Origin of the sequence: Mesorhizobium sp. CA10 (assembly GCF_020165285.1) — a bacterium.
Lineage (GTDB): Bacteria > Pseudomonadota > Alphaproteobacteria > Rhizobiales > Rhizobiaceae > Mesorhizobium.
The window spans coordinates 218,092-428,490 of record NZ_JAIUHV010000004.1 but is presented as its reverse complement, the minus strand read 5'-3'; the positions used below and the strand labels follow the sequence as shown (position 1 = coordinate 428,490).

The 210,399-nt window shown below is 63.5% G+C and carries 191 protein-coding genes and 3 pseudogenes; 93 read left to right on the top strand and 101 right to left on the bottom strand.

Annotated features, from left to right (window positions below):
• A partial coding sequence (locus LB535_RS12375) for a hypothetical protein (RefSeq protein WP_224632360.1) occupies window positions 1-850 on the top strand: 850 nt, incomplete at its 5' end.
• A gap of 104 nt (window positions 851-954) precedes the next feature.
• Here the strand turns inward: LB535_RS12375 and LB535_RS12370 are convergent.
• Window positions 955-1,599, bottom strand: coding sequence for a hypothetical protein (locus LB535_RS12370; protein WP_224632359.1), 645 nt, complete (start codon window positions 1,597-1,599; stop codon window positions 955-957).
• Between the two features lie 326 nt (window positions 1,600-1,925).
• Between LB535_RS12370 and LB535_RS12365 the strand changes: the two genes are divergently transcribed.
• Both LB535_RS12365 and LB535_RS12360 read left to right on the top strand, forming a co-directional pair.
• Complete coding sequence (locus LB535_RS12365; RefSeq protein WP_224632358.1) at window positions 1,926-2,369, top strand: hypothetical protein; 444 nt, start codon at window positions 1,926-1,928, stop codon at window positions 2,367-2,369.
• A 402-nt stretch (window positions 2,370-2,771) separates the two neighbouring features.
• Entirely contained in the window at window positions 2,772-3,005 is a 234-nt protein-coding gene (locus LB535_RS12360; RefSeq protein ID WP_140633997.1) for a hypothetical protein, read from the top strand.
• Window positions 3,006-3,136: 131 nt separating this feature from the next.
• Here the strand turns inward: LB535_RS12360 and LB535_RS12355 are convergent, their stop codons facing one another.
• Window positions 3,137-3,364: a hypothetical protein gene (locus LB535_RS12355; RefSeq protein ID WP_224632357.1), complete on the bottom strand. Its 228-nt coding sequence runs from the start codon at window positions 3,362-3,364 to the stop codon at window positions 3,137-3,139.
• A 254-nt stretch (window positions 3,365-3,618) separates the two neighbouring features.
• Here LB535_RS12355 and LB535_RS12350 point away from each other — a divergent pair, with 254 nt between their 5' ends.
• Window positions 3,619-3,798 (top strand): hypothetical protein, encoded by a 180-nt coding sequence (locus LB535_RS12350; RefSeq protein ID WP_224532755.1) that lies wholly within the window; start codon window positions 3,619-3,621, stop codon window positions 3,796-3,798.
• A 971-nt stretch (window positions 3,799-4,769) separates the two neighbouring features.
• On the opposite strand, the gene LB535_RS12345 is transcribed toward LB535_RS12350, so the two are convergent.
• From LB535_RS12345 to LB535_RS12335, 3 genes are all read right to left on the bottom strand, one after another.
• Window positions 4,770-6,203: an aldehyde dehydrogenase family protein gene (locus LB535_RS12345; protein ID WP_224632356.1), complete on the bottom strand. Its 1,434-nt coding sequence runs from the start codon at window positions 6,201-6,203 to the stop codon at window positions 4,770-4,772.
• Window positions 6,204-6,328: 125 nt separating this feature from the next.
• Window positions 6,329-6,712 carry an ACT domain-containing protein gene (locus tag LB535_RS12340; RefSeq protein ID WP_224632355.1) on the bottom strand — a complete coding sequence of 128 codons (384 nt, stop codon included), beginning with the start codon at window positions 6,710-6,712 and terminating at the stop codon, window positions 6,329-6,331.
• A 127-nt stretch (window positions 6,713-6,839) separates the two neighbouring features.
• Window positions 6,840-7,301: a GNAT family N-acetyltransferase gene (locus tag LB535_RS12335; protein WP_224632354.1), complete on the bottom strand. Its 462-nt coding sequence runs from the start codon at window positions 7,299-7,301 to the stop codon at window positions 6,840-6,842.
• 359 nt (window positions 7,302-7,660) lie between these two features.
• Between LB535_RS12335 and LB535_RS12330 the strand changes: the two genes are divergently transcribed.
• Complete coding sequence (locus LB535_RS12330) at window positions 7,661-8,722, top strand: YeiH family protein (protein WP_224632353.1); 1,062 nt, start codon at window positions 7,661-7,663, stop codon at window positions 8,720-8,722.
• Between the two features lie 24 nt (window positions 8,723-8,746).
• Here the strand turns inward: LB535_RS12330 and LB535_RS12325 are convergent, their stop codons facing one another.
• Complete coding sequence (locus tag LB535_RS12325) at window positions 8,747-9,256, bottom strand: GAF domain-containing protein (RefSeq protein ID WP_224632352.1); 510 nt, start codon at window positions 9,254-9,256, stop codon at window positions 8,747-8,749.
• Between the two features lie 189 nt (window positions 9,257-9,445).
• On the opposite strand from LB535_RS12325, the gene LB535_RS12320 reads away from it, so the two are divergent.
• The 5 genes from LB535_RS12320 (at window position 9,446) to LB535_RS12300 (ending at window position 16,199) form a co-directional block, all read left to right on the top strand.
• Complete coding sequence (locus tag LB535_RS12320; RefSeq protein ID WP_411969564.1) at window positions 9,446-10,342, top strand: GlxA family transcriptional regulator; 897 nt, start codon at window positions 9,446-9,448, stop codon at window positions 10,340-10,342.
• Between the two features lie 322 nt (window positions 10,343-10,664).
• A complete protein-coding gene (locus LB535_RS12315) occupies window positions 10,665-11,969 on the top strand; it encodes a M24 family metallopeptidase (protein WP_224632350.1) in 1,305 nt (434 codons plus the stop codon).
• Window positions 11,970-12,237: 268 nt separating this feature from the next.
• Window positions 12,238-12,915, top strand: coding sequence for an isochorismatase family protein (locus tag LB535_RS12310; protein ID WP_224632349.1), 678 nt, complete (start codon window positions 12,238-12,240; stop codon window positions 12,913-12,915).
• The gene (locus tag LB535_RS12305; RefSeq protein WP_263490668.1) at window positions 12,912-13,964 is read left to right on the top strand and encodes an alpha/beta hydrolase; all 1,053 of its coding nucleotides are present in this window, start codon (window positions 12,912-12,914) and stop codon (window positions 13,962-13,964) included. The genes LB535_RS12310 and LB535_RS12305 overlap by 4 nt, the downstream gene beginning before the upstream one ends.
• A 594-nt stretch (window positions 13,965-14,558) precedes the next feature.
• Entirely contained in the window at window positions 14,559-16,199 is a 1,641-nt protein-coding gene (locus tag LB535_RS12300; RefSeq protein WP_224632347.1) for an ABC transporter substrate-binding protein, read from the top strand.
• A gap of 329 nt (window positions 16,200-16,528) precedes the next feature.
• Here LB535_RS12300 and LB535_RS12295 read toward each other — a convergent pair whose 3' ends face one another.
• Window positions 16,529-17,215: a hypothetical protein gene (locus LB535_RS12295; RefSeq protein ID WP_224632346.1), complete on the bottom strand. Its 687-nt coding sequence runs from the start codon at window positions 17,213-17,215 to the stop codon at window positions 16,529-16,531.
• Between the two features lie 245 nt (window positions 17,216-17,460).
• Here LB535_RS12295 and LB535_RS12290 point away from each other — a divergent pair, with 245 nt between their 5' ends.
• The 6 genes from LB535_RS12290 to LB535_RS12265 are packed head-to-tail and all read left to right on the top strand — an operon-like array spanning window position 17,461 to window position 23,420.
• Complete coding sequence (locus LB535_RS12290) at window positions 17,461-18,087, top strand: DUF4129 domain-containing protein (RefSeq protein ID WP_224632345.1); 627 nt, start codon at window positions 17,461-17,463, stop codon at window positions 18,085-18,087.
• Window positions 18,084-19,298 carry a DUF4350 domain-containing protein gene (locus LB535_RS12285; protein WP_224632344.1) on the top strand — a complete coding sequence of 405 codons (1,215 nt, stop codon included), beginning with the start codon at window positions 18,084-18,086 and terminating at the stop codon, window positions 19,296-19,298. The genes LB535_RS12290 and LB535_RS12285 overlap by 4 nt, the downstream gene beginning before the upstream one ends.
• Entirely contained in the window at window positions 19,285-20,241 is a 957-nt protein-coding gene (locus LB535_RS12280) for an AAA family ATPase (protein ID WP_224632343.1), read from the top strand. Before LB535_RS12285 ends, LB535_RS12280 begins: the two co-directional genes overlap by 14 nt.
• Entirely contained in the window at window positions 20,238-21,542 is a 1,305-nt protein-coding gene (locus LB535_RS12275; RefSeq protein WP_224632342.1) for a DUF58 domain-containing protein, read from the top strand. Before LB535_RS12280 ends, LB535_RS12275 begins: the two co-directional genes overlap by 4 nt.
• On the top strand, window positions 21,539-22,555 hold the full coding sequence (locus LB535_RS12270) for a stage II sporulation protein M (protein ID WP_140704101.1): 1,017 nt from the start codon (window positions 21,539-21,541) through the stop codon (window positions 22,553-22,555). Before LB535_RS12275 ends, LB535_RS12270 begins: the two co-directional genes overlap by 4 nt.
• Window positions 22,542-23,420: an RDD family protein gene (locus LB535_RS12265; RefSeq protein WP_224632341.1), complete on the top strand. Its 879-nt coding sequence runs from the start codon at window positions 22,542-22,544 to the stop codon at window positions 23,418-23,420. The genes LB535_RS12270 and LB535_RS12265 overlap by 14 nt, the downstream gene beginning before the upstream one ends.
• Window positions 23,421-23,435: 15 nt before the next feature.
• Here LB535_RS12265 and LB535_RS12260 read toward each other — a convergent pair whose 3' ends face one another.
• On the bottom strand, window positions 23,436-24,122 hold the full coding sequence (locus tag LB535_RS12260) for a D-lyxose/D-mannose family sugar isomerase (protein ID WP_095767778.1): 687 nt from the start codon (window positions 24,120-24,122) through the stop codon (window positions 23,436-23,438).
• 204 nt (window positions 24,123-24,326) lie between these two features.
• Between LB535_RS12260 and LB535_RS12255 the strand changes: the two genes are divergently transcribed.
• A complete protein-coding gene (locus LB535_RS12255; protein WP_224632340.1) occupies window positions 24,327-25,382 on the top strand; it encodes a D-TA family PLP-dependent enzyme in 1,056 nt (351 codons plus the stop codon).
• A gap of 150 nt (window positions 25,383-25,532) precedes the next feature.
• Here LB535_RS12255 and LB535_RS12250 read toward each other — a convergent pair whose 3' ends face one another.
• The 8 genes from LB535_RS12250 to hutI form a co-directional block, all read right to left on the bottom strand.
• Window positions 25,533-26,291 (bottom strand): heme ABC transporter permease, encoded by a 759-nt coding sequence (locus LB535_RS12250; protein ID WP_224632339.1) that lies wholly within the window; start codon window positions 26,289-26,291, stop codon window positions 25,533-25,535.
• Between the two features lie 209 nt (window positions 26,292-26,500).
• Window positions 26,501-28,270 (bottom strand): glucan ABC transporter ATP-binding protein/ permease, encoded by a 1,770-nt coding sequence (locus tag LB535_RS12245; RefSeq protein WP_095767781.1) that lies wholly within the window; start codon window positions 28,268-28,270, stop codon window positions 26,501-26,503.
• A gap of 374 nt (window positions 28,271-28,644) precedes the next feature.
• On the bottom strand, window positions 28,645-37,224 hold the full coding sequence (locus LB535_RS12240; protein ID WP_224632338.1) for a GH36-type glycosyl hydrolase domain-containing protein: 8,580 nt from the start codon (window positions 37,222-37,224) through the stop codon (window positions 28,645-28,647).
• 270 nt (window positions 37,225-37,494) lie between these two features.
• Complete coding sequence (locus LB535_RS12235) at window positions 37,495-38,082, bottom strand: HutD family protein (protein ID WP_224632337.1); 588 nt, start codon at window positions 38,080-38,082, stop codon at window positions 37,495-37,497.
• Window positions 38,083-38,198: 116 nt separating this feature from the next.
• Window positions 38,199-39,872, bottom strand: a complete 1,674-nt coding sequence (hutU, locus tag LB535_RS12230) for a urocanate hydratase (protein WP_224632336.1) — start codon at window positions 39,870-39,872, stop codon at window positions 38,199-38,201.
• A 31-nt stretch (window positions 39,873-39,903) separates the two neighbouring features.
• Window positions 39,904-40,725, bottom strand: coding sequence for an N-formylglutamate deformylase (hutG, locus tag LB535_RS12225; protein ID WP_224632335.1), 822 nt, complete (start codon window positions 40,723-40,725; stop codon window positions 39,904-39,906).
• Window positions 40,722-42,263, bottom strand: a complete 1,542-nt coding sequence (gene hutH, locus LB535_RS12220) for a histidine ammonia-lyase (RefSeq protein WP_224632334.1) — start codon at window positions 42,261-42,263, stop codon at window positions 40,722-40,724. The genes hutG and hutH overlap by 4 nt, the downstream gene beginning before the upstream one ends.
• Window positions 42,260-43,489: an imidazolonepropionase gene (hutI, locus tag LB535_RS12215; RefSeq protein WP_224632380.1), complete on the bottom strand. Its 1,230-nt coding sequence runs from the start codon at window positions 43,487-43,489 to the stop codon at window positions 42,260-42,262. The genes hutH and hutI overlap by 4 nt, the downstream gene beginning before the upstream one ends.
• A gap of 97 nt (window positions 43,490-43,586) precedes the next feature.
• Here hutI and LB535_RS12210 point away from each other — a divergent pair, with 97 nt between their 5' ends.
• Both LB535_RS12210 and hutC read left to right on the top strand, forming a co-directional pair.
• Window positions 43,587-44,942, top strand: coding sequence for a formimidoylglutamate deiminase (locus LB535_RS12210; RefSeq protein ID WP_224632333.1), 1,356 nt, complete (start codon window positions 43,587-43,589; stop codon window positions 44,940-44,942).
• A gap of 13 nt (window positions 44,943-44,955) precedes the next feature.
• Window positions 44,956-45,702, top strand: coding sequence for a histidine utilization repressor (gene hutC / locus LB535_RS12205; protein WP_224632332.1), 747 nt, complete (start codon window positions 44,956-44,958; stop codon window positions 45,700-45,702).
• A gap of 168 nt (window positions 45,703-45,870) precedes the next feature.
• Here hutC and LB535_RS12200 read toward each other — a convergent pair whose 3' ends face one another.
• Complete coding sequence (locus LB535_RS12200) at window positions 45,871-46,215, bottom strand: RidA family protein (RefSeq protein ID WP_224632331.1); 345 nt, start codon at window positions 46,213-46,215, stop codon at window positions 45,871-45,873.
• A gap of 220 nt (window positions 46,216-46,435) precedes the next feature.
• On the opposite strand from LB535_RS12200, the gene aztA reads away from it, so the two are divergent.
• From aztA to LB535_RS12180, 4 genes are all read left to right on the top strand, one after another.
• The gene (aztA, locus tag LB535_RS12195; protein WP_224632330.1) at window positions 46,436-47,263 is read left to right on the top strand and encodes a zinc ABC transporter ATP-binding protein AztA; all 828 of its coding nucleotides are present in this window, start codon (window positions 46,436-46,438) and stop codon (window positions 47,261-47,263) included.
• Entirely contained in the window at window positions 47,263-48,138 is an 876-nt protein-coding gene (gene aztB / locus LB535_RS12190; RefSeq protein WP_224632379.1) for a zinc ABC transporter permease AztB, read from the top strand. The genes aztA and aztB overlap by 1 nt, the downstream gene beginning before the upstream one ends.
• Before the next feature lie 35 nt (window positions 48,139-48,173).
• Window positions 48,174-49,115 carry a zinc ABC transporter substrate-binding protein AztC gene (gene aztC, locus LB535_RS12185; RefSeq protein ID WP_224632329.1) on the top strand — a complete coding sequence of 314 codons (942 nt, stop codon included), beginning with the start codon at window positions 48,174-48,176 and terminating at the stop codon, window positions 49,113-49,115.
• A gap of 197 nt (window positions 49,116-49,312) precedes the next feature.
• On the top strand, window positions 49,313-49,651 hold the full coding sequence (locus tag LB535_RS12180; RefSeq protein WP_224632328.1) for a TIGR01244 family sulfur transferase: 339 nt from the start codon (window positions 49,313-49,315) through the stop codon (window positions 49,649-49,651).
• Window positions 49,652-50,383: 732 nt separating this feature from the next.
• Here LB535_RS12180 and LB535_RS12175 read toward each other — a convergent pair.
• Window positions 50,384-50,851 carry an Lrp/AsnC family transcriptional regulator gene (locus LB535_RS12175; protein WP_224632327.1) on the bottom strand — a complete coding sequence of 156 codons (468 nt, stop codon included), beginning with the start codon at window positions 50,849-50,851 and terminating at the stop codon, window positions 50,384-50,386.
• A 138-nt stretch (window positions 50,852-50,989) separates the two neighbouring features.
• Between LB535_RS12175 and hppD the strand changes: the two genes are divergently transcribed.
• From hppD to LB535_RS12160, 3 genes are all read left to right on the top strand, one after another.
• Window positions 50,990-52,105 (top strand): 4-hydroxyphenylpyruvate dioxygenase, encoded by a 1,116-nt coding sequence (gene hppD / locus LB535_RS12170; RefSeq protein WP_224632326.1) that lies wholly within the window; start codon window positions 50,990-50,992, stop codon window positions 52,103-52,105.
• A gap of 62 nt (window positions 52,106-52,167) precedes the next feature.
• On the top strand, window positions 52,168-52,395 hold the full coding sequence (locus LB535_RS12165; protein WP_095767794.1) for a type II toxin-antitoxin system Phd/YefM family antitoxin: 228 nt from the start codon (window positions 52,168-52,170) through the stop codon (window positions 52,393-52,395).
• Window positions 52,392-52,766, top strand: a complete 375-nt coding sequence (locus LB535_RS12160) for a type II toxin-antitoxin system VapC family toxin (RefSeq protein ID WP_095767795.1) — start codon at window positions 52,392-52,394, stop codon at window positions 52,764-52,766. Before LB535_RS12165 ends, LB535_RS12160 begins: the two co-directional genes overlap by 4 nt.
• Here the strand turns inward: LB535_RS12160 and LB535_RS12155 are convergent.
• Genes LB535_RS12155 through hmgA form a run of 4 tightly spaced genes read right to left on the bottom strand, consistent with a single transcriptional unit; the run spans window position 52,745 to window position 56,541 of the window.
• Complete coding sequence (locus LB535_RS12155; RefSeq protein ID WP_224632325.1) at window positions 52,745-53,305, bottom strand: DinB family protein; 561 nt, start codon at window positions 53,303-53,305, stop codon at window positions 52,745-52,747. The two genes, LB535_RS12160 and LB535_RS12155, sit on opposite strands and share 22 nt — an antisense overlap.
• 16 nt (window positions 53,306-53,321) lie before the next feature.
• Window positions 53,322-54,335: a fumarylacetoacetate hydrolase family protein gene (locus LB535_RS12150; protein ID WP_224632324.1), complete on the bottom strand. Its 1,014-nt coding sequence runs from the start codon at window positions 54,333-54,335 to the stop codon at window positions 53,322-53,324.
• On the bottom strand, window positions 54,332-55,231 hold the full coding sequence (locus LB535_RS12145; protein WP_224632323.1) for an MBL fold metallo-hydrolase: 900 nt from the start codon (window positions 55,229-55,231) through the stop codon (window positions 54,332-54,334). The genes LB535_RS12150 and LB535_RS12145 overlap by 4 nt, the downstream gene beginning before the upstream one ends.
• Entirely contained in the window at window positions 55,228-56,541 is a 1,314-nt protein-coding gene (gene hmgA / locus LB535_RS12140; RefSeq protein WP_224632322.1) for a homogentisate 1,2-dioxygenase, read from the bottom strand. Before hmgA ends, LB535_RS12145 begins: the two co-directional genes overlap by 4 nt.
• Window positions 56,542-56,670: 129 nt before the next feature.
• Between hmgA and LB535_RS12135 the strand changes: the two genes are divergently transcribed.
• Complete coding sequence (locus tag LB535_RS12135; RefSeq protein WP_224632378.1) at window positions 56,671-57,114, top strand: MarR family winged helix-turn-helix transcriptional regulator; 444 nt, start codon at window positions 56,671-56,673, stop codon at window positions 57,112-57,114.
• Window positions 57,115-57,160: 46 nt separating this feature from the next.
• On the opposite strand, the gene tdh is transcribed toward LB535_RS12135, so the two are convergent.
• Genes tdh through LB535_RS12120 form a run of 3 tightly spaced genes read right to left on the bottom strand, consistent with a single transcriptional unit; the run spans window position 57,161 to window position 59,901 of the window.
• Window positions 57,161-58,195, bottom strand: coding sequence for an L-threonine 3-dehydrogenase (gene tdh / locus LB535_RS12130; protein ID WP_095767801.1), 1,035 nt, complete (start codon window positions 58,193-58,195; stop codon window positions 57,161-57,163).
• Window positions 58,196-58,241: 46 nt separating this feature from the next.
• Entirely contained in the window at window positions 58,242-58,685 is a 444-nt protein-coding gene (locus LB535_RS12125) for an SRPBCC family protein (protein WP_224632321.1), read from the bottom strand.
• Between the two features lie 28 nt (window positions 58,686-58,713).
• Window positions 58,714-59,901, bottom strand: a complete 1,188-nt coding sequence (locus tag LB535_RS12120) for a glycine C-acetyltransferase (RefSeq protein WP_224632320.1) — start codon at window positions 59,899-59,901, stop codon at window positions 58,714-58,716.
• A gap of 287 nt (window positions 59,902-60,188) precedes the next feature.
• Here LB535_RS12120 and LB535_RS12115 point away from each other — a divergent pair, with 287 nt between their 5' ends.
• A complete protein-coding gene (locus LB535_RS12115; protein ID WP_224632319.1) occupies window positions 60,189-62,258 on the top strand; it encodes a putative bifunctional diguanylate cyclase/phosphodiesterase in 2,070 nt (689 codons plus the stop codon).
• A 169-nt stretch (window positions 62,259-62,427) separates the two neighbouring features.
• Here LB535_RS12115 and LB535_RS12110 read toward each other — a convergent pair whose 3' ends face one another.
• Window positions 62,428-62,835, bottom strand: a complete 408-nt coding sequence (locus LB535_RS12110) for a MarR family winged helix-turn-helix transcriptional regulator (RefSeq protein WP_224632318.1) — start codon at window positions 62,833-62,835, stop codon at window positions 62,428-62,430.
• Window positions 62,836-63,003: 168 nt separating this feature from the next.
• On the opposite strand from LB535_RS12110, the gene LB535_RS12105 reads away from it, so the two are divergent.
• On the top strand, window positions 63,004-63,411 hold the full coding sequence (locus LB535_RS12105; RefSeq protein WP_224529102.1) for a hypothetical protein: 408 nt from the start codon (window positions 63,004-63,006) through the stop codon (window positions 63,409-63,411).
• Window positions 63,412-63,506: 95 nt separating this feature from the next.
• Here the strand turns inward: LB535_RS12105 and LB535_RS12100 are convergent, their stop codons facing one another.
• Window positions 63,507-65,552, bottom strand: coding sequence for an FAD-dependent oxidoreductase (locus tag LB535_RS12100; RefSeq protein WP_224632317.1), 2,046 nt, complete (start codon window positions 65,550-65,552; stop codon window positions 63,507-63,509).
• Between LB535_RS12100 and LB535_RS12095 the strand changes: the two genes are divergently transcribed.
• Window positions 65,542-65,745: a hypothetical protein gene (locus LB535_RS12095; protein ID WP_140840977.1), complete on the top strand. Its 204-nt coding sequence runs from the start codon at window positions 65,542-65,544 to the stop codon at window positions 65,743-65,745. The two genes, LB535_RS12100 and LB535_RS12095, sit on opposite strands and share 11 nt — an antisense overlap.
• 24 nt (window positions 65,746-65,769) lie before the next feature.
• On the top strand, window positions 65,770-66,231 hold the full coding sequence (gene queF, locus LB535_RS12090) for a preQ(1) synthase (RefSeq protein ID WP_140840967.1): 462 nt from the start codon (window positions 65,770-65,772) through the stop codon (window positions 66,229-66,231).
• 68 nt (window positions 66,232-66,299) lie between these two features.
• On the opposite strand, the gene LB535_RS12085 is transcribed toward queF, so the two are convergent.
• The 4 genes from LB535_RS12085 to LB535_RS12070 form a co-directional block, all read right to left on the bottom strand.
• Entirely contained in the window at window positions 66,300-66,887 is a 588-nt protein-coding gene (locus tag LB535_RS12085) for a hypothetical protein (RefSeq protein ID WP_224632316.1), read from the bottom strand.
• A 4-nt stretch (window positions 66,888-66,891) separates the two neighbouring features.
• On the bottom strand, window positions 66,892-67,365 hold the full coding sequence (locus LB535_RS12080) for a DUF3828 domain-containing protein (RefSeq protein ID WP_224632315.1): 474 nt from the start codon (window positions 67,363-67,365) through the stop codon (window positions 66,892-66,894).
• A 92-nt stretch (window positions 67,366-67,457) separates the two neighbouring features.
• Complete coding sequence (locus LB535_RS12075; RefSeq protein WP_224632314.1) at window positions 67,458-69,107, bottom strand: ABC transporter substrate-binding protein; 1,650 nt, start codon at window positions 69,105-69,107, stop codon at window positions 67,458-67,460.
• 58 nt (window positions 69,108-69,165) lie between these two features.
• Window positions 69,166-70,716: a trimethylamine methyltransferase family protein gene (locus LB535_RS12070; protein ID WP_224632313.1), complete on the bottom strand. Its 1,551-nt coding sequence runs from the start codon at window positions 70,714-70,716 to the stop codon at window positions 69,166-69,168.
• An 89-nt stretch (window positions 70,717-70,805) separates the two neighbouring features.
• Here LB535_RS12070 and LB535_RS12065 point away from each other — a divergent pair, with 89 nt between their 5' ends.
• Both LB535_RS12065 and mutL read left to right on the top strand, forming a co-directional pair.
• Window positions 70,806-71,708, top strand: a complete 903-nt coding sequence (locus tag LB535_RS12065) for a LysR substrate-binding domain-containing protein (protein ID WP_095767813.1) — start codon at window positions 70,806-70,808, stop codon at window positions 71,706-71,708.
• 270 nt (window positions 71,709-71,978) lie between these two features.
• Entirely contained in the window at window positions 71,979-73,847 is a 1,869-nt protein-coding gene (gene mutL, locus LB535_RS12060) for a DNA mismatch repair endonuclease MutL (RefSeq protein ID WP_224632312.1), read from the top strand.
• A gap of 50 nt (window positions 73,848-73,897) precedes the next feature.
• Here the strand turns inward: mutL and LB535_RS12055 are convergent, their stop codons facing one another.
• Together LB535_RS12055 and LB535_RS12050 are read right to left on the bottom strand one after the other, a co-directional pair.
• On the bottom strand, window positions 73,898-74,656 hold the full coding sequence (locus LB535_RS12055; protein ID WP_224601673.1) for a hypothetical protein: 759 nt from the start codon (window positions 74,654-74,656) through the stop codon (window positions 73,898-73,900).
• 120 nt (window positions 74,657-74,776) lie between these two features.
• A complete protein-coding gene (locus tag LB535_RS12050) occupies window positions 74,777-75,670 on the bottom strand; it encodes a DMT family transporter (RefSeq protein ID WP_224632311.1) in 894 nt (297 codons plus the stop codon).
• Window positions 75,671-75,760: 90 nt separating this feature from the next.
• On the opposite strand from LB535_RS12050, the gene LB535_RS12045 reads away from it, so the two are divergent.
• A complete protein-coding gene (locus LB535_RS12045; protein WP_224632310.1) occupies window positions 75,761-76,687 on the top strand; it encodes a LysR substrate-binding domain-containing protein in 927 nt (308 codons plus the stop codon).
• Between the two features lie 7 nt (window positions 76,688-76,694).
• Here the strand turns inward: LB535_RS12045 and LB535_RS12040 are convergent, their stop codons facing one another.
• Window positions 76,695-77,297, bottom strand: coding sequence for a hypothetical protein (locus tag LB535_RS12040; RefSeq protein WP_224632309.1), 603 nt, complete (start codon window positions 77,295-77,297; stop codon window positions 76,695-76,697).
• Between the two features lie 115 nt (window positions 77,298-77,412).
• Here LB535_RS12040 and LB535_RS12035 point away from each other — a divergent pair, with 115 nt between their 5' ends.
• The 3 genes from LB535_RS12035 to LB535_RS12025 all read left to right on the top strand — a co-directional run bounded on the left by LB535_RS12035 (window position 77,413) and on the right by LB535_RS12025 (window position 79,595).
• Entirely contained in the window at window positions 77,413-77,646 is a 234-nt protein-coding gene (locus LB535_RS12035) for a DUF2093 domain-containing protein (protein ID WP_040986608.1), read from the top strand.
• A gap of 132 nt (window positions 77,647-77,778) precedes the next feature.
• Window positions 77,779-78,543, top strand: coding sequence for a glycosyltransferase family 92 protein (locus tag LB535_RS12030; protein ID WP_224632308.1), 765 nt, complete (start codon window positions 77,779-77,781; stop codon window positions 78,541-78,543).
• 113 nt (window positions 78,544-78,656) lie between these two features.
• On the top strand, window positions 78,657-79,595 hold the full coding sequence (locus LB535_RS12025; RefSeq protein WP_224632307.1) for a UDP-glucuronic acid decarboxylase family protein: 939 nt from the start codon (window positions 78,657-78,659) through the stop codon (window positions 79,593-79,595).
• 77 nt (window positions 79,596-79,672) lie between these two features.
• On the opposite strand, the gene lpxK is transcribed toward LB535_RS12025, so the two are convergent.
• From lpxK to LB535_RS11995, 6 genes are all read right to left on the bottom strand, one after another.
• Complete coding sequence (gene lpxK, locus LB535_RS12020; protein WP_224632377.1) at window positions 79,673-80,701, bottom strand: tetraacyldisaccharide 4'-kinase; 1,029 nt, start codon at window positions 80,699-80,701, stop codon at window positions 79,673-79,675.
• 74 nt (window positions 80,702-80,775) lie between these two features.
• A complete protein-coding gene (waaA, locus tag LB535_RS12015) occupies window positions 80,776-82,092 on the bottom strand; it encodes a lipid IV(A) 3-deoxy-D-manno-octulosonic acid transferase (RefSeq protein ID WP_095767820.1) in 1,317 nt (438 codons plus the stop codon).
• The gene (locus LB535_RS12010; protein WP_095767821.1) at window positions 82,089-82,868 is read right to left on the bottom strand and encodes a lysophospholipid acyltransferase family protein; all 780 of its coding nucleotides are present in this window, start codon (window positions 82,866-82,868) and stop codon (window positions 82,089-82,091) included. Before LB535_RS12010 ends, waaA begins: the two co-directional genes overlap by 4 nt.
• 5 nt (window positions 82,869-82,873) lie before the next feature.
• The gene (locus LB535_RS12005; RefSeq protein WP_041002569.1) at window positions 82,874-83,119 is read right to left on the bottom strand and encodes a DUF4170 domain-containing protein; all 246 of its coding nucleotides are present in this window, start codon (window positions 83,117-83,119) and stop codon (window positions 82,874-82,876) included.
• Between the two features lie 75 nt (window positions 83,120-83,194).
• The gene (locus tag LB535_RS12000) at window positions 83,195-84,004 is read right to left on the bottom strand and encodes a 3'(2'),5'-bisphosphate nucleotidase CysQ (RefSeq protein ID WP_095767822.1); all 810 of its coding nucleotides are present in this window, start codon (window positions 84,002-84,004) and stop codon (window positions 83,195-83,197) included.
• Window positions 83,991-85,337 carry a TldD/PmbA family protein gene (locus LB535_RS11995; protein WP_095767823.1) on the bottom strand — a complete coding sequence of 449 codons (1,347 nt, stop codon included), beginning with the start codon at window positions 85,335-85,337 and terminating at the stop codon, window positions 83,991-83,993. The genes LB535_RS12000 and LB535_RS11995 overlap by 14 nt, the downstream gene beginning before the upstream one ends.
• Before the next feature lie 284 nt (window positions 85,338-85,621).
• On the opposite strand from LB535_RS11995, the gene LB535_RS11990 reads away from it, so the two are divergent.
• Together LB535_RS11990 and LB535_RS11985 are read left to right on the top strand one after the other, a co-directional pair.
• Window positions 85,622-87,439 (top strand): glycosyltransferase, encoded by a 1,818-nt coding sequence (locus LB535_RS11990; protein ID WP_224632306.1) that lies wholly within the window; start codon window positions 85,622-85,624, stop codon window positions 87,437-87,439.
• Window positions 87,439-88,545 carry a glycosyltransferase family 2 protein gene (locus tag LB535_RS11985; RefSeq protein ID WP_224632305.1) on the top strand — a complete coding sequence of 369 codons (1,107 nt, stop codon included), beginning with the start codon at window positions 87,439-87,441 and terminating at the stop codon, window positions 88,543-88,545. The genes LB535_RS11990 and LB535_RS11985 overlap by 1 nt, the downstream gene beginning before the upstream one ends.
• 2 nt (window positions 88,546-88,547) lie before the next feature.
• Here the strand turns inward: LB535_RS11985 and epmA are convergent, their stop codons facing one another.
• Window positions 88,548-89,588: an EF-P lysine aminoacylase EpmA gene (gene epmA / locus LB535_RS11980; RefSeq protein WP_224632304.1), complete on the bottom strand. Its 1,041-nt coding sequence runs from the start codon at window positions 89,586-89,588 to the stop codon at window positions 88,548-88,550.
• 129 nt (window positions 89,589-89,717) lie between these two features.
• On the opposite strand from epmA, the gene efp reads away from it, so the two are divergent.
• The 6 genes from efp (at window position 89,718) to LB535_RS11945 (ending at window position 97,899) form a co-directional block, all read left to right on the top strand.
• Window positions 89,718-90,287 carry an elongation factor P gene (gene efp, locus LB535_RS11975; RefSeq protein ID WP_095767917.1) on the top strand — a complete coding sequence of 190 codons (570 nt, stop codon included), beginning with the start codon at window positions 89,718-89,720 and terminating at the stop codon, window positions 90,285-90,287.
• Window positions 90,288-90,700: 413 nt separating this feature from the next.
• Window positions 90,701-92,404: a type I secretion system permease/ATPase gene (locus tag LB535_RS11970; RefSeq protein ID WP_224632303.1), complete on the top strand. Its 1,704-nt coding sequence runs from the start codon at window positions 90,701-90,703 to the stop codon at window positions 92,402-92,404.
• A gap of 26 nt (window positions 92,405-92,430) precedes the next feature.
• Window positions 92,431-93,762 (top strand): HlyD family type I secretion periplasmic adaptor subunit, encoded by a 1,332-nt coding sequence (locus LB535_RS11965; RefSeq protein ID WP_224632376.1) that lies wholly within the window; start codon window positions 92,431-92,433, stop codon window positions 93,760-93,762.
• 151 nt (window positions 93,763-93,913) lie between these two features.
• Window positions 93,914-95,182, top strand: a complete 1,269-nt coding sequence (locus LB535_RS11960; protein ID WP_224632302.1) for a calcium-binding protein — start codon at window positions 93,914-93,916, stop codon at window positions 95,180-95,182.
• Window positions 95,183-95,788: 606 nt separating this feature from the next.
• Window positions 95,789-97,090: a winged helix-turn-helix domain-containing protein gene (locus tag LB535_RS11955; RefSeq protein ID WP_224632301.1), complete on the top strand. Its 1,302-nt coding sequence runs from the start codon at window positions 95,789-95,791 to the stop codon at window positions 97,088-97,090.
• 425 nt (window positions 97,091-97,515) lie between these two features.
• Window positions 97,516-97,899, top strand: coding sequence for a VOC family protein (locus LB535_RS11945; protein WP_224529348.1), 384 nt, complete (start codon window positions 97,516-97,518; stop codon window positions 97,897-97,899).
• A 339-nt stretch (window positions 97,900-98,238) separates the two neighbouring features.
• Here the strand turns inward: LB535_RS11945 and LB535_RS11935 are convergent, their stop codons facing one another.
• The gene (locus tag LB535_RS11935; protein WP_224632299.1) at window positions 98,239-98,904 is read right to left on the bottom strand and encodes an ArsR/SmtB family transcription factor; all 666 of its coding nucleotides are present in this window, start codon (window positions 98,902-98,904) and stop codon (window positions 98,239-98,241) included.
• 106 nt (window positions 98,905-99,010) lie between these two features.
• On the opposite strand from LB535_RS11935, the gene LB535_RS11930 reads away from it, so the two are divergent.
• The 3 genes from LB535_RS11930 to LB535_RS11920 all read left to right on the top strand — a co-directional run bounded on the left by LB535_RS11930 (window position 99,011) and on the right by LB535_RS11920 (window position 102,197).
• Window positions 99,011-99,742, top strand: coding sequence for an MBL fold metallo-hydrolase (locus tag LB535_RS11930; RefSeq protein WP_140840913.1), 732 nt, complete (start codon window positions 99,011-99,013; stop codon window positions 99,740-99,742).
• Entirely contained in the window at window positions 99,739-101,001 is a 1,263-nt protein-coding gene (locus tag LB535_RS11925; protein WP_224632298.1) for an MFS transporter, read from the top strand. The genes LB535_RS11930 and LB535_RS11925 overlap by 4 nt, the downstream gene beginning before the upstream one ends.
• Before the next feature lie 107 nt (window positions 101,002-101,108).
• A complete protein-coding gene (locus tag LB535_RS11920; protein ID WP_224632297.1) occupies window positions 101,109-102,197 on the top strand; it encodes an acyltransferase family protein in 1,089 nt (362 codons plus the stop codon).
• Window positions 102,198-102,222: 25 nt separating this feature from the next.
• Here LB535_RS11920 and LB535_RS11915 read toward each other — a convergent pair whose 3' ends face one another.
• The 3 genes from LB535_RS11915 to LB535_RS11905 all read right to left on the bottom strand — a co-directional run bounded on the left by LB535_RS11915 (window position 102,223) and on the right by LB535_RS11905 (window position 105,219).
• On the bottom strand, window positions 102,223-102,864 hold the full coding sequence (locus LB535_RS11915; RefSeq protein WP_224632296.1) for a DUF5074 domain-containing protein: 642 nt from the start codon (window positions 102,862-102,864) through the stop codon (window positions 102,223-102,225).
• Between the two features lie 96 nt (window positions 102,865-102,960).
• On the bottom strand, window positions 102,961-103,965 hold the full coding sequence (locus tag LB535_RS11910; RefSeq protein WP_224632295.1) for a zinc-dependent alcohol dehydrogenase family protein: 1,005 nt from the start codon (window positions 103,963-103,965) through the stop codon (window positions 102,961-102,963).
• 33 nt (window positions 103,966-103,998) lie between these two features.
• Window positions 103,999-105,219 carry a helix-turn-helix domain-containing protein gene (locus LB535_RS11905; protein WP_224632294.1) on the bottom strand — a complete coding sequence of 407 codons (1,221 nt, stop codon included), beginning with the start codon at window positions 105,217-105,219 and terminating at the stop codon, window positions 103,999-104,001.
• A 120-nt stretch (window positions 105,220-105,339) separates the two neighbouring features.
• On the opposite strand from LB535_RS11905, the gene LB535_RS11900 reads away from it, so the two are divergent.
• The 4 genes from LB535_RS11900 (at window position 105,340) to LB535_RS11885 (ending at window position 108,298) form a co-directional block, all read left to right on the top strand.
• Window positions 105,340-106,089, top strand: a complete 750-nt coding sequence (locus LB535_RS11900) for a DUF899 domain-containing protein (protein ID WP_095767840.1) — start codon at window positions 105,340-105,342, stop codon at window positions 106,087-106,089.
• 103 nt (window positions 106,090-106,192) lie between these two features.
• Window positions 106,193-106,435 carry a hypothetical protein gene (locus LB535_RS11895; protein ID WP_411962551.1) on the top strand — a complete coding sequence of 81 codons (243 nt, stop codon included), beginning with the start codon at window positions 106,193-106,195 and terminating at the stop codon, window positions 106,433-106,435.
• A 119-nt stretch (window positions 106,436-106,554) separates the two neighbouring features.
• Entirely contained in the window at window positions 106,555-107,613 is a 1,059-nt protein-coding gene (locus LB535_RS11890) for an aminopeptidase (RefSeq protein WP_224632293.1), read from the top strand.
• Between the two features lie 37 nt (window positions 107,614-107,650).
• Window positions 107,651-108,298: a class I SAM-dependent methyltransferase gene (locus tag LB535_RS11885; protein ID WP_224632292.1), complete on the top strand. Its 648-nt coding sequence runs from the start codon at window positions 107,651-107,653 to the stop codon at window positions 108,296-108,298.
• A 76-nt stretch (window positions 108,299-108,374) separates the two neighbouring features.
• On the opposite strand, the pseudogene LB535_RS11880 reads toward LB535_RS11885, so the two are convergent.
• A pseudogene (locus LB535_RS11880) lies at window positions 108,375-108,551 on the bottom strand (helix-turn-helix domain-containing protein); the annotation flags it as partial.
• 229 nt (window positions 108,552-108,780) lie between these two features.
• Here LB535_RS11880 and LB535_RS11875 point away from each other — a divergent pair.
• The 3 genes from LB535_RS11875 (at window position 108,781) to LB535_RS11865 (ending at window position 112,403) form a co-directional block, all read left to right on the top strand.
• Window positions 108,781-109,977: a glycosyltransferase family 87 protein gene (locus tag LB535_RS11875; RefSeq protein WP_224632291.1), complete on the top strand. Its 1,197-nt coding sequence runs from the start codon at window positions 108,781-108,783 to the stop codon at window positions 109,975-109,977.
• Window positions 109,978-110,111: 134 nt separating this feature from the next.
• Window positions 110,112-111,572 carry a phospholipase D-like domain-containing protein gene (locus tag LB535_RS11870; protein ID WP_224632290.1) on the top strand — a complete coding sequence of 487 codons (1,461 nt, stop codon included), beginning with the start codon at window positions 110,112-110,114 and terminating at the stop codon, window positions 111,570-111,572.
• 24 nt (window positions 111,573-111,596) lie between these two features.
• Window positions 111,597-112,403 (top strand): endonuclease/exonuclease/phosphatase family protein, encoded by an 807-nt coding sequence (locus LB535_RS11865; protein WP_181170758.1) that lies wholly within the window; start codon window positions 111,597-111,599, stop codon window positions 112,401-112,403.
• A 12-nt stretch (window positions 112,404-112,415) separates the two neighbouring features.
• Here LB535_RS11865 and LB535_RS11860 read toward each other — a convergent pair whose 3' ends face one another.
• The 7 genes from LB535_RS11860 to LB535_RS11830 all read right to left on the bottom strand — a co-directional run bounded on the left by LB535_RS11860 (window position 112,416) and on the right by LB535_RS11830 (window position 122,454).
• Window positions 112,416-114,380 carry a glycoside hydrolase family 127 protein gene (locus tag LB535_RS11860; protein WP_224632289.1) on the bottom strand — a complete coding sequence of 655 codons (1,965 nt, stop codon included), beginning with the start codon at window positions 114,378-114,380 and terminating at the stop codon, window positions 112,416-112,418.
• Window positions 114,381-114,398: 18 nt separating this feature from the next.
• A complete protein-coding gene (locus tag LB535_RS11855; protein ID WP_224632288.1) occupies window positions 114,399-115,256 on the bottom strand; it encodes a carbohydrate ABC transporter permease in 858 nt (285 codons plus the stop codon).
• The gene (locus LB535_RS11850; protein ID WP_224632287.1) at window positions 115,256-116,176 is read right to left on the bottom strand and encodes a carbohydrate ABC transporter permease; all 921 of its coding nucleotides are present in this window, start codon (window positions 116,174-116,176) and stop codon (window positions 115,256-115,258) included. The genes LB535_RS11855 and LB535_RS11850 overlap by 1 nt, the downstream gene beginning before the upstream one ends.
• Window positions 116,177-116,505: 329 nt before the next feature.
• A complete protein-coding gene (locus LB535_RS11845) occupies window positions 116,506-117,753 on the bottom strand; it encodes an ABC transporter substrate-binding protein (RefSeq protein WP_095767848.1) in 1,248 nt (415 codons plus the stop codon).
• A gap of 72 nt (window positions 117,754-117,825) precedes the next feature.
• Window positions 117,826-118,875, bottom strand: a complete 1,050-nt coding sequence (locus LB535_RS11840) for a LacI family DNA-binding transcriptional regulator (RefSeq protein WP_224632286.1) — start codon at window positions 118,873-118,875, stop codon at window positions 117,826-117,828.
• Window positions 118,876-119,275: 400 nt separating this feature from the next.
• Complete coding sequence (locus LB535_RS11835; RefSeq protein ID WP_224632285.1) at window positions 119,276-121,624, bottom strand: DGQHR domain-containing protein; 2,349 nt, start codon at window positions 121,622-121,624, stop codon at window positions 119,276-119,278.
• A gap of 38 nt (window positions 121,625-121,662) precedes the next feature.
• A complete protein-coding gene (locus LB535_RS11830) occupies window positions 121,663-122,454 on the bottom strand; it encodes a DNA adenine methylase (protein ID WP_224632284.1) in 792 nt (263 codons plus the stop codon).
• Between the two features lie 171 nt (window positions 122,455-122,625).
• On the opposite strand from LB535_RS11830, the gene LB535_RS11825 reads away from it, so the two are divergent.
• The 3 genes from LB535_RS11825 (at window position 122,626) to LB535_RS11815 (ending at window position 125,067) form a co-directional block, all read left to right on the top strand.
• On the top strand, window positions 122,626-122,970 hold the full coding sequence (locus LB535_RS11825) for an Hpt domain-containing protein (RefSeq protein WP_224632283.1): 345 nt from the start codon (window positions 122,626-122,628) through the stop codon (window positions 122,968-122,970).
• A gap of 131 nt (window positions 122,971-123,101) precedes the next feature.
• Window positions 123,102-124,409 (top strand): outer membrane protein, encoded by a 1,308-nt coding sequence (locus LB535_RS11820; RefSeq protein ID WP_224632282.1) that lies wholly within the window; start codon window positions 123,102-123,104, stop codon window positions 124,407-124,409.
• 118 nt (window positions 124,410-124,527) lie between these two features.
• A complete protein-coding gene (locus tag LB535_RS11815) occupies window positions 124,528-125,067 on the top strand; it encodes a dihydrofolate reductase family protein (protein ID WP_224632281.1) in 540 nt (179 codons plus the stop codon).
• A 191-nt stretch (window positions 125,068-125,258) separates the two neighbouring features.
• Here LB535_RS11815 and LB535_RS11810 read toward each other — a convergent pair whose 3' ends face one another.
• The 8 genes from LB535_RS11810 to LB535_RS11775 all read right to left on the bottom strand — a co-directional run bounded on the left by LB535_RS11810 (window position 125,259) and on the right by LB535_RS11775 (window position 137,911).
• A complete protein-coding gene (locus tag LB535_RS11810; RefSeq protein ID WP_224632280.1) occupies window positions 125,259-126,560 on the bottom strand; it encodes an HlyD family type I secretion periplasmic adaptor subunit in 1,302 nt (433 codons plus the stop codon).
• A gap of 1 nt (window position 126,561) precedes the next feature.
• Window positions 126,562-128,544, bottom strand: a complete 1,983-nt coding sequence (locus tag LB535_RS11805; RefSeq protein ID WP_224632279.1) for a type I secretion system permease/ATPase — start codon at window positions 128,542-128,544, stop codon at window positions 126,562-126,564.
• 156 nt (window positions 128,545-128,700) lie between these two features.
• Window positions 128,701-131,202 (bottom strand): hypothetical protein, encoded by a 2,502-nt coding sequence (locus tag LB535_RS11800; protein WP_224632278.1) that lies wholly within the window; start codon window positions 131,200-131,202, stop codon window positions 128,701-128,703.
• 524 nt (window positions 131,203-131,726) lie between these two features.
• Window positions 131,727-132,584 (bottom strand): patatin-like phospholipase family protein, encoded by an 858-nt coding sequence (locus LB535_RS11795; RefSeq protein WP_224632277.1) that lies wholly within the window; start codon window positions 132,582-132,584, stop codon window positions 131,727-131,729.
• Entirely contained in the window at window positions 132,581-133,981 is a 1,401-nt protein-coding gene (locus tag LB535_RS11790) for a M16 family metallopeptidase (protein WP_140840860.1), read from the bottom strand. The genes LB535_RS11795 and LB535_RS11790 overlap by 4 nt, the downstream gene beginning before the upstream one ends.
• Window positions 133,981-135,342, bottom strand: coding sequence for a M16 family metallopeptidase (locus tag LB535_RS11785; RefSeq protein ID WP_224632276.1), 1,362 nt, complete (start codon window positions 135,340-135,342; stop codon window positions 133,981-133,983). The genes LB535_RS11790 and LB535_RS11785 overlap by 1 nt, the downstream gene beginning before the upstream one ends.
• An 84-nt stretch (window positions 135,343-135,426) precedes the next feature.
• Window positions 135,427-135,981 carry a 16S rRNA (guanine(966)-N(2))-methyltransferase RsmD gene (gene rsmD / locus LB535_RS11780; RefSeq protein WP_095767859.1) on the bottom strand — a complete coding sequence of 185 codons (555 nt, stop codon included), beginning with the start codon at window positions 135,979-135,981 and terminating at the stop codon, window positions 135,427-135,429.
• Window positions 135,962-137,911, bottom strand: a complete 1,950-nt coding sequence (locus tag LB535_RS11775; protein WP_224632275.1) for a pseudouridine synthase — start codon at window positions 137,909-137,911, stop codon at window positions 135,962-135,964. Before LB535_RS11775 ends, rsmD begins: the two co-directional genes overlap by 20 nt.
• 181 nt (window positions 137,912-138,092) lie before the next feature.
• Here LB535_RS11775 and LB535_RS11770 point away from each other — a divergent pair, with 181 nt between their 5' ends.
• On the top strand, window positions 138,093-138,548 hold the full coding sequence (locus LB535_RS11770) for a nucleoside deaminase (RefSeq protein WP_224632274.1): 456 nt from the start codon (window positions 138,093-138,095) through the stop codon (window positions 138,546-138,548).
• Window positions 138,549-138,629: 81 nt separating this feature from the next.
• On the opposite strand, the gene LB535_RS11765 is transcribed toward LB535_RS11770, so the two are convergent.
• The 4 genes from LB535_RS11765 to LB535_RS11750 all read right to left on the bottom strand — a co-directional run bounded on the left by LB535_RS11765 (window position 138,630) and on the right by LB535_RS11750 (window position 144,766).
• Window positions 138,630-139,271 carry a hypothetical protein gene (locus LB535_RS11765; protein WP_411909049.1) on the bottom strand — a complete coding sequence of 214 codons (642 nt, stop codon included), beginning with the start codon at window positions 139,269-139,271 and terminating at the stop codon, window positions 138,630-138,632.
• Window positions 139,272-139,494: 223 nt separating this feature from the next.
• Entirely contained in the window at window positions 139,495-142,458 is a 2,964-nt protein-coding gene (gene ileS, locus LB535_RS11760) for an isoleucine--tRNA ligase (protein WP_224632273.1), read from the bottom strand.
• Window positions 142,459-142,765: 307 nt separating this feature from the next.
• Entirely contained in the window at window positions 142,766-143,563 is a 798-nt protein-coding gene (locus tag LB535_RS11755) for a MipA/OmpV family protein (RefSeq protein ID WP_224632272.1), read from the bottom strand.
• Window positions 143,564-143,683: 120 nt separating this feature from the next.
• Window positions 143,684-144,766 carry a glycosyltransferase family 4 protein gene (locus tag LB535_RS11750; RefSeq protein ID WP_411909048.1) on the bottom strand — a complete coding sequence of 361 codons (1,083 nt, stop codon included), beginning with the start codon at window positions 144,764-144,766 and terminating at the stop codon, window positions 143,684-143,686.
• 192 nt (window positions 144,767-144,958) lie between these two features.
• On the opposite strand from LB535_RS11750, the gene LB535_RS11745 reads away from it, so the two are divergent.
• From LB535_RS11745 to LB535_RS11730, 4 genes are all read left to right on the top strand, one after another.
• A complete protein-coding gene (locus LB535_RS11745) occupies window positions 144,959-145,957 on the top strand; it encodes a hypothetical protein (RefSeq protein WP_224632271.1) in 999 nt (332 codons plus the stop codon).
• A gap of 110 nt (window positions 145,958-146,067) precedes the next feature.
• Window positions 146,068-147,033, top strand: coding sequence for a glycosyltransferase (locus tag LB535_RS11740; RefSeq protein WP_224632270.1), 966 nt, complete (start codon window positions 146,068-146,070; stop codon window positions 147,031-147,033).
• Window positions 147,033-148,460 carry a glycosyltransferase family 4 protein gene (locus tag LB535_RS11735; protein ID WP_224632269.1) on the top strand — a complete coding sequence of 476 codons (1,428 nt, stop codon included), beginning with the start codon at window positions 147,033-147,035 and terminating at the stop codon, window positions 148,458-148,460. The genes LB535_RS11740 and LB535_RS11735 overlap by 1 nt, the downstream gene beginning before the upstream one ends.
• A 179-nt stretch (window positions 148,461-148,639) precedes the next feature.
• Window positions 148,640-149,194, top strand: coding sequence for an HdeD family acid-resistance protein (locus LB535_RS11730; RefSeq protein ID WP_224632268.1), 555 nt, complete (start codon window positions 148,640-148,642; stop codon window positions 149,192-149,194).
• 157 nt (window positions 149,195-149,351) lie between these two features.
• On the opposite strand, the gene LB535_RS11725 is transcribed toward LB535_RS11730, so the two are convergent.
• Both LB535_RS11725 and LB535_RS11720 read right to left on the bottom strand, forming a co-directional pair.
• On the bottom strand, window positions 149,352-150,335 hold the full coding sequence (locus tag LB535_RS11725) for a bifunctional riboflavin kinase/FAD synthetase (protein WP_224632267.1): 984 nt from the start codon (window positions 150,333-150,335) through the stop codon (window positions 149,352-149,354).
• Window positions 150,336-150,367: 32 nt separating this feature from the next.
• Window positions 150,368-151,228 carry a TIGR01459 family HAD-type hydrolase gene (locus LB535_RS11720; RefSeq protein ID WP_224632266.1) on the bottom strand — a complete coding sequence of 287 codons (861 nt, stop codon included), beginning with the start codon at window positions 151,226-151,228 and terminating at the stop codon, window positions 150,368-150,370.
• Between the two features lie 306 nt (window positions 151,229-151,534).
• Here LB535_RS11720 and LB535_RS11715 point away from each other — a divergent pair, with 306 nt between their 5' ends.
• Window positions 151,535-153,430, top strand: a complete 1,896-nt coding sequence (locus tag LB535_RS11715; protein ID WP_411962555.1) for a pilus assembly protein TadG-related protein — start codon at window positions 151,535-151,537, stop codon at window positions 153,428-153,430.
• Between the two features lie 197 nt (window positions 153,431-153,627).
• The gene (locus LB535_RS11710) at window positions 153,628-155,601 is read left to right on the top strand and encodes a TadE/TadG family type IV pilus assembly protein (RefSeq protein ID WP_224632265.1); all 1,974 of its coding nucleotides are present in this window, start codon (window positions 153,628-153,630) and stop codon (window positions 155,599-155,601) included.
• Between the two features lie 245 nt (window positions 155,602-155,846).
• On the opposite strand, the gene LB535_RS11705 is transcribed toward LB535_RS11710, so the two are convergent.
• Entirely contained in the window at window positions 155,847-156,671 is an 825-nt protein-coding gene (locus LB535_RS11705; protein WP_224610659.1) for a DUF2189 domain-containing protein, read from the bottom strand.
• A 50-nt stretch (window positions 156,672-156,721) separates the two neighbouring features.
• Here LB535_RS11705 and LB535_RS28825 point away from each other — a divergent pair, with 50 nt between their 5' ends.
• The gene (locus tag LB535_RS28825; RefSeq protein WP_263490663.1) at window positions 156,722-156,844 is read left to right on the top strand and encodes a hypothetical protein; all 123 of its coding nucleotides are present in this window, start codon (window positions 156,722-156,724) and stop codon (window positions 156,842-156,844) included.
• Window positions 156,841-157,347 carry a CAP domain-containing protein gene (locus LB535_RS11700; RefSeq protein ID WP_224632264.1) on the top strand — a complete coding sequence of 169 codons (507 nt, stop codon included), beginning with the start codon at window positions 156,841-156,843 and terminating at the stop codon, window positions 157,345-157,347. The genes LB535_RS28825 and LB535_RS11700 overlap by 4 nt, the downstream gene beginning before the upstream one ends.
• 30 nt (window positions 157,348-157,377) lie before the next feature.
• On the opposite strand, the gene LB535_RS11695 is transcribed toward LB535_RS11700, so the two are convergent.
• From LB535_RS11695 to LB535_RS11665, 7 genes are all read right to left on the bottom strand, one after another.
• On the bottom strand, window positions 157,378-158,910 hold the full coding sequence (locus LB535_RS11695; protein ID WP_224544701.1) for a DHA2 family efflux MFS transporter permease subunit: 1,533 nt from the start codon (window positions 158,908-158,910) through the stop codon (window positions 157,378-157,380).
• A gap of 384 nt (window positions 158,911-159,294) precedes the next feature.
• On the bottom strand, window positions 159,295-160,494 hold the full coding sequence (locus LB535_RS11690) for an HlyD family secretion protein (RefSeq protein ID WP_224632263.1): 1,200 nt from the start codon (window positions 160,492-160,494) through the stop codon (window positions 159,295-159,297).
• A complete protein-coding gene (locus LB535_RS11685) occupies window positions 160,491-160,967 on the bottom strand; it encodes a MarR family winged helix-turn-helix transcriptional regulator (protein WP_224632374.1) in 477 nt (158 codons plus the stop codon). The genes LB535_RS11690 and LB535_RS11685 overlap by 4 nt, the downstream gene beginning before the upstream one ends.
• Window positions 160,968-161,369: 402 nt before the next feature.
• Window positions 161,370-162,305, bottom strand: a complete 936-nt coding sequence (locus LB535_RS11680) for a helix-turn-helix domain-containing GNAT family N-acetyltransferase (protein WP_095768462.1) — start codon at window positions 162,303-162,305, stop codon at window positions 161,370-161,372.
• A gap of 159 nt (window positions 162,306-162,464) precedes the next feature.
• Window positions 162,465-163,601, bottom strand: coding sequence for an alanine racemase (locus LB535_RS11675; protein WP_224632262.1), 1,137 nt, complete (start codon window positions 163,599-163,601; stop codon window positions 162,465-162,467).
• Window positions 163,598-164,878, bottom strand: a complete 1,281-nt coding sequence (locus tag LB535_RS11670; protein WP_224632261.1) for a D-arabinono-1,4-lactone oxidase — start codon at window positions 164,876-164,878, stop codon at window positions 163,598-163,600. The genes LB535_RS11675 and LB535_RS11670 overlap by 4 nt, the downstream gene beginning before the upstream one ends.
• A 14-nt stretch (window positions 164,879-164,892) precedes the next feature.
• Window positions 164,893-166,077 (bottom strand): MFS transporter, encoded by a 1,185-nt coding sequence (locus LB535_RS11665; protein ID WP_224632260.1) that lies wholly within the window; start codon window positions 166,075-166,077, stop codon window positions 164,893-164,895.
• A gap of 119 nt (window positions 166,078-166,196) precedes the next feature.
• On the opposite strand from LB535_RS11665, the gene LB535_RS11660 reads away from it, so the two are divergent.
• The gene (locus tag LB535_RS11660) at window positions 166,197-166,823 is read left to right on the top strand and encodes a TetR/AcrR family transcriptional regulator (protein WP_224632259.1); all 627 of its coding nucleotides are present in this window, start codon (window positions 166,197-166,199) and stop codon (window positions 166,821-166,823) included.
• 6 nt (window positions 166,824-166,829) lie between these two features.
• Here LB535_RS11660 and LB535_RS11655 read toward each other — a convergent pair whose 3' ends face one another.
• Window positions 166,830-167,726, bottom strand: coding sequence for a LysR family transcriptional regulator (locus LB535_RS11655; protein ID WP_224632258.1), 897 nt, complete (start codon window positions 167,724-167,726; stop codon window positions 166,830-166,832).
• Between the two features lie 106 nt (window positions 167,727-167,832).
• Between LB535_RS11655 and LB535_RS11650 the strand changes: the two genes are divergently transcribed.
• Entirely contained in the window at window positions 167,833-168,594 is a 762-nt protein-coding gene (locus LB535_RS11650; protein ID WP_224632257.1) for an SDR family NAD(P)-dependent oxidoreductase, read from the top strand.
• Here the strand turns inward: LB535_RS11650 and LB535_RS11645 are convergent.
• Window positions 168,591-169,313 (bottom strand): hypothetical protein, encoded by a 723-nt coding sequence (locus LB535_RS11645; RefSeq protein WP_224632256.1) that lies wholly within the window; start codon window positions 169,311-169,313, stop codon window positions 168,591-168,593. The two genes, LB535_RS11650 and LB535_RS11645, sit on opposite strands and share 4 nt — an antisense overlap.
• Before the next feature lie 322 nt (window positions 169,314-169,635).
• Here LB535_RS11645 and LB535_RS11640 point away from each other — a divergent pair, with 322 nt between their 5' ends.
• The 3 genes from LB535_RS11640 to groL all read left to right on the top strand — a co-directional run bounded on the left by LB535_RS11640 (window position 169,636) and on the right by groL (window position 172,557).
• Complete coding sequence (locus LB535_RS11640) at window positions 169,636-170,313, top strand: class I SAM-dependent methyltransferase (protein WP_224632255.1); 678 nt, start codon at window positions 169,636-169,638, stop codon at window positions 170,311-170,313.
• A gap of 228 nt (window positions 170,314-170,541) precedes the next feature.
• Window positions 170,542-170,838, top strand: coding sequence for a co-chaperone GroES (groES, locus tag LB535_RS11635; RefSeq protein WP_010915433.1), 297 nt, complete (start codon window positions 170,542-170,544; stop codon window positions 170,836-170,838).
• A gap of 63 nt (window positions 170,839-170,901) precedes the next feature.
• Window positions 170,902-172,557 (top strand): chaperonin GroEL, encoded by a 1,656-nt coding sequence (groL, locus tag LB535_RS11630; protein ID WP_095768453.1) that lies wholly within the window; start codon window positions 170,902-170,904, stop codon window positions 172,555-172,557.
• 83 nt (window positions 172,558-172,640) lie between these two features.
• Here groL and LB535_RS11625 read toward each other — a convergent pair whose 3' ends face one another.
• On the bottom strand, window positions 172,641-173,249 hold the full coding sequence (locus LB535_RS11625; protein WP_224632254.1) for a TetR/AcrR family transcriptional regulator: 609 nt from the start codon (window positions 173,247-173,249) through the stop codon (window positions 172,641-172,643).
• 114 nt (window positions 173,250-173,363) lie between these two features.
• Between LB535_RS11625 and LB535_RS11620 the strand changes: the two genes are divergently transcribed.
• The 3 genes from LB535_RS11620 to LB535_RS11610 are packed head-to-tail and all read left to right on the top strand — an operon-like array spanning window position 173,364 to window position 175,252.
• Window positions 173,364-174,374, top strand: a complete 1,011-nt coding sequence (locus tag LB535_RS11620) for a zinc-dependent alcohol dehydrogenase family protein (protein ID WP_224632253.1) — start codon at window positions 173,364-173,366, stop codon at window positions 174,372-174,374.
• Between the two features lie 37 nt (window positions 174,375-174,411).
• Window positions 174,412-174,846: an OsmC family protein gene (locus LB535_RS11615; RefSeq protein ID WP_224632252.1), complete on the top strand. Its 435-nt coding sequence runs from the start codon at window positions 174,412-174,414 to the stop codon at window positions 174,844-174,846.
• Window positions 174,847-174,865: 19 nt separating this feature from the next.
• Window positions 174,866-175,252, top strand: coding sequence for a nuclear transport factor 2 family protein (locus tag LB535_RS11610; protein WP_224632251.1), 387 nt, complete (start codon window positions 174,866-174,868; stop codon window positions 175,250-175,252).
• On the opposite strand, the gene LB535_RS11605 is transcribed toward LB535_RS11610, so the two are convergent.
• The 8 genes and pseudogenes from LB535_RS11605 to LB535_RS11570 all read right to left on the bottom strand — a co-directional run bounded on the left by LB535_RS11605 (window position 175,249) and on the right by LB535_RS11570 (window position 179,652).
• Window positions 175,249-175,647, bottom strand: coding sequence for a RidA family protein (locus LB535_RS11605; protein WP_224632250.1), 399 nt, complete (start codon window positions 175,645-175,647; stop codon window positions 175,249-175,251). The two genes, LB535_RS11610 and LB535_RS11605, sit on opposite strands and share 4 nt — an antisense overlap.
• Before the next feature lie 119 nt (window positions 175,648-175,766).
• The gene (locus tag LB535_RS11600; protein WP_224632249.1) at window positions 175,767-176,378 is read right to left on the bottom strand and encodes a LysE family translocator; all 612 of its coding nucleotides are present in this window, start codon (window positions 176,376-176,378) and stop codon (window positions 175,767-175,769) included.
• Window positions 176,379-176,479: 101 nt separating this feature from the next.
• Window positions 176,480-176,818: a YkgJ family cysteine cluster protein gene (locus LB535_RS11595; RefSeq protein ID WP_095768507.1), complete on the bottom strand. Its 339-nt coding sequence runs from the start codon at window positions 176,816-176,818 to the stop codon at window positions 176,480-176,482.
• A 44-nt stretch (window positions 176,819-176,862) separates the two neighbouring features.
• Window positions 176,863-177,021 carry a hypothetical protein gene (locus LB535_RS11590; RefSeq protein ID WP_224632248.1) on the bottom strand — a complete coding sequence of 53 codons (159 nt, stop codon included), beginning with the start codon at window positions 177,019-177,021 and terminating at the stop codon, window positions 176,863-176,865.
• 1 nt (window position 177,022) lies between these two features.
• Window positions 177,023-177,430, bottom strand: a complete 408-nt coding sequence (locus LB535_RS11585; RefSeq protein ID WP_318012064.1) for a hypothetical protein — start codon at window positions 177,428-177,430, stop codon at window positions 177,023-177,025.
• A 369-nt stretch (window positions 177,431-177,799) separates the two neighbouring features.
• Window positions 177,800-178,555, bottom strand: coding sequence for an SDR family NAD(P)-dependent oxidoreductase (locus tag LB535_RS11580; protein ID WP_224632247.1), 756 nt, complete (start codon window positions 178,553-178,555; stop codon window positions 177,800-177,802).
• 105 nt (window positions 178,556-178,660) lie between these two features.
• Window positions 178,661-179,319, bottom strand: a pseudogene (locus tag LB535_RS11575) (glutathione S-transferase family protein).
• 18 nt (window positions 179,320-179,337) lie between these two features.
• A complete protein-coding gene (locus LB535_RS11570; RefSeq protein WP_224531035.1) occupies window positions 179,338-179,652 on the bottom strand; it encodes a hypothetical protein in 315 nt (104 codons plus the stop codon).
• 184 nt (window positions 179,653-179,836) lie between these two features.
• On the opposite strand from LB535_RS11570, the pseudogene LB535_RS11565 reads away from it, so the two are divergent.
• Window positions 179,837-180,016 (top strand): annotated as a pseudogene (locus LB535_RS11565) (CsbD family protein).
• Between the two features lie 49 nt (window positions 180,017-180,065).
• On the opposite strand, the gene LB535_RS11560 reads toward LB535_RS11565, so the two are convergent.
• Window positions 180,066-181,190 (bottom strand): metallophosphoesterase, encoded by a 1,125-nt coding sequence (locus tag LB535_RS11560; RefSeq protein WP_224632246.1) that lies wholly within the window; start codon window positions 181,188-181,190, stop codon window positions 180,066-180,068.
• A 50-nt stretch (window positions 181,191-181,240) separates the two neighbouring features.
• On the bottom strand, window positions 181,241-181,888 hold the full coding sequence (locus LB535_RS11555) for a TetR/AcrR family transcriptional regulator (RefSeq protein WP_224632245.1): 648 nt from the start codon (window positions 181,886-181,888) through the stop codon (window positions 181,241-181,243).
• A gap of 231 nt (window positions 181,889-182,119) precedes the next feature.
• On the opposite strand from LB535_RS11555, the gene LB535_RS11550 reads away from it, so the two are divergent.
• Window positions 182,120-182,878, top strand: a complete 759-nt coding sequence (locus tag LB535_RS11550) for an NIPSNAP family protein (protein ID WP_224632244.1) — start codon at window positions 182,120-182,122, stop codon at window positions 182,876-182,878.
• On the opposite strand, the gene LB535_RS11545 is transcribed toward LB535_RS11550, so the two are convergent.
• Together LB535_RS11545 and choX are read right to left on the bottom strand one after the other, a co-directional pair.
• Window positions 182,879-183,700, bottom strand: a complete 822-nt coding sequence (locus tag LB535_RS11545; protein ID WP_224632243.1) for an alpha/beta fold hydrolase — start codon at window positions 183,698-183,700, stop codon at window positions 182,879-182,881.
• Window positions 183,701-183,711: 11 nt separating this feature from the next.
• Window positions 183,712-184,650, bottom strand: a complete 939-nt coding sequence (choX, locus tag LB535_RS11540; RefSeq protein ID WP_224632242.1) for a choline ABC transporter substrate-binding protein — start codon at window positions 184,648-184,650, stop codon at window positions 183,712-183,714.
• An 85-nt stretch (window positions 184,651-184,735) separates the two neighbouring features.
• On the opposite strand from choX, the gene betI reads away from it, so the two are divergent.
• A complete protein-coding gene (betI, locus tag LB535_RS11535) occupies window positions 184,736-185,386 on the top strand; it encodes a choline-responsive transcriptional repressor BetI (protein ID WP_224632241.1) in 651 nt (216 codons plus the stop codon).
• Window positions 185,387-185,459: 73 nt separating this feature from the next.
• Here the strand turns inward: betI and LB535_RS11530 are convergent, their stop codons facing one another.
• A complete protein-coding gene (locus tag LB535_RS11530) occupies window positions 185,460-186,431 on the bottom strand; it encodes a LysR family transcriptional regulator (RefSeq protein ID WP_224632240.1) in 972 nt (323 codons plus the stop codon).
• A gap of 101 nt (window positions 186,432-186,532) precedes the next feature.
• Between LB535_RS11530 and LB535_RS11525 the strand changes: the two genes are divergently transcribed.
• From LB535_RS11525 to LB535_RS11510, 4 genes are all read left to right on the top strand, one after another.
• A complete protein-coding gene (locus LB535_RS11525; RefSeq protein ID WP_318012286.1) occupies window positions 186,533-187,015 on the top strand; it encodes a cupin domain-containing protein in 483 nt (160 codons plus the stop codon).
• Between the two features lie 105 nt (window positions 187,016-187,120).
• Window positions 187,121-188,518 (top strand): class II fumarate hydratase, encoded by a 1,398-nt coding sequence (gene fumC, locus LB535_RS11520; protein ID WP_224632239.1) that lies wholly within the window; start codon window positions 187,121-187,123, stop codon window positions 188,516-188,518.
• A 471-nt stretch (window positions 188,519-188,989) separates the two neighbouring features.
• The gene (locus LB535_RS11515) at window positions 188,990-189,406 is read left to right on the top strand and encodes a DoxX family protein (RefSeq protein ID WP_224610611.1); all 417 of its coding nucleotides are present in this window, start codon (window positions 188,990-188,992) and stop codon (window positions 189,404-189,406) included.
• 110 nt (window positions 189,407-189,516) lie between these two features.
• A complete protein-coding gene (locus LB535_RS11510; protein ID WP_224632238.1) occupies window positions 189,517-189,939 on the top strand; it encodes a DoxX family protein in 423 nt (140 codons plus the stop codon).
• A 4-nt stretch (window positions 189,940-189,943) separates the two neighbouring features.
• On the opposite strand, the gene ppx is transcribed toward LB535_RS11510, so the two are convergent.
• On the bottom strand, window positions 189,944-191,479 hold the full coding sequence (gene ppx, locus LB535_RS11505) for an exopolyphosphatase (RefSeq protein WP_224632237.1): 1,536 nt from the start codon (window positions 191,477-191,479) through the stop codon (window positions 189,944-189,946).
• Window positions 191,476-193,671 carry an RNA degradosome polyphosphate kinase gene (locus tag LB535_RS11500; RefSeq protein WP_224632236.1) on the bottom strand — a complete coding sequence of 732 codons (2,196 nt, stop codon included), beginning with the start codon at window positions 193,669-193,671 and terminating at the stop codon, window positions 191,476-191,478. Before LB535_RS11500 ends, ppx begins: the two co-directional genes overlap by 4 nt.
• A gap of 252 nt (window positions 193,672-193,923) precedes the next feature.
• On the opposite strand from LB535_RS11500, the gene LB535_RS11495 reads away from it, so the two are divergent.
• Together LB535_RS11495 and LB535_RS11490 are read left to right on the top strand one after the other, a co-directional pair.
• Window positions 193,924-194,169, top strand: coding sequence for a zinc-finger domain-containing protein (locus tag LB535_RS11495; protein WP_027169907.1), 246 nt, complete (start codon window positions 193,924-193,926; stop codon window positions 194,167-194,169).
• A 15-nt stretch (window positions 194,170-194,184) separates the two neighbouring features.
• Window positions 194,185-195,417: an FAD-dependent monooxygenase gene (locus tag LB535_RS11490; RefSeq protein ID WP_224632235.1), complete on the top strand. Its 1,233-nt coding sequence runs from the start codon at window positions 194,185-194,187 to the stop codon at window positions 195,415-195,417.
• A gap of 95 nt (window positions 195,418-195,512) precedes the next feature.
• On the opposite strand, the gene LB535_RS11485 is transcribed toward LB535_RS11490, so the two are convergent.
• The 5 genes from LB535_RS11485 to LB535_RS11465 form a co-directional block, all read right to left on the bottom strand.
• Window positions 195,513-196,184 (bottom strand): TIGR02117 family protein, encoded by a 672-nt coding sequence (locus LB535_RS11485; RefSeq protein ID WP_224632234.1) that lies wholly within the window; start codon window positions 196,182-196,184, stop codon window positions 195,513-195,515.
• Window positions 196,185-196,356: 172 nt separating this feature from the next.
• Window positions 196,357-197,106 carry an amino acid ABC transporter ATP-binding protein gene (locus tag LB535_RS11480; protein WP_036259985.1) on the bottom strand — a complete coding sequence of 250 codons (750 nt, stop codon included), beginning with the start codon at window positions 197,104-197,106 and terminating at the stop codon, window positions 196,357-196,359.
• Window positions 197,107-197,174: 68 nt separating this feature from the next.
• A complete protein-coding gene (locus LB535_RS11475) occupies window positions 197,175-198,332 on the bottom strand; it encodes an amino acid ABC transporter permease (RefSeq protein ID WP_224632233.1) in 1,158 nt (385 codons plus the stop codon).
• A 4-nt stretch (window positions 198,333-198,336) separates the two neighbouring features.
• Window positions 198,337-199,524 (bottom strand): amino acid ABC transporter permease, encoded by a 1,188-nt coding sequence (locus tag LB535_RS11470; RefSeq protein ID WP_140840759.1) that lies wholly within the window; start codon window positions 199,522-199,524, stop codon window positions 198,337-198,339.
• Window positions 199,525-199,586: 62 nt separating this feature from the next.
• The gene (locus LB535_RS11465; RefSeq protein WP_140545460.1) at window positions 199,587-200,615 is read right to left on the bottom strand and encodes an amino acid ABC transporter substrate-binding protein; all 1,029 of its coding nucleotides are present in this window, start codon (window positions 200,613-200,615) and stop codon (window positions 199,587-199,589) included.
• Between the two features lie 464 nt (window positions 200,616-201,079).
• On the opposite strand from LB535_RS11465, the gene LB535_RS11460 reads away from it, so the two are divergent.
• From LB535_RS11460 to LB535_RS11440, 5 genes are all read left to right on the top strand, one after another.
• Complete coding sequence (locus tag LB535_RS11460) at window positions 201,080-202,252, top strand: cystathionine beta-lyase (protein WP_224632232.1); 1,173 nt, start codon at window positions 201,080-201,082, stop codon at window positions 202,250-202,252.
• A 144-nt stretch (window positions 202,253-202,396) separates the two neighbouring features.
• Window positions 202,397-203,095, top strand: a complete 699-nt coding sequence (locus tag LB535_RS11455; protein ID WP_224632231.1) for an RNA polymerase sigma factor — start codon at window positions 202,397-202,399, stop codon at window positions 203,093-203,095.
• 107 nt (window positions 203,096-203,202) lie between these two features.
• A complete protein-coding gene (locus LB535_RS11450) occupies window positions 203,203-203,727 on the top strand; it encodes a DUF4142 domain-containing protein (RefSeq protein ID WP_224544660.1) in 525 nt (174 codons plus the stop codon).
• Window positions 203,724-204,110 carry a cupredoxin family copper-binding protein gene (locus tag LB535_RS11445; protein ID WP_224632230.1) on the top strand — a complete coding sequence of 129 codons (387 nt, stop codon included), beginning with the start codon at window positions 203,724-203,726 and terminating at the stop codon, window positions 204,108-204,110. Before LB535_RS11450 ends, LB535_RS11445 begins: the two co-directional genes overlap by 4 nt.
• A gap of 327 nt (window positions 204,111-204,437) precedes the next feature.
• Entirely contained in the window at window positions 204,438-205,523 is a 1,086-nt protein-coding gene (locus LB535_RS11440; protein ID WP_224632229.1) for an HPP family protein, read from the top strand.
• A gap of 100 nt (window positions 205,524-205,623) precedes the next feature.
• Here LB535_RS11440 and LB535_RS11435 read toward each other — a convergent pair whose 3' ends face one another.
• Both LB535_RS11435 and LB535_RS11430 read right to left on the bottom strand, forming a co-directional pair.
• Window positions 205,624-206,847 carry an anion transporter gene (locus tag LB535_RS11435; RefSeq protein ID WP_224632228.1) on the bottom strand — a complete coding sequence of 408 codons (1,224 nt, stop codon included), beginning with the start codon at window positions 206,845-206,847 and terminating at the stop codon, window positions 205,624-205,626.
• Between the two features lie 675 nt (window positions 206,848-207,522).
• Window positions 207,523-207,687 carry a DUF3309 family protein gene (locus tag LB535_RS11430; protein ID WP_095768421.1) on the bottom strand — a complete coding sequence of 55 codons (165 nt, stop codon included), beginning with the start codon at window positions 207,685-207,687 and terminating at the stop codon, window positions 207,523-207,525.
• Window positions 207,688-207,889: 202 nt separating this feature from the next.
• Here LB535_RS11430 and LB535_RS11425 point away from each other — a divergent pair, with 202 nt between their 5' ends.
• The 4 genes from LB535_RS11425 (at window position 207,890) to LB535_RS11410 (ending at window position 210,066) form a co-directional block, all read left to right on the top strand.
• On the top strand, window positions 207,890-208,057 hold the full coding sequence (locus LB535_RS11425; protein ID WP_095768420.1) for a Thivi_2564 family membrane protein: 168 nt from the start codon (window positions 207,890-207,892) through the stop codon (window positions 208,055-208,057).
• 59 nt (window positions 208,058-208,116) lie between these two features.
• Entirely contained in the window at window positions 208,117-208,410 is a 294-nt protein-coding gene (locus tag LB535_RS11420) for a hypothetical protein (protein WP_411969560.1), read from the top strand.
• 120 nt (window positions 208,411-208,530) lie between these two features.
• The gene (locus tag LB535_RS11415; RefSeq protein ID WP_224632227.1) at window positions 208,531-208,971 is read left to right on the top strand and encodes a GFA family protein; all 441 of its coding nucleotides are present in this window, start codon (window positions 208,531-208,533) and stop codon (window positions 208,969-208,971) included.
• Between the two features lie 549 nt (window positions 208,972-209,520).
• Complete coding sequence (locus LB535_RS11410; protein WP_224632226.1) at window positions 209,521-210,066, top strand: hypothetical protein; 546 nt, start codon at window positions 209,521-209,523, stop codon at window positions 210,064-210,066.
• Between the two features lie 26 nt (window positions 210,067-210,092).
• On the opposite strand, the gene LB535_RS11405 is transcribed toward LB535_RS11410, so the two are convergent.
• Window positions 210,093-210,353 carry a hypothetical protein gene (locus tag LB535_RS11405; RefSeq protein ID WP_210200012.1) on the bottom strand — a complete coding sequence of 87 codons (261 nt, stop codon included), beginning with the start codon at window positions 210,351-210,353 and terminating at the stop codon, window positions 210,093-210,095.
• Window positions 210,354-210,399 lie beyond the last annotated feature (46 nt).

Below are 210,399 nucleotides of genomic sequence, written 5' to 3'. Positions count from 1 at the left end.
AGCCGAGACGGCGCAGGCTCTGACACGAGAACGCGCTTCCGCAGCATCGACCCGTGAGGACCTCGATAAAGCCCGCCTCGAGCGCGACGCGGCTGAACAGGAACGAGCCAAGGCTGTCAAAGCAAAAGAGCGTGCGGAGCAGACCGCAGCCGAGACGGCGCAGGCTCTGACACGAGTACGCGCTTCCGCAGCATCGACCCGTGAGGACCTCGATAAAGCCCGCCGCGAGCGTGACGCGGCTGAACAGGAACGAGCCAAGGAAGTCAAAGCAAAAGAGAGTGCGGAGCAGACCGCAGCCGAGACGGCGCAGGCTCTGACAAGAGCACGCGCTTCCGCAGCATCGACCCGTGAGGACCTCGATAAAGCCCGCCTCGATCGCGACGCGACTGAACAGGAACGAGCCAAGGCTGTCAAAGCAAAAGAGCGTGCCGAGCAAACCGCAGCCGAGACTGCGCAGGCTCTGACACGGGAACGCGCTTCCGCAGCATCGACCCGTGAGGACCTTAATAAAGCCCGCCTGGAGCGCGGCACGTCCCCAGCACTTTCAGGAGAGGTCACCAGGCTGAACGAAGCTCTGGACAACCAGCGCGAAGCCACTGTTTCTCTGGCCCGCGACCTGGCTGCCAAACGCGCGGACAATGACAAACTCAGAGCTGAGCGCCGCAGCGCGCAAATTGAGCCGCCGCTGCAGCCTCGCTCTGGCCGCGCATCGGTCGGCACCGGTCAGATGAAGGCTGTCAGCCAGAAGACGACTACACGCAGCAAGCTTCGCAACTCCTCGCAGGTGATCCGCGTGCGTACTATCGCGCTTCCCTTTGCCCTCCGGCCAATACACCCGACGTCGGATTGAATTCAAAACGATTGCGACGACGGCGAACGCTCCAGTCATTAGCCTGCACCATTCGCAACACACGGAGGCCCGGAAAAGGGGATCGCAAGGAGTTCCGCTCTGCGCTACGTCAGACCGATCACGCTGCCTTTCGCGTTCAATTCGCACCCCACCGGCGCCTCACGCGTCTCCACCCGTCCCTGATGCATATAGTCGATGCTGACCTGAATGGGGGCCGAGATCCTGCGTTTGCTCAACCGACGTATGGAACCTGCGCTGCTGACGCGCACGCTGGCCGCACCAAACTTGGCGGCGGCCTGCTCGATTGCGTCCTGACAGGCGCGAACGACCTTATCCGGGACACCGGGCAGCGCTTCGATCGGGTGGACCGCTGATGGAACAGTGTTGTCTTCGAGAGGCTGCAGGGCGGACGGGAGGTCGAGCGAATGTCCGCCGCCTGTGGACAGGTCGACAATGGCAGCTGGAGTTGACGGTATTGAGGCCGTTGGAGTGGTGCTGATCCCGTCATCGTTCGACGACGGACTGCCGCTGTCGCCGACGGGATCGCCGGGATCGCCGGCAGGTCCTTTGTCCTTGCCTTTGCCGTTGCCGCCGTTGTCATGGCCGCCATGGCCCCCGTTGTCACCCTGATGGCCGCCACCGTCATGCCCCCCGCCGTGCGGGCCGGCGGCTGCAGTCCCAGCGCAAGCTACCGCGATCGAGCAAGCAAATGCCAAATAAGCCAAGCTGGTTCCAAGGGATTGACGCACGGTAGTCTCCAAATGTGCCCAGCTGTCCTTGCGCGGCATGCGGTCAAAACGTCTAAACCGCCGCTGCCCCAAGGCAAAAACTCGCGAATACGGTGGCCCACGGAATTAACTAGTGGATGAATCTGCTGCATCAAGGATGCTGTGGGGGCGATCGCGATAGCGGCAACACAGCAATTTTTCCCAAGACCCAGAAACCACAACGCCGCAAGTTATCGCGGCGATGTTCCAGCTCCCTGCTCGCCTTGGAGAAAGCGATGACGACCACAATGTCCCCTTTTCTCACCGCCCTCACCTCCGATGGCCCTTCCACCGACTGGGCGAAAGACATGGACCTGTACGCTTGGCTGATCGGCAGCTGGGACATGGACACGGTCCACCATCTCGACGATGGCACGATCCGGAAATGGGATGGGGAATGCCATTTCGGCTGGGTGCTCGAAGGCCGCGCCGTCCAGGACCTCTGGATCAGGCCGAGGCGCCCTGCCCCGTCGATCATGTACGGCACCACCTTGCGCGTCTTCGATCCCGGCATCGACGGCTGGCACATCATCTGGAGCGATCCGCTCAACCAGGATTACTCACGCCAGGTCGGGCGGGCCGAGGGCAACGACATCGTCCAGATCGGCCATGACTCGCGCGGCCTGCAAGCCCGTTGGCGCTTCACCGAGATCACGGCCGACAGCTTCCATTGGATCGGCGAGGAAAGGATGACTGAGAGCGATCCCTGGCGGGTGACTTACGAGCATTTTGCGCGGCGGGCAGGTTCCTGACGCACTGTCTGTGGCCGATCGCAGATTTCCAGGACCGCTCCTCCTTCCGCGCGCGCTCGCCGTAACGAACCACGATCATACGGCCTCGACGATGCTGATTGGGGTGCGTGCCGACGCCTACCCGCGTCCCGGCGCATAGGCGGCCTTCAACTGCTTACTTTGAGCCTTTCACCGTCAAGTGCCGGGATCGCTCGAACATCGCCAGCTTGTGCCCATATGTCATCCGCACCTCGGATCGGCACCCCTTCGCATCTGAACGTTGTGACGCTCGATGCGCTTCTTACATTAGCAATCAACGATATATTAATGGCTACTGTGCAGCCTGTTCGGCTCGGGAAATCTCCCGATCGACGATCCGGCACTCGGTGTGCCGAGACGCTCGACCGATGCGGAGCAAAACGCATGAGTGTCGAAACAGCATTGGCGCAGCTACTGCGCATGATCCACCGTCGCGCCCTGAATTTGGCAGCACTACCGGACGATGAGAGAGATCCATACTACGATAGCATCCGCCGGTCCTGTTGCGGAGCGGCCGAGCACATCGGTCAATCCCCCGACAATGCCGCCATCACCGCAAACAGCATGGTCGAATTTACCCGGGCGATGGTCGGCATCATCGAGGCGGGGCGCGGATAAATCGCGCGTCAACACGCTCGCGACGAGCTCGGGAGGTGCCGAGAAGCGCGGCTACGGCGCGTTGCCTGCGGCTCGCGCGGTGACGATTGCCATGCGCAGGTCGACGATCGTGCTTCCAAGCGATCGCTATCTCAGATCCCGCCCCAGATGTTGGAGGACAGATGCTTGGTTGTCGGCATCACCGGCCAGCAAATATCCAGCTGATTGTCGGACGGCATGCCGTTCCGTATCCGCGTTGGGTTGCGGGCATCCTGCGCATATTTCAACGCCGCGCCCATGCGGTTCAATGTCTTCAGGATCGACATAAAGTTTATCCTCAATTCGCCATGGCTGTAACGGGGCAATCCCGCCGCCTTCATGATGGCGCCTTAGATGACCGACGATCGTTTCCGCCGCATTGCACACAAGCGCAAGGCTCGTAACGAGAAGGACAGGCTTTGAAACATTTGTATGCGAACGAACCGCCATCGCTTGCGAGGCGTCTGGCCGGCTCGGCTACTGCCGTTGCCGTTTCGAAACAAATTTGCGTTCAAGCGCCATCAAACCGAAACCAAACTGCAGGAAAACCGCCATCGACCGGCTTGGCCGGAATTTAAACAAAGGAAAAATCGAAATGTCCAAGATTGTTCGCAATGCAATTTTCGCTATTGTTGCTGTCGCCGGCTTTGCCGGCTCGGCTTATGCTCAGCAGGCGGCCCTCAATTCGTGCAGCAACCATGACGATTACTACGCCATGTGCCTGGGCGCGAACAACGGCGGCCACCATGATGGCCGCGGAAGCGATCGCCGTTAATCGACTATCCGCTGAAAAAGCCCCGCAGGCATCTCGCCGGCGGGGCTTTTTCGCGCTTCACCACATCCCACCGGAAGACCTATGCCCTCGGGTTGCCAGGCCATTGCTCCAAAAGTTCGGAAAGAACGGCATTTCAAATTGCGACGGGTGGTGAGCCTTGCTGGCAGCCACGCCCAGCTTTTACGCCGGCAGGCCACAATGAATCACGGCGAGTCGGCGGCCGTTAAGGCAGCCGCCGCATTTAATTAGCGTTAACTAATTATAGACCGCGCTGTTCTATTCTGACACAGCGCGGTCTACTGCCACACAATGACCGTGCAGGCGGCTCTGGCCCAATCCACCCCCCCAAGCTGGAGCCGCCACTCTCACCATACTCGGCCCGGTTGAACTAATCCTTACCAAATATCCTTTCTGGTGTGTTTCGCAGAAAGGTGGCCTTGTAGCCAAATGCTCGGTCGGTCGAGCACGATGCTTGGCCCTGATCGCAGTTCGGTTGCCAGGAATCACTCTCGTTACAACGCGGCAGTCTGGCGGTCGCAGGACTGAAACATTGCTACTTTAACGTGCTATCGGTGGGTGCATAGGAGCGTGTGGCAAAATGTCGATTCCTAAAAACCTGAATGAGACAGATCTCAGATTCGAATGTCCAAGATGCCGGCATCCGATTATCCGGAAAGGCTCCTGGTTCAAGTCCGTGGCTACATTCAAATGCGGGGTCTGCCAGACACCGATACGGCTTGGATATCCGGCAAAGCTCCGATTGTTCGAGAAACACAGCCAGTCAGCCAGCCCCAATCGCATCAGCCAAGCCTAATAGATATGTGTCATCTCATCCCGACCAGGCGATGTCTCCGTTGGATCAGTCTTTGAGTATAATGGCCGTCCCTGGTCGACTTGTTTTCAAAAAACAAGAACGCGGTTGAACCGCGCCTTTTTTTACTTCAGTGCCGACGATCACTGGCTACAGTGCCCTACTCAGCCGCCGCATACCCCGCGATACCCTTGATCTCGAGAAAATCCTCCAGCCCGTATTCGGCATATTCGCGGCCGTTGCCGGACTGCTTGTAGCCGCCGAAGGGCAGGCCTGCGTCCCAGGCCGGGTAGTTGATGTAGACGGTGCCGGAGCGCATGCGGGCGGCCGCCTGGCGCGCCTTCTCGATGTCCTTGGCCTGGATATAGGAGGCAAGGCCGAAGACAGTGTCGTTGGCTTGCTCGATCGCCTGCTCGACCGTGTCGTAAGGCATGATCGACAGCACCGGTCCAAAGATTTCTTCCCTGGCGATGCGCATGTCATGCGTCACGTTGGCGAAGACGGTGGGGCGGACATAATAGCCGCGGTTGAGCTCGGCCGGGCGGCCGGGGCCGCCGGCAACCAGGGTGGCGCCTTCGTCGATGCCGCTCTGGATCAGGTCCTGGATCTTATCGAACTGCAGTTGGCTGACCACCGGACCGAGCTTCGACGTGGGCGCATCGGCCGGGCCGACGGTGAATTTCTCTGCCGCCTTCTTCGCATAGCCGGCGGCCTCGTCATGTCGGTCGCGCGGCACGAACATGCGGGTCGGCGCGTTGCAGGACTGGCCGCTGTTGCCGAAGCAGCCGGCGACGCCCTTGGTGACGGCCCGCTCCAGATCGACATCGGGGAACAGGATGTTGGCCGACTTGCCGCCGAGCTCCTGATGCACGCGCTTGACCGTGTCGGCCGCCGCCTTGGCGACGAGGATGCCGGCGCGGGTTGAGCCGGTGAAGGACATCATGTCGACATCCGGGTGGCTGGCCAGCGCCTGGCCGACGCCCGGGCCGTCGCCGTTGACGAGGTTGAAGACGCCCTTCGGCACGCCGGCCTCGTCGATGATCTCGGCGAAGATGATGGCGTCGAGCGGCGCGATCTCGGACGGCTTGAGCACCATGGTGCAGCCGGCGGCAAGCGCGGGACCGACCTTGCAGGTGATCTGGTTCAGCGGCCAGTTCCATGGCGTGATCAGGCCGACGACGCCGATCGGCTCCTTGACGATGAGCGAGGTGCCCTTGATGTGGCGGAAGGGAAAGGTCTTCAGCACCTCGGCCATCTTCTCCAGATGCGCAAGGCCGACGCCGACCTGGCTGTCCAGCGCCATCTGGCGCGGCGCGCCCATCTCGCGCGAGACCGCGAGCGCAAGGTCCTTGCTGCGCTTCTTATAGATTTCGACGACGCGGGTGAGGATGTCGAGCCGCTCCTCGACCGAAGTGAAGCCGAAAGTGGCGAAGGCGCGCTTGGCCGCCGCCACCGCCTTGTCGACATCGGCCTTGGAGCCCAGCGAAATCTGCGCGAAAGCATCCTCGTTGGAGGGATCGATGACGTCGAGTGTGTTGGGCACAACAGGATCGACCCACACGCCATCGATATAGAACTGCAGATTGTGGGACATGATTTCTCCTTGGGCGGGATATCTGATGTGATTGGGGGGCGATCGCCGGATCGTCGTATCGCGTCAGAGATGACGATGCGGCAAGAGCGATGTCAAACGCAAGGGCGGGCAATTGAGCCAGGCGGCTACAGAAGCGTGTGCCCCGCCGCGACCAGAAGCCCCCTTGCCGCGGCTTCATCCTTCACTTTGACGAGCAGATGGTCGCCATCGAAGGTGGACACCAGAAAAATGCCGAGTTCGTTTTCCGACAATGGCTTTATTACCGACAGCACGATGCCTGTTTCGTCGAAGGCAAAGGGACCCTGGAGTTTCAGGGCGACCCAGTCCCTGTCGTGCTGCACCCCGTCCGGCACCCGCTCCTGCAGGCAGACGACCGAAAGCTCGTCCTCGGTCCTGGTGATGCTGACGAAGCCCGGTCCGTCGGCCCAGCCGGGAATGCTCTCTTTTGCTTCGAGGCGCGAAACCGCATACCGCCCCGAGAGTGGCTTCAACCGGACCCTGATTGCCATCCGAACCTCCTCTGTTTGTCGGCGATCACGGATTCGATGCACGTCTGAGCGGCAGCAATCTGCTCCAAACCGAGATTCTGCGTCAACTTTGGAGCAATCCTACAGAGATCATCGATGGCGTTCTGCATCATGCCAGCTTCTTGCTCATATAGACCGTCGTGCCGTTCATGAACGGTTCTTCGCGGTCGATCGTATAGCCGTGCTTCTTGTAAAGCGACACATTGGCTGCGAAGGCGCCATTGGTCAGCAGGCGCAATTCGAAGCGGCTCGCCGCGCGCGCCTTGTGCTCGGCCCGTTCGAGCAACAGCCGGCCAATGCCCCTGCCCTGCGCGTCCGGCGCCACGCAGACATTCTCGATCCAGAGGTGATCCTCCTCCAGCATGGTCTCGATCATGCCGACAATGCGATCGCCCTCGACGGCAAGTTCAAACGGATGCTCGGCAACTGCTCTGTCATAGTCGGCGCGCATCGGCATCGGCTCGCGGCCGATCAACGGCACCCATCTGGAATAGGCGGCGCGCACGATGTCCCTGATCGTGGCAGCGTCAGCACGTTCGGCCGGCCGAAACCGGATGGAAGAATTGGTCACAGTAAGGCTCCAGACATGAAAGCCCCGCCGGCGGATGTCGCGGCGGGCGGGAAACGAACAAACCGGAATTTATTCGGCCGGTGTTTGTCGTCGCGCAATCGGCTTACCGCTCCCCATCGTATAGAGGCGACGTCGCTTGGTGATGGCGGGTGCAAAAACGAACATGGCGCCACGCTGGGACAGGAAGTTCAGCCCGTCAAGATTTTGAGATTGGCCCAGCCTGTCGAATTCGGGAGGTGTTCCATCGTCAGCTCAAAAACCAATCGTTCGTGAAAATCGATCATTCCAACCAGAACAATTCGTTGGAAAGATTTGTTCGGGAATGGCATTCCTCCGGTACACTCGCCTGGAGAATTGCATTGTCTTTCGCCACCCACATCGCGAACGATATTCCGACAAGCCCGATTTCTGCCGATCTGGCCGCGGGCCGCAAGCGGCTCGATTCAGCGTGGAACGGCATTATCCCCGGCATCGTGCTGGTGGCGATGATCACCGCTGTGGCCTTCTCGACCCACAATGTCTCAGGCTTTGCCTTGTTCAGCCCGATGATCCTGGCCGTGGTGGCCGGCACGATCTATTCCAACGTGCTCGGCCTGCCCGCCCACGCCAAGGCCGGCATCGCCTTTTCGCAAAAGCGCCTGCTGCGCTTCGCCATCGTGCTGCTCGGCTTCCAGCTCACGTTCGGCCAGGTGTCGGGCATCGGCCTTGGCGGCGTCGGCATCGTCGCGGCCACGCTTGGCGCCACCTTCCTCTTCACCGTCGCGCTCGGCAAGCTGATCGGCGTCGATACCAAGCTGGCCCAGCTGATCGCCGCCGGCACCTCGATCTGCGGAGCTTCGGCAATAGTCGCCACCAACATCGTCACCGACGCGCGCGACGAGGACGTGACCTACGCGGTTGCCGCGATCACGCTGTTCGGCACCATCGCCATGCTCGGCTTTCCGCTGCTGGCGCCGGTCTTCGGGCTCGACCAGCACGCCTTCGGCCTGTGGGCGGGAGCCTCGATCCATGAGGTGGCGCAAGTGATCGGCGCCGGCTTCCAGAACGGCACGCTTGCCGGCGAGACCGCGACCGTCGCCAAGCTGACGCGCGTCGCCATGCTGGCGCCGATGGTGATCGCGCTCGGCCTGATGGCGCGCCGCGGCAGCTCCGAAACTTCAGGCGCCAGGCCGCCGCTGCCGTGGTTCGTTGCGGCTTTCGTCGCGGTGGTGGCGCTGAACAGCCTGATCGCGATCCCGGCGCAGATCCATTCGGCGATCGCCCTCGCAGCACAGATCATGCTCACCATGGGCCTCGCGGCCATGGGCTTGCAGGCCGATATTTCGGGGCTTCGCTCGCGCGGACTGCGGCCGCTGATGCTGGCCTTCTCAGCCTTCATCTTCATCGGCTGCTTCAGCCTGATGCTGGTGAAGTTCGTGTAAGGCAGGCCGGGGTCGCCTCACCTATCAGCCTTCATCATCGTCCTCGAACTCACAGGCCGCGACATAGATCGCGGCGAGCTTCTCTATGCCTGCCTGGTCTTCCTTGTCGAAGCGCCCGGGCAGCGGGCTGTCGAGGTCGAGCACGCCGAACGCGCCTTCGGCATCGCGCAAAAGCACGACCAGCTCCGAGCGCGAATCGGCATCGCAGGCGATGTGGCCGGGAAATTCGTTGACGTCCTTGACCAGCATCGACATGTCGAGCTCGATGGCCTTGCCGCAGACGCCCTTGCCGACGGCGATGCGAACGCAGGCGGGCTTGCCTTGGAAGGGTCCGAGCACCAGCTCGTCATCGGAGGCGAGGAAATAGAAGCCGGCCCAGTTGAGGTCGGGCACCATCTGGTAGATCAGCGCCGCGGTGTTGGCGGCGTTGGCGACGGAATCGCCCTCGCCTTCGAGCAGCGCTTTCAATTGCGTGGCCAACTCCTTGTAGAAGGCCGGCTTGTTGCTTGTGTCGATTGCCGTTGCCGCAAACATCGTGTTGTTGCTCCGTTGCAAGCCAGCCGAGGGGCCGGCTACAGTTTGGTCTTCTCTGCCACCAATGCAGCACGTGGGAAATACAAAAACGTGAGCGACAGCCTCGCCAGCCGAAAACGCGACCGTGCGCCGCCGGAACCGCGCGAAGCGCCCCTCACCTTCGCGGTGCTGGTTTTTCCCGGTTTTCCGATGATGGCATTTTCGTCCGTCATCGAGCCGCTGCGCGCCGTCAACATTCTTGCCAAGATCGACTGCTATCGATGGGTGATCGTCGGGGCCGATGCGGGTACGGTTGAGGCATCGAACGGCGTCGTCATCCAACCCGGTTTCTCGGCCGCCGACGCGCCGAAGGTCGACCGCATCGTCGTGTGTTCCGGTGGCGATGCCGATCATGTCGTGGCCGATGAGGCGATGAGCTGGATCCGCAAAAGCCTGCGCGGCGGCGCACATATCGGCGCTGTCGCCGACGCCGCATTCTTCCTCGCCCGCGCCGGCCTGCTCGACGGCCATGCCTGCACCTTGCACTGGACCAGCCAGGCAGCCTTCAGCGAGGCTTTTCCGGAAATCGAGCTTCGGCGCGATCTGTTCGTCATCGACCGCAAGCGCTTCACCTCGGCCGGCGGCGTCGGCAGCCTCGACATGATGCTGGAAATCATCACGCGCGACTATGGCGCCGAAATCGCGGCGGGCGTCGCCGAATGGTTCGTGCACTCGCCATTGCGGTCGAGCGTCGACCGCAAGCTGATGCCGCTCAGGCTGCGCACCGGCGTCCAGAACGAGCTGGTTCTGTCGGCCATCGCCATCATGGAGGATGCGGTCGAGGAAAGGCTCGGCATGGCGGAGCTGGCGGAACGGCTCGGCGTGTCGGCCGACAAGCTCGAGCGCAGTTTCCGCGCCGAGCTGGATATCTCGCCCAACGGATATTACCGGCGGCTGCGGCTGAAGCGCGCCGCCGACCTGCTGGCGCATTCGACGCTGATGGTGCGCGATGTGGCGCTGGCGTGCGGGTTTGCGTCGATGTCGAGCTTTGCAAGGGCGTTTCGCGAGGAGCACGGGCACGCGCCTAAGGCGATGCGGCGGCATTAGGTGGAGTGGTGCGGCTCCACGCTCCTTCGTCATCCTAGGGCGAAGCGACGCGCAGCGGAGCGAAGACCCTAGGATCCATGCCGTGACCTGAAAGCGTCTCGGCGATGCAGAATTGGCACCCGGCCGCAGCAAGGATTTTCTGCACCGCTGCATTGTCTGGCCGACGTAACGGCATGGATTCTAGGGTCTGCGCGCGTCGCTTCGCTCCTTGCTCGCCCTAGAATGACGAAGTTACGATGCGGCATCCGGCACGACAATCGCGGAATTCCGCACAAGCCTAAAACCGTACCCGGCTATGGTCTCCGCAACAGGAGACCTTCTGATGAGCATCGTCGTATTCGACCCCGACAGCACCGAGGATGTGGACTTCAAGGACCGCATGCGCCATCCCGTCGCGGCCGATCCGGCCGGCGGCATGTGGCTTTCGGACACGGAGCCGTCCTTCATCGACGCTGACGCGCTGCGCAAGGGGCGGCTGGCCAAGCTGCGCGCCTGGATGCGCGAGGCGGGTTATGGCGGCGTCGTTTTGTTCGATCCATACAACCAGCGCTACGCCACCGGCTCGCGCAACATGTTCGGCTATTTCCTGCGCAACTCGACGCGCTATTTCTTCGTGCCCACCGAAGGGCCGGTGGTGCTGTTCGAATATCCGCAGAGCTATCATGTCTCGATGGTGCTCGACACGATCGACGAGGCGCGGCCGTCCAAGCTCGTCTGGTCGTCGGTGTCGGGCCGCGACGACGAGACCGCCGGGCCGTTCGCCGACGAGATCGCCGAGCTTCTGAAGAAGCATGGCGGCGGCTCGATGAAGCTCGGGCTCGACCGCTGCAGCCATCTGCAGGCGCTGGCCCTGGAAAAGCGCGGCTGCGAGGTGAAGGACTGCCAGGGCGAGATACTGGCGGTGCGCGCGGTCAAGACGCCGGAGGAAGTCAAATGCCTGCTGGCCTCGATGGCGGGCGCCGAGGCCGCGGTGGCGGCCGTACGCGAGGCGATCAAGCCGGGCGTTTCCGAGAACGAGCTCTTCGCCATCATGTATGGCGAGGTGATCCGGCAAGGCGGCGAGTTCATCGAGACCCGGCTGCTCACCTCGGGACAGCGCACCAATCCATGGTTCAACGAGGCGAGCGGGCGCAAGATCAGGCCGGGCGAGTTGCTGGCGCTCGATACCGACACGATCGGCTGCTACGGCTATTATTCCGACTTCTCGCGCACCTTCCGCTGCGGCCCGGGCAAGCCAACGCCCTATCAGAAATCGCTCTACCGCATGGCGCATGACCAGGTGCAGCACAACATCTCGATCGTGAAGCCCGGCATGGCCTTCCGCGAGATCGCCGAGAAGGCCTGGAAGATCCCGGACCGCTTCGTCGACCAGCGCTACACCTCGGTCATGCACGGCGTCGGCATGCATGGCGAAACGCCCTTCATCGCGCACGCGATGGACTACGAGACCTATGGCCGCGATGGCATCATCGTGCCCGGCATGGTGGTGAGCGTGGAAAGCTATATCGGCGAGAAAGGCGGTCGCGAGGGCGTCAAGCTCGAGGATGAGATTCTCATTACCGAGACCGGCACGGAATTGCTTTCGCGGTTTTCGTATGAGGATGAGTTTCTGGAGCCCCGGGTTTGATACCAGTACACACGATGAGTGCCGACCCGGTATCGCAAGCCTTCGAGATTAGCCGCAGCACCCGCGAAATCGTCATCCTAGGGCGAAGCAAGGAGCGAAGCGACGCGGCGCAGACCCTAGGATCCATTCCATGCCGTCTCCGCTTCGCCGCGGTGCGGAATTCTGTTAGGCAGCGGTCAACGATCAAGGTAACGGCATGGATTCCAGGGTCTTCGCGACGCCGCTTCGCGGCTGCTTCGCCCTGGAATGACGAAGTTCGAGCATCCGCATGAAAACACCCATTTCCATCCGACGCGGTGCAGTGGCCGCGGTGTTCATCGATCTCCAGGAGGAGCATCGCAAGGACAAGCGCTATCTGGTCGAGGGTTTTGCCGACATCCTCGCCAATGTGCAGCGCCTGCAGGAGGCGGCGCGGCGCAACTTCGTGCCGCTCTATCATTGGGCGTATATCGTCGATCTCGCCGCGGCGCGGCCGTTCCACCCAGTCGATGAAAGCGGCAAATCGGCCTTCTCCGACAAGGACGATCCGCTGACCGCAATCTGCCATGAAGTGGCGCCGCAAAATGGCGAAGCCACGCTGGTCAAGCAGGAAGCCAGCGCCTTCGCCAAGAACGATTTTGGCGACAAGCTCAAGACCTCGGGCATCGAATGGCTGGTGATTGCGGGCGTTTGGACCGAGGCCTGCATCGACGCGACGGTGAAGGACGCGGTAGCGCGCGGCTTTCGCGTGCTTTTGGTCAAGGATGCCTGCGGCAGCGCCAGTGCCGCCATGCACCAGACCGGCATCCTCAACCTCGCCAACCGCCTCTATGGCGGCGCCGTCACCAACACGCTCGACGCCTGCCGGCTGTTGGCGGGAGACACCGTGAAGGTGTGGCAGGTCGAGGGCTCGGTGCCGCTGCGCTTCACCTTCGAGAACGCTGCGCAGCTATACGCCGAGCTTTGACGGCAGTGACCAAAGCCCAAACCGATCGGTCGAGCCGCGGCCAATATGCCGACCGGCTCGATCCGGAGTTGTGGGATTATGTCGACGAGGTCAACAGCTGGTACCCGCCGGAGATCGTCGCCGCGCCGATCGAGAAGCAGCGCGCGGTCTACAATCGGATGTGCGCGGCTTTTCATCAGGCTCGTCCCGAAGGCGTGATGACTAAAGACGGCCTCGTCGCGACGGCGACGCATCCGATACCGGTGCGGCACTATCGCATGGCGGGCAAGGAGGCGCCGGCGACCGTCGTCTATTACCATGGCGGCGGTTTTGTCCTTGGCGACCTCGATAGCCATGACGACATCTGCGCCGAAATCTGCGCCGGCACCGGTTTCGAGGTGGTCTCGGCCGACTACCGGCTGGCGCCGGAGCATCTGCACCCGGCCTCTTACGACGATGCGCTGGCCGTGTTCGAATGGGTCGCCGCGGCGAGCACACTGCCGATTGTGCTTTGCGGCGAAAGTGCCGGCGGCAATCTCGCCGCCGCGGTGGCGCAGGTAACGCGGCGCCATGAACGGCACGCTGTTGGACAGATGTTGATCTATCCGGGGCTGGGCGGTGACGAGGCCGGGCGCTCTTATGTCGAGCATGCCGAAGCGCCGCTGCTCAGCGTAAGCGACATCGAGTTCTATCGTCGCATCCGGTCCGCGCCCGGGCAGTCACAGGACGATCCAACGTTCTCGCCGCTTCGAGACCACGATTTCTCCGGCCTGCCGCCGACGATCATCGTCACCGCCGAATGCGACCCGCTGTCGTCCGACGGCGAAGTCTATTGCGACCGCATCCTTGCCGCCGGCGGCCACGCATGGTGGCGCGAGGAGCCGAGGCTGGTGCACAGCTTTTTGCGGGCAAGGATGACGGTGCCGCGCGCGGCTGAGGCGTTTCAGAGGATCATCAGCGACATCTCGAAGCTGAGCGCCGGCGATGGAGTGCTAATCTCCCCCCTCGTGGGGGAGATGGCCGGCAGGCCAGAGGGGGGCGCGAAGAAACGCGATCCTTCGGCTTCCTAACATCCAAATTAATTGCGAAGGCAGTCGCAATCGATTGAGACGCTGAAGGGACAGCGCCCCCTCTGCCCTGACCAGGCATCTTCCCCACGAAGGTGGCTCCGGCATGCACACATTCCAAGCGGCTGGCCTTTGGCGATATCGTGCATGGCAGCTTGGCGCATGCATTGTCTTATGTAGCGCTGGTCGACCCCCACTCCGTCTCGGCTTCGCCGAGACACCTCTCCCCCGATCGACGGGGTAGAGGAAGGCGCCAAGCTTTTTGCCGTCAACGCCCGTCCGGCAAGGCTCCCTTCCTTTCCCTCCGGAGGGGGGAAAGGTGGCGCTGCGAAGCAGCGACGGATTGGGGGAACCACCTGGCAATCAAGCCTCGGCCTGATCAGTCGCGCCAGTCACAGAAGATGTATGCATAGCTTAGACAAAGTGGGGAAGATCGGCTGTATCAATAACCTGCGGAACAGCGCACAAGAACTGCGGAAACCAAACCATTTCGTGGCGGAAAGCGGACCTATCATTCCCTCGCAGGCAACGGCGCTCCGGCGGACGCATCCGCCCCCGCATGGCGGCCCGGAGCGCCCAACAACAGAGGGAACGACGATGAAATTCATGCTGACCGACAGAAAACTGCATCCGCAAGCCAAGCCGATCGCCGACGATTTCAGGAAGGGCGCGATCAGCCGGCGCGAATATCTGGCCTTGATGGCCGGGTTCGGCGTCAGCGCTGCAGGTGCCTTCGCCCTGGGCGGGATCGCTGCCTCGCCTGCCCGCGCCGCCGAGCCGAAAAAGGGCGGCGTGCTGCGCGTCGCGATGAACGTCAAGGGCTTTAAGGATCCGCGCACCTTCGACGGCGTCGAGATGTCAAATGTCGCGCGTCAGTGCAACGAATATCTGGTGCGCTGGAAAACCGACTTCTCCTTCGAGCCCTGGCTGCTGGAAAGCTGGGAGACCAGCGACGACGCCAAGACGATCACCCTCAATGTGCGCAAGGGCATCACCTGGTCGAACGGCGACATTTTCAACGCCGAGGACGTGATCCACAACCTCAACCGCTGGTGCGATGCCTCGGTCGCCGGCAATTCGGTCGCCGCGCGCATGGGCGCGCTGGTCAATGCCGACACCAAGAAACCTGTCGACGGCGGCATCCAGAAGGTCGATGACTACACCGTCAAGCTCAACCTGCCCAAGCCCGACATCTCGCTGATTGCCGGAATGGCCGACTATCCGGCGCTGATCATGCACCGCTCCTATGAAGGCGATGCCGATCCGAAGAAGGCGTTGGCCATCACCACCGGCCCTTGCGAGCTGGTGAGTTGGGACGCTGAGACGGGCGCCGAGGTGAAGCGCAAGGACAAGCCGTGGTGGAAGGGCGAGTTCTATCTGGACGGCATAAAATGGGTGGACTACGGCTCCGATCCCAACGCCACGCTGTCCGCCTTCGAGTCCGGAGAGATCGACACCGACCACGAGACCACGGCGGATGCCGTGTCGCAGACCGATCAGATGGGCCTGCAGAATTCCGAGATCGCCACCGGCTCGACCATCGTCGCGCGCTTCAATGTCTCCAACGCACCCTATGACGACCTCAAGGTGCGCCGCGCCGCCCAGCTTGCCGTCGACAATGCGGCCGTCCTGAAGCTCGGGCTCGACGGCCGCGGCAAGCCCGCCGACAACCACCATGTCGGCCCGATGCATCCGGAATTCGCCGATATCGGCCCGGCCAAACGCGATGTCGAACAGGCCAAGAAGCTTATTTCGGAATCCGGCAAGGCCGACCACGAATATGAGCTGATCTCGGTCGACGTCGAATGGCAAAAGAGCACCGCCGACGCGATTGCCGCGCAAATCCGCGAGGCCGGCCTGAAGATCAAGCGCACCGTGCTGCCGGCCGCGACCTTCTGGAACGACTGGGCCAAGTTCCCCTATTCCTGCACCGAATGGCTCGGCCGCCCGCTTGGCGTGCAGGTGCTGGCTTTGGCCTACAAATCGGGCGGCGCCTGGAACGAAAGCGCCTATTCGAACAAGGAGTTCGACGAGCTTCTCGACAAGGCGCTTGCAACGCCGGATGCCGCCCAGCGCAAGGAGATCATGGCCAAGATCGAGACCAACCTGCGCGACTCCGGCATCATCGTCCAGCCCTACTGGCGCTCGGTCTACCGCACCTATCGCAAGGGCGTGCAGGGCTGCGAACAGCACCAGGCGCTTGAGCAGCATTTCGAGACGGTGTGGCTGGAGTCCTGATCCTCCCAGGAGCGAGCGGCCGGCGCGACCTTCCCGTCGCGTCGGCCGTCTGCCATTTGCCAGCGATTGCCTTCAGCTCAGATTGCGTCGGCGGCGCCGATTGCTAGGAAAAGACGGCCAACAGTTTGTCGACGCCACCGCCCTCCTTCGCCCGCCGCAAGGCTATGTATGTGGTCGTCGCGACGGCAGGGCGAAAAAGCACACGGCGACCGCCAGCGAGAGAACTGGATTCCGTCCGATGAACGAGAGCGCATTGCCGACTACCCCGCCCAGCCGGAATTTACCGGCTGCACCTGGGCTTTCCAAAGCCATCGGGTGATCTCTGCTGCCTAGGAGAATATCTCCGCCAGTTCGTCGATGCTTGCGCCTTCTTTCGCCTGGCGCAGCTCGACATAGCTCACCGCGGTTGCGATCGAGAGCACCATCGAGACCACCGTCTGCACCAGCGCGGCGCCGATCTCGGCGATGATGCCTCCGAACAGCACCAGAACGAGCAGCATCCCCCACTGGATGATCATCGCGATGATGACGAGAATGAGGAACAGACCGAAAAGTCCCCAGCGGCTGCCCTTGGTGAGGACCCGGCTGCGCGATATCGAGCCGAACACGCCCCGCCGCTCCTGGATCAGGACCGGCACCGACATCGACCAGCCGAGCCAGAGGATAATGCCCGGCACGATCAACAGCATCAGGCCGATACCCGCACCGAGACCGACGAGCAGGCCGATGCCAAGCGTCGGCAGCAGAAAGCGGATCGCAATCTGGATGCAGTCGGCAAAGGACGGACGCTTGCCATTGAGGTCCTCGATGGTCGCCCGCACAAGCGCCGACTGCAGCAGCAGCGCGCACACGAACGAAATCAATCCGGCGATGATGGTGATGTAGGAATTGCGAAACATGGCGCCTGGGTCGGCCATGGTGCCGGGGTCGCGCTGCATCATGGCGTCGATCTGCGGCTGGGTCCACAGCCTGATGAGCAATGCCGGCAGACCCGAAAACAAAGCCGCCAACCCCACGCAAAGTCCAAAATTTCGGCCAATCACTCCGAAGGTGTTGCTGAATACCCTGCCGATCTCGAATCGGCCGGGTCGTCCCAATGTTGCAGTCGTCATGATAATTTTCCCCCGAGTCACCACTGCGTTCATCGGCGACTTCAAAGTAAATTTGCCAAGATTGAAAGGCTACGTCCAGTGCGCTTGCAATTGTCATGGCGTATTGCCAGTGTCGGCCCCGAACCGCAGGTTGCAGGGGGAACAAGCGGGTGACAGCCGCAGGGACGGAAGAGGCCGGACGGCTGGCGCAGCTGCACAAGCAACTGCTCAGGGACGATTCGATCCAGTTCGCCTTGCCGACCTATGCGCGGCCCGAGCCGCCGGAGTGGCTGAAGCCGCTTCTGGACGGCTTGGCGAAGCTCGGTCCCTACATGATCTATCTGTTCTGGGGCGCGGTCATCATCGGCGTCGCGATCATTGCTTTTCTGCTTTTCCTCGAGGCGAAAGGCATTGCCTGGCGCCTGCCATGGCGGCGGAAACGCGGAGAGACCGAAGCGAAGGAAGAGTGGCGCCCTGACGTGGGGGCTGCCCAGGTCCTGCTCTCCGAGGCCGATGCGCTCGCCGCGCGCGGCGAGTATGACGAGGCGGTGCATCTTCTGTTGCGCCGCAGCGTCTCCGACATCGCCACCCGGCTGCCCGATTTCCTGCGCCCATCGCTCACCGCACGCGACATCGCCGCCGCCGGTTCCATCCCCACCCGGCCCCGCGCCGCCTTCAGCGAGATCGCCCGCATCGTCGAGGCCGCCTTGTTTGCCCGCCGACCCGTCGGGGTCGAAGGCTGGCAGCAGGCGCGCGGAGCCTATGAGCGGTTCGCCTTCCGAGATGCCTGGGCATGACCGCGCAGATGACAGGCGCAGTGCAAGAACCGTTCAGCCGCAAGACGCTGTTCTGGGGCATTTTCGCCAGCCTGCTGGCGGCGGCCGGATTTTTCCTGCTGTCCACCTATGCGCCGGATTTCCGCCAGCCCCAGGGCGGTGCCACGCCGTTCTCGAAGGGCGGCACCGGCTATGCCGGGCTTGTCGAATGGCTGAAGCTCACCAACGGACAGGCGCCGCCGATGGAGCGCGGCGAGAAGGACCTCGCGTCCCCCCTGGCGTCGACCTTCCTGCTCGTCGTCACCATCGCGCCGGGCAGCGACCCGGCCGCGCTCGATCGCCTCATCAAGCTTCGCGCGGGCAAGGACACGCTCTTTATCCTGCCCAAATGGCAGACCTTTCCCTTGTTCAGCCACGAAGGCTGGGAGGAAAAGGTCGAGCGGCTGCCCAACAACGTCGTCAACGACTGGCTCGGCCGCATCGCCAAAGCCAAGCTCGGCGAGGCCAAGAACACGCTCTCGCAGATCAACATCGCCGGCCGCATGGTGGCCGCGCCGGAGGAGCTGCAATGGGTGGCGGACGACCATCCGCTGATCGCGGCGGGCGATGGCAGGGCTATCCTGACCGAGCTCGACAACGAACCCTTCTACATCCTCACCGATCCCGATTTCCTCAACAATGCCGCGCTGAAGGACGAGCAGAAGGCGGCCGCCGCGCTCGACATCATCGCCATGCTGGAGCCCGCCAAGGGAGCCGTCATGTTCGATCTGACGCTGCACGGCATCGGCGGCAACTACGATCTTGCCAAGCTGCTGATCGAACCGCCTTTCCTGGCGCTGACGCTGTCGGTGCTTGTGGCGGCCGCGCTCGCCTTCCTGCACGGGCTCGGCCGCTTCGGCCCACCGCGCGCGGAGGGGCGCGCCATCGCCTTCGGCAAGCGGGCGCTGGTCGACACCACGGCGATGCTTTTGAAGCGCGCCGGGCGGCTGCAGGAGCTTGGCGACCGCTATGCAGCGCTGATGCGCCAGCGGGCGGCCGTCCTGCTCGGCGCGCCGCACGGGCTGCAGGGCGAGGCGCTCGACCGCTGGCTCGATTCCCGCGACAAGGAAGAACAGCACGGCTTCACCGCCCGCTTCAGGGCAGTACACGATTCCAACAATCTGGCCGCAATGCACGAAGCAGCCGAAAAGCTGCATGACTGGACGGCAAGGAGGCTCATTGAACGTCGATGAAGTGAAGACCCTGGCGAACGCGATCAGGGAAGAAGTGGCAAAAGCGATCACCGGCCAGCGCGACACGGTCGACCTGATGCTGACGGCGCTGTTTGCCGGCGGGCATATCCTGCTCGAAGGCCCGCCCGGCACCGCCAAGACGATGACGGCGCGCTGCTTCGCGCAGGCGCTTGGCGTCGCCTATGGCCGCATCCAGTTCACGCCCGACTTGATGCCCGGCGATATCGTCGGCGCCAACATCTATAACTTCCAGACCGGGCAGTTCACGCTGACGCGCGGCCCGATCTTCTGCGACCTTTTGCTCGCCGACGAAATCAACCGCACGCCGCCGAAGACGCAAGCCGCGCTGCTCGAGGCAATGCAGGAGCATGCCGTCACCTTCGACGGCACCACCCATTCGCTCGGCCGGAATTTCATGGTGGTGGCGACGCAGAACCCCATCGAGCATCAGGGCGTCTATCCGCTGCCCGAAGCGCAGCTCGACCGCTTCCTGTTCAAGCATCGGGTGAGCTATCCGGATCTCACGGAAGAGCGCGCCATCATCGTCCATCACGGCGGCGGCTCGGCCTCGCATGATATCGAGCAATACGGCATCAAGGCGCTGACCGACCGCGAGATGCTGGAAGCGGCGCTGGCCACGGTCGGAGACGTCACGCTGGTCGACGACGTCGTCGGCTATATCGCGGCACTTGTGCGCGGCACGCGCGAAAGCCCTGACCTGGAAGTGGGAGCGAGTCCACGCGCGGGCGCCATGCTGGCGAGAGCCGCGCGCGCTAGGGCGGCGCTCGACGGCCGCAACTATGTCATCCCCGACGACGTCAAGGCGCTGGCCGTGCCGGCTCTGCGCCACCGTGTCGTTCTCTCGCCGGCCGCGCAGATCGACGGGCGGCTGGTCGAGCAGATCGTCTCCGACCTCGTCGACAATACGGAAGCGCCGCGTTGATCTATCCGAGCGGGCGGGCGGTCTGGGCAGCGGCGGCGGGGGCGATCCCCGCCTTCCTGATCGCGCTCGCTTTGCCGCATGTCTGGTATCTCGGCCTGTTGTGGATCTGCCTGCTGCTTGCCTTCCTGGCGGTGGACGCAGCCGCAGGCAGGGGCCGCGCCTCGCTCAACGCCACGCTGACGGCGCCGCCGCAGGTCGGCGTCGGCGGGCGCTTCACCTTGCACATCGCGGCCGGCGCCGGCGCAAGGCTGCGCCGCCTGCAGGCGCGTGTCGGGCACGACCAGCGGGTCCAGCCATTGGCCGGCACCGGCGGCGCGCTGCCGGCCAATGGCGGCACGCTCGATCTCGAATTCGAGGCCATCCGCCGCGGCATCGCCGGCTTCGACCGTCTCTGGCTGCGCTGGCAGGGTCCGTTCGGACTGATCTGGAACCAGGTCGTGTTGCCGGTCGACCGCAAGGTCGCGGTGCTGCCCGATGTCAACAGCGCGCGCGACGAGGCGATCACGCTCTTGCAGCGTTCCGCCCTTGCCGACGGTCATACGCAGAAGCGTGCCGGCCAGGGCCGCGAGTTCGAAGCGCTGAAGGATTACCAGCCCGGCATGGGGCGGCGCATGATCGACTGGAAGCGCAGCGCCCGGCACGGCAAGCTTCTGGCGCGCGAGTTCCGGATCGAGGAGAACAACAACATCGTTTTGGCCATCGATAGCGGCCGGCTGATGTGCGAGCCGGTGGACGGCGTGCCGAAGGTCGACCGCGCGGTGACGGCGGCGCTTCTGTCGGCGTTCATCGCGCTCAAGGGCGGCGACCTCGTCAGCCTATTCTCCTTCGATGCCAGGCCGCGCGTCTCCAGCGGCGCGGTGCGCGGCTCGCCGAGCTTCACCATGATCCAGAAGCGCGCCGCCGAGATCGACTATTCGACGGAGGAGACCAACTTCACCCTGGCGCTCACCACGCTTTCGGCGAAGCTCGACCGGCGCTCGCTGGTCATCGTCTTCACCGATTTCGTCGATTCGATCAGCGCCGAATTGATGCTGCGCACCGTGGGCCGGCTGACTGAGCGGCATCTGGTGCTGTTCATGCTGATGAAGGATGTGGAGCTCGAAACGCTGGCCGACATGGCGCCGGCTGCGCCCGAGGATGTCGCCCGCTCCGTCACCGCCGGCGACCTCTTGCGGCAGCGGCAGGTGGTGATCGGCAGGCTCAGGCTGCTTGGCGCGCATGTCATCGAGGCCGACCACCAGCGGCTCGGCCCGGCGCTGGTCGAGCGCTATATCCAGCTCAAGGAGGAGAACCTCTTATGACGCTGTCGGCCGGCACCGATTCCGTGCGCCAGTCGCTGGCAAGCTTCCGCCAGGAGCGCGAGGCCGACTGGAAAGCCTTCGAGGCGCTGCTTGCGCGCGTCGAGAAGCGCGCGCCGCGCGCGCTATCGGAAGACGAGCTGCTGTCGTTGCCGCTCCTCTACCGTTCGGCGCTGTCGTCGCTCTCGGTGGCGCGCGCGACCTCGCTCGACAGCGCGCTGATCGCCTATCTCGAGGCGCTCTGCCTGCGCGGCTATTTCTATCTCTATGGCGCGCGGCGGAGCTTGAGAACGCGCATCGGCGACTTCTTCCTGCACGACTGGCCGGCGGCGATCCGCGACCTTTGGCGCGAAGTATGGACATCGGTCGGGCTCACCGTCATCGGTGCCATTGCCGGCTATTGGCTGGTCGCTTCGGACAAGCGCTGGTACGACGCCATCATCGCGCCGAGCCTGGCGGGCGGGCGCAACCCGGATTCGTCGGCCGAGACGCTGCGCAGCGTGCTTTACGGCGGCGGCGATCATTTCCTGTCGGGCTTTGCCGCCTATCTCTTCACGCACAACACGCAGGTCTCGATCCTGGCGTTCGCGCTGGGCTTCGCCTTCGCCGTGCCGAGCGTGCTGATCATCCTGATGAATGGCTGCATGCTCGGCGCCATTTTCCAGATCTATGCCGCCAAGGGCCTGGGCTTCGAGCTCGGCGGCTGGCTTTCGATCCACGGCACGACGGAGCTGTTCGCCATCGCCATCGCGGGAGCTGCCGGCATGCGCATCGGCACCAGCATCGCCTTTCCCGGCGAACTGACCCGCATGGCTGCCGCCGCCCAAGCCGGGCGCGTGGCGGCGACCGCCATGATCGGCGTCACGGTGATGCTGCTTTTTGCCGGACTGCTGGAAGGCATCGGCCGGCAGACGATCACCAGCGACCTCGCCCGCTATTCGATCGGCGGCGGCATGCTGGCGCTCTGGATCTCATATTTCTACCTGTTGCGGATGGTGCGGCATGGCGACCGCTAGGACAGCCAAGGCAAAGAACCCTGCCGCGCTGATACGTCCGCTGGTGACACCCGAAGGCGTGGACCTGCGGGTCAAGCTGGCGGATGCTGGCACCCGCGCTTCCGGATTCCTGCTCGACGTGGTGATCATCGTCGTCGCGGCCGTGGTCGTCTCGCTGGTGATGATCTTCGGCCTTGCAGGGCTTGGTATCCAGGATGCGGAGCCGCTGTTCATCGTCTGGATCATCTTCATCTTTTTCCTGCGCAACGTCTATTTCATCGCCTTCGAGGCGGGCCGGCGGGCAGCCACGCCGGGCAAGCGCATGGTTGGCGTGAGGGTCGCGTCACGCAGCGGCGCCGGCCTCACCATCGACCAGGTCATCGCGCGCAATCTGATGCGCGAGATCGAAGTTTTTCTGCCGCTGTCGATTCTGGCTGCGCGCGCCAGCGCCGATGTCGCCGACACGCTGTCGACCATCTTCGGTCTTGTCTGGGCGTTGCTGTTTTCGCTGTTTCCGCTGTTCAACCGCGACCGGCTGAGGATCGGCGACCTGCTCGCCGGCACCTGGGTGGTCGAGGCGCCGAAAGTGGCGCTGCTCGAAGACCTTTCGCAGCGCAAGGACCCGGTCGCGGCTCGCTTCCAGTTCAGCCCCGCGCAGCTCGACACCTATGGCATCGCCGAACTGCAGAAGCTCGAGGAAGTGTTGCGCCGCGACGATTATTCCGCGCTGAAAGCTGTGGCGGAGACCATCGCCCGCAAGATCGGCGCCCGGGTCGAGCCGATCGATTCAAAGGCTTTTCTCACCGCCTATTACGGCGAGCTGCGCGCGCATCTGGAGCGCAAGCTGCTGCTGGGGAACCGCAAGGCGGATAAGTACGCGCGCTAGCGGAGCGTCCCTAGCCTACCCCACCCATTTCTCGTAATCCGACACCAAAAGATGCAGCGGGGCGACGTCCTCGTCGATGTTGGAGAAGCGGCCGATCGGATCGCGGAAGACATTGTCGGTGAGGTCGTCATTGACCGTCGAGACCTCGCCGATCAGCACATCCTTGCCCTCGGCCCAGAAGGCGTGCCAGACGCCGGGCAGCAGCGTCACGCTCTGGCCCGGATCGAGCTTCAGCAGCCCGCCTGCCGGCAGTCTGGTCATGGTGCCGTCGACCGGCACCGAGACTTCGGCCTTGGGGTCGATGCCGCCGTCGCGGTCGTGCATGAACAATTCCAGCACCAGCTTGCCGCCGCCTCGGTTGATGATGTCCTCGGCCTTGATGTTGTGGCGGTGCATCGGCGAGAGCTGGTCCTTGCGCGAGATCATGATCTTCTCGGCATAAAGCATGCCCATGCCGAGCTTCATGTCCTCGTAACGACCGTTGCGCACTGTGAACAGGAACAGGCCGAGCTCGTCGAACTTCTCCTGGCCGTAGTCGGTGATGTCCCAGCCGAGACGGGAGGTGAAGATGGCCGGGGAGTCGCCCTTATGCGCCTTCATCTCTTCCGGCGACCAATAGGCGAAGGGCGGCATGATATAGCCGAAGGAGCGGATGAAGGCGTCGGCTTCGCGGATGATGTCGTTGATCTTGGAGCGCTTCATGGGTTCTCTTCCTTCCGGCCGCCGCCTGCTGAAATCCGTCCTTCCGAATAGCCCAATGCCGGTCCTCTGTCGACGCAAACCGGCGGATCTGGCCCCGTGACATGGGCTTCGTTCGGGGCCATAACCCAACTGATTTGTTTTAACGCAATGTCTTTGTCCCACAGCGGATCGCCGCGCGGAAGACATGCTCGGACGGGTGATCTCATGGCAAGCATAGCCGATCTCGACACACCGGCGATCCTCATCGATGCTGCCCGCGCCGAGGCGAACATCAAGAAAGCGCAGGCCCATGCGGATGCTCACGGGCTGAAGCTCCGCCCGCATATCAAGACGCACAAGCTGCCTTACTGGGCGAAGAAGCAGGTGGCGGCGGGCGCCGTCGGCATCACCTGCCAGAAGATCGGCGAGGCCGAGGTGATGGCCGATGCCGGGCTGACCGACATTTTTCTCCCTTACAACATCCTTGGTCGCGCCAAGCTGGAGCGGCTGAAGGCGCTGCACGGGCGCGTGACGCTGTCGGTGACGGCGGACAGCCGTGATACTTTGGAGGGCCTTGCCGCCACCTTCACCGACGCCGGCCATCCGCTGCAGGTGCTGGTCGAGTGCGACACCGGCATGGGCCGCTGCGGCGTGCAGAGCGCCGACGAAGCGCTGACGCTGGCGAAAATGATCGAACAGGCCAAGGGCCTCGCCTTCGGCGGATTGATGACCTATCCGGCGGCGGGGCGCGCCGCCGAGGCGGACGCCTGGCTGACGACCGCGCGCGGCACGCTTGCCGCGGCGGGGCTCGAATGCGAACGCATCTCCAGCGGCGGCACGCCGGACATGTGGCGCTCCGGCGAGGACAGCGTCGTCACCGAATACCGGCCCGGCACCTACATCTATCTCGACCGCTACCAGGTCGCCAAAGGCGTCGGAACGCTGGACGACTGCGCGCTGACCGTGCTGGCAACCGTGGTCAGCCATCCGACGGCGACGCGCGCCATCGTCGATAGCGGCAGCAAGGCGCTGTCCTCCGACACGCTGGGCCTGCCTGACTTCGGCGAGCTGCTCGGCGTACCGGGCGCCCGCGTCACGGGCTTGAGCGAAGAGCACGGCACCGTCACGCTATCGGGCGGCGCCTTGCGCATCGGCGAACGCGTGCGCGTCGTTCCCGATCATTGCTGCGTGGTAACGAATTTGTTCGACCAGGTGCATCTGATCGACGGCGACAAGGTGCTGGAAACGCTGCCGGTGGCGGCAAGGGGACGGATGGGGTGAAACGCGCGTTGACCTTCTCCCCTTGTGGGAGAAGGTGGCCGCGAAGCGGCCGGATGAGGGGTGCTCCAGGGAAAGCCAGCATCTCACTCCGCTGGAACACCCCGTCTCGGCGCTGCGCGCCGATCCACCTTCTCCCACAAGGGGAGAAGGTCAAGTGCGCTCCGCCTGCCGCGCGGCAACCCTGCGCATCGCGGTCACGCGGCGCCTGAAAATCTCCGTGCGCATGGCCATCAGGTGCAGCGCGAAGAACAGCACGGTGAAGCCGAGCGCCATCACGGCCAACGGCCACAGCATCGAGGGATCGATGGTCGGGCCGCCGAGCCGGAACACGGAGGCCGGCTGGTGCAGCGTGTTCCACCAATCGACCGAGAATTTGATGATTGGGATGTTGATGAAGCCGACCAGCGTGATGATGGCGGCGGCCCAGGCGGCGCGGCCGGCATCGTCCAGCGCGCGGGTCAGCGCTATGATGCCGAGATACATCAGGAAAAGCACGAAGACCGAGGTCAGCCGCGCGTCCCATACCCACCAGGTGCCCCACATCGGCTTGCCCCAGATGGAGCCGGTGATGAGCGCCAGCGCGGTGAAGGTGGCGCCGATCGGGGCCGCCGCTTTCAGGGCCACATCGGCCAGCGGATGGCGCCAGACCAGCGTGCCCAGCGCCGAGATCGCCATGATCGTGTAGCACATCATGGCGAGCCAGGCGAAAGGCACGTGAATATACATGATGCGCACGGTGATGCCCTGCTGGAAATCCTCCGGCGCGGTGAAGCTCATGTAGAGGCCGACGGCGAGCAGAATCGCCGTGACCGCCGCCAGCCATGGAACGACTTTGTCCGCCAACCCGACGAAGCGCGTCGGATTGGCGAGATCGGCCCAGGCGCTCAAGCGTGAGGTGGTGTCGCTCATGCCAACCTAAATAGACCGGAGATTGGCCTGGGGCAATCGGGGGAGTGTCGCGCTTTCCCTTCTCCCCTTGTGGGAGAAGGTGTCGCCGAAGGCGACGGATGAGGGGTGTTCCAGAAAAGCCAGCGTCTCACTCCGCTGGAACACCCCTCATGGCGCTATCGCGCCGATCCACCTTCTCCCACAAGGGGAGAAGGGAGAAGCGTTCTGCCTTACGCCGCTTCCGTCACCGGACGGCTGAGGCGGCGGACTTCCTCGTCGTTGAGCAGGCCGCCGGCGCGCAGCAGGGCGGCGAAGCGGCCGTTGCGCAGCGACAGCTCGGTGAAGCCGCCCATCTCGACCACCCTGCCCTTGTCCATGAAGACGACGAGGTCGGCGTCGCGGACCGTGGTCAGGCGGTGGGCGATGATGAAGGTCGTGCGGTTGCGGCGCAGCTCGTCGATGGCCTCCTTGACGCGATCCTCGGTTTCGACGTCGAGCGCGCTGGTCGCCTCGTCGAGCACCAGGATCGGTGCATCCTTGAGCACGGCGCGGGCGATGGCGATACGCTGGCGCTCGCCGCCCGAGAGCTGGCCGCCGCGCTCGCCGACGACGGTGTCGTAGCCACCGCTCTTGGCCAGGATGAAGTCCTGGGCGGCGGCGGCATTGGCGGCGGCGTGAACCTCGTCATTGCTGGCATCGGCGCGGCCGACACGGATGTTGTCCTCGATCGAGCGGTTGAGCAGGCCGGCGTCCTGGAAGACGGTGGCGATCGAATGGCGCAGCGACTTGCGGGTCACCGTGCGGGTGTCGATCCCGTCGATCAGGATGCGGCCGCTGGCGGGCGTGAAGACGCGCTGCAAGAGATTGATGAGCGTCGTCTTGCCGGCGCCGGTCGGACCGACGATGGCGACCGTCTGGCCGGCCTGGACCTCGAAGGAGACGTCCTCGATGCCGTGGCCCGAATTGGCGAACTCGAAGCTGACATCCTCGAAGCGAACGTGACCGGTGACGTTGGTCAACTCGCGCAATCCGTCGGGCTCGGCGGTCTCGGCAGCCGAATCCTCGAGGCGATAGAACTCCTCGAGCTTGGCACGAGCCTCGGAAATCTGGGTGGTGAAGGCCGACATCTGGTCGAGACGGGCGATCAGCATTCCGGCAAAGCCGGTGAAGGCAACGACATCGCCGACGCGGAGCTGGCCACGGGTGACGAGATAAGCGCCGATCGAGAGCACGATCATCATCGAGATGGTCGACGACAGACGGTTCAGCGCATTGGCGATTGCCCACCAGTCGAGCACCGGGTTCTGGGCGTCGAGCAGATCCTTCACATAGCGCTTCAGCGTCGCGGTCTCGTGGCCGATGCGATTGTAGCTCTGCAGCACGGCAACGTTGCTGACGCTGTCGGTCACGTGGGCAAACACGGTGTGGTAGTGGCGTTCGACGGCAGTCTGCCCGGACTTGGTGCGGCGCATGACGAGGCGGCCGATACCGACATAGAGCACGCCAAGGCCAAGCAGCACGACGGACATGCGGATGTCCATGGACAGCGCGGTCGGAACCAGCAGCACCAGCGCGATGGCCGTCGAGAGATGCACGCGCATGAATTCGAGCCACAGGCTGAACAGGGTCTCGACCGCGCGCAGCAGCGTGTGCAGCGAATTGGATGTGCCGCGCTGATGGTGCCAGGCAAGCGGCATGGTGATGACGCGCTCGAAGGACTGGCACAGCACCTCGGAGCGGCGGGCATGGGCGAAGCGGTCGGCGCCGCGCGCCACCAGCACGAAGGCGACGACGTTGAAGGCACCAAGAGCGGCCCAGACGGCGAGCGTCGAAAACACCGCGCCTTTTTCGGAGATGGCACCGATCACCCGGCCCAGCAGGATGGGCTCAAGGATCGCGATCGCCGCGAGCGCGACGTTGGCGCCGCAAATCAGCGCAACGCGCTTCTTGTCGGACGCCAGATAACCCAGCGCTCTAAAGTAGATCTGCAGAAGTGACACTTCAGCTACTCCGCCAAACTCTTGTCTGTGCTCAATGCCCGAATTGTGCACCGCACCATTTTCTGACACGTATCGGTTAACGTGTCGCGAAACAATGCGTCGTCTATCGCTTCCGTTCCCATTTAGCGAACAAAAGATGACGACGGTACGAAATCTGACGTGATCACCTAACGGTTTGAGATAAAAGGTGAAATGTCAGGCTTGCGGCAAAATAATGGCACCTGCCCCGCGCTGCCACATTTTTAATCACAAGCTGCTTGCTTAGGCTGCCCTAAAGGAAGGCGCGCGATCGGGCGCGAGAGGCCGCGCCAAGTAAAAAGGGCGTCGGCCGCGCACCCCGAAAGATGCGCGGCCGACGAACCAAACCTTTGATTTTACGCAGGTATCCTGACGACGACCTCGGTCTTGTCGCCGGCTTTCGGCTCGAAAGAGGCCGATTTTTTCTTCGAACCATCGACTTCTAGCGAGATCGACTTGGTCTTTTTGTCGCGGATAACACGAAGCTTGATCTCGCCGTCGAACATCTTGAGCGTCGCGGCGTAGCCGTCCCAGTGCCCGGGCAGCTTCGGCCTAAACGTGATCTCCTTGCCGCGCCGCTCGATGCCGAGAATGCCCTCCACCGCGGCGCGGTAAAGCCAGCCGGCCGAGCCCGTGTACCAGGTCCAGCCGCCGCGGCCGCCCTTGCCTTCGCCGGCATAGATGTCGGCGGCCACGACATAGGGTTCCACGCGATAGTGCTCGGCCGCCGCCTCGTCCGAAGCGTGGTTGACCGGGTTCAGCATCGAGAAGCAGCGATAAGCCTCGTCGGTGCGGCCCATTTCAGCCAGCGCGATGACGAACCAGGTCGCGGCATGGGTGTATTGGCCGCCATTCTCGCGCACCCCCGGCGGATAGCTCTTGATATAGCCGGGATCCTTCTCGCTTTTCGAGAAGGGCGGCGTGAACAGCTTGACGATCTTGAGCTCGTCATCGACCAGCATCTTGGTCGCCTGTTCCATAGCCGTCGTCGAACGGGCAGGATCGCCCTCGCCCGACAGCACGCTCCAGGACTGGGCGATGGAATCGATCCTGCACTCGTCCGAATTATGCGAGCCGAGCGGCGTGCCGTCGTCGAAGCTGCCGCGCCGGTACCACTGGCCGTCCCAGGCGGTGCTTTCCAGGGCCCGTTTCAGCGCGTCCGCATGCTTGGTCCAGGCCTGCGCCCGCTTGGTGTCGCCCTGCCCTTTGGCGACAGGCGCGAAGTCGGTGAGCGTCTTCAGCAGGAACCAGCCCAGCCACACGCTCTCGCCCTTGCCGCCCTCGCCGACACGGTTCATGCCGTCGTTCCAGTCGCCGCCAAGGATGAGCGGCAGGCCAGCGGGGCTGCTGCGCTTGATCGCGAGATCGAGCGCCCGCGCGCAATGTTCATAGAGCGGCGCGGTGTTCTTGGTGATCTCCGGCGTGAAGAAGGCGTCATGCTCGCCCTCGCCGAGCTGCTGCCCGTCGATGAAGGGCAACTGCTCCTTGAGGATACCGGCGTCGCCCGTCACCTCGATGTAGCGGGCCGTCGCATGCGCCAGCCAGACGACGTCGTCCGAGATCATCGTGCGCACCCCGGCATCGGTGCGCGGCAGCCACCAATGCTGCACGTCGCCTTCCGGAAATTGCCGGCGCGCCGCGTTGAGGATCTGGTCGCGCGCCAGCTTCGAGTCATGCGCCAGAAGCGAGAGCGTGTCCTGCAACTGGTCGCGGAAGCCGAACGCGCCGCTCGCCTGGTAGAAGGCCGAGCGCGCGCGGATGCGGCAGGCCAGGCTCTGGTAAGGCAGCCAATGGTTGACCATGGCGTTCATTGCTTCGTCGGGCGTCTCAACCTGGATGGTGTCGAGGAAGCCGCGCCAGACGCGCTCGTTATCGGCCAGGCGCTGATCGAAATCCTTGCCGCGATGGGTCTGCACCAGCGCGCTCGCCTCGGCGGGCGTGGCAGCGTCGCCAAGCAGCCAGGACAGTGTCACGTCGCCGCCGACGGGAATGTCGATGTCGCTGGCGACAACAGCGCAAGGATCGTCGCCCGCCTCGATGCGGCCGGAAAGCGCAAGCCCGCCAAGCACGGCCTGCGGATATTCGGTCGTGCCGTGCCTGCCGATGAACTCGCTGCGGTCGGCGGTTACCGAATGGACAGGATGGCTGGCTGCCAGGAACGCGACACGCTCGCCGAAGTCGAGGCCATAGGGATTCTGCGCCAGCATAGCGCCGGTGGCAGCATCGCGCGACGGCACGATGGTCGCCGCCGTGCGCGAGCGATGGCCGCCCAGCACCCATTCGGCATAGGCGTAAATGCGCAGCCGCGCCGGCGCCGGGCCGGCATTCTGGATGCGCAGCCGGGTGATCTTCACAGGATCGGTGGGATCGACCACCTGCGTCAGGTCCATCGACAGCGAACCGCGCTTGGAGCGGAAGGTCGAGAAGCCCTGGCCGTGCCAGGTCTCATAGGTCATCGACGGATCGCGAACCGTCGCAGCCATCGGCGAGAAGGCCTTGCCGCTCAATTGGTCGAAAATATAGAAGCCTTCGCCTGGCCGGTTCGACACTGGGTCGTTCGACCACGGCGTCAGCTGGTAGTCGCGGCTGTTGCGGCTCCAGGTGAAGCCGGCGCCTTCGGCCGAGACGTGGAAGCCGAACGAGGCGTTGGAGATGACGTTGATCCAGGGCTGCGGCGTCGAACGCCGGCCGGTCAGCCGCGTCACATAGTGGCGGCCGTCGCCGTCGAAGCCGCCAAAGCCGTTCCAGAGGCTGAGACCGCTGCCGTCGGCGGCGATATCGGCTCCGCCTCGGCTTGCCGGCACCGGCAAGGGGAGCGGCGGAACGGGCTCGCGCGGCGTGCCGCCCTCGGCCTGCATCAAGGCGTCGCGAGCCTGGAGCGCCGCCGTCTCGGCACGTTCGAGCTGATCGAAGATCGTGCCGTTGCGGGTGTGCAGCACGACCCGCGCCACAGACAGCAAGGTCTTGTAGGTCGGCTCGTCCATCAGGTCGCGACGCACCGCGAAGATGTGCTGGCGGGGCCCGAGCTCACGGCCGCGCAGGCGGCTGTTCTCGCACAGCGTCTCCACCGCGCGCTGCAGGTCCTGCACATAGGACGAGGCCTGCTCGTTGACGACGACGAAGTCGATCATCATGCCCCGCGCCCGCATATATTCCTGGAAGCGGAGCGCCTGGGCGACGATCTCGAGATCGGCGACGTCGCCGATGCGCACGAGGAAGATCGGGAAATCGCCGGAGATGCTGGTCGGCCACAGACTCGACTGGCGGCCGAGGCCCGACGCTATGGATTCCGCCGGCAGGCGCAGGAACGGATCGGGATAGATCAAATAGCGCGCCAGCTTCTGCACATTGGCGGCGTCGGTGAGGCTGAGCCCCAGATGGCGCGTCTGCACCTGGCTGCGCGTCCAGGCAAGCATGGCCTGGCGGGCGAAGCTCTCCTGGTGGTCGAGACGGGCGATCGCCTCGTCGAGCTCGCCGCGATTGGCGCCGACGGCGGTCCAGAAGGTCAGCGATATCTTCTTGTTGGCCGGAACGCGCACCTGGCGACGCAGCGCCGCCACCGGGTCGAGGGTGAAGCCCTGGCTGCCCGAAAGCCTGACGCCGGGGTCGAAGGCGACGGCATCGGCGATGGTGCGGCCACGGCCGATGAAGGCGCGCCGGTCGGTCTCGGCCTCGGCATCGCGCGACGGGCCGGACGGGTCGGTGACGAAATGCACCATGGTGAGGTCGGGATCGTTGTTGTCGCGCTTGCGCCTTGTGGCGAAGATCGCGCTGTTGTTCGGCGCGATCTCGGTCTCGACGAACATCTTGGAGAACGCCGGATGCGCGTTGTCCGAAGTCTCGTTGCCGAGCACCAGCTCGGCGAAGGAAGTCACTTCGATGTGCCGGTCGGTGGCGCCGTCATTGTAGAGCGTGATGCGGCGGCCTTCGCCATTGCCTTCTGAAATGACGATGCATTCGACTTCCGAACGCAGCGAACCCACCGTCTTGGTGAAGCTCGCCTTGTCGTCGCCAAACAGCGTCTGGACGCGCTCGCCCTCGGCGCGCTTCGGCTCCGCGGTGGCGGACCACCAGTCGCCGGTCGCCGCGTCGCGCAGGAAGATATAGGAGCCGAGGCGATCCTCGCTCGGATCCGGCTGCCAGCGGGTGACGGCAAGCTCGCCTAAGCGGCTGTAGCCGGAGCCGGTGGCGGTGACCATGACCGAATAGCGGCCGTTGGACATGACGTTGGTCGCCCGCAGCGCCTTGATCGGATCGAGCACGACACGGCTATCCGGGCTCTCGGCCTCGGTCTCGTCCTTGGAGCGCTCGTCGGCTTCCGTCCTAACGGTCGCCGTCGGAATGTCGCGCGGCGCCTTCTCCTGCAGCAGAAGCTCGGCCGATTCGATCACCGGGTCGCTGTGGAAACGCTCGCGCAGCCGGCCCTCGAAAATAGCGTCGGCTACTGCCGCGATCGTCATGCCGGAATGGTGCGCCATATAGTTCTGCACCACAGCGTGGTCGGTGCCTTCGGGCACGCGTTGCGGCGTGAAATCGACCGCGTCGTAGAAGCCGTGACGGCCGAGCGCGCCGATCGAACGCAGCCGCTGCAGGTTCTGCACCGCCTCGCGCGGATTGAACTGTGCGGCCAGGATCGTCGCGTAGGGCGCAATCACGGTGTTCTGGCCAAGGCCGCGCTTCAGGCCGAGCCCGGGCACGCCGAAATTGGTGTACTGATAGGTGAGCTCGCGGTCGCGGGCGTTGTAGGCCGCTTCCGAAATGCCCCAGGGCACGTTCTTGGAACGCGCATACTGGATCTGGCGCTTGATGATGAGCTTGCTGGTCTGGTTGAGGATCGAGCCCTGCGGCTCCTTCATCACCAGCGGCGGCATCAGATACTCGAACATCGAGCCCGACCAGGACATCAGCGCGCCCTGGAAGCCGATCTCGACGATTGGCCGTCCCAGACGGAACCAGTGTTCGGTCGGCAGGTCGCCCTTGGCGATGGCGAACAGGCTGGTGAGCCGCGCCTCGGAAGCAAGCAGATCGTAGCAACTCTCGTCGAGCTGGCGCTCCTCGACGCGGTAACCGATCGAGAGCAGCTTGCGCTCCTGCCGCATCAGGAAGGAAAAATCCATCTCGAAGGCGTAGCGGCGACAGCGCTCGCGCAAGGCGAGCAGCTTGGCGCGCAGAGCGGCGACCGCGCTATCGTCATTGTGCGAGTCGTGCACATGCGCCTCGCAGGTCGCTTCCAGCCTGGCCGCCCAATCGGCGATGACATCGCTCTTCGGCGATGCCGCCTCGGTGTGGATGGCGGTGGCGAGCTTGCGGATTTCGCCCGCCAGTACCGCAAGGTTGATGGTGCGGATCGACGCCATCTCGGGCTGCGCCTTGATGGTCGCCACCGCGCGACGCATGCCGTCGAGACGGTCGGCAAGGCGCTGGCGCAGCGGCCGCAGTTGCCGACGGTCGTCCGGCAGCTCGTCCAGGCTCTCGTCAAGGATGGTGACGGTGTCGATGATGCCTTCGAAATCGCCCTGCAGATGCACGGAAGGCGCCTCGGCCCATTCGGCGCAGGACGCCGCCACCGCGACGAGATGTCCAGCGAGATTGCCGCTGTCGACCGCCGAGATGTAGAGCGGATAGAGCGGCTTCAGTGTCGTGGTGTCATACCAGTTGTAGAGATGGCCGCGGTCGCGCGGCATGTTCTCAATGGTCGTCATCGTGGCGTCGATGCGGGTGATGGCGTCCGACAGGCTGATCCAGCCGAAATCGCGCGCCGATACAACCGAGAGCAGATAGACGCCGATATTGGTCGGCGAGGTGCGCGGCGCCACAACCGGCGCCGGGCTTTCCTGGAAATTATCCGGCGGCAGGTGATGCTGCTCGGCCGTCACGAAGGTCTCGAAATAGTGCCAGGTGCGGCGCGCGAAGGTGCGCAGCGCGTGGATGTCGGCGGTCGAGATGCGCAGCCTGTCCTCGGTCTCGGCCGAGCGGCTAATCCAGCAGGCGACGGCGGGCGAAGCGATCCAGAAGATGGCGAAGAAGAAGGCGACGAAGGCGCCGGTGGAATCGGCCAGCACGGGAATGGCGAGGCCGACGACGCCGATGATCACCGCGCCATACATCATGCCGTAATAGGCGCCCAGATCGTTGTCGCCTTTGGCGGCTTGCGAGGCGGTACGCCATTCCAAAAGATTTTGCCGGCTGACGAAGAGCCGATAGATGGTGCGGATGATGGCATCCCCCATCATCCAGGCGAGATGCGCCATCAAAAGCACTTTTAACGCCACAAGCGCGGTGCCGAACACGGTATCGCGGGCCAAAGCGGAGAAATGGCCCCGCGGCGTCTGGTCGCCGCTCTTCGGCAGAATGCCGTTCACGATGTCGAAGGTCGGCGCCATGAACAGGCTGAGGATCATAAGAGCCTGCCACTGCGCCGCCTGGGTGAAGGGCAGCAGCGTCCAGCCGGCAACGCAGGCCATGACCCAGAAGATCGGGGTGACCGAGCGGCGCAGATTGTCGACCATCTTCCAGCGCGACAGCGCAGGCACGCCGGAGCGCGGGTCGAAGATGTAGCCGAGCAGCTGCCAGTCGCCGCGCGCCCAGCGGTGGTGGCGCGAGGCGTCGACCGAGTAGCGGGTCGGATAGTCTTCGACCAGCTCGACGTCGGTGACCAGCGCGGCGCGTGCCAGCGCGCCTTCGAGCAGATCGTGGCTGAGGATGGTGTTTTCGTCGATGCGGTTCTTCAGCGCCGCTTCGAAGGCGTCGATATGGTAGAGGCCCTTGCCGGTGAAGGAGCCGTCGCCGAAGACGTCCTGGTAGAGGTCGGAGACCGCGAAGACATAGGGGTCGAGACCGCGATTGGCCGAGAAGACACGCTGGAAGAAGGAGGCGTCGTCGCCGCTGGTGAGCGAAGCGGTGATGCGCGGCTGCAGGATGGTGTAGCCGGCGGTGACGATGCGCTTGACCGGATCGAAATGCGGGCGGTTCAGCGGATGGGCGAGCTTGCCGACCAGGTCCGAAACCGCGTCGCGCGTGGTGCGCGTGTCGGCGTCGAGCGTCATCACATAGACGACGTTTTCCGGCAGCGGCACATCGAGCGGCAGGAAGGTAGTGTCGCTGTCGCCACGCAAAAGAAGGTTCAGCTCATGCAGCTTGCCGCGCTTGCGCTCCCAGCCCATCCAGCAGCCCTGAGCCTGGTTATAGAGCCGGCGGCGATGCAAGAGGTAGAAGCGCGGCGAACCTTCGGACGGATAGCGGGCATTGAGCCTGGCGATCTCGTCGCGGGCATATTGCAGGATCTCGATGTCGGCGACGTCGATCTCGGTCTTGGAATCCGGCCAGTCGGACAACAGCGCGAAACGGATCTCGTCCGCCGTGTTGGCGAGGTGGTGCACCTCGATGTTGCGGATGTTTTCCTCGACGTCGTCGCGCGAGCCGATCAGCGAAGGCACCACGACCAAGGTGCGCGATTCGGCCGGGATGCCGTGCTTGTTGTAATCGTAGCCGACAAGCCTGGTCGGCTTCAGGAACAGCGCCACCACGGTGTTGAAGAAGGCCAGCGCGCCTTCGCTGGCTGGAACGGCGAACAGCGCCAGCATCAGCGTGATCGATTCCACCGACAGGCCGAGATTGACGAGCGCTTTGCCCGACAGCACCAGCAGCAGCGCCGTCAAAAGGAAAACCGGCACGACGATGCCGAGCCAGCCGGCGCTGGCAAAACCTCGTTTGAAGGTCACATAGAAAGGCGGCCGGTAGCCGATCGCCCTTTCCAGCTCCTGCCGGCGCGGGCCGACCAGGAAGAAGCCGACATCGGTGTGCACCGCGGGGTCCGCTGTTTCCGGCACGCCGGACGCATCGGTGAGGCCGGGCGTGTGGCCGGCAAGCTCGATCGCCTTTTCGGCGACGCGGTACTCGGAAAGATGCGAGCGGCGCGCCAGCTGTTCGATCGCGGTGCGGTACTGGTCGCGTGAGAAGAAATCGAGGTTGGCGAAATCCGTCTTGTCGCGCAGCAGCGTGTCGATGCGGCTGACGCCCTCGAACCAGACCGTCCAGTCGACGTCATTGATGAGGCGCAGACCGCGAATGATGTTGCCGGTGGTGACATTGCCCGAGGACAGCGTCTGATGCTCGGAGATGATGATCTCCTCGGCATCGGAACCGGTCTTTTCGAGCTCGCCTTCCAGCCATTCCAGCGCGCGGCCGGCGTTCTGCGACCCGTCGCGCAGGCGATAGAGCAGTTGGGTGGCGAAAGTGGTGTCCTGCGCATGCGCGCTGTAGTGCGACAGGATCCTGGTGCGGTCGGCATTATCGTCGGTCGCCAGAACCCGGTCGGCGACCTCGTTGGCGGTCTGGCGCATCTGCCTGGTGCGCTCGACGCGCACGGCGATGCGGCGCAGATTCTCGATCAGCACGAAGCGCAGCAGCGACGGCAGCGCCCAGAGCTCGCCGATCTTCATCGGCTCGACCGACTGGAAACCCTCGACGATCGCCTTGAACATGTTGGCCGAGACGGAGCTGTCGGAATGCTCGACATAGCTCCAGGCCACGACGAAGGCGCGTGGCAGCACCGTGCCGTCGCCGAGCGTGAGCGTCGGCAACTGCCGGTAGAAGCGGCGCGGCAGGTCGCGCTTGACCTGGAAGATGGTCTCCTCGACCAGATAATTGTTGTCGAGCAGCCATTGCGCGGCCGGCGTGATGGTCTCGCCCTTGGCCTGCGCGGCATTGGTCGAGCGGTAGACTTCGAGAATCTTCTTGGCGCTGTCGCGGATGCGGGCCTGAAACTCGAACGGAGCGAGGCCGAACAATTCCTTGACCTCGCCCTTGGCGAGCGCGACGCCCAAGGCGCGCAGCCGATCCTCAGGCAGGAAATTGGAGCGTATCGGCGCATCCGTCGCCGCCGGGAAGCCGGCGCTTGTCTGTTCGATCTTGTTGGGATTGGTCTGAATGTTCATTGAAAATTCCGTAAGCGGGGGCGCAATGCGGCGTCACCGCCACGGCAATGGCCCTAAAACCGGTTCAATTGCAATTGGTTGCATCACTGATCGGCCGAAAGTTTGTTTTGCGCACCACAACCGGGGCGTGCCCTTTCGACAGCTTGTGGGCGACCGCCCCTCGCTCTCCGCCCCCGGTTGGATCAGGGCAAGGATTCGGGCTTTTTCGTGATACATGCAAGGGGCCGGGCGATAATTCGCCCGAGCCGCGATCATGTTTGGCAACAGCCGTTAATGGTTGGCCGCGAGGCGGTGGAGCCCGATCACGAAAAGCAGGCCCGGCCCCTTGGGCTGAAGCCGCATTTCCGGGCTGTCGCGGTCGAGGATCAGCGTGTCGAGCGGTCCGAGGCTCGACGCATCGTCCGTGAAGAGGGTGGCGCCGGCGCCGACGGCAAGAACGAGCGTGGTGTCGGCGCGCGGCGCGATCCGAATCTCGGCGGTGAAAGACCGGCGCTCGACCTCATGGACCATGCGGCCACGGCGCGTCATGACGTTGAGATCGGTGATTGGACCTCCGATCAGCGCCGCGCCGGTGGGTATGTCGCCCGGAAAGGCGAGCGGCGCCGAAGCCGAGGTCAGCCGCAGCGGCGGCCGGCCGGCGACGTCGAGGACAATCCCCTCACCTTCCAGCACCGACAATGTCCGGTCTATGCCTGCGAAGCTTGAGAACGGCCCGCTGGTTTCGACGCGGGCCATCGAGACGCGCCAGTCGAAATCCTCGAGCCCGGCGCCGCCGGGCGAAACGGCGATTTCGGTCGTCGTGCCGCCGCCATTCTTCCACGGCATGACGCGGTAATCGGCGGCACGAAGGATTCGCATTCGGCTCAGACCCGGACGATTTCAAGTCGATTCGACCTGAAATCGTCCGGCTCTGTCTTTTTGGTGAGGAGCATGATGTTGTCCGAAAACCGCTTCACACTTTTCGGCATCATGCTCTAGCCCAGAATGCCCGGCAGGTTCAGTTGGTGCTCCTTGGCGCACTGGATGGCGATGTCGTAGCCGGCATCGGCATGGCGCATGACGCCGGTCGCCGGATCGTTCCACAACACGCGCTCCAGGCGCTTTGCCGCGTCAGCCGTGCCGTCGGCGACGATGACCATGCCGGCATGCTGCGAGAAGCCCATGCCGACGCCGCCGCCATGGTGCAGCGACACCCAGGTCGCGCCCGACGCGGTGTTGAGCAGCGCGTTGAGCAGCGGCCAGTCGGAAACGGCGTCGGAGCCGTCCTTCATCGCTTCGGTCTCGCGGTTCGGCGAGGCGACCGAGCCGGAATCGAGATGGTCGCGGCCGATGACGACAGGCGCCTTGAGCTCGCCCTTGGCCACCATCTCATTAAAAGCGAGGCCGAGGCGATGGCGATCACCGAGACCGACCCAGCAGATGCGCGCCGGCAATCCCTGGAACGAGATGCGCTCGCGCGCCATGTCCAACCAGTTGTGGAGATGCGTATTACCGGGAGTGAGCTCGCGCACCTTGGCGTCGGTCTTGTAGATATCTTCCGGATCACCCGAGAGAGCGGCCCAGCGGAACGGGCCGATACCGCGGCAGAACAGCGGCCGGATATAGGCCGGCACGAAGCCCGGGAATGCAAAGGCGTTCTCGAAACCCTCGTCCTTGGCGACCTGGCGGATGTTGTTGCCGTAGTCGAGTGTCGGCACGCCGGCGTTCCAGAACGCCACCATCGCCTCGACATGCTCGCGCATCGAAGCGCGGGCGGCCTTTTCGACGGCCCTCGGATCCGAGATGCGCTTCTCGCGCCACTCGGCCATCGTCCAGCCCTTCGGCAGATAGCCGTTGATCGGGTCATGCGCCGAGGTCTGGTCGGTGAGGATGTCGGGGCGGATGCCGCGCCTGAACATCTCCGGCACGATCTCGGCGGCGTTGCCGAGAAGCCCGACCGACTTCGCCTCGCCGGCCTTGGTCCAGCGATTGATCATCTCCATCGCTTCGTCGAGCGTCTCGGCCTTCTCGTCGACATAGCGGGTGCGCAAGCGGAAATCGATCGAGTCCGGGTTGCACTCAATCGCGAGGCAGGAAGCGCCGGCCATGACGGCGGCCAGAGGCTGGGCGCCGCCCATGCCGCCGAGGCCGCCGGTCAGGATCCATTTGCCCTTGAGGTCGCCATTGTAGTGCTGGCGGCCGGCTTCCACGAAAGTCTCGTAGGTGCCCTGAACGATGCCCTGCGTGCCGATATAGATCCAGGAGCCGGCCGTCATCTGGCCGTACATCATCAGGCCCTTCCTATCGAGCTCGTTGAACTTCTCCCAGGTCGCCCAGTGCGGCACGATGTTGGAGTTGGCGATGAGCACGCGAGGCGCGTTGGCGTGGGTCGTGAAGACGCCGACCGGCTTGCCCGACTGCACCAGCAGCGTCTCGTCCTCGCCCAGCGTCTTCAGCGAAGCGACGATGCGGTCGAAATCGTTCCAGGTGCGCGCCGCCCTGCCGATGCCGCCATAGACGACGAGCTCGTTCGGATTCTCGGCGACCTCGGGATCGAGGTTGTTCATCAGCATGCGCAGCGGCGCTTCCGTCGTCCAGTAGCGGGCGTTGAGCTTGTCGCCGCGGGGGGCGCGCACTTCACGGATGTTGTGACGAGGATCGGTCATCATTGTCCCTTTCAAGCAAGGCGGGCGGCGCGGGTCAGCGCCCGGCCCAGTCAATGGCGGTTTCGAGGATTGTTTTCAGCGTGGCGCGGATCGGCGCGGCATAGCTTGGGTCGTAAGGCACCGGCCAATTTTCCGGCGAACCTTTTTCCGCAGGCTCGCGCATGTAGCCGCGGTTGGAGAGCTCCATCTGCAGCGCATGCACGCCGTTCCCGGGCCGGCCGAAGCTTCTGGTGATCCAGCCGCCCTTGAAGCGGCCGTTGACCACCCAGGTCTCGCCGGTCGCGGCCAGGATGGCGGCCACTTTTTCCTGCAGCAAGGGATCGGTGCTCTTGCCGTCATTGGTGCCAAGGTTGAAGACCGGCAGCGTGCCGTCGAACAGACGCGGCAGCACCGAGCGGATCGAATGGCAGTCATAGAGCACGATCTTGTCATGCATGCCGCGCAGCCGGTCGATCTCGGCCTGCAGGGCGGCATGGTAAGGCTCGAAATAGGTCTCGCGGCGCTGGTCGATCTCGGATGGGCTCGGCTCCTCACCCATGCGGTAGAGCGGATCCCCGTCAAAAGTGTCTGTCGGGCAAAGGGTGGTCGTCGCCTGCCCGGGATAGAGCGAAACGCCCGTCGGATCGCGGTTGACGTCGATAACGGTACGCGAGATGGCGGTGTGCACGACGGTTGCGCCGAGGTCGGCGGCGAAATCATAGAGCTTGTCGATCCACCAGTCGCAGTCGCGCCGCCCGAGCCAAGTCGAGACGAGGCGCGAGTCGAGGCCGGCGAGGTCGATGCCGGTGTGTGGGATCGAGACCAGCAGCGGCGCGGTGCCCTGGGTGACGGTGAGCCAGCTTGGCGAGGCCATCATGCCGCTCCCGCGATCCCCGGCAGCTTCACGGCACCCGCCGCATTCACCGCGGCGCCGCTGCGGACCATGGTGATCGCCTTCTCCATGTCGGGATGGAAATGGCGGTCATTGTCGAGATGCGGGACTTCGGCCCGGACCAATTTGCGCACCGCCTCCAGCGCCTCGCTGGATGCAAGCGGCGCGTGAAAATCGCAGCCTTGCGCGGCGGCCAGCAATTCGATGCCGATGACGGCGGTCGCATTCTCGATCATGCCGAGCAGCCGGCGCGCGCCGTGGGCGGCCATCGAGACATGATCTTCCTGGTTTGCCGACGTCGGAATGGAATCGACGCTCGCCGGGTAGGCCTTCTGCTTGTTTTCGGAAACGAGCGCCGCCGCCGTCACCTGCGGGATCATAAAACCGGAGTTCAGACCGGGCTTCGGCGTGAGGAAGGCCGGCATGCCGGACAATGCCGGGTCGACCAGCATGGCAATGCGACGCTCCGACAGCGAGCCGATCTCGCAGACGGCAAGCGCAATCATGTCGGCGGCGAAAGCCACCGGCTCGGCGTGGAAATTGCCGCCTGACAGCGCGGTGTCGTCCTCCGCGAAGATCAGCGGGTTGTCGGTGACGCCGTTGGCTTCCGTCTCGAGCGTGTCGGCGGCCTTGCGCAGCACGTCGAGCGCAGCGCCCATCACCTGCGGCTGGCAGCGCAGGCAGTACGGATCCTGCACGCGCTCGTCGCCGACACGGTGTGATTCACGAATGGCGCTGCCGGCCATGAGATTACGCAGCGCGTCCGCGGTCTCGATCTGGCCACGATGCTTGCGCAACAGATGGATGCGCGGGTCGAAGGGGGCGTCCGAACCCTTGGCGGCATCGGTCGACAGCGCGCCGGCGACCAGCGCCGACTGGTAAAGAACCTCGGCCTCGAACAGGCCGGCGAGCGCGAAGGCGGTGGAGAACTGCGTGCCGTTGAGCAGCGCGAGACCCTCCTTGGCGCCTAGTGTCACCGCCTCCAGTCCATGCGAGACGAAGGCCACCTTGGCCGGGAACCGGCCATGCGGGGTAAAGCATTCGCCGACGCCGATCATGACGGCGGTCATATGCGAAAGCGGCGCGAGGTCGCCGGAAGCGCCGACCGAGCCTTGCGCGGGCACGACCGGAATGACGTCGTTGGCGAGCATTGCTTCCAGCAATTCGATGGTCTGGGGCCGCACGCCGGATGCGCCCTGGGCAAGGCTGGCGAGCTTCAGCGCCATCATCAGCCGCACCACGGCGACAGGCATCGGCTCGCCGATGCCAGCGGCATGCGAGAGCACGATGTTGCGCTGGAGCGTTTCGAGGTCGTTTGCCGGGATGCGGACGCTCGCCAATTTACCGAAGCCGGTGTTGATGCCATAGACCGGTTCGCCCTTGGCGAGGATGCGGGCGACCGCCTCGGCGCTGGCCTTGACTTTCGGCCGGCAGGCATCGTCGAGCTTCGGCACGGCGCCGCGATAGATGGCGCGCCAGTCGGCTAGCGTGGCGTTGCCGGGCGTCAGGGTAAGTTCCGTCATTGTCCTCTCCAGATACGGGCATGGAGCGGGTTGAAGCCCATGCGGTAGACGAGTTCGGCCGGACGCTCGATATCCCAGATGGCGAGATCGGCCGATTTGCCGGCTTCCAGCGTGCCGGTCTGTTCAAGCAAGCCCAACGCCCGCGCGGCCTCGCGGGTGACGCCGGCGAGGCATTCGTCGACGGTCATGCCGAACAGCGTCGCGGCCATGTTCATGGTGAGCAGCAGCGAAGTGAGCGGCGACGTGCCGGGATTGGAGTCGGTGGCGACAGCCATCTTCACGCCGTGGCGGCGAAAAAGATCGACCGGCGGCTTCTGGGTCTCGCGGATGAAGTAGTAAGCGCCGGGCAGGATGGTCGCCACGGTGCCGGCCTTGGCCATCGCTTCGGCGCCTCCCTCGTCCGTATATTCGAGATGGTCGGCCGATAGTGCGCCATAGCGGGCGGCAAGCGCTGCGCCGTGCAGGTTGGAGAGTTGGTCGGCGTGGAGTTTTACCGGCAGGCCGAGCGCCTTGGCCTTATCGAACACGCGCGCCATTTGCTCCGGCGAGAAGGCGATGCCCTCGCAGAACCCATCGACCGCGTCGGCGAGCTTTTCGGCGGCGACTTGCGGCAGGATCGTGCCGGAGACGAGATCGATGAAGGCATCCTTGTCGCCCTTGGCTTCCGGCGGCAGCGCGTGGGCGGCGAGACATGTCGTGCGGACCATGACGGGGCGCTCGTTGCTCAGCCGGCGGGCGGCGCGCAGCGACTTCTTCTCGTTCTCGAGGTCTAGGCCGTAGCCGGACTTGACCTCGACGGTGGTGACGCCTTCGGCGATCAGCGCGTCGAGCCGCGGCAGCGTCTGGGCGACAAGCTCGTCCTCGCTCGCTGCGCGCAGCGACTTGACCGAGGAGACAATGCCGCCGCCGGCGCGGGCCACTTCTTCATAAGTGGCGCCGGCCAGCCGCATCTCGAACTCGTTGGCGCGGTTTCCCGCATAGACAAGATGCGTGTGACAGTCGATCAGGCCGGGGGTGATCCAACGTCCAGCGCAATCGACGGTCTCGGCGCCCTGCCCGGCCGCAGCCGGCATCTCGGCTTCGGGGCCGGCATAGAGAATAAGCCCGTCGCGCGCGGCGACCGCGCCTTTCTCGACGATGCCGAGACCGGCCGCACCCTCGGCCATGGTCGCCAGGCGGGCATTGCGCCAAACCCGATGGCCGCTCCTGTTGTTTGCTCCACCCATCATCTTTTCCATTTGAAAGGATGTTAATTATGTATATACATATTGAAACGCGACGCAAGCAATATCGTCGCTCACGCATCGAGATTTGGAGACGCAGGTGACGGCGATCTTTGCGGAACAGGCGCTTCTGCCCGACGGCTGGCAAAGCAATGTGAGGATCGCTTTCGACGGCGGCCGCATCTCGAAGGTCGAGGCCAGCGCTTCCGTGCAAGCCGGCGACGAGCGCCACGCCATCGTCATGCCCGGCATGCCCAATTTGCACAGCCACGCCTTCCAGCGAGGCATGGCGGGTCTGGCCGAATTGCGCGGACCTTCGGCCGACAGTTTCTGGAGCTGGCGCGAAGTGATGTACCGCTTCGCGCTGTCGATGACGCCGGACCAGGTCGAGGCTGTGGCGGCGCAGCTCTATGTCGAAATGCTGGAGGCCGGCTTTTCGCGCGTCGGCGAGTTCCACTACCTCCACCATGATCGCGACGGAAAGCCTTACGCCAATATCGCTGAAATGGCAGAGCGGATCGCGGCTGCCGCCTCAGACACCGGCATTGGTCTGACACTGCTGCCGGTCTTCTATGCCCATTCGGCCCTCGGCGGCGCCGCTCCCAACGAAGGGCAGCGGCGATTCATCAGTGATGTCGAGCGCTTCGGACGTCTGCTTGAGAAAAGCCGCGAGGGCGTTCGCTCATTGGAGCAGGCCGTCGTCGGCGTTGCGCCCCACAGCCTGCGCGCCGCAACGCCGGACGAACTCGATGCGGTCGCCGCGATGGCGCCGGACGGGCCGATCCACATCCATGTCGCCGAGCAGATGAAGGAAGTCGAGGACTGCGTCGCCTGGTCGGGCAAGCGTCCGGTCGAATTCCTGCTGGCCAACGCCAAAGTCGACAAGCGCTGGTGCCTGGTCCACGCCACCCATATGACCGGGGCCGAGACGATTGCCATGGCCCGGACCGGCGCCGTCGCCGGACTCTGTCCGATCACCGAAGCCAATCTCGGTGACGGTACGTTCGCGGCGCCACTGTTCATCGAGCATGGCGGCCGCTTTGGCGTCGGCTCCGACTCCAATGTGCTGATCGGCCTGCCGGACGAGCTTCGGCAGCTCGAATATTCGCAGCGCCTCGCCCATCGCGCCCGCAACGTGCTAGCCCGCGCTGGCGGATCGACGGGGCGTGCCCTGTTCGATGCTTCGCTCGACGGCGGCAGCCAGGCGCTCGGCGCCGGTCCGGCGCAAATTGCCGCCGGCTGCCCTGCCGATCTCGTCTCGCTCGACCAAAATCATCCATCGCTCTCCGGCAAGACAGGCGATTCGATCCTCGACGCCTGGATCTTTGCCAATGGCAGCAAGGTCGATTGCGTCTGGGTGCATGGCAAGAAGCAGGTCAGCGGCGGCAGGCATGCGAAGCGCGAGGCGGTCGCCAAGCGGTTCCGCGAAGTCATGACAGCATTGTCGCAGGCCTGAACAGGAACATCCGATGAGCCTTGTCGAGACAGGCGATGTCGAGGGCGGCGAAATCCTCTCGTTGCATCAGCGCATCCTGTCGGATATCCGCGAGAAGATCCTGTCGGGCGCCTGGGCGCCCGGACATCGCATCCCCTTCGAGCATGAGCTGACGGCTCACTACAATTGCTCGCGCATGACGGTGAACAAGGCGCTGTCGCAGTTGGCCAAGGCCGGGCTGATCGAGCGCCGCCGCCGCTCCGGTAGTTTCGTGCGCCAGCCGCAGTCGCAGGCGGCGGTGCTGGAGCTGCACGACATCAGGATCGAGGTCGAGGCGCTCGGCCTGCCCTATCGCTATGAGCGACTGGAACGCTTCAAGCGGCGCAGTGGCGCCGAGGACCGTGCGCGTCTCGGGCTTTCCGCGCCGGGTCCGGTGCTGGCGCTGGAGGGCCTGCATTTTGCCGGCGAACGTCCGTTCGCGCTAGAGCAGCGCCTGATCAATCTTTCTGCGGTGGCCGAGGCAGCCGAGGAGGAATTTCTCGAGATCGCGCCGGGCCCTTGGCTGATCGGCCGCGTGCCGTGGAGCGAGGCCGAGCACCGCATCCGCGCCATGGCCGCGGACGAAGCAATCGCCGACGCGCTGGATATCGACGCGAGCGCGCCCTGCCTGGTGGTCGAACGCCGCACCTGGAGCGCCGAGCATCCGGTGACCCATGTACGGTTCATCTATCCGGCGGAGAGCCACACGCTGGTGGCGCGGTTTACCCCATCGCAGGGGTGAGCTCTTCTCCTTCTCCCCTTGCTGCGGGAGAAGGTGGATCGGCGCGCAGCGCCGAGACGGATGAAGGGTGTTCCAGCGAAGTGAGACGCGGGCATTCCCTGGAGCACCCCTCATCCGGCCGCTTCGCGGCCACCTTCTCCCACAAGGGGAGAAGGGAAAGTCGGCGCCTCAGACCGCCGCAGTCACAATAATCTCGACCAGATATTCCGGGGCGGCGAGCTTGGCCTCGCCGGTGGCGCGCGCCGGGGTATGGCCTTGCGGCACCCACTTGTCCCATTCCGAATTCATTTCCGCGAAGGTGCCCATGTCGGCCAGCCAGATGATCGCCTGGACGATCTTGGTCTTGTCGGTGCCGGCCTTGGCGAGCAATTCGTCGATGGTCTTCAGGATGTCGCGGGTCTGCGAGGCGACGTTGCCGCCGGGCTCGCCGACCTGGCCGGCCAGATAGACGGTGTTGCCGTGGATGACGATCTGGCTCATGCGCGGGCCGACATCGATGCGACGAATGCTCATTGGACGTTCCTTCGTTATGGGAGTCGCTGCTCTTTAGAGTCCGGGCCGGCGCGGGACAAGGCCGACGGACGCGAAACCAATTGAGCCAAGTGTCCGATCTCTGCCGCCCACCTACACGGCGAGTTGACCGGTCGTGACACAATTGCGCCAGGCTGGCGTGTTGACTAATGTAATAACATCACATATCGACAGCGCACTCGATTTCGCGGACCGCCGCCTGATGACCAATGCCTGCCTGACTTTCCGCGACCTGACGCTGGGCTACAACAGCCATCCGGCGATCCATCATCTCAACGGCATCGTCCGCAAAGGCTCGCTGACCGCCGTGGTGGGCGCCAACGGCTCGGGCAAGTCGACGCTGATGAAAGGCATCGTCGGCGTGCTGAAGCCTATGGAAGGCGCGGTGGTCCGCATGCCGGGCGTCCGCACGGCCTATCTGCCGCAGCAGTCGGAGCTCGACCGCTCCTTTCCGGCGCGCGTCGTCGACCTGGTCTCGCTCGGCCTATGGCCAAAGCGCGGCATGCTTGGCCGCTACACCAGGGAAGACCGCGATTCCATCAGCAAGGCGCTGATGGCGGTCGGGCTCGGCGGCTTCGAGAAGCGGCCGATCGACACGCTGTCCGGCGGACAGCTGCAGCGCACGCTGTTTGCCCGCGTGCTGTTGCAAGACGCCGACCTCATCCTGCTCGACGAGCCGTTCAACGCGGTCGACTCCAAGACCGTGGGCGATCTCATCCAGTTGATAAAGCGCTGGCATGGCGAGGAGCGCACGATCATGGTCGTGATTCACGACCTCGACCTGGTGCGGCAGAATTTCCCGGAGACGCTGCTGCTTGCCCGCCAGCCTGTCGCCTGGGGCGACACCAAGGAAACGCTGCGGCCGGAAAATCTGCTCAAGGCGAGGCGCTTCCACGAGGCGTGGGAAGAAAACGCGCCGTGGTGCGAGCCGAGTGAGCATGAACACAGCCATGATCGCGCGCACGATCATGATCATGGGCATGACCACCGACACGACCATCATCACGGCTCCGGACCGAGGGCGGCATGATGGATTTCCTCTACGGCCTGTTCATCGCGCCCTTCGCCGACTTCGCCTTCATGCAGCGGGCGCTGTTCGGCTCGCTGATGCTGTCGCTCGGCGCCTGCCCGGTCGGCGTCTTCCTCATGCTCAGGCGCATGAGCCTGTCGGGCGACGCGATGGCGCATGCCATCCTGCCCGGCGCTGCCGCCGGCTTCCTGCTTTATGGCCTCGAAATCCTGCCGATGACCATCGGTGGGCTGATCGCCGGCATCATCGTGGCGCTCGGCGCGGGTGCCGTCTCTCGCTTCACCATCCAGCGCGAGGACGCTTCGATGGCGGCCTTCTATCTCATCTCGCTGGCCGTCGGCGTGCTGATGGTGTCGATCCGCGGCTCCAGCGTCGACCTGATGCATGTGCTGTTCGGCACGGTGCTGGCGCTCAACGATGAGGCGCTGATCCTGATCGGCGGAATCGTGGCGGTGACGCTCGCCTGTCTCGCCATCTTCTGGCGCGCGCTTGTCGCCGAATGCCTCGATCCGCTGTTCCTGCGCTCGGTGAGCCGCATGGGCAGCCCGGTGCATTTCATTTTCTTGGGCCTTGTCGTGCTCAACCTCGTCGGCGGCTTCCAGGCGTTGGGCACGCTGCTGTCGGTCGGACTGATGATGCTGCCTGCCGCCGCGGCCCGCTTCTGGACGGCGCGCGTGGAGCCGATGTGCGCGCTCGCCGTGCTGATCGGCTTCGCCTCCAGCATCGCCGGGCTGCTCTTGTCCTATCACGCCTCGTTGCCTTCCGGTCCGGCGATCATCCTTTCGTCCGGCGTCGTCTATTTCTGCTCGATCCTGTTCGGCACGCGCGGCGTGCTGCGCGCCCGCATCGTGCATCACCGGCACCGCACCGCCTGACCCTCATTCCCACCCCTTAAAAGGAGACGTTGCCAATGCTGAAATCCTTCCGAGCCGCCCTGGCGTTGAGCGTTATAACATTAAGCGCCTTCGCAACCTCGTCAGCCTTCGCGGTGCCGCTCAAGGTCGTGGCGAGCTTCACCGTGATTGCCGACTTCGCGAAAAATGTCGGCGGTGACCGGGTTAACATCACCACCATTGTCGGGCCGGACGGCGACGCGCATGTCTATGAGCCGAGCCCGGCGGACGCGGTGGCGATGGCCAAAGCCGATGTCGTGCTGGTCAACGGCCTGCATTTCGAGGGTTTCCTGCAGCGCCTGGTCGACGCCAGCGCCACCAAGGCCGCGATCGTGACGCTGACCAAGGGCGTGACGCCGATCGACTTCAAGCCGGAATTCGCCGATGCGGACGCCGCCGAAGGTGCTGGCACCGGCGGCGGCAAGACCGTCACCGATCCGCATGCCTTCCAGTCGATCGCCAACGCCAAGATCTATGTGAAGAACATCGCCGACGCGTTCTGCACGGCCGATAGCGCAGGCTGCGACAGCTACACGGCCAATGCCGCCGCCTATATTGCCAAGCTCGATGGGCTGGAGGGCGAAGTGAAGGCGGCGATCCAGTCGATCCCGGAAGCCAAGCGCGTGGTCATCACCTCGCATGATGCCTTCGGCTATTTCGAACATGAATACGGGCTGACCTTCCTCGCGCCGGAAGGCATCTCGACCGAATCCGAGCCCTCGGCGGCCGATGTCGCCAAGCTGGTTAGCCAAGTCAAGCAGGACAAGGCGGCGGCGATCTTCGTGGAAAACATCACCAATCCGCGGCTCATCGAGCAGATCGCCGGCGAGACCGGCATCAAGGTCGGCGGCACGCTCTATTCGGACGCGCTGTCTCAGCCCGATGGTCCCGCCTCGACCTATATCGACATGATGCACAACAACATCACGCAGATCAAAGGCGCGATCCTCGGCAGCTGAGCGGCGAGGCGTCAACCGGCCCGGCATCTTGGGTTGCCGCAGCGTCCATTGCGTATCCAAGAGGTACGCGGCGCTGCGGGAGCCGGTTGGATTTTCCGGCGCACATTCTCTATTTGGCAGAGAAATGCGCTCGTACGGATTGCCGCTCATGCCCCGGGGTGGCATGACTGCGCCAAAGAGATTGCGAGGACCACATCATGGAATACCGCCAGATCAGCGACGACTATTCGGTCTCCGGCCAGATCCAGCCGCAGGATATTGCCGCCATCAAGGACGCCGGCTTCAAAAGCGTGATCTGCAACCGGCCGGACGACGAGCAGCCGGGCCAGCCTTCGGCCGATAGCGTCAAGGCAGCGGCCGAGGCGGCCGGCCTTGGCTTCCGCTATATCCCGGTCATCAGCGGCCAGATCACCATGGACAATGTCGAGGACCAGGCCGCCGCGCTCGACGAGCTCGAAGGCCCGGTCTTCGCCTATTGCCGCTCAGGCGCGCGCTGCACCAACCTTTATGGGCTGATCCAGCAGCAAAGGACCTAATCTTTTTTGCACAGATTCAGCGCCAAGTACGGTGGCAGTATTGGCACAGGCTGCCCTCCACCTTTGATCGGAAACGTGCTGGTCGTGGGACCAAGCACTGGGTAGTCATGGCCACCGGCATTAAAGCGATCCATCTGGCTCCGTGCGACTACTCCGGTAACCTCCACCTCCTGTGGCGGAAGCTCGGCTACAACTAGAGTATGCACTTCTTATCCCCCACGCTCTCCGATCGCTCGCGGAGAGAGACCTTTTCCCGCATCCGCTCCAATTATAAATCTGCCCCGCTCCCTCGGCAAAGAAACTCCACCCCGGAGGACATTGGAGCTGGTCGCCGCCCTCCGTCTTGTCAGTTGATATCGCGATGATTGATCCCGATGGTAAGCTTGGTGCACTTAGAGCAATCGAATTTACAAAATCAGGATCCTTTCGTAGGTTGGCAGCGACTATGCTACCCGTCATGTTTGAAGCTCCCTGTTTTGCAGCAGTTTCAACCACCGCGCGCCCTCCGAAGCCAAGTAGTGCGATTGCCAATGCCGTAAAGGCACCAATCATCACGCCAGCCTCCCACTTCTGCCCGGCCGAGAGTTTTTGGTTACCCTCGCTTTGCTTAGCAATGAGGCTCTGTACTTCTTCGAACTGCTCTTTAGTTAGACCAGCCATTTCACCCCCCAAGTTGACATCAACCCGCGCCATCGTCTCCGACTGACAATCTTACTTCACCAAAAGAAGAATTTACAGTGGTAGAGCAGCGGTTTCCTTCAGCGTCTCCAGCACGATCGCGGTCTTCACGTGCTGCACGGATTCGTGCGGCAGGAGCACGCCGTTGACGAATTCGGACAGTGACTTGAGATCGGGCGTCACCACCTTCAGGATGTAATCCATCTCGCCGGTCAGCGCGTGCGCCTCCTGCACTTCGGGCAGGCGGGCCACCAGCTCGCCGAAGCGGCGGGCGTTGTCGCGATTGTGGGTGGCTAACGTCACCGAGATGACGTTGACCAGCGAAAAGCCCAGACGGTCGCGGTCGAGCACGGCACGGTAGCCCTTGATATAGCCGTCTTCCTCGAGCCGCAGGCGGCGGCGCGAGCATTGCGAGGGCGACAGGTTCACGCGCTCCGCCAGATCGTTGTTGGTGAATCGCGCATCCTCCTGCAAAAGTGCCATTATCTTGCGGTCAAATTGATCAAGTCGCGCATCGTCCATGAATTTCTCCCTGTTCATGCACAAATTGCGCACATGATGGGCATTTCAAGCGGTTGAATGCAAGCACCGTGCGGACACTGCGCGCTATCATCGCGAAAATCGGCCAAGCACGGCCGCGACAGCTTTCGGAGGACTGCCATGGGCCCCTTCCCGCACGACGCCCCGCCTGCCAAGATCAACAAGCAAAACCCAGCCGGCACCGATGGTTTCGAGTTCGTCGAGTTTGCGCATTCGGAGCCCGAAAAGCTCGCCGATTTGTTCACCCGCATGGGCTATGTCGCGGTCGCAAGGCACCGCAGCAAGGACATCACCGTCTGGCGCCAGGGCGACATCAACTATGTCGTCAATGCCGAGCCCGGCTCGCATGCGATGACGTTCGTTGAAAAGCACGGGCCCTGCGCCGCCTCGATGGCGTGGCGCGTGGTCGATGCCAAACATGCCTTCGACCATGCCGTGTCGAAGGGTGCCACGCCCTATGAGGGAACCGACAAGGCGCTCGACGTTCCGGCCATCGTCGGCATTGGAGGCTCGCTGCTTTATTTCATCGAAGCCTATGGCGAGAAAGGCTCGGCTTATGACGCCGAGTTCGAGTGGTTGGGCGAGCGCGACCCGAAGCCCGAAGGCGTCGGCTTCTATTATCTCGACCACCTCACCCACAACGTCTATCGCGGCAACATGGACAAATGGTGGGATTTCTACCGCGATCTGTTCGGCTTCAAGCAGATCCATTTCTTCGACATCGACGGTAAGATCACCGGCCTTGTCAGCCGCGCCATCACCTCGCCCTGCGGCAAGATCCGCATTCCGCTGAATGAGTCCAAGGACGAGACCAGCCAGATCGCCGAGTATCTGAAGAAGTACAATGGCGAGGGCATCCAGCATATCGCGGTCGGCACCGATGCGATCTACGAGGCCACCGACAAGCTCGCCGCCAACGGGCTGAAATTCATGCCCGGCCCGCCCGACACTTATTATGAGATGTCGCATGAGCGCGTGCACGGCCACGACGAGCCGATCGAGCGCATGAAGAAGCACGGCATCCTGATCGACGGCGAAGGCGTCGTCGACGGCGGCACGACCAAGATCCTGCTGCAGATCTTTTCCAAAACCGTGATCGGCCCGATCTTCTTCGAGTTCATCCAGCGCAAGGGCGACGAAGGTTTTGGCGAAGGCAATTTCCGCGCGCTCTTCGAGTCGATCGAGCAGGACCAGATCAAGCGCGGCGTTATCAAGCTGGGCGGCAAGGCGGCGTAACGCCTGAGCTTACTTGCGGCCGGACCAATTATGACCTAAATTCTGGTCATAAGAGGTTGGCAATGAACGTTCCGATGGCAAAAGCAAAGGCCCAACTCGCCGAGTTGGTGAAGCGGGCCCAGGCCGGCGAAAAGATCAATCTGACCCGGCACGGGGAGATTGTGGCAACCTTGAGCGCCCCTGCCCGGCCTGCGGGGAGCAAGGGTCTGTTTGGAGCCCTGAAAGGCCAAATTTGGATATCGGATGATTTTGATGAACTCGGCCCCGAATGGGACGAGTACATCAAATGAGCCGCAAATATCTGGTCGATACCCATATTCTACTCTGGGTACTCAACGCGGATTCACGCCTTTCGGACCATCATCGGGACATCTTTCTTGCGAGTGAGGATGTGGTCGTCAGCGCCATCTCGGTGGCGGAGATCGCCATCAAGAAATCGCTCGGCAAAGTCACGCTCACAGGCAATATCGTGGAGATCTTGAAGTCGAACGGCATTCCGATCCTCGGCGTCAATGAATTGCACGCAGCGAGACTTGAGCATCTGCCGCTTCATCATCGTGATCCATTCGACCGTCTACTCATCGCGCAGGCTCAAATTGAAGATCTGACGATGGTCACTGCGGATCGGCACTTCGCAGCCTACGACGTTGCCTTGGTCTGATCATCCAGTCCCAACCGTTCGACCTCTTCTTTCCTCAGCTTCAGGTCGTACTCGAGCAGGAACTCGTCCAATTGCGGTGGCGGAACGGAAGTGCCGGAAAGCATGGCATGCACCTGCCCGCGGTGGTGGATGTCGTGCAGGAAGACATGCGCGAGGATGTCGCCGATCTTTTCGGGGATCATGCCATCCTCGCGCCGGTCGGTTATGACGCTGCGATCGAGATCGGTCTCTGAAAGTGCATCGCAGAAAGCAACGAGCCTGCGGTCGAAATCGGCCTGTGCCTTGGCCAGACCTACTGCATTGTTGAAGGGCACGTAGTCATCGTAGGCTGCGGCACCACGGCCTCCATCCGTCAGGAACTCGAGATAGAGAAGGTCGACCGCCAGGATGTGGTTGAGCGTCTCCCTGATCGACGGAAAGAAGCCGGTGCGCCCGGCCTCGAGCTCGCCGGGCTGAAGCGCCAGCACTGCACGATAGAGCCGGTCGTTCGACCAGAGATTGTTGCGCGCCATGCGGCGCAGGTGCTCCAGCATGGTCACCGGCTCAATGCTCCCCTCACCCCTCGTATTTCTCGACCTTCTGCTCGATGGCGCCGAAGATCGAATGGCCGGTTCTGTCCTTCATCTCGATGCGCACCGTGTCGCCGAAACGCAGGAAGGGCGTCTTCGGCTCGCCGCTCTCGATAGTCTCGATCATGCGCAGTTCCGCAACGCAGGAATAGCCGGCGCCGCCCGCCGAAACCGGCTTGCCAGGGCCGCCGTCGAGCTTGTTGGAGACGGTCCCCGAGCCGATGATACTGCCGGCGGCGAGCGGTCGGGTTTTCGCGGCATGCGCGATCAGCGTCGGGAAATCGAAGGTCATGTCGACGCCCGCATTGGCGCGGCCGAACGGCTTGCCGTTGACGTCGACCAGCAGCGAGAGATTGACCTTGCCGCCGTCCCAGGCATCGCCCAGTTCGTCGGGGGTGACGGCAACCGGAGAGAAGGCCGACGATGGTTTCGACTGGAAGAAGCCGAAGCCTTTGGCCAGTTCCGGCCCGGTGATGGCGCGCAGCGTGACGTCGTTGACCAGCATAATGAGGCGGATTGCCTCCTTCGCTTGTTCCAGACTGGCGCCCATCGGCACATCGTCGACGACGACCGCGACCTCGGCCTCCATGTCGATGCCGAAGGCCTCGTCGGCCATGCGGATCGGATCGCGCGGCGCAATGAAGGAGTCCGAGCCGCCCTGGTAGATCAGCGGGTCGGTCCAGAAGCTTGCCGGCATCTCCGCGCCGCGTGCCTTCCGCACCAGCTCGACATGGTTCACATAGGCGGAGCCGTCCGCCCATTGATAGGCGCGCGGCAGCGGCGAATGCGCGTCGTGCTCGTGGAAACGCGCCGAGGGAACTGCGTTGGTCTCAAGCGATTCGGCCATGGCCGCCAGATGCGGCGCAATGCGGCGCCAATCGTCGAGCGCAGCCTGCAGCGTCGGCACCAGGAAGGAGGCATCCGTGAACCGCGTCAGATCGCGCGAGACCACGACCAGTTTTCCGTCGCGCGTCCCGTTCTTCAATGTGGCAAGCTTCATGCGGTTTCCTCTCCTGAAGCGGCCTTCTGACCGCCTAGCCCCACAACAAGGCCGTCGCGGGCAATCGTCAAGTCGCCGGACCAAGTTTTCCTGACGGCGTCGATCCAGTCGTCATCGCCGATCGCCGGATCGTCGGCTGGAATGAGATGGTTGAGCACCAGCCGCTTCACCCCGGCATCGCTGGCGATGCGGCCTGCTTCGTCGGCAAAACTGTGGCTGGCTAGGAGATGCTCGCGCAGCCGCGCGCCGTTGCCGGTCCGGGCGACCAGTCGCTCCACGCCTTCCTCCAGCATGGCCTCATGGACGAGGATGTCGGCAGCTTTGGCAAACTCAGCCAGTGGCGGAAAGAAGGCAGTGTCGGCGGAAAACACCACGCTCTTGCCGCCCTGCTCGAAACGCAGCGCAAAACAGTCGGTGACCGGCGGATGGTCGACGCGCAACGAAGTCACCGTCAGACCTCGCTCGTCCAAAATCGAGCCTTCGCCGAACTCCTCGACCGTGATCAGGTCGCGGATGTCCGGCCTGCCTTCGTCGATGATGCGGATCTCGATGTCGAACTCCATCGCCTGGCAGAAGCATTGCCAGTAATGCCCCGTGCCGGGTGGGCCAAAAACGGTCACCGGCGTCGCCAGACCCGCCGTCCAGGCCGTGTGGATCAGCGGCCCGAGTTCCAGAACGTGGTCCGAATGAACGTGCGTGACGAAGATCAGATCGAGCGCTTTGAGGCTGACGCCGGCATCAGTCAGCGCACGCGTGACGCCAAGTCCGCAATCGACGACGATGGTGCGCCCGCCGATTTCAAGCAGCGACGAACTCGGCCAGGGTCCGCCTGGCCGGACTGCCGGGCCACCCTTGGAGCCGAGCAGGACGAGCCGGTCCACGTTTTCGGTATTCAAGACCAGTCGCCTTCCGGGGTGCCGTTGAAACGCTTCTTCAGGTCGGCCCAGCAGTCGATGTAGTTCTCCTGCAAGGTGCCGAGCTCGGCGGCGTAGCGCGTCAGCATCTGAGGAAAGCGCGTCTCGAACATGAAGGCCATGGTATTGTCGAGCTTGACCGGCTTCAGGTCGGCGCGCGTCGCCTTCTCGAAGCCGGAAGCGTCCGGGCCATGCGCCAGCATCTGGTTGTGCAGGCTGATGCCGCCGGGCACGAAACCTTCCTCCTTGGCGTCGTACTGGCCATGGATCAGGCCCATGAACTCGCTCATGATGTTGCGATGGTACCAGGGCGGCCGGAACGTATTTTCGGCCACCAGCCAGCGCGGCGGGAAGATGACAAAGTCGACGTTGGCCGTGCCCTCCTCGCCGCTCGGCGCTGTCAGCACGGTGAAGATCGATGGATCGGGGTGATCGAACAGGATGGCGCCGACGGGCGAAAACGTCGCCAGATCATATTTGTAGGGCGCGTAGTTGCCATGCCAGGCGACGACGTCGAGCGGCGAATGGCCGAGTTCGGTAACGTGGAAGGCGCCGCACCATTTGACGATCAGCCGGCAGGGCGTCTCCTTCTCCTCGAACCAGGCGCAGGGCGTTTTGAAATCGCGCGGATTGGCCAGGCAATTGGCGCCGATCGGGCCGCGGTCGGGCATGGTGAACTTGGCGCCGTAATTCTCGCAGACATAGCCGCGCGCCTCCTCGTCGGTGAGCTCGACCTTGAAGACGAGGCCGCGCGGCAGCACCGCGATCTCGCCGGGGCGAAGCTCGATCACGCCCATCTCGGTGACGAAGCGCAGCGCGCCTACCTGCGGCACGACCAGCAATTCGCCGTCGGCGTTGAAGAAATGGTCGTCCACCATCGACCGGTTGGCGACATAGACATGCGCCGCCATGCCCGACTGGCCGACCGCGTCGCCGGCCGTGGTGAAGGTCCGCATGCCGGAAATGAAGTCGGTCGGCTCGGTCGGCATCGGCGTCGGGTTCCAGCGGTATTGGCCGAGCGCGAGCTCGTGGTCGCCGATATTAGGCCCGGTCTTCCACAAGGGGTAGCTGGCGCCCTTGAATCGGCCGGTGTGCTTTACGCTCGGGCGAATTCGATAAAGCCAGGAGCGCTCGTTGGTGCCGCGCGGCGCGGTGAAGGGCGAGCCCGAAAGCTGCTCGGCATAGAGGCCGTAGGCCGGCCGCTGCGGCGAGTTGCGGCCCTGCGGCAGCGATCCGGGCAGCGTCTCGGTCTCGAAGTCATTGCCGAAACCCGGCATGTAGGAAAAGCCCATCCGATCCTCCCTGATCCGACTTGCAAGCTTCAAGAATTTGGCCTGCAGGCGATGTTGACCAAACTGGTTTCATTTGTAACCATCGAAAATGTAACTATCAACGACCACGATGCATCCCGGGAGCGCTTCATGGAACCGGATATCCTCGAGTTGGAAAGCTTCCTGCCCTACCGGCTCTACCGGCTTGCCGACACCGTCAGCCGCGAGTTCTCGCGCATCTACAAGGAGCGCCACGGCCTGACACGGCCGGAATGGCGCACGCTCTCCGGGCTGGGTGAACGCGGAACGATGACGGCGACCGAACTCGGCGAACAATCGGCCATGCACAAGACGAAGGTGTCGCGCGCGGTGGCGGAGTTGGAACGGCGACGCTGGCTGACACGCACGCCGGATGAGAGCGACCGGCGTGTCGAGCATCTGGCGCTGACCAAGGCAGGGCTCGCCGCCTATCGCGAAATGGTGCCGCTGGCGAAGGCGTTTGAAAGGGAGTTGCTGGGGAAGCTGAATGTGGAGCAGCGCGCGGCGATTGTCAGCGGGGTGGCGGCGCTGGAAGGGGCGTTATCCGCAACGTAGCGATGCTGTCCCGCCAGCGTCGCCAGGACGGTGCTTCAGCCAGGCCCTACCAGTCCATCACCACCTTGCCCGAACTGCCGCTGCGCATCGCATCGAACCCAACTTGGAAATCGTCGATCCCGATCCGATGCGTGATCAGCCCTGAGACATCCAGCGGTCCCTGCACGAGCGCAATCATCTTGTACCAGGTCTCGAACATTTCGCGGCCGTAGATGCCCTTCAGATGCAGCATCTTGAAGATGACCTTGTTCCAGTCGATCTCGAAGCCGGTCGGCGCGATGCCGAGGATGGCGATCTTGCCGCCATTGTTCATGGTGTCGATCATGTCGCGGAAGGCGGGGGCGGCGCCGGACATCTCCAACCCGACGTCGAAACCTTCGCTCATGCCGATCGACGGCATGACGTCGCGCAGCTTTTCCTTCGAGGCGTCGACGACATGCTGGACGCCGAGTTTTCGCGCCAAATCCAGTCGCACCGGGTTGATGTCGGTGATGACGACCTTTCGCGCACCGACGCATTGCGCCACGAGCGCACCCATAATGCCGATCGGGCCGGCGCCGGTGACCAGCACGTCCTCGCCGACCAGATCAAAGGACAAGGCCGTGTGCACGGCATTGCCCAGTGGATCGAAGATCGCGGCGATCTCGTCCGGCACGTCGTCGGGGATCGGCACGACATTGTGCTGCGGTATGGCCACATACTCGCCGAAGGCGCCGGGACGGTTGACGCCGACGCCGAGCGTGTTGCGGCAGAGATGCCCTCGCCCGGCGCGGCAGTTGCGGCAATGGCCGCAGACAATGTGGCCTTCGCCCGACACGCGCTGGCCGACCTTGTATTCGGTGACCGCGGAGCCGAAATCAGCGACCGTGCCGACGAATTCGTGGCCCGTCACCATCGGCACGGGCACCGTCTTCTGCGCCCACTGGTCCCAATTGTAGATATGGACGTCGGTGCCGCAGATCGCGGTCTTCTTGACCTTGATCAGCACGTCGTTGGGGCCGATCTCCGGCACCGGCACCTCTTCCATCCAGATGCCCGGCTCGGCCTTGGCCTTCACCAGCGCCTTCATCATGTTCGACATCAGACGCTCCTCAAAAATCTTGCCTGTCTTGATGGGATCGGTTTCATCAGTGCGCCGCCTCCAGAATGTTCTTCAGCCGGAGCAAGTCTCGATTGGTCGAACGCCGAACGGCCAGGGCGATAAACGGCGCCACAAGACGGGAAAAGCCTGTCGGGGTACCGCGGTTCCGGAGCGCCATATGGGTAGCGCCTTCTCGGGTATCGCGCCATGCATAACTCGTTTCCATGGGAAACGGTCCTTCGGCGGTTCGCATCCCCAGCCGCTCGCCCTGCACGAGATCTACAATTTCGTAGGTGTAAACAAGCCGCTGTCCGAGGAACTGCGCTACGAATGCAATTCTCGATCCTACCTGGACCGGTCGGGGCGTCTTCCATTCGACCGATTTGATATTGACGTACCAGCGGGGCACGTTGTCCGGATCGGCGGAAAAGGCGGCGACGACCGCGCGGGGCCTGGCGATCTCGATCCTGCTCGTGACATCGATCGTCATGGCCGACTTCTGTTTTCCTCGGCGTGGGTCAAGCGATTACACCCAGTTCTTTTCCCACGTCGCCGAAGGCCGCGACCGCACGGTCGATGTCGGCGCTGGAATGGGCGGCAGACATCTGCGTGCGGATGCGCGCCTGGCCCTTCGGCACCACCGGAAAGGAGAAACCGATGACATAGATGCCGCGCTTCAGCATGCGCTGCGCCATCTCCTGCGCCAGCGCCGCGTCGCCCAGCATCACCGGGATGATCGGATGATCGGCGCCAGCCAGCATGAAGCCCAGTTTGCCCATCCTGGAACGGAACCGGTCCGCATTGGCATATAGGCGCTCGCGCAACGCGTCGCCATGCCGGATCAGGTCGAAGACCTTGATCGAGGCGCCGGCGATCGCCGGCATCAGCGTGTTGGAGAAGAGATAGGGGCGCGAGCGCTGGCGCAGCCAGTCGACCACTTGGCTTTTGCCCGACGTGTAACCGCCCGAGGCGCCGCCCAGCGCCTTGCCGAGCGTGCCGGTAATGATGTCCACCCTGCCCTCGACGCCGCAATGCTCGGCCGAGCCACGGCCGTTCTTGCCGACGAAGCCGACCGCATGGCTGTCGTCGACCATGACCATGGCGTCGTATTTCTCGGCGAGGTCGCAGACGCCCTTGAGATTGGCGATGATGCCGTCCATCGAGAACACGCCGTCAGTGGCGATCAGCCGAAAGCGGCAGTCCTTGGCCTCCTTCAGCCGGGCCTCGAGATCGGCCATGTCGTTGTTGGCGTAGCGGAAACGTTTGGCCTTCGAGAGCCGCACGCCATCGATGATCGAGGCGTGGTTCAGCGCATCCGAGATGATGGCGTCCTCCTCGCCGAGCAGCGTTTCGAACAGGCCGCCATTGGCGTCGAAGCAGGAAGAATAGAGGATGGTATCGTCCATGCCCAGAAAGGAAGAGATGGTCGCCTCAAGCTGCTTGTGTTCCTCCTGCGTGCCGCAAATGAAGCGCACGGAGGCCATGCCGTAGCCGTAGCGGTCGAGCGCGTGCTTTGCCGCGTCGCGCAGATCCGGGCTGTCGGCGAGCCCGAGATAGTTGTTGGCGCAGAAATTCAGCACCTTTTCGCCGCCGACCTCGATCTCGGCGGACTGCATCGAGGAGATCACCCGCTCGGACTTGTAGAGTCCGGCCGATTTCAGCCCTTGAAGCTCGCTGTCGATATGGGAAAGGAATGCTTTGCTCATGGTCGGCCCTGTTCGGTTCGAGGCCGGACTGTCGCGCTACGGGCACGAAAAATCCATCGCAAAAGCGACCGCTTCGGTGGCGCTGCGAAAGCCCGGTCGCAATCCCTGCGATGGCGTGGCGGCAATAGGATCAAAAAAGAGATGTGCAAGAAAGGACGTGATAACCATCTTGCGAGCTTTTCCGCGCTGCCGCGATCACCTTGCCGACCCGTTAACCCTTTCAAGTTAATCGTTTTCCCGCCACGAATCCTTGGCAGGTATCCGTCGACCGGAGGGGTCACCCAGTTATGTCGCAGCAGCCAGTGCAGAGCGTTTCACGCACGCTGATCCTGCTCATCAAGACCGGCTACTGGCTGGCGCTGACGATCATCGCCGCCATGGTGGTGGCGTCGTTCATTCTTCTGCAGCAGTTGATGGCGCAGCAGCAGCATAATGACGCACTGCTCGACATCGTCTCGACGCAGAAGGCGCTGTCGCAGCGCATCGTCTTCCTAGCCAGCGCCACGGGTGCCGCCTCGCGCGACAAGCAGCCGGCGCTGGTGACCGCGCTCAAACAGGCGACCGGCGAGTTCGAGACCAACTACGACCGGCTGCTCACCGAGACCGGCGCCGATCCGCTGTCGCCGGCGCGCAACGATCCCAAGTCGATCGAATACGTGCTGTTCAGCAAGCCGTTCCATCTCGACTATTTCTCCGTCGGCCTGGTGGCCAACGGAGAGCGACTGGCCTCGTCCTTCGGATCCCAACTCGGCATGCAAAGCGACGGCTACAAGGGCGGCACCGAGCGCGCCGGCCTCGACGCCTCCGTCGCCAATGCGACCTTGTCCGGCTATGCCGCGCTCGGCCAGCGCATCAGCGCTTTTGCCGACGAACGCTCCGGTCAATTGCTCAACCTGCACCGTACGCTGTTCTTCGCCACCCTCGGCGTCATCGTGCTGGTCGCGCTGTTCATCTTCCGGCCGATGTCCAACGCCATCCTGCGCAAGACGCGCGAGCTGGTCGACGCGCGCAACTCGATGGCCTTCATCGCCGTGCATGACGGCCTGACCGGGCTGCACAACCGCACCTTCCTCACCGATCATTTCGAAACGCTGATCAAGGGCGCGCACCGCCGCCGCGAGCGCCTGGCGGTGATCCAGCTCGATCTCGACCGCTTCAAGCAGATCAACGACACGCTTGGCCATGCCGCCGGCGACTACGTGCTGGTGGTCACCGCGCAGCGCATGCGCGATTCCTGCCGCGCGTCGGATCTGTGCGCGCGGCTCGGCGGCGACGAGTTCGTCATGATCCTCAACGGCGCTGGCAGCACCGAGGACATTCACGCGCTGGCCAAGCGCATTCTCGACGAGATCAACGAGCCGATCACCTTCCAGGGCACGACCATCATGCCCGGCGCCAGCGCCGGCATCGCCGTCTATCCGGTCGACGCCGACAACGCGCAGGACCTGCTCGTCCATGCCGATCTCGCGCTTTATTCCGCCAAGAAGCTCGGCGGCGGCAACTTCTCCTTCTTCTCCGAGGAACTGCGCCGCGAGCTCGACTACCGCAAGCAGCTCGAACAGGACATCCGCAACGCGATCGCCAACAAGAGTTTTGAGGTCTATTTCCAGCCGCAGGTATCGCTGACCAGCGGCAAGATCAGCGGCATCGAGGCGCTGGTGCGTTGGAAGCACGCGACGCGCGGTATGATCTCGCCCGGCGAATTCATTCCCGTCGCCGAAAAATGCGGCTTCATGCCGGATGTCGGCCGCATCGTCATCGCCAAAGCGATCGAGGAAGCTGCCGAATGGAACCGCGCCGGCATCGATTTCGGGCGCCTCGCCGTCAATGTCTCGGGCACGGAGCTGCGCGAGCCCGATTTCGACGCCTTCTTGTTCGGCACGCTGGAGCGGGCCGGGCTGCCCCCACAGAAGCTGGCGCTGGAGATCGTGGAATCCGTCATCCTCGATGACGAGAAGACCGGAATCGCCGCGAAGCTGCGCCACATCCGCGCCGCCGGCGTGCATCTCGAGCTTGACGACTTCGGCACAGGCTATGCCTCGCTCAGCCACGTCAACCCCAACGAGATCGACCGGCTCAAGATCGACCGCCGCTTCGTCCAGAACATCAACGAGAACGGCGACAACTCCAAGATCGTGCGCGCCATCACCGAGCTTGCCCGCGGGCTGGGCATCTCGATCGTCGCCGAGGGCGCCGAAACCGAGGCCGAGCTCGACTCGCTGATGGCGATCGGCTGCGACCAGGTGCAGGGCTATTCCATCGCCTTCCCGATGCCGCAGGACAAGGCGCGCGAATGGCTTTTGGCACGCAGCCCGAAGAAGGCGAAGTTGAAGGTGCTGCACGGCAGCTTGGCTTGAGATGCGCCGATATTCAGGTGAGGCCGGCCTGCAAATGCCGGCTTCTCGCGCTTCCGGTGCTCACGTACGTTAAGTACGCTCCGCTCCGGCCTTCGCCGGCCGAAGCCCTCATAGGTATCTCCGCCCTATGAAGGCTACGGCGAGGCTACACCTTCGGCGCGATATCGGACTACGAGTGAGGCGGCTCAGCGTTCCGCCTTAGCATCGCAAGCACCTGCGTGAATTCGGCGAGCTTGTCATCGGGGATACCAGCCCGCAGACGCTTGTCGAAGGCTACCGCCGCGAGGCGCAACTTTTCGAACAGCGCTTCGCCGGCTTCCGTCAACGCCACCTGATGGACCCTGCGGTTTTCCGGATCGCGGCGGCGTGTCAGCAATCCTTGCGCCTCCATGCCGTTGAGATGATGGGTAAGCGTCGCACCCTGGATGCCGATCATCCCGGCAAGCTCGCGCTGGTTCGCCAGTTCCTTCGACTTGACCGACAGCAAAGTCACCCAGACCGGCAGCGTGCCGCCGGCCTCGACCATCGCGGCATCGAAAGCCTGCGCCACCACTTTCGAGGTACGAGCGAGAGTCATGCCGACGGGCGGACGGTCAAACGGTGTCATGACCTGACAGTAGAGCAAAGCGATTGGAACATGAAACCTGGCTTCATGATTGACATCTAACCGTTAGATATCTAACTTTGTCTTATTGATGGCGTCGGCATGCTGCGACGCGCGGCGGCGGCAGAGAGGAATGCGGTCATGCAATATGTCTATATCGTCACCATCGGTCTGCACGTCATGGCCGGCGTGTTCTGGGCCGGCACAACCATTGCGGTTGCCCGCGATCCGGAGATCAAGGCGGAGCGCTTCATCCGGCCGCAGCTCGGCGCCTCCGGCCTGGCGTTCCTGACTGGCATACTGCTCTGGTATTTCTTCCACGAAGGGGCTTTCGGCTCGATGGAGAAGGTGCTGGCGCTGGGCATTTTGACGGCGCTGGTCGCCGCCGGCGTGCAGGGTGCGCTTGTCGCCTCCGCCAGCAGACAGCTGGCCGGCGCAGATCAAGCGAGGCAAACCCAGCTGCGGGCGAAAATGACCAGAGGCGAACGCATTGCCGGCGGGCTGCTGGTTATCACCGTGTTTTGCATGGCGTCTGCCAAGCTGTTTTGAAATCGCACGGCCGGCAAAACCGACCGGGCGCGGCGCGCAACGGACCAAAGCGGCAGTTGGCTCTCCTTGCAAAGGTCCGTTGCGCGTCACAACCCTCAGATCCTGATCCCAAACCGGATCCCGTCATAGATGGCGGCGTGGATGTTGCGCGAGGCGACAGCGTCGCCGATGCGAAACATCACGAAGCCGCCTTCGGCATTGCGAGCGGGGAAGATGTCGCCGCCGCTCACCAGCCGCTCATAATCGACCGCGCCGCCGTTCTTCGACAGAGGTTTGAGCGACAGATAAAGATCGTCGAGCGGCGCGGTGCCGTGCTCGACCACCACCTGGTCGATGCGCCGCTCGCCGCGCCAGCCGTCGGCGAAGTCCGACGCCAGCTCGGCGACGAGCTGGTTGCCCTCGCGGCGAACCGAACGCAGGCGGGTGTTGATGGTGACGGTGACGCCTTTCTCATGGAAGGCGCGCATATAGGGCACGTGGTTCAGGCCGCCCATTTCCGGCGCGAAGAAGCGCTCGGGCGAAACCAATTCCAGCTTCGAGCCGCTGTTGGCGATCAGCTCGGCGGCGCCCATGCCCTGATGGCCGCCATTGTCGTCGTAAAGCAGCACGTTCTCGGCCGGCTTGACGCTCCCGGCCATGATGTCCCAGCTCGAGGTGACAAGATTGTCGCCGGCCGTCAGCGGCGGGTTCTGCGGCATGCCGCCGGTCGCCACGATCACCACATCCGGCGCCAACGCCAGCACGTCATCCTTCTCGGCCCAGGTGTCGTAGCGGATCTCGACGCCGAGACGGTCGAGCTCGGCCAATCGCCAGTCGATGATGCCGATCAGTTCCTTGCGGCGCGGGTTCTGGGTTGCGAGCCTCACCTGGCCGCCTGCCTGGCTGGAGGCTTCGAGCACAGTCACCTGATGACCGCGTTCGGCGGCGACGCGGGCGGCCTCCAGACCGCCGGCGCCAGCGCCCACCACCACGACTTTCTTCTTCGGTCCCTCGCTCTTGGCGATGACGTGCGGAATGGTCGCCTCGCGGCCGGTCGCGGCGTTGTGGACGCACAGCGCCTCGCCGCCCTCATAGATGCGGTCGAGACAATAGGTGGCGCCGACGCAGGGGCGGATCTCGTGCTCGCGGCCTTCCATCACTTTGCGGACGATATGCGGATCGGCGATATGCGCGCGGGTCATGCCGACCATGTCGAGCTTGCCGGTGGCGATGGCGTGGCGGGCCGTTGCGACATCGGAAATGCGCGCCGCATGGAAGGTCGGGAATTTCGTCGCCGCCCTCACCTCACCGGCGAAATCGAGATGCGGCGAGGACCGCATGCCGGCCACCGGGATGACCTTGGTCAGCGACGCATCGGTCTCGATCGTGCCGCGGATGATGTTGAGAAAATCGACCTTGCCGGATGAGGCCAAGCGCCTGGCGATCTCGACGCCAACTTCCTTCGAGATGCCCTTTTCGACATCCTCGTCGGCGACCATGCGAATGCCGACGATGAATTCTTTACCGACCGCGGCGCGCACGGCGTCGAGCACCATGTCGGTGAAGCGCAGCCGGTTGTCGAGCGAGCCGCCGAACTCGTCGTCGCGATGGTTGGTCAAAGGCGACCAGAAGCCGTCCATCAGATGGCCATAGGATTCGAACTCGATGCCGTCGAGCCCGGCTGCCTGGCAGCGCTGCGCGGCGGAAGCATAGTCGGCGACGATGCGCTCGATATCCCACTCCTCGATGGTCTTCGGGAACGCGCGGTGCGCCGGCTCGCGCACCGGCGAGGCCGACAGCACCGGCAGCCAGTCGGCCTTGTTCCAGCCGGTGCGGCGGCCGAGATGAGTGATCTGGATCATCACCTTGCAGTCATGCTCATGGCAAGCATCGGCGAGTTCGGCCAACCACGGCACGATCCTGTCGTCATAGACATGCAGATTGCCGAAGGCAGCCGGACTGTCGCGCGAGACGATCGCCGAGCCCGCCGTCATGGTCAGCGCCATGCCGCCCTTGGCTTTCTCGGCATGGTAGAGCCGGTAGCGCTCCTTCGGCATGCCGTCCTCGGAATAGGCCGGCTCATGGCTCGTCGACATCACCCGGTTCTTCAGCGTCAGGTGCTTGAGCTGATAGGGTTGGAGAAGCGGGTCGTTGCTGGTCATTGTCTTCCTGCCGTTTCAAATTGTGCGGGAGCGGAGCGCTCCCGCTTCCATTTCACGCATCGGATTCATCCGAAAACCGCTGCGCACTTTTCGGTCCGATGCTAATGAGCGGTCAAACGCGCTGCGCCCGAGAGGACTGCAACGCTTCTTTCAACCTTCGTTTCGCGCCCGCCGCATTGAACTGCGCTTCTAACGGCCGGGAGCAAGGAGCCCGCCCATGACCGACGCCAAAAACCTCACCCAGCTCGGCAAGCACGTCGAGACGCCACAGAGCCCCGAACAGGCGGTCCTGGAGACCGTGCCGTTCCAGCGCGGCGACGGCCCGCCGGCGATCGTGCGCTTCACCTGCCCCGAATTCACCTCGCTGTGCCCGGTCACCGGCCAGCCGGATTTCGCGCAAATCGTCATCGACTACGCGCCTGACCGGACCCTGGTGGAATCGAAATCGCTGAAATTGTTCATGACCTCGTTCCGCAACCACGGCGCCTTCCACGAGGAGTGCACCGTGATGATCGGCCGCCGCATCGTGGAGGCCACGAAACCGCTCTGGCTGCGCGTCGGCGGCTACTGGTTCCCGCGCGGCGGCATTCCGATCGACGTCTTCTGGCAGACCGGCGCGCCGCCCAAGGACGCCTGGCTGCCGGATACTGGCGTTGCGCCCTATCGCGGAAGGGGTTGAGATTTGTTGCGAAAGGCTGGCGGGACAGCGCGCGAAGGAACGCCAGCCCTGATCTTCAATCACCATTATCATTCGCACTGATACTGGCTGAGCGCCCACTCGCCGGTGACTGACAGAAGGTCGGAGACCTTCCAGGCGCCGCCGACCTTCTTCAGCTTCCATTCCAGCCGGTGCTGGTGGCCTTCGACGACGAAGGCGACGACCACCTTGGCCTCGTCGCCATTGACGGCTTCGATGGTGCGCAGGCTCCGGTCGATGGCGAGCTTGTCATAATCTACATTGTCGAGCGCCATGTTGGGGTCGAGGCACTCGCCCTGCCCCGAGACGCGTAGCGCATCGCTCTTGTCGAGCACGGTTTTCGCCGGATCGATGAAGTTCTTGCGCTGAGAAGGGTCGAGTTCCAACCCGACATGTTCGTAGAACGGCTTCACCACCGCGGTCGGCGATCCGGGCAGGACAGGTGCGACGGGCGCCGGTTCGGTCGGCTTGATTTCCGGCGCCGCGGCAGGCGGCGACTTGTCGGTCTCGGGCGCTTTGTCGCCTGAAGACGCGTTCGGGGGCGGCGAGCCGAAGAGCGCCTGCGCCAAGGCTCCGCCGCTCAGCCCCGCGGCCAGCATCGACAAGCTCGACAGCACGAGGACGGACCAGCGAAGCACGGCGTCACTCCGTCGAGGCGCCGCATTCCAGCGCGCTGAGCTTCCAGTCGCTGGTCTTGGAGGTGATATCGGCGATCTTCCACTTGCCGTCCACTTTCTTCAGCGACCACACCATTTCGCGTTTGGAGTCATCGCCTTCCGGGAAAAGATTGAAGCTTGCCGTCACCTCGGCGGTGTCGCCGTTGACGGCTTCGGTGAGCTTCAGCGTCTTCGACAGGGTCTTCTGATCGAAGTCCTGGGCGTCGAGGCCGGGGGCGAAGTCGATGCAGGACACCTCGTCGGGCTTCTCCTTCTGCGCCCTGTCGTTGGCTTCGAACAGCCTGGTGACCGGCTCGGTGAAGCGGTCGCGGTATTTGGCGTCCGCCTCGAACTTCACCTCCGGCACGTAGAAGAACTTCACGGTGTTGGAAGCCGGCCCGGCAAGCGCGGCGCCGGGCAAGGCTATCGACATGGCAGCGGCAAGCACTATCGGCTTCATGCAGGATCTCCGAGGTTCGGTGCGTGGCGGCAAGCTCGCTGCCACGCATCCTGCATACCGGCTTTTTTGCGGCTCATGAAGTCCAGTCGCGCTCAGGCATCCAGCCAGACGTTCTGGAAGTCCATTTCGTAGGTCTGGTGCATCGAATAGTTCTTCACCTTCTTGTTCATGTGGCAGTAGAGCTTCTGCCAGAAGGGCTGGATGATGACGCCGGAATCCTGCAGGATCGCCTCGACATCCTTCATCACCTCCTTGCGCTTGGCGACGTCGATCTGCGACAGCGCATCCTTGAGCTTGGCGTCGAACTCCGGGTTGGAATAGGCCGTCTCGTTCCAGGCCTCGCCGGTGCGGTAGCCGAGCGCCAGCACCTGCACGCCGAGCGGGCGCATGTACCAGATGGTCATCGAATAAGGATATTTCGTCCAGTCGTTCCAGAAGGTCGAGCCGGGCAGCACCGTGCGCTTCACCTTGATGCCGGCGTCGCGCAGCTGGCCGGCAATCGCATCGCCGGTGTTCTTCTGCCATTCGTCCTCGACCGTGATCAGCTCATGCTCGAAATCGGCCTGACCTGCCTCCGCCATCAGCTTCTTGGCGCCGGCGGCGTCGCGCTCCTTCTTGGGCAGCGGGTAGTATTCAGGATGGATCGGGCTGACATGGTGGTTCTCGCCGACCGTGCCGCGGCCATTGTAGCCGAGCTGCATCACCTGGTTGTTGTCGACCGCCATCTGCAGCGCGTTGCGCACCCGCTTGTCGTCATAGGGCTTATGCGTGATGTTGGTGCGGGCAACGAGCGTGGTCGCCGTCGCGACCTCCGACTTCACCAGATCCATCTTGTCTAGCGGGTCGATGTAGTCGGCCGGCGTTTCGAAGTCGAGGTCGATCTCGCCGGAATCGAAGGCATTCAGCGTAGCGTTGAAGTCGGTGCCGTAGTCGATGAACTCGACCCCGTCGAGCGGCGCTTCGCCGCCCCACCACTTGCCGTTCTCGCGGCGCTTGACGACCGCCTTCTGACCAACCGAATAGGACACCAGCTCGAAAGCTCCGGTGCCGATCGGCTTCTTGATCGGGTCGGCGCCGTCCTTGTCGAAGTCGCGGTGCACGACCAGGGCCGGATAGTCGGTGAGGCCGGGGATGATGGCGATGTCGGCTTCGTTGAGCTTCAGCTTGACCGTGTGGTCATCGACCTTGGTGATCGCGCCGTCCTTGGCCTTGCCAGTCTTGGCATCGATCAGCGCGCCGACACGAGCCGCCATGGAATTGCCGGACGCCCCCTTTTCGCACCAGCGGTTCAGATTGAAAACCACATCATCGGCGTTGAAGGCATCGCCATTGTTCCAGGTCACGCCCTTGCGCAGATGCAGCGTGTATTCGGTGGCGTCCTCATTGACGTCCCAGCTTTCGAGCAGCACCGGCTCGAAAGTGAACTGGTGCGTGTAGCGCACCAGCGGTTCCAGCCACGTGCGGGTGACGTTTGCCATCTCCGTCCAGTCATAGGTGCGCGGATCCTTCTGCGCCTTGACCGACATCGCGACATGCAGCGTACCGCCCTTCTTGGGCTCATCGGCAAGGGCCTTGGTCGGCGCGGCAAGGCCGAGCATGCCATAGGCGAAAGCCGTCGATGCACCGAAAGCGCTTGCCAGAGCCAGGAATTCGCGCCGGTCGACACGCCCTGCCCGCGCCTCCTCGGCCATCGCTTCGATAGCGGCCGGAACCCGGTCGCCATTGCTTCTGAACAGTGTCATTCTCTTTCTCCCATTGGTTTGAGCGGGTCTTTTGCCCTTTTGCTTGAACTTTCGTCTATTAACTAACGCTGTCCGGCAGCTTTTCCTCACGCCGGGCGATCAAATCCCTGAGACCTTCGGCGACGCCTTCGTCGAGCTTCGGCTCCTGGTAGTCGGCGAGCATGGCGCGCGCCTTTTCTCGGCCGCGCGTGTCATGATCCTTGGCGCCTTCGGCGCTCCACTGCTCGAAGGAATTGAAGTCCATGATGTTGGGCATGAAGAAGGCGCTCTCGAAATGCTCGAGCGTGTGCTGGGTGCCGAGGAAATGCCCTTGCGGACCGACCTCGCGGATTGCCGCCATCGCTTCCTTGAAATCGTCGAAGGGAACGCCGCCGGCATATTTATACCAGCCGACGAGTTGCTCGCAGTCGGTGGCGAATTTCGAATAGCCGCAGGTGAGGCCCGCCTCCAGCCAACCGGCGGAATGCCAGATGTAATTGGCGCCGGAAAGGATCGCGGCATGCATCAGCATGTTGGCCTCATAGCCGGCCTGGGCGTCATTGAGCTTGGAGCCGACATGGAAGCCGGAGGTGCGCCAGGGCAGCTTGTATTTCCTGGCCAAGGCGCCCATCAGATACATCATCTGCGCCGCTTCCGGCGTGCCGCCCATCGGCGCGCCGGTCTTCATGTCGACAGTAACCATGAACTGGCCGTAGAGCTGCGGCGAGCCGGGCCGGATGAGCTGGGTCAAAGCCACGCCGGCGAGCGCCTCGGCATTGACCTGCGCCACCGCGCCAACGGCGGAGGCCGAGGTCGAGGCGCCGCATAGCGCGAAAGGCGCCAGGATCAGCGGCTGGTTATGGCTCGCATAGACCCGCATGGCGTCGATCATGGTGGCGTCCCAGACCAGCGGCGAATTGCAGTTGGTGATCGCCACCAGCACCGGGTTGTCGCGCACGAAGTCCTCGCCGAAGACGATGCCAGCCATCGCCATCGTGTCCTCGGCGCGCTCCTTGGACGTGACGATGCCCATGAATGGCTTGTCGGAATGTTTCAGCGCCGAATGGATGATGTGGAGATGCCGCTTCGGCACGGCGATTTCCATCGGCTCGCAGATGACCGAGCTCGACGAATGCAGCGCCGGCGCCATATAGGCCATCTTGTGGAAATTGTTGAGGTCGGCGAGCGTGCCGTAACGGCGCTTGTTGTCGAGGTCGCGGATATAGGGAGCGCCATACATCGGCACGAAGATCGAGTTCTTGCCGCCGACGCGCACCGTGCGCTCCGGATTGCGCGCGTTGAGCGTGAACTCAGGCGGAACTTTCGAGACGAGTTCCATCAGGAGCGCGCGGTCGATGCGGACGCGCGTTTGCCTGACATCGGCGCCGGCCGCTTTCCAGAGCTCTATCGCCCCGTCGTCGCGGAATTCGCAGCCCACCTCCTCGAGGATCTTGAGCGATTCCTCGTGGATCAGCTCCACCCCCTCGTCGGGCACGATCTCATAGGCTGGGATCTTGCGCACAAGGGTCGGGAAGGACGCGATCGGCGCGCTTCTCAGCGCCTTGCGGCCAAGACGGCCACCGCCGCGGCGGTGGGTCTGTTCGGTCAATTCAACGGCCGGTGCGTTCATGGAGGCTCCTTCTTCCCGCCACTCACGTTAGCGAGGCAAAATATGGCTGTGACGCTGGAAAATCCTGATCTTCTGTATAAGTTCACCTTATGCGAAGCCTGCGCCACCTCCTGCCCTCGGCCGGCAGCCTCATCGTCTTCGAAGCCGCCGGCCGGCTGTCGAGCTTCACCGCCGCCGGGCGCGAGCTCGGCATGACGCAGGCCGCCGTTTCCTATGCCGTGCGCGGGCTGGAGGAGCAGCTCGGCGCCAAGCTCTTCCAGCGGCGACATCGCCAGGTGCTTCTGACGGAAGCCGGCGAGCGCTTCCATGCCGACGTCTCGCTCGGCCTGTCGCATATCCGCAAGTCGGCGGAGGACCTGCGCCTGCAGGCAACCGGCGGGCACGTGACTTTGGCCGCCTCGACGGCCTTCGGCTCGTTCTGGATGATGCCGCGCCTGCAGCAGTTCCGCGACGAGCTGCCGGGCATCGACCTGCGCATCCAGACCGCCGATCGCGACCTCGACATCATCGCCGAGGGGATTCCGCTCGGCGTGCGCGGCGGCGTGCCGCGCGACTGGCCGGACTATCACTCGCTGTCGCTCTCCGACGAGGAGATCTTCCCGGTCGCCGGCCCGAACTACCTCGCCAAATTCGGCAAGCCGAAGACGGTCGAGGAACTGGCAACGCACCGGCTGATCCATCTCGAGGAACCCTATCGCGAGGCGCCGAACTGGGACGAATGGTTCGCGTCGGCCGGAACCAGCCTGCGCAATGCGGAGCGCGGGTTGCGCATCAACGATTATGCGCTGGTGATCCAGGCGGTGATGGAGGGACAAGGCATCTCGCTTGGATGGCGGCATCTGGTCGAGCGGCTGGTGGCATCAGGGCTGCTGGTGCCGGTGACCGATCATGTGATGCGGACCGGAATCGGCTTCCACGTCATCTGGCCGAAGAACCGCGACCTCAGCGAGAATGCGCGCAGGGTCAGGGACTGGCTGGTGGCGCAGGCTTAGATTTGCATCATCGTCGGGCAATCGCCGTCGTAGCGATCCTTCACACCCCTCTCTGTCCTGCCGGACATCTCCCCCGCAAGGGGGGAGATCAGACTTGACGCAGGCCCTCGCCAATCTCGTACGTTGCAGAAGAGCGAGGCGATGACACAGCCAATCTCTCCCCTTGCGGGGGAGATGGCCGGCAGGCCAGAGGGGGGTGCTGTCCCGCTAGCCTCTCCATAATACGCGCAGCTTTTGCCCACGCCGTCCGAATCCGCCTATAGTCGCCTCATGCCCATCCGCCAGCTTTCCGAAACGATGATCAACCAGATCGCCGCCGGCGAGGTCATCGAGCGTCCGGCGAGCGTGGTGAAGGAGCTGGTCGAGAATGCGCTCGATGCCGGCGCATCGCGCGTCGAAATCGTCACCGCCGGCGGCGGGCTCAATCTCATCCGCGTCACCGATGACGGCTCGGGCATTCCGGAACAGGAACTGGCGCTGGCGGTCGCGCGGCACTGCACCTCCAAGCTGTCCGACAGCATCCACGACATCCGTTCGCTCGGCTTCCGCGGCGAGGCGCTGCCTTCGATCGGCTCGGTGGCGCGGCTGTCGATCCGCTCGCGCACGGCTGGCGGCGACAGCGCGGCCGAGATCGGCATCGACGGCGGGCGGGTCTCGGCGGTGAAGCCGGCGGCGGCAAACCGCGGCACCACGGTCGAGGTGCGCGACCTTTTCTTCGCCACCCCGGCCAGGCTGAAATTCATGAAGGGCGAGCGCGCCGAAAGCTCGGCCACCAGCGACGTGGTGAAGCGTATCGCCATCGCCTTTCCCGCTGTCCGCTTCACGCTGGCCGGCGCCGACCGCTCGACGCTGGAACTGCCCGCAACCAGCGACACGCCGGAGGGCCGGCTTGCCCGCGTCGCGCAAGTGATGGGCAAGGATTTCCCGGACAATGCCATTGCCATCGATGCCGCACGGGAGGGAGTTCACCTTGCCGGCCACGTCTCGATCCCGTCCTACACGCGTGCCAATGCGCTGCAGCAATATGCCTATGTCAATGGACGGCCGGTTCGCGACAAGCTGATCGCCGGCGCGATCCGCGGCGCCTTCGCCGACGTGCTGCCGCGAGACCGGCATGCGGTGACGGTGCTGTTCCTGTCGCTCGATCCCTCGACGGTAGACGTCAACGTCCATCCCGCCAAGGCCGACGTGCGCTTCCGGGATCCCGGCCTGGTGCGCGGGCTGATCGTCGGCGCCATCCGCGAGGCGCTGGCCGGCGCCGGCATCCGCGCGGCGACGACGGGCGCCGCCGGCATGATGGCGGCATTCCGGCCGGGCGCGGCGCCCTACTCGCATGCCGGCCCGGCCAACGGCCATCGCAGCTACGAGGCCGCTTATCACGCTTCCGCCTCCGGAGGCTTCGACCCGTTGCGCTCAGCGCAGCGGCCGCTCGACATGGGCGAGGCACGGGCGCCACGAAACGGCTTCGCCGAGAACGAGCAGGCGGCCTTCGAAACCGGCCCGCTCGCCAGCACCGATGTCCGCGCCGGGATGGCCGAGCCGACCGAGGCGCTGCTCGGCATGGTGCTGGGCGCGGCGCGCGCGCAGGTGCATGAGAACTACATCGTCGCCCAAACCAGGGATTCGCTCGTCATCGTCGACCAGCATGCCGCGCATGAGCGGCTGGTCTACGAGGCGCTGAAGAATGCGCTGCATTCTCGCGCCGTGCCGTCGCAGATGCTTCTTCTGCCCGAGATCGTCGACCTGCCGGAAGAGGATGCCGAGCGGCTGGCGATGCATTCCGAGACGCTCGCCAAATTTGGCCTAGGCCTCGAGCGCTTCGGCCCAGGCGCGGTGGCGGTGCGCGAGACGCCGTCGATGCTGGGCGAAACCAATGTGCAGCAGCTGGTGCGCGACCTTGCCGACGAGATCGCCGACAACGACACCGTCGAGACGCTGAAGGAGCGGCTGGACAGAATAGCCGCGACCATGGCCTGCCACGGCTCGGTGCGGTCAGGGCGCCTGCTCAAGGCCGAGGAGATGAACGCGCTGCTGCGCCAGATGGAGGCGACACCCGGCTCCGGCACCTGCAACCATGGCCGCCCGACCTATATCGAGCTCAAGCTCACCGATATCGAGCGGCTGTTCGGGCGGCGGTGAGCGTCCCCTGGCTCGTTGCAACAGCAAGGGTCGGCGCCATACGCTGAATATCATTTCTTGAGGTGGTATTTTCCTGTCTTCGGGTTGAGAACATAGTCGTTCGCGCCTGCGAATTTGCCGCCTCCAAATTCCACCGAAATGATGTCCTTGCCTGCCTCCACCCATTTTTGCACGTTCATATAAATGGGCGTCGTCGACATACCGGCGTTGCAGTCCTCATCGTCGAAGCCGATCTCCTGAACGGCCGTCTTTTTCTTCTTGTTGATCACCAGCATTTTCGTCATGCAGATGCCGGCGTCGGACTTCGTGTAAATCCCCGCAAATCTGTCGCGGGTCGTCTCAGCCCAAAAGGGAATTTCGACGGTCCCGTCGATCTTCAGGTCGCCTGTATTGTCAAGACTCGCGACCTTCCTGAGCGTAACGGGAAATTTGTCCACGCCTTTGCTCCAGCTTCCCGCCGCGCCGCTTTCACTGATCTCGATAGAGAAAGGACATCCGGTGGTGTCGACGGGTGTTTTTGACCCCATGACGAGGACGCGTTGAAATTCCTGGTCGTCCGCGATCTCGCACAGCGTGAGCTTTGAGCCCTCCGCCTTGCCGTAGATCGCGATTGGGCTTTGCTTGGCGTCGTAGAAATAGCTTCCCTTGACACTGATGCCGCTGCCGAAGCTGGCATAGCGCTGCAGGGAGACGTGAACCGGGTTCGGTCCGATGGAGCCTTCGTAGTTTTCCACCTGGTACCAGCCCGCGAAGGCTTTCCCGCTTAGCATCAGCAGGCAGAAAACCGTGGCAATGAAGCCTCTTCCCATCCCGATCCCCTCCATCAAAGGCGGATCAGGATAGCTTGCCTCACGTCCGCATCACAGGGGGCGCCCGGTTACCGAGTCCAACTTGTCAATTTGAGTCTGGAAACGATCGCAACCGTTGATTTACCGCTTCAAATTCACAACGATCACGCCGCCCAGCGCCAGCGCGCCGCCGAGGATGCCGAGCAGCGACGGCACTTCGCCCAGCCAGAAGAAGCCGATCAAGGCGGAGGTCGGTGAGACGAGATAGAGAAAGTTCGAGGCGCGCGCGGCAGGCAGGCGGGACAGCGCGGTCGCCCAGGCGGCATAGGCGATCAACGAGGGCACGATGCCGAGATAGATGACGGCGCCGAGACCGGCGGTGTCGGCGACCGCTGCCTGCGAAAAAGCCTCGGGCAGGAAGGGGGACAGGCAGAGCGCGCCGAGCACCATGTTGGAAGCGGAAATGGTCAGCGGATGGTGGTGGGCAAAGAGCGGCTTCTGGACGATGGTGTTGACGGCGGAACAAAGTGCTGAGCCCAGCACCAGCAGCGCGCCGGCGTTGAAATGAAGGCCGTGCCCGTCGGCCACCGCGATGATGCCGATGCCGGCGAAGGAAATGACGGTGCCCAGCCAGGCAAGCCCCGAGAAGCGCTCGCCGAGCAGCGCCATCGCCATGATAGCGGTGAAGATCGGGCTGACATTGATGATGAAGCCGGCCGCACCCGACGAGACGGTCAGCTCGCCGAAATTGAGCATGGCGGTGTAGAGCGCAACGAAGATGGCGCCGCCGAAGCCGAAGCGCCACAGCTCGTCCACTCGGGGCAGTGCCGGGCGCTTCACCGCGAGGAAGATGGCGGCCGGAACCGCGGCGATGGCAAAGCGCAGCGCGCCGAGCTCCAGCGGCTGGAAGGCGGCAAGGCCGGCGCGGATGGCCGGGAAAGCCGAAGCCCAGCCGATGACCGTCAGCGTCACCGCGATTGCGGCGGTGGTGTCCATGCGCTGTGTCTCATTCAACGTGCCAGTGTAAGCGCTCATTGCCGTAGCCTCGTCTTTCTGCGTCATGGATGCAGAGAACGCCATTGCCGGCCGGTTGACAAACGACCAATTCGAGGGTCAGCTGTGAGCATGGATCACAGCTCTGACCAGATACTGCCGCTTGAAACCCTGCGCGCCTTCGATGCGGCGGCGCGCATGGGGAGTTTTTCCGCGGCGGCTGAAAAGCTCAACCTCACTCATGGCGCGGTGAGCCGTCAGATCGCCAAGCTGGAGGACTGGCTTGGCTTGAAAGTGTTCGAGCGCAACGCGCGTGGCGTGACGCTGACGATCGAGGGCAACCGGCTGCATTTGAGGACAGCCGAAGCTTTCGCGCTGATCTCGTTCAACTCCGACCGCTGGGTCGAGCCGCGCGGCACGGCCGTGGTGCGGCTGGCGTCGATCCCGTCGGTGAGCGGGCTGTGGCTGATGCCGCGCATGGCCGCGCTGGAGAACCATCCGACCAAGCTGCGCATCGTGCTCGACGTCGACAACCGCCAGGCCGATCTCGCCGACGAAGGCATCGATCTTTCGGTGCGCTGCGGGCGCGGCCGCATTCCGGGTCGCGTCTCGGTGCAGCTGTTCGAGGAGCATATTTTCCCGATCGCCTCGCCGGAGCTGGCGAAGGAGATCGGACGAGGCGACCCTGCCCGGCTGCTAAAATTCCCGCTGATCAACGATTCCGACGCATCCGCCTGGCGCGCATGGCTCGCGGCGCAGGACATGGACTATCGCCCGCGTCCGCAGGACCGGCGTTTCGAGGACTACAATCTGGTGCTCGATGCGGCCGCGCATGGGTTGGGCATCGCGCTGGCGCGGCCGCCGCTGACGGCGGACCAGCTCCAATCCGGCCGCATCGTTGCCGTCGACGAGCGCGCTGCGCTCAATCCGGTGTCTTACTGGATGGACCGCCCGGTCGGCCGGCCGCGCGCGGCAGCGGCGGACCTTGCCAGGCGCATCGCCGAACAGGCAGGGCTTGCTCCGGAAAAGCTCGAGGCTTTCCTTCAGGACGACGTCTAGAGCGGGCTTATCGAAGCAACAGAACCATGATGGTGGCGGTCACGGCCGAGACGATTGCCGTGACGACCGAAATCGTCCAGAGCGATACCGCAACAGAATCGGATCGCGGCGCGTGACCAGCCGGACGAACCGCGGCGCCGCGAGGCTGCGGTGCATTGGCGTTGGCCGCGACCAGCATCGCGGCGGAAGCGACGGCCGGCGAAAATGTGGACAATGACGGAGTGACCGCGGGCCTCGGCGTGGTGTCGACGACCGCTGCCGGTGGCGGGGCGACGCCGCGCGGTGCCCGATCGGTATCTGTCGCCACCCTGCCCGTCGAAGGTGTTGCCGGCGCGTCATCCAAGGCAGCATCGGGCTCCATGACGGCCCGGTAAGCGTCCTCGGCCTCGGAGGACGACAGGCGTGGTGATGCCTGAGCCGCAGGGCGCGGCGCCGCGCTTTGCAGCGACTGGGCCGCGATTTGCGCCGCCTGCACCATTGATGGCGCCGGCGGCTGGACCAGCGTCTTGATCAAAGCCGCCGTCGCCGGATCGGCCTTGGGCGATGGCACCGCCTGCGGGGTGAGCGCCTCATTGATCAGCGTGTTCAAGCGGGTCGGAGTGATGTCCATGCCGGGGCTCCGGGAACCATTTATCGCTGCAGCCATACCGGATGAGCATTGCGTCAAGCTTGACGTTGCTTGCGATTTATGGCGATTGAAACCCGATGAACTGCAGCGTCCTTTCATGATGAACCGTTTCGAAGGCCCGGGCGGCAGGGAAGCCCGGATCCGTTATCTCGACGGCGACTTCCAAGTCACCAGTCCCGGCTCCTTCGTGCGCTGTGCGGTGACGGGCGAGAACATTCCGCTCGACGAGCTCAAATATTGGAGCGTCGCCCGGCAGGAGCCCTATGTGAACGCCGCGGTGTCGCTTGCCCGCGAGATCGAGATGCACCCGGAATTGCGCAAGCGCGGATAAGCCTTGCGAGCCCATGGCGCTTGGCAGCCAAGCTCGACCGCTCAGGGTACTACAGTGAAAAACTTCAGGAAATCTCTCAAGACACTTCTTCGCATGCCGCTTGTCATGCGCGCGAGATGGCGCGATCGGGCGGTGTCGAGAGCGCCCCGATTCAAGCTGACGGCCTGCGCCATCTTCCGCGAGGAAGCGCCGTTCCTGGCCGAATGGATCAGGTTCCATCAGAATGTGGGATTCGAGCATTTCTATCTCTACAACAACTTCTCGACCGACGACTTCAAAGCCGTATTGAATCCGTTCATTCAGGAGGGCCTGGTTACGCTGGTCGACTGGCCGCGGCCGGTGGGGCAGCTGTCGGCTTATAGGGACTGCATCCGCAGGCGCTGGCGCGAAGCGTTGTGGATCGGATTCTTCGACATCGATGAGTTTCTTTTCGCGCCCGACGGACGTGACGTACCCTCGGTTCTGAGGGACTATCGCGACCTGCCAGGCGTTTGCGTCTTGCAAGCTTTCTATGGCTCCTCCGGCCAAGCGGAGCGACCAGAACGGCCGGTGGTCGAGGCCTATACGATGCGAGCCGGGCCGGACATCACGACGGTCAAGACAATCCTCAACCCGCGCATGGTCTACAGAGTGGGCGTCCATCAGTCGAAATTCCTGTCCGGTGAAGGGATGGACACCCGTCGACGGACCATCGCGCCCGGCATGCCTCCCCAGTTCGATATCCTGAGGATCAATCACTATTGGTCGCGATCACTCGCCGACCTCGACCAGAAAATCCGGCGCGGCGACGCCTCGACTTCCGCGCTGCGCGACAGGGATTGGCATTTCGACTTCGAAAGCAAGCTCAATGTCGAGCGCGACGAGGCGATCCTGCAGGCGATGCGGCGCGCAGGATAGCCGTAGCCACTTCTTCCCTTCTCATCGATGGTCCCACTCCGTCGTTTCAGTGCTGACACTTTCGCCTTTCTGGGGCTATAGACAGCAAAGGGCGACGGGTACGGGGGTTTATTGTGAAGGTTCTTGTGACGGGTGGGGCCGGCTTTATCGGCTCGCATCTATGCGACCTGCTGCTGGCACAAGACCGGCAGGTACTATGTGCCGACAATTTTTCCACCGGCTCGGCGGAAAATATCGGTCATCTTCTGGGCAATCCGCATTTCGAGTTTCTGAGGCACGACGTTACCATGCCTCTCAAAGTCGAAACGGATGAAATCTTCAACCTCGCCTGCCCGGCCTCGCCTGTTCACTATCAGCGCATTCCGATCGAGACGACCAGGACCTGCGTCTATGGGGCGATCAACATGCTCGATCTTGCACGCGCTTCCGGGGCCAGGATCCTTCAGGCATCGACATCCGAGGTCTATGGCGATCCGCAAGTCCATCCCCAGACCGAGGCCTATTGGGGCCACGTCAATCCGATCGGGCCGCGCAGTTGCTACGACGAAGGCAAGAGATGCGCCGAGGCGCTGTTCTTCGACTACCGGCGTCAGTCGAAATTACCCATCAAGGTGGTGCGCATATTCAATACATACGGGCCTCGCATGCACCCGTCGGACGGACGGGTGGTCAGCAATTTCATCGTCCAGGCCTTGCAGAACGATCCCATAACCATCTACGGCGACGGTAGCCACACCCGCAGCTTCTGCTATGTCGACGATCTCGTCGATGCGATGGTTCGGATGATGGCTACGCCCGACGATTTCGTGGGCCCCCTCAACGTCGGCAACCCGACGGAAGTCACGATCCTGGAACTGGCCGAGCTTGTATTGAGCCTTGTCGGCGGCAAGTCCAAAATTGAGTTCAAGCCCCTGCCGCAGGACGATCCCCGCCAGCGCCAACCCGATATAGGTCTGGCGCGGTCGACGCTGGATTGGTCTCCTCGCGTCGCTCTCGAGGATGGGCTCGCCGAAACGGTTCGCTACTTCCGCCGCCTCATCAACGGCAATTGACGGTGGCGCCCCTTTAAGTCTTTGTCTTCATGCATGTCGTTATCGCAAAACCGCTGCACACTTTTGCGCGACATGCATTAGCCCCGCATCTTGCGCAGGCGCCAGGCGTCGAGCGTCTCGTCGACGATGCGTTCGGGCACATGATCGAGCTCGAACACGGCCTCGATGTCGAGCACGTCCAGCTGGGCGAGGAAACCGGCAGGCGTCTCGCCATGGCGCAGCCGCGCGGCGTCCTTTGCCGTGGTGACGAGGCGCAACCCCTCATGCCGGGCGAGCGCCAGGAGGTCGGCAAGCTCGTCCTGGGCGTAGAAATGATGATCCGGAAAAGCGCGCGACTGAGCCACTTCGCCGCCCGCGCCGCGCACCGTGTCGAAGAATTTCTCCGGATGGCCAATGCCGGCAAAGGCCAGGAAGCGGCCGCCGGCGAAGCGCGACGGATCGGCCGGCTCGACATGCGCCAGGAAGATCGGCCGGCCGGCGCGCGCCGCCTGGCGCACGACGCCGTCGGCGGCGGTCCCCTCGCCCATCTTCAGCAAGCCGCTGGTGAAGACCAGTTGGTCGACGACCTTGGCGCGGAGCGGCCCGCCCGGGATGACGCGGCCGTTGCCGATGCCGAAGCGGGCGTCGACCACGACCAGCGCATAGTCGATATGGACGCGCGCCGACTGGAACCCGTCATCCATGATCAGGAAATCGCAGCCACGTTCTTCGATGAGCAGCTTCGCACCGGCGGCGCGGTTCGCCGTCACCGCGACGGGCGCATGTTCGGCCAGGAGCAGCGGCTCGTCACCGACATGCTTGGCGGCGTCGTGATGCGCATCGACGACATGCGGCTTCGCGAACGAGCCGCCATGGCCGCGTGACAGGAAGCCTGGCGTGAGCTGCATGCGCTTGGCCTGCTTGGCCAAAGCGATGGCGACCGGTGTCTTACCGCTGCCGCCGACGGTAAGATTGCCGACGCACAGGACCGGCGCTGCGACCTTCTCGCGCGGCGCGTGGCGCATGCGACGGCCGGCGACCAGCCCATAGATCGCCGATGCGGGCGACAGCGCAAGCACGCGCCAGTCCGGCTTTTCCCACCAGAAGGGTGGCGCTTCGCTGGTCATCGCGCCTGCCCCATGCGTCTCGGCTTCGCGCATGGACTTGTCCAAAAATCGGATCCGATTTCTGGGGTCATGATCTAGCGCCCGTTTGCGCCTTTCAGGCGCGCCTTGACGACCAGAGGCTGGATATAGGGCTCCAGCGATTTCAGCGTGCGGGCAAGCGCGCCGCGCATTTCGTCGACGGTGGCGGCACCCGCCGCCATCATCTCGTGGCGCGCCACTTCGTTGGTCAAAAGGAAATTGACGGCGCCGGCCAGCATGTCACGGTCGCGCACCAGCTTGGCGCCGCCGCTGTCGAGCAGGCGCTGATAGGCCTCGCGGAAATTCTGCACGTTACGCCCAGCCAGCACGGCGGTTTCGAGCATCGCCGGCTCGAGCGGGTTCTGGCCGCCTTGCGAAGTCAGCGAGCGGCCGACAAAAGCGATCTCGGTCAGCCTCAGATAAAGGCCCATCTCGCCGATCGTATCGCCGAGCAGGATGTCGGTATCATGGGAGATGCGGTCGCCCTTGCCGCGCCTTGCCACGGACAGGCCCATGCCGGAAATCTGCGCGGCCAGCGCATCGGCGCGATCGGGGTGACGCGGCACGACGATGGTCAAGAGCCCGTGATGGCGCCTATGCAGGCTGGCATGGACCTCCGCGGCCACGACCTCCTCGCCATCATGAGTCGAGATCGCAGCCCAGGTCGGACGGCCGCCGATCTGGCGCTGCAGGGTGGCCAAGGCCCGCTCGTCGACCGGCGGCGGGTTGGTGTCCACCTTGAGGTTGCCGGAAACGGTGACTGGCCGGGCGCCCAGCGCGCGGAACCGCTCGCCGTCGACATCCGACTGGGCGATGACGTGGGCAAGATTCTCGAACAGCGCCTCGGCAACGCCGGCGCGCTTCTTCCAGGACATGAAGGAGCGGTCCGACAGCCGGCCGTTGACCAGAACCTGCGGCACGTTGCGGGCGCCAAGTTCCAGGATGGTCATCGGCCAGATTTCCGATTCGGCGATGATCGCCAGTTCCGGCCGCCAGTGGTCAAGAAAACGGCTTACCGCGGGCTTCAGATCGAGCGGCACATATTGGTGGATGATGCGGCTGCCGAGGCGCTCTTCGGCGACCTTGGCCGAGGTCACGGTGCCAGTGGTCAAAACGATGTTGACGCCATAGTCGAGGATGCTCTCGACCAGCGGCACCACCGCGATCGTCTCGCCCACGCTTGCGGCATGGATCCAGATCACCGGTCCTTCCGGACGGGGACGGCCGGCGATGCCATAGCGTTCTCGGCGGCGGACACGATCCTCCTTGCCGCGCGAGGCGCGCCAGGCGACATAGGGGCCGATCAGCGGATAGGCGGCCGCCCCCGCATAGCGATAGGCAGTCAGGGCCGCACGCGCCCAGCGCTCGCTCATTTGCCGCCGTCCACGAGGCGATAAGCCTCAGCCGTCGCGGCGTTGAGGGACGCCGTGACCTCCTGGCGCTTGCGCTCCATCTCGGCATCGTCGGCATCGGCGGGCACGAAGACTGGCTGACCCACGATGACCGCGGAGCGGCCGAACGGCAGGTTGATGGTGGTCTTGTCCCAGCTCTTCTCCAGCACCTTGCGGCGGCTGGTGGCGATGGCCGATGGCAGGATCGGCCGGCCGGAAAGCCTTGCCAGGAGAACGATGCCAAGCCCAGCGTCGCGCGGCGTGCCATTCGGAATATCGGCGATCATGGCGACGTTCTTGCCGGTGGCAAGCGCCTTCCTCAGCGCGATCAAGGCCTTGGCGCCGCCCTTGTCCAAATGCCTCGAATTGTCGCGGCCGCCGGAGCCGCGCACTGCCTCGATGCCGAATTTCTCGATCATCAGCGCCTGGAGCTCGGCGTCGGCGCTGCGCGAAACCATGGCGACCAGCGGCCGGCCCTCGGGGTAATAGGCAGGGGTCAAAAGGTGCTGGCCGTGCCAGAGCGCGATGATGCCCGGCTCAAGATGCGCATAAGCGCCGCCGGCTACTCGGGTCGAGCCTTCGACGAGCGGGCTGGTGACGCGAATCAACCGCAAGAACCAGGCGAACAGGCTGGCGATGAAGTTCTTGACGAAACTCGACTGCGCCAAAGGCTCGCGGATGCGCCGCCACAGCGTGCGCGTTCCGCCGCGTCTGGCGGCGCGCGGCCGGGTCGCCCCTTTCACCGCTTCATGCTCCATCGACGTCAACCGCCGACCTTCGATTCTGGATCGAGCAAGCGGTGCAGATGAACAACGAAATAGCGCATATGAGCATTGTCGACACTTGCCTGCGCCTTCGCCTTCCAGGCGGCGTGCGCCGATTGATAGTCGGGATAGATGCCGACAATGTCGAGGGCGTCCAGGTCGCGAAACTCGGTTCCACCCAGCTTTTTCAGCTCGCCACCGAACACCAGGTGCAAAAGCTGCTTCTTTCCGTCTTCCACGGCCATGCCGATCCTTCGCAGATTCATGAGTTTTGTGAAACGTTTAGCCCAAAGCAGCCGATTTTGGAACTGCGGGCCGACTCACCCTTGGTCAATCCCCGCGATCACCCTGGCGAGCACGCCGAGCAGCTCGCCGCTGCCTGCGGCGAGCGCACCATGGTTGATCACCTCGCCGGCATAGCGCGGCGGCTTGCCGGTGCGGTCGAGCAAAGCTCCGCCCGCCTCGGCAAGGATGAGGTCTGCGGCGGCGATGTCCCAGTCATGCGCGCTCGGCTTGACGAAGGTCGCATCGAGCTTTCCGGCGGCGATCATCGCCAGCCGATAGGCAAGCGAAGGGATGTAGGCCGTCCGCCGCAGCCTGTCCTGCCATGCCGGCGGCATCAAGTCGACCAGCGGCTTGGGTCCGCCGATATCGACGCTTTCGCCCAGCGGGCGCACATAGATGCGCTTGTCATTGAGATAGGCGCCCTCGCCCGGCAGCGCCCAATAGGTCTCGCGTTTGGCCGGGCATTCGAGCACGCCGGCGAGCGAGCGCCCGTTCTCGACCACTGCGACGCTGACACACCAGGAATGCAGGCCGTCGAGAAAGCCGCGCGTGCCGTCGATCGGGTCGACCACGAAGGTGCGGCGGGCCGACAGCCTGGCATGGTCATCGGCGGTCTCCTCCGACAGCCAGCCATAATCCGGACGCAGCCGGAGCAAGGTCTCGCGCAGGTAGGTATCGGCGGCGTGATCGGCCTCGCTCACCGGCGAGGTGCCGCCCTTCATCCACACCTGCGGGTTCTTGCCGAAATAGCCCATGGCGATGACGCCGGCCTCGCGGGCGGCGTCGCGCAGCAAAGCAAGATCGTCGCGGGCCTCGCTCGAGTTCAATTGGTCAAGCGCCGGCAAGGGTCATCCCTTCGATCAGGAGCGTCGGCGCCGCGGTGCCGAAATTGCGGTCGAGATCGTTCGCCGGAACCATGTTGAGGAACATGGCCTTCAGGTTCGAGGCGATCGTCACCTCGGCGACCGGATAGGCCAATGCGCCGTTCTCGATCCAGTAGCCGGAAGCGCCGCGGCTGTATTCGCCGGTCACCATGTCGACGCCCTGGCCGAATACCTCGGTGACATAGAAGCCGCTCTTCAACGACGCGATCAGATCTTCCGGCGAGCGCTCGCCGGGCTCGATGGCAAGGTTGGTCGAGGACGGCGAAACCGACGAGCCGCTGCGCGAGCCGCGCCCGTTGGTGACAAGGCCGAGCTCGCGCGCGGCCGAGGTGGACAGGAACCAGTGATTCAAGATGCCCTTCTCGACCATCAGCAGCTTCTCGCCCTCGATGCCCTCGCCATCGAAGGGGCGCGAGGCCTGGCCGCGCCGCCGCAAAGGCTCGTCGGTGACGGTGATCGCGGCCGACGCCACCTGCTTACCCATCATGTCGCGCAGGAAGCTGGTCTTGCGGGCGACCGCGGCGCCGTTGATGGCGCCGGCGAGATGGCCGGCAATGCCGCGCGCGACGCGCGGATCGAACACTACGTCGACCGGGCCGGTCTTCGCCTTGCGGGCGCCGAGGCGGCGAACGGTACGTTCGCCCGCCTTGCGGCCGATCTCTTCCGGCGTGTCGAGGTCGGCGAAATGCTGGCGCGACGAGAATTCGTAGTCGCGTTCCATCGCCGTTCCCTCACCCGCAATGACGCTGGTCGAGCGCGAGAAACGCGAGGCGACGTACTGGCCGACAAAGCCATGCGATGTGGCGAGAACCATACCGCCCAGGCCGGCGCCGGCGCTGCTGCCCGAGGAATTGGTGACGCCCTTGACGGCCAACGCGGCCGCTTCGGCGGCAAGTGCAGCTTCCTTCAGCTCGTCTGCCGATACCTCTGTCGGGTCAAAGAGGTCGAGATCGCGCAAATTGCGGGCAAGCAGCGCGGGGTCGGCGAGGCCCTGGAACGGGTCTTCGGGCGAAACCCTGGCCATCGCCACGGCACGCTCGGCGAGCGCCTTCGGGTCGGATGCGGCGGCGGTGGCCGAGACGCTCGCCACACGCTGGCCGACGAAGACGCGCAGCGACACGTCCTCGCTCTCCGACGATTCGGTGCCTTCGACCTTGCCCAGCCGAACCGACACGCCGGCCGAACGGCCGCGCACCGCCACCGCGTCGGCCGCATCGGCGCCGGCGCGCCTGGCGGCCTCGACGAGCGCCGCGACGCGATCGGTCAATTTCGCTGCGTCGAGCTTATCGGTCATGCGTTTGTTCCTGTCTGTTCACGCAGTCTGTGAGGTCGGGATCACGCCCGCACCCATCCATTGATGCTCACGCACCGTCTGCGGATGCTCACGCACTATCTGCTGGATGCTCATGCACCATCTATTGTTCCATTGCCGCTTGTGCAATGGGCTCAGGACAATCAGGATATCGCGGCCAAACCGTCCAAAGCGACCGGAAGGGGTTCCGATCGCTGGAATAGTGTCACGTTCTGACGAAATGGGCTTGGCCGCGCGCGCTTCAGCGCCGGGCTAATGGGGGAAGGATGGATTATTTTGTCGACGGAGAGTTTACCCATGACTGGACCTCCCATCATCTGAAGCTTTGGGAGGAGCTTCTCGGCGACAAGGCCGGCACGGCGACGGCTGTGCTCGAAATCGGCTCGTTCGAGGGGCGTTCCGCGCTGTTTTTCCTGCAATTCCTGCCAAAATCCCGCATTACCTGCGTGGATAGCTTCCAGGGCAGCGAAGAGCATCTCGAGCCTGGCTCGAAGCATGAATCTGATATGGCCGAGGTCGAACGACGCTTCGACCGAAACCTCAAGCCCTTCGCCGGCCGGGTCGAGAAACGCAAAGGCCATTCGTTGACGATCCTGCCAGGCCTTGCCGGCGAAGGACGGCTGTATGACGTGGTCTATGTCGACGGCGACCATTCCGCCACCTCCGTTTACAGCGATGCCCGACTGGCCTGGGACCTGCTCGACAATGACGGTGTCATGATCCTGGACGATTACCGGTGGGGGCCGGATCTGCCGATGGCCAGGCGTCCCCAGGCAGGGATAGAAGCCTTCCTGAGCCAGGTCGCCGGGGAATACGAGCTGTTGCACCGGGGCCAGCAGATCGTCATTCGCAAGAGCGAGATCGTCGCGGCCAAGTCATTCACGATCGCCGGCCGCGACATTGACGGGCTCGCCGGCGGCGCGCTGTCGCCGCCGCTGGTCAGCTTCGTCGTCATCAACTGGAATTACGGCGGCTATGTCGGCGCGACGATCGATTCCATACGCAGACAGGACTATCCGCATTTCGAGTGCATCGTCATCAACAACGGCTCGACCGACGACAGCGCGCAGGTGATTGCCCGGCATGTCGAAGGCGATCCGCGTTTCCGGGTGGAGACGCTGGCGCAGAACCACGGCCAGCTCGGCGCCGCGCTGTGGGCTCTGGACAAGGTGAACGGCGGATTCGTCACCTTCGTGGACGCGGACGACGTGCTGTTCGACAACTACGCTTCGACGCACATTCAGGTGCATATGGCATTGCAACGAAGCGTCGGCTTCACTTCGGCCAACGTCGCAGAGATGGACTCGACAGGCGCAGCCCTGACGGCCTCGTACCAGCAACTCCGGCTGAACAGACCGGGCGCGCAGCGAGGCCTGCGAGGTGAGCGGACCGTGCTGCGGCTGCCGACCGTCTCCCCGTCGCAATACCGGCTCCTCGACGCCAGCACGGCGACCATACCGCGTGCGCACGTCGGCTGGTTCTGGGCGCCGGGCAGCGCCAACATGTTCCGCACCTCGGTCCTGCATCTGCTGCGGTTGGACGATGGCAGCAAACCCTGGATGACGTCGGCCGACGGCTATTTCAATACAATATGCCATGCGGTTGCCGGCAGCGCGCTGATCGACATGCCCTTGTCCGGCTATCGTCTGCATTCAAGCAATTATTTCGCCACCGGCGAAAGCGTGGAGGGCATTCGCAGCGGAACCAGAGAATACGCGGCCAAATTGCAGAAATTCACATATGAAAGCGTCAAGTATCTGATCGAAGGAAGCGAAAGATTCGACTGGCTTTTAGGAGGCGAGTTCTGGCCGGTCGTGGACCGGGTCACGCGAGAAAACCCCGACAGGTTGCGCGACTATTTCAGCGACGAGATCGCGGTCGAGATATTCGAGCGCAACGCGCCGCAATTGAGGTCTGTTTTCGGTGCCAGGAGGTTCAGCAGAGAGGTGCTGGCCCGGTTTTCCGGAGCCCAGGCAAGATCCATCCTCAGAGCCGGTTTCGGCGGCCGAATTCCAATGCGCGTCCTCTCGAAATCGCTGTTGCGCGATGTCCGCATCTTTCTGAGGATCGGACGGAAGCGATAATGACCGCGCCGAAGATCAGCTTCGTCATCATCAACCACAATTACGGCCAGTATGTCGGCCAGGCGATATCGAGCGTTCTGTCGCAGGATTATGCCGAGCTCGAATGCGTTGTCCTCGACAACGCCTCGACCGACGACAGCCGCGATGTCATCGCGCGATTCGAGAATACCGACCCCAGGCTGGCGTTTGAATATCTGGATGACAACCTGCACCAGATGGGCGCGTTCCTTCACGTTCTGGATCGCCTGGCGGGCGAATTGGTCTGTATCGTTGACGCCGACGATTTCCTGTTCGCGAACTTCGCGGCCTTTCACGCCCAGCTTCATTGCGATTGCCCGACGATCGGCGCCACGTCGGGCGGCGTTCTTGAAACCGATCATGCCGGGCGGCCGCTGTCTTCTGGTTTCGCATGGTTGCTGCACCGCAGAGTGGGCAGCCCCCTTGATCCCGACCGTTCACACTCAGATCACATGATTCTGGGACGACGGGAGCGCGAGCTGCTCTGGCAACAGTCCACGGTGATAGAGCCTCACGAAGCCGGCTGGCACTGGTCGCCTGGTACGGCGAATATGTACAAGCGGCATTATCTCGTCCGATGCAAGCCATCCCTGGCTGTGGTCGGCAATGCCGCGACCGACAATTATTTCATGCCGTTCGTGCATGCCTTGGCTGGCTCGGCCTGCATAGACCTTCCGCTTTCGGCCTACCGAATTCACGGGAGCAACGTGCATGGCGCGCAGCCCTCCTTGCCGAACTTGAGGACATTCAGCAAAGCCGCCCATCAGCGTTCGCGCGTGCGGCGAAGTGCTATGGTGCGCGAACTGGCCTCACGTGCCCGGGATTTTGTGTCGACCCACGGACGTGCTTTCTGGACCCTGATGGACGCTCCCAGCGTGCCGGATGGGATTCCGTTGAAGGCATATTTCAACGACCCTGCAATTCAGGATATTTTGGCCGATCACTTCGACGAGATCCTGGCGGCGTGCGGGGAAGCCGAGACGCGCGAGGCGTTGCGCGCTCGCATGGGGCGCAAAGGCTACAAGCAATTCCTGGCCTTGCAGGGTCAGAGAAAATCCCGACCTGACTCGAGGGCCGACGGCGGCTAAAATCACGCCACCGGCGCCCAGATCACGTCGTCGACCCTTGCGGCCCCTGTTGCCAGCATCACCAGCCGGTCGAAGCCGAGGGCCGAGCCGCTGGCTTGCGGCATGATGGCCAAAGCGGCGAGGAAATCCTCGTCCAGCGGATAGCGCTCGCCATAGACGCGCTCTTTCTCGTCCATCTCGGCGGCGAAGCGGCGGCGCTGCTCGGCTGCGTCGGTGAGCTCGCCGAAGGCGTTGGCAAGCTCGACGCCGCAGCAATAGAGCTCGAAACGCTCGGCGACGCGCGGATCCTGCGCGCTCGGCCGGGCGAGCGCCGCTTCCGAAATCGGATAGCCGTATAAGATGGTGGCCCGCCCCTGCCCCAGCACCGGCTCGACTTTTTCGACCATCACCCGGCTGAACAGGTCGGCCCAGTTGTCGTCGGGCGCAGTGCGCAGGCCGGCGCGGACCAGTGCCTCGTGAAGGGCGTCGCGGTCGGTGCTGCCGTCGGCCGATACGGTCGCGAGCAGGTCGATGCCGGCATGGCGCAGGAAAGCCTCCGCCACGCTCAGCCGCTCCGGCTCGGCGAACGGATCGGCCTCGCGGCCGCGAAAACGGAAACTCTTGGCGCCGGCTTTTTCCGCGGCGAGCGCCAGGAATTCGGCGCAGTCGGCCATCAGACGCTCAACTGTATCGCCGACGCGGTACCATTCAAGCATGGTGAACTCGGGGTGATGCAGCGGCCCGCGCTCGCGGTTGCGCCAGACCGGGCCGAGGCTGAAGATGCGTTCCTCGCCGGCGGCGAGCAGCTTCTTGCAGGCGAATTCCGGCGAGGTGTGGAGATAGAGCTGCCGGCGCGATGCGTCAGGCCCGATCGCCTCGGTGGCGAAGGCGGCGAGATGCGCCTCGTTGCCCGGCGAAACCTGCAGGGCCGAGGTCGTCACCTCGACGAAATCGCACTGCGCGAACCAGCCGCGAAGGGCGGCGGCGATGGCATTGCGCGCCATCAGCCGGGGCCGGCGGTCGGCATGGATATGCGGCGTCCACCAGGGCGAAGCGGCGGTCATGGGCAGGAAAATCGCCCGACAGGCTGGCGGTTCGGCGCAAGATGCGCTAGGGCGCACGCGATGGCCGCCGTCGCCGCTTCGCGGAAATCGACGCTTGCAGGCCGAAAAACTCGAACGGGATCGAATATCGTGGTCAAGGTCATCGCCAGTTCCTTACGCAAAGGCAACGTCGTCGATAAGGACGGCAAGCTGTATGTCATCCTCTTTGCCGAAAACATCCACCCTGGCAAGGGCACGCCGGTGACCCAGCTCGACATGCGCCGCATCGGCGACGGCGTGAAGGTCTCGGAGCGCTACCGTACGACCGAAATGGTCGAGCGCGCCTATGTCGAGGAGCGCGAGCACACCTTCCTCTATTCCGACGGCGAAGGTTTTCACTTCATGAACCCGGAAAGCTACGATCAGGTCGTGGCCTCGGAAGCCGTGGTCGGCGATATGGCGCCCTATCTGCAGGAAGGCATGGCCGTGCAGCTCGCGCAGTTCAACGGCGTGCCGATCTCGCTGGTGCTGCCGCAGCGCGCCACCTTCGAGGTGGTCGACACCGAGCCGGTCACCAAGGGCCAGACGGCGTCTTCGTCCTATAAGCCGGCGATACTCTCCAACGGCGTGCGCACGGCCGTGCCGCCACATATCTCGGCCGGCACGCGCGTGGTGGTGATGACCGCCGACGGTTCTTACGTCGAGCGCGCCAAGGACTGAGATTTTAGGGCGATTGAAGTGGCTCGCCTGAGCACAGGCGGGCCTGCAATTACACATAGTTGGCTTTTTTGACCCGTATCCGCCAGTTTCGCCTGCGGACGATCGCTTACGCCTCACTTCAGCCGCGCGAACCACGAATGCCGACACCCGAAAGCTGAAATAGTGTTGGCACCAAAGGCCCGCGCCGCCGCATGTGCATCTGCTGATTGCCCAAATACCCAGCGCACGCTGCGTTTTATCAAAGGCAGTTACCCTCCGAACGTTTAGCGAAAGGCGAGGCACGCTTGTATCGCCGCATCATTCCTTTGATGGATTTCAGAGGCCAAAAAGCAAGATAGCGTGCGGCGCGCGGAACGGGCGCGGTCGCCGTCATGCAAATAAGCAACAAACAGGCTCCTGCTTTGCAGGCAGTGATGAAAGAGGCCAAACGCGCCATAACGCCGCTTATCTGGTTCAGCGGCGGCATCAATATACTGATGCTCACCGGCTCGTTCTACATGCTTCAAGTCTACCACCGGGTTCTGTCCAGCCACAGCGTGGAAACTTTAGCAGCGTTGTCGTTGATCGCCTGCGCGGCGATCCTGACGATGGCAGGGCTCGAAATGGTACGCGCCCGCCTGCTGTCAACCGTAGGCGCCTGGATGAACTCGAGGCTGGCCCCAGTCCTGTTGACCGCGTCAGTAGAGCAGTCGGCCGCCGCGCCGGGTCAAGGCAGCACGCGGTCTCTGCGCGATCTCGACCAAGTGCGGAATTTCTTCACCAGTCCGAGCATCTATCCAATTCTCGACGCACCGTGGGCGCCAATCTTCTTCATCGCCATCTTCTTCATGCATCCGTGGCTCGGCTGGTTGGCGCTGGCCGGCGGGTGCGTGTTGTTTGCGCTGGCATTGCTCAACGAACTCACCACCCGCAAACCGCTGACAGAGGCCGGCAATGCGCAGGCACGGGCTTTCACCCAAGCCGAGTCGGCAGTCCGCAACGCCGAGGTCGTCCAGGCCATGGGAATGCTGCGGCCGTTGCTCGACAGTTGGCAAGAGCAGCAGGATGAAGCGAGCGCCGGACAAGTCGCCGCCGGTAACCGCGCCAGCGCCATCGCGTCTGTCGCACGTTTCTGGCGGATGGCCTTGCAAATGGCGGTGCTCGGCCTCGGCTCTTACCTGGTGCTGCAAAACGAGGCCTCTCCCGGCATCATGATCTCATCCTCAATCTTGATGGGTCGCGCGCTGGCCCCCGTGGAGCAAGCGATCAGCACCTGGAAGGCGACGCTCGGGGCACGCGCCGCTTACAAGCGTCTTACCGCGTTTGTCGGCCAACGCCCTGAGGCCAAAGCAGTGTGGTCTTTGCCACGCCCACAAGGAAAGGTCGAGGCAGAGAGTATTGTCCTCGCCCGGCAGGGTGGCGGCGAGCCTGTCTTGAAAGGCGTGAGTTTCCAACTCAAGCCCGGTGAAGTGATGGCGCTCATCGGCCCGAGCGCATCCGGCAAGACAAGCCTGGCCCGCGTTCTCGCCGGCGCTTGGCGCCCATCAGCCGGTCGCGCTTTGCTCGACGGCATGGACGTCGCCGAATGGCCCGCCGAGGACCGTGGTCGGCACGTCGGCTATTTGCCGCAGGACATCGAGTTGTTCGCCGGCACGATCACCGAGAACATCGCCCGCTTCGCGAAGCTCAGCCCCGCGGTCTTCAACAGCGTGATCAAGGCCGCGCAACTGGCGGGCGTTCACGAATTGATCAAGGGCTTGCCGAAAGGCTACGAAACTCAAGTAGGGGATTCAGGCGCATCGCTGTCAGGCGGACAGCGCCAACGAATCGGGCTGGCGCGGGCACTCTACGGCGATCCGACACTCATCATCCTGGACGAGCCGAATTCCAACCTCGATCGCGAGGGCGAAGACGCCCTGATGGCCGCGATCGGCGCGGTCAAGGCGACGGGCACCACGATGATCCTAATCGCACACCGCCCAAGCATCATGGAGAAAGTCGACAAGGTGCTGGTGCTCAATCAGGGCAGACAAGAATTATTCGGGGCGCGTGACACGGTCTTCAACGAACTCGCCGCCCGCGCCAGGAGAGTGGCTCAGCTGCCCAACACCACCCACGTCACGGCGGTCCCGTCATGACCCGCGCAAACCCAGCAGACAACGATATGAACATAGTCGCTCTCCCCCAGCCACTGCCACCCCCGCCGACGTTGCAACCGCTCCGTCTCAGAGCCGTCACGAACGCCGGTTTCTCAATCATGTTCCTGTTCTTCGGCGTGGCCGGGGGCTGGGCGGCCTTGGCACCGCTCGACAGCGCGGCGGTGACGACCGGAGTGGTCAAGGTCGACGGCGACCGCAAACTCATCCAGCACCTCGAAGGCGGCATTATCGCCGAACTGGACGCCGTCAACGGCGACGTCGTCAAGAAGGGCAAAGTGCTCGTCCGTCTCGACAACACCCAAGCCAAGGCTCAACTGGACTCGATCCAAAACAAGATCGCCACACGCGAGGCGCTCGTCGCCCGTCTCCGGGCCGAACGCGATGGCAAGGACAGGATCGCGTTCGACCAGGCACTGCTCGATAACCCGGACCCCGCCGTCAAGGACGCGGTGGCCACCCAACGTGACGTCTTCAACGCGAAGCACCGCAACCTGAAAGACGAGAAGGCAATCCTCGACGAACGCCGCCAGCAGACCGCCGAGCAAATTACCGGGCTGCAACAGCTTATCGCGACCGAGGACAAGCGGATCGCGGCATTCGCGAACGAGAACAAAGACCTCGAGACTTTGCTCAGCAAGGGGCTCACCACCCGCGAACGCAACCTGACGCTCACCCAGCAACAACGCCAGACCGAGGGAGAACGCGCCACGAATGTCGCATCGATCGCCCGCGCCCGCAGCTCTATCGCCGAGATCGACATGCAAATCCTCAACCTTACAACTCAACAGTTGAACGAGTCAGTTGACGAATTGAGCAAGGTCGAAGCGGAGCTGTTCGACTTCCGGCAGCAAGCGCGCGCGGCCGAGGATGTCCTCAAGCGCACCGACATCACCGCGCCCGTCGACGGAATCGTAATGGACGTGAAAGTCCACACGGCGGGCGGAGTGGTGAAACCCGGGGACACGCTGATGACGGTCGTGCCGCTCGGCGAGAAGCTGGTCATCGAGACCATGGTCAAGCCTGAGGACGTCGAGACGATCGCCCCCGGCCAGACAGCCTATGTCAGCTTCCCGGCCTTCGCCAAATACAACCTGCCGCAGCTAGACGGCGTCGTGGAAACGGTGTCGGCCGACCGGCTGGTGGACGAGCGCACCAACGCTCCTTACTTCGCCGCGACGGTGGTGATCGACAAGAGCGAACTGGCCAAGCTCGACGGTCGCAAGCTGCTGCCCGGCATGTCGAGCGAGGCCATGATCAAGACCGGCACCCGCACCGTGCTGGCTTATCTCGCCGAACCGCTCACGCAAAACATCCGTCGCTCATTGCGTGAGAAATAATGCAAACATCAGTGGCTCACGTGCGTATCCATGTCACAACAAGGGAGGATCCAGATTAAAGACACAAGTCTACACCTCGCTCATTTATGTCCATACCCACACTATAGGGTTATAAATCGCACAATTGTGTGTGCAGTAGGGAGGAAATACCGTGGCGAAAAATCCAGTAATTATAACAATCGGCCCCGATTTCTCACTGTCGGCGGCCAGCGTCGACCTGAACTTGCATAACCACACAGTGCAGCTCGAAGAGAACCCCCCGAGCGCGACAGTCGTCGACGAGTCCGCTTACTTCGCCGGCAGTAACGGCATCGCCTACACCACCGACTTCACCAACCCCACCGGGGATTATCTCCGTGTTTACACCGGCTCGGAATTCTCAGACCGAATGATCGGCGACGATCTCCTCAACCATCTTCTCGGCGGCGGCGGCAACGATTTCATGTACGGCGGCGGCGGTGACGATTGGATTGAAGGCGGTGACGGTAGCGATTCTATTGCCGGTGACGCCGGCGACGATTCCCTCTACGGCAACGCCGGCGACGACACCATCAAAGGTGGTGACGGTAACGACTTTATCAGAGCCGGTGACGGTAACGATATCATCAACGGCGGGGCCGGTGATGACGCCATTTATACCAGTGACGACAGCCAAGCCCACTACTCCCCCGGTGTCGACATAGTCAATGGCGGTGGCGGCAACGATTTTATCAGGGCCGGCCGTGACGGCGGCATATTCAATGGCGACGCTGGCAACGACACCATCACCGGCAGCGAGGGCCAGGACACTATCAACGGCGGGGCCGGCAACGACACCCTCTACGGCGACAACGGCGCTATGAATCACAACAGCACCGACACCATCCACGGCGGTGCCGGTGATGATTATATCGAAGGTGACGTCATGTTTCTCCCGTCCGGCAGAGCTAACTTCCTGTACGGTGACGGGGGCAACGACACCATCGTCGGGTTTATCGGTGACGACACCATCAACGGTGGGGCCGGCAACGACACCATCGAAGGGGGTAGGGCAAATTTCTCGATCAATTCCGGCAGCGACACCCTGACGGGCGGCGGGGGTAACGACACCTTCGTCTTCCACAGCCACACCTTCGTCGCTGGCCAACATGACGTCATCACCGACTTCAAACACGGTGACGATAAGTTCGACCTGAGGGACACTCACGACACCGCGTTCCTGCAAGGCCCCAACTTTAACTCGGCACAGTCGGCTATCGATTATCTCCACGCGCACAATCTCTCTGTCGAGAGTACAGTAGTAAAGGTCATCGACGGTTCTGCCGTCGACCTCGTCAGTTTTAGCGACGACGCCGGCACTCTCGACCTCAACGTGTCGGTAAGCGCGTCGGCGGCGGCGCATATCACACAGGCGGACTTCCTCTTCGGCGCTCTGGTGTAACCTACAGTGAGGGGCGGCGCACAAGTCGCCCCCCCAACACCTGATAGTGAGATACACGTATGCGGACAGAGGTACGCTCCCGGTACTAAGCGGACCTCCTCTCAGGCAGCTCTCGACTATCTTCACGCACACAACATATCCGCCGAAGGAGCAGTGGTGAAAGTCGACACCGGAAGCAGCGGGCTCATTGTCGGTTTCAGCGACGACGCCGGTACAATCGACCTAAACGTGGCGGTGGACGGCGGCAGCTCACATCACCGAATTAGACTTCCTCTTCGCGTAGAAAAGTTGCGCCTGTAAAACTTGCAGTGGAGTACGAGCGCCAATTCTCGGTTATTGAGGTCAGCCCTTTTGGAGCGCGACGCTCCGGCGGGGCGGCTGCGTAATGCCGACAACAGAGAGCCTCCCACGCCAATCGAGAAGGCTGGCTGGTTGCGTGATTGTCCCGCCCTTGAACCGAACCCAAAGGCGGGCATCGGCAGCGCTGGCGCCATGAGCAGAGTTGCGCCATAGCAAATTGATGACGCACTTTCCCGGAAAGTTCGCCGTTAGATTTGCGCGGCGCCGGAACTGTTCCGAAATTTCCGAAACGTCTACTATGCCTGCATGCACGGGACTCGCATCGCTTTTGGTCCGTTCGTACTCGACCCCGACATCGGGACGCTCCTTAGAGAGGAGATCCCGGTCGCTGTTGGGCATCGGGGACTGACGCTGCTTGCTGCGCTTGCGGCACGGCCCGGCGAGATCCTGACCAAGGCCGAACTGCTGGACGCTGCCTGGCCGGGAACCGCCGTCGAGGAAGGCAACCTTACCGTTCAAATCGCGACTCTAAGAAAGGCACTCGGTCCGGCTGATAATGGCGGTGAGTGGATCGCCACGGTGCCTCGCGTCGGCTACCGCTTCACCGGGACTGTCAAGCCGGTGGCGAGCGCGCCCTACAAACCGATACCGCCGTCCGGCAAGCCTTCGATCGCGGTGCTGCCTTTTGCCAATCTGGGCGGCGATCAGGACCAGCAGTATCTCAGCGACGGCATAACCGAGGACATAATCACGGAGCTGGCCAGGTTTCGCTCTCTCCTCGTCATCGCGCGCAATTCGTCTTTTCAATTTCGCCATCCGGCAATGGACATTGCCGAAGTACATCGCAAACTCGGAGTTCGCTATCTCGTCGAAGGCAGCATAAGAAAACTCGGTGATCGCATTCGGATCACCACACAACTGATCGACGCCGCCACCGGCACCCATCTATGGGCCCAACGCTACGATCGGGCCCTTAACGACATCTTCGCGTTGCAAGACGAGGTTGCGGCGCTTATCGCCTCGATGGTCGAAGGGCAAGCGGAGGCGGAATCGGCGACCCGTACCAGACGCAAGCCACCCGCCGATTGGGATGCATACGACTACTACCTGCAGGGGCGCGCGCACTTTTACCGATATGAACTGGAAAAGTCTGAGCCCCTCTTCGTCCGGTCTGTCGATCTCGATCCAACATTCGCTCAAGCCCACGCCTTCCTCGCGCAGGCCCTCGTCGGCAGATTTTGGTACGACAATGATCCGCGGACGCTACAGAAGGCCTGGGACTCGGCACGGACGGCGCTCTCTCTCGACAGAAGCGATGGCGTCTGTCACCAGAGCATGGGGCTGGTGCTTACACACATGCGCCAGCATAGCGATGCAGGAGTGCATTTTGAGCTCGCGCGCTCGTTGAACCCGCTAGACGAATATAGCGGGGGATTACGCAAGCTGGCTCAACTACGGCGGACGGGCCGAGACGGCACTCAACGTGCTCGAAACCGCGCTCCTGCGCGAGCCGTTACCTCCGGTGTGGTTCTGGGAGGTGAAGGGCAGCTCTCTGTTCCTGCTTGGAAGGTACTCGGAAGCTGTCGCTTCGTATCGGAAGGCCGGTGACCATTTCTTCATCCATGCCTTCCTCGCAGCGTCATACGCACATTTGGGCGAGATGGAGAAGGCGCGCGCTGAGGTCGAGGAAGCACTGACAAGGAAACACGAGCTGACTGTCCGGCTGATTTCAGGTCTCCCGTTCACCGATCAAGTCGCCCTTGAGCTTTTCACGTCGGGCTTCAGAAAGGCCGGTTTCCCCGTGTGAACGTATCTACGAACCCCAGCCTATCTCGACTTTGGTAAACACGCGGACGATCCTGATGCCCCGCAGGACAGCAGGCCCGCCTGCAACCAAGCGAGCCACGGTCAGCACGGTTGCCCGCCGTCTGGATGTTAGGCTCTGACCCGAAACGATAAGGCGATCCTGCCAGCGATGACAGCAACAACGTGGTGACCTTGGCCCCAAGGCCCAGCTTGGCTAGAGTTCGAAGATGCTGGACGCCATTCACCACGTCGCGCTTATCTGCACCGACTACGATCGGTCGCGACGGTTCTATGTCGAGCTCCTCGGCCTGGACCTGATCCGCGAGGTCTATCGGGAGGAGCGGCAGTCCTGGAAGGCCGACCTGCGGATCGGATCCGCCCAGCTGGAATTATTTTCCTTCCCTGCCCCAGCGCCGCGGCCGTCTTATCCAGAGGCGACAGGGCTGCGGCACTTGGCGTTTGCTGTGGGGAACCTTGACCTCGTAGTTGCGCGCCTGGAAGCCGCCGGCGTTGCCGTGGAGCCAATCCGGATAGACCCATATACGGATCGGCGCTTCACCTTCTTCAGCGACCCGGATGGATTGCCGTTGGAACTCTACGAAGCGCAATAAAGTGCCGTTTATACGACAGTCTGGGTATCGCACGACGGAACCATTCGGCACTTCGGGGGGCGGAGCTGGGTTTCGAGTCAGCCGATCCAGGCAAAGACCCGACAACCGAGCCGGACCTGATGATGCTGTGGAACGTCCTGGACTGGACGCCGGGAGGTCGCGGGACCGACTGGTTACCCGAAGATCACCTACTAAGCGGTCGAGATGGTTTGCCAGGGGTCTGGCGTTGCGGAAAAGGGTTGGAGACCTGCCAATCCGCTCACGGCTTCGCTTAAGGCGTCGCGATGTTGCCATCAAGGGTCTGCAACTGGCGCTCAGTGGCACGTCGGCGGGCCATCATCAGGCCGCCCCTTCCACCGGCAGGCCGGCCGCCTTCCATTCCGGCATGCCGTCCTCCAGCCGGCGCGCCGCATGCCCGACCGAACGCAGCGCGGCCACCGCCTCGAAGGACATCACGCACCACGGGCCGCGGCAATAGGCGACGATTTCGCGGCCGATAGCGGCGTCGGCTGACCAGGCCCTGACTTTTCCCAGCGGGACATTGATGGCGCCGGGCACATGGCCGAGCGCGAACTCGTCCGCCGGGCGCACATCGATCAGCGTCACCAGTCCGTCGCGCATCAGCGTCTGAAGCTCGTCGCGCGTGACTGGTCGCATGTCGTCGCGCGCGTCGAAATAGCGGCGCACGATGCGGTCGACCTCGGCGAGCTGCCGCTCGGCAACGCCGCGCACGGCGGCGAACGCGGAAAGCACGCTGTCATCGGCCAGCCAATAATGCACGAACTTGCCGTCGCGCTCGGCCGAGACGATGCCGGCGCGGCGCAGCGCCTGCAGATGCTGCGAGATGTTGGCGACGGGCCGGCCGAGCTTCGCCGCGAGCGCCTCGACGCTGCGCGCGCCTTGCGCCAGATGCTCGATCACTTCCAGGCGCAGCGGATGCCCGAGCGCCTTGGCGACGATCGCGAACTGCTCGTACAGCGCCTGTTTCGGATTGCGGATTGACATCGACCTTTCTGCCGTCATTCAATGGAATAATTGAATGACGGTTTCGACCATTGCTGTCAAGCAGAGCGGCTCCCCGGGGCGCAGCCGCTCGTTCGGAGGAAAAGCGATGATTCTCAGGCAGTTCCTGCACAACGATCCGGTTGCCGCCTCCTATCTGTTCGGCTGCGGCGGCAAGGCTTCCGCGGCCGTGGTCGACCCGGTCGGCGACATCGCGCCCTATGTTGATGCGGCGCGCGCGACCGGCATGCGCATCCTCTATGTCGTCGACACGCATATCCATGCCGACCACATCTCGGCCGGACGCTCGTTGGCCGAGGCGACGGGCGCAGAATACGTGCTGTTCGAAGGGGCCGAAGCAGGCTTCCCGTTCCGGCGTGTCAAGGATGGCGAGGTGCTCGAGCTCGGCAATGTCACGGCGACGGTCTTGCATACACCGGGCCATACGCCGGAGCATCTGAGCCTGTTGGTCACCGACCGGACGCGGTCGGCCGAGCCTTGGTTCGTGCTCACCGGGCACACGCTGATGGTCGGCGATCTCGGCCGCACCGAGCTTGCTTCAAGCGCCGAGGACGGGGCGCGCGCGCTTTATGCCAGCGTGCGCCGCCTGAAGGAACTGCCCGATCATATCGAGGTGCTGCCCGGCGCCTATTCGGGCTCGGTCTGCGGCCGCTCGCTGAGCGGTAAGCCTACATCGACCATCGGCTTCGAGCGACGCTTCAACAAGGCGTTCCGCATCGAGGATGAGGGTGAGTTCGTCGCAGCCATGACCGCCGACATCCCTCCCCCGCCGCCGCAGGCCGCCCGGACCCGGGCCGTCAACGCCGGAGCGAAATCTTGAACATAGCGGCGTCTGCCGTCGCGCTCGGCCTCAAGGCCAACTGGAAGCAGTTTTCGCTCCTGGTGCTGATCAACGCCTTCGTCGGCGGCATGGTCGGAATCGAACGGACCGTCGTCCCGCTGATCGGCGCGGAGGAGTTCGGCGTTGCCTCGACCACTCTGGTCGTCTCCTTCATCGTCAGCTTCGGTGTGGTCAAGGCCTGCGCCAACCTCGTCTCTGGCCAGCTTGCCGACAGATGGGGCCGCAAGCGCGTCCTGATCCTCGGCTGGCTGTTCGGCCTGCCGGTGCCCTTCATCATCATCTGGGCGCCGAGCTGGGGCTGGATCGTCGCCGCCAACGCGCTGCTCGGCATCAACCAGGGCTTCGCGTGGTCGATGACCGTGATCATGAAGGTCGACCTGGTCGGACCGAAGTCGCGCGGGCTCGCCGTCGGCCTCAACGAATTCGCCGGCTACCTCGCCGTCGGCGTCACCGCTTTCCTGACCGGCTATCTTGCGAGCCGCTACGGCTTTCGTCCCGTGCCGATCTATCTCGGCGCCGGCTACGCGATCCTGGGTGCGGCGCTGTCGATCCTGCTCGTGCGCGACACGCGCGAGCATCTGCGGCTGGAGCTGGCCAACCATCCAAGACAAGCTTCCCCGCTCAGCTTCCGCGAGATCTTCATGCTGACCTCGTTCGGGGACCGCAATCTGTTCGCAGCCTCGCAGGCCGGCCTGGTGAACAACCTCAACGACGGCATGAGCTGGGGGCTGTTTCCGCTCTTCTTCGTTGCCAATGGGCTCGGCATCGAGCGCATCGGCATTCTCAAGGCGGTCTATCCGGCGGTGTGGGGCATCCTCCAGGTCGCGACCGGGCCGTTGAGCGACCGCTGGGGCCGCAAGGGGCTGATCGTCGCCGGCATGTGGGTGCAGGCGGCGGGGCTTCTCACCACCGCCATGATGCGCGAATTCGGCTGGTGGCTGCTGGCCAGCCTTTTGCTCGGCCTCGGCACGGCAATGGTCTATCCGTGCCTGATCGCGGCGGTGTCGGACGCATCGCACCCTTCCTGGCGGGCGCGCTCGCTCAGCGTCTATCGCTTCTGGCGCGACCTCGGCTATGCGATCGGGGCGCTGTCCGCCGGCCTGATCGCCGACTTCTTCGGCTTCGTTGCGGCGATCGCGGCCATTGCCGCATTGACCTTCCTGTCGGGCGCGATCGTCGCGGTAACGATGCGCGAGCCGCGTTCCGCCACCGTGGTTCCGACATCGGGCGATCGTTGAGACCGCCTCGGAAACGAAGGCCGTGTTTACGTTAATGGAAGCTTGAAGCTGCGCGGGATGTGCCTGTCCGCTACAATCTGAACAGGTACATTTCCTCGAGATCGTTCATGAGCAACCCGAACCGCATGCCGTGGGTGGACACGGCAAAAGGTCTTTCCATCATTCTGGTGGTGATGATGTATGCCGCCTACAACACCGGCGAATATACCGGCGGCGCCGGCTTCCTGCATTATGTCATCGGCTTCGCGACGCCGTTCCGGATGCCGGAATTCTTCCTGATCTCGGGCCTGTTCCTGTCGCAGGTGATCGACCGTCCATGGCGGCGCTATATCGACCGCCGCGTCGTCCACTACCTCTATTTCTACGTGCTTTGGGCGATCATCTCGATCGGACTGAAGATCGGCATCTTCAGCCGCGACCCCGCCGGCATGCTGCATGATCTCGCGATGGCCGCCGTCCAGCCATACGGCGTGTTGTGGTTCATCTACATGCTGGCGGTGTTCGGGATCGTCATCCGCGTGCTGCGCGAGCTTCGCGTGCCGCACTGGGTCGTCATCTTGGCTGCGGCTGCGCTGCAAATGTGGGCGCCGAAGCCGGACAGCTACGCGCTTGAGCAGTTCGCGGCCTATTTCGTGTTCTTCTATCTCGGCTTCGTGCTCGCGCCGCCGATATTCCGGCTGGTGGAGTGGACGCAGGCACGGCCGGCGATCGCCGTTCTCGGCCTGCTCGCCTGGGCGATCGTCAACGGCCTGCTCGTCTATTCGCCGGGCTATGCCATGCAGCCGGTCGGCATGCAGATGGGACTGGCGGCATGGCCGCCGCTGCATCTGTCGCTTGCCGTCGCCGGCGCCGTGGCGCTCTGCGTTGCCGGCGGTTTCCTGTCGAAATTCGCTTCCATGGAATGGCTGCGCTGGCTCGGCGAGCATTCGCTGGTCGTCTATGTCGCCTTCACCATCCCGATGTCGATCTTCCGGGGCGTCATGCTGGCGAGCGGTCTCCTCACCGATACCGGCATGCTCAGCCTGGCGGTGCTGCTGGTCTCGGTCATAAGCCCGGTGGTGCTCTACTTCATCGTCCAGCGCGTCGGCTTCGGCACCTTCCTGTTCGAGCGGCCGGCCTGGGCGCATTTCGACAGGCCGACAGCCGCCAAGGCCTCCAGCAAGTCCATGACCCGGCCGGCACGCGAGGCGGCCTGACCGGGCCGCCCGTTCCGGCCATCCGTTATTTGCTAGCGTCGTATCCCGGCCGGCGCACGGCCCTGATCTTGCCGCTGCTGCCGCCGCCGCAGAAGAAGCAGCCGTCGCCATCGGATTCCAGTCCCGACACACCGGAGGGCATCGCTACCTCCTGCAGCACGTCACCCGTCTCGGGATCGATGCGCAGCAGATCGCCCTCCTCACCTTCCCAAGTGGCATGCCAGAGTTCGCCGTCGATCCAGGTGACGCCGGTGACGACGCGCTTCGACTCGATGCTACGGATCACCTCACCCGTTTCAGGATTGATCTGGTGGATCTTATGGGCCCTGTATTCGCCGACCCAGAGCGAACCTTCGGCCCAGGCCATACCTGAATCGCCGCCATTGCCCGGTGCGGGAATGGTGGCGACGACCTCGCCGGTCTTGGGGTCGACCTTGTGAATGCGGTCCTCGGCGATCTGGTAGAGGTGCTCGCCGTCGAAAGCGGTTCCGGCATGCGAGGCGACGTCGATCGATTGCACGATGGTGCCACTCTCCGGGTCGAGGGCCTTCAACTTGTCGCCGGTGGCAAACCAGACATTCTTGCCATCGTAGGTGACGCCATTGACGCGCTCGGCGTCCGGAAAGGGTCCATATTCGCGCAGGATCTCGGCAGCGGCTCTTTTCATCTTCCAATCCTCATCGGTCTCTTGTGTCAGCTTCGACTTTAGCCGCTCTGCTGCAAACCTGGGAGCAACAACACAGTCGGGAATTTATGAACCGCCTCAAAGCTCGATGCAGACCTTGCCGAAATGCTTCTGGCTCTTATACGCCCGGAAAGCCGAGGCAATATCGCGCAGCGGAAAGCTGCGGCCGATAACAGGCCTCAGGCCGTTGGCCGTTATCGCCCGGATCATATCTTCCTGGTCAGCTCTGCTGCCGATGGAAATTCCATTGATGCGGATCTGATTGGAAAACAGCGCCGGGATCGACACTTCTGCGGCAAAGCCGGTCAACACGCCGATCAGCGCGATATGGCCGCCCATCCTGCAAGCCGTTATCGACTGCGCCAGCGTGCCGGGGCCGCCGACCTCGACCACGTGATCGACACCGCGTCCATCGGTCAGGTCCCTGGCCTTCCGGCCCCAGTCCGGCACGGCCTTGTAATTGATAAGATGATCGGCGCCGAGCCGCCTGAGCTTTTCGAGCTTGTCATCGGAGGAAGATGTCGCGATGACACGGGCGCCCGCCATCTTGGCGAACTGCAGCGCGAACAACGACACGCTGCCCGCGCCGAGGACCAGCACCGTATCGCCAGCCCTCACCTGACCGCACACCACCAGTGCCCTCCAGGCGGTTACCCCGGCGCAACTGAGTGTAGCCGCCTCCATATGGGTGTAACCCGCCGGCGCTTTCGTGAAAGCATGCCACGGCATCGAGGCATATTCCCTTGCATAGCCATCGACATCATCGCCCGGTTCGCCCTGCTTGGTGGCAGGCGTAGCCTCGCCACCAAGCCAATTGGGCCAATAGCAGCTGACAACGGCATCGCCGGTCTCGAATGCGTCGACGCCCTCTCCGACGGCAATCACCTCGCCAGCACCATCGGACAGCGGAATGCGGCCGTCGGCGCAGGGCTTTTTGCCCGTTGCAACCATGCTGTCGTGGAAGTTCAGCGAGCATGCCCGGATTCGGACCAGCAACTCGCCCGGTCCGGGCTCGGGCCGATCTTCCTCGACCAGCGTGAGTTGTTCCAGGCCGCCGGGCGCTCTTAATCTGATCAGTTTCATGACGTCTCTCCCTCGATGCCGAGTACCGGCAAACTAGTCGCTCGGCAGCGGACCGGGGAGTAACAAGACAGTCGGGAATCCGGTGACCGGCGGCATCATCCAGCGGCGCGCCCGGCCGCGGCCCACCGCCTGCACCTTGTGCTCGGCCGACAACTGCTCCAGCGCCCGCTGCACGGTGCGCGCGCTGGCGCCAAGCGCGATCGCCAGCGCCGAGCTCGACCAGGCCTCGCCATCGGTCAGGAAGGCAAGCACCGCGCCATGCTCATCCTCGACCGGCGGCGCCAGCAGGACGATCTCGGCGGCGTTCAGCGGCGTCAACGCAAAGCCACCTGTTGTTGCGTTGATCTCGGCCAAGCCGGCGAGCTCGGCGCGGAGCCGCCCCATCTCGACCCTGAGCCGCGCGCGGTGCGACTCGTCGGCGTGCCTCGCGCGGAACGCGCGCCTCAGCAATGTCTCGCGCGAGGCATCCGCCGGCCAGGTTTCGGCGAGCGTGCGCGCCAGCGCAAACAGCACCGGCCGGGTCGCCAGCGAGACCACGGCGCCGCCTTCGCGCACGACGTTGCGGCAAGCATCGATGACCAGCGCGCCGGACCCCAGCAGCGCCTCGACCTCGTCGAGCAGCAACTCTTTCTCCGCGCCGCGCGCGATCAGCCGGCCCACCGGCGTGTTCAGCACCAGGGACGCCGCTTCGACTTCGGCCTTCAATGCCGGGATGTTGGCTTGATAGGCGGCAAGCGATGCCCGGCCGAATGCCGAGCGCGCCGCCTTTGTTCTCAGGCGCCGGACGGCGATGCCAGCCGCGGCCAGTTCATGCGCGACGCGCGCCACCGGCGGCAGCGGCGTCGGATCGAAGTCCGCAAGCAGGCGCTCGGCCTCGTCGAGGCGGCCGACCAGGATGAGGCGGCGCGCCTCGAGGCTGCCGGCATAGGCGGCGTTCAGCCGGTCGCCATGCGCGGCGAGCGTCGCGCGGGCGGACCGCAGCGCCTTCTCCGGCCAGCCGAGGTCGCGCGAGACCAGCGCGATCTCGGCCTCGGCGACGACGCAGCGGGCGCGCGCCACCGCCTCCCTCGGACTGAAGGCGCGGGCGGCGTCCTTCAGCAGTGCCTTGGCCTTGGCGAAATCACCGAGCTGCGCCATCGCGATGCCGCGCAGGGCCAGCGCCGGCGCGTCGTCGCGCAGCGCAACGCGCTTCAAGGCGCCGAGCGGATCGCCCGCGGCAAGCGCGCGGCCGGCGGCATTGATCAGCGAATCCATGCCACCGTCTCAGCGCCCGCCGCAGCAAATCGCGTCACACTTGTAACTCTCACCATCGCAGTGCGCTGTCCTATGTCTGTCCTCGTCACCCCAACCAAACCCAAGAACGGGACAAGAGCAATGACCCAACATATGAAGACACCGCCGGTCGTTTCGCAGGAAGCGTGGGAAGGCGCCTATGAAGAGATGCTCGTGAAGGAAAAGGCGCTCACCCGCGCCCGCGACGCTTTGGCCGCCGAACGCCGCCGCATGCCGTGGATGGAAGTCAAGAAGGACTATGTGTTCGAAGGTCCGAACGGCAAGATGAGCCTGCTCGACCTCTTCGAAGGCCGCCGCCAGCTCGTCGTCTACCGCGCCTTCTTCGAGCCCGGCGTCTATGGCTGGCCCGAACATGCGTGCCGCGGCTGCTCGCTCGGCGCCGACCAGGTCGGCAACCTCGCGCATCTCAACGCCCGCGACACCACGCTTGCCTATGCCTCGCGCGCGCCACAGGCCGACATCCAGCGGCTGAAGCAGCGCATGGACTGGAAGATGCCCTGGTACACCATCACCGACAGCTGGGATAAGGATTTCGGCGTCGACGAATGGCATGGCCACAACGTCTTCATCCATGACGGCAAGCGCATCTTCCGCACTTATTTCGTCAACAACCGCGGCGACGAAGCCTTTGGCACCGTCTGGAGCTATCTCGACGTCACCCCGCTCGGGCGCCAGGAGGTATGGGAGGATTCGCCCGAGGGCTATCCGCAGACCCAGACCTACAAATGGTGGAACTGGCACGACAATTATGAGGAAGGCGCCGCCCCCGACCAGAGATGGGTCGAGGTCTCGGATGCCGGCGAAGCGGCGTTCCGCAACAAGAACGCCTGAGCGTGAAGCGGTTCCGGCGGCGCAAACCGCGCGCCGCCGGAGCCGATCGCCTCGCGCTTGTTCCAACGGGCTCGAACCCTGCCCGCATCAGAAGGTGGATATCATGAGCATCGACAATCCTGCCCCTCGCCCAAACGGCCTGATCGGCTTCAGCCTCGCCGACTGGCTCTGCCTCGCCGCGACGCCGACCTTCGCCACGATGGCGCTGCTCACGGCGGCCTATGGCGGCCAGGACATGATGTGCATGTCGGGCGCCTCGGCGCTCAGCGGCATGGTGCCGATGTATCTGTTGATGGCAGCGTTCCATCTGGCGCCGTGGCTGCGGTTGGCGGCGCGGCGGGGGTGATGGCCGCTGAGCAATCTAAAGTCCGACTCTGCCCCTCCAGGTCTTGACGAAAACAGGCGCGCCTGAGACACGGGAGCAGGCATTTGCTCCATGGGAGACGGGCACGCGGTGAGCAAGCTGTGAAGCGCGTTTTTCGATTGCTTGCCGCGGCGATCCTGGCGTCCGGCGTGACTGGATGTACCAGCATTTCCTACTACGCGCAGTCGTTGGAGGGCCATGTCGAGATCATGGCCGCGCGCAAGAATGTTGGAAGACTGATCCGCGATCCGTCGACGCCACAGGCGTTGCGCGCCAAATTGACCTCCGCCAGCGCCATACGCCGCTTTGCCACGGAAGAGCTGGCGCTGCCCGATAACAACAGCTACCGCAGTTATGTCGACGTCGGTCGGAACAATGTGACCTTGGCCGTGTTTGCTGCGCCGCAATTCTCGCTTGCGCCGATAACTTGGTGCTTTCCAGTCTTCGGCTGCGTTCCATACAAGGGATATTTTTCGCGCAAAGACGCGCTCGAAAGTGCTGCTGAACTGCAGCGGCAGGGGCTGGACGTCTATGTGTCGGGCGTCACCGCATATTCCACGCTGGGCTGGTTCAGCGATCCGCTGCTCAGCACCATGCTGCGTCAGGACGACACCTATCTCGCAAGCCTTATTTTCCATGAGCTGGCGCATCAGAAAGTCTATGTGAACGGCGACTCCACATTCAACGAGGCTTTCGCGGTTTCCGTCGAAACCACCGGTACGAGGAAATGGCTCCGCGCCACCGGCAATCGCGCCGGATTGCGCAGCTACGAAATCGATCGCAAGCGCAAGGCCGATTTTCTCGGACTGATATCGAAAACCCGGGATGAGCTGAGGCAGGTCTATGGAAGTCCCCGCAGCCCGCAGCAGATGACGGCCGCCAAAGCAGCCGCCATCGACAGGCTGCGGATGCGCTACCGGCAAATGCGCGACAGGCGATGGGCCGGATACCGGGGATATGATGCCTGGTTCGATAGCCCTATCAACAACGCAAAGCTCGCCGCGACCGCTGTCTACGGCGAACAGGTCCCGGCGTTTCTTCGCTTGTTCGACTTGTGCTCCGGCGACTACCCGAGGTTCTACGCTTCTGTTCGACGGATCGGAAATTTGCCCGCACCTTCCCGAGCCGAAGCGCTTAGAACCGTGGCTGCGTGCAATTGACTTATAAGGAATTCGGCACCCGGAGGCCGCGCGGACAATGTTGGACAATTATGAGGTGGACAGGTTCGGCGTGATCCACCAGATCGACTTCACACCGATCAAATACGACAAGAAATATATCTCCTATTATGAAGACCTGAGCGACCGGACCATCAAGCTCGGTTATCAGCGGCTTGGCTGGGTGCTTGGCATCACCGGCGAGATTCCTCATTCCGTGCTGGAAATCGGATATGGCACGGGCACGTTCATCGAAGCCGCGAAGATAACCGGCGTCGCCGATTGCGCCGGCTGCGATATCGCTGAATTCCCACTGCCCAAGGGTGTCCGCTTCGTCGATTGGGATGAGGCGCTCGCCGGCGCCTGGGACCTCGTCGCCATGTTCGACGTGCTGGAGCACATCCCCGATCTCGGCTTCCTTTCCCGGCTTCAGGCCCGCCACCTGGCTGTCGCCGTCCCCTATTGCCGCTGGCGCGAGCTCGGCGCCGAGGGCGACGCGTGGTTCGCCAAATGGCGCATGCGTCTGCCCAACGAGCACCTGCATCACTTCGACCGCGACTCGCTGGTGGCGCTCCTCGCGGCCAACGGTTTCGAATGCGTGACGCTGAACTGCTTCGAGGACGGGATCAGGCTACGGCCAGGCGAAGCAGGTCCGAACATTCTGTCGGGCTTCTTCAGGAAGCTTTAGGCCGGCGGCCTTGCCGACCGGCTCTAGCGCGCCGCGACACTATGCCGACCCGTGACCGCTGAGCGGCAATAGCGGACTACTCTTCCGAGGCGAGCTCGCCCAGATGGCGACGGATCCAGCTCATCTCCTCAGAAGCCGTGCGTCCAAAATGCCGCTTGAAGTCGCGGCTGAACTGAGCCGCGCTCGCGTAGCCGACCGAAGCCGCGACCTGAGATGCCGGCCGCTCCGCCATGGCGGTAACCTGTCTGGCGTCCTCTCCATCGCTGGCGAGAGCACCGCCCTTACAACCGATAGCCAGGCTGAGCCTCTGAACGGGTTTCCCTCGTCAATCGAATCTTAGGCAAAGCGGTGCAGGTTCGGCTGTCGGCGGGTGCCGACGCCGGATCCGGACCATGCTCGAACATCTTCGCACCGGCGATTGGCTGACCCGCGAGCGGGTCCGTTTCATCGCTGCCACCTTGCTGGTCTTTTACGTCGCAGCGATGGCCTTCCTGTTCGTGACCTCGAATGGCCGCGTCGATCGCTTTGATCGTCCGTTGGGCACCGACTATTCACAAGTCTGGACGGCGGGGCGCTTCGTGCTTGAAGGCCATCCGGAAAAACCGTTCGACAACGCGGCGCATGCGCGCCGGCAGCAGGAGTATTTCTCGCCTACGTCGGGCTTCTTTCACTGGGGTTATCCGCCCTATTTCCTGGTCGTCGCCGCATTATTCGCCCTGCTCCCCTATGCCTTCTCGCTACTGGTGTGGCAGGCCTCGACCTTGCTGCTTTATCTGGCGGCCGTGCGGCGCATCGCACCTTTCCAGGACTGCTTACTGGTAGCGGCGGCCTTTCCCGCGGTCTTTATCAACGTCGGCCATGGACACAATGGCTTCCTCAGCGCCGGCTTGATGGCTCTGGCATTGTTGGCGCTGGAACGACGGCCTGTCGTGGCCGGCATCCTGTTCGGCTTGCTTGCCTATAAGCCACAGTTCGGTTTGCTCATTCCCATCGCGCTTCTCGCCGGCGGCCAATGGCGCGCGATCGTCGCCGCCGGGGCAACGATCGTCGCGATGACGCTGGGAACGATGCTGGCCTTTGGCTGGGAAGCCTGGCGCGGTTTCTTCGACATGATGCATTTCTCGCGCGTGGTCATTTCCGAACAGGGCGCGACGGGCTGGTATAAGATTCAAACGATTTTCTCGGCGGCGCGAATGTGGGGCGGCTCGGTTCCGCTCGCCTATGTAGCGCAGGCCGTTTCCGCCTTAGGCTGTGCCGCCATCGTCGCCTGGATGTGGTTCAGCCGTGCCGACCGCCGGCTGGCGGCCGCCGCGCTGATGACCGGCGCTCTTCTGTCGACGCCCTATGCGCTGGACTATGACATGATGTTGCTCGGGCCGGCGCTGGCCTTCGTTATCGCCCATGGGCTGGAAAAAGGTTACCTCCCCTGGGAGAAAACGGCTCTCGCGGTCATCTGGGCCACACCATTGTTGGCCCGCGTGCTGACCATGACGACCTTCATTCCTGTCGGTCAGATTGCGATGGTGGCCTTCATGGCGATGATCTTCCATCGCGCATGGCGGAACGCCCGACACGGCGAGGAGCGGAGCAGCCAGGTGGGCCTGGCCGAGATGAGGCTCGAAGCGCGGGTCCAACACGCCCACAGGGATGGCCGTCGGAAGCCGCATTCAGCAATATGAGATGAGCCGCTGACTGTCCCTGGCGGCACTCGGTATCTCCTTTCGGCTCCGGACGGAACCGCTGCGTGCCTGCCCCTGGACCGCTTTGACCTGGCGCATTGCCTTCCGCGCCGGCTCGCACAATAGTCGGGCCGATGTTCGAGGCGATTGCGAGTCACTGGTCGACGCTTATCCTGATCCTGTCGCTGGCGATGGCGGCGGTGGGCATCGTCCACGCCATCATGACGAAGGAAGACGTGCGCGCGGCCACCGGCTGGGTGGGCGTGATGCTTCTGTCGCCTTTCCTCGGCGCGATCATCTACGCCATTGCCGGCATCAACCGGATCCGCCGCGCGACGATCAGCGCCATGCGGCCGGTCTCGCCCGAGGCCGCTGCCGCCAGGCATGACCGGGACGTCGCGCTGGAAGGCTTGATCAACGCCGAATTCGGCCAGCGTTTCACCGGGCTGAAGACGCTTGGCGACAGGGTGGCGCGGCGCCCGCTCACCTCGGGAAACACCATCGCCGTGCTCAAGACAGGCGACGAGGCCTATACGGCGATGTGCCGGGCGATCGATGCGGCGCAACGAAGCGTGCTTCTGGAAACTTATATTTTCGACAATGATGCGGTCGGGGCGCTTTTCGTCCAGTCGCTCGGCAATGCCGTCAAGCGCGGCGTCACCGTGCGCGTGCTGATCGACGCCGTCGGCGTGCGCTATTCGGTGCCCAGCATCCTGAAGCAGCTCAGGGAGGCCGACGTCACGGTCGATCTCTTCAACGGCAACATCGTCATGGGCCTGAGACTTCCCTATGCCAATCTCAGGACCCACAGGAAGATACTGATTATCGACGGCACGGTGGCGTTCACGGGAGGCATGAACATCCGCAAGGGATTCTCGGCCGAGCTCGCCGGTTCCGACAGTTCGCGGGACACCCATTTCGAGGTCACCGGGCCGGTGGTGGCGGATCTGTTCTCGGTGGCCGCCGAGGACTGGCGCTTCGCCGGCAACGAAGCCCTGAAGGACGGACCCTGGCAGGTCGAGCGTGTCGTGCCGCCGCCAGGGCAGCCGATGCTGGTGCGCGCGGTCGCGACCGGGCCGGACGCGTCCAACGAAACCAATCTCAAGCTGCTGATGGGAGCGTTTTCGGTCGCCCGCAAATCGATCCGCATCATGTCGCCCTATTTCCTGCCGGACCGGGAGTTCATCAGCGCGCTGACCACGGCCGGCCGGCGCGGCGTCGAAATCGACATCGTCGTGCCGGCGGTGAACAACCTCTTTCTCGTCGACCATGCGATGACGGCGCAGTTCGACCAGGTTTTGAAGCACTATTGCCGCGTCTGGCGCCACGACGGCGCTTTCGACCATTCGAAGTTGATGGCGATCGACGGCGTGTGGGCCTATGTCGGCTCTTCCAATCTGGACGCCCGCTCGCTGAGGCTGAATTTCGAGATCGACTTGGAAGTGCTGGACAAAAACTTCGCCGCCGAGATCGACGCCCGCATCGCGGCCGCCATCTCGACCGCCCAGCCGGTGACGCTGCAGACGCTGAAGGCAAGGCCGTTCGCAATCCGCGTCTTCGACCGTTTGCTGTGGCTGGGATCGCCCTATCTTTAGAGCAGGAAATCGAGCATCGGGATCATGGAGATAGACGACATCAAAGGACGCAGCCTGCCTGAGACCGTGCTGCTCTCGATCCGCAGCAGAAGCGCGCGCAAGGCGAAGGCGACGCCGCGCAAGCGCGTCAACGACACGGAGATCGTCGTCGCCTCCTACAACGTCCACAAATGCATCGGCACCGACCGCAGATTCGACCCCGAACGGACGGCGCGGGTCATCCGCGAAATGAGCCCCGACGTGATCGCGCTGCAGGAGGCCGACAACCGCTTCGGCGACAGGGCCGGGCTGCTCGACCTGGCCCGCCTGGAGCTGGAAACGGGGCTGGTGCCGGTGCCGGTCAGCGGCAACGGCAAGGGGCATGGCTGGCGCGGCAATGTGCTGTTGTTCAAGCGCGGCACCGTGCGCGACGTCCACCAGCTCAAGCTGCCCGGACTGGAGCCGCGCGGCGCGCTGGTCGCCGAGATCGATCTCGACGAGAAACGGTCGCTGCGCGTCATTGCCGCCCATCTCGGCCTGCTGCGCCGCTCGCGCTCGGAACAGGCCCGCGTCGTGCTCGACATCATGAGCAGCGCCGACGAGAGGCCGACGCTGCTTCTGGGTGACCTCAACGAATGGCGGCTCGGCAACCGCTCGGCGTTGAACACGCTGCACACGACCTTCGGCCCGACGCCGGCGGTGCCGACTTTCCCATCCGGCCTGCCGGTGCTGGCGCTCGACCGCATCATGGGCAACCGGCACGACCTGGTTTCAGGCGTCGAGGCGCATGACACGCCGCTGTCGCGCGTCGCCTCCGACCACCTGCCGCTGACGGCCTTCGTGCATCTTTGAGAGAGGCCGCTTCTACCCTTCCCTCAGCCAGACCAGCATCTCGCCTGGATCGCGATTGTCCCAGGCAAAATACGGGACCGCCTTGAGCTTCGTCTCCTGCGTCACCGGCGGTTCGGGGCGGTAGAGATCGGCGCCCCAGTTCTCGGTCTCGGCCCTGCTGCCGATGGCCGAGACCGTGACGATGCCGCCGAGCAGGTTCGGCTCCTTATGGGCCTCGAGCCTTGCCTCGCGCGGCAAGGCGATGCGATGCAGCCCGCCGCCATTGTCGGTTTCCTCAACGCAGTAGATCAGCGGGCCGCGCGCGAGCGCCACGCGGCCGACGTCCTGCCGCACCTGCGGATTGGCGAAGAGGCGCGCCATCGTCATTTCGAGATCGAGCTCGACCTTGTCGCCCTGGCGCCATTCGCGGCGGATCGCGGCATAGCCGTCTACCGTCGCGGCTTCCAGATCGACGAGCTTGCCGTTGACCCTAAGCGCCGCCTTGCGGCACCAGGCGGGTATGCGCAAGTGAAGCGTGAACTCTACGGGCGCCTCCGGCCCGACCGCGATCGCGACCGAGCCGTCCCAGGGATAGCTGCTGGTCTGGACGAGCGTCACCTGCCGGCCGGCGATCTCGAAGCGCGCAGTCGAATCGCCATAGAGATGTACCGCCAGCGCATCGTCGGCGAGGCCGTAGAAATAGCTGCCGATGGACGCCACCATGCGGCCGATATTGGGCGGGCAGCACGGGCAGCGGTGCCACTTCCAGCGATGATGGCCGCCGCGGCTCTCCAGCGGGTTCTCGTAGAAGAACAGCGAGCCGTCGAGCGACAGGCCGGAGATCGAGCCGTTGTACAAAGCGCGCTCCATCATGTCGGCGTAGCGGGCGTTCGGACCCATGCCGAGCATGCGGCTTGCCCAGAACACCAGGCCCACCGAAGCGCAGGTCTCGGCATAAGCGGTCTCGTTGGGCAGGTCGTAGTCGTTGGTGAAGCCTTCATTGTCGGCCGACGGACCGAGACCGCCGGTGACGTAAAGGCTCTTCGTCGTAAGATCGTCCCAGAGCCGCTCGAGCGCGACCTTCAGCGTATCGTCGCCATATTCGGTCGCGATGTCGGCCATGCCGGAATAGAGATACATCGCCCTCACCGCGTGGCCGACGACCTTGTCCTGCTCGCGCACCGGCTTGTGCGACTGGTTGTATTCATAGGTCTTGAAGTGGAAATCCTTGGGGTCGGCGCCGCGCGCCAGCGCCTCCTCATCGAAATAATGCGGCTGCTGGCCGCGCTGGTCGATGAAATACTTAGCCAGTTTCATATATTTGTCGTTGCCGGTCGCGCGCGCGAGCCGGACCAGCGCCAGCTCTATCTCCTCGTGGCCGCAATATCCCTTCCGCTTGCCGGGCTCGGGCCCGAAAGTGTCGGCGATGTGGTCGGCATAGCGGCTCATGATGTCGAGCAGCTTGCGTTTGCCGGTCGCCTGAAAGTAAGCGACGGCGCCCTCGATCAGATGCCCGGCGCAGTAAAGCTCGTGGCAGTCGCGCAGGTTGGTCCAGCGCAGGCCGGGCTGGATGCGCTGGTACCAGCTGGAGAGATAGCCGTCCTCCTGCTGCAGCTTGCCGTACATGTCGATGACGGCATCGATCTTCTTTTCCAGATCGGGGTTGCGGCGCCGGTAGAGCGAATAGGCCGCGGTCTCGATAGTCTTGCCCCAATCGGAATCCCAGAACATCTGCGTCGTCACGGTGCGCGCCGTGAAGCCGTCGCTGACATGGAAGGGGATGACGACGCCCGGCGACGGCACGTCCGGATCGATCTGCTCCAGCATGCGCGCCTCGACGCAACGGTCGTAGAGGATGCCGGCGGTCTTGGCGGCGACCGCGTCGACACGGTCGCCCCAGAAGCCGCGGACATCGACCTGCGGCACGGGAAGCGGCCGGAAAGCGAGCTTCGGCCTGGCGAAGGCGCCGGTCTGCGCGGCGGGCTGCGATGCGGTCATGATTTCACTCCATTCGAATTACTTGACGGCCCCGGCCATCAGGCCGCGGATGTAGAAGCGCTGCAGCGCCAGGAACAGGATCAGGCAAGGCACCATCATCACCGTGACGCCGGCCTGCACCGCGCCCCAGTCGATGGCGCCGAAGCGGCCGGACTGAAGCGCGGTCATCATCACCGGCAAGGTGAATTTGGACTGGTCGGTCATCAGCACCAGCGCTGCCAGGAACTCGTTCCAGGCGCCGAGGAAGGCGAACAGCGCAATGGTGACGACGCCCGGCCAGACCAGCGGCAGCATCACCTTGACGAGCATGGTGACATTGTTGGCGCCGTCCATGCGCGCGGCCTCCTCGATCTCGCGCGGCACGGCGTCGAAGGCGTTGCGCATCATGAAGATCGAGAACGGCAGCTGCAGCGTGACGTAGACGCAGACCAGGCCCGTCAGCGTGTTGTGCAGGCCGAGCTTCGTCAGCACCAGGAAGATCGGCGTCAGGATCGACTGGAACGGGATCATGATCGTCGACAGGATGAGGATGAAGAAGAAATCCCGCAACGGAAAGCGGAAGCGCGAGAAACCGTAGCCGGCAAGCACGCTGACCAGCACCGAGAGCAGCACCGTCATGACTGAGACATAGATGCTGTTCTGCGCCGAGACCCAGAGCCCGTCGCCGAAGGAGTTCAGCGTCTGATAATTCTCGATCGAGAAGCCGGTGGTCGGCCAGGGCGGCAGCGGCGGCTGGCGCGCCTCCTGCGCCGGCTTGAAGGTCGACAGCACCGTCCAGACGATCGGCGCCAGGAACAGCACCGAGGCGATGACGCCGGTGGAATGCCTGGCGAGGCTGAAGCCGATTTTGCGGTTTTGCGACATCGCCTCGGCCATCAGTCGAGCCCTTCCGGCTTGCGCAGCAGCCAGAGCTGGATAAGGCTGAGCGCCACCAGGATGGCGAGCAGCACCATGGAAAGTGCAGCGCCGTAGCCGAGCTTGAACGAGACGAAGGACTGGTTGAAAATCCAGTAGACCGCCGTCAGCGTCTGGTTGCGCGGGCCACCGCGCAGGATGATGTAGAACTGGTCGAAGGCGAGGATCGAGCCCGCGACCGAGAGGATCAGCGCCAGCGCCAGCGTGCGGCGCATCAGCGGCAAGGTGATCGCCCGGAACCTGGCGAACGGCCCTGCCCCGTCGATGACCGCCGCCTCCTGCAGATCCTGCGGGATCGACTGCAGGCCGGTCATCAGGATGATCATGGTGAAGCCGGCCACCTTCCAGACCACCATGGCGATGATCGACCAGAAGGCCGGCTGGAAGGTGGCGAGAAGATTGACCTTCTTTTCGGTCAGGCCGAGATCATAAGCGGCCGGGCTGAACAGGCCGGAATCGACGTTGAGCAGCCAGGACCAGAGCAGGCTCGCCGAGGCGAAGCCGACCACCGCCGGCATGAAGAAGGCGGTGCGGTAGAGATTGGTCAGCGGACGCGGTTTTTCGATGAAGATCGCCAGCGGGAAGGCGACGGCGAAGATCGCGATGGTGACGATCACCGTGTAGTAGAAGGTGAATTTCAGCGCATTCCAGAAGCGCGTGTCGCGCAGGATCGCGAAATAATTGTCGAGGCCGATGAAGGCATGCTCGCCCATCAGCGGCCAGTTGTGCAGCGACATCCACGCGGTCATGCCGAGCGGAATGACAAAGAAGACGGTGACCAGGGCGACGGCCGGCAGGACATAGAGCAGGCCCACCCATTGCCGGCGGCTGACGCCGATGCGTGAGCGGGCGGGAGCGGAGGTTGCGGTGATGGCGGTCATGGCTGCGCCTCCCCTCCCCCCCTTGTGGGGGAAGGTGGCCGCGAAGCGGCCGGATGAGGGGTGTTCCAGCGGAGTGAGACGTCGGCGTTCCCTGGAACACCCCTCATCCGTCTCGGCGCTGCGCGCCGATCTACCTTCTCCCACAAGGGGAGAAGGGGGAGCGAACCTCGCGGCGCCGCAAATTGGTGAGCGTGCTTTCTCAACCGATAAAACCCTGCCATTCAGCGATACAGTCCCCGGCCGCCCGGCCAGGGAGACGGGGCGGGCGGCCGGTCAGAGCCTTGGCGGCGAAGCGTTGCGCTATCCTCGCCGCCGGCTGGCCCTGGTGTCTACTTGTTCGGCGCCTGGTCGATAATCGACTGCATCGTCTCCTGCGCGTTCTTGATGGCGCCGTCGACATCGTCGCCGAAGAACACCTCGTTGATCATCTGCGTCCACGGCCCGTTGGCGGAGTTGATCAGGTCGTTGAACACCACCGAATAGGGCGTCCTGCCCTTGGCCATCGCCTCGGCCGCCACCTGATAGCGCGGGTCGAGGTCCTTCAGCGCGTCCTTGGCGATGTCGTTTCGCACTGGCAGACTGCCATATTTGGCAAGGATCGTCTGGCCCTCCAGCGAATAGGCGAAGTCCAGGAACTCCTTCACCACGGCGATCTTCTTGGTGCCCTTGGTGACGACGAAATTGTCGCCGCCGGCGAAGGACGACCAGCCGCCATCCTTGCCCGGCAGGAAGGTGATGCCGTAGTCGACGTCCGGATATTGCGTGTTGAGCGCGCCGATGGCGAAGGCGCCGGACGGCGAGATGCCGATCTTGCCGCCGGCGAAGGCGGCGAAGAAGTTGGCGCCGGTGTCGGTCTGCGCGCCCTCGGGCACCAGCCCCTTCTTGACCATCGAGCGATAGAGATCGATCGCCCCGCGCAGCTGCGGGCTGTCGAGCGTCGCCTTCGAGCCGTCCTCGGACAGGATGTCGCCGCCGGAGGCCCAGATCAGCGGCGTGAAGGTGAAGATGTTGCAGCCGCCGCAATTGCCGGAGAAATAGAAGCCCTTGATATCGCCGCCAAGCGCGTTGACCTTTTCGGCATCGGCCTCGATCTCGGCCCAGTTGGTCGGTCCCTTCTCGGGGTCCAGCCCAGCCTGCTTGAACAGCTTCTTGTTCCAGATCAGCACCGAGGCGTCGGCCGAGAACGGCAGGCCGTAGATGCGGTCCTTATAGGTGCCGGTCTTCACATGCGCCGGCGACAGGCTGGCGAAGTAGGGCAAGGATTTCGCCCAATCTGTGATGTCCTCCAATTGGCCGGCGGCGGCGAAGGACGGCGTGTAGATCAGATCGAGCGAGAGCGCGTCGGGCGCGGTGCCGCCGGCGGCGGCGGCGCCATATTTCGGGATGATCTCGGCATTGGGAATGATATCGAGCTTGATCTGGTCCTTGTTCGCCTTGTTGAAGGCGTCGACGATGCGCGGCATGAAGTTCGAGCCGTCGGCGCGCACCCAGATGTTGGCGGTCTCGGCGGACGCCGCCTGCAGGCCGCCGCCGATGACGGCCGCGGCTAAAGCCAGCTTGGCAAACATGGTCTTCATTTTACTCCTCCTCATGGTTCTCCTCCCTGTTTTGGCCACGCCGCCCTTAATCGGGCGCGTGGCCTTGTTGCTTCATTGCGGCGGACTGCCGCATGACTGACGCACCACCAGCCGGCACGGCAGTTTCCTGATGCCCGGCGCGGCCGGGTGGCCGTCGACGAGCGAAAGCAGGGCAAGCCCGGCCTCGCGCCCGAGGCTCGCCAGGTTCATGTCGATGGAAGTCAGCGGCGGGCGCGTCGCCTCGGCCACGATCTCCCAATTGTCGAAGCCGATGATGCCGACATCCTCCGGCACGCGGATGCCGCGCTCGCGCAGCGCGTCGATGACGCCGCGGGCAATCTGGTCGTTGCCGCAGAAGACGGCGTCCGGCCATCCTTCCCTGCCCGCTTTGCCGAACAGTCTTGCCACCGCATCGCGCCCCCAGGCTTCCGACCAGGCGCCGAGCAGCGGTTCGGCTGTGGGCAAGCCGTTCTCCCTCAGGACGTCGCGATAAGCCTCGGCCCGCGTATGCACCACGGCGAAGCTCGCCGGGCCGCTGACATGGGCGATGCGGCGGCGCCCGAGCCGCAAGAACTGCTCGACCGCCAGCCGCGCGCCGCCGGCATCGTCGGAGACGAGGCCGACCGCGCCGGGATCCGGCTGGGTGAAGGCGTAGACGACCGGGATGCGCAGGTTGGAGAGATCGACCGGCAGATGGCGGTCGATGCGTTTTCCAGTGGCGACGATGCCGTCGACGCGCTTGTCGAGCATGGCCTCGACATGCAGCTGGCCGAGCCGCTGATCGTCCTCGACATTGCACAGGAACACCGACACGCCCTTGTCGACCAGCGCATCCGAAACGCCGGCCATCAGCGGCAGCGAGAAGCGGCCATAGGTATCGTTGGTGAGCAGCCCCACGGTGAAGGAGCGTTTTCTGAGCAGGCTCTGCGCCAGGCTGTTCGGCCGGAAGCCGAGCAGCCGCGCCGTCTCGCGGATGCGCTCGCGCGTCTCCGCCGTCATCCGCCCCTGCCCGTTCAGCGCCTTCGACGCCGTGGCGACGCTGACGCCGGCCGCGGCGGCGACCTCGCGCAGCGTGACCGGCGGCTTGGCGGAAACTGGCGCTGGCTCGGCGTCGGCGGACATGGTCGCGGCGAATTCCTTAGCTGGGAAAAGGTTTTCTCTTATCGCCCTGCGCGGCGATGACGGGTGAGGTCAGCGAGCGCGGAGCGGGTTGGGAAAAGGTTTTCTCAGAGGGAGATTAGGGGAAGGGGGCGGGGTTGGCAAGGGGGATGAAGCACGCCAAATCGCCGCCTTAGGCCCAAGGCCGATTGCAGAATTAATCTGCCCGAATGGCGAGCGATGCTGACGTCGCAGATCAAAGAATGACGCCCGCTCGACCGCGGCTGGCCTATTCGGTACATGACGGCCGCAACCGTCAACAGATCGAACAAAATCCTCAGAGTTGATTTGTTCGATTGGCTGACAGAATCAAGGGCATCCTTATTGGAAACCGCTAGAATATAGCTCACTTAAAAAATTACTCCTATTTTAAACCAAGGCTACTATGAATCTTGTGCAACAGCTCAACATCGTTCTTATTCAATCCCTTTTCTTTTGTTCCTTCATGCGCCCAATTGTTCCGCAGGGTATTAAAGAGAGATAGCCATCTTACCTTGTCAGACTTGCTGTTGAACTCGTGACCAACGTCTATCGAGAAGTGCTGCTCGAACGATTCTGCATTTTTTTGACCTTCCGGCTTTTTTGTCCAGTACTTCTCGATTATTGCCTTATAGTCCTTGATAAAGAACTGATCCGTCCAAGGGATCTCCTGACGCCCTAAGCCTTCCTTGTAATTTTTCTCCATCTGCTCCTTCGCGCGCGTCTCGCATTCACGCTGAATCGCCCCGATCTCGATATCCCAATTCTCGCCGAACAGCGCCTTTAGCTGCGCAATTATGAAATGCTTCATATGTCGTTCGATCTGGGTGCCGAGTTCTCTTCCCTCATTCTGGAGAGCCTTGTCTTGGCGCTCCTTCCAGTCCTGGAGTTCAGGTGGATTGTAGTCACTAAACTTGCCATGGATGTACCCTTGGAAAAACCTCAACCAAGTGGTTTCCGCGCCACTGCCCAATTTCCCCGCCAGAATCTCCGCGTCTTCCTGCGTCATCGACTGCAATGCCTTGAAAAGTACAAGAAGGTACCTGCCGATGGCTTGCATCCGCTGATCCGTGCTCGACTTTATTGAAATCGATCCTTGGCCGGCCTCGAATGCGTGGAGATCGCCAACAAGTGATATGAACGCAAAGCTGCCTCTGTTCGAAAGGACATAATTAGTGAGCGCCTCCTGATCCTTCCCAAAGGACGCTTCCGCTAGTTCGTAGCAGGCGTTGATGAGGTTGACCGCACGGTCTCGTGCTTTCTTCATCTCGTCGCCATGCTCTACATTTGCAGTGTCATATAATGACGAAGCAGTGGTTCCTTCGACGAACTTGTTGCCCTTAGCTTCTGGCAATAGCTTACACTTGAGCAAGGCGTCCGCGAACGGCTTTGCCTGCAGCACAGCCCGATCCTCACCGAGAGAAATCTTGTTGTAAAGCGGACCGGAAGGGTCACCACCTAATGCCCGGATGACAGACGAGCGAAGCGCCTTCAGCCGGGAGTCCAGACGACTAGCATTCCAGTAAAGATCTTCCTCCAAGGTGATCCTGAGGGTTGGGCTTACAGCCTTCTGATTTTCGTTGATCTGCATGAAAAGTTCGAGTTGATCGCCTGGATCAAGATTCTTGAAGGCGACTACCGGGATGGTGTTGCTCGCCTTGAACTTTGAGTTTGCATATCCATAGATCCGGTGCTGGCCGTCAATGATGTAGGCGATCGCGAACGCGTTCGGGATTTTCAACACTCCTGTCCGGGATGCTGAATCCTTCGATCGCGATTGCCCCTGGAATTCGAGCCTCGCTTCGCGCTCGTTAAAGTTCAGAATGGCCGAATTGGGGAAGTATCCTCCGCCATCGATGAACTTGGTGATTCCCTTGAGCCGCGACGGCAGAAGAAGGCGTTGGTATGTCGGCATCTCGGCCTCATTCGCCCGGGTTCGATGGAGAACGAACCCAATCTTCAAGAGCGTTTGTGGCTCCAGCGAAAACATGTAATACGTCTTGTCGCCCATTGTGCCTTCGATGGCCGGGACCTCGATCTTTGCCTTGTTGATGGCCTGGCCCTTCATGATCAGTCCCATGAACTGATAATGAGCGGCATCCCGGTACGATTTCAGGAGGCTATCGACATACTCGAACGTGTTGTCATTGTAGTAAAATCCGCCGGATTCAACGAGCCTCTGAATATCGGCGGAATCTCGACTCAGCCGAAGATTTCTCGTCGCGAATATGTACTTCACCCGGCGACCCGGGCCGAATGTCTGATCGATTGCCTTCCGGTATCCATCAAGACGTAATCGAAGCGCCTCAAATTCGGTCTTGTATGAGGGCGGCTTCGCCGAAACTTCGCTGGATTTGCACTCGACGAGCAACACGGTGTCGTCGTCGATCGCGACGACGTCGATTTGCTTCTTGTCCGACGGCTCCTGCCCGAAGGGCAGGCAGAACTTCTCGTCGATATTGAGTGTGCGATAACCCAGACGATAAAGCTGGCACCAAAGATCGTCCTCGAACTTAACATTATGGCTCTTCAGCTTGCGGAGCCGCGTCTTGGTTTTGAGAGGAGTGCCATATTCCTCCCAACCCTCCTCAAGCAAACCTTCGACCAAGCCATGGTCGACATTGCGAGAATGGAACTTGGAAGATTTCGCTACATAGATTTTGCCGAGCAGCGACTTGTCGCTGCTGATTTTGTTACGAAGCGCAGCCGCTTCGGCAGGATCGATAAACGACAAGGCACCCCCCAAAAAATTTCTACGCAGGTCTACAGGAATCAGAAGACGTACAGCGCCTCGGTAGTTCCGCGCCTCGAATTCACGGCGCCCGATATAACCGACGGACGCGAAACCACTGTCGGCACACCAAGCTTGCCGTAAAGCTCGTGAATGCTTTCGTGATCCGCGTTTGTCAGGACGACCCTAGCACCACGCCGCTTGGCGCCCCTAATGGCCTCCATTAGCCTTTTCTGATCGTCCCAAGTAAAGATCTTCTGATTATACTTGATGAAGCCATTGCAATTATGAGCCGTGGTATAGGGAGGATCAAGGAAGACCAGATCGCCTTCCACCGCTTCGGCAACTACTGCTTCAAAGTCGCCAACCCGAAGATCAGCGCGAGACAGGATCTCGCTCGCCTTCTCGAAATCATCATCGAAAAGCATAACCTGGGTCTTTGTCCCCAAGGGAACGTTGAACTGCCCTTTGAGATTCTCGCGGTAGAGGCCGTTGAAGCAGGTTCGATTCAGATAGAGAAATTGCGCCGCGCGGAGATGCGGGCTCGAGTGCTGCCGACTTCGCTCCTCATAATAGAACTCTTTCGAGTGCCTCTCCTGAAATTCGGCCAGGCTCGATTGTACCAAGCGCCAGTCGTCGCGAATGGATCGGTAGGTGGCGATCAACCGTTCATTGACGTCAGATAAAATCGCGTCTGGTGGTGCGAGATGAAAGAAAATCGCGCCACCGCCCATGAATGGTTCGATATATCGTCCGGAGAATTCGGGAAGGCCGAAACGGGGATCGTTCAGAAGCCATCTCTTGCCGCCTGCCCACTTTATGAATGGCTTCAAACCGGTTTTCTCCCCTCGATGATCTAAATACCTTCTAACGTCTTTAGCGGCCAGAATCTGCGTATGGCAACCGGTGGATTAGACAATATGAATCTTTAGCGGCAATTGCGTCCCACAGTCAGAACGGCATCTTTGCAGATGTGCAGGTGATCGAATGACTCTGATGGCGGCTTGCAGCATCTGCGATTCGGCTTCTGGACGGCAACAACGAGGCGCAGAGCTGCCAATGGGCTCGAGGACAGCGTAACGGGGCCACATTCCACCACACACCGCTTTCTGCTTGAATACCCCGTTGCCACCCGGGAGCGCCACTCATCCCCACCGATCCCCTTCGTCCCGTTGCGCCAACATTTCCTCGCTTGCTGCGCCGATCAGCTCGCGGAGCTGAAGGCCATTGCGCTTCAGGCCACTCCCCTGCCCGGCAACGATCCCCTGATCCGATTCACCCATTCGCTGGCCGACGCGGCGGGCACGTTCGGCTTTGCGGGGATCAGCGCGCGGGCCCGTCCCGGCTGACCATTTTGGGAGCATCGCCTGCTTGTACCTGTCGTTACGGCAGTTTGGCCATGAGTGTGGTAATTCTGCCACCACAAATTCCCGCAACCCCTGCTAGAACCTCGTCGGGTTTTAACTTGGGGTTATGGGCTATGCTTCTTCGTATTTCTGCGAAATCCGTTTTGTTGGGCGCCGTTTCGGCCGTCGCTTTGATGTCGGCCGCGCAGGCCGCCGACGTGGTCCAGGAGCAGGCGGCTCCGGGCTTCAACTGGAGCGGCGTCTATGTCGGCTTCGGCCTCGGCGCCGGCGCCAATGTGCACAAGCTCAGCAGCGATTTTGTGCCTGTTTCGCTGAACGGCATCGGTGGCGAAGGCGTCTATGGCCAGGTGACTGCCGGCTATGATTACATGGTCTCGCAGCGCTTCCTGCTCGGCGGCCTGATCGACGCGCATGTCGGCACGATCAAGACTTCGCTCGATGCCGGCGGCCTCAATGCCGATATCAAGGAAACTTATGGCTTCGATGTTGGCGTTCGCGCTGGCTACCTGTTGACGCCGACCACGCTGGGCTATGTCCTGGGCGGCTATGCCTGGCAGAAGTACAAGCTCGACACCAATGCCGGCTTCGGTTTCGATTGGGACCAGGGCGGCTACTTTGTCGGCGCCGGTGTCGAAACGGCGATCAACAGCAACTGGACGCTGAAGGGCGAGTATCGTTACACCCGCTTCAGCACCAACGACAGCCTGCTCTCGAATGCAGGCCTGCCGGTGCCGGACGGCACGCTCAACCTCGACACCTCGCGCCATACGTTCGAGGTCGCCGCCAGCTATCGCTTCAACGCCAATGACGGCGGCGGCGCCAGCTTCGAGACGCCTTCCTACAACTGGACCGGCTTCTATGTCGGCGGTGGGCTCGGCGCCGGCGCGGTCGTGCACCAGATCGAGATTCCGCCGCTCGCCGGCGCCAAGTTCAATGGCCTCGGCGGCGAAGGCGTGTTCGGCGAGGCCAGCATCGGCTACGATCAGGACATGGGCAGCTGGGTGGTCGGCGGCCTCGTCGACGCGCGTCTCTCCGGTATCAAGTCGAAGCTTGAGCTGGGCGGGTTCCTGGGTGTCGACTCGATCAACCTCAATACCGATTATGGTTTCGACGTGCTCGGCCGCATCGGCATGAAGGTCAACGAGGCGACGCTGGCCTACGCCCTCGCTGGCTACAGCTGGCAGCACTTCAAGCTCGATGCTCCGGCACCGCTCGACGCCGATTGGGGCTCCAGTGGCTTCTCGGTCGGCGCGGGCCTGGAAACTGCCCTGTCGGACAAGATGACCGTCGGCATCGAATACCGTTACTCGCAATTCGAGAAGGAAGACTTCTCGGATGCATTGCCGATCCCGAGCGGTCTCGCGATGGCGACGCCGTCCTTCCACACCGTTCGGATCGACGCCAAGTACAAGTTCAACTAAGCCAAGGCCTCCAGCCAAAGCGAAAGCCCGCCGGTCATTCCGGCGGGCTTTTTTATTTTGTCGGGAACGCGCCGGCGTGGCCGTCCTATGGTGCGAGACCTAACCAACAGAGGATGCCATGAGAAAGCTCATCGTCACCGAATTCATCAGCATCGACGGCGTCGCCGAGCACGAGAGGCTGCCGAACGTCGCCTGGACCGACGAGATGCAGGCATTCAAGGAGGATGAGCTTGCCGACAGCGGCGCCATGCTTCTCGGACGCGTGACCTACGAAATCTTTGCCGGCCACTGGCCTGCCGAAAAAGGCGACTTCGCCGACCGCTTCAACGCACTGCCGAAATATGTCGCCTCGACGACCTTGAAAGCGGTCGATTGGCATCCGGCCGAATTGCTCGAAGGCCCCCTTACCGATGCGGTCACCCGGCTGAAGCAACGAAGCGGCGGCAACATCTATGTGCATGGCAGCGTGAATCTCGCCCGGCAACTGCTCGGCGTTGGCCTTGTCGATACCCTCAGACTGCTCGTTTATCCGGCAGCCGCAGGCCAGGGCGAACGGCTTTTTCCTTCGGACAAACCGACAGCGCTCGAGCTTGTCTCGGCCGTGCCGTTCAGCAATGGCGTGGTGGCGATGGAATACAGGGCGGTCGCGAAAGCTTAGACTAGATCAGGATGACGTTTCGTTGAATCGCCATCCTGATCTAACTCTTTGTTGGAGCATGATCTTCTCCGAAAACCGGTTCCCACTTTTCGGGATCATGCTCCAGAGGAGCGGTTTTCCGTCCGGAATTGCGTCAAAACAAAGAGATAGGCGTTTCGCCGTTTCGTGAAACGGTGAAACGTATTGGTGGCCTACTGTCTAAATGCCCGGCTGATCTGATCCTGCAGCGGCTTGACCAGATAAGACATCACCGAGCGATCCTCGGTCCTGATGAAGGATTCCACCGGCATGCCGGGAACCAGCTTGACCTCGCCGAGCCGCGCGACCTCGGCGGCGGTCGTGGTAATGCGCACCGTGTAATAGCTGACGCCCGTGCGCTGGTCGGTGGTGATGTCGGGCGAGGTTCGCTCGACGACGCCGTCGATCTGCGGCGTGGTGCGCTGGTTGAAGGCCGAAAAGCGCAGCGAAGCGGGTTGGCCGACCCACAGCTGGTCGATGTCGCTCGGCGCGATCTTGGCTTCCACCGCAAGGCTGTCATTGTCGGGCACGACCTGCATGATCGTCTCGCCCGGCTTCACCACGCCGCCGATCGTATAGGCGATCGACTGCTGCACGACGCCGTCCTGCGGCGCGCGGATGTCGACCCGCTTCAACTGGTCCTCGGCGGCGACCTTGCGCTCCAGAAGCTCGCCCATCTGGCCGTCGACATCGCGCAGGTCCTTGTTCACTTCGGTGCTGAGGTCGAGATCGATCTGGATGATCTGCAGCTTGATCTCGGCGATCCGTCCCTGCGCCTGAGCCTGGGCCGCAATCAGCTGGCCGCGCTCGCCGTCGAGGCGCGTGGCCTCTCGCTCGGTCTGGGTCAGCCGGTCGATGGAGATGAGCTTCTTGGCCCAGAGCGTACGCACCGAGGCAAGCTCCTTCTGCACCAGCTCTATCTCCTTGCTCTTGGCCTCAGCCTGCGCCGTGTCGCCGGCGATCTCCTTCTCGAGTTGCGCGATGCGCTCCTCAAGCTGGCTCTTCTGGCCGGCGCGGGACGTGCGCCGTGTCTCGAAATGCTGCTTCTCGCCGGCCACCGCCTCGGCGACGTCAGGATCGGCAATGCGGTCCAAAAGCTCGTTCGGAAAGATGATGGCGTCGCTGCCGCGGCGCTCCGAATCGAGGCGCGCCTTGCGCGCGGCGAGCTGGTCGAGCGCCTTGCTCACCACGCCAAGGTTGGCTGCCGGCACAGTGCGGTCGAGACGGACCAGAAGATCTCCCGCTTTCACGTGGTCGCCGTCCCGGGCGTCGATCTCCGCAACGATGCCGCCGGTGGAATGCTGCACGTCCTTGACGTGGGAATCGACGACGAGGGCGCCGGGGGCGATGACCGCGCCGGCGATCTCGGTGACCGATGCCCAGCCACCGACGCCGCCCGCAAGCAGGAGCACCACGCCGACGCCAAGCCGCGTGTAGAAGCGAATGGCTAAATGCGAGGCGCCTGATGCAGCCATGTCAGCGCCCTGCCTCGGTTCCGTCGGCAACGGCCAGATGGGGACCGTCGGAAGCCACTCTCAGTTGCGGGGCGCCGGTCGGCACCGGCCGCAGCGTCGGGAACATCTTGGCGAACACCTCGTCCTTCGGGCCGAAGGCATGGACGCGCCCCTGGTTCATGGCCAGCACGAAATCGACCGCCGCCAGCACGTTCGGCCGGTGCGCGACGAGCACGACAACCCCGCCCCGTTCGCGGACACCCAACATGGCCTTGATCAGGGCCTGCTCGCCGTCCATATCGAGGTTGGAATTCGGCTCGTCCAAGACCACGAGGAAAGGATCGCGATAGAGCGCGCGCGCCAGCGCGATGCGCTGGCGCTGACCGGCCGAGACCGCCTCGCCGTGCTCGCCTATCTCGGTCTCGTAGCCTTCGCGGAAACCGACGATCAGCTCGTGCGCGCCCGCTGCCTTCGCCGCGGCGATGATGGCGCCGGCGTCCGCGTCCGGCTCGAAGCGCGCGATGTTCTCGGCCACGGTGCCGGCGAAGAGCTCGACATCTTGAGGCAGGTATCCGATATGGCGGCCGCGCTCCGCCTGAGACCATTGATCGAGGTCTGCGCCGTCCAGCTTGATGCGGCCGGCGACCGGTTGCCAGGCGCCGACAAGCGCGCGCACCAGCGTGGACTTTCCCGACCCGCTCGGTCCGATGATGCCGACGCCGTGGCCCGCCTCCAGAGCGAAGCTTGCGTCGTGGACCAGCAGTCTCTGCGTGCCCGGGGCGCCGACCGAGACGTTCTGCATGCCGACATTCGCGCTCGGCGGCGGCAGCAACATCGGCTCGGTTTCAGCCGGCAGCGCCGCCAGCACCCTGTTCAGCCGCTGCCAGCCCTGGCGTGCGGTGACGAAGCCCTTCCAGTTGGCGATCGCAAGATCGACCGGAGCCAGCGCGCGGCCGCTGAGGATCGAGGCGGTGATGATAATACCCGCCGTTGCCTGCCCCTCGATGACCAGCCAGGCGCCGAGACCGAGCATCGACGACTGCAGCAGCATGCGCAGGACCTTCGATATCGCGCCGAAGCCGCCGGCCACGTCGCTCACCTTGCGCTGCTCGGCGATGTAATCGAGGTTGGCGTCTTCCCACCGCGCGGTCAGACCGCCGGCCATGCCCATGGCGGCGACGACCTCTGCGTTGCGGCTCCCAGCCGAGATCAGCCCGTTGCGCCGAATACCGGTCAAAGTTCCTGACGACACAGGCTTTCGCGTCATTCGCTCGGCAAGCACGGTCAGAGCCACCAGCACGATGGCCCCAAGCAGCGCTGTCACGCCTAGCAACCAATGGAACATGAAGATGATGACAAGGTAGAGCGGCAGCCAGGGCAAATCGAAGAGCGCCGTCGGCCCCATTCCGGACAGGAAAGCACGCACGCTGTCGAGATCGCGCATCGGCTGCAGGCTATCGCCCCCGCGCCCATTTTGCAGCGGCAACTGCAGCATCGACGCATAGACACGGCGGCCCAGCGCCTCATCCAAGGCTCCGCCAATGCGCACAAGCACCCGACCGCGCACGAAATCGAGAATGCCCTGGCCGCAGTAGAGGATGACCAACAACACAGTGATGCCGATGAGTGTCGGCAGGCTGCGGCTCGGCAGCACGCGATCATAGACCTCGAGCATGTAGAGCGAGCCGGCAAGCATCAGCACGTTGAGCACGCCGCTGAACAACCCTACCGCGAGAAAGGCCGACCGGCAGGAGCGAAGCGCCTCGGCGAGTTCGGAGCGCGCGGATTGCGCTCGCCGGCCTGTCGGTTTTGCCGGCCGTTTGCCGCCTAAAGGCGCGTTGGTTTGCCTGGCGATATCGCCGATGCCGCTGTCCGGCGTGGGTCGGCGCGCGCGAAACAAAGCCAAGCCGCCGAAGCCCACCATCGCCACACCAACAAGCGTCTCCCCCATCGACCCGGGCCGGCCTGACGAAAGCCAGCCGTTGCCGCCGAGAAGGAGCAGCACAGCGCAAGCAACCAGGACCAGCCCGACGAGCCTTACCTTTGCCTGCGCTGAACCAGATGCTACCTTGGCTACCATTGTCGAAGCGACACTGAACAAAACACTCCGGTCATCCAACCGGCCTGTCGCACATCATGGCTCGACAGGCCGACCGCTGCCTCAGCCGCCGTCATTGGCGTAGACATGCAGTATCGCCCCTTCGAAGGTCATGCCGGTATTGTTGTAGAAATCGAGCTCCTGGTGAATGAGGTTTCCGGAGAGCTCCAACCCGGCGGGGGACTCGTCATCCAGTCCCACGTTCCAGGCTGCGCTGCTCGCCTTCACCGCGCTTCCGCCGCCCCAATCCTCGAAATGAGAAGAGGATGTCCCGCCATTCTCCACCTGCAGCCAGTCGATCGCCTGATCGAGATATTTGTGCGGGCTGTTGGGATCGGAGGCATCGCCGATCGGATTCCCGGCCAAATAGTTGAGCCACGTCGCGACCGCGTCGCGGGCAAGGACGAAGCGTGTATCCTGCAGGTCCTTGGTCGACGCATCGATCACCTTGACCGCATCGGCGTAGGAGATGAAGAACGTATCTTCACCCGGACCCGTCTTTCCATCAAGGTCGTAGTCCCCGATCAGAAGGCCGGCCTTGTCGGAACCGTTTATGTTTCCGTCATTGTTGGAATCGACTTGATACAGCAGTTCGTGGGTGGCGAAGTTCGGGCCTATCTTACCGACACCGTCAACGCCATCCCAGAAAGTCTTGCCGAGATTGGTCCAGAAGCCCGGCGTGCGCACGCCGGGACCTGCGAATGATTGGACCGTCGCGGTATCATTGGCGGAAACGTCATTGGTGGTATCGTCGTCATGGGCATGCACCACGACCGTGTTGGTTCGCGAGTCGGCATTGGGAAGCAAGTTGAACGAGCTGTTGGCCGTGAAGACCCAAGTCTCGTTGCTGTCGACGAGGTAGTCGCCGTTGGAGTCGCCGCTCACATAGTGCGAGCCGTAAGTATGGCCGGCGACCGAGAAGCCATCCAGCAGATTTATGTCGTCGCCGGTATTCGCCGTCCCGTTGTCATCGATCAGCGAGGTCAATGTCAGCGGATCGAACGCACCGGCCGCGCTCGTGTTGGTTATCTCATAGTGATAGGTGACGCTTTGTGCACCCGACTGGACCGTTTCGGACGAATGGAAGATGCCGTCATGATCGGCATCGACGGTCTTCTCGATGGCCACTGACGGCGCGAGATCCTTCACCGTCACGGTCGCATCGTCGGTGGCATACACGTCGCTGGTGCTGTCGTCGTCATGGGCGTGCACGACCACGGTGTTGACGATGCTGCCCGCATTGTGAGCGCCGATGTCGACATTGGCCGTGAAGGTCCAGGTCTCGCCGAAGTCGAGCAGCCCGTTGTTGTTGCCGTCGCCGGTGTGGCTGGTGTTCAGAAGGTTGATGTCGTCAGTGGGGTCGCCAGGCGTGGCATTGTCATCGACCAGCGAGGTCAGCGTCAGCGGGTCGAGAGCGCCAGCGGCGCTCGTGTTTGTCACCTTGTAGGTGTAGGTGACGGTCTTTGCCTCGCCCTCGTTGATCTCGGTCGGATCGACGGTCTTCTCGATGGCCACTGACGGCGCGACATCCTTCACCGTCACGGTCGCGGTGTCATTGGCCGACACGTCATTGGTGCTGTCGTCGTCATGGGCGTGCACCACCACAGTGTTGGTAATGGTGCCACCCGCATTCTGGGCGCCAATATTTACGTCAGCGGTGAATATCCAGGTCTCGTTGCTGTCGACGAAATAGTCGTTGTCCGTGTCGCCCGACACATAGTGAGTGCCGTGTGAGCTGTTGGCGACGAAACCACTCAATAGGTTGATATCATCGCTGGGGTCCCCTGGCGTCGCATTGTCGTCGATCAGCGAGGTCAGCGTCAGGGGATCGCCGGCGCCATCTGCGCTCGTATTGGTCACCTTGTAGGTGTAGGTGACCGTCGTCGACTCGCCTTCATCGATGGAACTCGGATCGACCGTCTTCTCGATCGCGACCGCGGGAGCGTGATCCACGCTGGCTTTTGCGATGACGCCCCATTCCTCAAACCCGCCATCCGAGTCACTTGGGTTGCCGAAAGCCGAATAGAGATAAACGTAGTTACCGGTTGCCCCGGCGAAGAAACTGGTCGGAATGTAGACAAACAGATCGCCCACCCCGCTGCCTGCGGGCGCGTCCTTTCCAGCGTCCAACTGAACCGTCACGTCACCGTCGGTGGCATTTCCATCAACGTTATAGAGTAGTTGCTGCGTCTGAAGCGTCGCAAGGGTGGTGATATTTGGATCCGTCGCTGAATATATCTGCAGTGAGTCGAGTGACAGCAGCGATCCCTTGTCGCTGTTCGGCTCATTGGCGTCGAGCTTGAAGACGTAGTAATCGTGGCCGTTCACGGACACTACCTGCATATCGCTCAGGAGAAGCGCGTTGGTGTGTTCCTGCTGCTTATCGTCCAGCGGCAGCGGAGAACCATCGGTGTTGAAGCCGCTCTCGGTACCGCTGTTGCCAAGCACGAGGAAGCTATTGTAGTTGCCCGTGCCAGCGCCGGTTTGCTCTTCAGCCGAAAATACGGTGCCGTCGGTCAAAGTCTGCGACGTTGTCCCGTTGGTCAGATCAACCACTATGGCCATTTTCAACTCCCTTAGCGCCTAGGCGCGCCACTTGTTGGCCGCCTAAGGCGGCTGATTTACCCCATGCCATTAGCACCGAGATCGGCGCCCAATTCCGTGCGGGAGGAGGATCGACATGGCATCCAGCAAGCAGCGAGCAACCGGCCGGCAGCAAGCGCCACATACAAGATGGCTGCTCACGACTGCTGGTGGCTCGATGTGATAGCTGTAGCGGCACAGATGCCGCGCTGCGTTCCCCTACCCCAGTAGCGCAGTATCTCGTTGTTGCCGATCTCGAGATTGTTCACTCTACTATATTAGGATATTATTAACTCTACCGCAGCGTGCGTCAACGGGCAATTCGATGAAGAGTTAATGACAGAACTCAAATCCGGGTGCGAATTCGACCATTCGGCATAAAGAATACTGTGCTCTATTCTTAGGTCTTATTTTATAAGGGACCTTTGCGCCGACCATTCAGGCTTCGGTTGTCAGACCTTCGTCGACGTCATATGCACCTGAACCGAGGCGGCTGGAGGAGGCTCTCAAACCGCCTTCTTGTTGTCCTGCCTCCCGCCATACGCTTCCACGGCCTTCTCCACGGCGCGCTTCAGCTCGTCCTTGATCTCCGCCGTCTCGGCCATCAGTGCCTCGATCTTGAGAAAATCGAGCACGCGGTACTTCGAGACTTTTGGGCGGATCAGTATGTCGGGGCTGGACTGCTGCAGCTTGTTGGCGATGATCGACTGCATCATCAGCTGCGAGGCGCCATACATCAGGTCGACCGTGGTCGGATGCTTGCGCTCGGCGTCGCTCGGCGCACCGACCACGTCGATTGCGATGATGATATCGGCATCCTTTTCGAGGAGATCGAAAGGGACGGGATTGTAGATGCCGCCGTCGATCAGCAGGCAATCATTGCGCACCACAGGGCGGAACACCGCCGGAATGGCGGCCGAGGCCGCAAGCGCCGAATGCAATTCACCCTCGGCGAACACCGCGAGCTTGTGGCCGAAATAGTCGGTCGCCGTCACCTTGAGCGGAATCTTCAGCTCTTCGAAGGTGGCGGGGATATCCTGAGGCAGGAACGCCTTCAGGATGCGCTCTATATTGAACTGGGCGACGCGGATGCCGCCCTGCATGGCTTCGGCGATCGTGCCCGGCCGCGACCGCCACATGCGCGCCGCTACTTCGGCCCGGCTGCCGAGAATCGACCGGGCATAATCGTGAATCTCGGCGCCCTTCATGCCCGACGCCATGCCGGCGCCCATGATGGCGCCGATCGACGAGCCGGCAATCGCCGCCGGCTTGATGCCAAGCTCGTCGAGAGCCTCGATGATATGAATATGCGCAAGACCGCGCGCGCCGCCGCCGCCGAAGGCCACCCCGAAGGTCGGGCTCATCCCTTGCGGCCTCCCGCCACCTGAACCAGCGGCGGCCCGATGACCATCACCGCCGGATCGGAGGACAGGAGCTTCTTTGCCGCCGCCTTGACGTCGGCCAGCGTCACCGCGTTGATGAGAGCCGCGCGCCGCTTGATATAATCGATGCCGAGATGATCGATCTGCAGCTCCACCAGCGTCGCGGCAATGGAGCTGGACGAATCCAGATTGCTGATGGCGTAGGCGCCGACCATGTATTTCTTGGTCGCCGCGAGCTCCTCCTCCGAGGGGCCGTTCTCGGCCATGTCCTTCACCACCTGGCGCACGATCGCAAGCGTTTGGGCCGCGCGGTCGGAACGCGTCGCCGTCGTCACCAGCAGCGCGTTGGAATGCTCGTGATCGACGAGATCGGAGCTGACGCTATAGGCAAGGCCGCGCTTCTCGCGCACCTCTTCGTAGAGACGCGACGTGAATGTCGAGCCGCCGAGTATCTCGTTCATCAGCGCGGCGGCGTAGAAGTCGGGATCGCTTCGCTTCACGCCCGGCCAGGCAAGCTGCAGGGAGGTCTGCGGCAAGTCGTAATTCACTTCGAGCTGCTGGCCGAGCTTGGGCGTGACGTCGACAATCGGCGCCAGCGCCTGCTTGTCCGGCAGGTCGCCGAACACCTCGTCGAGCCTGCTGCTCAACGTGGCGGCGTCGATATCGCCCACCACCGCCACATGCAGGCCGCCGCGGGCGAAATTTGCTTTGTGGAAGGCCCTGAGGTCGTCCGCAGTGATGGTGGCGAGGCTGTCTTTGTTGCCCTCGTCCGGCCGCGCATAGGGATGCTGGCCATAGATCGCGCGGAGCCAGCGCTGCTGGCCGATCGTGTTGGGATCCCGTTCGTTGGCGAGGATCCCGGACAGTATCTGGGCGCGGATGCGGTCGATCGGCGCCTGGTCGAAGCGCGGACTGTTCACCGCCAGCTTCAGCAGGCCGAAAGCCTCGTCCTTCTGCTCGGACAACATGCGCATCGAACCATAGGTGCCATCGCGGGCGGCCTGAAAACTCATCTCGGCGCCGGCATCGTCGAGCTTCACCTGGAAGCCCTCGCTGTCGAGGTCGCCGGCGCCCTCGTCGAACAGCCCGGTCATCAGGTTGACCAGGCCTTCCTTGCCGGCCGGATCCTGCGCCGTGCCGCCGTCGAAGACGAAACGGATCGCAACCAGCGGGATCGAATGGTCTTCCACCAGCCAGGCGGTGACGCCCTTCTTGGACTTCACCTCCTGGATGTTCATTTCGGCGCGCGCGGCAAGCGCCGGCAAAAGCAGGAAGAACAGGGCGAAGCAAAGTATGGCAACGGCGCGATAGACGCGTCCACCTTCTCCCCTTGTGGGAGAAGGAAAGGTGCTCGTGCGGCCAAGAACCATGCTCATCATCAATTCCCCGCCTGCTGCTGCGGCAAGAGATAGCCACTGGTTGAGCGATCGAGCACCAGATAGCGGGCGGCGACGGCCTTGACTTCATCGGCGGTTACCTTGCGGATGCGGTCGGGCCATTCCTGGACGTCCTTGACATTGCCGCCCGTCGCAAGCGTCGAGCCGTACATGTTGGCCATGTCGTCCTGCTTGTCGCGCGCAAAGATCATGGAGCGCACATAACGGGTCTTGGCCCGCTCCAGCTCATCGTCGCTCACGCCGTCCTTGACGATGCGGGCGATCTCGGCATCGGCCGCCGCCTCGATATCGACAAGCTTGGCGTCGCCGCGCGGGGCGCCATAGACGGTGAAGTTGGTGGCGTCGAGCATGGTGCCCTGGAAATAGGCGCCGGCCTCGGAAGCGATACCCTGCTTGACGACGAGCTGCTGGTACAACCTGCTGCGGTTGTCGCCGCCGAGGATCTCGGCAAGCAGGTCGAGCGCCTCGGCTTCGCCGGGCTTGGCCGTGTGATAGGACGGCACCACCCATTGCGTCGAAAAACTCGGCACCGAGACGCGCGCGTCGGTCAGCGTCACCGTGCGCTTCGTGTTCTGCTCGGGCTCGACGGGACGGATGCGCGGCCGCAGGTCCGGGCCGCGGGCGACCTTGCCGTAGGTCCTTTCGGCCATCGCCTTCACCGCGTTGGGATCGACGTCGCCCACCACCACCAGCACGGCGTTGTTCGGCCGATAATAGGCGTCGTAGAAGGCTTTCGCGTCCGGACGGTTCAACTGCTCCATCTCCTGCATCCAGCCGATCACCGGAATGCGGTAAGGCTGGTTCTGCCAGAGCGTCGCGTCGACCTCCTCGTCGAGCACCGCCTGCGGGTTGCCGTCGATGCGCGAGCGGCGCTCCTCCAGGATCACGTCGCGCTCGGTCTTGATGACATCGTCGGTCAGGATGAGGTTACGCATGCGATCGGCCTCGAAGCCCATCATCTGCTCGAGCGCCGAAGGCGGCACCGTCTCGTGAAAGGCGGTGTAGTCGTAAGAGGTGAAGGCGTTGTTGGAGCCGCCGATCTCGGACACGGCGCGGTCGAACTCGCCGGCGGCGTGGTTGGTCGTGGCCTTGAACATCAGGTGTTCGAAGAAATGCGCGATGCCGGATTTGCCGGGCGGCTCGTCGGCGCTGCCGATCTTGTACCAGACCATGTGGGTGACGATCGGGGCGCGATGGTCCGGGATGACGACCACTTCCATGCCGTTGTCGAGCAGGAAATCCTTGACCTCGCCATCATCGGCCGCGCGGGCCGGAGCGGCCGCGGCAAGCGCCAGCGCGCCCGCCAGAAGCGCTGCGCGCAGCCCAATCCCTGTTTGTCTCATCAAGTTCTCCGGTCGCGGTTGCGCGACGATAGGCAAGGTTCGCTGGTGAGGCAAAGTGATTTGTTCGGCATTTTCGAGGCGAGACTAGTTGGCCTCGACGAAGCGGATGACCGTTTCGCCGTAATTGCGCTCGTCCATCACGGAAAAACCGGCGCCCGGTTCGAACGCCGCCGAGGCAGCCTCCTCGACGACGCAGAGCGCGCCAGGCAGAAGCCAGCCGCCGGCCTTGGCCGAGCGCAGCGCGCGCTCGCCGAGCCCTTTGCCATAGGGCGGGTCGGCGAAGATCAGGCCGAAGGGCGAGATCGTGCCGGCTTCGCCCAAATGAGCGGCGTCGCGACGAAAGATCTTGGTGCGGCCGGTGAGCCCATAGGCCTCGACATTCTCGCGGATCAAGCCTCGCCCTTCGGTCGATTCTTCGATGAAGACGCAGTAGGAGGCGCCGCGCGACAGCGCCTCAAGTCCGAGCGCGCCGGTGCCGGCGAAAAGGTCGAGCACGCGGCCGCCCTCGAGCTTTTCCGCGTAGCGATGCGCCAGGACGTTGAACACCGCCTCGCGGGTGCGGTCGGTGGTCGGGCGGATGGCATTGCTTTTCGGCGTCGCCAGCGGACGCCCGCGGAATTCACCGCCGACGATCCGCATCGCCGCCCCTCTTCGGACCGCGCGGCCTGTCGCCGCCATCGCCTTCAGGACGCTCGCCGCGAGGCTTGCCGAACGGCTTACCCTTGCCGCCCGGCTTGTAGGATGCCTTGCGCGCCTTCGCCTCGGCGGCCTTGGCGGCATCGGCCTCCGCCTTGCCCTTGCCGATCGGGCGGGCGCCCGGCGCCATCCAGACATTGGCCTTGCGCTGGCCCGGCGGCTCGATCGGCCGCTGCTCGCGCTCGGATTTCTTGCCCCCAAACCGCGGCTTGTCGCCGAAACCGCCGCGGTCGGATTTCGGGCCGCGCTCGCCGAACGTCCTGTCCGGCCCAAATGCCCTGTCCGGCTTTGTCGAGAGCTTGCTCAGCGCCTCGTCGCGGCTGCCTTCGCGGCGCTTGCGCGCCTTGATCAGCCCGCCCTCGCCGATCGGCCGGTGGTCGCCGTCGCGCGTGAATTTCGGCCGGTCGGTCTCTTCCCGGCGAGGCCCGCCGCCGCGCACCGGCTTGTTGGAGAACGGCTTTTGGATCTCGGCATCGAAATTGGCGCCGGACTCCTCGATCAGCCGCTCGCCAAGCTGCTCGCGCAACACGCGGCCCTTGATCTCGAGCACATGGCCCTCCGGCAGGTCCTCGAGCTGGAACGGCCCGTAGGAGATGCGGATCAGCCGCGTCACGTCGAGGCCGAGCGCGCCGAGGATGTTCTTCACCTCGCGGTTCTTGCCTTCGCGCAAGCCGAGCGTCAGCCACGCATTGGTGCCCTGCTCGCGATCCAGCGAGGCTTCGATCGAGCCGTAGAAGACGCCGTCGACGGCGATGCCTTCGCGCAGGCCGGCGAGCGCGCTCTCCTCGACCTTGCCGTGGACGCGCGCACGATAGCGCCGCAGCCAGCCGGTCGCGGGCAATTCGAGCACGCGCGACAGCCCGCCGTCATTGGTCAAAAGCAGCAGGCCCTCGGTGTTGATGTCGAGCCGGCCGATCGTCATCAGCCGCGGCAGGTCGGGCGGCAGCACGTCGAAGACGGTCCTGCGGCCTTCCGGATCGCGGTTGGTCGTGACGACGCCCGCCGGCTTGTGGAACAGGAAGAGACGCGTGCGCTCGATCGGCGGAATCTCGGTGCCGTCGAGATGGATGATGTCGTCGGCGCCGACATTGAAGGCCGGCGAGTCCAGCACCTTGCCGTTTACCTTGACGCGGCCGGCCGCGATCAGCTCTTCGGCGTCGCGGCGCGAGGCGATGCCGGCGCGCGCCAGCCGCTTGGCGATACGCTCGCCGCTCTCCGGCGCGGCTTCCGAGGGACGCGGCCGCGGCTTGAAGCCGCCTTCCGGTTTCCTTGCGATGCTATCGCGCTGCGGACGATCGCTGAAGTCTCGCTTCGGCCGGTCGGCGAAATCGCGTTTGGGACCGTCATCGAACGCGCGCTTGGGGCGATCGAAACGTCGTTCGCCCCGCTCGCCTTCGGCCGCTACCGGCCGGTCGCCCCGCGGCGTATAGGGCTTGCGGCTCTCACGCTTGTCGAAGGGCTTGCCGTCGCGCGGCGGACCTTTGCGGTACGGCCTGTCGCCAGGCTCCCCGCCTTCCCCCGTTTCACGCGGCTTGAAGCTGCGCTTGAAGTCGCGGGCCGGGCGCTCGCCTTCGGCCGCCATCGGCCGGTCGCCGCGCGGTGTGTAAGGCTTGCGGCCATCGCGCTTCTCGAAGGGCTTGCCGTCAGGGCGCGAACCTTTGCGGAACGGCTTTTCGGCACGCCCAGCGCCCTCGCCCGTTTCGCGTGGCTTATAGCTACGCTCGCCATGGCGGCGCTCGCCTTCGGCAGCCGCGGGCCGCTCGCGCTTGGCGAACGGCTTCTTGGCGCCGTAGGCCGGCTTGCCGTCTCGCCGGCCCGCCGGTTTCGAGCCGTCTTTGCGCGGCCCGCGTGGAGATTTCTTGTCGTCGTTCATTACTTCGCTCGTCTTCACCTGCTACAGCGCAGCACGCCCTTTCGGACGCCCAGCGCAGGCGGTGTCATCTTGATTATTGCGCATATGCCAGCGCGGCAAAAACCGATTCCGGTTTTCAAGGTCTCGCGCTAGATAACAGGATCGCTGTCGGGTGGCGAGGAGTAATCGGAATGGAGACCGCTTGAAACGACCGGATTTCATGGCCCTGGCGCTTGAAGAGGCCGAAGCGGCCGCCGGCCGCGGCGAAGTGCCGGTCGGCGCCGTGATCGCCAATGGCGGCACGGTGGTCGCGAAAGCCGGCAACCGCACGCGCGAGTTGGCGGACCCGACCGCGCATGCCGAGATGCTGGCGATCCGCGAGGCCTGCCGGAAGCTCGCAAGCGAGCGTCTCACTGGCCACGATCTCTATGTGACGCTGGAGCCCTGCGCGATGTGCGCCGGCGCGATCTCCTTCGCCCGGCTGCGGCGGCTCTATTTCGGCGCCGCCGACGAGAAAGGCGGCGCGGTGGTCAACGGCGCGCGCTTCTTCGCCTCGCCCACCTGCCACCACGCGCCGGATGTCTATGCGGGGATCGGCGAAAGCGACGCCGCCCTCATCCTCAAGGATTTTTTTCGCGAGAGACGGGATGGTGGGTGAAGTGAGTAGTGGTTAGTGAGTAGTGAAGCAGTCACCACTGACTACTGACTACTGACTACTGACTAATGACTACTGACTATTTCACAGGCCGAGCCAGTCGAACCAGCCGCCCTTCTTGCCTTCGGCCTGCGCCTTGAGACGGCGCTCCTTCTTGTACTCGTCCTCGCCGAGCTCGTTCTGCGGCGCGGTGGCGGCCGCCTGGCGATAGGCAAGCGGCGGCTCGCTCAGATATTTGCGAGTGGTCGGATCGCCCTGCTTCTGTTCGGCCAGCCGGCGCTGAACCTCGGCGCGGCGCGTGGCGCTGGAATCATCCGGCGACCAGCGCGGCGGGTGGCTGGAACCCGAATCCGCCATCGCCTTCTTCACCGCTTCGGGATCGGTCTGGACATCCTCGGCCGCTTCAGGCTGGTAGTTCGGATCGTTCTGGTGCGCGGTGGCGTCGGCGCGGATGCGCGCGCGGCGCGCCTCCGGCGATTCGGGCCAGTCGGCGCTCGCCGTCTGGATGCTCTGCTGCGGCGCGGGCAGGCTTTCCTTCTGCCCAGGAGCTGGCTTCACCAGTTCAGGACGCGGCTTGTAGTCGATCGGATCGCGACGCTTCGGCGTGATCGCGGCAGCGCCGGAAACATCATCGAAGAGCTGCGCGGCAGCGGTCTTGCCGGTCCCGTAGGTGGGCGAGCTCACGCAGCCGGACATTGCGATGGCCGATACCACAAGCGGCGCCATCAGCGCGGCGCGCGCAAACGTTCTGTCGGTCATGCCAAAAAGTCCCACTCTAACAGCCTTTCGGTCGCCACCGGCCAAGGGCACGGTCCCCTGCTTCCCCGCATTTGCGATGGAAATCCGGCGACAATTTGTCTGCCGGAGTGTCGCGTGTTTACCTCAACCGCTCGTCAAGGGCAACGCACGGGCGGTTTCCGGCCACCCGGCGCGCTGCTTTTGCACCGGCTTATAGACGGCCAAGCGCCTTCAGCTCATGCAGCACGGCCGCATCGCGGGCCGAAACGTCCGGGAATTCCGGGTCCTGGCCAACATCGGCGGTGTAGCGCCAGGAGCGCGCGCATTTGACCAGACCGCGATCCTCGGCTTTCTCCACCACCACCGCCACGCCCTTGACGTCGTCGAGCGTGAAGGCGCCTTCCGGAGCTTTGCCATGCTTGACGACGAGATCGCTGGTGATCGCCATCTCGGCCATGTCGACATCGGCGATCGCTGCTTCCAGCACCGCGTCGTCGAGCGTCACCACCGGCACCGCTTCGAGCGACGAACCGATCAGCTTCTCGGCGCGCGCGATCTCAAGCGCGCCGGTGACGACACGGCGCACTTGCCTTACCTTGCGCCATTTCTCGGCCAACGCCTCGTTGCGCCAGTTCTGCGGGATCGCCGGGAACTGATCGAGATGCACCGATACGGCTTGCGGATGGCGGTCGAGCCAGGCTTCCTCGGTGGTGAAGGGCAGCATCGGCGCCAGCCACTTCACCAGGCATTCGAAGAGGTGGCGCACCACCTGCACGGCCGCCCTGCGACGCAAGCTCGACGGCGCGTCGCAGTAGAGCGTGTCCTTGCGGATGTCGAAATAGAAGGCCGAAAGCTCCACCACCATGAAGTCCAGCAGCGTGCGGGTGATGCGCTTGAACTCGAACGCGTCGTAGCCCTGGCGCACCACCTCGTCCAGCTCGGACAGCCGATGCAGCATCAGCCGTTCCAGTTCCGGCATCGCCTCGACCGGCACATCCTGGCCGTCGTCATGAGCGAGCGTGCCCAGCATCCAGCGGATGGTGTTCCTGAGCTTGCGGTAGGCGTCGATATTGGTCTGCAGCACGTTCTTGCCGAGGCGCTGGTCTTCCCAATAATCGGTCGTCACCACCCAGAGCCTCAGGATATCGGCGCCGGACTGTTTGATGACGTCCTGCGGCACGACGGTGTTGCCGAGCGACTTCGACATCTTGCGGCCTTCCTCGTCCATGGTGAAGCCATGGGTGATGACCGTGTCGTAAGGCGCCCTGCCCCTGGTGCCGCAGCTTTCGAGCAGCGAGGAATGGAACCAGCCGCGATGCTGATCCGAGCCCTCGAGATAGACGTCGGCCGGCCATTTGAGATCCGGACGGTCTTCCAGCGTGAAGACATGCGTCGAGCCGGAATCGAACCAGACGTCGAGGATGTCCATCACCTGGTGCCATTTCGAGGCATCGTGATTGCCGAGGAAGCGCGCCTTGGCGCCTTCGGCGAACCAGGCGTCGGCGCCTTCCTTCTCGAAAGCGTCCATGATGCGCCGGTTGACGGCCTCGTCCTTCAGCACATTGCCGTCCTCATCGGCGAAGACGGCGATCGGCACACCCCAGGCGCGCTGGCGCGACAGCACCCAGTCGGGACGCTCCTCGATCATGGCGCGGATGCGGTTCTGGCCCGCCGCCGGCACGAAGCGGGTGTCGTCGATCGCCTTCAGCGCGCGACCGCGCAGCGTCGTGCCGTCGCCAAGGTCCTTGTCCATATAGACGAACCATTGCGGCGTGTTGCGGAAGATGACCGGCTTCTTGGAGCGCCAGGAGTGCGGATAGCTGTGCTTCAGCCGGCCGCGCGCGAAGAGCGCGTTGCGCTTGATCAGCTCGTCGATGACCGCCTGATTGGCGTTGCCCTTCTTGCCGTTGTCATCGATGACGCGCGCCGCACCGCCCTCGCGCCCGGGGCCGAAGCCCGGCGCGTCCTTGGTGAAGAAGCCGGCATCGTCAACCGTGAAGGGGATCGCGGTATCGACGCCGCGCGCCCTCAGTTCGCTCGCGGCTTCCATCCAGGCGTCGAAATCCTCGCGGCCATGGCCGGGCGCGGTGTGCACGAAGCCGGTGCCGGCATCGTCGGTGACATGCTCGCCGGCAACCATCGGCACCGGGAATTCATAGCCGCCGCCGAGCCCTTTGAAAGGATGCGAAAGCGTAAGCTTCCCAAGCTGTTCGGCCGAGACGCTATGAAGCCTGTTGAACGTGACCTTGGCCTTGGCCGCACAGTCCTCGGCCAGCGCGTCGGCAAAGATCAGCTTCTCGCCGGGCTGCGGACCGAAGGCGTTCTCGGCCGCCGTCACCTCATAGAGGCCATAGGCGATGCGCGGCGAATAGCTCACGGCGCGGTTGCCGGGGATGGTCCAGGGCGTGGTCGTCCAGATGACGACATGCGCCTCGACCAGATCGAGCGCGGCCTCGTCCAGCGCCGGCGCGGCGCCGGCGACCGGCTGGGCGAGACTCGCGACGGGGAACTTCACCCAGATCGTGTCGCTCTCATAATCCTGATACTCGACCTCGGCCTCGGCGAGCGCGGTACGCTCGACCACGCTCCACATCACCGGCTTCGAGCCGCGGTAGAGCTGACCGGACATGGCGAATTTCAATAGTTCGCCGGCAATGCGCGACTCGGCATGGTAAGCCATGGTCGTATAGGGATTGTCGAAATCGCCGATGACGCCGAGGCGCTGGAACTCGTCGCCCTGCACCTTGATCCAATGAGCGGCGAAGTCGCGGCATTCCTTGCGGAACTCGTTGACCGGCACCTCGTCCTTGTTCTTGCCCTTGGCGCGATACTGCTCCTCGATCTTCCATTCGATCGGCAGGCCGTGGCAGTCCCAACCCGGCACGTAGTTGGCGTCATAGCCGCGCATCTGGAAGGAGCGGTTGATGACGTCCTTGAGGATCTTGTTCAGCGCATGGCCGATATGAATGTTGCCGTTGGCGTAGGGCGGACCGTCATGCAGCACGAATTTCTCGCGGCCGGCGGCCTCCTCGCGCAGCTTTCTGTAAAGGTCCATGTCCTGCCAGCGCTTGACCAGGCCAGGCTCCTTCTCGGGCAGGCCGGCGCGCATGGGGAAATCCGTCTGCGGCAAATAAAGCGTTTTGGAATAGTCGATCATCTCAACAGTGTCGGTCATTGATCTGCCATCTCAGGGGTACCCGACGACAAAAGCCGGGCGTTCAGGTCTTGCCTTGACGCATATCGTTTTCCCAAAACCGAAGCCACCTTCGGGCGATATGCGTTGATGTTCATGAAAAAAACGCGAGGGGCGCGCGCGAAAACTCCCGGCGGCTCCAGCGGCGCTCAGGCCGCCCGGAACACCGGGCCCGTAATTCGTATCGCGATCGCGAAAAGGCGCGAAAAGCTCATCATGGCGTGGCTTTTAGCGGATGGCGCGGCAGGAATAAAGCGCGGATTTCAAGGCATGAGGCCGCTTTCGCGACCTACATCGTGAAATTGAAGCGGTAAGTGGTCGAGACACCGAAGGTCCACTGGTTGCGGTCGCCCCGTTCCTTGACCAGGCTGGAATCGGCAGCCGGCCCCATCAGGCGCGAATATTCGGTGAAGACGCTCGCCGTCATCGGCTCGGTCACCTTCCAGGTGATCGCGCCGCCGAGGCCTGTCGACTTCACACCGCCGCCCGGATGGTACTCGCTCAAGCCCGAAGCCGCCGCTTCCTTGGCATTGACGCCGTAATAGGCGTCGAAATAGTCCGACGAGGCGAAGGAAACGCGCGGACCGCCGGAGATGCGAACGGTCGGCGTGATGTCGTAGAAGGCGTCGGCCGCGATATCGGCGACGAAGCCGTTGTGGGAGCGTATGCCATGCCGCAACTCGGCCCGCGCGCGCAGCCAGTCCAGCGGATAAAATTCGAAGAAGCCGCCCACCTCGCCGCCGAAGCGCACCGGATCGAGCCCCTTGAGCTCATCCTTGCTCTCGCGCGAGAATATGAATTTGCCGGTCAAGCCGGCGCGAACGGAACCGTCATCGATCAGCGCCAGCGAGATGTTGTCGTTGCGCGAGGTGAAACGCGCCTCCGGACCGACCTTGCCGAGCGAAATGATCGGCTGGGCGCTGAGCATGTATTTCTTGCCGCCCTCGAAATTCGGCGCGACCAGCGCTGTGGCGCCGAGCGTCAGATACCAGTCGCCGGATATCCAGCTGCCCTCGCCCGCCTGGGCGACGGGCGCGGTGGACAGGCCCATGGCAACGGCCAGCGGAATCGTCCGGACAATACGCATCGTCACCCCTTACGCGAAACGCGCCGGCAGCACCACCTGCCAGCGCTCAAGCCATGCCGTGCGTTCGGTAAAATTTGACTTAAAGTCATGACGTCGGAACCAGCGGAATCGACGGACGAACTAGGCGACACGCCGGGTGCGGCGAGACGTCTCTATCAGATCGCAGGCCGCTTCCAGTCCGCCGGTAAGCGGATTTGATGCCCCGTAGGCAAGAGCCGCCTTGTGCCATTGCGCGGGGACCGCCGGGTTGCCGGCCTTCAGGATTGCCTGCCGCCAGATTTCAGGATCATCGCGGTTGGCCACAACCAGCCCCGCTCCGCTGGCTTCGACATATTTTGCATATCCGCAGGCGTCCGATGCGATGACGGGCAAGCCGTTTGCGAGTGCCTCGAGGATCACCGTGCCTGTATTTTCAAGGCGAGCCGGATGCAGCATGAAATCGCTTGCAACCACAATCGCCGGAATGTCTTCCTGGATGCCCAGCAGGGTAACCCGTTCCGACATGCCGGATTTGGCAATCAGGGCGCGAAGTCGCGTTTCTTCCTCGCTGCCTTTTCGAAGACCGGCGATCAGCCAATGTATATCCGGGAACGGCTGCAGGCCCTTTACCGCCCGATCGAGACCCTTCACCTTCAATCTGTTGGCGATGGTCAAGGCAATGACGGATTTGCGGGGAAGCCCAAAACGATCGCGGATCTCATTGCGGTCGACAGTGAGCAGTTCCGGTCTGCGGCGTTTCGGATCGAGCGTCGGGCCGACGACGTGAATGCGCGATTCCTCGGTTCGCCAGAAGTCTCGGTAAAGCGCTGCCTGGTTTTCGCTGAGCGCAATGATCTGCACGGTGTTGCCAGGGGCAAAGATCATCGATTCGAGATTCTGCTGGCGCATGAAGCGGGGCGAAAACGGCCGCCACCATCCGAGCTTCGACACAAAATAAGGCGGATCGCCGGCATAGTAGATGTCCAGACCCGCCATCTTGTTGAAACCGACCACGCAGTCGAAGTCGCGCCTGGCCGTCAGCACCGATCTTCCCAGCGCATATTCGGTGCCCGGATTGGAGAGAACCCTTGCCGGCTGGATTTTTATCGTAGCCGAACTCTCGACATGACCGACCTGGCGCGTCGTCAGGATCGTCACGCTGTGGCCGCGCCCGACCAATCGGTCGCTGATATTGAGACAATCCCTCTGCAGACCCCCATTCATGAAGAGGGTAGAGATTGCGCAGCAGATTCTCATCGCGTTTTCCGGAGCGCCACCCCACCCCCAGGTCAGATCGGAGAGAGACCCCGGGTGCGCCCCAGACTTCCCCATTCAAACAAACACGCCGGGCGCTCAAATGTTGGTCGTGTTGAAAAGACGCATATGCTGTATATAGCCCGTTATCAAGAGACCTGGATGCTGTTGCATTCGAGCTTTTTCAAAAAACTCAATTGGAGCGCGCATGAAAATTCCACGGGGCGATCATGGCTGCCAAGCCGGGTCCGACTGAAAGCGGCGGCCGTGCCAAAGGCCCTGCGCGAATATGACTTGCGGCAATGGCTGAGGCTGCAGCCGCTGCTGCATGCCGTCAAGAGTGCCCGTTACCGGAAAATCGACCGGAGGTTTCTGCATCAGCCGCTCAAGAATGGCGACATCCAAGGGATCCGTGCCGCCGCCCGCGATCGGTGTGTCCTGATTACCGTCGCTTTCGGCGATGCTCAGTGCCTGGAATTGCAGTTGCGGCTGACGAGACGATTCGTTCGCCATGATCTCCACATCGTTGCCGACAACAGCATCAGCGAAGCTTCCGCACGCGACAACAGGCAGGTATGCGCAACCCATGGCGCCGCGCATGTCAGGCTGCCGACCAATCCGTGGACCGCAAGAAGCCCGAGCCGGTCCCATGGCGCGGCGCTCAACTGGATGTGGCACAATATTCTGAAGCCTGCCGCGCCGACCGCGTTCGGATTCCTGGACCAGGATCTTTTCCCGACGCAGCCATGCGACCCTTTCGAGCCTCTTGAAGTTGCGCCGTTTCACGGCGAGCTCCGCAGGGCAGGCTCGCGATGGTATTTGTGGGCTGGCTATTGCTTCTTCCGATTCGACGCCGTCGGCCGCAAGCCTCTCGATTTCGGGCTCGACTGGTTCGCCGGCCTCGACACCGGCGGAGCCAACTGGGAGGCGCTCTATCGGTATGTGGATCCGAGCACAGTTCCGCAACGGCCGATAACCGCATTCGCGGCCTTGCCTGGGGTTGAGCTCAGACGGGCCTATTGCGAATGGCGGGGAAGCTGGCTTCATGAAGTCGGCCTCGATGGCGACCTCTCGTTGAAGGCGAAAAAGCGCGAGGCGGTGCTGCGGCTGCTCGCGCCCGCACTTGAGGTCCCGCTCGGATCGGCGCGACAAGGAAATTGACGGTCGACAGACCGAGGAAACTTTGGAATTGGAATTTTGAAGCCAGACTGCCGACATCCGAGAATTCAACGGCCATTCGGCCGCGACCGATCATCGCAAGGAAAGTTCCATTGCCGATAGTAAGCGTCATCATTCCGGTGCGAGACGGCGCGCAATATGTCGGCGAGGCCCTGCAAAGCATCCTGGACCAGGATCTGGCGGATATCGAAATCATCGTTGTAGACGACGGATCTTGCGACGACAGCGCCGCGATCGCGGCATCGATCGGCAACCGTGATGGCCGCGTCAAAGTTGTCGCCAACCACGGCAAGGGGATCGTCGATGCGCTGAACATGGGGATTTCGCTCGCGCGGGCCCCTCTTGCCGCGCGCATGGATTGCGACGATATCTCGCTATCCGACAGGTTGCGCCTGCAGGTGGCGTGTTTCCAGGCCGACGCCGATTTGCAGTTGCTCGGCACGGCGGGATTGCAGATCGACCGGGACGGAAACCCGTTGGGGCCGATAGACGTTCCGGTCGGCAACGACCAGTTGCGGGACGCGCTTGCCAGGTACAATCCGATGCTTCATCCGACGGTGATGTTCCGGACCGAGGCCGTCCGGCGCGCGGGAGGCTACCGTCGGGCGTTCACCTATGCCGAGGACTACGATCTTTGGCTGCGGCTTTCCGAGACCGGAAAACTGGCCAACATGGATGCGCAGCTCGTGAAGCTGAGATCGCATCCGGGACAGGTATCGCGCATGAAGCAGGATCAGCAGAAGGCGGCAGCGGCCTTGGCCAGGCAGTCGGCGCTGCTGCGTCGCAATCGCGCCGAGCCGTTCGACACCAACGGCCAACCCGCCGAGGCCATCGCGAGCTTTCTGGCATCGCGCGCCGCCACCGGGGTCGGCATCTCCAGCCTGGAAAGACGCGACATCGAGTTGCTGTTACGAACCGCGGGCATACCCATGGCCGTCACTTGCAAGCTGCTGTTCCTGGCGGCTGTCGGCGCCCCTTCCTTCAGGACGCTTGCGCTGGGACCTCGACTGGCCTGGCGCAGGATGATCGCGCGCCCTGCAAGAATTCGGCCCAGCTGATGCGGCTTGTCGTCGATCTCTCCAGCATGGTGCGCTGGCTCGGCCCCCCGGTCGGCCTGGTCCGCGTGCAACGCCACTACGCAGCCGCGGCGGCCGCATTCAAGGCCTCCGAGGTGGCATTCACGGTGTTCGACCCGATCGAGCGGGTGCTTAGACAGGTTTCGCCGACCATGGCGGCGGAGATCATCGCCGGCAACATTTCGTGCGACATGAGCTTTTACCCAGACCCTGCCCGCTTCAAGATACGTTTTTACGATCGCTGGCCGAACTGGGCCCGGCGGTCGCTGATGGCGATCATCAGACCGCGCCGGATCCTGATAATGGAAATCGGCGCGTTCGGCCGACGCAATCCCGGCAGCCCTTTGCTTCGTTTCCTCGAGCGGATCGAAAACCGGCTGATGAAGGAAACCGAGCGGCGGCAAGTCGCTGGCGTGGGCGGTTCACGCGCCCGGATCGTCCCGCTCAGGACCGTGGCCGGCAACAAATACGACCTTTCGCCCGGCGACCATCTGCTCTTGATGAACAACGACTGGGCGCACACCGATATCGAGGTCATTTCGCGTGAGGCGCGCTTGGCCGGCGCAAAGCTGATCGTGCTGTTGAACGACATCATTCCGATCCAGTTTCCCGAATGGTACAAGCCGCACGACGTCAAGAGATTCACGGATTATGTGGATCTGGCGATGAGGCTGGCAGACCGTTTCATCCTGACTTCGAGGCGCGTCACCACCGATGTCGTGGAATACGCCGCCAAGCGCGGCATCCACCTGCCGCAGCTGGAGCATGTCCCTCTCGGCTGCGACAGTGCCCGCAAATCGAAGGCGGACGGCCGCCTGCCGGATGGGCTCGAGACGGATCGCTACGTCGTCTTCGTTTCCACCATCGAACCGCGCAAGAACCATTCGCTGCTCATGGATGTCTGGACGCGCCTCGTCCTGGACGGAACAGTCGCGCGTAGCGGCATGAAGCTGGTTTTCGTCGGCCGCAGCGGCTGGATGGTCGATGGCATCCTGGCCAAGCTTCACGGCCACCCTGCCTACGGCAAGAGCCTCGTTCATCTCGACAACGTCGATGACGGTACGCTGTCCCTTCTTTACCGCAACAGCGCGTTCTGCGTGTACCCGTCGCTCTATGAGGGATATGGGCTGCCGCCCGTCGAGGCGCTGGCCTACGGCAAGGCGCTGATCGCTTCGACGGGCGGAGCCATTGCCGAAGTGGTCGGTTCGTCGGGACTCTGCCTTGATCCGCTCGACGTCGAAGGATGGGAAAACGCGATGCGGGAGTGGATCGTCTCGCCCGCGGCCCGTGCTCCGTACGAAGCGAAGGCCGCAGATTTCGTGGCGCGAAGCTGGGGGCAGGCCGGCCGGGAGACGCTGGAGGCGACGCTGGCGCCCTTCCCGGACGAAATCCAGCCGCCGCCAGGTTGACGATCTCTGCACGCCCGCCGATCGCGGTCATCCGGCCGACGCCGGCCAAGTCGGTTCGTCGGCAAATGGCGGGCTGACGAAGGCGGCGCTTCGCTGGCGCAGCTCGCTGGACGCTCAAGTTCATCGGGACTACCTTCCTTTCACCCGCAAGCGGCGCGGCGACATCGGAGGGAAAGATCATGACCTTGCAAGGCGATGCTCTGAAAGACGCGATCGGCCAGACGCGGGCTAAATGGGGATGGTTTGTGGCGCTCGGCGTGTTGCTGCTGATCTTCGGCGGCATCGCTTTCGGCAATCTGTTCATCGCCACCGTCGCTTCCGTCTATGTCGTCGGCTGGCTGATGCTGATGGCAGGTGTCATCGAGATCATCCACGCCTTCGGGGTCAAGACCTGGGGACGTTTCTTCTACTGGCTGCTGAGCGGCCTGCTCTACGCCGTTGCCGGCTTCTTCGCCTTCGACAACCCGTTGCTTGCCTCGGCGGTGCTGACGCTGCTATTGGCCATCGCGCTCGTCGCTTCGGGACTTTTGCGGTCCTGGGTGGCCTTCAATCATCGGCCGCAGCAAGGCTGGGGATGGCTGCTGGCCGCTGGCGTTATCACCATTCTGCTCGGCCTGATGATCGCCATGGGCTGGCCGGTGAACAGTCTTTGGGTGCTTGGCATCTTCCTGGCGATCGACCTGGTGTTCCAGGGATGGAGCTTCATCGCCATCGGGCTGGCGCTGAAGCGGTAGCAGCAAGCGGCGATCTAGGGTGTGTTGAGATTCAGGTCGGGCCGACCGAGAACGGTGGTTTCCGAGAACCGGAGCGGAGCGTACTTTTCGTACGTGAGCACCGGACGCGCAGGAAATCGTCGTTCGCAGGCCGGCATCAGCTGAATATCGACGCAGCCTAGAACGCGATTTCGGCATCCAGTTGCGAGAGCGGGCGCACGCCCTTGAGCAGCGCTCTCGCCTCGGCCTCGTCTTGTTTCATCTGCGCCACCAGCGCGTCGAGACCATCGAATTTGAGCTCCGGCCGCAGGAAGCCGAAGAACGACACCTGGCAGGTCTCGCCATAAAGATCGCCGGAAAAATCGAAGACGTAGGTTTCGAGCAGCGGCGCGCCATTGTCGTCCACGGTGGGACGCCGGCCGAAGCTGGCGACTCCGTCATGAAGCGCACCGTCGGCGCGACGGAAGCGGACGGCATAAATCCCTTCCTTCAAGGCCGCTTCCGGCGAAAGCCGCATATTGGCGGTCGGGAAGCCAAGGGTGCGGCCAAGCCGCTGGCCGCCGATCACCTCGGTCTCGACGGTGAAACGGTAGCCGAGCAGGCCGGCGGCCTCCTCCACCTCGCCTTCGGCGAGCAGATCCCGGATGCGGCTCGACGAAACCACCTCCGCGCCTTCATCGCGGAAGGCGTCGACCAGCGTCACGCCGAAGCCGTGCCGTTCGCCGGCCGCCATCAGGAAGGCCGGGCCGCCCTGGCGGTCCTTGCCGAAATGGAAGTCGAAACCGGTGACGGCGTGGCGGATGCCGAGGTTCTTCTCCAGCACATCGGTCACGAAAGCCTCGGGCGAGAGCGAGGCAAAATCGCGCGTGAACGGCTGCTCGATCAAAGCGGCAAAGCCAAGCCCGGCGAGCAGCCGTGCCTTCATCGGCGGCGGCGTCAGCACGAAGAGCGGCACCTGTGGCCGGAATACCTTGCGCGGGTGCGGCTCGAAGGTGAGCACCAAAGCGGGCACGCCACTGCGGGTTGCTTCGCTCAGCGCGCGCTCCAGGACGGACTGATGGCCGCGATGGACACCGTCGAAATTACCGATCGCCACGACGCCGCCGCGCAGATGCGCGGGCAGCGGCGCGACCGCCGAAAGACGTTGGAAGGCTTGGTTCATGTCGAGGCGCCCGTCATGGCCAGATCTCCAACCTATTGCAGACGCGCAATGACGGCGACCGGCCGGTAGCCGTGCTTTTCAAGGAAGCCGGCCAGCCTTTCAGGATCGGGGCGGAGCGGATCGCCATAGTCGCGAGCGTGGATGCCGCCCGAGACATAGAGCACGTCAAAGCCGTTGTCGGCCGCGCCCTTGACGTCGGTCATCATGCCGTCGCCGATGGCGAGGACCTCGCTTCGCTCGACGGCGCGGCCAAGAAGGCCGGCGACCTCCTTCATGGCGACATCATAGATCGGCGCGAAGGGCTTGCCGGCAATCAACGTACGGCCACCCAGCTGCGCGTAATCTCGCGCGAGCGCGCCGGCGCACCAGATGGTGCGCTCGCCGCGCTCCACCAGGATATCGGGATTGGCGCAAATGAACGGCAGATTGCGGGCACGCAGCCGCTGCAGCATTTCCGCATAGTCGGCGGGCTTCTCGACCTCGTCGTCATAGAGGCCGGTGCAGACGACGCCCGAGGCCTCGAATTCCTCGACGAGATCGACGTCGAGCCCATCATAGAGGCTGAAATCGCGCTCGGGACCGATGTGAAAGATCTTCCTCGGTCCTTCTGCGATCAGGTCGCGGGTCACATCGCCTGATGTGACGACGTGGTCAAAGGCGTCGGCGGGTACCCCGATGACCTTCATCTGGGCGACGACATCGGCGCTGCGGCGCGGCGAATTGGTGATGAGCACGACCGGCACATTCGCCGCGCGCGCCCTTGCAAGCGCCGCCGCAGCGGCCGGAAAGTGCCATTCGCCATTGTGCACGACGCCCCATACGTCGCACAGTATGGCGGCGTAGCGCCCTGCAAGATCGTCGAGCGAAGCGATAATGTCAGGCGAATCCGCCATGCCGTGTCCCTGATTTCGATCCTGACAAGACCGCGACAGCCATTCTTCAGTTCAGAGGACGCCACGGCCGGTCCCGCATAACCGAAGCGCTTCATCCTGTCACCAGCTTTCCGGCATCGGCCTTCGACGGCGCGTCGGTGCACAGGGTTAATGCCCAGTCAAACGACCGTGCGATCTTGACGCTTCGAGGGAGCTAAAATTTAACGATTCATGGATCATGCTAAACGAGAAACTATAGGATCCTGGCGGGGGCTAAGGGCATTGATCCGCAAATTCCTACGCGACAGACGAGGCAACTATGCCTTGATGACGGCCGTCACCATGATACCGCTGATGGGCGGGGTGGCGCTTGCGGTCGACTATACCGAGCTCATAAGAGAGCGGCAGGAGACGCTGAACGCGCTGGACGCCGCCGGCATCGCGACGGCACAGCATATCGTCGCCGGCGCCACCGACGCCGAAGCCAAGGCCTATGCCAAGACATTTTTCGAGGCCAATCTGAGGCACGTCCTTCCGGCGAACACCACGCTGACGGTCACCTTGCCCAACAACAATGCGGGCGGCGGCACGCTGGTGCTCGAAGCCGCCCTGAAGTACCAACCTTACTTCCTGCCGGCCGCGGTCGCATTGCTTGGCGGAACGCCGGGCCAGACGAACGTCAACTTCTCGGCCAGATCTGAAATCCGCCTTAAGAACACGCTGGAAGTGTCGCTGGTGCTCGACAATTCCGGCTCGATGGCCGAACTCGGCCACGGCTCGAATCAAGTACGTTTCGACCTTCTGAAGAGTGCCGCCAAGCAGCTTGTCGACCAGTTGTCGGGGCAAGCGCAGCTGATGAAGCAGATTTCCAAGCCGGTTCAGTTCAGCCTGGTTCCGTTCGCCGCCTCGGTGAATATAGGCCCGGCCAACTCGACGGCGGCGTGGATGGATCAGGATGGCATCTCACCCATCCAGCACGAGAATTTCGACTGGACGACGATGACCCAGGGGAATTCGCTCTGGCCACAGAGATATGTCGAGAAGGTCGGCAGCATCTGGTATGCGCGCGGCACCGATTGGGATCCCACCCAAAAAGACAAGCCGCTGACGCGCTTCTCGCTCTACAAATGGATGCAGCGAATTTCGGCTTGCACCAAAGATTCGAACAATGTTTGCACGTCCAATATAACCTACGCGCCGATCGCGAGCTGGAGCGGCTGTGTCGAGTCGCGTCCCTATCCGTACAATATCCAGGATACGGCCGCCTCGACCTCCACACCGGCGACGCTGTTCGTGCCGATGTTCGCGCCTGACGAGACCGACTATACCGACGGCTACTCCCGGCCCGCAAACAACAACTGGCATCTCGACGTGACGTCCAGCAGCGACAGCCCGACGCCGACGCGCCAGAAATACATGCCGAAATATTTCAACTACGGCAACAAGGTCACCCCCGCCTACGGCAACAATGCCGGCCCGAACACCAGTTGCAGCACGACCGCGATCACGCCGCTGACCGATGTCTCCACCTCTGCCGGCGCCACCACGGTCAAGAACGCGATCGACGCCATGGTCGATGTCGGCGCTACCAACGTGCCGGAAGGTATGGCCTGGGGCTGGCGGACGCTTTCCAGCACCGCGCCCTTCACCGAGGGACGCCCGGAAACACAAAAAGGCAACGACAAGGTTCTGATTGTGCTGACCGACGGGGCCAATACCTATTACACTCCGGATTCGGTGAGTGCCCAATCGTACTCCGGCACCTACTACAGGAGCGGCGGCAACGATCTTTCCGGCAACAAGGCCATCTATTCCGCGCTTGGATATCTTGCCTACGGCAGCCAGACCAAGCCGTTCGGAAGCACCTACACCTATGGCCGGCCATTCCTCGGCACCAGCATCAACGTCAGCAAAAGCGATTATTCGAACGCCAACTACACCAAGGCCATGAGCGAGCATCTGGCGACGCTGTGCGACAACGCCAAGGCGGCCAACATCATCGTTATGACCATCGCCCTCGATCTCGATTCAACCAACACGGCCGAAGCGGCGCAGATGGCGGCGCTGAAGACCTGCTCGTCGGATTCGCGCTACGCTAAGGATCCAGCGGACCCGACCGGCAAGACGCCGAAGAAACTGTTCTGGAACTCGACCGGCGCCACGCTGTCGGACGACTTCAAGGCGATCGGCAACGAATTGTCGAACCTGCGCATCGTCAGCTAATCTGCTCGGACAAGCGATCGACGACGCCCGTCGTAAAGCGGGCGCTTCCATCGTGCAGCGCACCATCGGAAATGATTTGGTTAGCGGCTGGTGAAGTCGCCGTTAAGCAATCGAGCGGTTTGCCAAACCGGTCCTTCAGCGTTTTGTGGAAATGTCGCCCGACAGAGAATCCGCCGGCGGGGGGCCGCTCGATAAAAATGCGCAAATTCTGGCATCAATTCTGCCGTGACCGCCGCGGCAACTATGCGTTCATGACCGCGATCGCCATGGTGCCGCTGATGGGGGCGGTGGCGATGGCCGTCGACTTCAGCGAGCTCAACCGCCAGAAGCAGATGGTGCTCAACGCGCTCGACGCCGCCAATTTCGCCGCGGCGCGGCGGCTTGCCGAAGGCGCCACGGATGACCAGATCAGAGCCTATGCGGTCGACTTCTTCAACGCCAACTTGAACAACATCGACCCCGCCGACATCTCGCTCAACATCACGCTGCCCACCAGCCAGGCCGGCGGCGGTCTGCTCACGATGAGCGCGACGCTGAACTATCACCCTTATTTCTACCCGTCCTCCTCGCTGCTCGTCGGCGCATCCACGGTCGATGCGAACAAGTCGATCAACCTTGCCATGGACTCCCAGGTGCGGCTGAAGAACACGCTGGAAGTGGCGATGGTGCTCGACAATTCAGGCTCCATGACAACGCCCGGCACAGGCACGGGACAGAAGCGCATCGACCTGCTCAAGCAGGCGGCCAAGCAGCTCGTCGACACGCTGGGGCAGCAGGCGGCGCAGATCAAGCAGATCGACAAGCCGGTCCAGTTCAGCCTCGTGCCGTTCGCGGCGTCGGTCAATGTCGGGCCGAACAACGACAACGCCTCCTGGATGGACACCTACGGGCTGTCGCCAATCGCCAACGAGAATTTCGATTGGTCGACGCTGAACGCTCCCGCCAAATACGCTCAGAAAATCAACGGCATTTGGTATAAAAAAGGTACCGGTTGGGGCTCGGAGGAGGGGCAGATACTGACCCGCTTCGAGCTCTATCGGGATATGAAGGTCGTCACCAGCCACGAACGCATCGCCGGCAGCAAGCGCGTCGTCTGCGACGAATATCGCGACAACCATACCTGCGAGCGCAGCCACAACGAATATGATTACAACGACACCTATGGCCCGTTCGCCAGTTGGCAGGGTTGCGTGGAAGTGCGGCCCTATCCCTACAATGTCAACGACACGCCGGCCTCCGGCGGGCCCAACAACACGGGCATCGGCGTCGGCGATCCAGCGACCATGTTCGTGCCGATGTTCGCGCCCGACGAGCCCGGCAACCATTGGTATGTCACACAGGATCCTGACGAACCGAGGCCAGTGACCTATGGCGCCGCCAACAGTTGGTGGAACGACGATCCGTCGAGCACCACCGGCAAGACCAGGCAGTCCAATATGGCCAAATACTTCATGCCACGGCCGATCAATGCTCCGGTATTGAGCTCGGGCGCCGGGCCGAATTACAGCTGCACCACCACACCGATCACGCCGCTCACCGACGTCACCCAAACAGATGGGCTCGCGGCCATCAAGGCGGCGATCGACCTGATGCAGCCCAACGGCAACACCAATGTGCCCGAAGGCATGGCCTGGGGCTGGCGCACGGTTTCGAGCGCCGAACCCTTCACCGAAGGCCGTCCGGAATCCGAGCGCGGCAACGACAAGGTCGTCATCGTGCTCACCGACGGCGAGAACACCTATTCGACGGTCAGTTCCGATCCGGCCGGCAACAAGTCGACCTATGCCGCCTACGGCTATACCGGCGTCGGCTATAACGGCACATCGGTCACCCGCCTGTTCGGCGGCACGTCGAGCGCCATCGGCCAGTTCAACTATTCGTCGAGCAACTACACCGCGGCGATGAACGAGCAGATGGCGAAGCTGTGCGACAATGCCAAGGCGGCCAACATCATGGTGATGACGGTGGCGCTCGACATGTCGTCTATCAGTTCAAGCGACCAGAAGGCGATGGCCGTGCTGAAGGCCTGCTCTTCCGATTCCCGCTTCCGCAAGGATCCGACCGACCCTAGTAAACCGGCCAAGCTGTTCTGGAACGCCACCGGCGCAACGCTCTCCGACAACTTCAAGGAGATTGCCAACGAGCTGTCCAATTTGCGCGTGGTTGGGTAAGGCGGGCCGGCGCTGAAGCTGCCAATCTCCCCCTTTGCGGGGGAGATGGCCGGCAGGCCAGAGGGGGGTGTGAAGGAACTCGGCTTCATTCCTGCTTGAATTCCTTCCTCTACTTCGCGGGGCGAGGAACCCAGATCCTGATAAGCCGCCGGGACAGCACCCCCCTCTGCCTTGCCAGGCATCTCCCCCGCAAGGGGGGAGATTGGCAGTTTCGCCGATTTTGCCAATTGCCCGCGCTGGCAGCCCTACATCGGCCGGCGTACAGGCCGGATCTGCTCCGGCTCGACCACCTTGCGGTAGAGATGCCAGGTCGCGTGGCCGAGGATCGGCATGACGACGGCAAGCCCGGCAAACAGCGGGATCGAGCCGATCACCAGCAACACGGCGACCGTCAAACCCCAAAGCGCCATTGTCAGCGGATTTGCCATCACCGCGCGGGCCGAGGTTTCAATTGCCGAGACGGCGCCGACGTCGCGGTCGAGCAGCAGCGGGAACGCAATGACGGTGGTGGCCAAAACGACGGCGGCGAAAACGAAGCCGACGGCGTTGCCGACGAGGATCAACGTCCAGCCCCTGCCGGTCGTCAGCACATCGCGCACAAAGGCGCCGACCGAAGCGGGCGGCTCGGCGCCGAACAGGCTGGTGTAGAGCGACTGCGCGGCGAACAGCCACAACAGGAACAGCGCGAAAAGCAGGACGCCGATTACCGCGATCGACGGCAGCGCCGGCGAATGGCGCACGTCGAGCGCATGATGCCAGCGGCTGCTCATGCCGAGCTCGCGCCGGCGGCTGATCTCATACAGGCCAATGGCCGCGAAGGGCCCGATCAGCGCGAAGCCTGACATCAGCGGATAGACGAGTTGGATGGCGTTGGAGCCGGAGCTCCACCGCGTCAGGATCAGGCCGACGATCGGATAGATCAGGCACAGGAACACATAATGCGACGGCTTGGCCCAGAAATCCTCGGCGCCGAGCCTCAACGCATCCCAGAGATCCGACGTGGTGATGTGGCGCACCGTGGGCTGCACATGCATCCCGCGCGCGTCCGCCATGACATGAAAACCAGCCATAACCGTCCTCCGTTTTATACCGGGGGCGGTCACCACCTGGGTGGCCGCCCGTGGCTGCCACTTTCAAGAACGCCGGGATGATAACCGATCTTCCGGGGAATGTCGCGCTTCATGCGATTTTCATCGCCCTGCCCGGCAAAAGCCACGATCGCCGGTATCAAGAGGCCGCATGACCACCTTGATCACCACCTCCCCCGATTTCAACCGCCGCACGTTGCTCGCGGCCGCCGGCCTAGTGGCGCTTGCCGGCATAGCCGCCTGCAGCACCGTCTCCGTGCCGACCGGCGAAGGCGCCGGCGTCTCTTCGTCCGCGACAGCGACGTTGGCCAGTATCCGCAGCTCCGCCGGTCTGCCGACGCTGACGCCGGACGCGCAGCTCGAACAGGCGGCGCTGCAGCAGGCCGGCTATATGGCCTCGCGCGAGCGCATGAGCCACACCACTGGCTGGGGCAAGGATTTCGCCTCGCGCATGAAGGACAATGGCGTGCGGGGTGCTGCGGCCGAAAACATCGCCGAGGGCCGCTTCGACCTTGAGAAGCTGTTCGACATCTGGATGCATTCGGCCGGCCACCGCCGCAACATGCTCGATCAGGATTTCAGCCGCTTCGGGCTGGCTTACGTGCGCGACGGCCGCGATCCGGCTTTGCGCTATTGGGCGCTGGTGCTGGGCCGCTGAAAAGGCGGCCGGCTGAGAGCAGCGACTTTATCAATCCATATGCGCGGCCGGCGCCCCGCCCGCCGGTGCCGCTTTTGGCTTGCGCAGCAGAATGACGAAAGGAATGGCGGCCAGCGTCATCACCATCAGGATCTTGAAGTCGTTGATATAGGAAATCATCATCGCCTGGGCATTCACCGCGCGGTCGACCTGCGAAAGTGCTACGGGATCGCCGGCGGCGGCCGCCGGAGAAGCGGCCCACAGATTCGGGTTGTATGGATTGATGAAGGCCGACAGCTCGGTGTGGTTGACCTGGGTGTTGCGCACCATCAGCGCCGCGACCACCGATACGCCGATGGAGGAGCCCAGATTGCGCACCAGGCTGAACAGCGAGGTGGCGTCGGTGCGGTAGCGCGCGTCGAGCGTGGCGAAGGCGACCGTCGACAGCGGCACGAACACCATGCCCATGCCGAGACCCTGGATGACGCCCGAGGAGATGATCAGCCAATTGTCCATCTGCGGCGTGAAGCTCGCCATCGTGTAGAGCGACTGCGCGGTGAGCAGGAAGCCGATGGCGACGAGGATCCTGGCATCGATCCTGTGCATGATGCGGCCGACGACCAGCATCGAAATCATCGTGCCGATGCCGCGCGGACCCAGCACGACGCCGATGGTCACGGTCGGATAGCCGAAGATGTTGGCCAGCATCGGCGGCAACAGCGACATCGAGGCCAGTATCAGTACGCCCATGACGAAGATGAAGCCCAGCCCGGTCACGAAATTGCGGTCGAGGAATATCTTCGGATCGATGAAGGGATGCTCGGCCGTCACCGTGTGGATGATGAACACCCAGAAGCCGGTGAGCGACAGCGCGAGCTCGATCCAGATTTCGGCCGAGTTGAACCAGTCGACCTCGCCGCCGCGGTCGAGCAGAAGCTGCAGCGCGCCGACACCGAGCGACAGCATGGCGAAGCCGAAGAAGTCGAAGCCGCGCACGCGCTTGGCGATGACCGGCAGGTAGGCGGCCATGCCGAGGAAGGCGAGGATGCCGACCGGCAGGTTGATGAAGAACACCCAGCGCCAGTTGAAGTTTTCCGTCAGCCAGCCGCCGAGCGTCGGCCCCAGGATCGGCCCGAGCATGATGCCGGCGCCCCAGATCGCCATTGCCTGGCCATGGCGCTCCTTCGGGTTGATGTCGAGCAGGAAGGTCTGCGACAGCGGCACGATGGCCGCGCCGAACACGCCCTGCAGCAGGCGGAAGAGCACTATGGTCTCGAGGCTCCAGGCAAGACCGCAGAGCATGGAAAAGATGGTGAAGCCGACGACGGCGGTGAGGAACAGCTCCTTGCGGCCGAGCCTATCGGCGAGCCAGCCGGTAACCGGCGTCATGATCGCCGCAGCCACGATATAGGAGGTCAGCACCCAGTTGATGTTGTCGGGCGAGGCGCCGAGGTCGCCGGTCATGGTCGGCAGCGCGACGTTGGCGATCGTGGTGTCGAGCGCCTGCATGATCGTCGCCAGCATCAGCGCGACTGTGATCAGTCCGCGGTGCGGCACTTCCTTGAAAGGTTCGGGCGTGCTCATGATGCTGAACTTCCAGCAGGTAACAAACATATACGTTAGAGCATGATGCCGAAGTATCCTGCTCTATCTCTTTGATTTAGAGGCCGGTTCAGATTTCAGGTCGAACAGGCCCGAAATCATCCGGCTCTAGGTTTCCGGGCGGCAAAGCCTTCGTTGAGAGACCTTCATCGCGGTGGGACGCGACTATCGATGTGGGGGGTTACATCGACCGAAAGTCTCTGTTGGAGCGGATGCCTGCCGCCCGGAAACCTGAGGACCAACGGGTCCGTGGCCGAGCCTCAGCTTTCGAAGGAGCCGCCATGCGGCTTGCCTTGCTGATCCCTTGCCACGTCTCCACCAGACCAATCCCCTCAATGCCCGCCGGATCGCGACGGGCTCGCTGTCTTACCGCGCCTGCTCCCCTGCCGTGGCGTGACCGAAGATCGGCGGCAGGCCGCGCGCCACGCCGGTATCGACGGTGACGGTGGCGCTCATGCCGGTGCGCAACGCCATCTTGGCGTCGGGGTCGGTCAATTCCAGGCGCACGGGAATGCGCTGCGTGACCTTGACCCAGTTGCCGGTGGCGTTTTGCGCTGGCAGCAGCGAAAACTCCGCGCCCGTCCCGGCGCCGATGGCTTTCACGGTCGCCTCGAAGGTGCGGCCCGGATAGGTGTCGACGACGATCTCGGCCTTCTGGCCCGGCTTCATGTTGGTGAGCTGGGTCTCCTTGAAATTGGCGTCGATCCAGGTGTCGCCCGTCTCGACCAGAGCGAACAGCGGCGTGCCGACGCCGACATACTGGCCGACCTTGAACGACGCGGCCTGGTAGACGATGCCGTCGGCCGGCGCCTTGACCGTCGTCTGCGCCAGATCGTAGGCGGCCTTGTCGCGCGCGGCGAGCGCCGCCATCACGGTCGGATGCTTGTCGGTCTCGATATCCGGATTGCCGCCGAGCGCTGCCTTGGCGCTGACGATGCCCTGCTGTGCGACGGCGAGCTGCTGCTTGGCCTTGTCGAGATCGTTGCGGGCCTCGTCGAGCGACGACTTGGCGTTGATGCCTTTCTGCGCGAGATCGGCGGCGCGGCCATATTGCGACTGCGCATAGTCGACCTCGCTGGAGGCGGACTTTTCCTGCGCCATCGCCTGGCTGTAAGCGGCGCGCAGCTGTTCGACATTGAGGCGGGCGGCGGCGACCGCCGCGTCGGCCTGGGCGAGCGCGATCTTGTAAGGCTCGGGATCGATGACGAAGAGAAGGTCGCCCTGCTTGACCAGCTGGTTATCGGCGATGCCGACCTGCACGATACGGCCGGCCGTGTCGGAGGCGACCGAAATCCTGGCCTGCTGCAGGTTGGCGTTCTCGGTTTCCTGATAGCGGCCGCCCGTGATCCAGACATACGCGCCGCCGGCAAGCAGGGCCAGCGGCAGGGCGACCATCAACAGGAAGCGCCCGGGGCGGCGCTTCTTCTTCGGCGCCGGAGCGAGCCGCGGCTCGGCAGCCGCCGCAACCGGAGCGGCCGCCGGCTGGGCCGGCGCTTCCGCGACCGGCTGGGCCGGCGCAAGCTTGGTGACGTTGTTGTCGTCTTCTATCTTGGCTGCCGCGTTCATACTGCTGCCCCTTCCGTATTCTTCATCTTTTCCAGGGACGTCTCGGCGTCCGTCAAATTCTGCACGATGGCGTCCAGCACTCGGATCAGGACGCGGCGCTCTTCCGCCGACACGCCGGTCAGCGATTCCTCATAGACCTCGCCGGCAAGGCTCTTGACGTCGGCATAGGCCGCGTTCGCCTTCTCGGTCGGGAAGATCATGCGCACGCGCCGGTCGGTCGCGTCCTGGCGGCGCTCGATCCAGCCGCCCTCCTCCATGCGGTCGACCAGGCGCGAAACGCTGATCGGCTCGATTTCGAGGAGCTCGGCAAGCCGCGCCTGCGCGACGCCCGCCTCCTTGGCAACGCGCACGAGCAGCCGCCATTGCGCCGAGGAAAGACCCAACCCGCTGGCGCGCGCCTCGAAACGCTTGCGCATCAAGCGCTGCACGTCGTGGATCAAAAATCCCAATCTGTCGATACCGTCGGAAACCATGAGCGGCATATATAATAAGCGTGCTTACTATTCAAGAGGCTGCGTTGTTTCAGAAGCCGGCAAATCGAGGTTGCAGCAAAGCAAGCTCCCTTACGGTTAGCGATCGATGAACGTGCAGGGGTCGGTGCCGGTAGTGTGGCAATCCGCAGCTCCTCGTCCTGTTCGATTATCAGGATGGGCCGGCTACAAGAAACTACTCGATTTCCTCAAGGCGCATCTGGCGATGAGGGGTGTTCCAGCGGACTGAGACGTTGGCATTGCCTGGAGCACCCCTCATCCGTCGCCTTTCGGCGGCACCACCCAGCCCTTCGCTGGCTCAGGGCGTTCGAAGTTCGAAAAGCAATTGGCTTTTCGTTCGCTACGCGGAGCCCTTCTCAGCCCACAAGGGGAGAAGGAAAAGCGCTAAAGCTCGAGATTCCACGTTTGCCCGACAAGATCCTTGCCAAAGGAATGATGGCGTTCTTCCTCGACCAGCTTGAAGCCGGCAGCCTGGTAGATGCGGCGGGCCGAGCCCAGTATGTCGTTGGTCCAGAGCGTCAGTGTCCTGTAGCCCTTGGCGCGTGCGAAGGCGATGCATTCGTCGACCAGCCGCCGACCGATGCCGAGGCCGCGCGCCGACGGTTCGACGTAGAGCAGCCTGAGCTTCGCGACCTTGGGTGACTTGCGCATGACGAAGACCGAGCCGACCACCTCGCCTTCGCGCTCGGCGATCCAGCTGCGCTCCCATTGCGGGACGAAGTTCTTGACGAACTCACCGAGGATCTCTGCGACCAGCGCCTCGTAAGTTTCGTCCCAACCATAGTCCTGCGCGTAGATGAGGCCTTGACGGTGCGTGATCCAGCCGATGTCGCCGACCTGCAGCGGCCGCAGGATATAGGGAACCTTGGCTTCAGGTCTGTCGCCGAGCAGGTCCTGGACGGTGCGCATGGCGTTGACCAGCCGCTCCTGTTCGGCCGGCGCCAGGCGATCGAGCAGCGCGCGCACCTGGTCATGCGAATCCTGGTTGAGAGGCGCAAAGGCTTCCCTGCCGGCTGGCGTCAGCGCGATCGAGGCGCGGCGCGCGTCGGTCTCACTAGCTTCGCGTCCGACCAGGCCGCGCTCCTCGAATTTCTTCAACAGCCGGCTGACATAGCCGGGGTCGAGGCCGAGGTCGCGCACCAGGTCGCTTGCGACCAGCCCATCGCGATGGGCGAGCTCGTAAAGCACCCGCGCCTCGGTCAGCGAGAACGGACTTTTCAGCAGGCCCTCGTCGAGCAGGCCGAGCTGGCGGGTATAGAAGCGGTTGAAGGCGCGCACCGCATCGATACGATCCTTGCCTGGGTGATTGTGAATGGTCATGGGAAAATCCTCCTGTCTTGGACAGGATCAACCATTTAGTTGACTGAGTCAATTAATATGGCGAGCGGAACACTACACAATTTCGTCATTCCAGGGCGGAGCAAGGAGCGAAGCGACGCGCAGTTGCGGAGGCCAATGCCAATCGCGACCGCAGCGGCCCTACCCCATTGGCAGCACTGGCCAAAACTCCACAATACTCCCGGCCGAGAACACAGCGATCGCCCCAAAATGCTGCAGCACCGCCTCGCTCTGCGTCGGCCGCAGGAAGGCATAGTCGCCCGGCTTCACATCCGCGCCCGCCGGCAGGCCCATGAATTGCTGGTTGGACGAAAGGCCCATCAATCCGTTCGGTTTCATGCCTTCGGGAAACACCGGTTCGGCCATCCATTTGCCGCCATAGAGATAGCAGCCCTTGCGCGGGAAGAGGCCAAGCCCCTGCAGCGCCCTGGAAACCGCCGGCGGGCCGGGCAGCATCGGATCGAGCGCCTTGAGGATCGGCGTGGCGATAAAGGCCGCCGGCTGGAAGCCCTCCAAGCCAGGCGTGTCGAAATCCTTTGGCAGCACGAAGGCCGAGCCGATCGACACTTCGTTGGCGACGCCGCCGCCATGCAGCAGCGCGGTCTTGGAGCCGCCGATGTTGAGGATGCGGCGCTGGTCCGGATCGAGGACGGCGGCAAAATCGGCGGCTTTTGCAGAGGCCTGCTTCAGCGCCTTGGCCGCGCCCCCGAACAGGCCCGGTATCTCCGGCGCATGCGCCTCATAGGCCATGATGCCGTCGCAGAGCAGACCTTTTGGAATCGTGAGCGCGTTAATCTCGGCGGGATCACGAAAACCGCCGCGATGCAGGCCGACATCCACCTCGAAAGCGAAGCGCAATTCTGTGTTGAGCGCGGCAGCGAGCGCGCCATATTCCGCCAGCCGTTCCGGCGTGTCGATCAGCCAGCAGACGCGCGACCAACAGCCGGCGCCACCCCTGGTCAGCGCGGCCTTGGCGGCACCCACCGGCATCGGCTTGCCGTAGAGAAGATTGCCCTCAGGAAAGGCGTCAAGCACGGCCTGCGTTACCGGCGGATGGAAGGTCATGAAGCGATTGGTGCCAAGCGCCTTGGCGATGTGCGAAAGCAGCGGCACGCAAGGCAGCGATTTGTCGACCAGCCGCACGCCAAGGCCCGGCGCCAGCCTTTGCTTCACCAGCGCGACGTTGCCGTCCAGCCGGTCGCGATCGAGGACAAGGCAGGGCCGGAAAATCTCGGCGGCCCTCAAAGCATCGGCCAGGGCGGCGAAATAGGCGCTCATTGACGGATGCCGAACAGGCCGGCCATGTAGGGCGAGACGAAGCGGTTTTGCGGATCGATGTCGCGCCGCACCGTCATCGCATCGTCCCAGCGCGGATAAAGCTTCTTGAAGTCCGCCGCCTTCAGGCTGTGCATCTTGCCCCAATGCGGCCTGCCGCCATACTTGCGGAAGATCGGCTCGGCGGCGCGCATGAAAGGCAGCGGGTCGTTCGCCGCATCGTGGTGGATGGCGATCGAGCAGGTCAGCCTCTTGTAGAATGGCGAAAGCCAGAATTCGTCGGCCGCCACCGAGCGCACCTCGATCGGGAAATAGACTTCCGCAAAGTGCTTTTCCGTCAGCGCAATGATCTCGGCCAACGCCTTGGGACCTTCCTCGTAAGGCAGGTGGTACTCCATCTCGTTGAATTTGGTGCGCCGGTCGCTGGCGTAGACGTTGAGCCAGTCCTGCACATAGTCTTCCGCTGGCACTTTCCTCACCGCGCCCTTGATCAACGCGCGGCGCAGCGACGGCAGCCAGCGCAACGCGGTCCGAAGCTTGCGCAAAGTCGCCAGCCCTTCCTCGTCGTCCTCGGTCGGCCGCATCGTCGGCGCCGCGTCGCTGAGATCGCTGGCGATGAACTGGGCATACCCGGCAAATGGAATGTAGTAGAACTCGGCCGAGCGATGCGCGGCCATCATCGTCTCGAAATTTTTGAGCATGTCGCCGATCGGCAGCACCCATTTGCGGCGGCGCAGCCGGTAGGTGGCGATGTTGTTCATCGCCACTTCGGTCAGCACGCCGAAAGCGCCCAGCGCGACGCCCGTGGCGTGGATCATGTCCAGGTCGTCAGCCCGGCTGAACTCGCGCAGCTCGCCTTGCCCATCGACGAGCTGCACCGCCTCGAGTTGCGTGTGATAGGCGCCGAGCGTCGGGCCCGACCCATGCGTTGCCGTGCCCAGTGCGCCGCCGATCGCCTGGCGGTCGATGTCGCCCATGTTGGGCAGGCCCTGGCCGATGTCCTGCAGGATACGCATCAGCGAGCCGAGCCGCGTGCCTGCCCTCACCCGCGCCCGGTTGTTCGCGGCATCGTGCGAGACCAGCCCCTCGATCTTCTCCAGCGAGACGATGGTGCCGTCGGACTGCACCAGCGGCGTGAAGGAATGGCCGGCGCCGGCGATGCGCAGCGGACCGGGCGCCGACCGCACCAGTTCTGCCAGCTCGCCGGCATCGGCCGGCGCCGCGATCAATTTCGGGGAAGCCGTGACGAAGCCGGACCAGTTGCTCCAGGCGGTTGCCATCTTGACCCCTTTGCTCAGACCCGGCCGCGCCGTCGCGCGACCAGCACGAAAATGCCGAGCAAAAGCACGCTCGCCAAAGCGGCGGCCGCGGCGAATTCGGGCACGGGCCGGAAGTCCGCGCCGTCGATCAGCAGCGAGGCGGCGACCGGGCCGATGGCGAGGCCGAAGAGCTGGGCGGCCGGCACCAGCAGCACCGCCGTGCGCGTCTCGTCGGCGGTGATCGCCAGCCGGATCTGGTAAGGCACGATGAAGAGCAGGATGAAGCCCATCACCAGCGCCACGGCCCAGAATACCGAAAGACCCGGGCCGGACGCAAGCAGCAGCGAGCTGATCGCCGCGACGATCCCGATCAAGGTGACGGCAAAACGATAGTCGATGCGTGCCTCAAAGCTTGTCGCGGTCATCGCGCCGAGCACCTGCGCGGCAAGGCTCGCCGAAACCATCAGGCCGACGGTGCGGCCATCGACGTCGAACTGCGCGCCGATGGGCTCGAGAAAAGCCCAGACGGCGCCGAAGAACATGAAATAGCAGAAGATCGACAGCAGCGCGGCGATCGCCGGCACGGTCGCAACATTGGCGAACTGTTCTTCCTTAGGCAGGTCGGCATAGTCGTCGGGCACGGTCCATGCCACGACGAGCGAAAGCAGGCAGACGATGCCGAGCGTGATGAAGCCGCCGGCCGAGCCCGCTCTCGGCACGGCAAAGAGCGCGAGGATCAGAGCCAGCGCGCATTGCGCCAAGGTCTGCAGCGTGACGAAATAGCCGCCGATGCGCTCGGCCCGGCGCGAGCGGGCGATCAGCTCGGTTGCGACGGCGACAAGCCCGCCCTCCGCGAGGCCGGCCAGCGTGCGCGCGCCGATCAGCGCATTGGGGCTGCCAGCATAAGCGGTCCAGACATTGGCGAGCGCGAGCAGGACAAGCAGCACCGTGCTTTTCCAGCGCATGTTGCGGGCCGGCAAGAGCATCGCCACCACGCCGGAGCCGATCGCTATCGCGATCATCTCGGCGGTGGCGACCAGCGCCAGCTCGTCGCCGGTGACATGGCCTTCGCTGTAGAGCGCACCGAGCAGCACCGGCTGCAGTCCGAGGACGAGGAGGCCGACCGAGCCGATCCACAGCGCCGAGGCCAGCTGCAGGCCCGTCGGATTGCCGACAAGCCAATCGCCATTTTCCGCTTGCGCGGCTTGCGATGCAGTCACGAGGCGCTCTCCCTTGCAGCTCGCTCGAAAAACTGACAGGTTGTCAGCATTTCACGGAACTGATACTTGATCATGTTTCTTGTCAACCGCGAATTCGCGGCTTTCACGAGATTTGGCGCATGACGCAGACAAGGCGAACAGCGACGGAACCGCGGCGCAGGCCGAAGCAGGAGCGCAGTCGGGAGCGCATCGACGCGATCCTGGCCACGACCATGCGCCTGATCGGCGAGAAGGGCATCGACGCGGTGACGATGAAGGAAGTCGGCGCGCTGGCCGGCGGACCGATCGCTACCGTCTACCACTATTTCCCCAGCAAGTCGGCGATCCTGGCGATGCTCTATGAGCGGTTCTCCGAGGAAAGCCGCGCACGCTTCGGCGCAATCATCGCCGGGATAGGCCGGCTGGATGACGTGACCGCGGCGGCCGACCGCCTGCTCGACGACTATTACAGCCGCGTGGCGGCGGACCCGGCCATCCAGGATCTGCAGAATGCCATCCAGGCCGACAAGGCGCTGCAGCATCTCGACATCGCCGAGACGAGGCAACAGGCGAAGATGTTCTGCGACAAGGTCGGGCCGATGCTCCAAGCGGAGCAGCGCGAGGCGTTCGGACGTATCGTGTTCCTGATCTTCCAGCTTGCCGGCGGCGTCGTGCGGCTGGCGCTGACGCAGGACGAGGCGGAGGGCCGGCGCACGATCGAGGATTATCGTTCGATCATCCACACGCAGTTGCGATTGTTTCTCTGAGCGCGATCAGGGATCCAGCTTCGGCCCCAGGATTTCCACCAGCCAGTCGACGAACACCCTCACCCGTGGCGACAACTGGCGGCTCGGCGGATAGAGCACCGAGATCGGCGTCGGCGTCGGCGGAAAATCGGGAAGCACCTCGACCAGCCGGCCGGCCGCGATATCGTCCGCATAGCGGAGCCTTGGCGCCTGGAACAGCCCGAAGCCCAGCCGGACCAGCGCGGCACTTGTGTCTGAGTTCGCGACCGTGACCCGCGACGGCAGGACGATTTCGCGAACCTTGCCGTCGACGGTGAATTCCAGCGGCATCACCTGCCTCGTGCGCGACGACACGAAGCCGATCATCATATGGCCGGCAAGGTCATCCGGCGTGCGCGGCAGGCCGTGGCGTTCGAGATAGGCGGGGCTGGCAACGGTGATTTCGCGGGCGATGCCGAGCCGCCGCACGATCATGTCGCTGTCGGGCAGCGTGCCGGCCCGGATGACGCAATCGACGCCCTCGCGCACGAGGTCGACGAGGCGGTCGCCTTCGCCGATATGCACGGTCAGGCCCGGATATCTGGCGAGCAGCGCCGGCAATTCCGGCAGCAGGAAGGTGCGTGCCATGTGGCCGTTGACGTCGACGCTGAGCCTTCCCCGCACCTCATGCGCGCCGAAGCCGCCTTCGGCATCCTCGATGTCGGCCAGAATGCCGATGCAGCGCTGGTAATAGGCTTCGCCGTCGAGCGTCGTGGTGACGTGGCGCGTGGTGCGGCGAAGCAATTGCACGCCGAGCCGCTCTTCGAGCTGCTTGATCGCGGCGGTGGCGCTGGAGCGCGGCAGGGCGAGATCGGCGGCGGCCGCAGTGAAGCTGCGCCGTTCCACGACGCGGGTGAAGAGCCGCATGCTGTCGAATCGGTCCATCGCTTATTGTTCACACACGCTGAATAGTGTTGGCAATCCATGGCCGATTATGTCGGCTCACCGGGCGAGTATATGCATCTCCATCCAGACAGAAGGAGATCTCGCTATGACCACCCGCCCCATCGCTCTCATCACCGGCGGCAGCCGCGGCCTCGGCCGCAACACCGCGCTCAACCTCGCCCGCAAGGGCGTCGACGTCGTCCTCACCTATCGCTCGCGCGCCGACGAGGCGAAGACGGCAATCGCCGAGATCGAGGCGGCCGGCGGCCGGGCTGCCGCGCTTGAGCTCGATGCCGGCGCCGTCGCCAGCTTCCCGGCTTTCGTTGAAGCGTTGAAGAAGACGCTTCACGAGACCTGGCAACGCGACCGTTTCGACTATCTCGTCAACAATGCCGGCACCGGTCTGCGCAAGCCGATCGCCGAGACGACGCAAGAGGAGTTCGACACGCTGATGAACGTCCATCTCAAGGGCGTGTTCTTCCTCACCCAGGCGCTGCTGCCGCTGATCAACGATGACGGCCGTATCATCAACGTCTCGAGCGGCCTGGCGCGCTTCTCGGTCCCGGGCTCCGCCGCCTATGCGATGATGAAGGGCGGCGTCGAAGTGTTCACGCGCTATCTCGCCAAGGAACTGGCGGCCCGGCGCATCACCGCCAACACGGTGGCGCCGGGCGCGATCGCGACCGATTTCAACGGCGGTCATGTGCGCGACGACGCCGAGATCAATCGCGTCGTGGCTGGCATGACGGCGCTCGGCCGCGCCGGTGTCGCCGACGACATCGGCCCGATGATCGCCTCGCTGCTGTCCGAGGACAATCGGTGGGTCAACGCCCAGCGCATCGAAGTGTCGGGCGGCATGAACATCTAGCCTAGCTGGCGAATCAACCCTTCGAAGCCGTCGGCAAGATTGGCATTGCCGGCGGCGAGGAAGGCAGACAGGTTGCGGACGCGTCCGGGCGTCTTGTTGGCGTCAAGCAGCACGGCCCTGCCTTCGTGCATGACGAAATCGAATTTGCCGTGATCGAAGCCGAGCTGGCGCCGCAGCGCCCGCAGCTCCTCGGGAACAGGAACCGCCTCGCGGCGGATGGTGTCTTCGCCCTTGACCAGGCTCTGCGGCGAGACATGCCGGGTACACCGCTCGCGTTCGCCGCAGAACAGCCAGAAGCGAGCGCCAAAGCCGTCAGGCTCGGGCTCGGGAACGAACTTTTCCACCACCAGATCCTTGCGGTCGAACACTCCCGGGGAAACATCCGCAAGCGAGCCATGGATGCGGTAGCGATCGAGCAGCTTGGCATCGGGAAACGGCTCCGGCCTGCCGGCGCGCCGCGATCGTCGGTTGAGCGTCTGCTCTCGCGTCCCCAGATTGTTGAGGCTGCTCTTGACGATGACAGGGCCTTGCCAGCCGTGGTCCCGGTCGATCACGGCGCCGCTGACGCGACGCTTCGAGATGTCGGCTGCGCCGATGTTGAGGCAGAAGGGATAAGTGCGCGCGTATTCGACATATTCAGTTGGCGTCACGGTCGCGTCGACATGCAGTATCGCGATATCCGCCTCCGGCTTGGCCGAAGTGCCCGCAAGAACGCGCACGGAATGTCCCCGACGTTTCAACTCCTCCAGGAGATCGAAGAGCATGTAGGGGCTGTCGCGGCGCAGCAACGGCCCGCGACGGCGTTCAAAGCCGTCAAACTCATGTGTGATAACCGCGATATGTGCCATCCGCCCCGGCTTGGTTTCTTAAGCGTCCTCGATTATGCATTCGAATGCAATATCCTACGGGCGGGCTTGCATGACAGAGCATTGGAATGCAATTCGCAGACATTGGCAGTTGCTCGGGTCGCCGCTCAGGCCGCCGCCGCAAGTCGTCGAGGCTTATAACCGCGAACTCGACCTCGCTCGATCGCATGTCGTCATGCTCGGCGTGACACCCGAACTCGCCGGGCTTGGCGCGAGCACGACGGCGGTGGACGAATCCAGCGACATGATTACCGGCATCTGGCCGGGCGACACCGATATGCGCAAGGCGGTGCAGGGCGACTGGTTCGACTTGCCGTTTCCCGGTGCGAGCATCGAAGCGCTGATCGGCGATGGATGTCTCTCCGTCATCGGCGCCGGTGACCTCAGACGCTCACTGCTCGCGTCGATCGCGCGTGCGCTCAAACCCGACGGGCGCGCCGCCATCAGGCTTTATGCTTCCCCCGAAACCCGCGACGAGCCGCAGGAAGTCCGCGCCCTGGCGCTGAGCGGCGGCGTCTCGACATTCCATGAACTCAAATGGCGCGTGGCCATGACCGCCATCGGCAGAGCGCCTGATTACACGATACCGGTGAGGGGCATCCTCGAACAATTCGACAGGATGTTTCCCGACCGCGAGGAGCTGTCGGCTCGAACCGGGTGGGAGCTGCCGACCATCGGGACCATCGACGTCTACCGGAACTCGTCCGTCGTCTACAGCTTCGCCCCGGCGGCAGCGCTGATCAAGGAAGCCCAGACCTTCTTCGATGATGTCCGGCTGGCCTCGACCGGCACATACGGGCTCGCAGAACGCTGCCCGTTGCTGGTGCTGCGTTCGCCGAGGCGCCTGGACTAACGGGCGGGTTGCTCGTCGGCGCCTCGCGATGGCCGGTGCATTTCGGCCTGGCGTCTCGCACGAGAAAAATTTCGCGCCGCTGCCCCGTTGCGCGCGCCTTGACTCCGGCAACCCAGCGGCCTATCTCAGCGCCACGTTAGCACTCGCCTTTGGTGAGTGCTAACTTATATCCGGCGGCCTCGCCGGATGGAGGAACAGTTCTCACCGTTCTCATTCGAGGAAGAAAACATGGCAAAGTCCAAGTTCCGCCCGCTTCATGACCGCGTGGTCGTTCGCCGGGTCGAATCCGAATCCAAGACCGCCGGCGGGATCATCATCCCGGATACGGCGAAGGAGAAGCCGCAGGAAGGCGAGATCATCGCCGTCGGCTCCGGCGCCCGCGACGAAAGCGGCAAGCTCGTGCCGCTGGACGTCAAGGCCGGCGACCGCATCCTGTTCGGCAAGTGGTCGGGCACTGAAGTCAAGCTCAATGGCGAAGACCTTCTGATCATGAAGGAATCCGACATCATGGGCATCATCGGCTGATCATCGGCCTCACCTGAATCTTCATCTTCGGGCTCTTCCCGAGCCCCTGCCAGGAGCTAAAACATGGCTGCCAAAGACGTAAAATTCTCCCGCGATGCCCGTGAGCGCATGCTGCGCGGTGTCAACATCCTCGCCGACGCGGTGAAGGTCACCCTCGGCCCCAAGGGCCGCAACGTCGTCATCGACAAGTCGTTCGGCGCCCCGCGCATCACCAAGGACGGCGTCACCGTCGCCAAGGAAATCGAGCTTGAGGACAAGTTCGAGAACATGGGCGCCCAGATGGTCCGCGAAGTCGCTTCGAAGACCAACGACATCGCCGGCGACGGCACCACGACCGCAACGGTTCTGGCGCAGTCGATCGTCCAGGAAGGCCACAAGGCGGTTGCCGCCGGCATGAACCCGATGGACCTGAAGCGCGGCATCGACCTCGCCGTCACCGAAGTCGTCACGGCGCTCGGCAAGGCCGCCAAGAAGATCAAGACTTCCGAGGAAGTCGCCCAGGTCGGCACGATCTCGGCCAATGGCGACGAGTCGGTCGGCAAGATGATCGCGGAAGCGATGCAGAAGGTCGGCAACGAAGGCGTCATCACCGTCGAGGAAGCCAAGACCGCCGAGACCGAGCTGGAAGTCGTCGAAGGCATGCAGTTTGACCGCGGCTACCTGTCGCCCTACTTCGTCACCAACGCTGACAAGATGGTCGCCGATCTCGAGGACGCCTACATCCTGCTGCACGAGAAGAAGCTGTCCAACCTGCAGGCCATGCTGCCGGTCCTGGAAGCCGTCGTCCAGACCTCGAAGCCGCTGCTCATCATCTCGGAAGACGTCGAAGGCGAGGCCCTGGCCACGCTGGTCGTCAACAAGCTGCGCGGCGGCCTGAAGATCGCCGCCGTCAAGGCGCCGGGCTTCGGCGATCGCCGCAAGGCCATGCTGGAAGACATCGCCATCCTCACCGGCGGCCAGGTCATCTCGGAAGACCTCGGCATCAAGCTCGAGAATGTCGGCCTCAACATGCTCGGCCGCGCCAAGAAGGTGTCGATCTCCAAGGAGAACACCACCATTGTCGATGGCGCCGGCAAGAAGGCCGAGATCCAGGGCCGCGTCGCCCAGATCAAGCAGCAGATCGAGGAGACCACCTCGGACTACGACAAGGAGAAGCTGCAGGAACGTCTGGCGAAGCTCGCCGGCGGCGTTGCCGTGATCCGCGTCGGCGGTGCGACCGAAGTGGAAGTCAAGGAAAAGAAGGACCGCGTCGATGACGCCCTGAACGCGACCCGCGCGGCCGTCGAAGAAGGCATCGTCGCCGGCGGTGGCGTCGCGCTCCTGCGCGCTTCGGGCAACCTCAAGGCCACCGGCGCCAACTCCGACCAGGCCGCCGGCATCAACATCGTGCGTCGCGCGCTGCAGGCTCCGGCCCGCCAGATCGCGGCCAACGCCGGTGCGGAAGCCTCGATCGTCGCTGGCAAGATCCTCGACAACAAAGGCGCGACCTTCGGCTACAATGCCCAGACCGGCGAGTATGGCGACATGATCGCCATGGGCATCGTCGACCCGGTCAAGGTCGTGCGCACGGCTCTCCAGGACGCGGCCTCGGTCGCCGGCCTGCTCGTCACGACCGAAGCCATGATCGCCGAAGCTCCGAAGAAGGAGTCGGCTGGCGGCGGCATGCCTGGCGGCATGGGCGGCGGCGGCATGGGCGGCATGGGCGGCATGGACTTCTAAATCCAGGCTACCAAGCCAATGCATACGAAAGGGCGCCGAAAGGCGCCCTTTTTGTTTTGCATTTGGAGATCAAATCCGAGTCCTCAGGCGGCACTCTCCGCCTGCCGTGCTGCCTTTCCGGCAAGCACCGCCTGCTCGACCAGCGCAGCGACCTCGTCGGCAACCGCCTGGACCGGGGTACGGTCGCGGGTGGCGCGGGCGATCACCATCAGACCTTCCAGCGAGGATTCGACCAGCAGAGCCAGCGCCTGCGCGCGCCGCTCCGGCACCCCTGCCCTGACGAATGCCTGGCGCAGCAGTCCGATCCACTGCTCGAAGGCCGAGCGGCAGATTTCAACCAGGTCCGGCACGTCGTTCGGCGCGTCGAGCACCACCGGCGCGACCGGACAGCCGAGCGAGAATTCGTTCTCTTCCAGCATGCGGGCCACCGACTGATAGATGTGGTGAACGGCAACGGCGGGATCGCTTTCCTCCAACAGCGCGGCGCCCAGCCGCTCCGTCACGTCGGCGACACTGGCGCGCGTCACCTCGACGACCAGTTGGTCCTTGCCGCCCGGGAAATGGAAATAGAGCGAGCCGCGCGGTGCTGCGCTGGCGCTTAGAATGTCGTTCAGCGACGTGCCGTGATAGCCTCGCTTGCGGATGAGCAGCGCCGTCGCCTCGATCATGCGGGTGCGTGTGTCAGTCGCCACGTCGACCTCTCAAAATGTCAACCTTTGTCAGGAGCGCGCATTATAGAACTTGCACTGAATATGACAATCGGTCTACATAATATGTAAATCGGTCTACATATACCGGAGGCAAAAATGCGGACTTACCGGCTCGAGGATTTCGACGACATCGGGGGACTGGTCATGCACAAGGAAGCGCTGCCCAAGCCGGGTGCAAACCAGATCCTGGTACGAGTGCGCGCCGCCTCGCTTAACCGCCGCGACACGATGATCCTCAACGGCACCTATCCTTTGGCACCCCGCGCGGGCATCGTGCCGCTGAGCGACGGTGCCGGCGAAGTCGTGGCCGCCGGCGACGGCGTCACTCGCTTTGCCGTCGGCGACCGCATCACCGGCAGCTATTTCGCGCGCTGGATCGACGGCCGCATCCATCCGGGCGTGATCGACCAGCTCGGCTGCACACTGGACGGCGTGCTGAGCGAATATGCGCTGCTTGACGAGCAATGGGCGGTGCGACTGCCGGACCATCTTTCCTGGCAGGAGGCTGCGACCTTCACCTGCGCCGGGCTGACCGCCTGGAGCGCGCTGACGCACGCGGAGATTCCGAAGCCGGGGCAATGGGTTCTCACCATTGGCTCAGGTGGTGTTGCGCTGTTTGCCTTGCAGTTCGCCAAGCTCATGGGCTGCCGTGTGGCCGCTGTCACCTCGCGGGCGGAGAAGACCGACAGGCTGCGGGCGCTCGGCGCCGACCTCGTCGTCGCCGCAGCCGAGACACCGGAATGGGGCATGAAGCTGCGCGAGGCGACCGGCGGCATCGACCTGGTCGTCGAAACCGGCGGCCCGGCGACTTTTGCGCATTCGCTGATCGCCAGCACGCTTCACGGGCGCATCGTGCTGCTCACCGTGCAGGACCGCAACGGCAAGTCGGTCGAGATTCCGGGCGCCGTCTATCAGCGCAGCCTGGTTACCATCGCCCGTCTCTTTGTCGGCAGCCGCAACGGGCTCGAGACGATGCTTGCCGCGGTCGCCACGCACCGGCTGAGACCGATCATCGACAAGGTCTTCCCGTTCGCCGAGGCGCGCGAGGCTTACCGCCATTTCCAGCTGGGCGACGTCTTCGGCAAGGTCGTCATCGACGGCGCGTGATCGCCGCTTTTCCGCAAAACCAGATAGGAGATCAGCCATGACAATCCGCGAAGCCTCCGCCCAATGGCAAGGAACGCTCAAGGAAGGATCCGGCCGGCTGCGGCTGGGCAGCGGCGTTTTCGAAGGCGCCTATTCCTTCCCGTCGCGCTTCGAGAACGGCCCAGGCACCAATCCGGAAGAGCTGATTGCGGCCGCCCATGCCGGCTGCTTTTCGATGGCGCTTACCGCCATGCTCGGCGCCGAAGGCCACACGGCCGAGAGCATCCACACCATCGCCAAGGTGCATCTCGGCGCGACCACGGCCGGGCCGACGATCACCCGCATCGAGCTTGAAACTCAGGCGCGCATCGCCGGCATATCGGCCGAGGATTTCGAGCGGCTGGCGCAAAAGGCCAAGGCGGCCTGTCTCGTCTCGCGCGCGCTGGCCGGCGTCGCCACCATCACGCTCAAGGCGAGCCTCGTAGCTCAATGAAACGACAGGAGAAGATCAAATGACCCATGAACACATCATCGACATCGCCGCGGCCAAACGCTCCGCCGAAACGGCGGAAATCATGCGGCGCTACAACGACGTCTTCCAGCGCCACGACCCTTCGGCACTGGACGAACTGGTGGCGCAGGACTGCGTGATCGAGAACACCACGCCGGCGCCCGACGGCGCCCGCCGCACCGGCAAGGCGGCCTGCGTCGAATTGTGGTCGGCGATCGCTACCGGACCCGGTACCCGCTTCGACATCGAAGAGACGTTCGTCGCCGGCGACCGCGCCACGATCCGCTGGCGCTTCTGGATGGCCGACGGCAGTTCGCTGCGCGGCGTCAACCTGATGCGTGTCGCCGATGGGCAAATCGTCGAGGCGATGGGCTATGTGAAAGGCTAGCCGTCGACCACCGCAACCGCATCGACCTCGATCAGATATCCAGGCGACAGGCTGGCCACTCCCAACACGACGTTGGCCGGCTTGTGGTCCCCGAACAGAGCCACGCGGGCGGCATCGATGATCGGGTAATGGTCATCGAGCCGATAGTCGACGACGTAGATCATGATCTTGGCCACGTCGTTGGGACGGGCGCCTGCGGCGGCAATCGCCCGACCGAGATTGGCGAACACCTCGCGCGTTTGAGCCGTGAAATCACCTTCGCCGACAAGCTTGCCGTTTAAGTCTTCAGGTTCCTGGCCGGCGATAAATATCAGCCTGGTGCCCTTCGCCACGACGACTTGGCTGTATGTGTCAGGCTTGGGCAGATCCTGGGGATTGATGCACTCAAGCGTCATTGCGACCGCCTTTCTTGCTCGGATTTCCGGCCTTCCTCGGATTTCTGGATCTCTCGAGCCTCATTAGCCCAAAGCTCCCCCGAGGCGACATGGGCTATGTAGAGGGCTGGCGCCAAAGGCTACCGATCGGCAAGCGCCAGCTTCGCGCCGAGCATGACGAACGCGGCGGCAAAGCTGCGGCGCATCCATGTCAACACCTTCGGCCGCGACACGATGTGGCTGCGCACCGATGCCGCGAAGACGCCGTAGACGGCGAAGACGATGAACGTCATCAGCATGAAGACGCCGGAGAGCTCCAGTATCTTGGACAGCGCGTGCGGCTCGGTGGTGCTGACGAATTGCGGCAGGAAGGCAAAGAAGAAGATCGACAGTTTCGGGTTCAGGATGTTGATCAGGATGCCCGAGGTGATCGTTCTGGCGGTCGAGCGCGGCGCGGCGTCCTCGTCGATGCTGAGGCCGCCTTTTTCCTTCAATGTGTTCCAGGCCATGTAGAGCAGATAGGCGACACCGAGATATTTCAGCGTCTCGAAGGCGATGGCGCTTGTGTGCAGCACTGCAGCCAGGCCGGTAATGGCGGCCGCCATATGTGGGATGATGCCAAGCGTGCAGGCGAAGGCCGCGACAATTGAGGCGCGCGCGCCGCGCGAGAGGCCGGCGCCAAGCGTGTAAATGACGCCGGTGCCGGGCGAAGCCACGATGATCAACGACGTCAACAGGAATTCAATGCTCATGGATTTCCTCCGCTGCCCTGCCCGGCCGGAAGGTACCGGGAGGCGTGTAACAGGGCAAGCGGGGCGCTTTTCCTCGCCCCCGCGATGCGGGGGTAAGGAAACTAGCTGACCGCCAGCCCATGCGCCGCCCTCGCCATCAGGCAGTCGCCGCCGCCGGGCATGCAGGCTCGGCAGACGTCGGGGCGCAGCTCGTAGATGCCGCAGGCCGTGTGCTTGCCCACCTCGCCGGTGAGCGCCGAGCATCGGCCGCCCTCGCAACGCATGCCGGACTGGTCGGCCGCTACCAACTCGGCCGGGATGCGGTCGAGCTGCTCATCCTCCTCGGTCGAAAAACGCGGCCAGTCCGCCGAGTAGGAGCAGCAGGCGCCGCAGCTCTGACAGTCGAAGACGGCGACCGCGCCGCCATCCTCGTCGACAGACACAGAGGACTGACCGAGCAGGCCGAGCGGCCCGGCTGTGCGACCGCCGTCCTGCGGCAAGGGCGCTACTTCTTCCTGGCCTTGCGCGCCGGCGCTTCGGCCGGCGACTTGAACAGATCGGTCGCAACCTCTGCGGGCGCATCCGGCTTTGCCGCCGGCTTGGCTGGCTTGGCCGCGGCGGGCGGAGCTGCCGGCTGGTCCTTGGCGGAGAATTTTATGGCCATGTCAGTCCTCGTCAGAAAAGCGCGATGATGGCGCATTCGGATTGCGCAAGCGGCCGATCAGCGCCGAGACCGCCGTGATGTTCATTTCCTCGGGCGACCAGTTCCTGGCGTCCTCGATGTGGTGCGGCGCCAGCTCACGATGCGTGCTGCCGCTGTAGGCGGCATCCTGATAGCTGGTGCGTTGATGGGTCCTGGCGTCTTCCCGCACATACTCAATCAGATAGTTCGGGGCTTCGGCGCGGCCGCGCACGCCAACGCGCACCTGGGCATCGCCATGCGCGCGCTTGCAGCGTTCGAGCCTTTCCAGCACTCGGCGAACATATTCGATCGGCTTGTCAAGGGTGTCGATCATATCGGCGATGGTCGCATCGGCGGCGATCGGCGTTGATGGCACGCGTTTGGCGGCCATCAGCGTGTGCCTGCCGGTTTCGGCAAAGCCTGCCCACATGATTCATTCGAGCTAGCGGTCAAAATCTTCTCCTGCCCGCAGGTTGATGCCGAAATGGCAGAGCGTCTTTCGGCCATGACCGCGCACAAAGCAACATTGGTGTCGGATTAAATTGCGGACGTCCGCATCCCTAGCCTCGCAGCATCCTTATCACATCGCGGCGGGCGTTGGGGCTATCCGCAAAAAGGGCAAAAAATTCGTCGGCTGCGGAACCAATGTCGTGGCGGGCCGTTTTCACTCAAGCCGTCAGCAATTCACGAGCAATCGAGAACGGTTGACGGCAAAAGCGCCTCCCGCGCCGTAACAAGCGCGAGAGGCGTTTTCTGTTGTTCACCGCTCCTGATCGGTCGGACGGATAAGTATCTCGTTGACATTGACCCTTGGCGGCTGGCTGACAGCATAGAAAATCGCGTTCGCAATGTCTTCCGCGGTCAGCGCTTCCATCGTGGCGAGACGGTGTTCGAGTCCGGCCTTGGATTGCACGTTGGTGATATGATCGCCGAGTTCGGTACGCACAAGGCCCGGCTCGACGACGGTGACGCGCACCTTGTCGGCATAGACCTCGCGGCGCAGCGATTCCGAAAAAGCCACCACCCCGAACTTTGTCGCCGCATAGCCGCTGGCGCCGGGATTTGCGACCCGGCCGGCGACCGAGGAGACGTTGACGATGTGACCCTTTGAAGTCTTCAGGTGCGGCAGCGCCGCCTTGGTGGTCGCCATCAGACCGATAAGGTTGAGCTCGATCATCTGGCGCCAGTCGTCTAGATCGGCTTCGGCCGCAGGAGCAAGCAGCATGACGCCGGCATTGTTGACGAGGATATCGAGCCGCCCCCATTCGGATACGACCTTGTCGACCATCGCGGTGATGTCGCCGGGCTTGGCGATGTCGGCTTCAATGGCGAGCGCGACGCCATCGGCCTGTTCGATGCGCGCAACCAATGCTTCGAGGCGATCGGCACGACGGGCGGCGACCGCGACTTTCGCGCCGGCCGCGGCAAGGACCGCGGCGGTGGCCTCGCCGATGCCGGACGAAGCGCCGGTGACGAGCGCGACCTTGCCCGTGAGTGGTGAATTTGCGGTTGTCATGAGAAATCTCCAGGAGCCCGGCCCGCCCCTTCACATAGGCCGCGCCGCCGGGGCTTGAAGACCCCATCAGAGCAGTCGACGCAATTTGCCGAGCCGACCCCGGGCTCAATCCTGTTCGTGCGGGCCGGGCTCCGGCCAGGGCTCCCTGGCGGCTTCCGCATACCAGTGCCGCATCGCGGGCGTCGCCAAGACCGCGTCGACATAGGCGCGGGTGACGGGCGCCAGTTCGCCGCCATAGGTGTCGAAGCGCGTCACCACCGGCGCATACATGGCATCGGCCGCGGTGAAATGGCCGAACAGGAACGGCCCGCCCTCGCCATATTGCTCGCGGCACTGGCGCCAGATCGCTTCGATCCTCGCCCGCTGCGCCTCCCCCTCGGCATCGAGCGGCTTATGGGATTTCGGCCGGCGCAGGTTCATCGGCCAGCCGTAGCGGACCTCGCGGAAGCCCGAATGCATTTCCGTCGCCACCGAGCGCGCCAGTTGACGGGCGCCGAGATCGGTCGGCCAGAGCCTTTTTTCCGGATAGAGATCGGCCAGATATTCAAGGATGGCAAGCGTTTCCCAGACAATCCTTCCATTGTGATTCAAGACCGGCACGAGGCCGGTCGGCGACACCTGGCGAGGTTGGCCGCCGTCTCGGGCGTGCGCAGCCGCACGAAGCCTTCCTCAAAAGGGATATCCAGGTGCTTCATCGCCACCCATGGCCGCAGCGACCATGAGGAAAAGCACTTGTTGCCGATATAGAGGGTGAACTCCGCCAAGACCGTCTCCTGATGATGTCAATTCGCTGCGGCCGTCATGATCGCCGCCGGCCTGACGCCGGCGCGGGCCTGGATCGCGGCGACCGCCGCCTTTATGTCGGGGTTGACCTCGATCGCCTTACGGCCGGCCTCGATCGCGAGATCTACCTGATCGATCGGCAGCCGCAGCCTGGTCGGGATCTCGTTGAGCTTCGTCTGCACCGCCGGATCGACATCGGCGACGGGAATGTAGGTGGGCGACGGGTGGCCGACTTCTGTGCTCAGCACGTTGATCGGCCCGACATCGTCGGCGACGGCCACCAGAACTGCGACAAAGGCCACACGAAGACGCAAACTCGTTTCCCCCAGGACTGCCCTCTCCGCAGCCGCGGCAGACCCTAACCGGATTGCGTTATCCGATGCAACCGCACCGAGAGAGAGATCGCCGCGGCCTGGAACCCAAACGGATCCGGCACGTTGTCAGACCCGGATGCGGTTCTCGTGTCCAGTTTCCCTTCCAGACCCAGGAGATGCGCGCATGGTGAACAGGGATCAGGTCGCCGGTATCGCCAAGCAGATGAAGGGCTCAGTCAAGCAAACGGCCGGCAAGGCCACCGGCAACTAGCGGACCCAGGCTGAAGGCGCCGCCGACAAGATCGCCGGCAAGATGCAGAAGGCTTATGGCGACGTGAAGGAGAAGGTTCGCAAAGCGTTGTGAGGCCGTCTTGATGGCGAGATAGGCAAGAGGCCGCCGGGAGGCGGCCTTTTCATGTCTGGAATTGCTTGGCGAAAGCGTTAGTGAAGACGATCTCGCCATGGTCACCGGCCGCCTCGCCCAACACCGCATCCATGTTGCCGGCAGTGACCCTGGCCAGCGCGAAGCCGCCCATATAGGCCGCCTTCGGCTTGATGATGTCGAGCCCGTCACGCTGGTAGATCATCGGCACTTCGTGCTGGTGGCCGTGGAAGACGGCAATCACATTGTAGCCCTTGATCGCGGCCAGCAGCGCCTGGCGGTCGGCCTCGCCCCACCAATGCGGGCGGCCGGAGCCATCGTCATCATAGGTGCGTTTCACCGGATCCCAGCGCTCCGTAGAGAAAGAATCCCAGCCATAATGCTGGAACAGGATGACCGGCCGGCCGTCGCCGGCATAAGTGGCGAGGTCCTGCTTCAGCCAAGGCAGGCTGCTTGGCGCGCCATGGCCGGTATCGCCGGCGAAGCGGTGCATCTGGACGAGATGCAGGCCGCCCCAGTCCCAGGAATAGCAGTCGGTATCGACGTCGTATTCGGTAGCGGGCACCGGCGGCTTGAAGAACACGCCGGGACGATGGTTGACCTCGACATAATCGCGCAATTCGCGGCGATACCAATCGACGTGCGGCGGCGAGCCGTTCTGGTCGAGATCATGATTGCCGAGTCCGACATAGACCGGGATGTGGATCCGGTCCGGCCCGACACCTTCCTGATAGCGCTTGGAGAACTGCAGAAGCTGCGTGCCTTCGCTAGGCTCGGTGACCTGGCCGCCGCCATCGTCGGTGATATCGCCGCCGGTGACGAGGCCGAGCGGCGTGCCGATGCGGGTGCCGGCCGAATGCAGGCCAGTGGCAACGCCGTCGATTTCGGCCGGCCACTTCTTGTCGGCAATCGCGTTCAAGGCCGCGACGTTGCGCAGAAGTGCTGCATCGGTCTTGCCTTCCTGCAGGCAGTTGGGACTGAGCCCGTTCGCCATGCGGCAGGCATGAATATCGGCGATGAAGAGGAAAGTGGCGTCGATCGGCTGGATGCGCCTGCCGGTCTGGCCGAAGGCGACGCGAGGCAGCGCGCCGGCAGCAGCGAGACCTCCGGCGATGAAGACGCGGCGCGAAACGGTTGCTGGCGAAGAGCGATTCATCGTCACCCGATTAAACAACCTCGGACCGCCTCCCTCTGTCCTGACAGCATTTATCGCAACAGCACCCTGCGGCGTCGTCTCGTTGCCAATCCGCCCGAAGACGGATGCACGCTTTCCAGCCCCCTCAAACACTCGCGCAACACCCCCGCATCCTGCGATGTCTTGGCCATCGACATGGCGCCGGAATAAGCAGCCACTGCAAGCGCGGCGAAGCGGTCGGGATCGGTCCCACCCTCCCCGCCGTCCTGCTGGTCGGCTCGGATCTTGTCGGCGATCGCCCTCCGCCAGCCGGCGAAAATCTTGGCAAGCGCCAGGCGAAACTTGTCGTCGGCCAGCGACAGTTCATGCGCCAGATTGTTGAGCGGGCAGCCGCGGACATAGCCCTGTCGCTCTAGCTCCGCAGCCACCGCCTCGAACACGGCCCGCACGCCTTCGCGGGCCGATGACGCCGCCAGCATCGGGTCGATCCAGGTCTCCTGGACCGCCGCCGCCACTCGTTCCTCGATCACTGCGAGCGCCAGCGCCTTCTTGGTCGGGAAATGGTGGTGCAGCGCGCCGCCGGTGACGCCGGCCGCCGCCATCAGATCGCCAAGGCTCGAGGCGTGATAGCCGCGCGCCTGGAAGGCGCCTTCCGCCACGTCGAGGACGCGCCGGCGCATGCCTTCCGGATCGTTGGTGCGCTTTTTGCGCGGGGCCATGGCGATCTCTCCCCCTTCTCCGCTTGTTGGAGAAGATACCTGAGCGAAGCGAAGGCGGATAAGGGAAGCCAGCGTCTCACTCCGCTGGAGCACCCCTCATCCGTCTCGGCGCTGCGCGCCGATCCACCTTCTCCCACAAGGGGAGAAGGGGAAAGCAAGATAGCAGATTGACAAAACAGGACAACCGGTCTGTTTATAAACAGGACGATCACCCTGTTTGAGATTCTGGCCATGAACCGATCTTCCCGCCTTGCTTCGCCCGTCGTCGAGCTTCGGCAATACACGCTGAAGCCCGGACAGCGCGAAACGCTGATCGCGCTGTTCGAGCGGGAGCTCGTCGAAACGCAGGAAGCGACGGGCATGACCGTCATCGGACAGTTCCGCGATCTCGACCGCCCCGACATGTTCGTCTGGCTGCGCGGTTTTGAGGACATGGAAACGAGAAAGGACGCGCTGAGCGCCTTCTATGGCGGCCCGGTGTGGGCAGCGCATCGCGATGCCGCCAATGCGACGATGATCGATTCCGACGACGTGTTGCTGCTCAAACCGGCTTGGCGGGGCGCGGGGTTCGACCTGTCAGGGTTGCAGCGGCCGACAGCCACCGAGGCCGAAACCATGAGCAATGGGAGCCGGTTGCCCGGCTTTGTTGAGATATCGATTCACCATTTGCGGCCAGGTGCCGAGGCCGGCTTTGCCGAACGCTTCCAGGCTGAGGCCGTTCCGTTGCTTGCGGCAAACGGCGCCCGGCTGCGTGGCGCCTTCGTCAGCGAGCGTTCCGAAAACACATTTCCTCGGCTGCCCGTGCGGGCCGGCGAAAATGTCTTCATCGCCATTACCGGTTTCGACGATGGCGATGCCCACGCGGGCCATCAGGCCGCTCTCGCCGCTTCGCCGGAATGGCAGGTGGTTCGCGAAACCCTGCAAGCTGTTTCGACGAAGCCGACCGAGACGTTGCGCCTGACGCCCACGGCCCGGTCGCTGTTGCGATAGTCACGCTGCCGGCAACATGCCGGCTATTGCCTCGGCGACAAAGGCCGGATCTTCCCAATGCGGGTTGTGGCCGCAATCCTGTGCCCACACCAGGCGCGATCCGGCCAGCGCCCCTGCCATCGCCCGCTGATGCACTTCGCCAAAAAGCGGATCGCGCCCGCCTGCGATGATCAGCGTCGGGGCCTGCACGGCGCGCGCCGCGGCGGTCAGATCGGTGCCACGGACTTCTTCGAGAATGGCGCGCCAGCGCGCTGCGGGAATCGCGGACGCGTCTTTCGCCAGGCCGGCGAGAAAAGCCCGCGGCACGCCCGGCCGGCAGGCATGCCACCAATCATAGAAGGGATCGACCGGCGAGATCGGATCGCGCAACGCGGCGACTTCATCGATCAGTTGGTGATCCTGTTCGAAACCGGGCATCAGCGCGCTTGCCAGGATCACCAGCCCGCCGACCAGTTCCGGATGCCGTGCGGCCAGCGCGATCGACACCATGCCACCCAGTGAATGGCCGACGACGACCGGCCGGTCGAGCCGCAGGCGCCGGATCAGCCTGGCAATGTCGTCGGCGAAATCGGCGACGCCGCAGCCCTCGCCAGCCTGCGAGCCGCCGTGGCCACGCAGGTCCGGCATGATAAGCCGGCGGCCGGGAAGATGCGGCGCCAGCAGCGAGAAGCTGCGGCTGGTGTCGGTGAAGCCGTGCACCAGGACAAGCGGCGGCTCCGAACCGGGGATCTCGACATAGGCAAGGTCGAGACCGCCGATATCGACGGTCCGCTTGCACGCGGCCCAAGACGCCTGCTCGGCCTCCTGATCCGTCAGTTCCAAGGCTGACGGCCTCACAGTCCGAGCTTTTCCTTGACCGCGGCAAGGCCGGGCTTGCCGTCAAAGGTGGTGACGCCGGCGAGCCACGCATCGAGCCGATCCTTGTGCAGGGTGATCGACTTCAGCGCCCCATCCTCCGGCTTCATGCCGTCATTGATGAGATAGCCCATACCGACATTTTCCATGTCGATGTCGAAGGCAAGGTTCTTCAGGAACTGCGCGACGTTGGGGCATTCCTCCAGGAAACCCTTGCGCACCTGGGTGGTCACGGTGGCGGCGCCGAAATTCGGGCCGAAGAACTTGTCGCCGCCGGTCAGGTACTTGAAGTCGTACATCGTGTTCATCGGGTGCGGCGCCCAACCCTGGAAGACGATGAACTGCTTCTCCTTGATCTCGTAGCCGACCTCCGAGAGCATGCCGGCTTCGCTCGACTCCACCACTTGCCAGCCATCCAGACCATATTGCGGATCGGCAATGGCATCCATCATGAGCTGGTTGGATCCGGGCTCGATGCCGTACATCTTCTTGCCGAACTTGTCGGCGAATTTATGCAGGTCCGACAGGTCCTTGACGCCGGCGTCCCAGACATAAGCCGGCACGGCGAAGGTGTATTTGGCGCCGACCAGATTGACGCGCACATTTTCGATCGAACCGTCCTTCTTGTAGGGCTCGTAGTAGGTGACCATCGCCGGATCCCAGTAGCCGAGGAACAGGTCGAGGTCTTTGTTCTTCATCCCTTCATAGATGACGTTGATGCCAAGCACCTCGCTTTGCGGCTCGTAGCCGAGCGCCTGGAGCAGCACCTTGGCCACACCGGTGGTGAAGGCGAGATCGTTCCAGCCGGGTTCGGCCATGCGAACCGCTTTGCAGCCTTCGGCTTCGGCAGCTCCAGCCGCCTGGGAAGCCGCCATTAGCGCTGCGACACAGACACCTCTCGCAAGCATGCGCAACATTCCAGTTCTCCTCTTTCGATCCTTTTTTTGACCTGATGGTCATTTTATTGTCCCGTTGGTCAATCATTGATCTGGACGGGCGAAAATGTCAACGTGGATTCGCCATGCATGGATCGGTCCGGTGAAACTCACGCGTCTCAGCGACATTCGCCGCAAGGAACTGCGGCAGGCGGCCTTCGCGGTGCTTGAGCGCGAAGGCATCGCCGGCGCGACGCTGGAAAAGGTCGCGGCCCAGGCCGGCGCCTCGAAGGGCATCGTGCTGCATTATTTCCGCAACAAGCAGGAGCTGTTCGAGCACGCCATGCGCGAGGCCAATGCCGTGCTCTGTCACGCCGTCGTCGCCCGGCTTCAGCGGGCGCGAACGCCGACGGAACGGCTGGACGCCGTGATCGAAGGCAATTTCGAGGAGCATTTGTTCCTGCCGCCGCTTTGCCACGCTTGGCTGTCGCTCTGCGCCGAGGTGCCGCGCGACGAGAAGCTGGCGCGCATCCAGAAAGTCATCCACGCGCGCATGCGCTCGAACCTCTTGTCCGGCCTGCGCGGCCTCGCTGCGCCCGAACTGGCCGAAGAAATCGTGCTCGGCGTCACCGCTTTGATCGACGGGCTGTGGCTCAGGCTCGGCCTGCAGCCGGGCAGCGTCACGCGCGAACAGGCCGTGCGCCAGGTCAAGGATTTCGTCGCGGGCCGGCTGGGCCTGCGCCAACCCGCGCCGGTCGGGTTAGCCTCGGCCGGATAAGGTTCATACAGGCGATCGCTCCCGCGCTTGACCGCCCGCGTTGCTCGGCGCTGCATTCTCGCTCCAACGGCGGCTATACTGCCGGGAGAGCACCAGCGGGGCCGTCCCAGTCCTTGAAGCCGAGCGTTCCCACCTCATCGAGTATCTGCTCGCGGATCCAGCGATGCGGTGGCTCGTCGTCGCGGCGGGCGTGCCAGTACATTCTCACCGCCGGCGACGGTATCGGGATCGGCGCCCGATAGATGCCGATCGGCAGGGATTTTGCCGCCGCTACAGCGAACTGCGTTGGAACCGCAGCCAGATAAGGCCCGTTCGCCACGGCCAGCGCGACGGCCTGGAAGTGCGGCAAAGCAAGCATGACGCGACGCGCCCGGCCCATCCTGCCCAGCGCATCGTCGGTGAAGCCCGACATCGATCCATCGATGGAGCGCAGCGCATGCGGCAGCGCGCAGAACAGGTCGAGTGGCACCTCTTCGCCCTCGGCGATGCCGGCCTGGCCGAGCGCCGCATTGTCCTTCGCCGCGACAATGGCGAAGGGCGAGCCGAACAGCGCCACGCTTGAGACCCACTCCGCGACCTCCAGCGGGCGCTCCAGCGCAAGGTCGATCCGATCGTCCTGCAACAGCTTCGAGACATCGCCGATGGCGCTGTCGAGGAAACGGAACGATACGCCGGGCGCCACTGCCGCAATGCGCGCGGCGAAGGGCGGCATAAGGAGCATTGAGAAGAAATCCGCGCCCATGAAGGTGAAGGTCCGTTCCAGCCTTGCCGGATCGAAATCGGTCGCCGGCTGAAAGGCGCGCTCGATCTCGCGTAGCGCCGCGCGCACCGGTTCCGCCAGGCTTTCGGCGCGAGGCGTCGGCACCATGTCATGGCCGCGGCGCACGAAGAGCTGGTCGTTGAGCGCATGGCGCAGGCGGTTGAGCGCGGCGCTCACAGCCGGCTGGCTGAGGCCGATCTGCTCGCCGGCGCGCGTCACGCTCTTCTCGCGCAGCAGCGCGTCGAGCACCCTCACCAGATTGAGGTCGAGCGCGTTCAAATTCATCGCATCAATCCGCCCCATACGATCATTCGATTTCCATCACCGGCTCGTCCTGCTTAGGTCGCCGTCGAAGCCGCTTTGTCGGCACTCAACAAGGGAGAGCAATGATGACAATGATCAACACGACGATCGCAGGCAAGGAACTCCTCTGGTTCAACAACACGCTCGTTGCCATCCAGGTTTCGTCAGCCGACGGCGAGGACGGCATCTGCATCATCGAGCACCGCCAGCCCTACGGCGATTCCGCGCCGCTGCACGTGCACCGCAATGAGGACGAGGTGTTTCATATCCTCGAAGGCCGGATACGTTTTGTCGTCGACGGCCGCGAGCGGCTTGCCGGCGCCGGCGAAACGGTGCTCGCTCCGAAAGGCCTGCCGCACACTTACAAGGTCGAGTCTCTCGAAGGCGCCCATACGCTCACCGTCACGCGCGGTTCGGATTTCGAGACGATGGTGCGCAAGGCTAGTCGCCCTGCGGAGCGAGCCGAACTGCCGCCGGCGGCAGCGCCGACGCCGGAGATGATTGAGGCGCTGACGAGACTGTGCGCCGAGAACGGCATCGACATTGTCGGGCCGCCGATGGGGTGAGCTTCCCTTCAACCGATTTGCATCTTTCCCGCCCGCAATCTCCGCTTGATGCCCTTTGTGCAACGCGATACGCCGTTGCCCAAATCGACAGATCGGAGACTTGCCGTGAGCGCTGAAAAGACCAGAACCGAAACCGATACGTTCGGCCCCATAGAGGTGGCGGCCGACCGCTATTGGGGCGCGCAGGCGCAGCGTTCGCTGGGCAATTTCAAGATCGGCTGGGAAAAACAGCCGGCTTCGATCGTGCGCGCGCTCGGCATCGTCAAGCGCGCCGCGGCCGAAGTGAACATGGAGATGAAACGGCTCGATCCGGTCATCGGCAAAGCGATCGTGGAAGCAGCGCAGGAAGTGATCGACGGCAAGCTCGACGAGCACTTTCCGCTGGTGGTCTGGCAGACGGGCTCGGGCACGCAGTCCAACATGAATGCCAACGAGGTGATCTCCAACCGGGCGATCGAGATGCTCGGCGGCGTCATGGGCTCGAAGAAGCCGGTGCATCCGAACGACCACGTCAATATGAGCCAGTCGTCCAACGACACCTATCCGACGGCCATGCATATCGCCTGCGCCGAGCGGGTCGCGCATCACCTGATCCCTGCCCTGCACCATTTGCACAAGGCGCTCGACGCCAAGGCCCGCGCCTTCAACCACATCATCAAGATCGGCCGCACGCACACGCAGGACGCCACGCCGCTGACGCTCGGCCAGGAATTTTCCGGCTATGCCGCGCAGGTCGCCTCGTCGATCAAGCGCATCGAGCTGACGCTGCCCGGCCTGCAGGAACTGGCCCAAGGCGGCACCGCCGTCGGCACGGGCCTCAACGCGCCGGTCGGCTTCGCGGAAAAGGTGGCGGACCGCATCGCCGCCATCACCGGCATCGCCTTCGTCACCGCGCCGAACAAGTTCGAGGCGCTGGCGGCGCACGATTCCATGGTGTTCTCGCATGGTGCGATCAACGCGGCGGCCGCGGCGCTGTTCAAGATCGCCAACGACATCCGCCTGCTCGGCTCCGGCCCGCGGTCGGGTCTCGGCGAGCTCTCGCTGCCGGAAAACGAGCCGGGCTCCTCGATTATGCCCGGCAAGGTCAACCCGACCCAGTGCGAGGCGCTGACGCAGGTCTGCGTGCAGGTGTTCGGCAACAATGCTGCACTTGCCTTCGCCGGCAGCCAGGGCCATTTCGAGCTCAACGTCTACAACCCGCTGATGGCCTACAACTTCCTGCAGTCGGTGCAGCTGCTGGCCGATGCTTCCGTCTCCTTCACCGACAATTGCGTGGTCGGCATCGAGGCGCGCGAGGACAACATCAAGGCCGCGCTCGAGCGCTCTCTGATGCTGGTGACGGCGTTGGCGCCGACTATCGGCTACGACAACGCCGCCAAGATCGCCAAGACCGCGCACAAGAACGGCACGACCTTGCGCGAGGAGGCCTTGGCCACCGGGCTGGTCAGCGAAGCCGATTACGATCGGCTGGTGCGGCCGGAGGACATGACGCATCCGGGGTAGTTTTCGCGACGCGGAGCGAGGCTGTTATAGGCTGCTGCAGCCTCGCGATGTCGTCATTCCAGGGCGAAGCAGCCGCGAAGCGGCGTCGCGAAGACCCTGGAATCCATGCCGTTACTTCAGTCGAAGGACATAGCGGCGCAGATCCTCCGCTGCTTGCGGCTACTTTGAGGTCACGGCATGGATCCTCGGGTCTGCGCGCGTCGCTTCGCTCCTTGCTCCGCCCGTGGATGACGACATCATGAGCGTCTCGGCAAATCTCCGAAGCCAGCGCTCGCAAACTTCGGACCGACGGCCCGTTTTGCGGCAGCAGAATTTACCAGGATAGCCCAATCCCGCGACACGATTTTTGCGCGCGACCGCCAATCCCGAAAACATGCATCCTGTGAACAATGTGTCGCCACATAGGCGGCTTTGGTGAACAGTCACTGTCGTCTATCTGACGGACTATTCAACCCCGTTCGGAGAACCGCCATGTCCATCAACTCTTCCGTCGCCGGCACCGCGTCCAACAGTTCCACCACGATCCTCCTGGGCCGCATTCTGCTCGCCGTCATCTTCCTGCTTTCCGGCTTCGGCAAGCTCACCGCGATTTCCGGTACTGCCGGCTATTTCGGCGCTCTCGGCCTGCCGATGCCAACCGTAACCGCCGTCCTGGTCGGCCTGATCGAGCTGCTGGGCGGCCTTGCCATTCTCGTCGGCTTCCAGACCCGGATCGCCGCCTGGGTGCTCGCCATCTTCACGATCGCTACCGGGCTGGTCGCGCACACCGGCTGGGCCGACCAGATGCAAATGATCCAGTTCCTCAAGAACCTCGCCATCACCGGCGGCTTCATCCTGCTCGCCTCTTCCGGGGCCGGCGCTTACTCGATCGACGCCAAGCGCGGCTAATTTTTTCCTCTCAGACTGCCAATGGAAGCGGCGCGGAATTTTCCGCGCCGCTTTTTCGTTTTTCCAATTGCAGGCGTAGACTGCATCGGCAGACGGCAAGGAGTTGGCCCATGGCCCGCAACGCACTGCTTCTGGTCTCGCGGCTCCTTCTTGCCGCGCTGTTCGTACCGTCGGGCTTCCAGGCGCTCACCAATATCGCCGGCACGACCAGTTACTTCGCTGGCCTCGGCCTGCCGCTGCCGACCTTGGCGGCATGGGGCACAGGCCTGTTCGAGTTGATCGCCGGGCTGTTGGTCCTCGTCGGTTTCCAGACGCGGATCGTGGCGCTGCTGCTTGCCGCCTTCAGCATAGCCGCCGGTTTCATCGGCCATTACGGCCAGGGCGCGGACGACGCCACACTGGCCTTCATGCACAAGCAGATGCTGATGAAGGACATCGCCATTGCCGGCGGCTTTCTGGCGCTGGCCATGGCCGGCGCCGGCGCATGGTCGGCGGACGGGCGTGGCTTCGGATTCGGCGCCGACGTCACTTGATCCGTTACTTCACCGAGACGCTCGGCCCGCCCTCGACCGCGAGCACCAGGCGGCGGTTGGTGATACGCGCCAGTTGCGCCAGCCGGCCGGCCGGGCGCTCACCATAGAGGTCGGAAAGCGAGGCCGGCAGCACCAGCGCGAGCGCTCCGTTGCCGCGGCTTTCCCACTTCAGCCTCGGCATGACGCCCGGCATTGCCGCTGTGAGGAGATAGACCACACGCATCATCGCCGCCAGCACGCGGGCGCGTTCCAGAAGGCGCGGCGGCGCCAACGCCTTGATCTCGGGAGCGATGCCGTCGTTGAAGATGCCGTCATGGCGATAGGCGTTGGCCAGGGCCAGATAGGCGCGGCCGGGATGATCGACGCCGATGAAGGAGGCATGCGCGATGATGTTGAGCGACTGCCTGCCGCGATATTCAGGGTGTGCGCGCCAGCCGATATCGGCGAGCAGGCAGGCGGCATGACGGTAGCGCGCCTCGTCTTCGGTCTCGTCAATGCCGAAGGCCTTGAACGCCTTCCCGGTCCATTCGACCAGATCATGTGCGTGATGCACCGAGCGCGAGCGCAATAGCGCCAGTTCCTCGGCGGCCGAGATCAGCGGGTCGGCCTTCTGCTCGGCGGCGTCGAGCAGCGAGTAGAGGAAACCCTCGCGCACGCCCTGCGCCGAGACGACGATCTTCGACGGCTGCATGGCCGACATGATCTCCTGCAGCACGACGGCGCCGTAGGGTAAGAGCGAGCGGCGGTTCTTGGAAACGCCCTCGATACCGCGCACCTTCTCGACCTCGCCCCTCGCCACCTGCTTCAGGAAGGTCTGCGCGCTGTCGGCCGAAATCTCGTAGTGATGCATGACGCCGAGCGGATAGTTGGTCATTTCCATGTGCAGCCTGGCGAGGTTTCGCCAGGTGCCGCCGACGGCATAGAAGACCCTGCCCTGCCCGCCCTTGAGCAGCTTTGCCCGCGCCAGCTCCTGGCGCGCGATCTTCTGCGCCTGGACAAGCGAGTTCTTCGCCATATCCTGCAGGCGCAGGCCGCCAAGCGGCAGCGTGATGCCGTCGCCGATCGCCTCGCGATTGATATCGATCAGCTCGAGGCTGCCGCCGCCAAGGTCGCCGGCGATGCCGTTGGCCGGATGAAAGCCGGAAATGACGCCGAGCGCCGAATAATAGGCCTCCTGGCGGCCGGTGAGCACACGGATCTCGGTCTTCAGCACGTCCTCGGCGCGGTGGATGAAATCGGGGCCGTTGCCCGCCTCGCGCGCCGCGGCTGTCGCCAGCACATACATGTGCTCGGCGCCCGCCTGGTCCGAGAGCGCGCGGAACCGGCGGAATTCCTCCATCGAGCGCGTCACCGCCTCGGGGTCGAGCTTGCCCGTCGAAACGATGCCGCGGCCGAGGCCCGCCAGCATTTTCTCGTTGAACAGGAGCGTGGGCGAGCGCGCCAGCCCCTCATAGACGACAAGGCGAATCGAGTTCGATCCGATGTCGATGATCGACAGCGGCCGCCGGTCCTGAAGCCGGCCCTGGGAAACTGCAGTCACGCGGCGCTGTTCTTCTTGCGGCGCTTGAACTGGGCAATGCGCTTGGGCGCATGCGATTTCAGCGCGTCACCCCGCCCGGAGAGGCTCGGATTGGTCATGAAATATTCCTGCGCGTTGAACGGCTCCTCGCCCTCCTCCAGCACAACGCGCCGGGAGGTGCCGTCAGCCAATACGTCGAAACTTTGCTGGTTGTCCATGATGTTGCCCAGCATGATCTGGCCAAGCACCTGTTCATGCACAGTTGGATTGGTGATCGGCACCAGGGTCTCGACGCGGCGGTCGAGATTGCGCGGCATCATGTCGGCCGACGAGATGTAGACGACCGCCTCGTCGGACGGCAGGCCGTGGCCGTTGCCGAAGCAGAAGATGCGGCTGTGCTCGAGAAAGCGGCCGACGATCGATTTCACCCTGATGTTCTCGGAAAGACCCGGCACCTGCGGCCGCAGACAACAGATGCCGCGCACGACGAGGTCGACCTCGACGCCGGCGCGGCTGGCGTCGTAAAGCGCGTCGATGACGGTCGGATCGACCAGCGCGTTCATCTTCATCCAGATGCGCGCCGGTCGGCCGTCGCGGGCATGAACGATCTCGTCCGAGATGTGTTTCAGGATGCGCTTGCGCAGCGTGAAGGGCGATACGGCAAGGCGCATCTCCTCGGCGGGCTCGGCATAACCGGTGATGAAATTGAAGAGCTGCGCGACATCGCGCGCGATCGTCGGGTCGGTGGTGAAGAAGGACAGGTCGGTGTAGATACGGGCGGTAACCGGGTGGTAGTTGCCGGTGCCGAGATGCACGTAGTTGCGCAGCCGGCCATCCTCGCGGCGCACGATCAAAGACATCTTGGCGTGGGTCTTCAGCTCCAGGAAGCCGAACACGACCTGCACACCGGCGCGCTCGAGGTCGCGCGCCCAGCGGATGTTGGCTTCCTCGTCGAAGCGCGCCTTGAGCTCGACAAGTGCCGTGACCGACTTACCGGCCTCGGCGGCGTCGATCAGCGCGCGCACGATCGGGCTGTCGTTAGAGGTGCGGTAGAGCGTCTGCTTGATCGCCACCACTTCCGGGTCGGCGGCGGCCTGGCGCAGGAACTGCACCACCACGTCGAAGGACTCGTAGGGGTGGTGGACGACGATGTCTTTCTCGCGGATGGCGGCGAAGCAGTCGCCGCCATGCTCGCGGATGCGCTCGGGAAAGCGCGGATTGTAGGGGGTGAATTTGAGGTCGTCGCGCGGAATGGCGACGATCTCGGAGATCTGGTTGAGCGCCAGCGGGCCGGTGAGCACGCTGATGCGGCTCGACGACACGCCGAGCTCGCCGGCGACGAAGTCCCGCAACGCGGCCGGCATCAGCGTGTCGAATTCGATGCGGATCACCGAGCCGCGGCGGCGCCGCTTCAGCGCCGTTTCGAACAGGCGCACCAGGTCCTCCGACTCTTCCTCGACCTCGATGTCGCTGTCGCGGATGATGCGGAACGTGCCGGAGCCCTTGACCTCGTAGCCGGGGAAAAGCTTGCCGATATAGATGCCGACCACTTCCTCCAGCGGAATGAAGCGGACATGGTTCTTGCGGTCGGGCAGGCGGATGAAACGCCTGAGCGCCACCGGCAGGCGCAGCAGCGCGCTCATCTCCTCGCCATTCTTGCGATGGCGCAATTGCAGGGCGATGGAAAAGCCGAGATTGGGGATGAACGGAAACGGATGCGCCGGGTCGATCGACAGCGGCGTCAGCACCGGGAAAACCTGTTCCTGGAAATGCTCCTCCAACCAGGCCTTCTCATCCTTGGTCAGCGCGTCGCGGGTGATGCTCTCGATGCCTTCCTTGTTGAGCAGCGTCATCAGCGCCGAGAGGCTCTTCTGCTGGTCTTCCTGAAGGCGCTCGACCTCCCGCAGCAATTGTTCCAGCTGCTGTTCGGGCGTGCGGCCGTCCGGGCTCTTCAGCGCGATGCCCTCGCGGACCTGGCCGGCAAGGCCGGCGACGCGGACCATGAAGAACTCGTCGAGATTGGCGGCCGAGATCGACAGGAAGCGGACGCGCTCGAGCAGCGGATGATGCTCGTTCAGCGATTCCTCCAGCACGCGGCGGTTGAATTGCAGCCAGGAGAATTCGCGGTTGACGAAACGATCGGGATTGCCGCCGTCGGGGCTTGCCGCCTCGACGGTGATGAACTCGCTCTGCACAGGCTTCAGTTCGTTCATGGTTTCCTGCTCTTGCCCGCAACCGTTCCCAGGAGGCGCCGCATACTGCCGTTAAACGACGCTCTAGCATGTCTTTATGACGCATGATCGTCACGGAATCGCTCCGGCACCGGCCCCATGCGCTTAACCGGCTCAACTTATCCTCTGCCAGCCTTTTGCGACAGTTTGATTTCATCGATCTTGCAAACTGGCCTGTTATGCTCCAGATGCAAACTGGTCACACCCACTGGCCGAACCCAATTGGAGACGACGATGGCAGGCGGCAGCATTCCCCATTTCCAGAACGACGCGGGCCATCCGGTCATCGAGATCGGCGTCAAGGAATTCATGTGCACCGGCGCCAACCCGCCCTTCGACCATCCGCATGTGTTCCTCGACATGGGCGACGACAATGAAAAGGTCTGCCCTTACTGCTCGACGCTCTACCGCTATTCACCGTCGCTGAAGGCGACGGAAACGCAGCCGGCCGGCTGCCTCTATGTCGACCAGGCCGCCTGATCGTCCCGATCAACCATGACTGAAATAAGGTCCCGGCAGATCGTCATCGCCGGGGCTGGCATTGCCGGGCTCGTGGCGGCGCTTGCCTTTGCCGAGCGTGGCTTCCCGGTAACACTGTTCGAGCAGGCCAGGCAACTCGAAGCGGCCGGTGCCGGCCTTCAGCTTTCCCCCAACGCGACCCGGATCCTGCGGCGGCTCAGCGTGCTCGATCGCCTGCTGCCCAACGCGATCCGGCCGCGAGCGGTGGTGCTGAAGGACGCAAGGAGCCTGCGAGAGCTGGCGCGCGTGCCGCTTGGGGAAACCGCAGAAAAGCGCTGGGGTGCGCCCTATCTCGTGGCGCACCGCGCCGACCTGCAGGCGGCGCTGATGGCGGCGGTGGCGGAACGGCCCGGTATCGCGCTTGTCACCGGTGCGCGCGTTACCGGCTTTGCCGTCGACCCGCAAAGCGTTACCGCGAGGGTCGAGATCGACGGCAAGGCGACGGATGTCGCATGCGGTTTGCTGGTTGCAGCCGACGGCGTCTGGTCGTCGGTTCGCGCCAAGCTTGCCCGGACGGCCGGCTTTGCGGCAAGCCGCTTTTCGGGCGAACTCGCCTGGCGCGCGACGGTCCCGGCGGAAAGCGTCGCCGGCCAGGCTTTTATGCAAATCGGAGCCACCGACAGCGTCACCACTTTCCTGCATCCCGGCTTCCACATGGTCGCCTATCCGGTGAGCAAGGGCAGCGCCGTCAACCTTGCCGCCTTCACCAAGGGCGAGCGCATTGCTGAAGGCTGGTCCGGCCATGCCGACCCTGCGATTCTTTCGGCTGCCATGCGAGGCACGGCGGCAGCGCTGGCGGAGCTGGCGGCGCTTGCCGGGCCGTGGACAGCCTTCCCCATCCACACGGTCGCGCAGCGGCGCTGGACCATGGCGGAGGGAGTAGCACTGATCGGTGACGCCGCGCACGCCATGACGCCCTTCGCGGCGCAAGGCGCGGCCATGGGGATCGAGGATGCTGCGATGCTCGCCAATCTGGTCGCCGATTTTCCGGGCGATCCAGCTCGAGGCCTTGCCATCTGGGAAAATCTCAGACGCCCGCGCGTCGAGAAGGTGCTGAAACGCGGAGCGCTCAATCGGCTGGCCTGGCACGCCTGGGGACCGGTGGCGATCACACGCAATCTGGTGCTGGCGGCGCGACCGGCGGAAAAGCTCGCGGCGGACCTGGACTGGCTCTATGGGTGGGAGGAGCGGGAGGTTGTGCGGCGGTAGCGCGCCCGACGGCCGGACATGCTGGCGGCGCAGCGCTCCTCTGTCCTGCAGGACAGAGGAGGGCGCGAAGAAATGAGGCGCTCGCAAAAGCGCTGCTAATTATACAAGCTCAGCGACCAACCCAACGAGACCGGCAGAGGGTTCCACCATCCTGTGCGAAGGCCTGCAACGCGCAGTCCCGCGCCCGTCCACGTATTACAGCCAACCAGCGCGTTGAAATGGCCGTTGGCCTCGTAAAAACGGTCGAAAGTTGAATAGCCCGCATTTTCAATCGCCATCGGCCCGCCCGCCTCTCCCTGCCGGAAGCTTGCCGCGATATAGTCGAGCAGCGCCGAGAAATGTTCCTCATCGATGTCAAAACCGGCGACATCCGGATGCGGCTCAAGAATAGCCCCCGCAGCATCGACATGCATCACCGAGGCGTCGAGCGTAAGCGCCTTCAGCACCGGCATGGTCTTCAATTGCGACCAGGTCGGCGTCTCCAGATAGAAGGCGCGGCCGCCCCAGCCGAAGACGATGTAGCGCGCCTCCTGAGCCTCGATCGGCAGGCCGGTATCGGCGAGAAAGGCAAAGCGCCGGCGCACGCCGTCGTCGAGGGGCACGGCGATGTCGGTGTGGATCGGGTTCTTCAACACCAATATGTGCCGCGTCCCCTCGCCTTCGGCCCGTGCCGCCGGCCAGAACGGACGCGGCACCAGCGTGCCGAGCGCGGCGGCAAGCACCGCCGCTCCCAACAGCATCACCATATATCGCAGGACTCGTCTCATCGGGTGCGGTCGTTCCGTCTCGTCTGCGTCAACCCGAGGATAACCTGGACGATCAGGCTAGACGATTTCGCAGCGTCAACCAAAAATGAGCCGATCCTTGTCCGAGCGCCCGAATGCAAAAAAAGCCCGGCTGTTTCCAGCCGGGCTTCCGAAAATTTAGCGTCGCGCCCGCTCAGTGCAGGATCTGCGACAGGAAAAGCTTTGTGCGTTCATGGCGCGGATGGTCGAAGAATTCGGCCGGCGTGTTCTGCTCGACGATCTGGCCCTGATCCATGAAGATCACGCGGTTGGCGACTTTGCGGGCAAAGCCCATCTCGTGGGTGACGCAAAGCATGGTCATGCCCTCTTCCGCCAGCCCCACCATCGTCTCCAGCACTTCCTTGATCATTTCCGGGTCGAGCGCCGAGGTCGGCTCGTCGAACAGCATGATGCGCGGGTTCATGCACAGCGAGCGTGCGATCGCCACGCGCTGCTGCTGACCGCCGGAGAGCTGGCCCGGATATTTGTTGGCCTGTTCCGGTATCTTGACGCGCGTAAGGAAATGCATGGCGATTTCCTCGGCCTGCTTCTTCGGCATCTTGCGCACCCAGATCGGCGCCAGCGTGCAGTTCTCCAGGATGGTCAGATGTGGGAACAGGTTGAAATGCTGGAACACCATGCCGACCTCGCGGCGCACCTCGTCGATCTTCTTCAGATCGTTGGTGAGTTCCTTGCCGTCGACGATGATCTTGCCCTTCTGGTGCTCTTCCAGCCGGTTGATGCAGCGGATCATGGTCGACTTGCCGGAGCCGGACGGACCGCAGATAACGATGCGCTCGCCGCGCATCACCTTGAGGTTGATGTCCTTCAGCACATGGAACTCGCCATACCATTTGTGCATGCCGACGATGTCGATGGCGACATCGGTGGTGGAGATGTGCATCTTGGCGGCGTTGACCTTGATTTCTTCCGCGCTGACGGCGTTTTCGGTGGCCATAACCTGTTCCCTTTTTATCGTTTATAGCCGGTGTCGAGCCGGCGTTCGGTGTACATTGAATAGCGCGACATGCCGAAGCAGAACAGCCAGAAAACGAAGGCGGCAAAGATCAGGCCGGACCTCGCGGTCTGCGGGGTCGCCCAGTTGGCATCGGCGAAATTCTGCTTCACCACGCCGAGCAGGTCGAACATCGAGATGATCAGGACCAGGCTGGTGTCCTTGAACATGCCGATGAAGGTGTTGACGATGCCCGGAATGACCAGCTTGAGCGCCTGCGGCAGCACGATCAGGCTCATCTTCTGCCAGTAGCCGAGGCCGAGCGAATCGGCGCCCTCATACTGGCCCTTCGGGATTGCCTGCAAGCCGCCGCGAATCACTTCGGCCATATAGGCGGCGGCAAACAGCGACACACCGATTAACGCACGCAGATACTTGTCGAAGGTAACGCCCGCGGGCAGGAACAGCGGCAGCATGACGCTGGCGAAGAATAGCACCGTGATCAGCGGAATGCCGCGCACCGTCTCGATGAAGACGATACAAAGCCATTTGATGATCGACATCTTCGAACGGCGCCCGAGCGCCAGCACGATGCCCAAAGGCAGCGACACCGCAATGCCGACGAAGGAGAGGCTGAGCGTCACGAGGAGCCCGCCCCAGCGCGAGGTCTCGACAACCGGCAGGCCGAACACGCCGCCAAGCAGCAGGAAGAAGGCGACGATCGGCAGCGCTACGAACAACAGCACCGCATTCAATCCCTTGCGCGGCACGCGCGGGATCAGCATCGGCACCAACAGCGCCACGAACAGGATGGCGACCAGGATCGGCCGCCAGCGCTCCTCGATCGGATAGGTGCCGAACATGAACTGGCCGAACTTGGCGTTGACGAAAGCCCAGCAGGCACCAGTCCAGCCGTCGGGCTGGATGCCGCCTTGCGTGACGGTGGTGCAGACGGTGCGATCCGGCCCGGTCCACTGGGCATTGAGGAAGGCCCAGCTGATGACCTGCGGCAGGATCCAAAGCACGATGGCGATGCCGAGGATTGTGAGGACGGTGTCGCCGACCGAACCGATCAGGTTCTTGCGCACCCAGGCATAGGCGCCGCGTTCGGTAGGCGGGGCCGGCTGGGCAAGCGCCATCTCGGTGCGCACCCAGGACATGTCATGTTCCTGCATGGCCCTACCTCTCCACCAGCGCCATTCTGGCATTGACGATATTCATGACAAAGGACGTCACAAGGCTCAGCACCAGATAGGCGATCATCATGATGAAAACGCCCTCCACCGCCTGCCCGGTCTGATTGAGCACCGTGCCGGCGGTGGCGGTAAGGTCCGGATAGCCGATAGCGATCGCCAGCGAGGAGTTCTTGGTCAGGTTGAGATACTGGCTGGTGAGCGGCGGGATGACTATGCGCATCGCCTGCGGGATGACCACCAGCCGCAGGATCGGACCGGAGCGGAGGCCGAGCGCCGCCGCCGCTTCGCTCTGCCCTTTGTTGACGCCCCTGATGCCGGCGCGCACGATCTCGGCGATGAAGGCCGCCGTGTAGAAGGAGAGCGCCAGCAAGAGCGACAGGAATTCCGGTTTGACCCAGAAGCCACCGGTCAGATTGAAGGTCGACTGCTTCGGAAAATCGAAGGTGAGCGGCATGCCGCCGAGCAGGAAGGCCAGCACCGGCAGGCCGATGATTAGCGCGACCGATGTCCAGAAGACCGGAAATTGCTGGCCGGTCGCCTTCTGCCGCTGTCGCGCTCTGTGGGCGACGAACCAGGCCATTGCAATCGCGAGCAGCAGTGCGACGCCGATCAGCCAGGAGCCATCGCCCCAAACGGCGCGCGGAAAATAGAAGCCGCGCTGGTTGAGGAACGAGCCGAAAGGCAGGTGGATGCTCTCGCGCGGCGGCGGCAGCACGGCCAGCACGCCGGAATACCAGAAGAAGATGACCAGCAGCGGTGGGATGTTGCGGAAGATCTCGACATAGACCGTGCAGATCTTGCGGATCAGCCAGTTCTGCGACAGGCGGCCGATGCCGATGGCGAAGCCCACGATGGTCGCAAGCACGATGCCGGCGGCGGCGACAATGATCGTGTTGAGCAAACCGACGACCAGCGCGCGGAAATAGGTCGAATCGGACGTATAGGCGATCGGCGTGTCGGAAATGTCGAAGCCGGCCCTGCTCCTGAGGAAACCGAAGCCCGACGCGATGTGCAGACGCTGGAGGTTTTCGATGACGTTGTGGACGATCCACCAGATCGAACTGAACAGCAGGATCACGACCAGCGTCTGAAAGAACAGGCTGCGTATTTTCGGGTCATTGATGAAGGAGCCGCGACTCGGCTCCTCGCGAAGGATTTCCTGCGAAGCCATGGACCGTCCTCTGGAAAGAGAAACCGGGAGACAGACGACCTGCCTCCCGGATCACGTTTCAATCAGCGGATCGGCGGACCGTATTGCAGGCCGCCTTTGGTCCACAGCGCGTTGATGCCGCGCGCGATCTTGAGCGGGCTGCCCGAGCCGACATTGCGCTCAAACATTTCGCCGTAGTTGCCGACAGCCTTGACGATGTTGACGACAAAGTCGTTGGAGAGGCCGAGATCGGCGCCATACTTGCCGTCCGGTTCAGTGCCGAGAAGGCGCTGGATGTTCGGGTCGGTCGACGTCTTCATCTCATCGACATTGGCCTGCGTGATGCCGGCTTCCTCGGCGTTGAGCAGCGCGAAATACGTCCAGCGCGCGATATGCGCCCACTGGTCATCGCCCTGGCGCACGGCCGGGCCGAGCGGCTCCTTGGAGATGATCTCGGGCAGCACGACATGGTCGGCCGGCGAGGAGAGCGTCAGACGGATACCATAAAGGCCGGACTGGTCGGTGGTGTAAGCATCGCAGCGACCGGCGTCATAGGCGGCGTTGACCTCTTCGAGCTTCTCGAACACGACGGGGTTGTACTCCATCTTGTTCTTCTTGAAGTAGTCGGCGAGATTGAGCTCGGTGGTGGTGCCGCTCTGCACGCACACGGCGGCGCCCGAAAGCTGCAGCGCGGAGTTCACGCCGGGCAGCTTCTTGGCGTTGATCATGAAGCCCTGGCCGTCATAGTAGGTGATCCCAACAAAATCGAGGCCGAGCGCGCTGTCGCGGTTGCTGGTCCAGGTGGTGTTGCGCGACAGGATGTCGATCTCGCCCGATTGCAAGGCGGTGAAACGCTCCTTGGCGCTGAGCGGCGTGAACTTCACTTTGGAGCCGTCACCGAAGACAGCGGCCGCAACGGCGCGACAGAAGTCCGCGTCGATGCCCTTCCAGTCGCCCTTGTCGTCCGGCGCCGAGAAGCCGGCGAGGCCGGTCGAGACGCCGCACTGGATAAAGCCCTTCTGCTTCACGGTATCGAGCGTGCCGGCCGAGGCGGCAGACGCCATGAACCCGAGCGCGGCGACGCCAAGAATGCCGATTGCAATGTGTTTCATGACCCACAGACCCTTTTCTGTTACAGGCGCCCCTATCGCCAGGCGACGCTTGATCTTTTTTCGTTTGTGAATGCAGCTCCCACTCCAAGGCCCACTCCCGGGACCCGCATCGGTTGCGATGCGCTGCCTCCCATTCACGAAACGCATCGAAGGCGATTATTCCTGTGAGGTCAAGGGAAATGACCGATTCCTCAGAGGTTTGAAAGCAATTGCCGCAAATGCCAGAATTGCGGACAAGAGCACATGAAACCGGCAGGCGATGCGAACAAATCAGTCAAGTCGCGGCGTTGCGAATCCGTGCTCCTGCGGCAGAATCCGCTGCGGCAATAGCGTTCTTTACTGGGCTTGAGCGCCTTTGGATTGGCCCAGCGGAAGACCGGCTTTTGGCGGGCCCGACGCGGTTGCGCCGGCTTTGCCGCCGCTTTATGGCTGATCCCCTGACATCATTCGACAGGCGACGAACCATGGCTAGAGACGTCATCGAAATGGGCATCAACACGCTGCTTGCCCATTCCGGCAACAACCCGCGTGACTATTTCGGCTTCGTCAACCCGCCGGTCGTGCATGCCTCGACGGTGCTTTATCCCGACGCCGCTTCGATGGCTGGGCGCAGCCAGAAATACACTTACGGCACCCGCGGCACCCCGACGATGGACGCGCTGACGCTCGCCGTCGATGCGCTGGAAGGCTCGGCCGGCACGATCGCCGTGCCCTCCGGGCTGGCGGCGGTGACGGTGCCGCTGCTCACCTTCCTTGCCGCGGGCGATCACCTGTTGATCGTCGACAGCGTCTACCACCCGACGCGCCACTTCGCCGACACGATGCTGAAGCGGCTCGGCGTCGAGATCGAATATTACGAGCCGCGCATTGGCGCCGGCATCGCTTCGCTGATCAAGCCAAACACAAAGGTGGTGTTCACCGAATCGCCGGCATCGAACACCTATGAGGTGCAGGACATCCCGGCGATCTCCAAGGCTGCACATGCGGCGAACGCCATCGTGATGATGGACAACACCTGGGCGACGCCGCTCTATTTCAAGCCGCTCGACCATGGCGTCGACATCTCGATCCACGCGGCGACGAAATATCCGGCCGGTCATTCCGACGTGCTGCTCGGCCTGGTTTCGGCCAACCACGCCTGCTGGACAAAGCTTTATGATGGGTTTTGCGCGTTGGGCTGCTGTTCCGGTCCCGACGATATCTACCAAGTGCTGCGCGGCCTGCGCACGATGGGCGTGCGCCTCGAGCATCACCGCAAGAGCGCGCTCGACATCGCGCGCTGGCTGGAGGAGCAGCCTGGGATCGCGCAGGTGCTGCATCCGGCGCTGGAAAGCCATCCCGACCATGCGCTCTGGAAGCGCGATTTCTGCGGCTCGAGCGGAGTCTTCTCAATCGTGCTCAACGGCGGCGGCCAGAAGGCCCAGCACGCCTTTCTCGATGCGCTCAAGATCTTCGGCCTCGGTTATTCCTGGGGCGGCTATGAAAGCCTCGCCGTTCCGGTATTCCTCGGCGACCGCTTGCTTGCCAAAGGCTCGTATGCCGGCTCGCTGATCCGCCTGCAGGTCGGGCTCGAGGATGTCGAAGATCTCAAGGCCGACATTCTGCGCGGACTCGCGGCGGCCGCCGCAGCCGGATGACAGGCTGATCGGCACGGAATCCGCACCGGCGGCAGACAAGCCTCGGTCGAAGCGGTAGCATGGGGCCGTGCAGCCAGCCCGGGAACCTTTTGTCGGCAGGCGCATCCAACCGTGGATGCAACATCTGTCGGGAGATCGGGCGCGATGATAAAGCCCGCCATCGAAACCGCTGAGGTCGGTACGGCCGAAGCCGGCGACATGGCATTGGTTCGCCGGGCGCTTGCGCGCGATCCGAATGCGTTCCGTGCCATCATCAAGACGTACAACCAGCGCCTCTACCGCATCGCGCGCGGCGTGGTGCGCAACGACGCGGAGGCCGAGGACATCGTGCAGGAGGCCTATTTGCGCGCCTTCGCAAGTCTGAGCAGCTTTCGCGGCGAGGCTTCGCTCTCCACCTGGCTGTCGCGCATCGTCATCAACGAAGCGCTCGGCCGGCTGCGCAAGCGCAAGCGCGTCGCGGCCATGCATGAGAACCCGGAGGCGCAGATCATCCGGTTTCCTTTGAATCCAACCGACTTGAACCCAGGCGACGATCCGGAGCGGACGATGGCGCAGCGGCAGATTCTGAGGCTTGTCGAACGGGCGACCGACAGCCTTCCCGATGTCTATCGCACCGTCTTCGTCGCCCGCGTCATCGAGGGCCTGAGCATCGAGCAAACCGCCGATTTTCTCGGCGTGAGGCCCGAGACGGTGAAGACCAGGCTGCACCGGGCGCGAACGCTGGTGCGAAAGGCACTGGACGACGAGATCGGTCCGGTGCTGCTCGACGCCTTCCCCTTTGCAGGCCGGCGTTGCGAGCGGCTGACGCAGGCGGTGATGAAAAGGCTGGGATTCGAGCCCTAATTTCGATTTCCCGATCTTTTCCTGGGAACGTTTCGTTCTCGCCCGCATCCAACGGCAGTCAACACCCGATGAAGCCCGTAGCCAGAGCGCCGGGCAAAGGAGATGCCATGTTCATGCGATTAACCGCCGCCCTCGCCGCCCTTTCCTTCGTGAGCACGGCGCCGCTGGCGCTAGCCGCCGAAAAGCCCACCGATCCGCAGATCGCCCACATTGCCTATACGGCCGGCACGCTCGACATCGAAGCGGCCAAGCTGGCGATCAAGAAGTCCAAGAACAAGGAGGTCGTCGACTTCGCCAAAGACATGGAGCGCGACCACGAGGCGGTGAACAAGCAGGCGCTCGAGCTCGTGAAGAAGCTGAAGGTCACGCCCGAGGACAACGACACCAGCAAGGCCCTGACCAAGGCTGCGAAGGAAGAGGACGCCAAACTGGCGAAGCTCAAGGGTGCCGCCTTCGACAAGGCCTATATCGAGAACGAAGTGGCCTATCACAAACAGGTCAACGGCGCGCTCGAAACCTTGCTCATCCCCTCGGCCAGCAATGCTGAGCTGAAGAGCCTGCTGGAGACCGGCCTCAAGGTTTTCCAGGGACATCAGCAGCATGCCGAACACGTCGCCGGCATGTTGAAATGAGGCCGCTTTTGCTTTGTTTTGAGGCAATTCCTGGCGGAAGGCTACGGCGAAGTCGCTGCGCCCAATCGTTCCACACTTTTCCAGGACTTGCTCCGGTCACCCTGGCACTGGCGCTCATCGCATCGCCGGCGTTCGCGGCGTCGATCGAGATAACGATCGACAAGCTGGTCTTCTCGCCCGCAAACATTCAGGCCAAGGTCGGCGATACGATCGAGTGGACGAATAAGGATGTGATCGCCCACACCGCGACAGTGAAAGGGGGCTGGGACGTGATGATCCCGGCAAAGTCGAAGGGCAAGATTACGCTGAAGGCGGCGGGGACAGCGGACTATTTCTGCCGCTTCCATCCCAACATGAAGGGCCATGTCGAGGTGGCGCCCTAGCTATCCGAGAGCGAGGCGCGCGCAGCGCCTCGCTTGACGTTGCAGCAATCCTCCCATGCCGAAAGCAGCCTCAGCGCCGCGCGCCGCACTCGCACACTTTCGCCGAGGCTAGGACATTCGGGCGAATTGCAGAACCGACTCTGCAAACCGTCGTAAAGGCTTGGCGCGATTGCGAAAGCCGAGGCCGCTGGCGGCGCGTCCTGCGCGGATCGCTGTGCAATAATATTCCCCTCAGCAGCGAATCTACGGATTGGTTTGGCTTTCAAATCCGCGGCTTCAGCAGCATTGCGGGCAACGCAATTCCACCTCTTCGATCCAGGGCCTGCCATGGCGTTTCGCCTTTTCGTTCCGATCCTTGCTGGCGCGACGCTTCGCGAACGGCTGCTTGCCTGCATCGGCGCTACTATCGGTATCGCGCTCACCGGCATGATTAGCGGGCTCGCCATGGGTAGTGGCCCGCTTGTGGCGATGCTGGTGGCGCCAATGGGCGCTTCGGCGGTGCTGCTCTTTGCCGTTCCCTCGAGCCCGCTGGCGCAGCCCTGGTCGATCATCGGCGGCAACACGATTTCGGCGCTGGTTGGCGTGACGGTTGCGCATTTTGTGCATGACACGGTGATCGCCTCCGGCTTAGCGGTGGCGCTGGCGATCGCCGCCATGTCGTTCACGCGCTCATTGCATCCGCCGGGCGGCGCAGCGGCGCTTACCGGCGTGCTCGGCGGGCCGGCCGTCGCCGCCGCGGGCTTCCTGTTTCCCTTCGTGCCGGTAGCACTCAACTCGACCATCCTGGTTGCGCTCGGCTTCCTTTTCCACAAGCTGTCGCGGCGCAACTATCCCCATGTGCACGTGCCCGCCGCCCGCGGCCACGGCACCGCCGACCGGCCGCCAGCCGAGCGCGTCGGCTTCCGGCCCGAGGATGTCGACGCCGCCCTCTCGGCGCTCGACGAGACCTTCGACATCGACCGTGACGACCTGGAGCGCCTGCTGCGCCAGGTCGAGTTGCAGGCCATGGTGCGCTCACAGCGTACGCTGCTTTGCAAAGACATCATGTCGCTCGATGTGATCTCCGTGGCGGAAAAGGCGTCGGCCGACGACGCGCGCAAACAGCTGATCGACCACAACATCCGCACCTTGCCGGTGATCGACGCGGACGGACGGCTCTCCGGCGCGGTCGGTCTGCGCGAGCTGACAAGGGCGACCGACACGGTCAAAGGGGTGATGTCTAAGGCCGGCACAGCCTCACCCGACAACCCGGCGATGAGTCTGCTGCCGGTGCTGACCGACGGCCGCAGCCATGCCGTGGTGATCGTCGATGCCGAGCGGCGCATCCTCGGCCTGATCACCCAGACCGACCTGCTCGCGGCCGCCGCACGCCTGCAGCAGGCAGACAGGGCGCCGTTGAAAGCGGTGGCCTAAGCAAGGCCCTCACCCGGCAAGCCGGCTGCCAGGTCGAGACGCTGCCGCCGGTCATGTCGCCGCGGCGCCCTCGATCAGGCGGTCCGAAGGGACAGCGTCTTCAGGCCCAGGCTAGCCAGGCGGTGCCGGCAAGAAGCGTCACCAGCGTCAGCGGCAGGCCGACCTTAAAGAAAGCCGAGAAGGAAAGCTCCTTGCCGGCAGCTTTTGCCTGCTCGGCGACGATCAGATTGGCAACCGAGCCGAGCAGCGTGAAATTGCCGGCAAGCGTCGAGCTCATCGCCACGACCAGCCAGGCGCGCGCCGGGTTTTCCAGCCCAGGAACGAAGGGCCGGAGCGCCAGCACCGCCGGCACATTGCTCATGATGTTGGAAAGCACCGCGGTGAAGCCGGAGAGCCGCCAGACATCGTCGAGTCCGATGTTCTTGGCCCAGGCGATCATGTCGGGCGTGAGCAAGGTGCGCTCGGCACCCGCCACCACCACGAACAAGCCGGCGAACATGAAGAGCAGCGGTCCGTCGATCTCGCCGTAAATGCGCCGCGGCTTGATTGCCCGCGTGACCAGCAGGAAGGCGCCGGCAATGAGCGCCGCCTTCGCGACGGGAACGCCGGCGAAGAAGGCGAGCGCCAGCAACACGCACACGATGGTGGCCTTCAGGACCTGCCCGGGCAGCATGCGGCCGCGATAGACTTGCGGGCTGAGCTCGGCAGGGCGGGAGAATTCGGCCCGGTAGACGATGCGCACGATGACGATGACGCAGAGCAGGCCGAACAGCGCCACCGGCGCGAGCGCCAGCGTGAAAGCCGGATAGGAAATGCCGGACAGCGCACCGATCACCATGTTCTGCGGGTTGCCTGTGATGGTGGCGACGCTGCCGCAGTTCGAGGCCGTGCAGGTAGCGATGAGGTAAGGCACAGGGTTGCGGTTGATGACTCGTGTGACGTGCACGACGATCGGCGCCATCACCAGGCAGATCGCGTCATTGACCAGGAAGGCCGAGAGCGCGCCGGTCAGCAGCGTCACCATTACCAAAAGCATGAAGGGCGCGTGGGCATGCTCGATGGCAAAGCCGCCGAGCGCCCGAAACGCGCCCGAGACCTTCAGATGCGCCACGACGATCATCATGCCGAGCAGCAAGGTTATGGTGTCGAAATTGATGGCTCTGTAGGCATCCTCGATGCCGATCGCGCCGATTGCGATCATGGCGGCGCCGCCCAGCAACGCGATGCCGGCGCGGTCGAGCCGCAGGCCCGGAATACGGCCGACGGCGACGCCGGCATAGGTGAGCACGAGGATGAAAAGCGCGCCCGCGCCGGTCCATGTCATTGCAAGAAGGTTCCCTTTGCGTGCCCTGATCCGTCGACGCATCGGGCGGCACCACATTTAACAACGCCAGCGCAATGGGAAAGCGCACAAGCGCGTGAAAGCCTTATGTCGCTTTCACGCCTTTCACATTCATAAACCCTAATGTAAAGAATAGTGAATTAACATATGTGACCGATAATCCAGGCGTTGGGGTCTAAACGGATGAACACGGTCGTTGAAGCGGAACATGGCGTCCCGTCACGGGAGGAACTGATGCGCCCGCAGGAATGCTCCCGCTGTCACGGGGCCAAGAAGGTTTTCGTTTGCGCGCGCTGGCTGAGCTCGAACGGCCATTGCTGCCCAGAGGGCACGCACCGGCTGAATTGTCCGGGACACAGTATCGTGTGCCTCGAATGCAGTGGGCGCGAGGGCTAGCGGGATTCGCCGATCTGCCGCCGGTCGACCGCAACGCTGCCGAATCCTGTTCTGTGGCAGCAATGATCATCTGCCTGCGATGCGCCCTGCGACGGCAAATGCTTCCGCTCCTTGCCGTAGTCGCGCTGATCGCCGCCTAGCCCGCCAAAACTCGCCGAAACGCAGATCGGGAACCGCGACGCCAGCCGCGAGGCAATCGCCCGGCGGCGAAGCTGAGGGACGCGCTGGCGACACTCCGAGGCCTGGTCGCATCGTGGGCCGTCAGATGCGGCCGAGCAACACCAGGATGATCACGATGACCAGGACGAGTCCGAGGCCGCCGCCGCCATAATAGCCGGTGCCGTAGAAAGGCCCTCCGCCTAAGCCGCTGAAGCCGCCAAGCAGGGCAAGAATGAGAATGATGATGAGAATCGTGCCGAGGCCCATGGTTTCTTCCTCTCTGACAGTGCGATCCCGCGCATTGCTATCGAGGAAGTGAACTCGCAAGCCGCGCGCATGTTCCGCCGACGTCGAAGCCGGCTTCTGCTTTCGGACGACACGATCGGTGGCTCAATCCGCTTGGAACCATTTCGCAGCCGGCAACGTTGGAGCCTGCCCATCCGGGCAATCTTGATAAGAAGGCAGGCAAATGGGCGTATCGATCCTTATCGGCATATTGATCACTTTCCTGGTGGTGATCCTGGTGCTTTACCTCGTGCAACGCCTGCCGCTCGATGCCCGCGCGCGCCAGATCGCGCAGATCATCGTCATCATCATCGGAATCGTTTCGCTGCTCAAATATCTTGCGGTGTTCTAGCCGCGATCCATATTCGACACCCGGAAACTTCAAAAACCTGGCGTCCCATGAGAACCCTGTTGATTGCACTTGCCGCAGGCAAAATGTTGTGCGCCGGCCCAATGTTGTGCACCGTGAGCGCCGCCTACGCCCGGCCGGACACACGCGCGATGACTTGCGAGCAGACGCAGACGCTGATCAAAAGTGATCGTGCCGTGGTCTTGAGCACAGGCGCGGATACTTATGACCGATTCGTTCGGCAATTCGGCAATGAGTGCGACTGGCCGGAAGTGCCTGTGTCGACGACGGTTCCGACCAAAGACGGCGAGTGCCGCGTCTATCGGTGCGAGGAGCCGATCAACCTCCCCGACTGACCGTGCTTCTTGCACGCAGGCGTGGAACCATCGCAACTTGTTGCGGGTTTTAGCAGCCGGCAGCGGGACCTGCCGGGGCAACCGAAATTGGCTCTGTGCATAGCCGCAGGAGGAACAGCAATGCCTGAAATCGCGCGCAGCGGGAGTTGCCTGTGTGGCGGGGTGCAGTTCCGCGTCACTGGGGAGCCGCTCCGGGTCGGCCTCTGTCACTGCAAGGACTGCCGCAAGACAAGCGGATCGGCCTTCCATGCCTACGCCGTATGGCCGCTAAAAGCGTTCGAAACCACCGGCATCACCAGCAGCTATGGCGCTCGGAGCTTTTGCCCCACCTGCGGAAGCCGCGTTCCGTTCGTTGGCGACGACGAGGCCGAAGTGACGATCGGTAGCCTGGACGTTGCGCCAACCGAAGGGCTGGTGCCGAGCTATGAACTCTGGATCGGACGCCGCGAGCCCTGGTTGCAGGCCCTGCCCACGGCGCGCCAGTTCGAGCATGACCGGATCGCCGATGATTCGGCCGCAAGCGCTGAAGCCGACCTGGAGCCGCAGCAAAGACTGGCTTAGGTTGATCTTTTGGCAGACTTTAGCCTGAACGACAGAGACCTTCAGTCTAGTGACGGCTTCCGCACGTCCGGGAGGACGCCCGGCCGCGGACTGATATGCGCGGGCTTTTCTCGAAGTTTCGCGTTTTTCAACCACCGGTCGGTTTGCCGGTCAATCGGCTGACGCTAGCATTTGGAGATGCTGCAAATATGAGGCGGCAAGCCGGCTTGGCTTCCTGCAGCAGTACGCAAAGAGCTTTATTCTTTTACAAAATATAAGAATTTTCAACCATGCCTCTTGCGGAAATACAACCTCCGGGGTTGTTTCTCCTGCTTGTCCGCCGCGTTTTCGCGTAAAACGCCAAGCGGCAGTTGCAACATCAAAGTGAAAATTCTTTCGGCTCAAGAAATTTTTCTTCGCCCTCTTTCCGGTTATATCAACATGACATCCCCGAATTGCCAGTGGCAGCAAGTCTTATGACTTCCGGCCTTGTACAAAAGGCCATGTTTGTTTCTTACCGTTTTTGCGACATAGTGCTGCCAAAGCTTGAAACCGGACGGGGCGGTTTTCATGACGACGGCGCCTGAACACGGCCGCAACATGCATGTGCGGTATCCACCGATCGACGGGTTCTGGACCTGGGACATCAAGCGCGACCGCGTTTATGGCGACGCCAATCTTTCAGATTATTTCGGTCTGACACTCGATGAGTTCTCTCATGGCGCTTCGCTTGAACGATGCATGCAAAGCATCGATCAGGACGATCGTTCACGGGTTCGGCTGGCGATCCGCAAGGCCGTGGAGCGCAGGTCCGCATTCAGGGAGGTCTATAGGGTCCATTCCGAGAAGATGGGGTTGCGCAAGATCCTGGCCGTCGGCCAATGCTATGTTGACGGGACAGGCGAGGCAGCGCTCTATCCCGGCTGGTTCGTCGATTTGACGGACGACGCCGCGTGCGAAGAGCAGGCGCTGCGCGAGATCCGCAACCATGTCGAGCAAGCCAAGGACCTAGCGCGGTCGATCGGACACGACCTGATGTCCTATCTCCTGGACAACATCGAGGAAGAGGTCGAGCAGCGGCTTAGCGCAAGGCTGGGGAGGCGAAGATCGTCTTGAAGCAGCTTTCGCCGATTGCTCGCGGGTCAATTTCGCTTGCCGCGCCGGCCGACTTCAGCCACGACCATGCGCGCAAAATGCGACTGGGGCGACCGGCGCTCTATGAGCTTGGCCCGCTCCAGGGCTGCATCGCCGTAAAATTCGATCAACACGCCGGCAGCCTTGGCGGCGTCGGCTTTCAATCGGCCGAAATCGGCTTGCCCGCTCTCGCTCGGGGGCTCGCTCCTGGCGATCACGTCAAGCATGGCTTGCAACTTGTCAGGAGTGCTGCCCTCGTCTTCGTGCATGGTCGCCATCCGATTGGGCGCGCAAAATATCGACATTTCCGCGCGA

Coding starts and splice junctions, on each gene's coding strand:
- betI (WP_224632241.1), top strand. CDS start 184,736: ATGTCAACGTGGATTCGCCATGCATGGATCGGTCCGGTGAAACTCACG.
- LB535_RS11640 (WP_224632255.1), top strand. CDS start 169,636: ATGCTCGGCGTGACACCCGAACTCGCCGGGCTTGGCGCGAGCACGACG.
- hutI (WP_224632380.1), bottom strand. CDS start 43,489: ATGGGTGGAGCAAACAACAGGAGCGGCCATCGGGTTTGGCGCAATGCC.
- LB535_RS11580 (WP_224632247.1), bottom strand. CDS start 178,555: ATGACAACCGCAAATTCACCACTCACGGGCAAGGTCGCGCTCGTCACC.
- LB535_RS11465 (WP_140545460.1), bottom strand. CDS start 200,615: ATGAAACACATTGCAATCGGCATTCTTGGCGTCGCCGCGCTCGGGTTC.
- LB535_RS12040 (WP_224632309.1), bottom strand. CDS start 77,297: ATGGACATCACTCCGACCCGCTTGAACACGCTGATCAATGAGGCGCTC.
- LB535_RS12070 (WP_224632313.1), bottom strand. CDS start 70,716: ATGAACGCACCGGCCGTTGAATTGACCGAACAGACCCACCGCCGCGGC.
- LB535_RS11970 (WP_224632303.1), top strand. CDS start 90,701: ATGAAAGAGGCCAAACGCGCCATAACGCCGCTTATCTGGTTCAGCGGC.
- LB535_RS12235 (WP_224632337.1), bottom strand. CDS start 38,082: ATGCGAATCCTTCGTGCCGCCGATTACCGCGTCATGCCGTGGAAGAAT.
- LB535_RS11460 (WP_224632232.1), top strand. CDS start 201,080: ATGGCTAGAGACGTCATCGAAATGGGCATCAACACGCTGCTTGCCCAT.
- LB535_RS11615 (WP_224632252.1), top strand. CDS start 174,412: ATGACAATCCGCGAAGCCTCCGCCCAATGGCAAGGAACGCTCAAGGAA.
- hutC (WP_224632332.1), top strand. CDS start 44,956: ATGAGCCTTGTCGAGACAGGCGATGTCGAGGGCGGCGAAATCCTCTCG.
- LB535_RS11730 (WP_224632268.1), top strand. CDS start 148,640: ATGACCTTGCAAGGCGATGCTCTGAAAGACGCGATCGGCCAGACGCGG.
- LB535_RS11855 (WP_224632288.1), bottom strand. CDS start 115,256: ATGGCCGAGGCGATGTCGCAAAACCGCAAAATCGGCTTCAGCCTCGCC.
- LB535_RS11440 (WP_224632229.1), top strand. CDS start 204,438: ATGGCGTTTCGCCTTTTCGTTCCGATCCTTGCTGGCGCGACGCTTCGC.
- waaA (WP_095767820.1), bottom strand. CDS start 82,092: ATGAGCGAGCGCTGGGCGCGTGCGGCCCTGACTGCCTATCGCTATGCG.
- LB535_RS11955 (WP_224632301.1), top strand. CDS start 95,789: ATGCACGGGACTCGCATCGCTTTTGGTCCGTTCGTACTCGACCCCGAC.
- LB535_RS12135 (WP_224632378.1), top strand. CDS start 56,671: ATGGAACCGGATATCCTCGAGTTGGAAAGCTTCCTGCCCTACCGGCTC.
- LB535_RS11750 (WP_411909048.1), bottom strand. CDS start 144,766: ATGAATGGGGGTCTGCAGAGGGATTGTCTCAATATCAGCGACCGATTG.
- LB535_RS11995 (WP_095767823.1), bottom strand. CDS start 85,337: ATGACCGATAAGCTCGACGCAGCGAAATTGACCGATCGCGTCGCGGCG.
- LB535_RS12265 (WP_224632341.1), top strand. CDS start 22,542: ATGGCGACCGCTAGGACAGCCAAGGCAAAGAACCCTGCCGCGCTGATA.
- LB535_RS12175 (WP_224632327.1), bottom strand. CDS start 50,851: ATGGACGATGCGCGACTTGATCAATTTGACCGCAAGATAATGGCACTT.
- LB535_RS12250 (WP_224632339.1), bottom strand. CDS start 26,291: ATGAGCGACACCACCTCACGCTTGAGCGCCTGGGCCGATCTCGCCAAT.
- LB535_RS11700 (WP_224632264.1), top strand. CDS start 156,841: ATGACCACCTTGATCACCACCTCCCCCGATTTCAACCGCCGCACGTTG.
- LB535_RS11590 (WP_224632248.1), bottom strand. CDS start 177,021: ATGGCCATAAAATTCTCCGCCAAGGACCAGCCGGCAGCTCCGCCCGCC.
- choX (WP_224632242.1), bottom strand. CDS start 184,650: ATGTTGCGCATGCTTGCGAGAGGTGTCTGTGTCGCAGCGCTAATGGCG.
- LB535_RS11870 (WP_224632290.1), top strand. CDS start 110,112: ATGTTCGAGGCGATTGCGAGTCACTGGTCGACGCTTATCCTGATCCTG.
- LB535_RS12200 (WP_224632331.1), bottom strand. CDS start 46,215: ATGAGCATTCGTCGCATCGATGTCGGCCCGCGCATGAGCCAGATCGTC.
- LB535_RS11930 (WP_140840913.1), top strand. CDS start 99,011: ATGATTCTCAGGCAGTTCCTGCACAACGATCCGGTTGCCGCCTCCTAT.
- aztB (WP_224632379.1), top strand. CDS start 47,263: ATGGATTTCCTCTACGGCCTGTTCATCGCGCCCTTCGCCGACTTCGCC.
- LB535_RS11435 (WP_224632228.1), bottom strand. CDS start 206,847: ATGACATGGACCGGCGCGGGCGCGCTTTTCATCCTCGTGCTCACCTAT.
- LB535_RS12365 (WP_224632358.1), top strand. CDS start 1,926: ATGGACCTGTACGCTTGGCTGATCGGCAGCTGGGACATGGACACGGTC.
- LB535_RS12320 (WP_411969564.1), top strand. CDS start 9,446: ATGATGGCATTTTCGTCCGTCATCGAGCCGCTGCGCGCCGTCAACATT.
- LB535_RS12310 (WP_224632349.1), top strand. CDS start 12,238: ATGAAAACACCCATTTCCATCCGACGCGGTGCAGTGGCCGCGGTGTTC.
- LB535_RS11490 (WP_224632235.1), top strand. CDS start 194,185: ATGACTGAAATAAGGTCCCGGCAGATCGTCATCGCCGGGGCTGGCATT.
- LB535_RS11675 (WP_224632262.1), bottom strand. CDS start 163,601: ATGAGCGCCTATTTCGCCGCCCTGGCCGATGCTTTGAGGGCCGCCGAG.
- LB535_RS11445 (WP_224632230.1), top strand. CDS start 203,724: ATGAGGCCGCTTTTGCTTTGTTTTGAGGCAATTCCTGGCGGAAGGCTA.
- LB535_RS11515 (WP_224610611.1), top strand. CDS start 188,990: ATGTCCATCAACTCTTCCGTCGCCGGCACCGCGTCCAACAGTTCCACC.
- LB535_RS12160 (WP_095767795.1), top strand. CDS start 52,392: ATGAGCCGCAAATATCTGGTCGATACCCATATTCTACTCTGGGTACTC.
- LB535_RS11415 (WP_224632227.1), top strand. CDS start 208,531: ATGCCTGAAATCGCGCGCAGCGGGAGTTGCCTGTGTGGCGGGGTGCAG.
- LB535_RS11475 (WP_224632233.1), bottom strand. CDS start 198,332: ATGCAGGAACATGACATGTCCTGGGTGCGCACCGAGATGGCGCTTGCC.
- LB535_RS11500 (WP_224632236.1), bottom strand. CDS start 193,671: ATGAACGAACTGAAGCCTGTGCAGAGCGAGTTCATCACCGTCGAGGCG.
- LB535_RS12120 (WP_224632320.1), bottom strand. CDS start 59,901: ATGAGCAAAGCATTCCTTTCCCATATCGACAGCGAGCTTCAAGGGCTG.
- LB535_RS11895 (WP_411962551.1), top strand. CDS start 106,193: ATGAGCATCGACAATCCTGCCCCTCGCCCAAACGGCCTGATCGGCTTC.
- LB535_RS11660 (WP_224632259.1), top strand. CDS start 166,197: ATGACGCAGACAAGGCGAACAGCGACGGAACCGCGGCGCAGGCCGAAG.
- lpxK (WP_224632377.1), bottom strand. CDS start 80,701: ATGACCAGCGAAGCGCCACCCTTCTGGTGGGAAAAGCCGGACTGGCGC.
- LB535_RS11485 (WP_224632234.1), bottom strand. CDS start 196,184: ATGAGACGAGTCCTGCGATATATGGTGATGCTGTTGGGAGCGGCGGTG.
- LB535_RS12065 (WP_095767813.1), top strand. CDS start 70,806: ATGCGAAGCCTGCGCCACCTCCTGCCCTCGGCCGGCAGCCTCATCGTC.
- LB535_RS11610 (WP_224632251.1), top strand. CDS start 174,866: ATGACCCATGAACACATCATCGACATCGCCGCGGCCAAACGCTCCGCC.
- LB535_RS11495 (WP_027169907.1), top strand. CDS start 193,924: ATGGCAGGCGGCAGCATTCCCCATTTCCAGAACGACGCGGGCCATCCG.
- hutH (WP_224632334.1), bottom strand. CDS start 42,263: ATGACGGAACTTACCCTGACGCCCGGCAACGCCACGCTAGCCGACTGG.
- LB535_RS11865 (WP_181170758.1), top strand. CDS start 111,597: ATGGAGATAGACGACATCAAAGGACGCAGCCTGCCTGAGACCGTGCTG.
- LB535_RS11720 (WP_224632266.1), bottom strand. CDS start 151,228: ATGGCGGATTCGCCTGACATTATCGCTTCGCTCGACGATCTTGCAGGG.
- LB535_RS11915 (WP_224632296.1), bottom strand. CDS start 102,864: ATGAAAAGAGCCGCTGCCGAGATCCTGCGCGAATATGGACCCTTTCCG.
- LB535_RS11795 (WP_224632277.1), bottom strand. CDS start 132,584: ATGAGCCCGACCTTCGGGGTGGCCTTCGGCGGCGGCGGCGCGCGCGGT.
- LB535_RS11990 (WP_224632306.1), top strand. CDS start 85,622: ATGGATTATTTTGTCGACGGAGAGTTTACCCATGACTGGACCTCCCAT.
- LB535_RS11605 (WP_224632250.1), bottom strand. CDS start 175,647: ATGACGCTTGAGTGCATCAATCCCCAGGATCTGCCCAAGCCTGACACA.
- LB535_RS11655 (WP_224632258.1), bottom strand. CDS start 167,726: ATGGACCGATTCGACAGCATGCGGCTCTTCACCCGCGTCGTGGAACGG.
- LB535_RS11510 (WP_224632238.1), top strand. CDS start 189,517: ATGGCCCGCAACGCACTGCTTCTGGTCTCGCGGCTCCTTCTTGCCGCG.
- LB535_RS12300 (WP_224632347.1), top strand. CDS start 14,559: ATGAAATTCATGCTGACCGACAGAAAACTGCATCCGCAAGCCAAGCCG.
- LB535_RS11620 (WP_224632253.1), top strand. CDS start 173,364: ATGCGGACTTACCGGCTCGAGGATTTCGACGACATCGGGGGACTGGTC.
- LB535_RS11900 (WP_095767840.1), top strand. CDS start 105,340: ATGACCCAACATATGAAGACACCGCCGGTCGTTTCGCAGGAAGCGTGG.
- LB535_RS11905 (WP_224632294.1), bottom strand. CDS start 105,219: ATGGATTCGCTGATCAATGCCGCCGGCCGCGCGCTTGCCGCGGGCGAT.
- LB535_RS11920 (WP_224632297.1), top strand. CDS start 101,109: ATGAGCAACCCGAACCGCATGCCGTGGGTGGACACGGCAAAAGGTCTT.
- LB535_RS11710 (WP_224632265.1), top strand. CDS start 153,628: ATGCGCAAATTCTGGCATCAATTCTGCCGTGACCGCCGCGGCAACTAT.
- LB535_RS11860 (WP_224632289.1), bottom strand. CDS start 114,380: ATGACCGCATCGCAGCCCGCCGCGCAGACCGGCGCCTTCGCCAGGCCG.
- LB535_RS12105 (WP_224529102.1), top strand. CDS start 63,004: ATGCAATATGTCTATATCGTCACCATCGGTCTGCACGTCATGGCCGGC.
- LB535_RS11810 (WP_224632280.1), bottom strand. CDS start 126,560: ATGGCTGCATCAGGCGCCTCGCATTTAGCCATTCGCTTCTACACGCGG.
- LB535_RS12360 (WP_140633997.1), top strand. CDS start 2,772: ATGAGTGTCGAAACAGCATTGGCGCAGCTACTGCGCATGATCCACCGT.
- LB535_RS12125 (WP_224632321.1), bottom strand. CDS start 58,685: ATGACGATCGATGTCACGAGCAGGATCGAGATCGCCAGGCCCCGCGCG.
- LB535_RS12315 (WP_224632350.1), top strand. CDS start 10,665: ATGAGCATCGTCGTATTCGACCCCGACAGCACCGAGGATGTGGACTTC.
- LB535_RS11405 (WP_210200012.1), bottom strand. CDS start 210,353: ATGCACGAAGACGAGGGCAGCACTCCTGACAAGTTGCAAGCCATGCTT.
- LB535_RS12110 (WP_224632318.1), bottom strand. CDS start 62,835: ATGACTCTCGCTCGTACCTCGAAAGTGGTGGCGCAGGCTTTCGATGCC.
- LB535_RS12100 (WP_224632317.1), bottom strand. CDS start 65,552: ATGACCAGCAACGACCCGCTTCTCCAACCCTATCAGCTCAAGCACCTG.
- LB535_RS11935 (WP_224632299.1), bottom strand. CDS start 98,904: ATGTCAATCCGCAATCCGAAACAGGCGCTGTACGAGCAGTTCGCGATC.
- LB535_RS11650 (WP_224632257.1), top strand. CDS start 167,833: ATGACCACCCGCCCCATCGCTCTCATCACCGGCGGCAGCCGCGGCCTC.
- LB535_RS11555 (WP_224632245.1), bottom strand. CDS start 181,888: ATGGCCCCGCGCAAAAAGCGCACCAACGATCCGGAAGGCATGCGCCGG.
- LB535_RS11725 (WP_224632267.1), bottom strand. CDS start 150,335: ATGAACCAAGCCTTCCAACGTCTTTCGGCGGTCGCGCCGCTGCCCGCG.
- LB535_RS12180 (WP_224632328.1), top strand. CDS start 49,313: ATGGAATACCGCCAGATCAGCGACGACTATTCGGTCTCCGGCCAGATC.
- aztC (WP_224632329.1), top strand. CDS start 48,174: ATGCTGAAATCCTTCCGAGCCGCCCTGGCGTTGAGCGTTATAACATTA.
- LB535_RS11525 (WP_318012286.1), top strand. CDS start 186,533: ATGATGACAATGATCAACACGACGATCGCAGGCAAGGAACTCCTCTGG.
- LB535_RS11470 (WP_140840759.1), bottom strand. CDS start 199,524: ATGGCTTCGCAGGAAATCCTTCGCGAGGAGCCGAGTCGCGGCTCCTTC.
- LB535_RS11745 (WP_224632271.1), top strand. CDS start 144,959: ATGCTGTTGCATTCGAGCTTTTTCAAAAAACTCAATTGGAGCGCGCAT.
- LB535_RS12325 (WP_224632352.1), bottom strand. CDS start 9,256: ATGTTTGCGGCAACGGCAATCGACACAAGCAACAAGCCGGCCTTCTAC.
- mutL (WP_224632312.1), top strand. CDS start 71,979: ATGCCCATCCGCCAGCTTTCCGAAACGATGATCAACCAGATCGCCGCC.
- LB535_RS12115 (WP_224632319.1), top strand. CDS start 60,189: ATGTCGCAGCAGCCAGTGCAGAGCGTTTCACGCACGCTGATCCTGCTC.
- hppD (WP_224632326.1), top strand. CDS start 50,990: ATGGGCCCCTTCCCGCACGACGCCCCGCCTGCCAAGATCAACAAGCAA.
- LB535_RS12340 (WP_224632355.1), bottom strand. CDS start 6,712: ATGGCAATCAGGGTCCGGTTGAAGCCACTCTCGGGGCGGTATGCGGTT.
- LB535_RS11885 (WP_224632292.1), top strand. CDS start 107,651: ATGTTGGACAATTATGAGGTGGACAGGTTCGGCGTGATCCACCAGATC.
- LB535_RS11530 (WP_224632240.1), bottom strand. CDS start 186,431: ATGAATTTGAACGCGCTCGACCTCAATCTGGTGAGGGTGCTCGACGCG.
- hmgA (WP_224632322.1), bottom strand. CDS start 56,541: ATGGGCTTTTCCTACATGCCGGGTTTCGGCAATGACTTCGAGACCGAG.
- aztA (WP_224632330.1), top strand. CDS start 46,436: ATGACCAATGCCTGCCTGACTTTCCGCGACCTGACGCTGGGCTACAAC.
- LB535_RS11705 (WP_224610659.1), bottom strand. CDS start 156,671: ATGGCTGGTTTTCATGTCATGGCGGACGCGCGCGGGATGCATGTGCAG.
- LB535_RS11670 (WP_224632261.1), bottom strand. CDS start 164,878: ATGGCAACCGCCTGGAGCAACTGGTCCGGCTTCGTCACGGCTTCCCCG.
- LB535_RS11765 (WP_411909049.1), bottom strand. CDS start 139,271: ATGGCGCCGCTTGTGGTATCGGCCATCGCAATGTCCGGCTGCGTGAGC.
- LB535_RS12055 (WP_224601673.1), bottom strand. CDS start 74,656: ATGGGAAGAGGCTTCATTGCCACGGTTTTCTGCCTGCTGATGCTAAGC.
- LB535_RS11985 (WP_224632305.1), top strand. CDS start 87,439: ATGACCGCGCCGAAGATCAGCTTCGTCATCATCAACCACAATTACGGC.
- LB535_RS11800 (WP_224632278.1), bottom strand. CDS start 131,202: ATGGCCATAGTGGTTGATCTGACCAACGGGACAACGTCGCAGACTTTG.
- LB535_RS11945 (WP_224529348.1), top strand. CDS start 97,516: ATGCTGGACGCCATTCACCACGTCGCGCTTATCTGCACCGACTACGAT.
- LB535_RS11735 (WP_224632269.1), top strand. CDS start 147,033: ATGCGGCTTGTCGTCGATCTCTCCAGCATGGTGCGCTGGCTCGGCCCC.
- hutG (WP_224632335.1), bottom strand. CDS start 40,725: ATGATGGCCTCGCCAAGCTGGCTCACCGTCACCCAGGGCACCGCGCCG.
- LB535_RS11910 (WP_224632295.1), bottom strand. CDS start 103,965: ATGAAACTGATCAGATTAAGAGCGCCCGGCGGCCTGGAACAACTCACG.
- LB535_RS11680 (WP_095768462.1), bottom strand. CDS start 162,305: ATGACCATTCACAATCACCCAGGCAAGGATCGTATCGATGCGGTGCGC.
- LB535_RS12005 (WP_041002569.1), bottom strand. CDS start 83,119: ATGGCCGTGGAAGACGGAAAGAAGCAGCTTTTGCACCTGGTGTTCGGT.
- LB535_RS11785 (WP_224632276.1), bottom strand. CDS start 135,342: ATGAGACAAACAGGGATTGGGCTGCGCGCAGCGCTTCTGGCGGGCGCG.
- LB535_RS12035 (WP_040986608.1), top strand. CDS start 77,413: ATGATGAACCGTTTCGAAGGCCCGGGCGGCAGGGAAGCCCGGATCCGT.
- LB535_RS12240 (WP_224632338.1), bottom strand. CDS start 37,224: ATGAACATTCAGACCAATCCCAACAAGATCGAACAGACAAGCGCCGGC.
- LB535_RS11845 (WP_095767848.1), bottom strand. CDS start 117,753: ATGAAGACCATGTTTGCCAAGCTGGCTTTAGCCGCGGCCGTCATCGGC.
- LB535_RS11775 (WP_224632275.1), bottom strand. CDS start 137,911: ATGAACGACGACAAGAAATCTCCACGCGGGCCGCGCAAAGACGGCTCG.
- LB535_RS11850 (WP_224632287.1), bottom strand. CDS start 116,176: ATGACCGCCATCACCGCAACCTCCGCTCCCGCCCGCTCACGCATCGGC.
- LB535_RS12255 (WP_224632340.1), top strand. CDS start 24,327: ATGGCAAGCATAGCCGATCTCGACACACCGGCGATCCTCATCGATGCT.
- rsmD (WP_095767859.1), bottom strand. CDS start 135,981: ATGCGGATCGTCGGCGGTGAATTCCGCGGGCGTCCGCTGGCGACGCCG.
- LB535_RS11965 (WP_224632376.1), top strand. CDS start 92,431: ATGAACATAGTCGCTCTCCCCCAGCCACTGCCACCCCCGCCGACGTTG.
- LB535_RS11600 (WP_224632249.1), bottom strand. CDS start 176,378: ATGAGCATTGAATTCCTGTTGACGTCGTTGATCATCGTGGCTTCGCCC.
- LB535_RS11450 (WP_224544660.1), top strand. CDS start 203,203: ATGTTCATGCGATTAACCGCCGCCCTCGCCGCCCTTTCCTTCGTGAGC.
- LB535_RS11715 (WP_411962555.1), top strand. CDS start 151,535: ATGACGGCCGTCACCATGATACCGCTGATGGGCGGGGTGGCGCTTGCG.
- LB535_RS12285 (WP_224632344.1), top strand. CDS start 18,084: ATGACCGCGCAGATGACAGGCGCAGTGCAAGAACCGTTCAGCCGCAAG.
- LB535_RS11755 (WP_224632272.1), bottom strand. CDS start 143,563: ATGCGTATTGTCCGGACGATTCCGCTGGCCGTTGCCATGGGCCTGTCC.
- groES (WP_010915433.1), top strand. CDS start 170,542: ATGGCAAAGTCCAAGTTCCGCCCGCTTCATGACCGCGTGGTCGTTCGC.
- LB535_RS11550 (WP_224632244.1), top strand. CDS start 182,120: ATGAACCGATCTTCCCGCCTTGCTTCGCCCGTCGTCGAGCTTCGGCAA.
- LB535_RS12045 (WP_224632310.1), top strand. CDS start 75,761: ATGGATCACAGCTCTGACCAGATACTGCCGCTTGAAACCCTGCGCGCC.
- LB535_RS11425 (WP_095768420.1), top strand. CDS start 207,890: ATGGGCGTATCGATCCTTATCGGCATATTGATCACTTTCCTGGTGGTG.
- LB535_RS11815 (WP_224632281.1), top strand. CDS start 124,528: ATGAGAAAGCTCATCGTCACCGAATTCATCAGCATCGACGGCGTCGCC.
- groL (WP_095768453.1), top strand. CDS start 170,902: ATGGCTGCCAAAGACGTAAAATTCTCCCGCGATGCCCGTGAGCGCATG.
- LB535_RS12260 (WP_095767778.1), bottom strand. CDS start 24,122: ATGAAGCGCTCCAAGATCAACGACATCATCCGCGAAGCCGACGCCTTC.
- LB535_RS12165 (WP_095767794.1), top strand. CDS start 52,168: ATGAACGTTCCGATGGCAAAAGCAAAGGCCCAACTCGCCGAGTTGGTG.
- queF (WP_140840967.1), top strand. CDS start 65,770: ATGACCGACGCCAAAAACCTCACCCAGCTCGGCAAGCACGTCGAGACG.
- LB535_RS11585 (WP_318012064.1), bottom strand. CDS start 177,430: ATGGCCGCCAAACGCGTGCCATCAACGCCGATCGCCGCCGATGCGACC.
- LB535_RS11820 (WP_224632282.1), top strand. CDS start 123,102: ATGCTTCTTCGTATTTCTGCGAAATCCGTTTTGTTGGGCGCCGTTTCG.
- tdh (WP_095767801.1), bottom strand. CDS start 58,195: ATGTCGAACATGATGAAGGCGCTGGTGAAGGCCAAGGCCGAGCCGGGC.
- LB535_RS11695 (WP_224544701.1), bottom strand. CDS start 158,910: ATGAGCACGCCCGAACCTTTCAAGGAAGTGCCGCACCGCGGACTGATC.
- LB535_RS12345 (WP_224632356.1), bottom strand. CDS start 6,203: ATGTCCCACAATCTGCAGTTCTATATCGATGGCGTGTGGGTCGATCCT.
- LB535_RS12150 (WP_224632324.1), bottom strand. CDS start 54,335: ATGAAGCTTGCCACATTGAAGAACGGGACGCGCGACGGAAAACTGGTC.
- LB535_RS11455 (WP_224632231.1), top strand. CDS start 202,397: ATGATAAAGCCCGCCATCGAAACCGCTGAGGTCGGTACGGCCGAAGCC.
- LB535_RS11430 (WP_095768421.1), bottom strand. CDS start 207,687: ATGGGCCTCGGCACGATTCTCATCATCATTCTCATTCTTGCCCTGCTT.
- LB535_RS11790 (WP_140840860.1), bottom strand. CDS start 133,981: ATGATGAGCATGGTTCTTGGCCGCACGAGCACCTTTCCTTCTCCCACA.
- LB535_RS11840 (WP_224632286.1), bottom strand. CDS start 118,875: ATGTCCGCCGACGCCGAGCCAGCGCCAGTTTCCGCCAAGCCGCCGGTC.
- LB535_RS11685 (WP_224632374.1), bottom strand. CDS start 160,967: ATGGTTTCCGACGGTATCGACAGATTGGGATTTTTGATCCACGACGTG.
- LB535_RS12075 (WP_224632314.1), bottom strand. CDS start 69,107: ATGACACTGTTCAGAAGCAATGGCGACCGGGTTCCGGCCGCTATCGAA.
- ileS (WP_224632273.1), bottom strand. CDS start 142,458: ATGACCGACACTGTTGAGATGATCGACTATTCCAAAACGCTTTATTTG.
- LB535_RS11480 (WP_036259985.1), bottom strand. CDS start 197,106: ATGCACATCTCCACCACCGATGTCGCCATCGACATCGTCGGCATGCAC.
- LB535_RS12050 (WP_224632311.1), bottom strand. CDS start 75,670: ATGAGCGCTTACACTGGCACGTTGAATGAGACACAGCGCATGGACACC.
- hutU (WP_224632336.1), bottom strand. CDS start 39,872: ATGATGACCGATCCTCGTCACAACATCCGTGAAGTGCGCGCCCCCCGC.
- LB535_RS11560 (WP_224632246.1), bottom strand. CDS start 181,190: ATGAATCGCTCTTCGCCAGCAACCGTTTCGCGCCGCGTCTTCATCGCC.
- LB535_RS11410 (WP_224632226.1), top strand. CDS start 209,521: ATGACGACGGCGCCTGAACACGGCCGCAACATGCATGTGCGGTATCCA.
- LB535_RS12355 (WP_224632357.1), bottom strand. CDS start 3,364: ATGAAGGCGGCGGGATTGCCCCGTTACAGCCATGGCGAATTGAGGATA.
- LB535_RS12010 (WP_095767821.1), bottom strand. CDS start 82,868: ATGGAGCATGAAGCGGTGAAAGGGGCGACCCGGCCGCGCGCCGCCAGA.
- LB535_RS11690 (WP_224632263.1), bottom strand. CDS start 160,494: ATGAACGCGGCAGCCAAGATAGAAGACGACAACAACGTCACCAAGCTT.
- LB535_RS12080 (WP_224632315.1), bottom strand. CDS start 67,365: ATGAAGCCGATAGTGCTTGCCGCTGCCATGTCGATAGCCTTGCCCGGC.
- LB535_RS11875 (WP_224632291.1), top strand. CDS start 108,781: ATGGCCTTCCTGTTCGTGACCTCGAATGGCCGCGTCGATCGCTTTGAT.
- epmA (WP_224632304.1), bottom strand. CDS start 89,588: ATGACCGCCGCTTCGCCCTGGTGGACGCCGCATATCCATGCCGACCGC.
- LB535_RS12270 (WP_140704101.1), top strand. CDS start 21,539: ATGACGCTGTCGGCCGGCACCGATTCCGTGCGCCAGTCGCTGGCAAGC.
- LB535_RS12350 (WP_224532755.1), top strand. CDS start 3,619: ATGTCCAAGATTGTTCGCAATGCAATTTTCGCTATTGTTGCTGTCGCC.